We start from the raw sequence: 225,681 nt of genomic DNA on the forward strand, positions 1-225,681 counted from the left end.
TGGCACGGCTTGCGGCATCCACGAGACATGGGGCAACTGGAAATCGAAGGTTTTCTAGCCATGTTGACTAACGAGCGGCGGGTGGCGGCTGCCACGCACAACCAGGCGTTGAGCGCACTGCTATTCCTCTACCGCGAGGAGTTGGGCATTGACCTGCCATGGCTCGATGGCGTGCAGTGCCCGCGTGCACCCATATCTCGAAAGTCGCTGCTGGAGGAAACTCCAGTCCGTTGGGACTCGTTGGCCTTGCACTTGTAGCCTGGCTGAGTGGCGGCTTTGGAGCGTCTAGCTGTACGGCGGCTCAGGGTCGCTTCCAGACCTCCATACCCAGCACCGCGCAGCTTTCGCTGCTATACGACGAGTGGCACCAAACGCGGTGGTGGCCACTGGGTAGGGGGAAACGGATTGCGCCAGTAGCTATGAAATAAATAGCTTGTAGCGCAATAGTGGCGGGCGTTCAAGGCCAATGTGAATCAAAAACTTCCCACCCAGTGGTGCCAAAGCACCGTGCCCTGCTTACCCCGCCAAATGGCACACCGCCTCGATGTTGTTGCCCTCGGGGTCGATGACGAAGGCGCCGTAGTAGTGCGCGTGGTACTCGGGGCGCAGGCCGGGGCCGCCGTTGTCCTTGCCGCCGGCGGCGATGGCGGCGGCGTAGAAGGCGTCCACCTGGGCGCGGGTCTGGTCCTTCCAGGCCAGGTGGCAGCCGGTGGTGGCTGGCGGGCCGCCGTAGGGGGAGGGGCCGTCAACGAACCACACGTCGGCCTTCTTGCCGTCGGGCTCCGCAGGGTCGGGGTAGGCGAAACCGAGGATGTTCATGCCGTAGTTGCCTTCAAAGCAAACGCTATAGCCCAGGGGCGCGAGGGCTGCGCTGTAGAACGCCTTGGCGCGCTGGATGTCGGTGACGCGGAAGGTCATGTGATCAAGCATGGGGGCTCCTGTGTGGGATGGGCGTGTGCGGGGCGCCGCTTCATACTGCACGCGCACAGCCCTGTTTGGCAAGAGGCCCGTGTGCCGGCTCCAAGGCCGATGCGCGGGGCAGGGGCGCAGCCGGGCGCGTCCTCAGGCCGCGCAGGTCTGGTTGCGCCCCTGTGCCTTGGCCTGGTACAGCGCCTTGTCGGCGCGGGCCAGCATGGCGTCGAGCGTGTCGCCGGGGCCGTGCCAGGTGGTCACGCCTATGCTGAGCTGGCAGTCCAGCGCGTGGCCCGACGTGGCGGCGGCATGGATGCGCTGGGCCACGGCCTGAGCGTCCTGGGCGCTGGTTTCGGGCAGCAGCACCATGAATTCCTCGCCGCCGTAGCGGCCCAGCCGGTCGGCGCGGCGCAGCACGGCCTGGGTGCGCTGGACAAAGTGCACCAGCACGGCATCACCATGCTGGTGGCCCTGGGTGTCGTTCACGGTCTTGAAGTGATCCAGGTCCAGCATCATCATGGCCGGGCCCCGGCCCGTGCGCGCGCAGCGCGCCAGTTCGTCCTCGAAGCGTTCGAGCAGGGCGCGGCGGTTGAGCGTGTGCGTGAGGGCGTCGTGCGTGGCCAGGTGCTGCAGTTCGGTGGTGAGCCGGTCGGTGGCCATGAGTACGGCGCCAATTGACAGCATCAGCACGGTGAGCACATAGGCGCCGACGTACAGGGTCTGGTAGAGCGAGGGCTCCATGAGGTCGCTGCCCGCCTTGCCGACGAGGGTGGACGCCAACCGCACCAGCAGCACCGCGACATGCAGCACCAGCACCACTTCCACCAGCCGCACGGGAAAGCGCTTGCCGCCATGGCGCAGCAGAAAGCGCAGGTTGGCGGCATAGACGCCGATCATCAGCACGGTGAAGATGCCCAGCCGCAGGGGGTAGTTCGGGTGGCCGTAGGTGAGCCAGGTGAACAGCAGCGCCGAGAGCGCCGCGATGCCGCCCCACAGGCGCCACCCGCCGCCGTGGCCGAGGAAGCGGCGGCAGCCGATGTAGTAGGCGATGGTGCCCAGCAGCAGCAAGGTGTTGGCCGCCACCAGCGAGAGCAGGTCGGGGAACGCGCCGCGCCCGCTGAACAGCACGGTGGCCACCAGCCACATCAGCGGGGCGGCGGTCCAGTAGCCTATGCCCTGGATGCTGGGCGGGTAGTAGCGCCGCATGAAATACAGCACCACGGCCATCAGCGCTGCCATGAAACCCGCCATGGCGATCAGGGAGCGCGGGTCGAGGTTCGTCATCGGGCGGGAGCGGAGCGCTTCGTGTGGCGTTGCAGTTCAGTATAGCCAGCACCGCCGCGGGCTGCATCGCAGGGCTATTTGAGGTCAATTTGGCCTGAAACGCCCGTATCGCGGGCGCAACAAGCTATGGATTCAATAGCGCACTGGCGGGGCTGGCGACTTGGGCTGGTAGTCGCAGTACGGCGCCACCAGGCATTCCCAGCAGCGTGGCTTGCGCGCCTGGCACACGTAGCGGCCCAGCAGGATGAGCCAGTGGTGCGAATCCACCGCGTAGGCCGCGGGCACGCGCGCGAGCAACTGCTTCTCGACCTCCAGCGGGTTCTTGCCCGGCGCCAGGCCGGTGCGGTTGCTGACGCGGAAGATGTGCGTGTCCACCGCCATGGTGGGCTGGCCGAAGGCCACGTTGAGCACCACGTTGGCGGTCTTGCGGCCCACGCCGGGCAAGGCTTCGAGCGCCGCGCGCGTGCGCGGCACCTCGCCGCCGTGTTGCTCCACCAGGATGCGGCAGGTCTCCATCAGGTGCCGCGCCTTGCTCTTGTAGAGGCCGATGGTCTTGATGTAGCCCTCCAGGCCGTCCTGCCCCAGCGCCAGGATGGCCTGCGGCGTGTTCGCCACCGGGAACAGCTTGCGCGTGGCCTTGTTCACGCCCACGTCCGTGGCCTGGGCCGACAGCAGCACGGCGGCCAGCAGCTCGAACACGCTGGTGTATTCCAGCTCGGTGTTGGGCTGCGGGTTGGCGGCCTTGAGGGTGGCGAAGAAGGGTTCGATCTGCGCGGTTTTCATGGCGTGCAGTGTAGGGGCTGGGCGCCTGGCAGAGCGGGCGGTGCGCGCTTGCAGGAAACCTGCGCTCCGATTGGCGACAATGCGGGATTCGTTGCCAACTCCGCCCCATCACGCCATGCAATTCGCCGACCGCCTGAACAACGTCGAAACCTCCGCCATCCGCGAACTCTTCAAGCTGCTGGGCAAGCCCGGCATCATCAGCTTTGCCGGGGGCTTCCCCGACAGCGCCATGTTCGACGTGGATGGCATCCAGGCCGCCGTGAACCAGGCCCTGGCCGAGGAGCCCGGCGCCGCGCTGCAGTACGGCGCCACCGAGGGCTACCAGCCGCTGCGCGAGCAGCTCGGCCAGTTTATGGCCGGCAAGGGCGCGCAGGGCGTGGCGAGCGAGAACCTCATCGTCACCACCGGCAGCCAGCAGGCGCTGGACCTGCTGGGCAAGACGCTCATCAGCCCGGGCGACAAGGTGATCGTCGAAGGCCCGACCTTCCTGGCCACCATCCAGTGCTTCCGCCTCTATGGCGCCGAGCTCATCAGCGCGCCCATCGACGGCAACGGTGTGAAAACCGATGAGCTGGAAAAGCTCATTGCCGAGCACCAGCCCAAGTTCGTCTACCTCATCCCCACCTTCGGCAACCCCAGCGGCGCCATGCTGAGCCTGGAGCGCCGCAAGAAGGTGCTGGAACTGGCCGTGAAGTACCAGACCGTGGTGGTCGAGGATGACCCCTATGGCGACCTGTATTTCGGCGAGGCGCCCCCGCCCAGCCTGCTGAACCTCTCAAGCCAAGTGCCGGGCAGCCGCGAGCTGCTGGTGCACTGCGGCAGCTTGAGCAAGGTGCTCTCGCCCGGCCTGCGCGTGGGCTGGATGATCGCCCCGGCCGACCTGCTGGCCAAGGCCACCATGTGCAAGCAATTCAGCGACGCGCACACCAGCACCTTCGCCCAGGCCACGGCCGCGCAGTATCTCAAGGCCGGCCGCATGCCCGCCACGCTGGCCCATGTGCGCAAGGTGTACGCCGAGCGCGCCCAGGCCATGGGCGACGCGCTGCGCAAGGAGCTGGGCGACGCCATCGAGTTCGTGCAGCCCCAGGGCGGCCTGTTCGTGTGGGCGCGCCTGACGGGCGCGGGTGGCAAGGTGGCGGATGGCAACGTGTTCGCCAAGCGCGCCATCGAGCAGGGTGTGGCCTTCGTGCCCGGCACGCCGTTCTTCTGCGCCCAGCCCGACCACGCCACGCTGCGCCTGTCGTTCGCCACGGCCGATGTGGCCAAGATCCGCGAGGGCGTGGCGCGCCTGGCCCGAGCGCTCTGATCAGGCGCCCACGGCCCAGCGGTCGCGGCCCCCGCGCTTGGCCTGGTAGAGCGCCTGGTCGGCGCGGTCGAGCAGGTCGCGCAGGCCGCGATCGGTGGCGCGCATGCAGCCCAGGCCGATGCTGGTGGTGATTCGCCAGCGCTGCCCCTGTTCGTCGGTCAACGGCAGGCTGCGGATGTGTTGCAGGATGCGCTCGGCAATGGCCGTGCCATCGTGCGCCTCGGTGCGCGGCAGCAGCACGCCGAATTCCTCACCGCCCAGGCGCCCCACGACGTCGTCGGCACGCAGCAGCGTCTGCACGGCCTGGGCAAAGTCGATGAGCACGCGATCGCCCTCCAGGTGGCCCAGCCTGTCGTTGATGTGCTTGAAGTGGTCCAGGTCCAGCATCAGCAGCGCGAGCGGCTCTGACCGGCTGCGGGCCTGGTCGAACGCGGCCTGTGCCTGCTGCAGGAACACGCGGCGGTTGGCCATGCCGGTGAGCGTGTCGGTGCTCGCCATGCGGTGCAGCTCGCGTTCGAGGTTCTTGCGTTGGGTCACATCGCGGTAGATGCCCTCGACGCCGGCAAATTGGCCTTGGGCGTCGAAGATCGCCTGGCTGCTGATGGAAATGTCGATGACCCGGCCGTCCTTGCGCACCATCTGCCCTGGAAAGTCTGCCACCTCCCCGTGGCTGGCGATGGCCGCCTTGAAGGCATCGCGGTCGGCGCTGTGCGGGTAGTAGGACTCGGCCGTGCGTCCGATGATCTGCTCGGGCTCGTAGCCCAGAACGCGGCGCACGCCGGGCCCCACGTCGAGCACCACGCCCTGTGCATCGGTGCGGTAGTACACGTCCTGCATGTTCTCGAACAGGCGGCGGTAGTTGCGGTCGCTCTCGAGCAACTGGGCCTCGATCTCGCTTTGGTGGGTCATGTCGGTGCCGCAGACCAGCAGGCAGGGCTCGCCGCCGATCTCCACGACGACACTCGTGACCAGGGCCATGCGCAGACGGCCGCGGCAGGTGTGCACGCGGTATTGGGCGGCCTGGCTGGGAGTGCCGCGCTCCTGGAGGGACGCGCGCTGGGCCATGCGTTCCTGTGAGCGCCGCTGGTCGATGGGGTGGATGAACTCCGACAGCGGATGGCCTATGACATGCTCGGTGGCATCGGCTTCCAGCAGGGCCAGGCACACCGGGTTGGCCTCCTTGATCACGCCGTTCTGTACGACCAGAACCGCGACGGGAAGCATGTGCAGCAAAGCGTTGTCGATGGGCATGGCGCAAAGGGGAGAGCCCCCGGCAGCGATTGTGGCACTGCCGGCGCACGCCAGGCACCCGGCAGCGGGTGGCCTGGACTTGGTGTTTTCCCGTAGCAGGGCGCGTATGCGCCTGGCCGCCAGGAGGAGCGCGGGTCAGCTGCAGCCGCAGCCGCCCGAGCTGCCGCAGTCACCGCCGCCCATGGCTTGGCGGGCCTGGGCTTCAAACTGGGGGAACAGCACGTTGTTCTCCAGGTGGATGTGGTTGATCAGGTCGTCGCTCAGTTGCGCAATGCCGCTGTAGAGCGCGCGCCAGGTGTTGCAGGCACCTGCGGGGGGCGTGGCGTCGTGCGTCAGGGCGGCGAGCCGCTCCAGGGCGGCGCCATGCTCCACATGTTCGGCGCGCATGACGTTGATGGGCTGGCCCACAAAGGGATTGCCCCCGGACTTGAGCATGGGGAAGAGGATGCTCTCTTCCTTGTGCATGTGCGTGACCAGCTCGTGCTGGATGTCTTCCAGCAGTTGGGCCAGGCCTGCAGGCACCTCGGGGTTGGCGCGGTGCACGGTCTCCACGCGCTGTGCCATGCGGATGAGCTCGGGCAATTGAGCGCGGTGCACCTCGTGGTAGCGCGCGATGATATGGTCTATCAAGGCCCGGGGCTCCGTGATGCCGGTGGGGGCGCTGTCGCGCTGCAGCACAGCCAGTTCGGCGAGCACGGCTTGCAGGTCCAGGCCGCGCTCGGCCACGGCGGTGGCCAGGCTCAGGTGGCCGCCGCAGCAAAAATCGAGCTTCAGGCGGCGAAACACGGCCGTGGCGCCGGGCAGTTCCACGGCCAGTTGTCCTATGGATTGGGTGGGGTTCAAGGTCTCGGCGACGGGGGCGTTCATGGGGGTGTGTCCTTGAAAGTGGTATTTCGTTTGTCTATTTTATCTAATAGAATGCAACAGACCGAGCTGTTTTTCACCGTTATCCGGCAGGTGCCATGCGACTGACCCAGTGGACCGATTACACCCTGCGGGTACTCATGTACTGCGCTGCATGCGAGGGGCGGGCACAGCCCGTGACCATCACCGAGGTGGCCGAGGCCTACGGCATTTCGCGCAGCCACCTGACCAAGATCGTGCAGGATCTCTCGGCGCGCGGCTACCTGGACACCACGCGTGGGCGTGGCGGCGGCATGCGCCTGATGAAGCCCGCCAAGGACATCAACATCGGTGCCGTGGTGCGCGCTACCGAGTCGGATTTCGTCGTCGTCGAGTGCTTTGACGCACAGAACAACCAGTGCCGCCTCAGCAGCCATTGCCGCCTGCAAAGCGTGCTGGGGCAGGCGATGGGCAATTTTTTTGCAGTGCTCGACGCCCTGACGCTGGAAGACCTCATGGTCCCGGTGGGGCCTGCGGCTGCGCCCGCCGGCGTCTCCCGGGTCAAGCTCGTCCCGGGGCTGCCGCAGCCTGCCGCGGCCTCATAGCCCGGCCCACCACAGGCGCAGGCGCATGCCCAGCTCGCTGGTGTAGCCGACCGACGTGGCCGCCACGCGGCCCTGCGGGTCCAGGACAAGGAGTACCGGCACGGCCTGCACGCCCAGGCCCAGGGCCATCTCCCCATGCTCATCCACCGCCGTGGTCCATGGCAGGCGGCGCTGCTGCAGCACCTGGGCCACCTGCGGCGCGGGGCCTGATTGCATGGCCACGGTCAGCACCGGGTGGTCGGCCTGCAGGCGCGAGATGCTGTCTTCTTCGAGGCGGCAGATCGGACACCAGTGCGCCCACACATGCAGCGCCACGGCCTGTCCGGGGTGGCGCGCACGCCACTGCGCCAGGGTGAGCCGCTCACCCGTTACCAGTTCCAGCGCCAGATCGGGCAGGGGGCCGGCGGGCAGGTGGCGCGTCTGCCACCAGTGTGTGCCTGCAAATACACCCAGCAGCATGAGCAGGTTGAGCGCGTGTGCGCGCCAGCGGCGCCGCAGGTGCGCGCCCAGCCATTGCCAGGGTGCCTGCATGCTCAGGGGCGGACCACTTCGAGCAGGCGGTCGAGCCCGCCGCTGTTGATGGCCACCTGGGCCTGTGCGCGCACCGAAGGTTTGGCGTGGAAGGCCACCGACAGGCCTGCGGCCGCCATCATGGGCAGGTCGTTGGCGCCATCGCCCACGGCAATCACCTGCTCGGTGCGGATGCCCAGAAGCGAGGCTACCTCGAGCAGGGTGCGGCGCTTTTCCGCGCCATCGCAGATGTCTCCCCAGACCTGATCGACCATGCGCCCGGTGAGGTGGCCGTCCTGCACTTCCAGCACATTCGAACGGGCGAACTGGATACCCAGGTCGGCGCGCACGCGGTCGGAAAAGTACGTGAACCCGCCCGAGACCAGCAGCGTTGCCAGGCCGGCGCTGCGGCAGGTGTGCACCAGCTCGCGCACCCCGGGGTTGTAGCGCATGCGGTGCAGCAGCACGCGCTCCATGTGCGCCACGGGAACGCCGCGCAGCAGGGCCACGCGCTGGCGCAGGCTTTCCTTGTAGTCGGCAATGACGCCCTGCATGGCGGCCTCGGTGATGGCCGCGACCTCGGCCTTGCGGCCCGCAGCGTCGGCGATCTCGTCCACGCACTCGATGTTGATGAGCGTGGAGTCCATGTCAAAGGCGATCAGCCGGTAGTCAGCCAGGCGCAAGGGAGGGGCAATGCCCTGGACGTGGATGCCGGGGACGAATTCGGTGGTGTGGGTCATGGGGACGGCAGGAGAACGAAGTGGAGGCAATCTTAGCCTTGGGTGCGCAGGTAGAGCCGGTCGGACCAGGTGGCCAGCCACTGCGGCTTGAAGGCGACGAACACTGTCGCCAGCATGCCGGTGACGATGGCATCACCCCAGGCCATGAGCCAGTGCGCCACGAGCGACAGGTCGGAGCCCACGCCGGGCAGGCGCTGGCCCAGCCACTGGGCGCACACGGAGGCCGCAAAAATGCACAGCGCCGTGCCGATGAAGGCGCGCCCCAGGATGTAGACGAACATGCGCTCGCCCGTGATTCTGCGCAGCGCCGAGCCCAGCAGCAAAGCCAGGGTGGCGGGCACCAGGCCCTGCCAGGTGGTGAGCGAGAGGGCCTGTTCCCAGCCCATGGGGGCGATCAGCCCGGTGATCGCGCCGACCGCGCACAGGGCCAGCACGGCCAGCGGCCAGCCGAGCATCAAAACCACCAGGCAGGCGCCGGACCACTGCAGTTGCAGCGGCATGGCGTGCAGCGTCGGCAGGGCCCAGAGCCAGGGCTGGAGCACCAGGGTGGCAAGCAGGGGCGTCCACAGCGCGGCCGGCGCGCCATGCGCTTCGTGCGCCAGTGGCGGCTGGCTGGCCAGCAGGCGCCAGGGCCGGGTGGCGAGCGCGCTGGCCAGGGCCAGCAGGGCAAGAGCTGTGTCGAGCAGCATGGCTTCAAGCACCCGCCGCCAGCGGCTGGCCCAGGCTGCGCAGCACGTCGCGCACCATTTGGGCGCGGGCGGCCGGGTCGGGCAGCTCGCGCTCGATGCGCAGCTTTTCATTGCCTGCCAGCTTGATGTGCCGGTTCTTCTGGATCAGCCCGATGATGGCCATGGGATCGACCGGCGGCTGAGGCCGGAAGCTGATGGTGATGCACCCCGGCGCCGCATCGACCTTGGCCACGCCGTAGGGCGCAGAGAGCACGCGCAGGCGGTGCACGTCGATGAGCGTCTGCGCCTGCGGCGGTAGCTTGCCGAAGCGGTCCACGATCTCTTCGAGCAGCACGTCGATCTGCTCGCTGGTGCGTGCGCTGGCCAGTTTCTTGTAGAACGACAGGCGCAGGTGCACGTCGCCGCAGTAGTCGCCCGGCAACAGGGCGGGGGCGTGCAGGTTGATGTCCGTGGCGGCCTGCAGGGGGGCGAGCAGGTCCGGCTCCTTGCCGTTCTTGAGGCAACGCACGGCTTCGGCCAGCATCTCGTTGTAGAGCTGGAAGCCGATCTCCATCATGTTGCCGCTCTGGTTCTCGCCCAGCACCTCGCCCGCGCCGCGGATCTCCAGGTCGTGCATGGCCAGGTAGAAGCCGCTGCCCAGCTCCTCCATCTGCTGGATGGCTTCCAGCCGCTGCTGCGCCTGCTTGGTGAGCCCGTCCACATCGGGCACCATGAGGTAGGCATAGGCTTGGTGGTGGCTGCGCCCCACGCGGCCGCGCAACTGGTGCAACTGCGCCAGGCCGAACTTGTCGGCGCGCGAGATGACGATGGTGTTGGCCGTGGGCACGTCGATGCCGGTCTCGATGATGGTCGAGCACAGCAGGATGTTGTAGCGCTGTGCCACGAAGTCGCGCATCACGCGCTCGAGCTCGCGCTCGGGCATCTGGCCGTGGGCCACGGCGATGCGCGCCTCCGGCAATATCTCTTCGAGCTTCTGGCGCCGGTTCTCGATGGTCTCGACCTCGTTGTGCAGGAAGTAGCACTGGCCGCCGCGCTTCAATTCGCGCAGCACGGCTTCGCGGATCACGCCGGTGTTTTCGCTGCGCACAAAGGTCTTGATCGCCAGGCGCCGCTGCGGCGCCGTGGCGATGACCGAGAGGTCGCGCAGGCCTTCGAGCGCCATGCCCAGCGTACGCGGGATGGGCGTGGCCGTGAGGGTGAGCACATCCACCTCGGCGCGCAGCTGCTTCATGGCCTCCTTGTGGCGCACGCCGAAGCGGTGCTCCTCGTCGATGATGAGCAGGCCCAGGTTGTGGAACTTGGTGGATTCGCTCAAGAGCTTGTGCGTGCCCACCACGATGTCCACCGTGCCATCGGCAATGCCCTTGATCGCCGCCGTGATCTCCTTGCCCGAGCGAAAGCGCGAGACCTCGGCAATCTTCACCGGCCACCTGGAAAAACGGTCCACCAGCGTCTGGTAGTGCTGCTCGGCCAGCAGCGTGGTGGGCGCGAGAAAGGCCACTTGCCGGCCCCCGGTCACGGCCACGAAGGCGGCGCGCAGGGCTACCTCGGTCTTGCCGAAGCCCACGTCGCCGCAGACCAGGCGGTCCATGGGGCGCGGGCTGATCATGTCCTGGATCACGGCGTGGATGGCGGCGTTCTGGTCTGCCGTCTCCTCGAAGCCGAAGTCGGCCACGAATTGCTCATAGTCCTGCGGGCTGTAGCGGAAGGCATGGCCTTCGCGTGCGGCGCGGCGGGCGTAGATGTTCAGCAGTTCGGCGGCGGCGTCGCGCACCTGCTCGGCCGCCTTGCGCTTGGCTTTTTCCCACTGGCCGCTGCCCAGCTTGTGCAGCGGTGCCTCATCCGCGGAGACGCCGGTGTAGCGGCTGATGAGCTGCAACTGGCTGACCGGCACATAGAGCGCTGCCTCGCCTGCGTATTCCAGGTGCAGGAACTCCTGCAGTGCGGGCGATCCGTCAGGATTCTTGTTGCCCACGTCCATGTTCACCAGGCCCCGGTAGCGGCCGATGCCGTGCTGGCTGTGCACCACGGGGTCGCCCACGTTGAGCTCGGAGAGGTCCTTGATCAGCGCCTCGACGTCGCTCACCTGCTCCTGCTTCTTGCGCCGGCGCGTGGTCGGCCCCGCGGCGAAGAGTTCGGTCTCGGTGACCAGGTCTATGCCTTGTTCCACCCAGGAAAAGCCCTGGGCCAGCGCGGCAGTGGCGATGCCCACCTTCTCACCGCTGCTGTCGGCGAACTCGGCCAGCGAGTCGAAGGCGGGCGGGTTCAGTCCCGAGGCGCGCAGAAAGTCCAGCAGGCTGCTCATGCGCCCGCTGCTCTCGGCCAGCAGCAGCACGCGCTGGGGTGTGGCCCGGAGGTGGGCCTGCAGGCGCGCCAGCGGTTCTTCCGCCCCGCGCACCACGGTCAGCTCGGGCAGGTGCTGCGCGAAGGCGTTGTCCTCCACGTCGGCCTGGCCCGCGCGCAGCGCCAACTGGGCGCAGTCCTTGGCCCGCTGGTAGAACTGCTCGGCCGTGAGGAACAGGACCTCGGGCGGCAGGGCGGGGCGCTCGGGGTCGCCCGCCAGCAGGCGGTGGCGCTCGCGCGTGTCCTGCCAGAACCGCTGGAAGGCCGCCTCGAGATCGCCGTGCAGCAGCAAGGCCGCGTGCGGCCCGAGGTAGTCGAACACCGTGGCCGTCTCCTCGAAGAACAGCGGCAGGTAGTACTCGATACCGGCCGTGGCGATCGCCTGCCCCATGTCCTTGTAGATGCGGCTCTTGGTCGGGTCGCCTTCGAGCAGCTCGCGCCAGCGGTTGCGAAAGCGCGCGCGCGCTGCCTCGTCCATGGGGAATTCGCGCCCGGGCAGCAGGCGCACCTCGGGCACGGGGTAGAGGCTGCGCTGGCTGTCGGGGTCGAAGGTGCGGATGGAGTCGATCTCGTCGTCGAACAAGTCCACGCGGTAGGGCTGCAGCGAGCCCATGGGAAACAGGTCGATCAGGCCGCCGCGCACTGCGTATTCGCCGGGGCTGACCACCTGACTCACGTGCTGGTAGCCCGCCAGCGTGAGCTGGGCGCGCAGCTTGGCCTCGTCGAGCTTCTGCTTGACCTGGAAGTGGAAGGTATAGCCCGCCAGGAACGCGGGCGGCGCCAGCCGGTACAGTGCCGTGGTCGCGGGGACCAGCACCACATCGGCCTCTCCTTGCGAGATGCGCCACAGCGTGGACAGGCGTTCGCTGATCAGATCCTGGTGCGGCGAGAACTGGTCGTAGGGCAGTGTCTCCCAGTCCGGGAACAGCGCGCAGCGCAGGTCTGGCGCAAAAAAGGCCATTTCGTCGATAAGGCGCTGGGCATCGGCGGCATCGGCCGTGACGATGGCGGCGGTGCGGCCCAGGGATTTTTCACGCCCGGCCAGGCGTGCGAGCAGCAGGGCGTCACTGCTGCCCACGGGACGGGGCAGGGCAAGGCGTTTGCCAGGAGAGAGCTTGGGAAGGTCCATGCGCGGGAAATGCTGGAGCGGGCAGGCCGGTGGGCAGCCGCCTGGCACAGCGCAAAGGGGACGATTCTAGAATGCCTGCATGACCGAGCCGCTCATCCCGCCATTGACCCTTCCCGGGAGCGTGCCTTCGCAGCCTTGCGGCAGCCTGTGGGGCCTGGTGCCCTGTGCCGGAACAGGTTCGCGCGCCATGGCCGAGGGCGCGCAGGGGGCGGCTGCGCTGCCCAAGCAGTACCAGCCTGTGGCCGGGCAGCCCATGGTGCTGCACACGCTGGCGGCATTGGCGGGCGTGACGCGCCTGCGCAGCACGCTGGTGGCCGTGGCGCCGGGTGACCATTTCCTCGACGCCTACGCCTGCCCCTTTTTCTTCACCGTCGATTGCGGCGGGCCCACGCGCGCCGACACGGTGCTGGGCGGTCTGCGCGCGCTGCTGGCGCGCGGTGCGCATGAACTCGACTGGGTGCTGGTGCATGACGCCGCGCGCTGCCTGGTGACGCCCGGGCAGATCGACGCGCTCATCGACGCCTGTGCGCACGACGGCGTGGGCGGGCTGCTGGCGCACCGGCTCGCCGACACCCTGAAGACGGCCTCGGCCGGGCCGGGCGGCATCCGTGTGGCCTCCACGGTGGACCGTGCCGACAAGTGGCTGGCACAGACGCCGCAGATGTTCCGCATCGGCCCGCTGCGCAAGGCGCTGGAGCATGTGGGGCCGACAGTCACAGACGAAGCCAGCGCCATGGAGGCCATGGGTCTGCACCCCCGCCTGGTGCCCGGCAGTGCGCTCAACTTCAAGGTGACCTATCCCGAGGATTTTGCGCTGGCCCAGGCCGTGCTGGCCCAGCGCGGCCATGGTGCCACGCTGGAGCGTTTCGGTGGTGCGCGCGGTCAGGCGGGCGTGGCCACGGCAAGACTTTCTGATTCCACAGGACCTACCACATGAAATTCAGGATTGGCGAAGGCTGGGACGTGCATGCCCTGGTGCCCGGGCGCCGGCTCGTCATCGGCGGTGTGGACATTGCGCACACGGCGGGGCTGCTGGGGCATTCCGACGCCGACGTGCTGCTGCACGCCATCACCGACGCCCTGCTGGGCGCAGCGGCGCTGGGCGATATTGGCACGCATTTCCCGGATAGCGACGCTCAGTTCCGCGGTGCCGACTCGCTGCTGCTGCTGCAGGAGGCGGCGCGCCGCGTGCGCGCGCGCGGCTGTGAGATCGGCAACATCGACAGCACCGTGGTGGCCCAGGCCCCGCGCCTGGCGCCGCACATACCGGCCATGCGCGAACGCATCGCGGGTGCGCTCGGCCTGGAGCCGGGCCAGGTGAACGTGAAGGCCAAGACGGCCGAGCGCCTGGGGCCGGTGGGCCAGTGCATGGCCATCGAGGCGCGCGCTGTGGTCCTGCTGCACCTTGCCTGACGCCTGTATCGCCGGCTCCAGCAAGGGCAGCGGAACCCCGGGCTGCGCCCCGATTCTGTGCGAGCCGGGCAGTGTCCAGGAAACCCCGGCCGGACACTAGGAGCAAGGCGCGGCACGCTCCAGCAGTGTGGCCAGTGCTGCTTGCAGGCTGGCGGGCTGCACGGGTTTGTGCAGCAGCAGGAAGCCTGCACTCGCTGCCTCCTTGAGGCGTTCTGGCGCGGTGTCGCCTGTCAGTATGGCCGCGGGCAAGGCTTTGCCAAGCGCCTGGCGTACCTCGGCAATCGCTGCGATGCCGGTGACCTGGTTGCGCAGGCGGTAGTCGGCGATCATCAGGTCCGGTGTGAGGCGTTGCTGCTCGAGCGTTGCGAGCGCCTCGGCGACGCCTTCCGCAGCCACGGCCGTGCAGCCCCAGCACCGGAGCACGTCCGCCAAAGACGCACGGATGCCGGGATCGTCGTCGATCACCAGCGCCACGCGCCCCACCAAAGGCGGATGGCTGGGCGGCTCGGCCGGTTCTGCCGGTGCGGCCTTCGGCGCCCTGGGTACGCGCAGCTCGAAGCGGGAGCCCCGCCCCGGTACTGATGTCAACACCACCCTGTGACCCAGCAGGTGGCACAGGCCATCCACGATGGCCAGGCCGAGTCCCAGGCCCTTGCGCCGGTCGCGTTCCGGGTTTCCGAGCTGATGGAATGCGCGAAAAATGTCCTGGTGGTGTTCGGGTGCAATGCCCGGCCCGGTGTCGCACACCAGGATGCCGATCTCGTCGCCACGCAGGCGGCAGCCCACGAGCACGGTGCCTTGCACGGTGTGGCGCAATGCGTTGCTGATCAGGTTGCGCAGCATCCGCAGCAGCATCTGCGGGTCGCTGTACACCCATGCCTGCGTTGGCACAAAGCACAGCTCCAGGCCCTTTTGTTCGGCCAGCGGGCGCATTTCCCCATCCAGCCGGGAGAGCAGATCATTCACGGACAGGGCGGTCTTTTGCGGTGTGATGAGCCCTGCCTGCAGGCGCGACATGTCCAGCAATTCGTCGAGTACCTCGTCCAGCGCCAGGGCGGAGGCCGACAAGCGCTCGAGCAATGGCGCGGACTGGGTGGGGTCGCGGGTGCGCCGCAGTGCCTCGATCAGCAGGTGGATCGCCTGCAGCGGCTGGCGCAGGTCATGGCTGGCTGCTGCAAGAAAGCGGGACTTGGCCTGGTCGGCTTCTTCCGCCAGTTGCTTTTCTCGGCTCAGGTGCTGGGCCAGCGCCTGCTTTTCCAGGCGCAGCCGGATCGACTCCTCTATGACCTTCGATAGCTTGCGGGCGGATGACTGGACGGTGTACAGGTAAAGAAGGCTGATCAGCCCCATCAACTCCCAATCGCCGCCTTCCCACAGAAAGCGGCCGGCAATGGGCAGGGCCGTAGGGATCGCTGCGTACTGCGCTGGCGGCCAGGACGCATAGGCAGGCACGGACCCGGCAGCAAGCCCCGCGAGGATCATTGACACGAAGCTCAGTGCGATCACCGATTCCGGGGCGAAGAAAACCGCTCCCGACACCCCCCAGGCCAGGCCCGACAGCAGCGTGACCACCGTCAGATAACGCGCCCAGGACCGCGCCTGCGCCGGCTTCCGGTGGCGGTAGGCCCCGACCAGTCCCAGCCGCACCAGTACCAGCACCACGATCACGGCCCACCAGGTCAGCAGCAAGGACGGGGGAAACAGCTCCCACAGCACGCTCACCAGGGCCGTGGCCAGCAGCACATTGGTTGCCAGGGTGGTACGGGTGTGGCGGAACAGAATGTCGATGCGCTCGACTTCTACCCGCTGCAGCAGATCGCCATCGCGGGGCCTCTCAGGGCGCATTGATCAGGCCTCGGGTGATGGCCGCGCGCGCCGCATCGACGCGGTTGTCCACATTCAGGGCGCGAAGAATCGCGGCCACATGCACCCGCACGGTGTTGACGCGCATGCCGAGTGCCTGGGCAATGGCCTGGTTGGAGCAGTTGGTCGCCAGCAGGCCCAGCACCTCGCGCTGGCGCGGCGTCAGGTCGATGGCGCCTGCCGCCGCCGTGGGAGCGCTGCAAGCGTCGAGGGCGGCCACATGCACGCCGCCGCGCATGATCTGCTCCAGCGCCTGCAGGGTGGCCGCGGGCGAGAGCGACTTGGGGATGAACCCTCTGGCGCCGCGCCGCAAGCCTTCCAGGGCCCACTCGGGCTGCTCGGCCGCAGACATCAGCACGATGGCCGCTTGCGGGCACCAGGCACGCAGGCGCAGCAGGCCATCGAGGCCGTGGATTCCCGGCAAGGTCAAATCCAGAACCACGACATCGGGCGCCGCCTCTGCCGCATCCATGGCGAGCGCAGCTTCGCAGGACGAAGCCTCCAGGACCTCATGCCCCTGCGGCATGGACAGGAGCAGGGCCCTCAGGCCGTAGCGGAACAGGGCGTGGTCATCGATCAGCAGAAAGCGCATGGGGTGGCAGCAGGCCTGTGGCGACTGGCCCAGTCTAGCCTCGAACATCAATCGCCCGCAGTGGGCTGCGATGGCCGACTAGTCTTCGGGGATTAGACCCATAGTCCGCGCGGCGGATTGACGAGTTACGTTTATTAACCAGAATCATTGCTGCTCATTTGGAGAGGCAAATTGGCAAATGAGATGGATTTTAATTCAATCAAATGGAAAAGAGGGATTATGAGGCCTATTCGAAAAGAAATCAGCCTTTCGCTGGGCGCCATATGCCTGGTGCTGGCGGGCTGCGGCGGCGGTGACGATGCGCCCGCGGGGACCGGCGGGGGCAATGGACTGGGAGCGCTGGGAACGTCCGGTGACGTCGGGCAAGGTTATGACTCGGTGGGCCGCAGCATCAAGCCGATGTACTGCATCAGGCCGCAGGAAGGGTCGGACTGGGCAGACGTGGGTTCGTCGTCGGCCACACTGTCCATGGCGCTTGAAAGCGATCGCACCAAAATCGCACGGTCGATTGGCGTGGATGTCAAGGCTTCTTATTCCATCGTCAGTGCCTCGACCAGTTTTTATCGCGCGACAGAAACCGACGATTTTTCCGCCGCCTATGTGTTTGGCGGCGCGATCAGTTTCAAAGAGCGGCAGGTCGGACCCGATTACATCGTCAATCCGCTGTTGGCAGCGGTCAATCCGGTGGAGTGGCGTGAATATTGTGGCGACTCTTTTGTCCATGGCATTTCCCGCGGGGCAAGCCTGTATGCGGCGATGAAATTCCATTTCAAGTCGAGGAGTGAAAAGCAGACCTTTGAAGCGAAGATGAAGGTTTCCTCAGGCTTGTTCTCGGTATCTTCAGCGCTGAAAACGGCTCAGAGCATATCCACCCAGGGCGTTTCGGTCAGTGTGTCGGCGATTCAGGTGGGGGGTGACGTGACCCAGTTGAACCGGGTTCTGAACGGTGCCAGTGCCGCATCCTGCAGCATGTCCGATGTCAAGAAATGCCTGGAATTCATGGATTCCATCGAGGCGTATGTCAGCAACGACTTTCCCAAGCAGTTCAGGGACGGTCAGGGCCACGTGCTGGCAGGCAGCGCGCTCGATCGCATGATCTCCACGGTGGACTACAGCGTACGGCCCTGGACCGACCTCGTTCTTCCGAGCCAGCCGAACTTGCGCGGCAAACCTCTGCAAAAGCAATTGCTCGATCAATTCGCCAAGCAGTTTGCCTTGCGTTCCAAGATCGATGGCATCCGTGGCATCCCCATTCTGGGCAACCGTGGCTCGGTCATGGCGGAAAAGCAGGCGCGGGTGCTGCTGGGTGTTGAGAACGTGATCGCACAGAATCTGCAGGCGCTGGAGCAGGCCTGGGGTCTTTGCTATCCGCTGGAGCGTACGGATTGCAGCAGCGCCGTGAGCAGCGCCATGGCTCAGCAGGTGGAGGTGGCGCCGGAGAATCTGCAGCCTTGGTTTGATATGCTGGCCGTTGGTGGAATATTCCCGGCGCATGAAAATGACCTGGTGGACATCAATGACGATGGCCGTAAGGAGCTTTGCTACAGCCTGGATGATCCCAGCAGAATGCGCCTGGCGTGCATCTTGCCGGTGGGAGGGGGATTTGAAGATCGGCCCAGCATATTCATGGAGGGTGCGCCGCTGAGTTCGGTCTGGAACGTGATTCCTGGAAAGGGACTGTACCGGTGCTTTATCAACGGCGGCTCGAGCTGGCTGATGTGCGCCAAATACAAGGACCGGGCTGTGGATACGAATCAATCATTCGCCATCCACATTGATCCGAAGATGGAACTGGATGTCTACGATTACCAAAATAATCGTACTCGCATCCCTGCAAGCGATGTTCCTGCCTTCATCGGACAAAATCCTGTGGAATTTTTGCGGGATGCGGTGACGCGACTCAATAATCGCTACCCAGGTTCCTGGCGGAGCTGGCCGCTGGGGAGCTGACCCGGCAGGCGCCTGCTCTGGTCCCCGAGGTGACAGGGCCAGGGCGGGCGCGGCTGGGAGAGTACGGAGCATTCCCAGCGGTCTGTGCACCGCGCTGCGGTGCGCGTCTGCTGGCCGCCTGTGGGATGCGGCGCTCTGTCGCCTCAGGTCGCCTGCGCCGGGGCCTGCCGCTTGACCGGGGGGCGCATCAGGCGCTGCTGCAGGTCGGTGCCAGCAGGCTGGTCGCTGGTGCGCTGCAGCTGCACATGCGCCACCAGCCCGCCCGAGCTGGCGTTGGACAGGGCAAAAATGCCGCCCATGCGCTGGATGGTCTTGTCCACGATGGACAGGCCCAGCCCGGCACCAGCGGCGGCGGTGCGCGCCGCATCGCCGCGGAAGAAGGGTTTGGTCAGGTTGGCCAACTGTTCGGGCGGCACGCCCGTGCCGTGGTCGCGCAGCTTGACCAGCACCCAATCCTCCCGCCCCTTGGCGGTGATCTCCACCTGGGTGATGCCGGTGTCCGGGTCCTTGCCGTAGCGCCGGGCGTTCTCCAGCAGGTTGGAGATCACGCGCGCCAGCTCGATCTCGTCGGCCAGCACGTTCAGGTCGTCCGGGATCTGCATGGTGATCTGCAGTTCGCGGTGGTTTTGCACGGCGTAGACGCAGGAGGAGACGACCGCGTGCAGGTTCACCGGCGTGAGCGTGACGTTGTCGGGCCGGGCGTAGTCGAGGAACTTGTCGATGGTGGCGTCGAGCTGCACGATGTCGGCCACCATGTGTTCGCGCGCGACTTCGTCGTCCACGCTCATCTCGGTCTCCAGGCGCAGGCGCGCCAGGGGCGTGCGCAGGTCGTGCGAGATGCCGGCGAGCATGACGGCGCGGTCCTGCTCCAGCTTGGCGAGTTTTTGCGCCATGCGGTTGAAGCCGATGTTGACCTCGCGGATCTCGCTGGTGACGGCTTCCTCGTCGAGGTGGCTGGCGGCAAAGTCACCGTCGCGCACGCGGTTGGCCGCGTAGGAGAGCTGCTTGAGCGGCTGGTTGATCAGCCGTGCAATCACGGCCGCGCCCGCCAGCGACAGCGCCCCGGCGGTCGCCAGCCAGATCAGCCAGGTCTTGCCGCCGGCCGGGCTGAAGCGCGAGCGGTCCATGAGCAGCCAGTTGGGGTCGCCGTTGATGGAGAAGCCCACCCAGATGCCTTTTTCCCCGTTCACGCTGCGTGCCACGATGGTGTCGGGCCCCAGGCGCTGGGTGAGCTGCTCCGTCAGGCGCAGGCCCAGGGCCGTGGGTTCGATGGGCTCGTACTGGTCGCCCGGTTCGCGCGGAATGATGCGCACGCCCTCCTGGTCCGCCATGGTCTTGATCAGCGAGACGCGCGCGATGCCGTCTGCCGCTTGCAGCGCGGCCCGGCTGAGGTTGACCAGTGAGGCCACTTGCTGGGCCGTGTGCAGCGTGCGCGGCTCCAGCTCCAGGGCGCGCAGCGTCTGCAGCCAGGCCAGGATGCTGCCCAGCAGCAGCAGACCGAGCAGGAAGAAAGTGCGCCAGAAGAGGTTGAGGCCGACGCGCGTGCGCCGCTCGCTGCGCCGCTCGGAGGGCTCGAGCGGTACGGGGCTGCTGGCTTCGTGGCTGTGCGAGGAGGCGTGGGGCATCGGCGTGGCGTCCCGGCGGTGGTGTGGCGTGCTCAGCTCGTCCCGTCGGGCACGAACACATAGCCCACGCCCCAGACGGTCTGGATATAGCGCGGCGAGGCGGCGTCTTCCTCGATGAGCTTGCGCAGGCGCGAGACCTGCACGTCCAGGCTGCGGTCAAAGGGTTCGAACTCGCGCCCGCGCGCCAGCAGTGCGAGTTTCTCGCGCGACAGCGGCTGGCGCGGGTGGCGTACCAGGGCCTTGAGCATGGCGAACTCGCCCGTGGTCAGCGGCAGCTCGTCGCTGCCCTTTTGCAGCACACGTGTGCCCAGGTCGAAGGTGAAGGGGCCGAAGGTGACGACCTCGTTCTCGCCCGAGGGCGCGCCCGGCGCCTCCTGCGGCGGGCGGCGGCGCAGTACGGCGTTGATGCGCGCGAGCAGCTCGCGCGGGTTGAAGGGCTTGCCCAGGTAGTCGTCGGCGCCGACCTCCAGGCCCACGATGCGGTCCACGTCCTCGCCCTTGGCGGTGAGCATCACGATGGGCGTGCGGTCGTTGGCCGCGCGCAGGCGCCGGCAGATCGACAGCCCATCCTCGCCCGGCATCATGAGGTCGAGCACGATGAGGTCGATGGCGTCGCGCTGCAAGGTGCGGTTGAGCGCTTTGCCGTCTTCCGCAAGAATCACCTCCAGGCCTTCCTGCGTGAGGTAGCGGCGCAGCAGGTCACGGATGCGGGCATCATCATCCACGACCAGGATCTTGGGGGGGCGGGCGGTGGGTGGCGTAGGCATGGTCATCCTCGGTCCAATTTGTAACAGCGGTCATTGTTACCAATTTGCCGGCCAAAAACAGCGGTTTGCCGGGTACCTGACCATCGGTTACAAGTTTTGCCCCTGCAAGCATTTCGTGGCGCGTCTGCTGCGCCGGCTCAGTGCCCGTGACCCATCAGGCCCAGGAATTCGCGCCGCAGGGCTTCGTTGGACAGGAATGCGCCGCGCATGACGGAGCTTTTCATCACGGCGCCGTCGTCCTTCACCCCGCGCCAGTGCATGCAGAAATGGCGGGCCTCCATCACCACGGCCAGCCCGTCGGGCTGCACGCGCTCTTGCAGCGCATCGGCCAACATCACCACGGCTTCTTCCTGGATTTGCGGGCGGCTCATGATCCAGTGGCACAGGCGGGCGTACTTGGACAGGCCGATGAGGTCGGACTGCGCGCTGGGCAGGATGCCGATCCACACCTGGCCCAGGATGGGGCACAGGTGGTGCGAGCAGGCGCTGCGCACCTTGATCGGCCCGACCACCACCAGCTCGTTGAGCTGCGCCACATTGGGAAACGCCGTGGCGGCAGGGGCGCTCTCGTAGCGGCCTGCAAAGACCTCGCTCACAAACATCTTGGCCACGCGCCGTGCGGTCTCGCGGGTGTTGTGGTCGTTGTCCGTGTCGATCACCAGCGCCTGCAGCACTTCGCGCATCTTTGTCTCGACTTCGGTGTGCAGTTCCTGCAGCTCGCCGTCGTTGATGAAGTCGGCAATGTTGTCGTTGGCGAAGTAGCGCTGTCCCGTCTGGATCAGGCGATAGCGTATGCGGTCGGATGCGCGCATGCGGGCGGTCACGCTGCTGCAGGCCGGCGGCTCGGCCGTGGCAATGGGTGGGGGCATGGGGTTTTCTCCAGGGTGGATGGCGAAAGGGTGCGGCGCAAGATGCACCGCCGGCACGCACCGGCGTGCCGCGGGGGGAGGGGGGCTGCCCTAGCGCCCCAGCGTGCCGGCACGCGCCAGCACCCCGGCAACGATGCGGTCGCAGCGTGCGCCGTCAAAGGCATAGGCGTCGGGCAGGGTCATGTCGATGGCGCTGGCCAGGCCCTCGCGCAGCAGGCTGCGGGCGCGGAAGAACCGCGTGCGCACCGTCGACTCGGGGATGCCCAGGGCCTGCGCCACCTCGGCGACTTCCATCTCTTGCACGGCGCGCAGCACGAAGACGGTGCGAAACGCGTCCGGCAGCAGGTCGATGCGCGACTCCAGGATGCCGCGCAACTGGGCGCGCTGTGCCTGGTGTTCCGGTGCCTGCTGGGGCGCGGCCACCAGGGCGGCCTGGATGTCGGGGTCGGGTGCAGCCATGGCAGCCTCCAGGGGGATGACTTCGGCGCTCCTGCGGCGCAGGCGTCCCAGTGCCTCGTTGGCCACGATGCGCACCAGCCAGGTCGACAGCTGGGCGTCGGCACGAAAGCCCGCCAGCGCCTGCCAGGCGCGCAGGTAGGCCTCCTGCAGTGCGTCTTCGGCCTCGTGGTCGCTCCGCAAGATGCTGCGCGCGGTGCGATACAAGAGCTGGTTGTGGCGACGCATGATGGCCTCAAAGGCCTTCGCATCGCCTGTCGCCGCGCGGGCGATGAGCTCCGGCTCGGGTGTGGCGCCGGAGAGGGGCACCGGGCTGCGGTGTGTGCTGGCGGGCATGGCGGTCAGTAGCCGAAAAACTCTTCGCTGCGCACATCGTCTTCGTCCACCCCGGCCTGGGCCAGGGTCTGGCGCATGGCCTGCACCAGTTCCGGCGGGCCGCTGACGTAGTAGATGGGTGCCGGCAGGCCTTGGGTTGCGCGCTGCACAAAGGCGGCATCGACCATGTCGGTGGCGCCGTCCCAGGTGTGGCTGGAATGCGCCATGTCTGTCATGGTGGCGTGCAGCGTGAAGTGCGGCAGAGCCCTGGCGTGCGCCTGCAACTCCGCCAGAAAGGCCGTGTCCTCGGGCCGGCGGTTGGAATACACCAGCGCCAGGGCCTGCGGCGACCGGCTGTGCACGGCGTGGCGGATCATGCTGATGAACGGTGTGATGCCAATGCCGCCGGCGATCAGCACGCCGGCGCGCTCGGCTTTCCTGTGCAGGGTCAGCGAGCCAAAGGGACCGTCGATCTCCAGCGGCGCGCCGATCTCCAGGGCGCCCAATGCGCGCTTGTAGGCGCTGTCGCGCATGCGGGTGGCGAAGACCAGGTCGTGCTCGTGCGGCGCGCTGACGATGGAGAAGGCGTGGCCCGCGTCCTGGCCGCTGCTGCCGGCTGGGGCTGCGGGCAGGAGGATTTCAAACGCCTGGCCGGGCTTGAAGTCGAAGCCGGCGGGTTTTGCCAGATGGAAGGCCAGGGTGCCTTGGGCGACTTCCTGGCGGGCGAGCAATCGGGTGGAAACGCTGGCCATGGGGGCTCCTTTTGCGGTGGGTCGGACCATTGGATGCAGCCAGGCGGCTGCGCATTCCCGGCGCCGGGGCGGGCGCGCGGTGTGTGCAGGCTCTAGACTAAGGGGCCGATCCATCCATGGCACCCATGGGCCCTGAAAGTCACCACCATGAAAATTGCTACAAAATCAATAGCTGCTTGCGCTTTATTGGTAAGCGCTAGCGCCACTTTTTGTCAAAATCTGCAGGCGCAGGAGCCGCGCAATGTGGTGCAGTTGTCGGCCGCGGGGGCCGTGGAGGTGCAGCAGGACCAGCTCGTGCTCACCCTGGGCACCCAGGCCGATGGCAAGGACGCTGCCGCCGTGCAGGCGCAGCTGCGCCAGGTGGTGGATGCCGCCTTGCAGGTGGCGCGCCGCCAGGCCGAGGCGCCGCACATGGAGGTGCGCACGGGCCAGTTCAGCCTGTACCCGCGCCACGGCAAGAATGGCGAGATCGCCGGCTGGCAGGGACGCGCCGAGCTGGTGCTGCAGGGGCGTGACTTCGGCCGCATCACCGCCACCGCAGCGCGCATCAGCGGCATGGCCATTGCGAACCTGGGGTTCGGCCTCTCGCGCGGCGAGCGCGAGCGCGCCGAAGGCGAGGCGCGTGCCCAGGCCATCGCGGCGTTCAAGGCCCGGGCGGGCGAAATCACCCGGGCCTTCGGTTTTGGCAGCTACCTGTTGCGCGAGGTGGCGGTGTCCAGCCACGGCGGCGGGGGCATGCCCCCGCCGCGCGTGATGGCCATGCAGGCCAAGGCCATGGCGGATGCGCCCCTGGACGTGGAGCCAGGGAAAAGCACCGTCGAGGTGTCGGTGTCCGGCTCGGTGCAGATGCAGTGAAAACAGCACTGAGCGCTTGACTGGCAAGCGCCAAGTGCTATCAAGATCGTAGCTTTATTGCGCGGTCCAGCCGCCGTCCATGTTCCAGGCCACGCCGCGCACATTGTTGGCGGCGCTGGAGCAGAAGAACACGGCCAGGCCCGCCAGCTCCTCCGGCGTGGTGAACTGCATGGAGGGCTCCTTCTCGCCCAGCAGCACCTTCTTGGCCTCCTCGTTGGAGATGCCCAGGGCGGCGGCCTTGGCGTCCACCTGCTTTTGCACCAGGGGCGTGAGCACCCAGCCCGGGCAGATGGCATTGCAGGTGATGCCGGTGGTGGCGGTCTCCAGGGCCGTGACCTTGGTCAGACCCACGATGCCGTGCTTGGCGGCCACATAGGCCGACTTCTGCACCGAGGCCACGAGGCCGTGCACCGAGGCCACGTTGATGATGCGCCCCCAGTTGGCCGCGCGCATGGCGGGCAGGGCCAGACGCGTGGTGTGGAAGGCGCTGGTGAGGTTGATGGCGATGATGGCGTCCCAGCGCTCGGCCGGGAAGTCCTCGATGCTGGCCACATGCTGAATGCCGGCGTTGTTCACGAGGATGTCCACGCGGCCGTTCGGACCGGCGGCAAAGGCCATCATGTCGGCGATGTCGGCGCTGCGCGACATGTCGGCGCCGTGGTGTTCGACGCGCACGTCGTGCCCCGCCTGTGCGGCGGCGGCGCGCACCTCGGCGCATGGGCCCTGGGCGTCACCGAAACCGTTGAGGACGACATGGGCGCCCTGTTGGGCCAGGGCCTTGGCGATGCCCAGCCCGATGCCGCTGGTGGAACCGGTGACGAGGGCCGTCTTGCCTGTGAGCATGGATGAGTTCTCCGGATGAATTACGATGCTTGCGGAATTATCGAACAAGCGATTCGCAGGGGCATCCATGATAGAACCTAGGCTGAACTACGTATTCTGCCCCGGAGCGGCCGCCGCGCGCGATGGCCGCCCCGCCGCGGCGCAGCATCGTATGGCCTGGTGGGAGTGGAACGCCACGGGCAACCCCCAGCACCCGCACGTGGTCGTGTGCGTGCACGGCCTCTCGCGCCAGGGGCGCGACTTCGACACCCTGGCGCGCGCGCTGTGCCAGGAGGTGCGCGTGGTGTGCCCCGACGTGGTGGGCCGTGGCCACAGCGACTGGCTGGCCGACCCCATGGGCTACCAGGTCGGCCAGTATGCGGCCGACATGCTGGCCCTGCTGCAGCACCTGCACCAGCAGGCGCCGCTGCAGACCATCGACTGGGTGGGCACCAGCATGGGTGGCCTCATCGGCATGGCGCTGTGCGGCCAGCCGGGGCTGCCCCTGCCCGTGCCCGTGCGCCGCCTGGTGCTCAACGATGTCGGGCCGGCCATCGAGTGGCAGGCGCTGCAGCGCATCGGCCAGTACCTGGGCCAGCCTATGCATTTCGCCACCGAGCAGGAGGCGGCCGACGCGCTCTGGAGCCTCTCGACCACCTTCGGTCCGCACACGCCCGCACAGTGGCTGGCGCTCTCGCGCCCCATGCTGCGCGCCCTGCCGGGTGGGGGCTATGGCCTGCACTACGACCCCGGCATCGCCGTGCCCTTCCATGCCTTGACGCCAGAGGCGGCGCAGGCCGGCGAGACCCTGCTGTGGCAGCTCTATGACCAGATCACCGCGCGCACCCTGCTGCTGCGCGGCGCGGCCTCCGACCTGCTGGCGCCCGGGACGGCACAGGCCATGACCGTGCGCGGGCCGCGCGCGCAGCTTGTGGAGTTTGACGGCGTAGGCCATGCGCCCACGCTGGTGGCCCCCGACCAGGTGGCGGCGGTCTGCCGCTTTCTGCGGGGCGAAATCGGCGGGGCGGTGGCATGAAGGGCGCCAGCGCAGAGCAGACCGCCAGCACGGCGCAGGCGCCGGGCCGCGCCCCCGTGCCCCAGGTGATCGCAGCCACCCAGCACGCACCGCCCGGGCAGCAGCAGGCGCTGGAGCGCGCGCGCGCGTTTGCCGAGCCGCTGATCGCGGACGAGCAGCTCGACTCGGGCGAGAACACCCTGGCCCACGCCGATGCCGTGGCCGCCATCCTCAAATCCATCGGCGGCTCCGAGGCCATGCAGGCCGCCAGCTACCTGGTGCATGCCTGCGTGCACCTGAACAAGCCGCAGGAGGTCATCGCCAAGGTGTTCGGCGAGAACTTCGCCACCCTGGCCGTGCAGACCACGCAGCTCATGCGCGTGCAGTACCAGGCGCGCATGGCCCAGGCCTCGCACCAGCAGGTGGACGACGCCGCCGCGCAGACCGAAACCGTGCGCAAGATGCTGCTGGCCTTCTCGCGCGATCTGCGCGTGATCATGCTGCGCCTGGCCTCGCGCCTGCAGACGCTGCGCTACTACGCCGCGACCAAGAAGCCCGTGCCCCCCGGGCTGGCGCGCGAATCGCTGCACGCCTTTGCCCCGCTGGCCAACCGCCTGGGCATCTGGCAGATCAAGTGGGAGATGGAGGACCTGTCCTTCCGCTTCCTGGAGCCCGAGACGTACAAGGAGGTCGCGCGCCTGCTCGACGAGAAGCGCGTCGGGCGCGAGCAGGGCATTGCCCAGTTGCGCGAATATGTGCAGGAGCAACTGCGCGCACAGGGCATCAGCGCCACGGTCAGCGGGCGGCCCAAGCACATCTACAGCATCGTCAAGAAAATGCGCGGCAAGTCGCTGCAGTTCGACCAGGTGTTCGACGTGCGCGCGCTGCGCGTCATCGTCCCCACGGTCAAGGACTGCTATTCGGTGCTGAGCTGGGTGCATTCGCACTTCACGCCGCTCATGGAAGAGCTGGACGACTACATCGCCAAGCCCAAGCCCAACGGCTACCAGTCGCTGCACACCATCGTGCGCGACGCCTCGGGCCGGCCCGTGGAAATCCAGATCCGCACCCAGGCCATGCACGACCACGCCGAGCACGGCGTCGCCGCGCACTGGGCCTACAAGGAGGCCGGCAGCAAGGGCTATGCGGGCGTCTCGGCCAGCGGCGAGTACGACGCCAAGATCGCCGTGCTGCGCCAGCTCCTGGCCTGGGAGCGCGACCTCTCCAATGCCCCGCAGTACGCCGGGCTGTTCGACGACCGCATCTACGTGCTCACGCCGCAGGCCTCCATCGTCGAGCTGCCCAAAGGCGCCACGCCCGTGGACTTTGCCTACACGGTGCACACCGACGTGGGCCACCGCTGCCGCGGGGCGCGCGTCGATGGCGCCATGGTGCCGCTCAACACCCCGCTGCAGAACGGCCAGACCGTGGAGATCACCACCGCCAAGGAGGGCGGTCCCTCGCGCGACTGGCTCAACGCCGACTTGGGCTACCTCTGCAGCCACCGCGCGCGCGCCAAGGTGCGCGCCTGGTTCAACGCCCAGGTGCAGCACGAGACCATCGCCCGCGGCCGCGAGGCGGTGGAAAAGCTCCTGCAGCGCGAGGGCAGGACGGCCATGCGCCTGGATGACCTGGCGGGCCAGCTCGGCTTCAAGTCGGCCGATGCGCTGTTTGAGGTCGTGGGCAAGGACGAGTTTTCGCTGCGCAACATCGAAAACCTGCTGCGCCCCGCCGAGGCGGCGCCTGCCGCCGAGGAGTACGTGCCCCTGAAGAAGGCGCGCAGTGCAGGCCAGTCGCCCAAGGGCGGCGTGCTGGTGGTGGGCGTCGACTCCCTCATGACGCAATTGGCCAAGTGCTGCAAGCCCGCGCCGCCCGACGACATCCGCGGCTTCGTCACGCGCGGCAAGGGCGTGAGCATCCACCGGGCCAATTGCAGCAACTTCCGGGAGCTGGCGGCGCGCAATGCCGAGCGCGTGATCGACGTGGAATGGGGCCGGCCCAAGGAGGCGGCCAGTCCGGTGTACCCGGTGGATGTGTCCATCGAGTCAGCCGACCGCCAGGGCCTGCTGCGCGACATCTCCGAGGTGTTTGCCAAGGAGAAGGTCAACGTCATCGGCGTGCAGACGCAGTCGGTCAAGGGGACGGCATGGATGACCTTCACCGCCGAGGTGGCCGACTCGGGTCGCTTGGGCAAGGTGCTGGCTGCCGTGGCCAAGGTGCCGGGCGTGCGCTCGGCGCGCCGGCGCTGATCGGCAAGAATTTGGGGCCGCTGCCCGGAAGCGGCCCAGTTTCTTGCTATAATCTTGTTTCTCGAACAAACACAGGCGCGTAGCTCAGCTGGTTAGAGCACCACCTTGACATGGTGGGGGTCGTTGGTTCGAGTCCAATCGCGCCTACCATTTTCCCTCTGGAAGTAACCAGCCTCCAGGCAAACAGGGAATTCCCGGGGTCCATCCCTGTTGCCGTGACAGTCGAACCGCCTTGGGTTGGGCGGTTTTCCCTGGTGCCGCTGGCGTTGCTGCCAGCTGGTCCGTCACCTTTCCTGCCAGTCCCTCACCTTCATTTCCGGGCTGGCGCTACGCCAACGGCTGTGTCTGTTGGGCTTTTCCCTATTTCCCCGATGGCCGGCGCTCCTGTGCGCACCATTCGCTATCCAATGCACCAAGAACAAAACGCTGAGCGCGTGGGCCACTACCTCGTCACGCCGCTCACCCAATCCACGGAACACGGCCTGTTTGCCGCGGCCGTGTCCATCCGCCGCGGCGTGTATGACCGCATTTTCAAGTTCATTCCGCGCTTTGCCAGCGATGTGCAGGCAACGCAATACGCCCTGGCTGAAGGCCGCAGCATGGTGCTGCAGAACCAGCTCGGCTGATTTTTCCCCACCACCGACCAAGGAGAACCGTGGCCAAAGAAGACCTGATTGAAATGCAAGGGAAAGTCGACGAAGTCCTTCCCGACGCCCGTTACCGCGTGGTGCTTGAAAACGGCCACCAGCTCATCGCCTACACCGGCGGCAAGATGCGCAAGCACCGCATCAAGGTTCTTGCCGGCGACCGTGTGACGCTCGAAATGTCGCCCTACGACCTCAACAAGGGGCGCATCACTTTCCGCCATATCGAGAACCGCACCAGCGGCGGCGCGGCACCCTTCCGCCGCCGCTGAGCCGGTGGCCGCGGGGGCCGCAGGCGCTCAGCCCAGCACCAGTGCGGCGGCCTCGGCGGCTGCCACGCGGCCTTCATCGGTGGGGACGACCCACACTTCCACGGTGCTGTCGCGTGCGTGGATGGCCTGCGCATGGCGGCCGTGCACCGCCTGCGCATTCAGCGCGGCATCCACGCGCACGCCCAGATAGGCCAGGCGCTCGGCCACCTGGGCGCGCAGCAGGCTGTCGTTTTCACCGATGCCGCCGCTGAAGGCCAGCACATCCAGGCCGCCGATGCAGGCACTCAACTCGCCCGCCCCGCGCACCACGCGGCGCGTGAACAGGTCGATGGCGAACTGCGCCGCGGGCGCCGGGCTGGCGCGCAGGGTGCGCATGTCCGCCGCAATGCCCGAGACGCCCAGCAGCCCGCTCTGGCGGTACAGCAGGGCCTGGATGCGGTCATGGTCCCAGCCCTGCTCCAGCAGGTAGAGCAGCACGCCGGGGTCGATGGCGCCGCAGCGCGTGCCCATCACCAGCCCGTCCAGCGCCGAGAACCCCATGGTCGTCGCCTGGCTGCGCCCGTCCAGCGCGGCGCACAGGCTGGCGCCGTTGCCCAGGTGGGCCATGAGCGTGCGGCCGCGCGCGCGCGCGCTGCGCGCCAGCAGCGTAGCCATGATGAACTGGTACGACAGGCCATGGAAGCCGTAGCGCCGCACGCCCTGCGCCGTGAGCGCCTGGGGCAGGGCGTATTGCGCCTCCGCGGGCGCGATGGTCGCGTGAAAGGCGGTGTCGAAGCAGGCCACCTGCGGCAGGTCGGGAAACGACGCCATGAAGGCGCGTATGCCCGCCAGGTTGTGCGGCTGGTGGAGCGGCGCCAGGCTGTTGAGCCGCTCCAGTTGCTCCAGCACGGTGGCGTCCACGCGCACGCTGGCGTGGTAGCGCTGGCCGCCGTGCACTACCCGGTGGGCCACGGCGCGCAGCCGCGGCAGGGTGGGCAGCCCGTCCAGCAGCGCGTGCAGGGCCTGCAGCGCGCGGTCGAACGGCGTGCCCGGGTCGTCGGTCAGCGCGCGCGTGTGGCGCTGGCCTTGCCAGGTCCAGGCCATGGAGGGGACGCCCCCCGGCTCCAGGCCCTGGATGCTGCCCGTGAGGTCGGGGTCGTGCACGGTGGCACCCTGCAGCGGGTGCACGGCGAACTTGAGCGTGGACGAGCCCGCGTTGACGGCAAGAATGGCCATGGCGGCTTCCCTCAGGCGCTGGCGCCGGCGGCGGGCGCGGCCTTGCGCGCGTGCTGGGCCACCAGGCGGGCGAGCAGGGCCGAGGCCACGCGCGCCTGCGGGCCGTCGGCGCGGCTGGTGAGCGCGATGGGCACGCGCGCGCCCAGCACGATGCCCGAGCCCGAGGCCCCGGCCAGGTATTCGAGCTGCTTGGCCAGCATATTGCCGCTCTCCAGGTCGGGCACGGCCAGGATGTCGGCCTGGCCCGCCACCGGCGAGCTGATGTCCTTGATCTGCGCCGCCTGCAGGGAGATGGCGTTGTCGAATGCGAGCGGCCCGTCGAGCACGCCGCCGCAGATCTGCTGGCGGTCGGCCATCTTGCACAGGGCCGCGGCGTCCAGCGTGGAGGGGATGCTGGGGTTGACGGTCTCCACCGCCGAGAGAATGGCCACGCGCGGCTGCTGCACGCCCAGGATGCGTGCAAAGTCGATGGCGTTGCGGATGATGTCGGCCTTTTCCGCCAGGCTGGGGCGGATGTTGAGCGCCGCATCGGTGATGAGCAGCGGCTTGGAGTAGAGCGGCACGTCGAAGCGGAACACGTGCGACATGCGCCGCCCGGTGCGCAGCGTGGGCTGCGCGAGCACGGCCTGCATGAGTTCGTCGGTGTGCAGGCTGCCCTTCATGAGCATCTCCACCTGGCCCAGGGCGGCGAGCTCGGCGGCTTTGGCGGCGGCGGCGTGGCTGTGCTCCACGGGCACGATCTCGGCGCCGTGCAGGTCGATGCCGGCCTGCCCGGCCAGCGCACGCAGGCGCGCCTCGGGGCCGACCAGCACGGGGACGATCAGCCCATGGTGTGCCGCATCCATGGCGCCGCGCAGCGACTCGGCATCGCAGGGGTGGACCACGGCGCAGCGGGCAGGCGCCAGGCCCTGCCCGAGGGCGAGCAGCTCGCGCAGGCGCGCCTGAGGGTCGAAGAGCTGGATCTGCGGCATGTGCGGCCGCGGCAGGCGCACTTTCTTGGTGGGCGCCAGCACCCGGGCCAGCCCGTGCAGCACGGTCTCGCCCTTCTGGTTGACGGCCTGGCAGTCGAGTTCGACCTGCTTGCGTTCGGCCAGCTTGCGCACCACCGTGGCCGTCACGGTCAGCGTGTCGCCCACGCGCACCGGGCGCGTGAAGTGCAGGTCCTGCGAGACGTAGATGGTGCCCGGCCCGGGGAACTGCGTGCCCAGCAGCGCCGAGATCAGCGCGCCGCCCCACATGCCGTGGGCGATGACGCCGTGGAACAGTGTGTCGTTGGCAAAGTCGCTGCTCAGGTGCGCGGGGTTGGTGTCGCCCGAGACGGCGGCAAAGGCCTGGATGTCCGCCATGCTCAGCGTGCGCAGCAGGCGCGCGCTCTGGCCCTCGTGCAGTTCGTCGTAGGTGATGTTCTCCAGCCAGTCAGCAGCAGGTGTCATGTCGCGCGCCATCCTCGTCGGTCAAGATGAAAGACCCTGGAAGGTAGCACGTCTGCGCATGCCCGCGCGCGTGGCGGCTCAGGGTATTCCTCGCCCCGGGGTTGCGGGAGCCGCCCCTAGAATATGCTGCACTGCAAAACACCCGCCGCCCGACCCGAGGAGCCCCGTCCGTGCCAGATTCCCACACCGCCGCCGCTGACCAGCCGTCCCAGCGCGTGATCAAGAAGTACCCGAACCGGCGCCTCTACGACACCCAGACCTCCACCTACATCACGCTGGCCGAGGTCAAGCAACTGGTGATGGCGAGCGAGAACCTGGTCGTGCGCGATGCCAAGACGGGCGAGGACATCACGCGCAGCATCCTGCTGCAGATCATCCTGGAGGAAGAGGCCGGCGGCGCGCCCATGTTCACCGAGGCGGTGCTGGCCAACATCATCCGCTTCTATGGCCATGCCATGCAGGGCTTCATGGGCAGCTATCTGGAGAAGAACGTCCAGATGTTCACCGACATGCAGGCGCGCCTGGCCGAGCAGGCCCAGGGCATGACGCCCGAGATGTGGAAACAGTTCATGGGAGCGCAGTCGCCCCTGGCGGCGGGCCTGATGGGCGGCTACGCCGAGCAGTCGCGCGCCCTGTTCACGCAGATGCAGGAGCAGATGCAGAAGCAGGCCGAACAAATGCTCGGCGCCTTCGGCCTCAAGCGCTGAACGCCAGAACGGGGACAATACGGGGATGAGCGACGCACTCTCCCCCAACCCCACCCCCAAGATCGGTTTCGTCAGCCTGGGCTGCCCCAAGAACCTGACCGACTCCGAACTCATCCTCACGCAACTGAGCGCCGAGGGCTACCAGACCGCCAAGACCTTCGAGGGCGCGGACCTGGTCATCGTCAACACCTGTGGCTTCATCGACGACGCCGTCAAGGAAAGCCTGGACACCATCGGCGAGGCCCTGGCCGAGAACGGCAAGGTCATCGTCACCGGCTGTCTGGGCGCGCGCTCGGACCGGGACGGCGGCAACTACGTGCAGCAGGTGCACCCCAGCGTGCTCGCCGTGACCGGCCCGCAGGCCACGCAGGACGTGATGGACGCCGTGCACCGCCACCTGCCCAAGCCGCACGACCCCTTCATCGACCTGGTGCCCGGCGCCTTCGGCGAGGCGGGCATCAAGCTCACGCCGCGCCACTACGCCTACCTCAAGATCAGCGAGGGCTGCAACCACCGCTGCACCTTCTGCATCATCCCCTCGATGCGCGGCGACCTGGTCTCGCGCCCCATTGGTGACGTGCTGAACGAGGCGCGGGCGCTGTTTGCGGGCGGGGTGAAGGAGCTGCTCGTCATCAGCCAGGACACCTCGGCCTATGGCGTGGATGTGAAATACCGCACCGGCTTCTGGGACGGCAAGCCCGTCAAGACGCGCACGCTGGAGCTGGTGCAACAGCTCGGCGAACTGGCCGCGCCCTACGGCGCCTGGGTGCGCCTGCACTATGTCTACCCCTACCCCAGCGTGGACGAGATCATTCCCCTCATGGCCCAGGGCCTGGTGCTGCCCTACCTGGACGTGCCCTTCCAGCACAGCCACCCGGACGTGCTGCGCCGCATGAAGCGCCCGGCCAGCGGCGAGAAGAACCTCGAGCGCATCCAGCGCTGGCGCGAGGTGTGCCCTGAATTGGTGATCCGCAGTACCTTCATCGCCGGTTTCCCGGGCGAGACGGAAGAGGAATTCCAGCACCTGCTTGACTTTGTGCGCGAGGCGCAGATCGACCGCGCCGGCTGCTTTGCCTACAGCGACGTGACCGGTGCTGCGGCCAACCAGCTGCCCGGCATGCTGCCGCTGCAGGAGCGCGAGGAGCGCCGCGCGCGCTTCATGGCCGTGGCCGAGGAGGTGTCGGCCGCCAAGCTGCAAGAGCGTGTGGGCGCCACCATGCAAATCCTGGTGGACCGCGCCCCCGCCCAGGGCCGCAAGGGCGCCGTCGGGCGCAGCTATGCCGATGCGCCCGAGATCGACGGCGTGGTGCACCTGCTGCCCCCGGCCAAGGCCAGCAAGACCATCAAGGTTGGCGACTTCATCGATGCCGAGATCGTCGCCGCCCAAGGCCACGACCTCATCGCGCAGCCCTGTTGAATGCTACTGATTTGATAGCTGCTGGCGCTTGCCTGGCAAGCGCTGCAGGCCAAATTGCTTTCAATTGACGTCCGGCGGTCCGCCGCCGCACGCGCCCAGCAAAAAGGCTTCCCGCAGGAAGCCTTTTTGCTGCCGGGGCCGTGCAGGCTCAGACGCGCTTGCGGTACTCGCCCGTGCGCGTGTCGATTTCGATCTTGTCGCCCTGGTCCACGAACAGGGGCACGGGCACTTCGAAGCCGGTGGCGATCTTGGCGGGCTTCATCACCTTGCCGGAGGTGTCGCCCTTGACGGCAGGTTCCGTCCAGGTGATTTCACGCTCCACGCTGGTGGGCAGTTCGACCGAGATGGCCTTGCCTTCGTAGAACACCACTTCGGCGGCCATGCCGTCTTCCAGGTAGTTGAGCGCGTCGCCCATATTGGTGGCCTCGACCTCGTACTGGTTGTACTCCTGGTCCATCCACACGTACATGGGGTCGGCGAAGTAGGAGTAGTTGCACTCCTTCTTGTCCAGGATGATCTGGTCCATCTTGTCGTCGGCCTTGAACACCACTTCGGTGCCGAAGTTGCCGATCAGGCTCTTGAGCTTCATGCGCACGGTGGCGGCGTTGCGGCCACCGCGCGAGTATTCGGTCTTGAGCACGACCATGGGGTCTTTGCCGTGCATGATGACGTTGCCGGCGCGGATTTCTTGAGCGATTTTCATAGGAAGTTCCCGGGGAGTTGGGCCGCTCGATACGCAGGCCCGCAGCCCGAAGGCTTGTTGTGCCGGCGCATGTTCCGCGGCGGGAGGGCGCTCCGGGGGGACGCCCCGCAGCGATGCAGGGGGGCCAGTGAGCGCAAAGCCCAGCATTTTACTCTGTTTTCTGGCGCACGAAATTCAGGAGCTGTGTCACCAGGTCCGGCTGCGCCAGCAGGCGCGTGCGCGCGGCCCGCACGCAGGCCCCCCATTCGGCCAGCAGGCCGGCGTCGAGCTGCGGCAGCGCGGCCTGCTCCAGCCCGTTCCAGACGGCGTGAAACTGGCGCAGCGCGGCGGGCGCCTGCAGCCAGTCCAGAAAGGCGTGCAGCTTGCCGTGGTGCGCGTCGTCGTGCTGCGGGTAGATCTGCCAGACCAGCGGCTGTCCGGCCCACAGCGCACGCACGAGCGAATCCTCCCCGCGCACGAAATTCAGGTCGCAGGCCCAGAGCATTTCGTCGAAAGCGTCCTGCGGTTGGTAGGAGAGGTATGAAATCGATAGCTGCTTGCGCTTGTCCCATGCGCCCTGCAGGGTATTTTGGCTTTGATCGGCCTGCAGGGCGGCGCGCGTGGCGGCTGCGGCGCGCCCCGGCGTCACCAGCCAGTGCGTGGGCTGGGTGCGGCACTGTGCGAGCAGCGCCGGCAGCGCCGGGGGCTCGTAGCAGAACAGCGAGAACCAGCGCGCCTGCGCGCCCTGGTCCGGGGCGGCGCCGTGGCGCTGGCGCCAGGCGGCGCGATCGAAACGGGCCTGGCGCTGCAGCAGGCCGTGCTCGCGCAGCAGGCCGCCCGTGGCGGGGGTGAAGCCGGGGTAGAAGAAGCATTTGGCATCACCGGCCGCACCGCTGCCGTGGGCGGGTGAGGGCAGGCCGTGGCAGCGCTCCACATAGCCCTCGGCGCTGAGGTATTCGAGATTGATCCAGACGTATTTTTGCCCTGTGGCGCTCGCGTGCTGCGCGCATTGCGCTATGAAATCAGGAGCTGGGTCGCAGCCGAAGGCCTCCACCAGCACCTCGGTGGGCGGCTCGTGCGCCGCGCGCAGGCCGCCGAAGGCGCGCACCTGCACGCCCGGGCAGCCCTGCGGCGCCAGCCAGGCCAGGGCCGAGGCGTCGTCCGTCCACAGGCGCACCTGCTGCCCGCGCCGGGCCAGCTCGGCGGCCAGGCGCCAGCACACGCCGATGTCGCCGAAGTTGTCGATCACACGGCACACGATGTCCCACTGGCGTGCTGCAGCGGGGGGCGATGCGGGAGGAGCGGACAGGGTCATGGGCGGCCATTGTCCCCGCAGCCGCTCGGCGTGCGCACAATAGCGCCATGAACCAGGCCCATTCCGACGAACTGCTCGCGCAGGTGGCGGCCCTGCCCGCGCTGCCCGGCGTGTACCGCTACTTCGATGCGGCCGGCGTCCTGCTCTACGTGGGCAAGGCGCGCAACCTGAAAAAGCGCGTGTCCAGCTATTTCACGCGCCAGCATGGCGGCACGCGCATCGGCCACATGGTGGGCAAGATTGCGCGGCTGGAGACCACCGTGGTGCGCTCCGAGGCCGAGGCGCTGCTGCTGGAGAACAACCTCATCAAGTCGCAGCAGCCCAAGTACAACATCCTGTTTCGCGACGACAAGAGCTACCCCTTCCTGAAGATCACCGGCGTCGCCGCCAAGGACGGCCAGGGCGACGCACCGGGCCAGCGCTTTGCGCGCATCGCCTACTACCGTGGCAGCATCGACAAGCGCCACCGCTACTTCGGTCCCTACCCGAGCGCGTGGGCGGTGAAGGAGACCATTCTGCTGCTGCAAAAGGTGTTCCGCCTGCGCACCTGCGAGGACACGGTGTTCGCCCACCGCACGCGGCCCTGCCTGCTCTACCAGATCAAGCGCTGCACCGCGCCCTGCGTGGGCTACATCTCCCCAGAGGCCTATGCCCAGGACGTGGCGCACGCCGAGGCGCTCCTGCGCGGCGAGACGCAGGCGCTCTTGCAGGAGCTGGAGGCGCGCATGATGGCGCACGCCGAGCGGCTGGAGTACGAGCAGGCGGCCGAGCTGCGCAACCAGATCCAGGCCCTGGCGCGCGTGCTGCACCAGCAAAGCGTGGAGACCGCGTCCGACCAGGATGTGGACATCCTCGCCGTGCGCGTGCAGGGTGGGCGCGCCTGCGTGAACCTGGCCATGGTGCGCGGCGGGCGCCACCTGGGCGACCGCGCGTACTTCCCCGTCCAGGTGGACGATGCCGTGGGCGTCTACGCAGCCGAGGAGGGCGCCGAAAGCGCCGAGGGCGGCGGCGGTGCGGAGCCCTCGGCCGAGCAGCAGGTGCTCGCGGCCTTTCTGGCGCAGCACTACCTCAACGTGCCCGTGCCGGGCGTGCTGGTGACCAGCGAGCCGGTGGACGCGGCCCTGCTGGCGGCGCTGTCGGAGCAGGCCGGCGTGCGCGTGACGGCGGTGCACCAGCCGCGCGGGCAGCGGCGCACCTGGCTGGAGATGGCGCAGCAGAATGCCGCCCTGCAATTGACACGCCTGCTGGCCGAGGAAGGCTCGCAGCAGGCGCGCACGCGCCAACTGGCCGAGGCGCTGGACCTGCCGACCGAGGATCTGGACAGCCTCACCATCGAGTGTTTCGACATCTCGCACACCGCGGGTGAGGCCACGCAGGCCTCCTGCGTGGTGTTCCGCCAGCACCGGATGCAAAGCAGCGAATACCGCCGCTACCGCATCGAGGGCATCACCGGGGGCGACGACTACGCCGCCATGCGCCAGGTGCTTGAGCGCCGCTACCGCCCCGTGGCCGAGGCGCAGCGCGAGGCGGGCGGCGCCGAGCCCGGCTCCCCCAGGGCCCGCCTGCCCGATCTCGTGCTCATCGACGGCGGCAAGGGCCAGGTGGCCGTGGCGCGCGCGGTGTTTGCCGAGTTGGGGCTGGATCTCGCGCGCATCGTCGGCGTGGAGAAGGGCGAGGGGCGCAAGGTCGGGCTCGAGGAGCTGGTGTTTGCCGACGGGCGCGGGAAGGTCTACCTGGGCCGCGACTCCGCGGCGCTCATGCTCGTGGCGCAGATCCGCGACGAGGCGCACCGCTTTGCCATCACCGGCATGCGCGCGGCGCGCGCCAAGGTGCGCGTGGGCGCCAGCCGCCTGGAGGACATCCCCGGCATCGGCCCGAAAAAGCGTGCCCGCCTGCTGCAGCGCTTCGGCGGCGTGCGCGGTGTGCAGGACGCCAGCGTCCAGGATCTGGCCAGCGTGGAGGGCATCTCGCGCGAGCTGGCCGAGGAAATCTACCGCGCGCTGCGCTGAGACCCCGGTGCGGCGCGGCGGCGTGCTCCGTGCCATGACACAATCGCGGCCATGTTCTGGACCATTCCCACCCTCATGACGTGGACGCGCATCGTCGCGATACCCTTGATCGTGGGGGTGTTCTACGCGCCCCTGGACGGGGCCACGCGCAACCTGGTGGCCACCGTCATGTTCGTGGTGTTCGCGGCCACCGACTGGCTGGACGGCTACCTCGCGCGCAAGCTCAACCAGACGTCCTCGTTCGGCGCCTTCCTTGATCCGGTGGCCGACAAATTCCTCGTCTGCGCTTCGCTGCTCGTGCTGGTGCACCTGCAGCGCGCCGATGTGTTCGTCGCCCTCATCATCATCGGCCGCGAAATCGCCATCTCCGCGTTGCGCGAATGGATGGCGCAGATCGGCGCGAGCAAGAGCGTGGCCGTGCACATGCTCGGCAAGGTCAAGACCACCGTGCAGATGCTGGCCATCCCCTTCCTGCTCTACGACGGGCGGCTCCTGGACGTGATCGACACCGGCGTGTGGGGCACCTGGCTGATCTGGCTCGCTGCCGTGCTCACCGTCTGGTCCATGGTGTACTACCTGCAAAAGGCGCTGCCCGAGATCCGGGCGCGGGTGTCCAAGTAATGTTTCGGGGCCACACAGGCGCGGGGCTGTCAATCCGTACTGTTGCCAAGCGTTTGTACCATGCCAAAAAAGCACGGTTTCCCGGCCTGCATGGATGCAATTCCGTCTAGAATCGATTCCATCGTTGTGACTATGCTTCGTGTTGTATTGACACGCCGGGGGCCCATGGCTCTAATCGCCGCTGGCAGTGCCAAGTGCATGGGGCCAGCCTGTCACCCCTGACCGGCGCTGTGCGTCGTGCACCCACAACCGAGAGACAATCCACACCTACATACGAGAGGCCTCCTGTGAACAAAACCGAATTGATCGAGCACATTGCTAACAATGCAGACATCTCCAAGGCTGCAGCCGCGCGGGCACTGGAGTCCACCATTGAGGCGGTCAAGAAGACCTTGAAGAAAGGCGGCACGGTGTCGCTCGTCGGTTTCGGTACTTTCGCTGTGGGCAAGCGTGCGGCACGCACGGGCCGCAACCCCCGCACGGGCGCGGCGATCAAGATCAAGGCGGCCAAGGTGCCCAAGTTCCGTCCCGGCAAGGCGCTCAAGGACGCCATCAACTGACATCGGATTTACCGTGGGTGCTTAGCTCAGTCGGTAGAGCGGCGCCCTTACAAGGCGTAGGTCGGCGGTTCGACCCCGTCAGCACCCACCACACCAATCCAATGCATCCAAGGGCCTAGAGAAATCTAGGCCCTTTTCTTTTCAGGGCCATGGGAATGCCTCCCCGCCCTGTCGTGCCTTGCGGAGGCACAGCGGGCGTCAACATGGCTCGGATCCGGGTTTTCGGCCCGGCTTGCGGACCGGCGCCAGGCAGGCAATCGCGTGGTCGGCAAAGGCCTGGGCGATCTGCTCGCCGGCGAGCGGGCCGTCTTCAGTGAACCAGCGGTTGATGTTGTTGATGGCGCCCATGAAGAAAAACACCGCGAGCTTGGGGTCGCAGGGGGCGATCTGGCCCTCGTCCATGGCCTGTTGCACCAGGGCCCGCAGCTCGCTGTCGAGCACGCGGCGGCGCCGTTGGATCGCTTCGGTGTGCTCGGGTGTCATCGAGTAGTACTCGGTCAGCACGACGCAGGTCCCGAGTTCGCTGGTCATCTTGCGGATGTACAGCGCCACGAATTCGCGCAGCCGTGCCAGGGGCGCCGTGGCCGTTTGCTGCGCCTGGGCCATGGCCTCCTCGGCCATGGCCACGGCCATGCGGTGGCATTCGAACAGGATCTCGTGCTTGTTCTCCACATAGCGGTACAGCGCCGGCTTGGTGACCGACAGCGCCTGGGCGATGTCATCGAGCGTGGTGTTGTGAAAGCCCTTGGTCCCAAACACCCGGCCGGCCGCCATGATCAGGGCGCGCTTGCGCACCTCGCGTGCGTCGGGCACTTCGGCAAGGGCATTGTTCCAGCGGGCGGGTTTGTTCTTCACTTGGAGGCGGGTGGTTGGATGGGGAAGGCGCCGGCCATGTCGCCGACGTGTCAATGGTGCGGTTGACACTGTGCATTGTCGCTCATACGATTCACCGCAAGTTACCAAAGAGTAACTTATAGTTTATCATCGGTAAACACCCGCCCGGTGCGGGTCACCACAGGAGACGAATCCATGAGCATTTTTCGTGCAACCAGCATAGCCGCCGTCTTGGCCTGCGCCGCATGGGCCGCTGCGGCGCAGTCGGCGCCGCCCATCCGCATCGCCCACATCGACACGTTCTCGGGCCCGACGGCCTCGACGGGGGCCACCGTTGCCAAGACCATGCTGTACGCAGCGCACCTGATCAACGAGCGCGGTGGCGTGCTGGGCCGCAAGCTCGAAGTGGTGCAGATGGACAATGCCGGCGATTCCAACAAGGCCGTGGCCATGTTGACCAGCACCATCGACCAGAAGATCAACTTCATGGTGCAGGCGGGCAATTCGGGCATTGCCGGCTCCTTGCTCACGGCCGTGGAAAAGCACAACCAGCGCAACCCCAATGCGCGCGTGCTGTTCCTGAACTACGGCTCGGCGCTGCCCGACCTCACCGAGTCCAAGTGCAGCTTCTGGTTCTTCCGCTTCGAGGCGCACCAGAAGATGAAGATGCACGCCGTGGCCGAGTACGTGGCCAAGAACCCCGATATCAAGAAGATCTACCTGATCAACCAGGACTACAGCTTTGGTCACGAGGTCAGCGCCGATGCCAAGGCGATCATCGGCAAGGCACGGCCTGACATCCAGTTCGTGGGCGATGACTTCCACCCGTTCGGCAAGATCAAGGATTTCTCGCCGTACGTGCTCAAGATCAAGCAGTCGGGCGCCGATACGGTGCTCACCGGCAACTGGGGCAACGACCTGGCGCTGCTGGTGCGTGCCAGCAAGGAGTCGGGCCTGAGCACCAAATACATCACGTACTACGGAGGCCTGTTCGGCGTGCCCACATCCATAGGCACGGCCGGTGAGAACACGGTGTTCCAGATCTCGTCCTGGCATCCGAATGCACCAGTCGAGGACAAGACCCCGGAGCTGGAGAAGTACCAGCGCGACTTCAAGGCCAAGTTTGGCGAGGACCTGTACTACACCTCGATCCTGGTGCAGATGGACATGCTGGCCAAGGCCATCGAGAAGACCGGTAACGCCGAAGACCTGGTCAAGATCGCCAAGGCGCTGGAGGGCATGGAGTACGACTCGCCGTTTGGCCGCATCCAGATGCGCGCCCAGGACCACCAGGCCAGCCATCCGATCTACATCAACCAGCTGGTCAAGGGCGTGAAGTACGACGCCGAGGGTCTGGGCATGGGCTGGAAGACCGTGGCCAAGGTGCCGGGCGACAAGACCGTGCTGCCCACCGCCTGCAAGATGGAGCGCCCGCTCTGATGCGCCAGCCCCACGCAGATCGCATGCCGGGAGATCGGTCATGAACGTGCACGACAGAGTGGCCGTGGTCACGGGCGGTGCCTCGGGCCTGGGCTATGCCAGCGCGGCGGCCCTGGCGGCCGCGGGCGCGCGCGTGGTCATCCTGGACCGCGATGCCCAGGCCGTGGCCGCGGCAGCGCGGTCGCTGGGGCACGGGGTGCAGGGCCACCAGGCCGACGTCACGCAGGACGCGGCCGTGGAGCAGCTCTTTGCGCAACTGCACGACACCGTGGGAGCGGTGTCGGTGCTGGTCAACTGCGCGGGCATCGCCGAGCCCGGCAACGTAGTGCGGCAAGGCCGGGCCATGCCGCTGGCCGCGTTCGAGCATGTCGTCGCCGTGAACCTGCTGGGCACCATCAACTGCATCCGTTGCGCGGTGCCCCAGATGATCAACGCGCGCAGCGACGCCGGCCTGCCGGCCGGCACCGAGGCGGGCGTGATCATCAACACCGCCTCGATTGCGGCCTTCGATGGCCAGATGGGCCAGGCCGCGTATGCCGCCTCCAAGGGCGGCGCGGCGGGCATGGTGCTGCCGCTGGCCCGCGAGCTGGGCAACTACGGCATCCGCGTTCTGGGCATTGCGCCGGGCGTGTTCGAGACGCCCATGACGCTGGGCCTGCCGCAGCGCTCGCGCGAGGTGGTGTTTGCCGCTGTGCCGCCGTTTCCGCAGCGCCCCGGCCAGCCGCAGGAGTTTGCCCAACTGGTGTTGTCCATGGTCGCCAATCCCATGCTCAATGGCGAGGTGGTGCGCCTGGACGGGGGCCTGCGCATGCCGGCCCGCGTCTGATGCCCTCCCGCAAGAAAGAAGGACGCATATGAAATTGCAGGGAACCGTGGCCGTGGTGACCGGTGCCGCATCGGGACTGGGCCGCGCCTGTGTCGACATGCTGCTGGCCGAAGGGTGCAGCGTGGCGGCCATCGACCTGGCACCCGCCGAGGCCGAGGTCCGGAGCGGGGCGCCGCGCCTGCTGCGGCTGGCGGGCGATGTGAGCGACGCCGGCGACATGGAGCGCGCGTTTGCCACCATCGAGCGCGAGCTGGGCACGCCAGGCATCCTGATCAACTGTGCCGGCGTGCTGGGCCCGGCGCGCGTGTTCCGCATCGACAAGGCCACCGGGCGCGCCGTGCCCCGGCCCATGGAGCTGTTTCGCCGCGTGATCGACATCAACCTCGTGGGCACCTTCAACACCATCCGGTTGTTCGTCCAGGCATTGGCCCAGGCGGGCCCGGTGCGTGACGGCGAAGACCGCGGGGTCATCATCAACACGGCTTCGGTGGCGGCCTATGAGGCCCTGTCCGCCCAGACCGCCTACGGTGCCTCCAAGGCCGGCGTGGCCAGCATGACCTTGCCGCTGGCGCGTGAGCTGGCGTACTACGGCATCCGGGCCATGGCGCTGGCGCCGGGCACGTTCGAGACCGGCATGTACGAGGTCGTTCCCGACCATACGCGCCGCACGCTGATCGACGACGTGCCTTTCCCGTGCCGACCGGGCCGTCCGGCCGAGTTTGCCCACATGGCCAAGGCCGTGATCGAAAACCAGATGATGAACGGATCGGTCGTGCGCATCGACGGCGCCGTGCGCATGCGCGAGCCGCAAGCCCGCGGCACCGAGCCGACGCGGTGACGCCGTGCCCTGACCAACCCTCCCTGATTTGCTTCCCCGCCATGTCCGAGACCCCCAGTACCGACGAACACGCCTTGCGTACCGAGGCGCTGTACCAGGACCGCCTGGTGCCGTGCTATGCCCACCGTCCAGACCACCTGGATGCCATGTTCCGCGCTTCGGCGCAGCGCCGGCCGCAGGCGCTGGCGATCGAGGAGGGCGAGCGGTCGTTGACCTATGCGCAGCTCGATCTGGCGGTCGGCCGCCTGTCTGCAGGCTGGGCCGCGCGCGGCATCGGCAGCGGTGACCGCGTCGCGCTGTTTCTGGGCAACCGCATCGAATTCGTGCTGGTGCTGCTGTCGCTGTGGCGGCTGGGCGCCATCGCCGTGCCGATCGGCATCCGGCAAAGTGCCCCCGAGCTGGAATACATGCTGGGGCAATGCGGCGCGTGCGCCCTGGTGTTCGAGGGCACGCTGGCCGACCGCTTGCCCCGGCCCGACGCCATCCCGGGGGTGCGCCTGCTGGTGCATTGCCTGGACGCCGACGAAAGCCCCGAAGTGCTGCAGGCGGCCGACCTCCCCAGCGTCTTGCTGACGGATGTCTCCTGCGATCCGCCAATCCTCGCCAGCCCGGACGGCCTGAGCGACCAGGCACCGGCCTGCATCATGTACACCTCGGGCACCACCGGGCACCCCAAGGGCGCGGTGTTGTCGCACCTGGGGTTCTTCCACACCGCGCGGCACTATGTGCACCGCTTCGGCTACCGTCCCGATGACCGCTTGCTGCTGGTCATTCCGGGCAGCCATATCTCCGGCCTGTTGGCCGTGGTGGTGGTGTCGCTGCAGGTTGGCGGCTGCCTGGTCTGCCTGCGGCAGTTTCATGCGCCGGCCGTGCTGCAGACCATGCAGGCACGCCGCATCACCGCCACCGTGATGGTGCCTGCGATGTACAACCTGTGCCTGCTGCAGCCCGAGATCGCCACCTACGATCTGTCGGCCTGGCGCATCGGGCATTTTGGCGGTGCAGCCATGCCCGAGGTCACCATCGAGCGCCTGGCGCAGGTGCTGCCCACGCTGCAGTTGTACAACGGCTTTGGCGCCACCGAGACCACCTCCGCCGTCACCTTGACCGAGCGGGGCGATGCCGCCCGCTATCCCGATTCGGTGGGCACGCTGCTGCCGTGCATCGACATCCGCGTGCTGGACCCCGAGGGCCGCGAGGTGCTGCCGGGTGAGCCCGGCGAGCTGTGGATCCGCAGCCCTGGCAACGCCATCGGCTACTGGAACAACCCCGAGGCCACCCGGGCCACGTTTGTGGCGGGCTACTGGCGCTCGGGCGACATAGGCAGCGTGGATGCGGCGGGCTACCTGCGCGTCTTTGACCGTATCAAGGACATGATCAACCGCGGCGGCTTCAAGATCTATTGCGTGGAGCTGGAGAACACCATCCAGCGCTGCGAAGGCGTGGTCGAGGCGGCCGCCGTGGCCAGCCCCTGCCCGGTGCTGGGCGAGCGCATTCATGTGTTCGTCCATGCCCGCGCTGCCATCGACCCCGAGAGCATTTGCCAGTTCTGCCGCAGCCAGCTTGCCGACTACAAGACCCCCGACTTCATCACCCTCAGTCCGACCCCGCTGCCGCGCAATCTCAACGGCAAGCTGGTCAAGGCGCCGCTGCGCGAGGCGGCACGCGCCGCGGCTTTGCAATCATCCGACCACTGACAAGGAGGGCCACCATGGGCCACGAAACCATCTACATCCTGGGAGGCGATCAGACAGACTTCGCCGCCAACGCATCCCGCCAGGGGCAGGGCTTGTTCGAGCTGCTGCAAGACGCCGTGCAGGGCGCCCTGTACAACGCAGGCGTCGAGGCCCAGGAGGTACAGGCGGGCCATATTGGCAACTTCGTCGGTGAATTGTTCACGGGGCAGGGCCAGTTGGGCGGCATGTTCGCGGCCATTGACCCGGCGTTTCATGGCATGCCCGCGGGCCGGCATGAGGCGGCCTGCGCGTCGGGCAGCATTGCCGCCCTGGCGGCCACCGCCGAGATCCAGGCGCAGCGCTATGACTGCGTACTGGTGGCCGGCGTGGAACTGGAGCGCAACGTGCCCGGAGCCGTGGCAGCGCGGCACCTGGGCGCTGCCACCTGGGTGGGCGAAGAGGCGCAGGACGTGCCCTATGCCTGGCCCCACATGTTTCACCGCGTCGGCCTGGAGTACGAGCGCCGCTACGGCCTGAAGTACGAGCACCTGGGCCGCATTGCCGAGATCAACCTCACCAACGCCCGGCGCAACCCCAAGGCACAAACGCGCGATTGGGTCTACGGGCCGCGCAGCTTCCTGGCCGATGACGAGGCCAACCCGGTGATCGACGGCATGATCCGACGCCAGGATTGCGGCCAGGTCACCGATGGTGCCGCCGCGGTCGTGCTGGCCTCCGAGCGCTTTGCGGCGCGCTGGGCGGCGCGCCACCAGAGGTCGCTGGACTCCATTCCCCGCATCGCGGGCTGGGGCCACCGCACCGCGCACCTCAAGCTCGATGTGAAGCTGCAGGCCAGCGCACAGGACCCCTATGTGTTTCCGCACGTGCGCGACACCATCCAGGACGCGTTCCGGCGTGCCGGCATCCGCGATGTGTTCGAGCTCGATGGCATCGAAACGCACGACTGTTTCACCACCACCGAGTACATGGCGATCGACCACTTCGGCATCACGCTGCCGGGCCAGAGCTGGCGTGCGATCGAAGACGGCACCATTGCCATGGGCGGGCGGCTGCCCATCAATGCCAGCGGGGGCTTGATCGGCCTGGGGCACCCGGTGGGCGCCACGGGCGTGCGCATGCTGCTCGATGCCGCGCGCCAGGTCACCGGCCAGGCGGGCGACTGCCAGATCGAAGGCGCCCGGCGCTGCGCCACGCTCAACATCGGTGGCAGCGCCACCACGGTGGTGAGCTTTGTGGTGGAGCGCTGAGCCCCTGGAGCACTGGCTGCCGGGTCAGTGCTCCGACCGCGCAGGCCGCAGGGAGTAGGCGGCATCAAAGCGCGCGTTCGCGCCTCACAGGGCGCAGACCGCGGCCCCAGCGGCAGAGCACCCCGGCCCGCAAAGACGGGCAAAAGAAAAACCCCGCTATCGTTTCGATAGCGGGGTTTTTTTATTTATCTGGGGTGGCTGATGGGACTCGAACCCACGACAACAGGAATCACAATCCTGGACTCTACCAACTGAGCTACAGCCACCGTACAGCCTTGTATTATAGCCTGAAATTTGTCGACATCAGCTTCCGCTGTCCAAAGTTGCTTCAACACCCGGACGCTGGACTTTGAATTGCACCTTGAAGCGCTTTTTGAGCGTTTCGTAGTACGCCAGGCCTTCTGCGTTGGCCCACCACTGGGTGTACTGCTGCTGCATTTGCGCCAGCAGCGATGGGTCGATGTTCTCGCGCGGCTTGATGCCGATCACCTTGACCACTGCGTAGCCCACCGGCCCCAGGTCCACGCCCAGCCACTGGGGCAGGGCATCGGGCTTGGCGGACATCACTGCATCGACGATGGCGCGCGACTGGCCTTGGGATTGGTCGCGCGACAGGACCATGGCCGCCGGCAGACCCGTGGCCAGCTCGGGCTTGTCGGCCCAGGCCGTGCGTTTGGCCTCGCCTTCCTTGCGTGCCAACTCGGCGGCCTTGTCGGCGATGAAGTTTTGGCGCACCTGGTCCTTGACCTCCTCGTAGGCCAGGGTGCGCGCTGCCTGGTGCTCGGTGACGCGGCCTGCCGCCATCTGGTTGGCGCCCAGTTCGACGGCTTCGGTATTGCGCTTGCTCTCCAGGGTCTCGCTGGCAAACAGGGCCTGCAGAAACTTGGGGTTGGCCAGCACGCCTTGGCTGCCGGGGGCCGGGGTGCGGGTGACGGCCTTGGCAGTCCGGACCGTGAGCTTGAGCTTGTCCGCCACGGGCTGCAGGCTGTCGGACTGCTCGTAGACCGTGTTGGCAAAGGTTTCGGCCATTTCAGCGTATTTGCGCTGGGCCTGCTGCTGCTTGAGCTCGGCCTCAAGTTGGGGGCGCAGCTCCTCGAAGCTGGGCTGGCGCGGCGTCTTGACGTCGGTGAGCTGGATGATGTGGTAGCCGAAGTCGGACTCCACCACGTCGCTGATGGCCCCCTTGGCCAGTGCGAAGGCGGCGTCCTCGAAAGGCTTGACCATGGCGCCGCGGGCGAAGAAGCCGAGGTCGCCGCCGTTGGGCGCCGAACCGGGGTCCTGCGAGTTCTTTTTGGCCAGTGCGGCAAATTCTGCCGGGTTCTTGCGCAGTTGGGCGAGCAGCTCCTGCGCGCGCGCCTGGGCCTTTTCGCGCTCGGCCGCCGGGGCATCCTTGGCGGCGGCAATCAGGATGTGGCTGGCGCGGCGCTCTTCCTTGCCGGCGTAGCGGGACTGGTTTTCCTTGTAGTAGGTCCGCAGGTCGTCTTCGTTGAGGGTGATGGCGGCGCGCACGCTGTCGATGTCGAAGACCACGTATTCGACCGTCACCTGCTCGGGCTGCTGGTAGCGGGCGCTGTGCTCCTTGTACCAGGCCTGGAGCTCGTCCTCGGACGGGTGCACCTTGGCGGCCTGGTCTGCGGCCTTGAACAGCATGACCTGGACTTCGCGCTGCTGGAACATGGGACCGATGGCCGCCATGCCCTGGGACGAAGTGGCAAAGCTGCTGCCCAGCACGCCCCCGATAACCTGGTTGAGCGACAGGTCCCGGCGCATGCTGGCTTCAAAGCCCTCCGGCGTCATGCCCTGTGTGGCGACCAGGGCGCGGTAGCCTTCGGCGTCCAGCGTGCCGTCGGGCTTGCGCAGCGCGGCAATCTGCGGGATCTCCTGCAGGCTGCGGGCCAGGCGGGCGTCGGTGGTCACCAGGTGCATCTTCTGGGCTGCGGCCTCCAGCACGCGGTCGCGCACGAGGCGCTCCAGTGTCGCGTAACGGGCCTGGGGCGTGTCGAAGAGCTTGGCGTCGGTGTTGGGTTGTTCGCGGCGCAGGCGGTCGGACTCCATGCGGTGCGCGTTGTCCCAGTCGGTCTGCGTGATGTCGTGGCCATCCACCCGTGCCACCACGGTGCTGCTGCCGGAAAAATAGCTCCTGTCGATACCGACAAGCACGAACGACGGGATGATCAGCAAGAACAGCAAGAACATCGCGATCTTGGTGTGCTTGCGGATGGATTCGAACATGGTCAACCCTTCTGCAACATAAAACAAAAGGCGAACTTGCGTTCGCCTTTGCATCCGTGGTGGGTGCTGGCGGGGCCAGGCCGCCGGCAAGTCAATCCCACCGCCACGCGCTCTCTCATGATGAGGCTGGGCGGATTCTACCGAAAGCGAGGCATCGCAAAGGCCCGCGCCGGCCGTTTCAGCGACCGACCGAGCCGAGCATGCGCTCACAATAGCGCGCGATCAGGTCGATCTCCAGGTTCACCTTCGATCCCGCACGCAGGTGCCCCAGCGCCGTGTTCTGCACCGTGTGCGGGATGAGATTGATGCTCACCTCGCAACCGCCTGCGGTGTCGGCGATGCGGTTGACCGTGAGGCTCACGCCATTGATGGTGATGGACCCCTTGGTCGCCAGGTAGCGCGCCAGAGCCCCTGGCGCCAGCACGCGCAGTTCCCAGCTCTCGCCCACCTGCGCAAAATGCGTCACGGCGCCAATCCCGTCCACATGGCCGGACACCAGGTGGCCTCCCAGGCGGTCGTTGGCGCGCAAGGCTTTCTCCAGGTTGATGGGGCCGGGGACATCGAGTCCCGTGGTCTTGCTCAGCGATTCTGCGGAAATATCGACGCTGAACTCCGGTTTGGCGGCGTCCAGCTGGGTGACCGTCATGCATGCACCATTGAGTGCAATGCTGTCGCCCAGGCCCACGTCGTCCAGATAGCCCGCCGGCGGCTGAATGACCAGGCGTTTGCCATGCGCCGCCGAACCGCCCAGATCGTGCACGGCGGTGATATGCCCCGTGCCGGTGATGATTCCAGTAAACATGGCTCCCATTGTGGCAGGCTTCAGAACCTGTCGCGCCCTTGCACGTGCGCCAGAATGCGCAAGTCCCGCCCCACGGGCTGCACCGCATCGAACTCCAGCGCCAGCCCATGAGATACCGCCGCCAAAGGCGGCCTGTCTGCCATGCCCCGGCCCGGGCCAAGCAGGGTAGGGGCCAGGTAGAGCAGCAGCTCGTCCACCAGGGCGGCATCGAGCAAGGCGCCATTGAGCGTATGCCCGGCTTCCACATGCAGCTCGTTCACGCCACGACGTGCCAGATCGCGCAGCATGGCAGGCAAATCCACCCGCCCCCCAGCGCCCGCCAGCAGCGCGACGGTGGCGCCGAGCGCCTCCAGCGCCAGCCTGCGCGCCGCAAATGCCGCGCTATCTTGAGCATCAAAAGGGCCGGTAGCGTATATCCAGCAAGCGCGACCAGCTACGAATATAGGAGCGTCCGGCGGTGTCCGCAAATGGCTGTCGAGCACCACCACATGCGGCTGGCGTGGAGTGGCCACGGCACGCACGTCCAGCCGGGGCCTGTCGGCCAGTACCGTACCGACGCCGGTCAGGATGGCGCAGGCGCGTGCGCGCCAGGCATGGCCATCGGCGCGCGCCTCGGGCGAGGTGATCCACTGGCTCGCCCCATTGTGCAGGGCGGTGGTCCCGTCGAGCGAAGCGGCCACCTTCATGCGCACCCAGGGTGTACCCCGCAGCATGCGGCTGAAGAACCCGATATTGAGCGCCCGCGACTCGGCCGCGCCGGCGCCGACCTCCACGGTCACCCCGGCGGCGCGCAGCCGGGCAAAACCCTGACCACCGACCAGCGGATTGGGATCCTCGATGCTGGCCACCACCCGGGCAATGCCTGCGGCAATCAAGGCATCGCAGCACGGCCCGGTACGGCCTTGGTGGGCGCAGGGCTCCAGCGTGACCCATGCCGTGGCCCCGCGCACGCCGTAACCCCGTGCGGCGGCATCGCGCAGCGCCACCACCTCGGCATGCGGGCCGCCGGCCTGCTGGGTGAAGCCTTCGCCCAGCACCTGCCCATCGGGCGCAGTGATCACGCAGCCCACACGCGGGTTGGGATTGGAAAGAAAAAGCGCCTGGGCGGCCAGCCCAAGCGCTCGGGTCATGAAGGGCGTGTCAGTTGTCATGGCGCCCGGATGGTAGCGCATTGCTTTGAATTATTTGCCCCAGCATTCCGCGACGATGTCGCCCGTGGTCACACCCTTGGCGCCACGTAAACCAGAGTTGGTAAGCGTGTAGTTGCCGCACTTGTCGCCGGTCTGTGCGCCCTTAGGGGTAGCAGTCAAGGTGAAGCTAGCGACTGGAGTTCCACTGGGGGCGTAGCTAATATCGTAGCGATCATTAGGCACTTTTTTTAGCGCTGCTGGAAACGCTGCAGAAGCAGGGTAGTTGCCCGTTGCCGTAGCTGCGCGTTCCAGCCACTGCTGCGCTTGCAACAATCCAGCCCGAGCCTCGGCCCTGTGACCGCGGCGAATATATTCAGCATAGCTCGGATAAGCGATGGCCGAGAGGATGCCCACTACAGCCACCACGATCATCAATTCAATAAGTGTGAAACCACCTTGCAATAGGATGAATCTATTTTTTGGGTATTGCATTGTAAATCCTTGCTCATTGAATTTGTCGCCAGCTTGGGCGTAGAGATTCTTCAGGCAACGCGGCCAGATTTTCTTTATTGTTTTTTGCATCGATATCAGCATTTTCAAACTTGTCTTTCTTTATAATGCTGTGCGGGCCTTTTGCTACCTTCTTCCGGGATACTCCGCCATCCGAAGAGTTGTAGGCGCCATCGTTATTGGCATCAACAATTTGCACAGAGGGGCGTTTGCCATCCATTATGTTGATAAAAGTGCGATATTGGCGCTCGCTGTCTACCGATGTGGAGTCGCAGCTTTCAACATTAGGGTCAACATCAGAGCCTTTTGCTGGTACTTGGGACCACACTGTCAGCAAATTGCTGGCATCATAAAATTCCATCGGCTTTAGCAGCCGCTCTCCAATGGCTGGTAAATCCATATACCAACCGTTATAATTGGCCCAAGTGGTAGTTTTCAGCTCGTCAACAATATCAACCGTTGCATAATCACCAGAACCGATTTCTGTAATCTTTTGTTGGGCTAGTTTGGCATTTGCAACGCCAATACCTAAAGCTGTAGGAGCAGGAACACAGTCCGCGCCAGACGGGCAGGTTCCACCGCCTGGATGAATCTCTAATCGTTTACCCAAAGCAGTGCTTACCTCGCGATAGCGACTATTGTCGAGAACAGAATAAATAGTTTGTACTTCGACGCTGGATGGATCTGTTTTTGTAATATTTCTACCGGTTCCAAAAGCAACCATCATGCCGCCTACACGTACGGTTTTGGCTGAGGGGCCAGAGCCGACTTGCATCTTCCGGTCATTTGCACGAACCGTTGGAGCGGTTGAAATCGGCTGGGCTTTATCGCGTGAACCGGTCGTCAGTGAGGCTTTGCCTCTAGCAGTGAATAGTGGGGTTCCACCAAATGCGACTTTCCAATCGGTAAGGTCTGCACTGGTTAGATCGAATTTCCACATGTTTCCTAAATTGTCGCCGGCATATACCACGTCGGGCATTCCGTCACCGTTGATATCTACAAGGCGTGGCGCGCCAAGACCATTATCCTTGGAGTTGCCTGTGCCGGCGCTTTCGGTAGTGACCGGAATGCGAACTAATTCTTTTGATCCGTCAAGAAACTGCACTAGCAGCACAGGCCGTTGATTGGTGCTGTTATAGCCATTACCCATCACTACGGCCCATCGGTTGTTATTCATGCGAGTAATTTGTGTGCTGCGCATAGAATCATTATCGTCGCGAACGGGTCGCGCGGTGATGTAGCCAATATCTTTGTCTTCATCGGTAATCTGCAAGCACTTGGTTTTTTCTGCGCCAGCCAGTATCGCACAGTTAGGTGCTGGTTCAGATGGGCCGCGAGTCCTATCTAATTTTACCAAGAATTGTGCGTTGCCTTCAGAAAAACCCGGTATTCCACTGGCGGTGGGAGTTGCGTTGGGATTGGTGACATCCAAAACGAAATAGCCCTTTCCACCAAGACCGAGAGTTCCAACAAGCAGCGTTCTCCAATCGGGTATGTACGGCCCATAATTGGGATCGGTGGGGTCTTGAATTCCTCCGTTCATATCTACATCACCCGTCATGGGCGATCCATCCACCAAATATTTGTGCTTGTTATTGTAGGCTGGGTCTGTCAACAGTGAGAGATACGGGATGACACCCCTCGGGATATAGGCAATTTTCTCTTCGCCGTTTGTCGCAGAAAACCCGTGCAGCATTCCATCATTGCCCCCTACATAAAGCATACCTGGGCGGGATTTGTTTGCGCGCACAAAGTTTGAATAACCTTTGAGCAGGTAGTCTGCTCCTGGTGCACCAGTAAACCAGACATCAGAATTAATGATGTCACCTTGAATGCTCTTGCGATCGCGAAATGGTTTTGTTGCTGAGTACGTACTGGGGGCTGTGCCCTCAAGACTTGTATCGCCTCGTATGTAGTCCAGTCGCTGCTGGCCTTTGAGGTCGCCCTCGTCTGCACCGGTCGTGCTCTTTCGCAGCCACAATTTTTGAGCGTTGCTCAGATTGCTCTCGTCTGCCGCCCATTTGAAAGGGACGCCGCCTTTGAAACCGGAACCATCCCATTTGTCACTCCAACTCAGTACCAGGCGGTTGCTAACTGAGATTGCATCTAGTTTATCTGCGGTATTTTGCCCACCCCAGCCTGGGTCTGGGTAGGTGGTTCCGTCGGTGCGTACCTTGTCTGCAGTGATGAAACCCTTCCAATAATTCTTAGGCTCATAGGCAGCAGTGTACTTGCCGACTTCACTGCGTGACACATTGGAGCCGCTGGTTGCGCTAGAGCTCAGATCTGGATCTGTGGCTGTATTGATCTGCCCAAAAATCTCCCTGAAGGCTTTTTCAAGGTCCTCCCCCTTGGTGACAGCATAAAAACGACCCCGGCCATTGAGGGCTGCATGCCAGAGATCAAGTGCACGCTTGTCTTCATTATTCATTCTGGGCCAAGTCTTAGCCCCGGTGACAAAATCCTGGAAGCTCCCGCTATAGCCAAAGGGGACACGGTCTGTTGCAGGCGGTGCCATGATCGTCGGCGCACCCGGCCATGTCGTGGCGTCATTACTGAAACCGATGGTGTATGTCACCATGTGTGGCCAAGTGGCAGGGTTGTATCGTGGATTCCAGTAACGCTCCAGAATGGCGGGCTTGCCATTAGAGTCATTTCCAAAGTTCTCGGTTGCAGGCGCAGCACGGTAGTCCGCTGCCGGCTCTAGGGAGCCGGTCATGCCGCTTGTCTGTGCCGGTCTAGCCCAACTGTGAAATGCCCAGTCTGCAAGCGTGAGCGAGTCACTCTGCGTGTAGCTGTCACGATAAAGCGCTGTTTTCGCTCTCTCGGCAGCGGTTGTACCACCATAAATCGTGCCATCCGGTAGTGTGAGATTGGTGGCGTTGTCACGGTAGGCTGTGTTTGAAACCTCAATCGTGGCATCGTTCCAGCGCCCATCGGACATAAAGATATGGTAGCTGCGTCTGCAGGCAAGGTAAGGTGAGTCAGTCACACCCGGTTCGCTAGCCCATGCGCTATTGATGCCCAGTGTGCGCCGCATATAGGCGTCGGCTTGGCTAAACATTAGGTGTGAAGGGGTGCCGTTATTGGCTTTAAGGCTGTTAACAAAACTGAGAAAGTTGGTTCGATGGCTTCCTTCCAATATGCGCATCGAATTGGTTTTCATGGTGGAACTGTCGACGTTTTTGGCGTCAGGAGAATTACCATTGTTGTGTAAAGTCTGCCATGCAATCCGAATCTTCTTGTCTGGCATCAAACTTGAGTCAAATTTAGGATGGGATGGATCGAATACAGACTTGAGTGCATATTTTAAAATATTGATACGCTTTGCATTCGTTGGCCAAGTCCCATCGGCATTTGGTTGTGTGATTGTTGAGCTACCAGTACTGGAATTTGTGACTTGCCAGTCCATACTTCCGGAGTCGTCCACTGAGATGATGACGTTGGGCCGCACGTAAGGCTCCACGGTACCGGGGGGCGCCTCAGCCAGGTCAAGTGCCCAGGCGCCATAGGGTGCAAGGGCTGCACTGGCGGCCAAAGCCAATAGAGACTTACGGAAACAGGGTGATGTCTTACGGGCCATGGGTGACTCCTTGGCTTTAAACTCTTGATTGATATTTATTGGACCAAATTTTTAATTGATCCTACTTCGGGTAAAAAATTAGTCTTTTCGATTCTGTCTGGCGTAAACTTGCTGAATGATTGCGCGCGTCACAGGTGTTCCATCTGCAGCACGTTTGCGTCCAAAAGCGATTGCGGTAATTCTATAAATCACTGGTGGGTTCATATTAAGTTGCAGGAAATTGTTATTGCTTGCGCCTTTGTTGTTAACGATAAGTCGACTTTTGTCGGCACTGGCATCATAAGGCAAAATTTCTATCCAATACCATCCGCCTCGATCATTTGCGCTCCTGTCGGTAAGGATTGGATTGGCAGGGTTATCTGCATCTCCGAGCGTTGCATCGGTATATTGACCATAGCGAGCACCCACATTTGGATCCAGCATGTCGGAAAGTTTAACCTCGCCCGGTTGAATGTTAGAAGGGGCAGGGATCAGCGCGCTGGTGTAGTTCCAGAAATCTTGCCTCCCGGAGCGTTTGGTGCATAGGCCGCTAAAGCACTTGGTCGGCTGTGTATCCAATTCTGCCAAGGTGCGCATAGCCTCGACTTTATCTAAAGGAATTTTTGCTGCCGCAGCGATATTGTTTCTGCAATTTATTCCTGTGCATGGGAGTCCGTCAGGGCGCTCGTTGCGGATGTCGAGTTCTGCATCCTGAATCAAGGCCTCTGCGGCCATAAAGGCGCGTTGATAATCAGCGTCATTGCCCACAATCATCTCGTTGAACATTGATGTGCGCGACGCCCATAGCGCCAGTAACATGGACAACATCACAAATACAATGACTATAAAAAGCGCCACACCCTTCTGACGCGGCTGGTGGTGAAAGGGGCTGGATGGCATGATGACTTCTCGTATGAAATTTATAGTACTGTGCCAATCAAACCTTGGCTCCGGAGTTGGAAGATATTTCGGAAGGCCATGTGCATACGGTTTGTACGTGGTGCAGTGAGTGTTCTCATGTCAACCAGCGCATTATTGCAGTCGCGGTAACTGGTGCTCGGGTCATTGGCTGGTGGAGATTGGGGAAGGCTGATAGATTCAGTCCCATATAGAACAAAGCAAACTTCTACAGCCTGCACTCGGGCCCAATCGGTATCCGTAGCTATAGCCGTCGCATCTACCTTGCGTATTGTAGGATTCCCGGGTGTGGTTCTGTTATCTTGAAGGAGGTAGCGTACTTGAAAATCGGCTACATTTTGAAGCAATGGTTGACCTGCGGTATTGGGCGGAGGAAGAGTCAATCCTTCATTGCCGGCGCAGCGTAGCTGGTTTTTGTCGTCAAGCCAGAAAATATTTTCTATCCGTTGATCAGTGCTGGAATCTGCGGGGCCGCCAAGACAATTGCGGGATAATGCCTGCTCTGTTGCACTTACAAAAACGGGTTCTGTGTATCTCCGATAGCCGACCAAGAGTGAATCTGGCGATGCTGTACCGGTTACGGTTTGTTTTGGATTTTCTGCGTCAAAACTAGATATTGCTGAGGATGCGCTTGATTCTGGTGAAGGTGCGATTTCAATAGCAACTCCAATATTGTAGGGGGACTCGGTTTTTGTATTGCCTTCGGCACTTAAATTAATGCGAAGAGACCCAGCTTGACGTGCCTGCATGCCAATCACCCGCATGGCATAGGCGGCTTGTTGTTGAATATTGCTTGCGTCACTTACCGTGCCAGATATGCCGCGCGAGATCATTAGTGCCCCCATGGCGACCGCTATCACTAGCAAACCAATAGCGATGCCCACCATCAACTCGATCAATGTAACGCCTTTTTGAATTAGTGGCGACACAGGGAGGTTGATCGAGAGGCGTTTCTCCTGAATGCCAACGGCGGGCGCATCAATCTTGAGGGTGGTAGATCGCATTTCAAGCTCCAGGGCAATAATAGGTGGTTGCACCACCACCAGGTGCATATGGCGCACAGCGGGCGGGGACGGAGATATACTGCAGGTGGCAGACGAATCCGGCAGGGCACGCTGCTTGTGAGCCACCTTGATTTTTGAATGTACCGCCATCATTGATTTTTGTAGCATCAATGTTATCTTTGAAGCCACTGTCGGCATCGTGGCGTTCGTTTTCACGCCATGCAATCATTACGCCGAGTTGGCGGTTCGTTCCGGCAGGGAGCCCGCTTTCGGCTTGTGGAATGAAAATACTGGCTTGACCTTGTGGCAAAGTGCTGCTGACGATTTGCTTCCATCCAGCAAGATCATATGCAGCCAGTTGTGACGAATCGCAACCCGAAGCACAGCTTCCGATGGAGTGGGTGGCGTTAAAATCCGATACAAACGAATTGGAGTTGCGCAACGCATTGGGATTGACCTTCATGCGCTCACCCAGGTCCTCGATGAGCCGTATGGCCTGGGCACGGCGCACGGTGGTAGACGTGTCGGTCAGCGTGCGCATTTGCACACCCACGATGCCCAGGATGCCCAGAGCCATGACGACGATGGCAATCAGGGATTCGATGAGCGCAAAACCGCGCAGGTGCTGTGGGAGGTGCGGAGTTCTTGAATCGGCCATGGTAGTTATCCTGTGCATGGAATTTCTGCTGGTGGAATCACGCGGATGCGGCCGCCGGAGCTCATGCAGACGCCGCGTGCGCCAGGGTGGTTGGTGGATTTGTCAAGTGGCACCAGGCTGAAACCCAGCCAGGTGCCGTCGACCAGGCCCCAGCGGTTGAGCTTGATCCCCGATCCGCCGCCGGTGCGGGTCACTTGCACCCGGGCGGGGGTGTCTATGCGCTGCAGCACGAGCTCACTTGCGTTGCAGGTGCCGTTGTTGTTGGTGTCGTGACAGACGAACCAGCCGCAATCCCAGTCCCGGTTGCCGGTGGCGCTGTTGCAGCCGTTGGTGTTGTTGGGGATTTTTTGGATGACCACCTGCCCGCCGCGTTTGATGGCCTCGGAGCGCGCAAGATACAGGCTGGACGTCAGTTGTTCTGTCGCCTGGCGCACGCGCCAGCCTTCGATCAGCGGGGTGAAACTGGGTGCGGCCAGGGACGCCAGGACAGCAACGATGGACACCACCACCATCAGCTCGATGGCCGAAAACCCGGTCACGCGCCGGAATGCGGGCAGGGAGAGCGGATGGCGGAGGTGCATGGTTTCTCGTCCGTGCGGGTTCAAGCGGGGCAGGCGGCCCCTTGTTTCATTTGCACAATGCGCCCGCCGCCCGCAATGCACAGCCGGATGGCGCTGATGTCCGTATCGCCCTTGCCATTGGGTTTGAGCAGGATATTCATCGCTGCCGGAGCACCGCCGTTGGCTTCCGAGAGCATGCCCCAACGGTCCACGTAGAGCTGCAGCTTGCCGTTGCTCTGGGCCAGGCTGACGCGGCTGGGGGCGGCGTTGACTTGCAGGTCTGTGGTGGTGCCGTTCTGGGTGTGGGTGACTTTCCAACCCTGATCCCAGCCTCCGGTGGCATCGATGGTGATGCCGCCCCCGCGCTTGATGGCTTCGGAGCGCGCGTAGTACAGGGTGGAGGTGAGATTTTCTGCGGCCTCGCGCACGCGCCAGCGCTCGATCAGGGGCTGGAAACTCGGGGCCGCCAGCGCCGCCAGGATGGCGACGATGGATACCACCACCATCAGCTCGATGGCGGTGAATCCGGCGTGGTGTGCCGGCCCCTTTTGCGCGGGTGCGCTGAAGGCTGGGCGTGGAAATGCGAAGAATGGCATAGGAACATGCTATGGGCGCAGGGGGGCAAGGGCGCCCGGGCGGGGATGAATGGCGCCTTGGCGCAGACGAGCGGTCAATAGCTTGCTGGCGGTGCGCTTACCGGGTGTAGCCCAGGCAGGCGCCGGCGTTGTGCATGCCTTTGCACTCGCGTTTGAGCCGCCGGTCGCGCTGGGCCGGGGACTCTTCCGAAGGGCTGCGCTGGTAGGTGATTTTGCTCACGCCTTTCTTGCGGGGCGCTTCGGCGGCGGCGCTGCTGCCCTGGGCGCGCTTGGCCAGGGCGGCGCCCGGGGCGCCCAGCAGGCCCAGTGCCAATACGGCAGCGAGCAGCCGCGCCGCCATGGAGACGGAAGCGCGCGGGACCGTGCGGGAGGGTGGGGGTGTGTGCTGGGGTGTCATGCGGGGGCTTTCGGTGGGTGTGGGGCCGCAGGGGTGGGGGATGCCGTAGGATGCCGCGGCTTGTTCCTTCGGTTTTTCCATGCTGCCATGCGCCAGACCATTCTTGACCTCGAAGAATCCCGCATCCGTGAAGTTGCCAATGCCGGCATGGGGCGCAGCGATGTGCTGGCTTTCTGGTTTGGCGAGAGCGATGAGGGCACGCCCGAGGTCGTGCGCCAGGCGGCCATGGAGTCCATCGCCCGCGGCGAGACGTTTTATGCCCACAACCTGGGTCTGCCGGAGCTGCGCGAAGCGGTGGCACAGTACATGACGCAGTTGCACGGGCCGGTGGCGGCCGATCGCATTGCCATCACCTCCGGCGGCGTCAATGCGCTGATGCTGGCCGTGCAGGCCTTGGTGGACGCCGGCGACGAAGTCGTGGCGATCACCCCTGTCTGGCCCAATCTGACGGCGCAGCCGCTCATCATGGGCGCGCACTTGCGCTGCGTGGCCCTGGCGCCGCAGGCCGATGGCCAATGGGCCCTGGACATGGAGGCGCTGCTGGCCGCCATCACGCCCGCGACGCGCCTGCTGGTACTCAATGCGCCCAACAACCCCACAGGTTGGACGCTCACGCGCGCCGAGCAGCAGCGCATCCTGGCGCACTGCCGCAGCACGGGCACCTGGATTCTGGCCGACGAGGTGTACGAGCGCCTCTATTACGAGCCTTCGGCCCAGGGCTGCGCCCCCAGTTTCCTCGATGTGGCCGAGCCGCAGGACCGTCTGGTGGTGGTGCACAGCTTCTCCAAGAGCTTTTTGATGACCGGCTGGCGCCTGGGCTGGATGGTGCTGCCGCCCGGCATGGCGCCGCAGGTGGGCAAGTTGATCGAGTTCAACACCTCCTGCATCAGCGTGTTCACCCAGCGTGCCGGGCTGGCGGCGCTGCAGCATGCCGACGCCATCACGGCCCAGGTGGTGGGCCACCTGCGGCGCTGCCGCGACACCCTGGTGCCGCTGCTGCAGGCGGTGCCGGGGGTGCAGGTGGCGCCGGCGCGCGGGGGCATGTATGCCTTCTTCCGGCTGGCCGGGCAGGACGATTCGCTGGAGGCGGCCAAGCGCCTCGTCCTGCAGGCGGGCCTGGGCCTGGCGCCGGGCAATGCCTTCGGGCCGCAGGGGCAGGGCTGGCTGCGCTGGTGCTTTGCTTCGCGCGATCCGCAGCGACTGCAAGAGGGGGTGCGCAGGCTGCAGGGGTGGCTGGCGTCCGCGAGCCAGTTATAATCGACGAGTTTTGCATGGTGCAAGACGCACGCCAGTTGCCGTTCCAGCTTCTGGCGCAAGTAAAACCCGTGCCTGCTGGCGGCTTCACAAGGGCTGCCGCGCACCCAACCACACAGGAAAACCAATGATCTCCTCTTCCGCCAAGGCCGAAGTCGTCAAGGCCAACCAGCGCGCTGCCAACGATACCGGCAGCCCTGAGGTCCAGGTGGCGCTGCTCACCGCCCGTATCAACGAGCTGATGCCCCACTTCAAGACGCACGCCAAGGACCACCACGGCCGCCGCGGCCTGCTGCGCATGGTGAGCCGCCGCCGCAAGCTGCTCGACTACCTCAAGGCCAAGGATGCCGACCGCTACACCGCGCTGATCAGCAAGCTGGGCCTGCGCAAGTAAGCCCTACCGCATGCAGGGAACGCCTGGGTTAGTGCGCTGACTCAGGCGTTTTTTGCTTTGGCTGGGGTGCCAAGCAGAGCGAAGCTGTGTCATTCCAATGAATTGCCGCGCGCGGTTTCACTGGAATGGCATCGTTTGCTGAATTGGCCTCCAGCGCCCGCTGGCAGAGCGCTGCCAGCTATTTATTCAGGAGCAAACCATGACCATGTTCAATAAAATCACCAAGACCTTCCAGTGGGGCCAGCACACGGTCACCATGGAGACGGGCGAAATCGCCCGCCAGGCCAGCGGCGCCGTGCTCGTCAACATGGACGACACCGTGGTGCTGGCCACCGTGGTGGCATCCAAGTCGGCCAAGCCCGGCCAGGACTTCTTCCCCCTGACGGTGGACTACATCGAGAAGACCTACGCCGCCGGCAAGATCCCCGGCAGCTTCTTCAAGCGCGAGGCCAAGCCCAGCGAGCTGGAGACGCTGACCAGCCGCCTGATCGATCGCCCGATCCGCCCGCTGTTCCCTGAGGGCTTCTACAACGAAGTCCACGTGGTCATCCACACCATCTCGCTCAACCCCGAGGTGGATGCCGACATCGCCGCCATGATCGCCACCAGCGCCGCGCTGGCGGTCTCCGGCATCCCGTTCAACGGCCCCATCGGCGCTGCGCGCGTGGGCTACATCAACGGCGAATACGTGCTCAACCCGGGTCAGACGGCGCGCAAGAGCAGCCAGATGGACCTGGTGGTGGCGGGCACCGAAGCCGCCGTGCTGATGGTCGAGTCCGAAGCGCAGCAACTGCCCGAGGACGTGATGCTGGGCGCCGTGGTCTATGGCCATGAGCAGAGCCAGACCGCCATCAACGCCATCCACGAGCTGGTGCGCGACGCCGGCAAGCCCGTGTGGGACTGGCAGGCTGCGCCCAAGGACGAGGCGCTGATCGCCAAGGTGGCCGAGCTGGGCGAGGGCGCGCTGCGCGCCGCCTACCAGCACCGCAACAAGCAGGTGCGCACCCAGGCCTGCCGCGAGGCCTATGCCGCAGTCAAGGCCGGTCTGGCCGCGCAGGGCGTGGAATTCGATTCCGTGAACGTGGACAACCTGCTGTTCGAACTCGAGGCGCGCATCGTGCGCGGCCAGATCCTGGCGGGCGAGCCGCGCATCGACGGCCGTGACACGCGCACCGTGCGCCCCATCGAAATCCGCAATTCCGTGCTGCCGCGCACCCACGGCTCGGCGCTGTTCACGCGCGGCGAGACGCAGGCCCTGGTGGTCACCACCCTGGGCACCGAGCGCGATGCGCAGCGCATCGACGCGCTGGCCGGCGAGTTCGAGGACCGCTTCCTGTTCCACTACAACATGCCTCCCTTCGCCACCGGCGAAGTGGGCCGCATGGGCTCGACCAAGCGCCGCGAAGTCGGCCACGGCCGTCTGGCCAAGCGCGCCCTGGTGGCCTGCCTGCCGAGCAAGGACGAGTTCCCCTACACCGTGCGTGTGGTCTCCGAGATCACCGAGTCCAACGGCTCCTCGTCCATGGCCTCGGTCTGCGGCGGCTGCCTGTCGCTGATGGACGCCGGCGTGCCCATGAAGGCGCATGTGGCGGGCATCGCCATGGGCCTGATCAAGGAGGACAACAAGTTCGCCGTGCTGACCGACATCCTGGGCGATGAGGACCACCTGGGCGACATGGACTTCAAGGTGGCCGGCACCACGGCCGGCATCACGGCGCTGCAGATGGACATCAAGATCCAGGGCATCACCAAGGAGATCATGCAGGTCGCCCTGGCCCAGGCCAAGGAGGCGCGCATGCACATCCTCGGCAAGATGCAGGAGGCCATGGGCGAGGCCAAGGCCGAGATCTCGTCCTTTGCGCCCAAGCTCTACACCATGAAGATCAACCCCGAGAAGATCCGCGACGTGATCGGCAAGGGCGGCGCCACCATCCGCGCGCTGTGCGACGAGACCGGCTGCCAGATCAACATCGAGGAAGACGGCACCATCACCATCGCCTCCAACGACTCCGCCAAGGCCGATGAGGCCAAGCGCCGCATTGAGGAAATCACCGCCGAGGTCGAAATCGGCAAGGTGTACGAAGGCCCGGTCACCAAGATTCTGGACTTCGGCGCCCTGGTGAACCTGCTGCCCGGCAAGGACGGCCTGCTGCACATCAGCCAGATCGCCCACGAGCGCGTGGAAAAGGTCACCGATTACCTGACCGAAGGCCAGATCGTCAAGGTCAAGGTGCTCGAGACCGACGAGAAGGGCCGCGTCAAGCTGTCGATGAAGGCGCTGACGGAGCGCCCCGCCGGCATGGAGCGCCCCGAGCGCGGCGAGCGCGAGGAGCGTGGCGAACGCCGTGAGCGCCGCGAGCGCGCCCCGCGCGAGCACCGCGAGCAGCAGGTGCCTGCCATGCAGCAGGCCCCGGCCCAGGACGGCCAGGACGCTTCCCAGGAGTGAGTCCGGCGCCGCAGGCAGGCGCGCAGCGCTATGGTATTCGTAGCTGCTCGCGCTTGCCTGGTAAGCGTTTCATGCCAAAAACACTTGTAAATTGCCCGTCCATGCTCATGCAGGCCATCGAGATCTCCGCGTTCGGCGCCCCCGAGGTGCTGCGCCTGTGCGAGCGTGTGCGGCCTGAGCCCGGGGCGGGTGAGGTGCTGATCCGCGTGCTCGCCAGCGGGGTCAACCGCCCCGACGTGCTGCAGCGCAAGGGCCACTACCCCGCACCGCCCGGTGCCAGCGACCTGCCGGGCCTGGAGGTGGCGGGCGTGATCGAGGGCGGCGACGCCGCAGCCATGGCCGCCCAGGGGCTGCGCCCCGGCGACCGCGTCTGCGCCCTGCTGGCCGGCGGGGGCTATGCCCAGTGGTGCGTGGCGCCCGTGCAGCAATGCCTGCCGGTGCCCGCCGGCTGGAGCGACGCCGAGGCCGCAGCCCTGCCCGAGACCTTCTTCACCGTCTGGAGCAATGTGTTCGAGCGCGCGCGCCTGCAGCCCGGCGAAACCCTGCTGGTGCAGGGCGGCAGCAGCGGCATCGGCGTGGCGGCCATCCAGCTGGGGCGGGCCTTCGGGGCCACGGTCATCGTCACCGCGGGCAGCGACGACAAATGCGCCGCATGCCTGGCGCTGGGCGCGCACCATGCCATCAACTACCGCAGCCAGGACTTCGGGGCCGAGGCCTTGCGCCTCACCGCGGGCCGGGGCGTGGACGTGGTGCTCGACATGGTGGCGGGCGCCTATGTGGCGCGCGAGGTCGACTGCCTGGCCGAGGACGGGCGCATTGCCATCATCGCCGTGCAGGGCGGGGTGCAGGCGGGCTTCGATGCCGGCAAGCTGCTGCGCCGGCGCCTGACCATCACCGGCTCCACGCTGCGCGCGCGCTCGGTGGACTTCAAGGGCGCTATCGCCCGTGCGCTGCATGCCCATGTCTGGCCGCTGCTGGAGTCGGGGGCCGTGCGCCCGGTGGTGCACAGCCGGTTTGCCGCGCGCGACGCGGCACAGGCCCATGCCCTGATGGAGTCCAACCGCCATATCGGAAAAATCGTTTTGACGTGGGAGCCATGATGAAAAAACTCATTGCAGGCAACTGGAAGATGAACGGCAGCCTGGCCGCCAACGACGCGCTGGTGCGTGCCCTGCTGGGCGGCCTGGGCACGGCGGCGTGCGATGTCGCCGTGGCCGTGCCGGCCCCCTATCTGGCCCAGGTGCAGGCGCTGGCAACAGGCACGCCGCTGCAATTGGCGGCGCAGGACGTATCGCAGCATGAGTCCGGCGCCTACACCGGCGAATGGTCGGCCGCCATGCTGCGCGAGTTCGGCGTGCGCTACACCCTGGTGGGCCATTCCGAGCGCCGCCAGTACCACGGCGAGAGCGACGCCGTGGTGGCCGCCAAGGCCCAGCGTGCGCTGGCCGCGGGCATCACGCCCATCGTCTGCGTCGGCGAGACGCTGGCGCAGCGTGAAGCGGGCGACACCGAGTCCGTGGTGCGGCGCCAACTGGCGGCGGTCATCCACGTCAACGGCCACTGCATCAGCGAAGTGGTCGTGGCCTACGAGCCCGTCTGGGCCATCGGCACGGGCCGGACGGCCACGCCCGAACAGGCGCAGCAGGTGCACGACGTGCTGCGCGCGCAGCTCGCGGCGGCCAGCCCCCATGCCGCCAAGATCCGGCTGCTCTACGGCGGCAGCATGAACGCGGGCAACGCCGCGCAACTGCTGGAGCAGCCCGACATCGACGGCGGCCTGGTGGGCGGCGCGTCGCTCAAGGCGGCAGATTTCTTGCAGATCATCGCTGCAGCTCAATAAACAAGCGCGGATGGCGCTATCGAATCAGGAGTAATCGAGAATGAACTTGCTAGCGAATGTGGTATTGACGGTCCAGATCCTGTCCGCGCTGGGCGTGATCGGGCTGGTGCTGATCCAGCATGGCAAGGGGGCGGACATGGGCGCGGCCTTTGGCAGCGGCAGCTCGGGCAGCCTGTTTGGTGCCACGGGCGGGGCCAACTTCCTCTCGCGCAGCACGGCGGCGCTGGCGGCGGTGTTCTTCGTCTGCACGCTGGCCCTGGCCTACATGGGCAATGCCCGTCCGGCAAGCACCGGCAGCGTGCTCGAAGGCCCGGCCGCAGCCGCGCCTGCGCCTGCCGCACCCGATACGGGCTCGGCCGCCGCCATTCCCGGTGCTGCAACGCCGGCCGCACCCGCGGTGCAGGAGCCTGCATCGGCGGCTTCTGGCGCAGGTCAAACCCCGGCAAAATAAAGCACCGGGATATGTGGATTTCTCCCCGTAACAGGGTTTTTCCGGGGTAGAATCTAGGTCTGTCTGGGAAGCCAAAACCGCTCAGGTCCTCATGCCACCCAGACACGACAAGCCGTCGTGGTGAAATTGGTAGACACGCTATCTTGAGGGGGTAGTGGCGAAAGCTGTGCGAGTTCGAGTCTCGCCGACGGCACCAAACAACAAGCAAACAGGCCTGTCCGCATGTTCCGGTCTGCGAACGTGCTGGGCGAGGCTCAACGGTGAGCGCATCCACAAGATGAACCTCGATCAATATCTCCCCGTCCTCCTGTTCATCTTGGTGGGTCTGGCAGTCGGGGTTGTCCCCCTTGCTCTGGGCTACATCCTCGGCCCCAACCGTCCCGACCCCGCCAAGAACTCGCCCTACGAGTGCGGCTTCGAGGCCTTCGAGGATGCGCGCATGAAGTTCGACGTGCGCTACTACCTCGTCGCCATTCTCTTCATTCTTTTCGACCTGGAAATCGCCTTCCTGTTTCCCTGGGCTGTGTCCCTGCAGGAGGTGGGTGTCACGGGTTTTGTGGCGGTCTTGATTTTCCTGGCCGTGCTGGTCGTTGGCTTCGCCTATGAGTGGAAAAAAGGCGCCCTCGACTGGGAATGATCGGCTCGCACGAGGATTGACGCAATGATTGAAGGCGTGATGAAGGAAGGCTTTATCACCACGAGCTATGACTCCGTGGTGAACTGGGCCAAGACGGGTTCGCTCTGGCCCATGACCTTTGGTCTGGCCTGCTGTGCGGTGGAGATGATGCATGCCGCCGCGGCGCGCTATGACATCGGCCGCTTCGGTGCCGAGGTGTTCCGTGCCAGTCCGCGCCAGTCGGACCTGATGATTGTTGCGGGCACGCTGTGCAACAAGATGGCGCCGGCCCTGCGCAAGGTCTACGACCAGATGAGCGAGCCCCGCTGGGTGCTCTCCATGGGCTCGTGTGCCAATGGCGGTGGCTACTACCACTACAGCTATTCCGTGGTGCGCGGCTGCGACCGCATCGTGCCGGTGGACGTGTACGTGCCCGGCTGCCCGCCCACGGCCGAGGCGCTGCTCTACGGCATCATCCAGTTGCAGCAGAAGATCCGCCGCACCAACACCATTGCACGCGCCTGAGGGGAGGGCCATGACTTCTGTAGCCATTCGTCCCGAGGAGCTCCGGGAAAACGTCGCCCAGGCGCTGGGTGCGCTGGCGCGCTCGGTCACGCTGGCGCGCGGCGAGGTCACGGTGGTCGTTGCGGCTGCCGACTACCTGCAGGCCATGCAGACCCTGCGCGACGCGCCTGCCTGCCGCTTCGAGCAGCTCATCGACCTGTGCGGCGTGGACTATTCCGCTTACGGCGATGGTGCGTGGGAGGGGCTGCGCTACGCCGTGGTGGTGCATTTGCTCTCCGTCGGCCTGAACCAGCGCGTGCGCGTGCGCGTGTTCTGCCCGCAGGACGACATGCCGGTGCTGCCGTCGGTGGGTGGCCTGTGGGCGTCGGCCCTGTGGTTCGAGCGCGAGGCCTTCGACTTGTACGGCATCGTGTTCGACGGGCACGGCGACCTGCGCCGCATCCTGACCGACTACGGTTTCATCGGCCACCCGTTCCGCAAGGATTTCCCGCTCTCGGGCCATGTGGAGATGCGCTACGACCAGGAGCAGCGCCGCGTGGTCTACGAGCCGGTGAGCATCGAGCCGCGCGAGATCACGCCGCGCATCATCCGCGAAGAGAACTACGGAGGCCTGCACTGAGGCGCCCGTCGCCTTCCAGTGTTTCACCATGGCTGAAATCAAGAACTACACCCTGAACCTCGGGCCGCAGCACCCCGCAGCCCACGGCGTGCTGCGCCTCGTTCTGGAACTCGACGGCGAGGTCGTGCAGCGCGCCGACCCGCACATCGGCCTGCTGCACCGCGCCACCGAGAAGCTGGCCGAGCACAAGACCTACATCCAGTCGCTGCCCTACATGGACCGTCTCGATTACGTGTCCATGATGTGCAACGAGCACGCCTATTGCCTGGCCATTGAAAAGCTCCTGGGCATCGAGGTGCCGCTGCGCGCGCAGTACATCCGCGTGATGTTCTCCGAGATCACGCGCCTGCTCAACCACCTGATGTGGCTGGGTTCGCACGGCAATGACTGCGGCAGCTCGACCATTCTGATCTACACCTTCCGCGAGCGCGAAGACCTGTTCGATATGTACGAGGCGGTGTCGGGCGCGCGCATGCATGCGGCCTATTTCCGCCCCGGTGGCGTGTACCGCGACCTGCCCGACAGCATGCCGCAGTACCAGGAGAGCCGCATCCGCAGCGCTAAGGCCGTGCAGGAGCGCAACGCCAACCGCCAGGGTTCGCTGCTGGACTTCATTGAGGATTTCACGCGCCGCTTCCCCGGCTATGTGGATGAATACGAAACCCTGCTGACCGACAACCGCATCTGGAAGCAGCGCACCGTGGGCATCGGCGTGGTCACGCCCGAGCGTGCCCTGAACCTGGGCATGACGGGCCCCATGCTGCGCGGCTCGGGCATCGCCTGGGACCTGCGCAAGAAGCAGCCCTACGAGGTCTACGACCGCATGGACTTCGACATCCCTGTGGGCAAGACGGGCGACTGCTACGACCGCTACCTCGTGCGCGTGCAGGAGATGCGTGAGTCCAACCGCATCATCCAGCAGTGCGTCGCCTGGCTGCGTGCGAATCCGGGCCCGGTCATCGTGGACAACCACAAGGTGGCGCCGCCCGCGCGCGAACGCATGAAGTTCGGCATGGAGGACTTGATCCACCACTTCAAGCTGTTCTCGGAAGGCTTTTGCGCGCCCGAGGGCGAGGCCTACGCAGCGGTCGAGCATCCCAAGGGCGAGTTCGGCATCTACCTGGTGAGCGACGGTGCGAACAAGCCCTACCGCCTGAAGATCCGCGCGCCCGGCTTTGTGCATCTGGCCACCATGGATGAAATGGCGCGCGGCCACATGCTGGCGGACGTGATCGCCATCATCGGAACCATGGATATCGTGTTCGGAGAGATTGACCGATGATTACCGAAGCGACCAAGGCGCGTTTTGCGCGCGAAGTGGCCAAGTACCCGGCTGAGCAGAAACAATCTGCCGTGATGGCCTGCCTGGCCATCGTCCAGCAGGAGCAGGGCTATGTCAGCCAGGAGAGCGAGGCAGAGATTGCCGCCTACCTGGGCATGCCCGAGATCGCCGTCCATGAAGTGACGACCTTCTACAACATGTACAACCAGCAGCCGGTGGGCAAGTACAAGCTCAACGTGTGCACCAACCTGCCGTGCCTGCTGCGCGATGGCGGCAAGGCGCTGGAGCATCTGGAGCACAAGCTGGGCATTGCAGCGGGCGAGACCACGCAGGACGGCATGTTCACCCTGCAACAGTGCGAATGCCTGGGCGCCTGCGCCGACGCACCGGTCATGCTGGTCAACGATCGCAGCATGTGCAGCTTCATGAGCGCCGACAAGCTCGACCAGCTGGTCGATGGCCTGCGTGCAGCGGAGGGCCAGGCATGAGCACGGCAGCACAGGTGCTTTCCCAGTTCCAGGCCAGCGGCGTGGAGACCTGCTTTCACGATCGGCACATCGAGCCGCAGATTTACGCGGGCCTGGATGGCAAGAACTGGAGTCTCAAGGACTACGAGGCGCGCGGTGGCTACCAGGCGCTGCGCAAGATCCTGGGCAAGGACGGCGGCGAAGGGCTGACGCAGGACCAGGTCATTGCCACCGTCAAGGAATCCGGTCTGCGCGGCCGCGGCGGCGCGGGTTTCCCCACGGGTCTCAAGTGGAGCTTCATGCCGCGCCAGTTCCCGGGGCAGAAGTACCTGGCATGCAACTCCGACGAGGGCGAGCCCGGGACCTGCAAGGACCGCGACATCCTGATGTACAACCCGCACATCGTCATCGAGGGCATGATCATCGGTGGCTATGCCATGGGCATCAGCGTGGGCTACAACTACATCCACGGTGAGATCTTCCAAGTGTACGAGCGCTTTGAGGCCGCCCTGGAAGAGGCCCGTGCAGCAGGCTACCTGGGCGACAACATCCTGGGCAGCAACTTCAGCTTCCAGCTCCACGCCCACCACGGTTTCGGTGCCTACATCTGCGGCGAGGAGACGGCCCTGCTGGAGTCGCTGGAGGGCAAGAAGGGCCAACCGCGCTTCAAGCCACCGTTCCCGGCGAGCTTCGGCCTGTACGGCAAGCCCACCACCATCAACAACACCGAGACCTTTGCGGCGGTGCCCTGGATCATCCGCAACGGCGGCGCAGCCTACCTGGCCTGCGGCAAGCCGAACAATGGCGGCACCAAGATTTTCTCGGTCAGCGGCGACGTCGAGCGCCCCGGCAACTATGAAGTTCCGCTGGGGACGCCTTTTGCCACGCTGCTGGAGCTGGCGGGCGGCGTGCGCAAGGGCCGTCAGCTCAAGGCGGTGATTCCCGGCGGCTCGTCCTCCCCGGTGCTGCCGGCATCCATCATCATGGAATGCACCATGGATTACGACTCCATCGCCAAGGCGGGGTCCATGCTGGGTTCGGGCGCCGTCATCGTGATGGACGACAGCCGCTGCATGGTCGAGTCGCTCAAGCGTCTGTCGTACTTCTACATGCACGAGTCCTGCGGCCAGTGCACGCCCTGCCGCGAGGGCACGGGCTGGCTGTGGCGCCTGGTGGACCGCATCCACCGCGGCGATGGCCGTCCGTCGGACATGGACGTGCTCGACAACGTGGCGGCCAACATCATGGGCCGCACCATTTGTGCGCTGGGCGACGCTGCGGCCATGCCCGTGCGTGCCATGCTCAAGCACTACCGACATGAATTCGCGGCCATGATCCGCACCCCGAATCCGCAGGGCGCAGGCTCCGCCTGATCGCGAGAAAAGCATATGGTTGAAATCGAACTCGATGGCCAGAAGGTGGAAGTGGCCGAAGGCAGCATGGTGATGCATGCCGCCGAGAAGGCTGGCACCTACATCCCGCATTTCTGCTACCACAAGAAGCTGTCCATTGCGGCCAACTGCCGCATGTGCCTAGTGGACGTGGAAAAGGCCCCCAAGCCCATGCCGGCCTGCGCCACGCCCGTGACGCAGGGCATGATCGTGCGCACCAAGAGCGACAAGGCCATCCATGCCCAGAAATCGGTCATGGAGTTCCTGCTCATCAACCACCCGCTGGACTGCCCCATCTGCGACCAGGGCGGTGAATGCCAGTTGCAGGACCTGGCGGTGGGCTACGGCGCCTCGTCCTCGCGCTACGAAGAGGAAAAGCGCGTGGTCAAGCCCAAGGAGGTGAGCCCGCTCATCTCCATGCAGGAGATGACACGCTGCATCCACTGCACCCGCTGCGTGCGCTTCGGTCAGGAGATCGCTGGCGACATGGAGCTCGGCATGGTCCACCGCGGCGAGCACTCCGAGATCACCACCGTCAAAGGCGACACCATCGACTCGGAGCTGTCGGGCAACATGATCGACATCTGCCCGGTCGGCGCACTCACGAGCAAGCCGTTCCGCTACAGCGCACGCACCTGGGAGCTCTCGCGCCGCAAGTCGGTGAGTCCGCACGACTCCACGGGTGCCAACCTGATCGTCCAGGTCAAGAACCACAAGGTCATGCGCGTCCTGCCGTTCGAGAACGAGGACGTGAACGAATGCTGGATCGCCGACCGGGACCGCTTCTCCTACGAAGCGCTCAATGGCGAGGAGCGCCTCACGCGCCCCATGCTCAAGCAGGGCGGCCAGTGGCAGGAAGTGGATTGGCAGACAGCCCTCGAATACGTGGCCAACGGCCTGCGTTGCATCACCAAGGACCATGGCCCGAGCGCCATTGGCGCCTTGGCCAGCCCGCACAGCACGCTTGAAGAGCTGTATCTGGCAGGCGCTCTGGTGCGTGGCCTGGGCAGCGAAAACATTGACCACCGCCTGCGCCATGCGGACCTGCGCCAGGCCCAGGGCGTGCGCTGGCTGGGGCGTTCGGTGGCATCGCTCTCGCAACTGCAGTCGGTGCTGGTCGTGGGCTCGTACCTGCGCAAGGACCATCCGCTGTTTGCCCAGCGCATCCGCCAGGCGGCGCGCAAGGGCTGCACCGTCACGGCCATCGACTCGGCGGTGCGCGACTGGGCGCTACCCGTGGCGCACACGCTGGTGGCCGCGCCTGGCGCCTGGCTGCAGGCCCTGGCCGATGTGGCGGCTGCCGTGGCCCAGGAGAAGGGCGTGAACGCTCCCGTCGCGGGTGGCCGCGGCGATGAGCCCACCGCACGCGCCATCGCCCAGGCCCTGCTGCAAGGCGAGCAAAAGGCCGTGCTGCTCGGCAACGCCGCGGCGCACCATGCCCAGGCGAGCGAGCTGCTGGCGCTGGCGGGCTGGATTGCCGGCCAGGTGGGCGCCACCGTGGGCTACCTCACCGAGGCCGCGAACACCGTGGGCGCGCAATGGATGCGCGCACTGCCTGGCGCAGGTGGCCTGGACGCCGTGCAGATGCTGCAAGGCGGGCTCAAGGGCCTGTTCCTGCTCAATACCGAGCCGGTCTTCGACAGCGCCGCGGGCGCCCGGGCCGTGGCCGATCTGGGCCGGGTCGATATGGTCGTGACCTTGAGCCCCTTCAAGACCAACCTGGAATTCAGCGACGTGCTGTTGCCCATTGCGCCGTTCACGGAAACCTCGGGCAGTTTCGTCAATGCCGAAGGCCGGCTGCAGTCCTTCCACGCCGTGGTCCGTCCGCTGGCCGAGACGCGCCCGGCCTGGAAGGTGCTGCGCGTGCTGGGCAACCTCATGGAACTGCAGGGCTTCGATTTCGAAACTTCGCAGGACGTGCTGGCCCGTGCCACGGGTGCGGCAGCCGGTGAGCTCACCCAGGTGCCGGCAGCGCTGCTCGACAACACCTGCCAGGCCCTGCCGGCATCGGTGGCTCCTGCCGACATGCCCGCGCCGGTGGTGGCCTCCATTTACCAGCTCGACGGGCTGGTGCGCCGCGCAGGCTCCCTGCAGTTGACGGCCGATGCCCGCCAGGCCCGTGAAGGAGTGGCAGCATGATCGACGCGATCTACAACTACGGCCTGAACCTTCTGGCGCAGACCTGGTGGACCGGGGTGGCTTGGCCTGTGCTCTGGAATCTCATCAAAATCGTGGTGCTGCTGCTGCCCCTGATGGGTGCGGTGGCGTACATCACGCTGTGGGAGCGCAAACTCCTGGGCTTTATGCAGGTGCGCCATGGCCCCAACCGCGTGGGTCCGCTGGGCCTGCTGCAGCCCATTGCCGACGCGCTCAAGCTGCTGACCAAGGAAATCATCCAGCCCAGCGCCTCGGCCAAGGGCCTGTTCGTTCTCGGGCCGGTCATGGCCATCATGCCGGCCCTGGCCGCCTGGGTGGTGATTCCCTTCGGCCCCGAAGTGGCGCTGACGAACATCAACGCCGGTCTGCTGCTGCTCATGGCCATCACCTCCATCGAGGTGTACGGTGTGATCATTGCCGGCTGGGCGTCGAACTCCAAGTACGCCTTCCTGGGAGCGCTGCGTGCCTCGGCCCAGATGGTGAGCTACGAAATCGCCATGGGCTTCTGCTTCCTGGTGGTCGTCATGGTCACGGGCAGCATGAACCTCACCGACATCGTGCTGACGCAGTCGCGCGGCATGGGGGCGAACATGGGCCTGAACTTCCTCTCCTGGAACTGGTTGCCCCTGCTGCCCATTTGCGTGGTCTACATGATTTCCGTCGTGGCGGAAACCAACCGCCACCCCTTCGACGTGGTCGAGGGCGAAGCCGAAATCGTCGCGGGCCACATGGTCGAGTATTCGGGCATGGGCTTCGCCATCTTCTTCCTGGCGGAATATGCCAGCATGTGGCTGGTCTCCATCCTGACCGTGCTGATGTTCTTTGGCGGCTGGCAAGCGCCAGTGGCTGCGCTGGACTTCATCCCGGGCTGGATCTGGCTGGGCATCAAGACCTTCGTGGCCATCTCCATGTTCATCTGGATCCGTGCCACCTTCCCCCGGTTCCGCTATGACCAGATCATGCGCCTGGGCTGGAAGATCTTCATTCCGGTCACCCTGGTGTGGCTGCTGATCGTCGGGGGCTGGCTGCTCTCGCCGTGGAATATCTGGAAATAAGGCGGGGACACACCCATGGCTGCCGTTGCTGCTGCTTCCTTTTCTGTGCGGGACTTCGTCAAGAGCTTCCTGCTGGTCGAACTCGTCAAGGGCATGTCCCTGACAGGCCGTTATGCCTTGCGCCGCAAGGTCACCGTTCAGTACCCTGAAGAAAAAACCCCGCTGTCGCCGCGCTTTCGCGGCCTGCATGCGCTGCGCCGGTACGACAACGGCGAGGAGCGCTGCATTGCCTGCAAGCTGTGCGAGGCCGTGTGCCCGGCGATGGCCATCACCATCGAGTCCGACGTGCGCGAGGACGGCACGCGCCGCACCACGCGCTACGACATCGACCTGACCAAGTGCATTTTCTGCGGCTTCTGCGAGGAAAGCTGTCCGACCGATTCGATCGTGGAGACCTCGATCTTCGAATACCACGGCGAAAAGCGTGGCGACCTGTACTTCACCAAGGAAATGCTGCTGGCCGTGGGTGACCGGTTCGAGGGCGAGATCGCTGCTGCCAAGGCGGCGGACGCCCCGTACCGCTGAGCCCCGCCTTCCGCCCGACCACTACAAAGAACCGATCCATGGACGCCAAGACGGGTTTTTTCTATCTGTTCTCGGTTGTGCTGCTCTACGCAGCCTTCCGGGTCATCTCTGCGCGCAATCCGGTGCACGCCGTGCTGCACCTGATGCTGGCCTTCTCGCAGGCCGCCGGCCTGTGGCTGATGCTCAAGGCCGAATTCCTCGCCATTGCCCTGGTGCTGGTGTACCTGGGTGCGGTGATGGTGCTGTTCCTGTTTGTGGTGATGATGCTGGACGTCGACATCGAGCAGGTGCGCCAGGGCTTCTGGCGGCACTTTCCGCTGGCGGCCAGTATCGGCGTGTTGATCGCCCTGGAGATGGCGGCTGTGCTGATGGGTGGATTCCGTGGCATCGAGGAGCCCAAGGCCGCCGTGCTGGATGCAGCGGCAGGGCAGGGCGCAGCGCTCTCCAATGCCAAGGCGCTGGGCCAGTTGATGTACACCAAGTACCTCTACCCCGTGGAAATCGCTGCGGTGATCCTGCTCGTGGCCATGATCGCCGCCATCGCCCTGACCCTGCGCAAGCGCAAGGACAGCAAGGCCATCAACCCATCGCTGCAGGTGCACGTGCGTGCGGCCGACCGCCTGCAGTTGGTCAAGCTGGAGGCCACCCGCGCCGCCCCTGAACCTGTTGCCGAGGAGAAGCAAGCATGACACCCACGCTGGGCCATTTTCTGACGCTCGGGGCCATGCTGTTCGCCCTGGCGGTGGTCGGTATCTTCCTGAACCGCCGCAACCTCATCGTTTTGCTGATGGCGATCGAGCTCATGCTGCTGGCCGTCAACATGAACTTCGTTGCCTTCTCGCACTACCTGGGTGACATGCACGGACAGGTGTTCGTGTTCTTCATCCTGACGGTGGCCGCGGCCGAATCCGCCATCGGCCTGGCCATCCTGGTGCTGCTGTTCCGCAACAAGACCAACATCGACGCGCAATCCCTCGACACCCTTCAGGGGTGAGCCCCGGACAAGCAAGGTCTCCACAATGAGTCAAACCCTTTCTGCTTCAACGCTTCTGGCCGTGCCGCTCGCGCCGCTGGCGGGTGCTGCACTGGCGGGCATTTTCGGCACGGCCTTCGGCGGCAACTGGATAGGCCGCCGCCTGAGCCACAGCCTCACGATCCTGGGTGTGCTGCTGGCCTTTGTGCTCTCGGCCATGACGCTCAAGAGCGTCGCGGTCGATGGCGCGCGCTTCAACGAGACCATCTACACTTGGATGGTGGTCGGCGGCCTCAAGATGGAGGTGGGCTTTCTCATCGACAGCCTCACGGCCATGATGATGTGCGTGGTGACCTTCGTCTCGCTGATGGTGCACCTCTACACCATCGGCTACATGGAGGAGGACGAGGGCTACAACCGCTTCTTCGCCTACATCTCGCTGTTCACCTTCTCCATGCTCATGCTGGTCATGAGCAACAACCTGCTGCAGCTCTTCTTCGGTTGGGAGGCGGTGGGCCTGGTGTCCTATCTGCTGATCGGTTTCTGGTTCAACAAGCCCACGGCCATTTTTGCCAACATGAAGGCCTTTCTGGTCAACCGCGTGGGTGACTTCGGCTTCATCCTGGGCATCGGCCTGATCGCTGCCTACACGGGAACGCTCAACTACGCCGAGGTGTTTGCCAAGGCGGGCGAACTCGGCAAGATCGACTTCCCCTGGTACGTGATGGGCCAGGACGTGATGCTCATCACCGTGATCTGCATCTGCCTGTTCATCGGTGCCATGGGCAAGAGCGCGCAGTTCCCCCTGCACGTCTGGCTGCCCGACTCCATGGAAGGCCCGACGCCCATCTCCGCCCTGATCCACGCCGCCACCATGGTGACGGCCGGCATCTTCATGGTGGCGCGCATGTCTCCGCTGTTCGAGCTGTCGGATGCGGCGCTGAACTTCATCCTGGTCATCGGCTCCATCACGGCCCTGTTCATGGGCTTCCTGGGCATCATTCAGAACGACATCAAGCGCGTGGTGGCCTATTCCACGCTGTCGCAGCTCGGCTACATGACCGTGGCACTGGGGGCCTCGGCCTATTCGGTCGCCGTGTTCCACCTGATGACGCACGCCTTCTTCAAGGCACTGCTGTTCCTCGGTGCGGGCTCGGTCATCATGGGCATGCACCACAACCAGGACATCCGCTGGATGGGGGGCGTGCGCAAGTACATGCCCATCACCTGGATCACCTCGCTGCTGGGTTCGCTGGCGTTGATCGGCACGCCGCTGTTCTCGGGTTTCTACTCCAAGGACAGCATCATCGAGGCCGTGCATTTCAGCAAGCTGCCGGCTGCCGGGTTCGCGCACTTTGCGGTGCTCGCCGGGGTGTTCATCACGGCGTTCTATTCGTTCCGCATGTATTTCCTGGTCTTTCATGGCAAGGAACGCTACGACCAGAATCCGGATGCCCACCACGACGACCACCACGGCCATGACGACCACGGCCATGACGGTACTCCGCACGAGTCGCCCTGGGTGGTCACGGTGCCGCTGGTGCTGCTGGCCATTCCCTCGGTGGTCATCGGTTTCATGTCCATCGGCCCCATGCTGTTCGGCGATTTCTTCAAGGACGTGATCTTTGTCGATGCGGCGCGCCATCCGGCCATGGCGGAGCTGGCCGGCATGTTCCATGGCCCTGTGGCCATGGCATTGCACGCCCTGCAGACGGCACCGTTCTGGCTGGCGCTGGCCGGCGTGGCGGCTTCGTACTACATGTACATGGTCAACCCGGCACTGCCCGCGGCTATCCAGCGCGCCGTGCAGCCGCTCTACACCTTGCTGGAAAACAAGTACTACCTCGACTGGATCAACGAGAACATCATCGCGCGCGCCGCCCGCGGGCTGGGTATAGGCCTGTGGAAGGGCGGCGACCAGGCGCTCATCGACGGCACGCTGGTCAATGGTTCCTGGAAGGTCGTCGGCTGGGTGTCCGCGCTGGTGCGCAAGGTGCAGACGGGGTATGTCTTCCACTATGCGCTGGTGATGATCCTGGGCATTTTCATGCTCATGACGTATTTCGTCTTGCTCAACAAGTAGGAGAACAAGAAAAATGGGTTTGTTGAGTCTTGCCATCTGGACGCCCATTGCGTTCGGAGCCCTGCTGCTCGCCCTGGGCAGCGACAAGCACGCGGGCGTGGCCCGCTGGCTGGCCCTGATCGGTGCCCTGGCGGGCCTGCTGGTCACCGTGCCCCTGTATGACGGCTTCCAGCTGGGTACGGCGGCCATGCAATTCGTCGAGAAGGCTCCCTGGATCGAGGGCTTCAACATCCACTACCACCTGGGCGTGGATGGCCTGTCGTTCTGGTTCGTGCCGCTCACGGCGTTCATCACGGTGATCGTGGTCATCGCCTCCTGGGAGTCCATCACCGAGCGCGTGTACCAGTACATGGGCGCCTTCCTCATCCTCTCGGGGCTGATGATCGGCGTGTTCAGCGCGCTCGACGGCCTGCTGTTCTACGTGTTCTTCGAGGCCACCCTGATTCCCATGTACCTCATCATCGGTATCTGGGGCGGCCCGAACAAGATCTACGCGGCCTTCAAGTTCTTCCTCTACACGCTGCTGGGCTCGCTGCTGATGCTTATCGCAGTGATCTACCTGTACAACGTGTCGGGCGGCAGCTTCGATATCCAGGCCTGGCACAAGCTGCCCCTGGGCCGTACGGCGCAGACCCTGCTGTTCTTTGCCTTCCTGGCCGCCTTTGCCGTGAAGGTGCCGATGTGGCCGGTGCACACCTGGCTGCCCGACGTGCACGTCGAGGCGCCGACCGGCGGCTCGGCTGTGCTGGCGGCCATCATGCTCAAGCTGGGGGCCTACGGTTTCCTGCGTTTCTCGTTGCCCATCGCGCCCGATGCCGCGCACGAGTGGGCCTGGCTGATGATCGCTTTGTCGCTCATCGCCGTGATCTATGTGGGCCTGGTGGCCATGGTCCAACAGGACATGAAGAAGCTCGTCGCCTATTCCTCCGTGGCGCACATGGGCTTCGTGACGCTGGGCTTCTTCATCTTCAACGACATGGGCGTCTCCGGCGGCATCGTGCAGATGATTGCCCACGGCTTTGTCTCGGGCGCCATGTTCCTGTGCATCGGCGTGCTGTACGACCGCGTGCATTCGCGCCAGATCGCCGATTACGGCGGCGTGGTCAATACCATGCCCAAGTTCGCGGCCTTCGCCCTGCTGTTCTTCATGGCCAACTGCGGCCTGCCGGGCACGGCCGGTTTCGTCGGCGAGTGGATGGTCATCCTGGGGGCCGTGCAGGCCAACTTCTGGGTGGGCCTGCTCGCGGCCACGGCCCTGATCTGGGGCGCCGCCTACAGCCTGTGGATGTTCAAGCGGGTGTACCTGGGGGTGCCGGCGAACGCCCATGTCAAGGCGCTGATGGACATCGACCGCCGCGAGTTCCTGGTGCTGGCGCTGCTGGCCATGGCAGTGCTCTACATGGGCCTGTACCCGCGTCCGTTCACGGACGTGATGGATGCGTCCGTGACCGAACTGCTGCGCCACGTGGCCCAGAGCAAGCTCAACTGACCCGACTGCACAGAGAGACCCGAGATGATTGACAACATCAGTTGGCTGGCGATTTACCCGGAGATCGTTCTCCTGGCCATGACCTGCGTGATCGCGCTGGTCGACCTGGGCGTGGGGAGCAGCCGGCGCACCGCAACCTATGTGCTGAGCATGCTGACGCTGGGCGTGGTGGCCGTGCTGCTGGGCGTATACGCCGCCAGCGGCAATACCTTCTACGGCTTTGGCAACATGGTGGTCAGCGATGCCATGGGCAACTGGCTCAAGTGTTTCGCCGCTCTGGCCATGATGGTCACCCTGGTCTACAGCCGCCCCTACGCCGCCGACCGCGGCATGCTGCGCGGCGGCGAGCTGTTCACGCTGGCGCTGCTGTCGGTGCTGGGCATGTTCATCATGATCGGCGGCAACAACTTCCTCATCATCTACCTGGGCCTGGAACTGCTCACGCTCTCGAGCTATGCGCTGGTGGCGCTGCGCCGCGACCATGCCACGGCCACCGAGGCAGCAATGAAGTATTTCGTGCTCGGCGCCATGGCCAGCGGCTTCCTGCTTTACGGCCTGTCCATGCTGTACGGTGCCACGGGCTCGCTGGACATCGGCGAGGTCTTCAAGGCCGTGAATTCCGGCCAGTTGCGCCACCAGGTGCTGGTGTTCGGCCTGGTCTTCATCGTGGCCGGTCTGGCGTTCAAGCTCGGTGCCGTGCCCTTCCACATGTGGGTGCCCGACGTGTACCACGGTGCGCCCACGGCGGTCACGCTGATGATTGGCAGCGCGCCCAAGCTGGCGGCTTTTGCCATCGTCATCCGCCTGCTGGTCGATGGGCTTCTGCCCCTGGCCATGGACTGGCAGCAGATGCTCGCGGTGCTGGCCATCGGCTCCCTGCTGCTGGGTAACCTGGCGGCCATTGCGCAGACCAACCTCAAGCGCATGCTGGCCTACTCGACCATTGCGCACATGGGCTTCGTGCTCCTGGGCCTGATGTCCGGCGTGGTCAACGGCCATGTCGATGCCTCCACCGTCGAGGCCGCCTACAGCGCTGCCATGTTCTACGTGGTGACCTATGTGCTGACCGTGCTGGCCACCTTCGGTGTGATCCTGCTGCTGGCGCGCGAGGGCTTCGAGAGCGAGGAGATCGCCGACATGGCCGGCCTGAACCAGCGCAGCCCGCTGTATGCCGGCGTCATGGCGGTGTGCCTGTTCTCGCTTGCCGGCATTCCGCCGCTGGTGGGCTTCTATGCCAAGCTGGCCGTGCTGCAGGCGCTGCTGGCCTCGGGCCAGGCGCCCTACATCGCCCTGGCCGTGTTTGCCGTGGTGATGTCGCTGATCGGCGCCTTCTACTACCTGCGCGTGGTCAAGGTCATGTATTTCGATGCCCCCTTGACGGCGACCACCGTGTCCGCTCCGCTGGACGTGCGCATGGTGCTAACGCTCAATGGCGCGCTGGTGCTCATCCTGGGTATCGTTCCCGGCGGCCTCATGTCGCTGTGTGCCGATGCCATCATGCGCTCGCTGGCGTCCTGAGCGGCGCCGGCTGACACCGTCTTGGGCAGTGCGCACGTGACGCAGGCTACTTCCATCTGGATCGTGATCCTCGCGGCCTGCGTGGCCGCAAATCTGCCGTTCGTCAACCAGCGCATCCTGGCGCTGGGCCCGGTGCGCTCTCCGAAAAAATCGCTGCGTTTGCGCCTGCTCGAGCTGGTGCTGTGGTACTTCGCCGTGGGCGGACTGGCGCTCTGGCTGGAGGGGCGCGTAGGGCAGATCGCCCCGCAGGGCTGGGAGTTCTATGCGGTGACGGCGGCGCTGTTCCTCACCCTGGCGTTTCCCGGTTTTGTCTACCGCTACCTGCTGCGTCGGCGATGAAAGTCCTGGACCTGCGCTGCGCACATGAACACGCCTTCGAGGGCTGGTTTTCCGGGGAAGAGGACTTCCAGGACCAACTGCGGCGCGGCTTGCTGCAATGCCCCGTGTGTGGCGCAGCGCAGGTGCGCAAGGTGCTGAGCGCGCCGCGCATCAACCGCGGGGCAGCGGCCGCGGCCGAACCTGCCGCAGCCGCGGTGGAAGGCGTCTCAGACACCCCCGCTCCCGGCCGCTCGGCGCCGGGCGTGCCGGTGCCGCTGCAGGCAGCGCTGCTGCAGTGGGCGCGCCAGGCCATGGCGCAGTCCGAGGATGTGGGAGAGCGCTTCGCGCAGGAGGCACGCAGCATCCATCGCGGGGACAGCCCCGAGCGGCCGATCCGCGGGCAGGCCAGCGCCGCCGAGACGCTGGAGCTGCTGCAGGAAGGCATCCCCGTGCTGGCCCTGCCGCCCTCGGCCACCGATACCTTGCACTGAGCCCGGGCCGGCAGCCTGCGCGCACGCGCCGTCCTGTTGCTGCGCGGCGCCTGGCGGCACCGCAGGCGCATCCCCCCCCGTTTCAGGCGCTGAATTGCAGCGCCGCCAGGCGCGCGTACACCCCATGGCGTGCCAGCAGCGCCGCATGGCTGCCCTGCTCGACGATGCGGCCGTGCTCCAGCACCACGATGCGGTCGGCGTTCTGCACGGTAGACAGGCGGTGGGCGATCACCAGGGTGGTGCGCTGCCCGCTGCGGCTGTGCATGGCCTTGTCCAGCGCTGCCTGGACCATGCGCTCGCTCTCGGCGTCGAGCGCACTGGTGGCCTCGTCGAGCAGCAGCAGGGGCGGGTTCTTGAGGATGGCGCGGGCAATGGCGATGCGCTGGCGCTGCCCGCCCGACAGGCGCACCCCCCGTTCGCCCAGAAAGGTGGCGTAGCCCTCGGGCAGGGCCTGCAGGAAGTCGTGGGCAAAGGCGTCGCGCGCGGCGGCGTGCACCTCTTCGTCGCTGGCCTCGGGGCGGCCGTAGCGGATGTTCTCCAGCGCGCTGGCCGAGAAGATCACCGGGTCCTGGGGCACCGTGCCGATCAGCCCGCGCAGTACCGTGAGCGCCACGTCGCGCACATCCATGCCCTCGATCTGGATGCTGCCGCCCGCGGGCGCGGCGTCCACGTCGTAGAAGCGCTGCAGGAGCTGGAACACCGTGGTCTTGCCGGCACCGCTGGCACCGACCAGGGCAACGGTCTCGCCGGGCTGCAGCTCCAGCGAGAACCCGTGCAGCGCCGCCTGCTGCGGCCGCGAGGGATAGTGGAAATGCACGTCCGCGAAGCGCACCGCCAGGCCGCGGCCCGGGTGTGCCAGCGGCAGGGGACGCGCGGGTGACGCCACGGGCGCGCGGCTGGCCAGCAGTTCCATGAGCCGCTCCGTTGCGCCGGCAGCGCGCAGCAGATCGCCATACACCTCGCCCAGCACGGCCGCCGCGCCGGCCAGCAGCATCACGTAGACCACAGTCTGGCCCAGATGGCCCGCGCTCATCTGCCCGGCCAGCACGGCCTGCGTGCCGCGGTACAGGCCCCAGAGCAGCAGGCCGGCGTTGGTGATGATGATGAACGCCACCAGCAGGGCGCGGGCGCGCGAGCGGCGCACGGCCGTCTGGAAGGCATTCTGCGTAGCCTGGGCAAAGCGGGCCGACTCGCGCGGCTCGGCGCAGTAGCTCTGCACCACGGGGATGGCGTTGAGCACTTCGGCGGCGATGGCGCTGGAGTCGGCCACGCGGTCCTGGCTGGCGCGCGAGAGGCGGCGCACGCGCCGGCCAATCCACAGCGCCGGCAGCACCACGGCCACCAGCATGAGCAGCACGATGCCCATGACGCGCGGATTGGTCCACACCAGCATGATGATGGCGCCCGCACCCACCACGGCGTTGCGCAGGCCCATGGAGAGCGACGAACCCACGACGGTCTGCACCAGGGTGGTATCGGTGGTCAGGCGCGAGAGCACTTCGCCGGTCTGCGTGGTCTCGAAGAACTGCGGGCTCTGGCGCAGCACGTGGTCGTACACGGCATTGCGCAGGTCGGCCGTGACGCGCTCGCCCAGCCAGCTCACCAGGAAAAAGCGCGCTGCGCTGAACACCCCCAGCGCCACCGCCACGCCGAACAGCAGCCCGAAATTGCCGCGCAGCGCCAGGGCCTGGGCGCCGCGGTCGCTGGCGCCCAGGCTGGTGTCGATCAGGGTGCGCAGCGCGAGCGGAAAGGCCAGCGTGGCGCCCGCCGCGAGTACCAGGAACAGCAGCGCCAGCGCGATGCGCCAGCGGTAGGGCCGCAAGAACGGCAGCAGGCCGGTGAGCGAATGGGGGGTGCCGCCTGCGGGCGCGCGGGGGTGCGAAAAAGCCATGCCCGCAGTGTAGGGCGCGCATGGGCCGGGCGCTTGCGTACGTGCGCAGCGGCAGGCGTGGAGGGTAGGCGTTTATACATAGGCGATACCCCTAGTGACGGTTTGCGGTACATCAACTTACGATGCGACGCAACATATTTGGCGGGATTGCTGAGCGTTTTGGCAGTCACCGCACCCCACTTTTAACGGAGCTGCCAGCGCGCCATGAGCGACGTCATCCTCGAAACCACCCACCTGACCAAAGAATTCAAAGGATTCACCGCGGTCAGCGACGTGAACCTGACCGTGCGCCGGGGCTCCATCCACGCACTGATCGGCCCCAATGGCGCCGGCAAGACGACTTGCTTCAACCTGCTGACCAAGTTCCTGGAGCCTACGTCGGGCACCATCCGCTTCAACGGTCAGGACATCACGCGTGAGCAGCCCGCGCAGATCGCGCGCCGCGGTGTGATCCGCTCGTTCCAGATCTCGGCCGTGTTCCCGCACCTCACGCTGCTGGAGAACGTGCGCCTGGGCCTGCAGCGCAAGCTGGGCACCTCGTTCCATTTCTGGCGCAGTGAAAAATCGCTCAACCAGTTGAACGAGCGCGCGCGCCAACTGCTGGCCGAAGTGGGCCTGCAGGACCTGGCGGACGAAGTCACCGTGAACCTGCCCTACGGCCGCAAACGCGCGCTGGAGATCGCCACCACCCTGGCCATGGAGCCCGAGCTGATGCTGCTCGACGAGCCCACGCAGGGCATGGGCCACGAAGACGTGGACCGCGTCACGCAGCTCATCAAGAAAGTGTCGGCGGGCCGCACCATCCTGATGGTGGAGCACAACATGAAGGTCATCTCGACCATTGCCGACCGCATCACCGTGCTGCAGCGTGGCGCCGTGCTCGCCGAAGGGCCCTACGAAGAAGTCTCGAACAACCCGCAAGTCATGGAAGCCTACATGGGAACGACCGACGGCCAACTGCAGGGAGCGCACTGAGATGGCCGCAACGCCTGCACTGGAAATCCGCAACCTCGAAGCCTGGTATGGCGAATCGCATGTGCTGCATGGCGTGGACATGGTCGTGCAGCCGGGCGAGGTCGTCACCCTGCTCGGGCGCAACGGCGCGGGCCGCACGTCCACGCTGCGCGCCATCATGGGCCTCACGGGTTCGCGCAAAGGCTCGGTGAAGATCAACGGCGTGGAGACCATCCACCTGCCCACGCACCGCATCGCCCACCTGGGCGTGGGCTATTGCCCCGAAGAGCGCGGCATCTTCTCCAGCCTGTCCTGCGAGGAGAACCTGCTGCTGCCGCCCGTGCTCAAGACGGGGCAGGCGGGCATGTCGGTGCAGGAGATCTACGCCATGTTCCCCAACCTGGCCGAGCGCAAGAACAGCCAGGGCACGCGCCTGTCGGGCGGTGAGCAGCAGATGCTGGCCGTGGCCCGCATCCTGCGCACGGGTGCCAACCTGCTGTTGCTCGACGAGATCTCCGAAGGCCTGGCACCCGTCATCGTGCAGGCGCTCGCCCGCATGATCACCATGCTGCGCCAGAAGGGCTACACGGTGGTGATGGTGGAGCAGAACTTCCGCTTCGCCGCGCCGCTGGCCGACCGCTTCTACGTGATGGAGCACGGGCGCATCGTGGAGCAATTCGGTGCCGCCGAGCTCGAGGCGAAGATGCCCGTGCTCAACCAGTTGCTGGGTGTCTGACCCCCGGCGTTTTTTTCATCGACGGATTTTCGACCCTCAACAAGGAGACAAACATGAGCCGTAAACTCAAAACCCTGGCAGCCGCATTGGGCGCCGCTGGCCTTTGCCTGGGCGCCGTGCAGGCGCAGGCGCAGGACAAGGTGAAGATCGGCTTCATCACCGACATGTCGAGCCTGTACGCCGACGTGGACGGCAAGAACGGCGCCATGGCCATCCAGATGGCTATCGATGACTTCGGCGGCAAGGTGCTGGGCAAGCCCATCGAGCTGGTCTCGGCCGACCACCAGAACAAGGCCGACATCGCTGCCAGCAAGGCGCGCGAGTGGATCGACACCCAGGGCCTGACCATGCTCTTTGGCGGCACGAACTCGGGTACCGCCCTGGCCATGGCCAAGATTGCCGACGAGAAGAAGCGCGTGTTCATGGTCAACGGTGCGGGCTCCTCGGCCCTGACCAACGACCAGTGCACGCCCTACACCGTGCACTATGCCTATGACACCGTGGCCCTGGCCAAGGGCACGGCCGGCGCCCTCGTCAAGCAGGGCAATAAGGACTGGTTCTTCCTGACGGCCGACTACGCCTTCGGTGCGGCGCTGGAGTCCGATGCGGCCCGGGTGGTCAAGGAAAACGGCGGGCGCGTGATCGGTTCGGTCAAGCACCCGCTCAATGCCACGGACTTCTCCTCCTTCCTGCTGCAGGCGCAGAACTCCAAGGCCCAGGTTCTGGGCCTGGCGAACGCGGGCGGTGACACCATCAACGCCATCAAGGCCGCCAAGGAATTCGGCATCAACAAGAGCATGAAGATGGTGGGCCTGCTCGTCTTCGTGACCGATGTGCACAGCCTGGGCCTGAAGAACACCGAAGGCCTGCAACTGACCACGAGCTGGGACTGGAACCTGAACGACAAGACGCGCGCGTTCGGCCACAAGTTCTTCGCCAAGGCCAAGCGCATGCCCACCGACATCCAGGCGGCCAACTACTCGGCCACCATGACCTACCTGAAGGCGGTGCAGGCCGCAGGCACCACCGATGCCGACAAGGTCATGGCCAAGCTCAAGTCCACGCCCGTGGACGACTTCTACGCCAAGGGCCAGATCCGCCAGGATGGCCGCTTCGTGCACGACATGTACCTGGTGCAGGTCAAGTCGCCCGCCGAGTCCAAGGAGCCGTGGGACTACTACAAGGTCGTCGCCAAGCTCCCTGGCGAGCAGGTCTATACCACCAAGGCCGAGAGCAAGTGCGCCCTCTGGAAGTGATGGCCCGCCCCCGCCCGGAGACCCCGGGCGGGGTGTGAGCCGCGGCTTCCCTGGATCCCTCCCTCCACCTACCCATTTTTGCAATGGAAATCTTCGGTGTCTCCCTGCCGGCCATGCTGAGCCAGCTCCTGCTGGGGCTGGTCAACGGCTCGTTCTACGCCATCCTCAGCCTGGGCCTGGCCGTGATCTTCGGCCTGCTCAACGTCATCAATTTTGCGCACGGCGCGCTGTTCATGCTGGGGGCCGTGCTCACCTGGATGGCCATGAGCTACTTCGGCATCAGCTACTGGGTGATGCTGGTGGCCGCGCCGCTGGTGGTGGGGGCGTTCGGCGTGCTCATCGAGCGCCTGCTGCTGCGCTGGATCTACAAGCTGGACCATCTCTACGGCCTGCTGCTCACGCTGGGCCTGACCCTGCTCATCGAGGGCATCTTCCGTTCCATCTACGGCGTCTCGGGCCTGGGCTACGACACGCCTGAGCTGCTGGAGGGCGCGACCAGCCTGGGCTTCATGATCATGCCCAACTACCGCGCCTGGGTGGTGGTGGCCTCCATCGTCGTGTGCATCGCCACCTGGTACGTGATCGAAAAGACCAAGCTCGGCGCCTACCTGCGCGCCGGCACCGAGAACCCGCGCCTGGTCGAGGCCTTCGGCGTCAACGTGCCCGTGATGATCACGCTCACCTACGCCTTCGGCGCCGCGCTCGCGGCCTTTGCCGGCGTGCTCGCCGCGCCCGTCTACCAGGTCACGCCGCTCATGGGCCAGAACCTCATCATCGTGGTGTTCGCCGTGGTGGTGATCGGCGGCATGGGCTCCATCATGGGCTCCATCCTCACCGGCCTGGGCCTGGGCGTGATCGAGGGGTTCACCAAGGTGTTCTACCCCGAGGCCTCGTCCACCGTGGTGTTCGTCATCATGGCCATCGTTCTTCTCATCCGCCCCGCCGGCTTGTTCGGCAAGGAAAAGTAAAGCCGCAGGGGTGACGCACATGAATTCCAAGAAAATCGCACCTTTGGGCTACGGCCTGCTGCTGCTGGGCCTGGTGGCCGCACCCTTCCTCGGCGCCTATCCGGTGTTCGTGATGAAGCTGCTGTGCTTCGCGCTGTTCGCCTCGGCCTTCAACCTGCTGCTGGGCTACACGGGCCTGCTGTCCTTCGGCCATGCGGCCTTCCTGGGCGGCGCGGCCTACGTCACGGGCCATGTGGTCAAGGTCTGGGGCGCCACGCCCGAGTTGGGCCTGCTCGCCGGCCTGCTCAGCGGTGCGCTGCTCGGGCTGGTGATGGGCTGGTTCACCATCCGCCGCCAGGGCATCTACGCCACCATGATCACGCTTGCGCTGGCGCAGATGCTGTTCTTCGCCGCGCTGCAGATGCCCTTCACGGGCGGCGAGGACGGGCTGCAGGGCGTGCCGCGCGGCAAGCTGTTCGGCCTGCTGGACCTCTCCAGCGACCTCACCATGTACTACGTCTGCCTGGTGGTGGTAGTGGTGGCCTTTCTGCTCATCGTGCGCACCATCCATTCGCCCTTCGGCCAGGTGCTCAAGGGCATCAAGGAGAACGAGCCGCGCGCCACCTCGCTGGGCTACGACACCAACCGCTTCAAGCTGCTGGCCTTCGTGATCTCGGCGGCCATCGCCGGGCTGGCCGGTGCGCTCAAGACCCTGGTGCTGGGCTTTGCCACGCTCTCGGACGTGCACTGGAGCGCCTCGGGCCATGTGGTGCTGATGACGCTGGTGGGCGGCATGGGCACGCTCAGCGGCCCGCTGGTGGGCGCGGCCGTGGTGGTGGCGCTGGAGAACAAGATCGGCGAGCTGGGCACCCTGCTGGCCCAGCTCACCACGGTGGACTGGTTCAACTCCCTGGGCGAGTCGGTCACCATCGTCACGGGCCTGATCTTCGTGGTCTGCGTGCTGGCCTTCCGCCGCGGCATCATGGGCGAGCTCATCGCCTGGATGGATCGCCGCCGCACGGGCGGCGGGGACGGCGGCGCGCATTGAGCGCGCGCCGCATGCCTGGCACCGGCGCCCCGGTGCTTTTATTTTGATAGCTGGCAGCGCTTGATTGAAGCCGGTTTCAAGTACAAAAATACTTGAAAACAACTAAAAACAAGCGCGAGAAGCTCCTGAAAATATAGCGCCCCAGCCCCACGGCTGGGGCGTCTTGTTTTTCCCTGCTGCCCGTGCTCAGGCCAGCAGGGCCGCCAGGCGCGCGTGCGCCGCGGTGCAGTCGCCCATGCAGCGCTGCACCCAGGCGTCGTCATGGTAGGTGGGCAGGTAGCGCTCGCCCGCGTCGCACAGCAGCGAGAGGATGGAGCCCTGCTGCCCCTGCGCGCGCATCTCCTGCGCCAGCCGCAGCATGGCGACGAAGTTGGTGCCCGTGGACGGGCCCACGCGCCGCCCCAGCAGAGCGGAGAGCGCGCGCATGGCGGCGATGGAGTCGTCGTCGGCCACTTCCTCCATGCGGTCCACCAGCGTGCGGATGAAGCTCGGCTCCACGCGTGGGCGGCCTATGCCCTCGATGCGCGAGCCCGGCGCGGTGAGCGCCGCGTCGCCCGTGCGGTGGTAGGCGGCGAACACCGAGCCCGCCGGGTCGGCCACGCAGACCTGCGTGGCGTGGCGCTGGTAGCGCACGTAGCGGCCGATGGTGGCGCTGGTGCCGCCCGTGCCCGCGCCCACCACGATCCAGCGCGGCACCGGGTGGCGCTCGCGCTGCATCTGCGTGAACATGCTCTCGGCGATATTGTTGTTGCCGCGCCAGTCGGTGGCGCGCTCGGCGTAGGTGAACTGGTCCATGTAGTGCCCGCCGGTCTCCACCGCGATGGCGCGCGCCGCGTCGTACACCGCGCCCGCGCTGTCCACGAAATGGCAGCGCCCGCCATGGAACTCGATCTGCGCCACCTTCTCGGGCGAGGTGCTGCGCGGCATCACCGCCACGAATGGCAGGCCCAGCAGACGCGCGAAGTAGGCCTCGCTCACGGCGGTGGAGCCGCTCGATGCCTCGACGATGGTGGAGCCCTCGCGCACCCAGCCGTTGCACAGCGCGTACAGGAACAGCGAGCGCGCCAGCCGGTGCTTGAGGCTGCCCGTGGGGTGGGTGGACTCGTCCTTGAGGTACAGGTCGATGCCGGCGCGGGCGAAGGCGGGCAGCGGCAGCGGGATCAGGTGCGTGTCGGCGCTGCGCTGGTAGTCGGCCTCGATGCGGGCGATGGCCTCGTGCAGCCAGGCGCCGCTGGATACGGCAGGGGGGGCGGTGTGCATGGCCTGCATTGTCGTGCAGGGCCGGGGGCTCTTGAAGTTTGCGGTGGCGGGCGCATACTAAAAAACGGGCTTGGCGCTGCCCGGCCCCGTGTTCCACCCCCCCACTTCAAGGAGCTTGATCATGAACTCTCTGGTGTCCCGCGCAAGCCTGTTCGACGATTTCTTCAAGGACTTCGCCCCCGGCTTTTATGTGCGCCCCCTGCATGGCGACAACCTGCCCGCGCCCTCGCAGATCAAGGTGGATGTCAAGGAAACCGACGGTGGCTACACCGTGCAGGCCGAAGTGCCCGGCGTGCCCAAGGAGGATATCCACGTGTCCATCGAAGGCAATGTGGTGAGCCTGCGCGCCGAAGTGCGCCAGATGGACCAGAAGACCGAGGGCGAAAAGGTGCTGCGCTCCGAGCGCTACTACGGCTCGGTGGCGCGGAGCTTTCAGCTCCCCGCCGAGATCGACGCTGCCCAGGCCAAGGCCCGCTATGACAACGGCGTGCTGACCCTCACCCTGCCCAAGAAGACGGGCAACAGCTCCCAGCGGCTGAGCATCGAGTGAACCGGGTGGGGGCGGTACCCCGGTGCCTGCGCCGCAGCCCGGCGCGGGCGTGTGTCAGGGCTGCTGCAGGCGTTGCAGTACGGCCTGTACCAGGTCGGCCACGGCCGTGGGCCGGTCGCAGGCGATGGCCTGGCGCGCGGGCATGCTGCGCAGCCAGGTGATCTGGCGCTTGGCCAACTGCCGCGTGGCGGCGATGCCGCGCTCGCGCAGGCGCTGCAGGTCCAGCGGCGCACCGGCCGGGCCGTGCGCCTGCAGCTCGAGTTCCTCCCAGGCCTGGCGGTAGCCCACGCAGCGCATCGAGGGCAGGTCCGGGTGCAGGTCGCCGCGCGCACGCAGGGCGCGCACCTCGTCCACGAAACCGGCCGCCAGCATGGCGTCAAAGCGCTGGGCAATGCGTTCATGCAGCCAGGCGCGGTCTTCCGGTTCCAAAGAAAAAAGGTCTGCAGCGCGCAAGGGGCCTGCGCTGTCAGCTCCTGATTTGATAGTGTGAAAACTCGACAGCGGGCGCCCGGAGACGTGCCACACCTCCAGCGCGCGCTGGATGCGCTGGCTGTCCGCGGGCGCCAGGCGCGCGGCGGTCTGCGGGTCCACGCGCGCCAGCTCGGCGTGCATGCCGGCCCAGCCGATGGCGGCGGCCTGCGCATCGAGCCGCGCGCGCACCGCGGGGTCGGCGGCGGGCATGTCGTCGATGCCGTGCAGCAGCGCCTTGAAGTACAGCATGGTGCCGCCCACCAGCAGCGGCAGCGCACCGCGCGCGCGGATCTCGGCGATCAGCCGCGTGGCGTCCTGCACGAACTCGGCGGCGCTGTAGGCCTGCAGCGGGTCGCGGATGTCGATCAGGTGGTGCGGCACGCAGGCGCGCTCCTGCGCCGTGGGCTTGGCCGTGCCTATGTCCATGCCGCGGTACACCAGGGCCGAATCGACGCTGATGATCTCCACCGGCACCTGCCGCCCGATGACGGCGGCCAGCGCCAGCGCGCCGGCCGTCTTGCCCGAGGCCGTGGGGCCGGCCAGGGCGATGGCGGGGAGCGGGGCAGGGCGGCTCATGGGGGCGGTGCGTGCCGGGGCCGGGCGGCCGCTCAGGCCAGGCGCGAGGCGGCCTGGGCCGCGTGCGAGGTGTCTATGGACAGATTGCCGGTGTCGCCGGGCGACACGCCCGCGGACAGGCGGATGCGCAGCGACAGGTCGGTGCGCGAGTCGGCATTGTGCAAGGCCTCCTCCAGCGAGACGCGGCCCTCGGTGTAGAGCGTGTAGAGCGCCTGGTCAAAGGTGCACATGCCGATCTCGGTGCTGTGGCTCATGGCCTCCTTGATGGTGGAGAACTCGCCCTTGGCGATCAGGTCGGCAATGTAGGGCGAGTTGAGCATGACTTCCACCGCGGGCACCAGCTTCTGGTGCAGCCCGGGAACCAACCGCTGCGAGACCACGCCGGCGAGGTTGAGGCTCAGGTCGATGAGCAGTTGGTGGTGCGCCTCCTGCGGGAAGAAGTTGATCACGCGCTCCATGGCCTGGTTGGCGTTGTTCGCGTGCAGCGTGGACAGGCACAGGTGGCCCGTTTCGGCGTAGGCGATGGCCTGCTTCATGGTGTTGCGGTCGCGGATCTCGCCGATCATGATCACGTCGGGCGCCTCGCGCAAGGCGTTCTTCAGGGCTTCCTCGTAGGAGAGCGTGTCGATGCCGACCTCGCGCTGGTCCACGACGGACTTCTTGTGCGCGTGCAGGAACTCCAGCGGGTCCTCTATGGTGAGGATGTGGCCCGTGGCATTCTCGTTGCGGTAGTTGATCATGGAGGCCAGCGTGGTGGACTTGCCCGAGCCCGTGGCGCCGGTGACCAGCACCAGGCCGCGCTTGCGCATGACGAGCCGCTCCAGAATGGGCGGCAGCCCCAGGGCCGCCAGGGGCGGGATCTTGTTCTTGATGTAGCGGATGACCATGCCCGTCTCGCCGCGCTGCACGAAGACGTTGACGCGAAAACGCCCCAGGTGCTCGGCCGAGATCGACAGGTTCATCTCCATGCGGGCCTCGAACTCGGCGATCTGCTTCTCGTTCATCACCGCATACGCCAGTTGCTTGACCTGCCCGGGGCGCAAGGGCGGCATGGTCAGCGGGTGGGTGACGCCCTCGATCTTGAGGTTCACCGGCGCGCCTACGCTGAAAAACAGATCAGAACCGCCCTTTTCCACCAGCACATTCAAAAAGCTGAAGATTTCCATGCCATGTTTCCATCAGTAACTCGGTGTTGCGGCGCGAAGCATACGTGAATGCCGCATGGTGGAATCGATTCCGGGGTCAAATGCCCCAGGGGCCGATCGGAAACCCGCCCCGGCCGGGCCAGGGCGCCAGCGCGCCCGCCCGCCTCAGCCGTGCTCGCGCGGATCGCCGAAGCGCTGCACCAGCGTCCAGGCGATGGCCGCCAGCAGCAGCGACCAGAACCACACGCCATGCACCAGCGGCCAGATGCTGCCGTCGAGGTGCGCGCCCACCCAGCGGCCGATGGCAAAGGCCGCCAGCATCATCATGAAGCCGTTGAGCGCCGAGGCCACGCCTGCCGCCTGCGGAAACGGCCCCACGGCGCCCGTCTGCCCGCAGGGCTGGTGGATGCCGTGCGCCAGCATGAACAGGTAGAACGGCGCCAGCAGCGCCACGGGCCGGTGCCAGCCCCCCCAGGCCACCAGCGCCATGAGCGTGCCGCCGCCCAGGCTCAGCAGCCCGGCCAGCGCCACGGTGCGCCGCAGCCCCCAGCGCGCCAGCAGCGCGCGGCAGACGAAGGTGCCCGCGAAATACGCCAGCGCGGTGGACAGCAGCACCGTGCCGTACTGCGTGCGGCTCAGGTCCAGCACCTCGATGAACACGAAGGAGGAGGCCGCCAGAAAGGTGAACAGCCCGCCGTAGGCCGCCGTGGTCAGCAGCGAGAAGGCCCAGAACGTGGGGTGGCGCAGCACCATGGCCCAGGTGCGCAGCAGCATGGCCGGCTGCAGCGCCTGGGGGTTGGGCCGTGCCAGGGTCTCGGGCATGCGCAGGGCCACCAGGGCCAGCGTGGCCACGGCGTAGGCCGTGAGCGCCAGCAGCGCCGCGCGCCAGCCCAGCCACACCGTCAGCAGCCCGCCCAGCGGCGCGCACAGGCAGGCCACCAGGCCCAGGCCGGTGAGCGCCTTGGACATGGCGCGCGCACCGGCCAGGGGGGTGTAGAGGTCGCGCACGATGGCGCGCGCGCACATCACCACCGCGCCCATGGCCGCGCCCTGCGCGGTGCGCCAGGCGATCAGCCAGTCCATGGACGGCGCCAGCGCGCTGCCCACCGAGGCGATGCTGTACAGCCCCAGCCCGGCGAGCAGCACCGGGCGGCGGCCCCAGCGGTCGGCCAGCGGCCCCCACAGGAGCTGCGAGCTGCCGAAGGCCAGCAGCAGGGCGCTGAGCGTGAGCTGCCCGGCCGCCACGGGGGCCCGGAGGTCGCGCGTGAGCGCCGGCAGCGCGGGGAGGTAGAGGTCGGTGGTGACGGGCTGGATGGACAGCAGCAGCGCCAGCACCACGATGGCCAGGCCCGGGGGCACGGCAGCGGGCGTGGCCGTGCGGGCGGCCGCGTCAAGAGGCAGGGACATAGGCGGGCGAGCGTAGCAGATGCCCGCCGCCGGCCCGGCGCAGCAAAAAGGGGCCCGCAGGCCCCTGGAGGTAGAGCGCCGGTGCGCCAGGCTCAGATCAGGCCCTGGGCCAGCATGGCGTCGGCCACCTTGGCAAAGCCGGCCACGTTGGCGCCGGTGATGTAGCTGGTCGTGCCGTCGGTGAGCTTGCCGTGCTCCAGGCAGGCGGTGTGGATGCCGCGCATGATGCCGTACAGCTTGGCGTCCACCTCCTCGCGCGTCCAGGACAGGCGCATGGCGTTCTGGCTCATCTCCAGGCCCGAGGTGGCCACGCCGCCGGCGTTGCTGGCCTTGCCCGGGGCGTAGAGCACGCCGGCCGCCTCGAAGGCCTTGGCCGCCTCGATGGTCGAGGGCATGTTGGCGCCTTCGGCCACGCATTGCACGCCGTTGCGGATGAGGACGCGGGCGTCCTCTTCGTCCAGCTCGTTCTGCGTGGCGCAGGGCAGGGCCACGTCCACCGGCACATGCCAGGGGCGCTTGCCCGCCTCGAAGCGCACGCCCGTGCGGGCGGCGTAGTCGCTCACGCGGCCGTAGTGGTGGTTCTTCACGTCCATGAGGATGGCGAGCTTCTCGGGGGTGAAGCCGTCCTCGTCGATGATGGTGCCGCTGGAGTCGGAGACGGTGATGACCTTGGCGCCCAGTTGCATGGCCTTCTCGACCGAGTACTGCGCCACGTTGCCCGAGCCCGAGACCGAGACGCGCAGGCCGTCGAAGGACTTGCCGCGGGTCTTGAGCATTTCCTCGGCGAAGTACACCGTGCCGTAGCCTGTGGCCTCGGGGCGGATCAGCGAGCCGCCGAAGGACAGGCCCTTGCCCGTGAACACGCAGTCGGCGCGGTTGCTGAGCTTCTTGACCATGCCGGCGATGTAGCCCACCTCGCGGCCGCCCACGCCGATGTCGCCCGCAGGCACGTCGGTGTCGGCGCCCACATGGCGGAACAGCTCGGTGGCGAAGGCCTGGCAGAAGCGCATGATTTCCGCCGGGCTCTTGCCCTTGGGATCGAAGTCGGAGCCGCCCTTGCCGCCGCCCATGGGCAGCGTGGTCAGCGCGTTCTTGAAGGTCTGCTCGAACGCGAGGAACTTGAGCACCGAGAGGTTCACCGAGGGGTGAAAGCGCAGGCCGCCCTTGTACGGGCCGATGGCCATGCTGTGCTGGATGCGGTAGCCGCGGTTGACGTGCACGGTGCCGTGGTCGTCCTGCCAGCACACGCGGAACATGATGATGCGCTCGGGCTCGACCAGGCGCTCAAGCAGGCCCTGGTCGGCGTAGCGCGGGTGTTTCTCGATGAAGGGCCACAGGCTTTCCATGACTTCCGTGACGGCCTGCAGGAACTCAGGCTGACCGGGGTTGCGTTGTGCTACCTGCTCCAGGAAGCTTCCTACGGACTCGTACTTCATATGCAAGGGACCTTCATCATTAAGAAAGCGGGCAATGCGGCACCGCAGCAACGAATTATGCCAAAAGTTTATGGCGTCATGCACCAAAAATGTATGGTGCCATGCATCTAACTCATGCGATCGGTTGCAAAGTGGTGCATGGGTGCCCCATCGGGGTGCGGCAGCGCGGGCGCGCACGAGGCGCGCCCAGGCTTGGTGCAAGGGGGCGGCGGGGCGTTCAGCGCCCGCGCAGGAACAGCGCGTCCAGCTCTTTCATGCCGAGCTGGCGCCAGGTGGGGCGGCCGTGGTTGCACTGGTCCGAGCGCTCGGTCACTTCCATCTGGCGCAAGAGGGCGTTCATCTCGTCCAGGGTGAGCTTGCGGTGCGCGCGCACCGCGCCGTGGCAGGCCATGGTGGCCAGGATCTCGTTCTTGGCGCGCTGCACCACGGTGCTGGCGTCGTGCGCGGCCAGGTCGGCGAGCACACTGCGCGCCAGCTCCACGGCGTCGCCCTGGGCCAGCGGCGCGGGCACGGCGCGCACGGCCAGGGTGCGCGGCGAGAAGGGCGCAACCTCCAAGCCCAGTTGCTGCAGGGTGTCGGCCTGCACCTCGGCCGTGGCCACCTCTTCGGGCGTGGCGGCAAAGGTGGCCGGGATCAGCAGCGGCTGGCTGGCAATGCGCGCGCTGGCGTCCATCTGCGCCTTGAGCCGCTCGTAGACGATGCGCTCGTGCGCGGCGTGCATGTCCACCAGCACCAGGCCCTGGGCGTTCTCGGCCAGGATGTACACGCCGTGCAGCTGCGCCAGCGCCCGGCCCAGGGGCCAGACGGGCGCGGCTGCCGCGCCGCCGGCCTGCGCCGCCGCGGGCCCGGTGGCGGCTGGCAGTGCGGCCGTGCTGCCGGGCAGGGGCCAGGCTGGCGGAGCGGCGGCGGCCGCGGGGGCACCGGCCGTCCAGGCGGGTGGGGCTTCGGCCGCGGCGGGCGCGGCTGCGGCGTTGCCGCCGGAGCCCCACAGGGCGCCGAGGTCACTCACGCGGTGGCCCGGCCGCTCTTCAAATTTCATAGCTGCCTGCGCTTGCCAGGCGGGCGCTACAGGCCTTTTTTGCTCTGATTTTTCCGCCGGCGCTGCGTCTGCCTGCGCCGCCAGCGCCTGGGCGCGCGGCGCGGCCAGCGCGCGCTCCACGGCGTGGCGCACGGCCTGGTGCACTTCGCGGCTGTCGCGAAAGCGCACCTCGATCTTCGTGGGGTGCACGTTCACGTCCACGCGCGCCGGGTCGATCTCGAGGTAGAGCGCATACACCGGCTGGCGCTGGCCGTGCAGCACATCCTCGTAGGCGCTGCGCGCGGCGTGCTGGATGACCTTGTCGCGCACGAAGCGGCCGTTGACGTAGCCGTACTGCTGGTCGGGCCGCGAGCGCGCGGCATCGGGCAGGCCGGCACGGCCGGTGATGGTCACCGGCCCCTCGGTGTGGACGATGGGCACGGACTGGGCGACGAAGTCCTCGCCCAGCACATCGGCCAGGCGGCGCGCCAGGGCGTCTTGCACATCGCCCTGGCCGTGTGTGAGCGTGGCGCGCCATTGCTCGACGAGCTTGCCCTCGTGCCAGATGGCAAAGCCCACGTCGGGCCGGGCCAGCGCGTGGCGGCGCACGGCCTCCACGCAGTGGGCCAGCTCGGTCGCGTCCTGCTTGAGGAATTTGCGCCGCGCCGGGGTGCTGAAGAACAGCTCCTTGACCTCCACCGTCGTGCCCTGGCCGCGCGCCACGGGGCGCAGCTCGCCGCTGCGCGCGTCGAGCAGGCTGGCATGGGCCTGCTCCGCCGGGCGCGAGAGCAGGGCCAGCTCCGACACCGAGGCGATGGCCGCCAGCGCCTCGCCGCGAAAGCCCATGGTGGCCACGGTCTCCAGGTCGTGCAGGCTGGCGATCTTGCTCGTGGCGTGGCGGCGCAGGGCCACGGCCAGCTCGCCTTGCGGGATGCCGCAGCCGTCGTCCTCCACGGCGATCAGGCGCACGCCGCCCGCCAGCAGGCGCACGGTGATCTGGGTGGCGCCCGCGTCCAGGGCGTTGTCCACCAGCTCGCGCACCACCGAGGCCGGGCGCTCGACCACTTCGCCCGCGGCGATCTGGCTGACGAGCTCGTCGGGCAGGTCGCGGATGGGGCGGCGCTGGGGCGGGGTGCTGGTCGTGTTCACCCGGCGGATTCTAGGGCGGCCGGCCTGGCCGCCCGGGGCGGGTGGGGATAATGCGCGCCATCGTTGCAAAGCCGCCCATGGACGCCATCGCCTTTCTCATCGACTTCATCCTGCATGTGGACAAGCACCTCGAGGCCTTCGTGGCCGCCTATGGCGTGTGGGTGTACGCGCTGCTGTTCCTCATCGTGTTCGTGGAGACGGGCGTGGTCGTCATGCCCTTTCTGCCCGGCGACTCGCTGCTTTTCATCGTGGGCGCGCTGTGCGGCGCCGGCCTCATGGAGTTGGCGCCCGCCGTCGCGGTGCTGCTGGCGGCGGCCATCCTGGGGGACCAGTGCAATTACTCCATAGGCCGCTACTTCGGCCCCAAGGTCTTCCAGTGGGAGAACTCGCGCTGGTTCAACCGCCGCGCCTTCGACCAGGCGCACGCGTTTTACGAGCGCTACGGCGGCATCACCATCGTGCTGGCACGCTTCATGCCGTTCATCCGCACCTTTGCTCCCTTCGTGGCGGGCGTGGCCGCCATGGGGCGCGGCAAGTTCAGCGCCTACAACGTGGGCGGCGCGCTGCTGTGGGTGCTGGGCATTTGTATGGCAGGCTATTTCTTCGGCAACCTGCCCTGGGTGCGCGAGCACCTGGAAAAAATCATCTGGGCGCTCATCCTCGTGCCCGGGCTGATCGCCATTTTTGGCGCCTGGCGCGGCACGCGCTCGTAAGGTCGAACGCACCTCGGGCCTTGCGCCCGCGCCGGTCTCCGGCCGCCGCGGCCGGCCTCTAGGGGGCGCTGGATCCACACCCCCGAGCTGCACGCTCGGGGCGGCAGCGTGCGGCTGCTGGGCCTTGCAGCACGCACTCCTGCTCTCAACACCCGCCTGCCTGTAGCCGCGCGCACCCGCCGCATGGGTGTTTTCCCGTATTTGTATGAAATTACTGTTTCATTAAATATTTGAAGTGGTACATTTGTTTCCATCCGGTGCCCGCACCGACCGACGCAGAAGGACGCTCCGATGAAAGACGCCGCCAGAGCTTTGCCCGCAGAGGATGCACAAACGATCGAGCAATTGATCCGCAGCCGCTACGACGATTTGTCGCCATCGGACCGCAAGCTGTCGGACGTGATCGTTGCCCACCAGAAGGATCTGGCGGCCTATTCCGCCACCGAGCTGGCGCAACTGGCCGGCGTCTCCAAGGCCAGCGCGGCGCGCTATTTCAAGCGCATCGGCTACCAGGATTTCAATGAGTTCCGCACGGCGATCCGCGCCCGCGTTTCCTCGGAGTCCCCGCTGTTCAACCTGGACCGGGTGGCGCAGGCGGGGGACCCGCATCCCGGTTTCACCAGCCACATCGAGGCCGACATCCGGAATCTGGCGACGACGCTGGAGCGCCTGGGCTCCGGTGACCTGAACCGTGCGCTGGAGCTGCTGAAGAACGCGCGCCGCATCTGGGTCGTTGGCTACCGCAACGGCTATGCCAGCGCCTTTTACGCCCATGCGCTGTTTTCCCACGCCAAGGCGGACGTTGCGCTGATCAACGAGGCAGCGAGCAAGAGCGCGGACGTGCTGGTCGACATGGAAAAGCGCGACGTGCTGTTCGCTATCGACTTCCGCCGCCGTACCCGGCTGCTGCCCAAGGTGGTCCGGGTGGCGCGCGAAGCGGGCGCCTCGGTGGTGCTGCTGACCTACGCACCGCTGTCCGACGTGGCTTCGCTGGCCAACGTGGTGCTGCATTGCCCGACCCAGGGCTCGGCGATCTTCGATTCCTATGTGGCGGCCATGAGCATCGTGAACTACCTGGGGATGGAGCTGGTGACCGACGCGCAGGCAAGTTCCCGCAAGCGCATGCAGCGCATCGAGCGCATCCACCAGATGCTGGACGACCTTGACGAATAACCCCTTTTCATGGAGAGAAAAATGTCTGCCATTCCCGCCATCGCCGTCGATGTGTTCCTGAATCCCGCGCTGGACCGCAGTGCCGCCTACGGCGCTGCGCGCAGCGCCATTCTGGGCCAGGAGGCCTTGTCCGCCGCGCGCGCGGACATCCAGACCTGGCCCGGCTACGCCGTCACGCCGCTGCACAGCCTGCCGGGCATGGCGCGGGATGTCGGCGTGGCCAGCATCCAGTACAAGGACGAGGGCGGGCGCTTCGGTCTCGGTAGTTTCAAGGCATTGGGCGGTGCCTACGCCGTGGCGCGCCTGCTGTGCCGGGTGATCGGCGAGCAAACGGGGCAGGCCGTGACGACGCAGCAGCTCCTGGCAGGCGCGCACCGTGACCTGGCGCAACAGGTCACAGTGACCTGCGCCACCGACGGCAACCACGGGCGCTCGGTGGCCTGGGGCGCGCAACTGTTCGGCTGCCGCTGCGTGATCTACATCCACGCCACCGTCAGCGAAGGGCGCCGCCAGGCCATCGAGCACTACGGCGCGCAGGTGGTGCGCACTGCCGGCAACTATGACGACGCCGTGCGCCAGGCCGACGCGGATGCCAAGGCGCTCGGCCGCTACGTGATCTCCGATACCTCTTACGAGGGCTACATGGATGTGCCGCGCGACGTGATGCAGGGCTACCAGCTCATGGTGGAGGAGGCCGTGCAGCAGGCGGGAGCGATGCCCACCCATGTCTTCATCCAGGGCGGCGTGGGCGGCCTGGCGGCGGCCGTCTGCGGCTACTTCTGGGAGCGCCTGGGCAGCGCGCGCCCGCGCGTCATCGTGGTCGAGCCCGAGCGTGCCGACTGCCTGATGCAAAGCGCGCGCAGCGGCAAGATCACTGCGGTGCATGGCGATCTGGACACCCTGATGGCCGGCCTCGCGTGCGGCGAGGTGTCGCTGCTGGCCTGGAGCATCCTGGAGGCGGGGGCGGACGCCTTTGCCGTGATTGCCGATCAGGCGGCGATCGACACCATGCGCCTGCTGGCTGCGCCGGCAGCAGGCGATCCGGCGATCGTCGCCGGCGAATCGGCCGTGGCCGGGCTGGCGGCAGCGCTCGGCGTGGCCCAGAACGCCGGGCAGCGCGCGGCGCTTGGCATCGATGGCGACAGCCGCCTGATGTTCTTCGGCAGCGAGCGTGACACCGATCCGGTGCTCTACCGCGAGCTGGTCGGCCGCAGCGCCGCCGAGGTGCTGGCCGCCGCGGGAGCGCGCGCATGACTGCGGCTGCCATCAATGGCCCGCGCCTGCTCGCCTGCCTGGCCGAGCTGGGCACGGTCGGCGGCCTGCCGGGCGGCGGCGTCTGCCGCCTGGCGCTGACGGATGCCGACAGAGAGGGGCGCGACTGGGTGGTCGGGCGCATGCGCGCGCTCGGCATGGAGGTCACTGTCGATGCGATCGGCAATGTGGTCGCCGTCTACGCGGGGCGCGAGCCCGGCCCGCCGGTGATGACCGGCTCGCATATCGACACGGTGCGCACTGGCGGCCTGTACGACGGCAACTACGGTGTCCTGGCGGGTCTCGAGGTGATTGCCGCGCTGCGCGATGCCCATGTGCGCACCCGCCGCCCGCTGGCAGTGGCGTTCTTCACCAACGAGGAGGGCGCGCGCTTCGCCCCGGACATGATGGGCAGCCTGGTGTTCCAGGGCGGCCTGCCGCTGGACGAGGCGCTCGCTACGCGCGGCATCGACGGTGCCACGGTCGGCGAGGAGTTGCACCGCATCGGCTACGCCGGCGCCGCGCCGGTGGGTACGAACCGGGTCGACAGCTTCGTCGAACTGCACATCGAGCAAGGTCCGGTGCTGGACCGTGAGGGCGTGCAGATCGGTGTGGTCGAAGGGGTGCAGGGAATTTCCTGGACCGAGTTCACGCTGCATGGCGTCTCCAACCATGCCGGCACCACGCCCATGCACATGCGCAACGACGCCGGCTACGTGGCGGCGCGTGTGGCGACCTTCGCGCGCGCACTGACGCAGCGCTATGGCGGCAACCAGATCGCGACGGTGGGCGCGCTGACGCTCACGCCCAATCTGGTGAACGTGATCCCGAACAAGGCCTTGTTCACCGTGGACCTGCGCAATACCGACGGCGCGGCGCTGCAGGCGGCGGAGGCCGAACTGTGGTCGTTCGCCGAGCAGGCCGCGGCCGATGAAGGCGTGGCCTGCGAGCGGCGCATGCTCGCGCGCTTCGACCCGGTGCAGTTCGATCCCGTGCTGATCGAACGCGTGGAGTACGCGGCCCGGGCGCAAGGGCGCAGCTGCCGCCGCATGCCCAGCGGTGCCGGGCACGACGCGCAGATGCTGGCGCGCATGTGCCCGACCGGAATGATCTTCGTGCCCAGCGTGAAGGGCCTTTCGCACAACGTGAAAGAGCACACCGAGCCGGCCGACCTGGTGGCCGGCGCCGAGGTCTTGCTGCAGGTTCTGGTGGAGCTTGCGGATCGCCCCTGACGATGGCTGCATCGGCAGGGATTGGAGGAGTGGGTTTTTTTGGATAGTGGATAGGAGAAAGTCGTGGCACGTATCGTCAATGTTGCACTTGGCCAGTTGGGGCCGATCCAGCGCAGCGACACCCGCGAGCAGGTGGTCAAACGCCTGTGCGCGCTGATGCGCGAGGCGCATGCGCTGGGCGCGGACCTCATCGTTTACCCGGAACTGGCGCTGACCACGTTCTTCCCGCGCTGGTACATCGAGGACGAGGCTGAAATCAACAGCTACTTCGAAACCTCCATGCCCAATGCGGCCACGCAGCCGCTGTTCGATCTGGCGCGGGAGCTGGGGGTTGGCTTCTACCTGGGCTATGCCGAGCTGGCGCAGGAGGGCGGCGGGCTGGTGCGCTACAACACCTCGATCCTGGTCGACAAGGCGGGGCGCATCGTCGACAAGTACCACAAGGTGCATGTCCCGGGCCATTTCGAGCACGAGCCGTGGCGGCGCTTCCAGCACCTGGAGAAACGCTATTTCAAGCCGGGCCACCGCTTTGGCGTGGTCCAGGCGTTTGGCGGCGTGTTCGGCATGGCGCTGTGCAACGACCGCCGCTGGGCCGAGACTTACCGCGTTCTGGGGCTGCAGGGCGTCGAGATGGTGCTCATCGGCTACAACACCCCAGTCCACAACGCTCCGGCGCCCGAGCATGACGACCTCTCGTTGTTCCACAACCGCCTGTCGATGCAGGCGGGCGCCTACCAGAACGGCACCTGGGTGGCTGGTGTCGCCAAGGCGGGTGTCGAGGAAGGCGTCGACAGCATCGGCGGCAGTTGCCTGATCGCGCCTTCGGGCGAGGTGGTTGCCGCCTGCACCACCAAGGGCGACGAGGTGGCGCTGGCCCGCTGCGACCTGGATTTCTGTGCGGTCTACAAGAAGACCACCTTCAATTTTGACCTGCACCGGCAACCCCGTGCCTACGGAATGATCGTCGAGCGCAAGGGCGAGACGCTCGCCGCCGACGGCTCACCCTGGCAGGCCCCAGCGCATTGATCAACTTGGCGCTCGACCAAGGCTTCTTCCCCCCCCCCACCCATAAGAGTCAGACAAGGAGACAAACCATGCTTTACCGTCCACATTGCACGAACCGCTTGCTCACATCGGTCGTTCTCGCCGTAGCCACCATGGGCGCCGGTATGGCGCTGGCGGCTACCGATGCCAAGACCATCCACATGATCCCGCAGGGTGACCTCAAGATCCTGGATCCGATCCAGAATCCGTCCTACATCACGCGCAACCACGGCTACATGGTGTACGACACGCTGTTTGCTCAAAACAGCAAGGGCGAGGTCAAGCCGCAGATGATCGATGCCTACAAGGTCTCGGCCGACAAGAAGGTCTGGACCTTCACCCTGCGCGCCGGGCTCAAGTGGAGCGACGGCACGCCGGTGACGGCCGCCGATTGCGTGGCCTCGATCAAGCGCTGGGCGGCCCGGGATGTCTCTGGACGCCTGCTGGCCGCGGCCATCGGCGAGCTCAAGGCGGTCGATGCCAGCACCTTCACGATCACGCTCGCCAAACCGTTCGGCCCCGTGATCGAGATGCTGGGCAAGCCGTCCTCGAACGTGCCGTTCATGATGCCCGAGCGCGTCGCCAAGACCGAGCCGACCGAGCAGATCAAGGACACCACCGGCTCCGGTCCGTTCATCTTCAAGAAGGACGAATGGGTTCCGGGCAGCAAGGTGGTGTACGTGAAGAACCCGCACTATGTGCCGCGCAAGGAGCCGGCCGACGGCCTGGCGGGCGGCAAGGTGGTCCATGTCGAGCGCGTCGTCTGGAACTTCATCCCGGACCAGAACACCGCGCTGTCGGCCTTCAAGGGCGGTGAGATGGATGTCTACGAACTGCCGCCCGCCGACTTCCTGGACCCGCTGACCAAGGACGCGAACGTGAAACTGGCAGTGGACCCGCTGGGCAACCAGGGCTGGCTGCGGCCGAACCACCAGCTGCCGCCCTTCAATCACCCCAAGGCGCGCCAGGCCCTGACCTATCTGGTGAACCAGGACGAGTACCTGGCGGCAGCGGGCTTTCCCGCCAAGTACCGCCATCCGGCCTGCATGGCCTATTTCATGTGCGGCAGCGTGAACGACACCAAGGCGGGCGCGCAAGCCTACCAGGGCGGCCAGAACCTGGAGAAGGCCAAGCAACTGCTCAAGGAGGCGGGCTACAAGGGTGAAAAGGTCGTGGTGCTGGCACCGTCGGAGCCGCCGATCCAGGCGGCTGCGGCCCTGGTGACGATCCAGAACCTGAAGAAGATCGGCGTCAACGTCGAGGCCCAGGCGATGGATTGGGGAACCCTGCAGGCGCGCCGCGCCAAGAAGGACGGCTGGAACATCTTCCACACCTATTCGGTCGGCGCCGACGTCTACTCTCCCGCCGTCAACGCCTATGCCCAGGCCAGTTGCGAGGCCGCGCCGTCTGGCTGGCCCTGCGACGCGGAGCTGGAAAAGCTGCGCGCGGATTGGGTGGCCGAGAGCGATCCGGCAGCGCGCAAGCAACTGACCGATGCCATCCAGACACGCATGTACGAAGTCGTGCCCTATGTGAATTTCGGCCAGTTCTTCCAGCCCATGGCCTACCGCAGCAATCTCAGCGGCGTGCTGAACGTCGGCATCCCGGTGATGTGGAACGTCGAGAAGAAATAAACCGGCACACCGGCGCATGAGCCCCGGCCGGCTGCGGACACCTGCGCCGGCCGGCTGGCAGCCCCATCCTGTTTCCAGAGCAACCAGAGATTCCCCATGTATCTCCTGATCAAACGGATCGTTGCGGTCATCCCGGTGCTGGCCATCGTGGCAGTGATCGTGTTTCTGCTGCTGCGCCTCTCACCCGGCGATCCCGCCGTGATCATCGCTGGCGATACGGCCAGCGCCGAGGATATCGAGAACATCCGCCGTTCGCTGGGACTGGACCAGCCGCTGGTCCAGCAGTTCTTCCAGTGGGTGTGGCGCATGCTGCATGGCGACTTCGGCAACTCGGTGTTCTCCGGCATGCCGGTGTCGCAACTGATACTGCAGCGTGCCGAGCCCACCTTGTGGCTCACGGCGCTGACGATGCTGTTTGCCATCGTGTTCGCGCTGCCGATGGGAATCTGGGCTGCCTGGAAAGCCGGCACCTGGATCGACCGGGTGATGACGGTGCTCTCGGTGGTGGCGTTTTCGCTGCCGGTGTTCCTGATCGGCTACGGCCTGGTCTACGGGTTCTCGACCCAGCTCGGCTGGCTGCCGGTGCAGGGCTTCAAGAGCCTGTCGGAGGGGTGGTCGCCCTTCATCCGGCACCTGATCCTGCCGGTGGTCAGTGGCGGACTGATCTACACCGCGCTGCTGGCGCGCATGACGCGAGCGACGATGGTCGAGGTGCTGGGCGAGGACTACATCCGCACCGCCCGCGCCAAGGGCCTGCTGCGCCACCGGCTGCTGCTGCGCCACGCGCTGAAGAACGCCGCGGTGCCCATCGTCACCACGATAGGCCTGGGCGTGGCCATGCTGCTGGGCGGCGTGATCGTCACCGAGAGCGTGTTCGCGATCCCGGGCATCGGCCGCCTGACGGTGGACTCCATCCTGCGCCGTGACTACCCGGTGATCCAGGGCATCGTGCTGGTCACTTCCATGGCCTACGTGCTGATCAATCTCGTGATCGACCTGCTGTACAGCCTGTTCGATCCCCGCATCCGCTATTGACGCGGCAGACGCAAGTATCCAGGAGCTTTTCAAGATGGATGTCACTCTCGACCAACTGGAGGCGCGCATCGCACGCGAAGCGCGCCGGCCGTACCTGCTGCGCTTTGCCACGCGCCATCCGATGCTGGTGCTGGGCCTGGCGCTGCTGCTGGCAATGCTGCTGGCGGCCTTGCTGGCGCCCTGGCTGAGTCCGCACGACCCGACCGAGATGAACGTGGTCCAGCGCCTGAAGCCGGCCTCGGCCACCTACCTGTTCGGTACCGACGCCCTCGGGCGCGACATCCTCTCGCGCACGCTGTACGGCGCGCGCGTCTCGCTGCTGGTCGGCTTTTGCGTTGCGCTGCTGAGCGTCGCAGTGGGCATCGTGATCGGCACCGTGGCTGGATTCAGCCGCTGGGCCGACGCCGTGATCATGCGGATCATGGACGGCATGATGGCCATTCCCGGCATCCTGCTGGCGGTGGCGCTGATGACCCTGATGCAGGCCAGCATCCAGACCGTGGTGATCGCCATCGCCCTGCCGGAAATTCCGCGCGTGGTGCGGCTGGTCCGTTCGCTGGTGCTGACCATCCGCGAGCAGCCCTATATCCAGGCGGCGGAAGCGATGGGCACGCGCCTGCCGGTGATCCTGGCGCGCCATGTGGTGCCCAACCTGTTGACGCCGCTCATCGTGCAGGCCAGCTTCATCTGCGCCTCGGCCATGATCTTCGAAGCCTACCTCAGCTTCCTCGGCGCCGGCACGCCGCCCGAAGTGCCAAGCTGGGGCAACATCATGGCCGACGGCCGTTCGGTGGTGCAACTGGCGTTCGGCGTGATTCTGTACCCGGGGCTGTTCCTCGGGTTCACGGTACTGGCAGTGAACCTGGTCGGCGACGGCCTGCGTGATCTGCTCGACCCCCGCATCGCCAAGAAACTCTGACCTGGAGCCCGACATGAGCAGCCCGATACTTGAAGTCGACGACCTGCACCTGAGCTTTGCCAGCCGCGACGGCGTCACGCGCGCGGTGGAAGGCATCTCCTACCAGGTGCATGCGGGTGAAATGCTGGGCGTGGTCGGCGAGTCCGGCTGCGGCAAGAGCGTGACCGCGATGGCCATCCTGCGCCTGCTGCCCCCAGCGCCCACCACCCATGCACGCGGCGCGATCCGCTTTCGCGGCGAAGACCTGCTGCAGGCCAGCGAGGCGCGCATGCAGGAGATTCGCGGCAATGCGATCTCCATGATCTTCCAGGATCCCATGACCTCGCTGAACCCGGTGCTGACCGTAGGCGAGCAGATCGCCGAAGTCCTGATCCTGCACCAGCGCCTGGGCCGCAAGGCGGCCTGGGAGCGTGCGGTCGAATTGCTGGCGCTGGTCAATATTCCCGACCCGCAGCGGCGCGTGAAGGAGTACCCCCACCAGTTTTCCGGCGGCATGCGCCAGCGCGCCATGATTGCGCTGGCGCTGGCCTGCAAGCCGGCCGTGCTGATCGCCGATGAGCCGACCACCGCCCTGGACGTCACGATCCAGGCGCAGATCATGGATCTGCTCGACCGCCTGCGGCGCGAGACCGGCACCGCGATCGTGCTCATCACGCACGATCTCGGGGTGGTTGCCGAGAGCTGCGACCGGGTGGTGGTGATGTACGCCGGGCGCAAGGTCGAAGAGGCGGGCACCGCCGAGCTGTTCGCCCGCCCCAGCCATCCCTACACCCGCGGCCTGCTGGGCGCGATGCCCCACCTCGATACACCGCTGACGCAGCCGCGCACGCGCCTGTCCGAGATTCCCGGCATGGTGCCCTCGCTGCGCACCGCGGCCGTAGGTTGCCGCTTCGCCCCGCGCTGCGCGCAGGTGCAAGACGTCTGCCACACGCGGATCCCGCCGCTGGAGGGGCTGACCGCCACTGATGACACCCACCGCGCGGCCTGCTGGCAACTCGCGCAGGTTTTCGAGAGGGCCGCCGCATGAACCACCTTTCCGCCGAACTCACGCAAGTCGCTGCCGTGGCCGCCAAGCCTGCGCTGCTGGAGGTACAGAACCTGGTCAAGTACTACCCAGGGCGGGGCGTCTGGCCGCGCCCGCGCCCGATCAAGGCGGTCGACGACATTTCCTTCTCGATCGGCTACGGGGAAACGCTGGGGCTGGTGGGCGAATCGGGCTGCGGCAAGTCGACCGCCGCCAAGACCATCCTGCGCCTGATCGAGCCGACCGCGGGCCGCATCCTGCTGGAGGGAACCGACGTCGCCAATCTGTCGCCCGCCCAGTTCCGCCCGTACCGGCGGGACTTGCAGATCGTGTTCCAGGACCCCTATGCGTCGCTCAATCCGCGCATGCGCGCGGCCGAGATCGTCGCCGAGCCGCTGCGCAATTTCTCCCAGGGCAAGGCGGTGGACCCGGAGCGTGTGGCCGAGCTGTTCGAGCGCGTCGGGCTGGACAAGGCGGCCATGCGCAAGTTCCCGAGTGAGTTTTCGGGCGGCCAGCGCCAGCGCCTGGGCATTGCCCGCGCACTCGCGCTCAAGCCCAAGCTGATCGTCTGCGATGAGCCGGTGTCCGCGCTCGACGTCTCCATCCAGGCGCAGGTCATCAACCTGCTGCAGGACCTGCAACAGGATCTCGGTCTGTCCTACCTGTTCGTCGCACACGACCTGGCCGTGGTGCGGCACATCAGCCAGCGTGTCGCGGTGATGTACCTGGGCCGGATCGTCGAAATCGGCCCGGTCGGCACGCTGTACACGCAGCCGCGCCATCCCTACACCAAAGCCCTGCTGGCGGCGGTGCCGAAGATCGGCGCACAGGGCGCGCGGGAAAAGACCCTGTTGAAGGGCGACATCCCCAGCCCGGCCCAGCCCCCGTCAGGCTGCACCTTCCGCACCCGCTGCCCGATGGCGCAGCCGGAATGCGCCCACAGTGCGCCTGCCTTGCAGGCGCAGGGCGAGGGGCACTGGGCTGCCTGCCATTTCATAGGGGCGGAGGGGTCCAAGGCTGGCAAGGCCTGGCGCGCGCCGGCGGACGGTGCGCAAGTCCCTAGCGCCAGCGCCACGCCATGAAGGCAAACATGCCCGTGCCCAGCGCCAGGGCGCTGGCGGCCACGCCCAGTGCGTGGTCGAAACCCTGGGCCTGGGTGGCGGCGCGCTGCAGCAGGGCCGCCGCCAGGGGCGGGCCGGCGATCTGGCCCACGCCGTACAGGGCGGTGAGCAGGCCGGTGAAGGCCGCGCCGGCCTGGGGCCAGATGTGGCGCGCTTCCTGCAGCGCAAAAAAGGTGATGGCTGTGAACGGCAGGCCCAGCAGCAGGCTGCCCAGCGCAAAGCCCGTGCGGCTGGGCCACACCAGGCCCAGCACGATGGCGCCGGCCTGCATGGCGTAGGCCAGGGCCAGCAGCACGCGCCGGTCGCGCTCGGGCGCGATGCGCGTGGACAGCAGCGCGCCCAGCGCCACGCCCGCACCGAACAGGGGCCAGAACAGGTCGGGCCAGACCGAGCCCGCGGGCAGCACATTGCGTGCGATCACGGGCAGGAACGTGGCCGTGATGATGTAGCCAAAACCCGCGATGCCGTAGCCCAGGGCCAGCAGCGCGCGCTCGGTCACGGGGTGCGCGGGCGGCGCGCTGGCCGGGGCCGCGGCCTGCGGCCCGGCGGGTGCACCAGCCGGTTCGGCGCCAAAGACGCGCCAGACCCCCGCGCCCAGCAGCGCCGCGAGCAGGGCGAGCGCGCCCCAGCCCATGGCCGCGGTCCAGTGCAGGGCCACCATGCCGCTGGCGGCCAGGCCCGTCAGGGCAATGCCCAGCCCCGGGCCGCAGAAGATCAGCCCGGCCAGCGCCGGCGCGCCCAGATGCGCCAGGCGCACCATGCACCAGTTGACCGTGCCGAGGAACACCATGGCGCTGGCCACGCCCGCCAGCAGGCGCAGCAGCGGCCAGGTAGAGGCCCAGGGCAGCACCAGCCCGAAGGTGAGCACGGCCGTGGCTACCAGGCCCGTGCGCACCAGCAGGGCATTGCCTGGCTGCAGGCCCAAGCGCCGCCCCAGCCAGGGCAGCAGCATGTAGCACAGTGCCCCGGCCAGGTAGCCGAAGTAGTTGGCCGTGGCCAGCCAACTGCCGGTGGCGATGTCCACCACGCCGTCGTGCAGCATCATGGGCAGCAGCGGGGTGAAGGCAAAACGGCCTATGCCCATGGCCGAGGCCAGCGCCACCATGCCTGCCAGGGCCGTGCCCAGGGCGCTGTGGACGGGGTCGGGGCGGCGGGGGGCAGGTGCGGGGGCCATGGCAGGGTGAGGGGGGGAGAGGGCTGCGGGAGAGGGAGAGTTTCATCTTAACAAAAGATGGTTACTGTTTTTATGTTCTTGTTTTGAGATAATATGCGCCCATGCATGCCCCCGCTGCCCCGCTGGACCTCACGGCACTGGAGATTTTCTGCGCCGTGGCGCAGGAGGGCAGTGTCACGCGTGCGGCCGAGCGGCTGCAGCGCGTGCAATCCAACGTGACCACGCGCGTGCGCCAGCTCGAAGCCGACCTGGGCGCCGAGCTGTTCCTGCGCGAGGGCAAGCGCATGGCCTTGTCGCCTGCGGGCCAGGTGCTGCTGGGTTACGCGCAGCGCCTGCTGGCGCTGGCCGAAGAGGCGCGCCAGGCCGTACACCCCGGCCAGCCCGTGGGCCGGCTGCGCCTGGGCGCCATGGAGAGCACCGCCGCCAGCCGCCTGCCCGCGCCGCTGGCGCGCCTGCACGGCCGCTGGCCCGATCTGGCGCTGGAGCTGGTTACGGGTGCCACCCAGGCCCTGGTGGACCAGTTGCGCGCGCATGCGCTCGATGCCGTGCTCGTCGCCTGGCCCCCGGGCGTGCCTCCGGATCCCGCGCTGCAGGCACAGCCGGTGTTCACCGAGGAGCTGTTGCTGGTGCTGCCCGCCGGCCACCCCCCCGTGCGTGGCCCGCAGGACGTGCAGGTGGGCACGCTGGCGGTGTTCGAGCACGGCTGTACCTACCGCTACATGGCGCTGGACTGGCTGGCGCCGCGTGCGCAGCCCCTGCGCATTCTGGAGCTGGGCTCCTACCACGCCATCCTGGCCTGCGTGGCGGGCGGCAGTTGCGTGGGCGTGGCGCCGCGCTCGGTGCTCGCGCTGACGCAGCAGGGCGCGGGCCGCGCCCCTGCGCTGACGTTGCACCCGCTGGCGCGCATCGCCACGCAGCTGGTATGGCGCCGTGGCTACCAGAGCGCGGCGCTCGCGGCCCTGCAGCAGGCGCTGCAGGGCGGCACCCCTTCGTGAACCCGGAAAGGAACCCCGCCATGCCCACCCCCTCCCTGTGCGCCACACTGGGCCTGCGCCTGCCCATCGTCCAGGGCCCCATGGCGGGGGCCGATACCCCTGCGCTGGCGGCGGCCGTGTCGGCCGCCGGTGGGCTGGGCATGCTGGGCTGCGGCATGCGCTCGCCCGCCGCCATGGCCGAGGCGGTGGCGCAGCTGCGCCAGCAGACGGCGCGGCCGTTCGGCATCAACCTGTTCGTGCAGGAGGCGCCCGCGCCCCGCAGCGATGAAGTGGCCCGCGCCCAGGCGCTGCTCGCGCCGCTGTATGCCGAGCTGGGCCTGCCGCAGGCGCCGCCCGCGCGCTGGTGCGAGGACTTTGCCGCGCAATTCGACGCCCTCATCGCGCTGCGCCCGGCCGTCGCGAGCTTCACCTTCGGCCTGCTGAGCGCCGCGCAGGTGCAGCGCCTGCACGCCGCAGGCTGCACCGTGGTGGGCACGGCCACCACGGTGGCCGAGGCCCTGGCCTGGGCCGACGTGGGGGCCGACGCCGTCTGCGCCTCGGGCCTGGAGGCAGGCGGGCACCGGGGGACTTTCCTGGGCGATTGGCGGGATGCCCTGGTGGGCAGCATGGCGCTGCTGCCCGCCTGTGCCGACGCGCTGGCGCCGCGCGGCGTGGCGCTGATCGCGGCGGGCGGCATCATGGACGGGCGCGGCATCCGCGCCGCGCAGGCGCTGGGGGCGCAGGCGGTGCAAATGGGCACGGCCTTCCTGGCCTGCGACGAAGCGGGCATCCCCGCGGCCTGGCGCGCGGCGCTCGCACGCGCCAGTGCCACCGACACGCGCCTCACGCGCGCTATCTCGGGCCGGCCGGCACGCGGCATCGTCAACGCCCTGGTCGAGCGCCTGCAACCGCACGAGGCCGAGGTGCCCGCCTACCCGGTGCAGAACGCGCTCACTGCCGCACTGCGCCGCGCGGCCGCTGCCAGCGGCCGGGGCGACTACCTCTCGCTGTGGGCCGGGCAGGGCGTGGCGGCGGTGCGCCCCATGCCCGCCGCCGCGCTGCTGCGCTGCCTGGAGGCCGAGCTGGGGGGATCGCAAATGCTATCAAATGAATAGCTTATGGCGCTTGCTGGGCAAGCGCTGCAGGCCGATAGGATGCAAATAGGCGTCAACCGGGCAGCAGACACACGGTCACCAGCAGCGAGGCGTCCTGCAGCGCCCGCAGCGCGTGCGGCGCGCGCGCCTGCAGGTGCACGAAGTCGCCCGCCTGCATGGTCTGGGTGCCCTGGGCGTTGTGCAGTTCCACTTCGCCTTCCAGGCACAGCACGGTGGCTTCGCCCGGGGTCTGGTGCTGAGGCAGGGACTTGCCTGCGGGCAGCACGATGCGCATGGCTTCGAGCTGGCCTGCCTTGAGGATGGCGCTGCTGCTGGTCTGGCCGATCTGTGCACCCAGGGGCCGCAGGCGGACCACCTGGCCCGAGGGGGTGTGCGCTTGTGCCATGGCGGGGCTCCTTTCTGCCAGGCACTGTACCCCTGCCGGGGGGCGGGGCACAAGCCCTACACCGTGCGGCTGCGCGCCAGGGGCGGGTTCTTGGCGAAGTAGCGCATGATGCCGCGCATCAGCGCGTCGGCCAGTTGTTCCTGGTAGGCGCTGGTGCGCAGCCGGGCCTCTTCCTGCGGGTTGCTGATGAAGGCCGTCTCCACCAGCACGCTGGGGATGTCGGGCGCCTTGAGCACGGCAAAGCCCGCCTGCTCCACGCGCGGCTTGTGCAGCCGGCCCACGTTGCCGATCTCGCCCAGCAGCACGCTGCCGAGCTTGAGGCTGTCGTTGATCTGCGCGGTGGTGCTCATGTCCAGCAGGGCGCGCTGCACGTGCTGGTCCTTGGCGCGCACGTTCAGGCCGCCGACCAGGTCGGCCTGGTTCTCCTTGTTGGCCAGCCAGCGCGCGGCCGAACTGGAGGCACCGCTCTGGCTCAGCGCGAACACGCTGGCGCCGCGCGCCTCGGGGTTGGTGAAGGCGTCGGCGTGGATGGAGACGAACAGGTCGGCCTGCACGCGCCGCGCCTTCTGCACGCGCGTGGCCAGGGGCACGAAGTAGTCGCCGTCGCGCGTGAGGTAGGCGCGCATGGGGTTGCCGTCCACGGTGGTGGCGTTGATGCGCTCGCGCAGCAGGTGCGCGACCTTGAGCACCACGTCCTTCTCGCGCGTGCCGCCGGGGCCGATGGCGCCCGGGTCCTCGCCGCCGTGGCCGGGGTCCAGCGCGATGATGATGAGCCGGTCGGTGTGCGCCGCGGGGCGCGGCGTCATGGGCGGCGGCGCGGCGGCGGCGCTCTTGCGCTGCGACTCGGTGCGGGCGATGAGCTCGCCCAGCGGGTCGGGCGGCTCGGCCGTGGCGGGCAGGCCGAGCGCGTGGCCGCCGTCGGCGGCGGCGCCGCGCGGCGCGGGCGCATCGCGCAGGCGCTCGGCGATCAGGGCTTCGAGCGGGTCCACGGGGGTTTGCGGGTACAGGTCGAACACCAGGCGGTGGCCATAGGCGGCCACGGGCGCGAGCGAGAAGACCTGCGGCCGCGCGGGCTGCTTGAGGTCGACGACCAGGCGCACCACGCCGGGCGCGTTCTGGCCCACGCGGATGCGCTCGATGTTGGGGTCGTCGGGCCGCACCTTGGCCACGAGCTCGCGCAGCTCGGGGTTGAGGTCTATGCCCTCGATGTCCACCGCCAGGCGCGGCGGGTCGCTGACGAAGTGCTGGCGCACGCGCAGCAGCTCGTCCGATTCGAGCGTGATGCGCGTGTATTCGGGCGCGGGCCATACGCGCACGGCCACGATGCTGGCGCCGCGCGCGATGTGCTGCCGGCCCAGCAGCAGCACCAGCGCGCCGGCCTGCAGCAGCGCGCGCCGGCGCGGCGCGCGGGCGGCGCCGGCGGGCAGGGGGGCGTGGCGGTGGGGCCCAGGGGTCATGCGTGCAATCCTTGCAGCAGTTGCTGGCCGGCCGGGGTGTGCGCGCGCAGCGTCACGTGCCGCGTCTGCTCGTCCAGTGCTTCAATGTGGATAGCAAGGTCCGCAGCAGGGATCAGCGCTGCAGCCTTCTCCGGCCATTCTGCCAGCTTGAGGCCGGCTTGCGCAAACAGGTCGCGAAAGCCCGCGTCCTCCCACTCGCGCGGGTCGCTGAAGCGGTAGAAGTCGAAGTGCCAGATGGCCAGGCCCGGCGCCTCGTGCGGCTCGACGACGGCGTAGGTCGGGCTCTTGATGCGGCCCTGCACGCCCAGCGCACGCAGCAGGTGGCGCACCAGCGTGGTCTTGCCCGCGCCCAGGTCGCCGTGCAGGGTGATGAAGGCGTTGGCCAGCAGCGGCTGCGCGGCGAGCTGGCGCGCGAAGGCGGCGGTGTCGTCCTCGTTGCGCCAATGGGTTTGCAGCGTGGCCGTGGCGGGGGCGCTTTCTACAATCGGGCGATGGTGGTCGGCAGCAGTCAATGGGTTCCTCGAATTGCGCAGTGGGCACGCGAGCTGGGATTTTCCCAAATCGGGGTGTCCGGTGTGGATTTGTCGTCGGCTGAGGAAGGGTTGATGCAATGGCTGGCCCAGGGGTTCCATGGCGAGATGCACTACATGCAGGCGCATGGCCTCAAGCGCGCGCGCCCGGCCGAGCTGGTGCCGGGCACGGTGAGCGTGATCACCGCACGCATGGACTACCTGCCGCGCGCCACGCCCGTGGACGCGCCGCCGGGCTGGCAGGCCGTGGAGTTCGCGCGCCTGCAGCGCCCGGAGGAGGCCATCGTCTCGGTCTATGCCCGGGGGCGCGACTACCACAAGGTGCTGCGCGCGCGCCTGCAGAAGCTGTGCGAGCGCATCGCGCAGGAGGTCGGGCCGCTGGGGCACCGCGTGTTCACCGACTCGGCGCCGGTGCTGGAGGCCGAGCTGGCCCGGCGCAGCGGCCAGGGCTGGCGCGGCAAGCACACGCTGGTGCTCAACCGCGCGGGCGGCTCCATGTTCTTCCTGGGCGAGATCTACGTGGACATGGAGCTGGCGCCGAGCGCGCCCGTCACGGCGCACTGCGGCTCTTGCCAGGCCTGCATGGATGTGTGCCCCACGGGGGCCATCATCGCGCCCTACCGGCTCGACGCGCGGCGCTGCATCTCCTACCTCACCATCGAGCATGCCGGCCCCATCCCGCTGGAGCTGCGCCCGCTCATGGGCAACCGCATCTACGGCTGCGACGACTGCCAGCTCATCTGCCCCTGGAACAAGTACGCCCGGCCCAGCCAGTTGCCCGACTTCGACGCGCGCGCCGGCCTGGTGGGGCAGCAGCTCGTGCACCTGTTCGCCTGGGACGAGCCCACCTTTCTGCGCCTGACCGAGGGCGGCCCGATCCGCCGCATCGGCCACGAGCGCTGGCTGCGCAACATCGCCGTGGCGCTGGGCAATGCGCTGCGCACGGCCGATGCGGCGCAGGCGGCGGAGCTGCGCACGGCCCTGCAGGCGCGCGCCGCGCATGACAGCGCCCTGGTGCGCGAGCATGTGGCCTGGGCGCTGGCACAGCAGAAATTTGAATGAAAAACGGCTGTAGCGCCCGCCCATCAAGCGCGAGCAGCTATCAAAATAATAGTTTCAACGCAGTGCACCCAGGGCAAACGGCAGGCTGGCCAGCCCCAGCAGGGTGGAGAGCGTGACCAGCCCGCCCACATAGGCGCCGTTGTAGCCCATGCGCGCGGCCAGCACGTAGCAGCTCGACGCCGTGGGCAGGGCCGAGAAGGCCAGCAGCACGGCGCCTTGCGTGGCGTCCAGGCCCAGCACGCGCGCCAGCACCCAGGCCAGCAGCGGCAGCAGCAGGTGGCGTATGGTCAGCACCGCGGCCGACAGCAGCCGGGCGCGCTGCAACTGTGCCAGTTGCATGCCCGCGCCGGCGGCCATCAGGCCCAGCACCAGCGAAGCGGCGCCCACGCGCTGCACGGTGGGCTCCATCCAGCCGGGGATGCGCAGGCCCAGCAGGTTGCAGGCCAGGCCCGCCACGGTAGCCAGGATCAGGGGGTTGCGCAGCAGCTCGCGCGCGAAGTGGTGCTCGCCCTGGCGCGCCATGGGCCACACGGCGGCCACGTTGAGCAGCGGCACGCACACGCCGATGAGCACGGCGATCATCGGCAGCCCCTGGCTGCCCGCCACGCGCTCGGCCAGCGCCAGGCCGATGAAGGAGTTGAAGCGGAAGGCCACCTGCGCCGCGGCCGCGTGCTCGCGCGCGCCGATGCGCGCGCGCAGGCCCGGCAGGCGCGGCAGGGCATAGGCCAGGGCGATGCCGCCCAGGCTCAGCAGCAGCCCCGCAGCCATCAGGCCCGAGGCCTCGGCGAGCTGGATGGGGCTTTTGACGATGGACTGGAACAGCAGCACCGGAAAGAGCAGGAAGTACACCAGGCTCTCCACTGGCTGCCATACCGTACGGTTGAGGGCCGTGTAGCGGCAGATGAGGTAACCGGCGAGGATGATGCTGAAGTCCGGCAGCAGCAGTTGGGCGTAATTCACCGTGCGAGCGTAACGCAGGCCCAGTACCCTGGCGTGTCACTCCGGCGCATCCATGCGGCGCATCAGTCCGGCGGCCCGGTGCAGGCGCGCAGCAGCGTCACGCCGCCATCCGAGGGCAGCCAGCGCCCGAGCGGCTGGCAGTACTGCGCGGTGCACAGCGCGTAGTCGGCGGTGAACTCCGAGCGCGTCAGGCGCAGGGGCTCCTGCAGGCCGGGGGCCGGCGTGTAGTGGTACCAGCCGCCCTGCAGGCGTGCGCCCGGCGGCGGCTCCATGCCCGCGGCCGAGCCGCGCACGCGCGCCGCCACGGCCTGCAGCCGGGGCGGGTCGGGCAGCACGGCGTAGTCTTCCTCCCAGCGCACCTTCTCGATGGAATGCGTCCACGCCAGGGTGAAGTGCTCGCCCGGCACGAACACCGGCGCCGCCGCAGACGCGGCGAGCGCCAGGCACAGGCCCAGGACCGGCATGCTGCGCAGGCGGCGCGCTCAGGCGCCCTGGGGCGCGCCCTGGCGTGTGCGCCAGGCGTGCCAGGCCAGGAACAGCGCCACCGCCGCCAGGCCGATCTCGTCGGTCAGCGGCACGGCCGCCACCAGCAGGCTGGCCGAGGCGACGGCCACGCCGCGCTCCAGCCAGTTCAGCGGCCCCCAGAGGTAGCCGATGGCGCCCGCACCCCACATGCCGATGGCGACCAGCGCCTTGAACACCACCCACACCGTGGCCAGCCAGCCGCCGCCCTGCAGCATCAGCGCCGGGCTGTACACCGCCATGTAGGGCACGATGAAGCCCGCCACGGCGATGCGCACGGCCTGCAGGCCGATCTTGAGCCCCGACTCGCGCGCGATCGGCGCCGCCGCAAAGGCCGCCAGCGCCACGGGCGGCGTCAGGTCCGCCATGATGCCGAAGTAAAACACAAACATGTGCGAGACGATCAGCGGCACGCCCAGCTGCAGCAGCACGGGCGCGGCCAGCGAGCTGGTGATGATGTAGTTGGGAATGGTCGGTATGCCCATGCCCAGCACCAGGCAGGTGAGCATGGTGAGGAACAGCGCCAGGAACAGGCTTTTCTCCCCCACGGCGATGATGCGCCCGCCCAGCTCGGCCGCCACGCCCGTGAGGTTGATGACGCCGATGATCACCCCCACCAGCGCGCAGGCAATGGCCACGGGCAGCGCATGGCGCGCGCCATCGGCCAGGGCGTTGAGCGCCAGGCGGCGGGCGTCCTGCCCGGTGCGGCGCACATAGGTCAGCACCACCAGCACGGCCGTGATGGCCATGAAGGTGCCCACCCCGAACCAGCGAAAGCCCGCGCACGCCAGCCCCAGCAGCACCCAGAACAGGGCGCGCAGCGCCGTGCCCTGTACCCCCTGGGCCAGGGCCGCGCCGAAGATCAGGATGACCGTGAGCGCCAGGCCCACCGTACCCGAGAACATGGGCGTATAGCCGGCAAACAGCAGCCACACCAGGCCGATGAGCGGCAGCAGCAGGTACCAGCGTGCGCGCACGGCCTTCCAGGGGTTGGGGCATTCATGCTTGGGCAGCCCCATCAGGCCCTTGCGCCCGGCCTCCAGATGCACCATCCAGAACGCCGTGAGGAAGTACAGCACGGCCGGAATCACGGCCGCCTTGACGATGTCCACATAAGGCACATTGATGGTCTCGGCCATGATGAAGGCCACGGCGCCCATCACCGGCGGCATGATCTGCCCGCCCATGCTGGAGGTGGCCTCCACCCCGCCGGCGAACGCCGGGCTGTAGCCAAAGCGCTTCATCAGCGGAATGGTGAACTGCCCGGTGGTGACCACGTTGGCCACGCCCGAGCCGTTGATCGTGCCCATCAGCGCCGACGAGATCACCGACACCTTGGCCGGCCCGCCGCGCGTGTGGCCCACGGTGCCCAGGGCGAAGTCGTTGAACAGGGCGATCATCCCGGCCTGCTCCAGGAACGCGCCGAACAGGATGAACAGAAAGATGTAGGTGGATGACACATAGGTCGGCGTGCCGTAGATGCCCTCGGTGCCGAAGGCCAGCGCGCCCACGATCTGGTCCAGCCCGAAGCCGCGGTGCGCCAGCAGGCCCGGCAGGTGCTGGCCCAGGAGCGCGTAGAGCAGGAAGATGCCGCAGATCAGCGGCAGGCCCCAGCCCATGGCGCGGCGCGCGGCCTCGAACACCAGGGCCACCAGCGTCACGCCGATCACCCAGTCCATGGCGATGAGCTCGCCCGAGCGGGCCGTGAGGTCGGCCTCGTACACCCAGTGGTACAGGCTGAAGACAAAGCCCGTGAGCCCCAGCGCCCAGCCCAGCACCCGGCCCGCCGCCGCCCGCCCGGCCGAGCGGCTGCGCTTGAACGGCGGCGAGACGGTGAACACCAGCAGCAGCACGAAGCCCACGTGGATGGCGCGGATCACCTGGCTGGACAGGGGGTGGAAGGCCGCCATCCACAACTGGTAGCTGGAGAAAAGAATGGCCACCGCAAACAGGGCGCCGCGCAGGCTGGCGTCCTGGCTTTCGGAATGCGTGTCGGTCATGGGCGGGTCTCCGGGGCAAAAAAACGGCCCCATGCCGGGGCCGTGTGCGGATGGCCTGTTTACTTGATCAGGCCCACTTCCTTGTAGTAGCGCTCGGCGCCCGGGTGCAGGGGCACGGGCATGCCCTTGATGGCGTTGTCGCGCACGATGGCCTTGGCCGCGTTGTGTGCGGCGTGCAGCGTGTCCAGGTGCTCGTACAACTGTTTGGCCATCTGGTAGGCCAGATCGTCGGACACGCCGGCGTGCGTGACGAGGAAGTTGGGGATGGCGGCCGTGGGCACGTCCTGCGCCTGGCCCGAGTAGGTGTTGGCCGGAATCACGGCGGCCTGGTAGGCGGCGTCGCCCACCTTGGCGACCACGTCGGCCGGCACGGGCACGACGACGATCTTCACCGCGGTCGCCAGGTCGCGGATCGAGGCCACGCCCAGGCCCGCAGACTGCAGCGTGGCGTCGAGCTGGCGGTTCTTGATGAGCTCCACGGACTCGCCGAACGGCAGGTACTCGACCTTGGCCAGGTCGGAGTAGGCGATGCCCGCGGCCTTGAAGATGGCGCGGGCGTTGAGCTCGGTGCCCGACTTGGCCGCGCCCACGGAAACGCGCTTGCCCTTGAGGTCGGCCAGCGTGCGGATGCCGGAGTCGGCGTTGGCGACGATCTGGATGTAGTTGTTGTACGTGGCCGAGAGGCCGCGCAGCTTGTCCAGCTTCTTGGGGAAACCGGCCTCGGCATCGCCCTTCCAGGCGTCCGACAGTGCGTCGCCCAGGGTGAAGGCCAGCTCGCCGCGGCCCGCCTGCAGCAGGTTGAGGTTTTCTGCCGAGGCCTTGGTCACCTGCGCGGTGGCGCGCGCGTTGGCGATGGACTTGGCGTACACCTGCGACAGCGCCACGCCCAGCGGGTAGTAAACGCCGCTCTGGCCCCCCGTGAGGACGTTGACGAACTGCTGTTGCTGGGCGTGGGCTGCCGAGGCCAGCAGGGCTGCGCCCAGGCTCAGGCCCAGGCTGATTTTGTGGATCCAGCGCATGCGTGTGTCTCCTGTGGTGTGCTTGGGAAAAGGCAGAATAGCGCAAGTGCACGCCGCGGGCCGCTGGCCGGGCGCAAAGCCCGCCCAGGGTTTTCCCCGGCTTGCACGGCTGGGCCGCGTGTCCTTTCTGTCCTGCATGGCTTCATCTCCCGCATCCCTTCCCGCACCGCCGCCGTCCTCGCTGATCGACGCCTTCGCCGATGCCCTGTGGCTGGAGGAAGGGCTGGCGCGCAACACGCTGGACGCCTACCGGCGCGACCTGGCCGCGCTGGCGCACTGGCTGGCGCCGCAGGGCAGGGGCCTGCTGCAGGCGCAGGAGGCCGATCTGCAGGCCTACTTTGCCCACCGCCACGCGCAGACGCGCGCCAGCACAGCCAACCGCCGGCTCACGGTGTTCAAGCGCTACTACCGCTGGGCGCTGCGCGAGCGCCATATCGGCCAGGACCCCACGCTGCGCCTGCAGGCCGCGCGCCAGGCCCTGCGCGTGCCCCGCACGCTCACGCAGGCCCAGGTCGAGGCGCTGCTGGCCGCCCCGGCGCAGGATACCGCGCTGGGCCTGCGCGACCGCGCCATGCTGGAGCTGATGTACGCCAGCGGCCTGCGCGTGTCCGAGCTCGTGGCGCTCAAGACCTGGAACCTGGGCTTGGCCGAAGGCGTGCTGCGCGTGCTGGGCAAGGGCGGCAAGGAGCGCCTGGTGCCCTTTGGCGAGGTGGCGCACCAGTGGCTGCTGCGCTACCTGGGCGAGGCGCGCGGCGCCATTCTGGCCGGGCAGCAGACCGACCATGTGTTCGTGACCGCGCGCGGCGCGGGCATGACGCGCGTGATGTTCTGGATGCTGGTGAAGAAATATGCGCAGTTGGCGGGCATCACGGCCCCACTGTCACCGCACACGCTGCGCCACGCGTTTGCCACGCACCTGCTCAACCACGGCGCCGACCTGCGCGTGGTGCAATTGCTGCTGGGGCATGCGGACATCTCCACCACCACCATCTACACGCACGTGGCGCGCGAGCGTCTCAAGGCGCTGCACGCCCAGCACCACCCGCGCGGCTGAGCCGCCGCGCCTTTATGCCGTCTGCAGCAGGTCGGCCCAGGCCAGGGCCTCCAGGTGCGCCATGTTCACCTGCCGGCCCGAGAGGTGCAGCAGTTCGGTGTTGTGTGCAAAGGCCGCCTCGTCACCGCTCTCGCAGGCCTTGGTGAGCGCAAGGAAGGGGGCGAGCGGGCCGCTGTGGTGCAGCAGCGCGTCGACCACCGTCTGCGGCAGCGTGACGGTTTCGATGGCCTTGTCCAGCGGGATGCCGAGCATGGCGTCGAGCAGCGAAAAAACCCCCACGACGAAGGCGTTGTCGCAGTCCTCGGGTGCCAGCATCTGCTGGGCCAGCAGCTCCATCAGGCGCCCGCGCACCACGGCCGTGGTGCCTATGGCGGGCGCTGTGCCGCTGTTGCGCGAGGTCGTCAGCAGCAGGGCCGCCCAGCGAAAGAGCTTTTTCAGGCCGAGGATCATCACCGCGTGGCGGAAGGAGGTGATTTCCGATTGCAGGCCAAAGCCCGAGGAATTGATGAAGCGCAGCAGGTTGAACGAGAGCGTGGGGTCCTTCTTGAGCAGCTCTTCGATCTCCGCCGGGCTGGCCTGCTTGCGGATGAGGTTGATGAGCTGCAGGATGATGGCCTGCGAGGGCCGCAGCGTCTTGGTCTGCACCAGCGAGGGCTGGGCGAACCAGAAGCCCTGGAAGTACTTCACCCCCAGGTCCAGCATGAGCTGGAACTGCTCGGCGGTCTCGACCTTTTCGGCCACCAGCTGCGCGGTGCTGTTGGCCTTGGCGAACTTCACCAGCGCCGGCGCCATCTCGGGCTTGAAGGACTGCATGTCCAGCTTGATGTAGGCGGCGCGCGGCAGCCATTGCACATAGGCGCGGCGCAGCACGTTCTGGTTGAACGCCAGCTTGAAGCCGCGCTTGATCAGCGTATCGAAATGCGCCAGCGCCGTGTCGATCGCCTCGGCCGTGGCGTTGTCCGCCAGCGTGGGGATCTCCAGCACCACCTTGTCGGGGTGCACCAGCTCCAGGTGGCCGCTGGCCAGGCTTTCGTGCGTGCAGTTGATGAATACCACCTTCTGGCCCACGAGGGCCTCGGCGCCGCCATGCGAGAGGGCGTTGAACAGCAGGGCAGCGTCGCTGGCCGCGGTGTGCGCTTCCACTGCCGTGGTGCGGTCGTACAACTCGTAGCCAAAGACCGCACGGTGCTCGTCCACGATGGCCTGGCGGGCGATCAGGGCGGCCATCCCATCCTCGGGGAGGGCGGTTTGCGGATCGGCGGCGGAGAGGGGGTCGTGGGTCATCGGTATGGTGGCAGGGTCGGGCGCAATTTTTCAATTCTAGGCCGAATGCCCGCCTGTCCCGCGGCTGCGGCCGCGGTGCTCACAGGTCGGTCACATGGTCGGCCCAGGCCAGGGCCTGCAGATGGGCGCCGTTGATCTGCTGGCTGCTCAGGTGCAGCGTGCTCGCCGCGTGGTGGAAGGCCTCGTCGTCGCTGGATTCGCAGGCCTCGGCCAGGGTGAGCAGGTCGCCCAGGAAACCCTCGCGCCGCAGCAGGGCCGCGCTGACCGTCTCGGGCACGATCAGCAGGTCCAGCGCCGCATCCAGGGGCATGCTCAGCATCACGTCCAGCATCGAGAAGATGCCCACCACGAAAGCCTCGTCCGCCTCGTCCTGCGAGACCGTCTCCAGCGCCAGCAGCTCCATGAGGCGCCCGCGCACCACGGCCGTGTGCCCCACGGAGGACGGCGTGCCGCTGCTGCGCGAAGCCGTGAGCAGCAGGGCGGCCCAGCGGAACAGCTTCTTCAGGCCCAGCAGCATCACGGCCTGGCGGAACGAGGTGACTTCGCGCGTGAGTCCCAGGCCCGCCGAGTTGATCAGGCGCATGAGGTTGAAGGCCAGGCCGGCGTCCTTCTTGAGCACTTCCTCGATCTCGCTGGTGGCCGCCTGCCGGCGCACCAGGTTGATGAGTTCGAGAATGCTGGCCTGCGCGGGCGCCACCAGCTTGGCCTGCACCAGCGCGGGCCGCGCGAACCAGTAGCCCTGGAAGATCTGTATGCCCTGGGTCGAGGCAAGGTCGTATTGCTGCGCGGTCTCGACCTTCTCGGCGATCAGTTCGGCCTCGCTGCGCCGGTTGGCATAGCTCACGAGCACGGCAAGCTGGTCGGGCGCGAGCGCCGACAGGTCGAACTTGATGTAGTCGGCCAGCGGCAGCCAGGAGGCATAGGTGGACTGCAGCACCGTGTGGTTGAACGCCAGGTGAAAGCCGCGTTCGCGCAGTGCCTGCAGGATGGGCAGGCGCGCCGCCACTTCTTCGGAGGCGGCATGGCCCAGCGGCGGGATTTCGAGCACGACCTTCTCCGGGTCCACCAGTTCGAGGTGACCGCCGGTCAGGCTTTCGTGGGTGCAGTTGACGAAGATCAGCTTCTTGCCCACCAGCTCGTCCGTGCCGGCGTGCGACAGCGCCGTGAAGACCAGGGCCACATCGCTCGCGGCCGTGTGCGCCTGGCCGGAGCGCGACCGGTTGAAGAGTTCGTAGCCGATGACCACATGCTGGGAGTTCACGATGGCCTGGCGCGCAATCAAGGCCACCGAGGTCAGGCTGGAGTCCTGTGGCGGGGTGTGTGGTCCTGCGGAAACGGAGGGTGGTGACATTGAGGGGAGATACAGACAGAAGGGGCTGGGCGGTGGGGCGCAAGCGCAAGGCGCCGCCCCAGGTCCGACGGCAGGGTTGGACCGGCGGGCACAGGGGTTTCCTGGCGCGCCAGGCGGAATGCCTGCAATCCTTACAATTCTAGGCGCTGGCGCCCTTGGGGAGCAGGGCTTTGTGTAACCAAAGACGGCCGGCGCACTCTGATTTGCAAAGGGACGACATGGCGATTTACGAACTCGACGGCGTGGCGCCGCAGGTGGCCCCATCGGCCTGGGTGGCCGACAGCGCGCAGGTGATGGGCAATGTGACCCTGGGCGAAGACGCCAGCGTGTGGTTCGGCACCGTGGTGCGCGGCGACACCGAGACCATCACCATCGGCGCGGGCTCCAACATCCAGGACGCCAGCGTGCTGCACGCCGACTTCGGCAAACCCCTGGTGGTCGGTGAGCGGGTGACCGTGGGCCACCAGGTGATGCTGCACGGCTGCACCATCGGCGACGAGTCGCTCATCGGCATCGGCGCCGTCGTCCTCAACGGGGCGAAGATCGGCCGGAACTGCCTGGTGGGCGCAGGCGCGCTGGTGACCGAGGGCAAGGAATTCCCGGACGGCTCCATGATCATCGGCAGCCCCGCCAAGGTGGTGCGCCAGCTCACGCCCGAGCAGATCGAGGGCCTGCGCCTGAGCGCGCTGCACTACATCGAAAACGCCCGCCGCTTCAAGAGCGGCCTGCGCAAGATCGGCTGATTACCTCTGGAACCCCGGCGTGTCTGAACTCCACAAGTTTCTTTTCGATGGCCTGCCCGTGCGCGGCATGCTGGTGCGCCTGACCGGCGCCTGGACCGAGATGCTGGCGCGCCGCGCCGGCAACACCGCCACGGGCCCCTACCCGGAGCCGGTGCGGGCCTTGCTCGGCGAGATGGCTGCCGCCGCCGTGCTCATGCAGTCCAACATCAAGTTCAACGGCGCGCTGGTGATGCAGGTGTTTGGCGACGGCCCGGTCAAGCTGGCCGTGGTGGAGGTGCAGCCGGACCTGTCCCTGCGCGCCACGGCCACGCTGCACGCCGCCGTGCCTGACGGCACTTCGCTGAGCCAGATGGTCAACGCGGCGGGCGCTGGGCGCTGCGCCATCACGCTGGATCCCAAGGACCGCAGGCCGGGCCAGCAGCCCTACCAGGGCGTGGTGCCGCTGCAGGCGCTCGAGGGGCAGCCCTTCGAGCAGTTCTCCGACGTGCTGCAGCACTACATGCGCCAGTCCGAGCAGCTCGACACCGTGCTCGTGCTCGCGGCCGATGACCGCGTGGCCGCGGGGCTGCTGATCCAGCGCATGCCCGTGCAGGGCCAGGCCAATCTGGCGGGCACGGCGGTACCGGACGACGCGCAGGACGGCAGCGGCGAGGATTTCAACCGCATCGCCCACCTGGCGCGCAGCCTCACGCGCGCGGAGCTGCTCACGCTGGATGCCGACACCATCCTGCGCCGCCTGTTCTGGGAGGAAAAGCTCGTGCGCTTTGCGCCGCTGCAGGGTGCGGAAGGCCCGCACTTCGCCTGCACCTGCTCGCGCGAGCGCGTCGCGCGCATGCTCCAGGGGCTGGGGCGGGCCGAGGCCGAGGGCATCGTGGCCGAGCAGGGCCGCATCGAGGTGGGCTGCGATTTCTGCGGCCAGCAGTACCGCTTCGACGCGGTCGACGCGGCGGGGCTGTTTGCCAGCGCGGCCGTGGACCAGCCGCCCGCCTCCTCGGCGCTGCAGTAGCCGCCAGCGGCGCTCAGCGCGCCGCCGGGGCCGGCGTGTACTGCACGAAGATCTCGCCTGGCTTGACCATGCCGAGCTCGCTGCGCGCCTTTTCCTCGACCATGTCCAGGCCTTCCTTGAGGTCCTGCACCTCCGAGGCCAGGCGCTCGTTCTCCTGCGCGGCCCGGGCATTGGCGGCCTTCTGGGTGTCGATCTGGCGCTGCATCTCGTGCACGCGCGCAACGCTGCCCCGGCCCAGCCAAAGCTGGGCGTGCACGGCTGCCAGCAGGGCCAGCAGCACCAGGGGCAGAAGGCGTGAGCCCACGGCGCTCGCGCGGGGTCAGCGCAGGTTGTAGAAGGCCGCGCGGCCGGGGTAGTGCGCGATGTCGCCCAGGTCTTCTTCGATGCGCAGCAACTGGTTGTACTTGGCGATGCGGTCCGAGCGCGAGAGCGAGCCGGTCTTGATCTGGCCGGCGTTCAGGCCCACGGCGATGTCGGCGATGGTGCTGTCCTCGGTCTCGCCCGAGCGGTGGCTGATCACGGCGGTATAGCCCGCGCGCTTGGCCATCTCGATGGCGGCGAAGGTCTCGGTCAGCGTGCCGATCTGGTTGATCTTGATGAGGATGGAGTTGGCGATGTTCTTCTCGATGCCTTCCTTGAGGATCCTGGTGTTGGTGACGAACAGGTCGTCGCCCACGAGCTGCACGTTCTGGCCCAGGCGCTCGGTCAGCAGCTTCCAGCCGTCCCAGTCGCCTTCGTGCATGCCGTCCTCGATGGAGATGATGGGGTACTTGTCGCACCAGGTGGCGAGCATGTCGGTCCACTGCTGGGCGGTCAGCTTCAGGCCGCCTTCGCCTTCGAGCACGTACAGGCCGTCCTTGTAGAACTCGCTGGCGGCGCAGTCCAGGCCCAGGGCGATCTGCTCGCCCGCGGTGTAGCCGGCGGCGTCGATGGCCTGCAGGATGAGCTGGATGGCGGCCTCATGGTTCTCGACGCTGGGGGCAAAACCACCCTCGTCGCCCACGGCGGTGCTCATGCCCTTGTCGTGGATGATCTTCTTGAGCGCGTGGAACACCTCGGCGCCCCAGCGCAGCGCCTCGCGGAAGGAGGGGGCGCCCACGGGGATGATCATGAACTCCTGCAGGTCCAGGCTGTTGTTGGCATGCGCGCCGCCGTTGATGACGTTCATCATCGGCACGGGCAGGTGGCAGCCGTTCATGCCGCCGAAATAGCGGTACAGCGGCAGGCCGGATTCCTCGGCCGCGGCGCGCGCCACGGCCATGGAGACGGCCAGCAGCGCGTTGGCGCCCAGGCGGCTCTTGTTCTCGGTGCCGTCCAGGTCGATCAGGGTCTTGTCCAGGAAGGCCTGCTCGGAGGCGTCCAGGCCCAGCACGGCCTCGCTGATCTCGGTGTTGATGTGCTCCACGGCCTGCAGCACGCCCTTGCCCAGGTAGCGCGTCTTGTCGCCATCGCGCAGCTCGATGGCCTCGCGCGAGCCGGTGGACGCTCCGCTGGGCACGGCGGCGCGGCCCATCACGCCCGATTCCAGCAGCACGTCGCACTCGACGGTGGGGTTGCCGCGGCTGTCCAGCACTTCGCGGCCTACGATGTCAACGATGGCACTCATGGGGTTCCCTTTTTTCAGAAGTTTTAAATCAAATCAGCCTCCAGCGCTTTTCCATCAAGCGCCAGTAGCTATCAAAAACGGAGCATTACAGGCCTTCGACGCACACCAGACGCATGATGGCCGCGCCCTCGCGCGCCGCGCGGGCCTTGCCGTACTCGGGCGAATGGTAGAAGGCCCTGGCTGCCTCGAAGCTGGGAAACTTGGCGATCACCACGCGCTCGGGCGTCCAGTCGCCCTCCATCACCTCCACCTGGCCGCCGCGCACGCAGATTTCTGCACCGTGCGCGGCAAACGCCGCGGTGGACCATTTCTTGTATTCCTCGTACTGCGCGGGGTTGGTGACGCGCACGTTGGCGATGATGTAGCCGCTGGGCATGGTGTCAGGCTCCAAAGTTGTTTTCGAGAAAACCGTTCTTCTTGGTGACGTCGTCGAGCGCCACCAGGGTTTCGAGCAGCGCGCGCATGTGCTTGAGCGGCACGGCGTTGGGCCCGTCCGACCAGGCTTCGGCGGGCTTGGGGTGCGTTTCCATGAACAGGCCCGCCACGCCCACGGCCACGCCGGCGCGGGCCAGCACCGGTACCATCTCGCGCGCGCCGCCGCTCACGGCCCCCAGGCCGCCGGGCTTTTGCACCGAGTGGGTCACGTCGAACACCACGGGCGCGCCGGAGTTGCGCATCTCGGCCAGGCTGGTCATGTCGGCCACGAGGTTGTTGTAGCCGAAGCTCACGCCGCGCTCGCAGGCGAGGAAGCGGTCTTCCGACAGGCCCACCTCGCGCGCGGCGGCGCGGGCCTTGTCGATGACGTTCTTCATGTCCCAGGGCGCGAGGAACTGGCCCTTCTTGATGTTCACCGGCTTGCCGGACTGCGCCACGGCGCGGATGAAGTCGGTCTGGCGGCACAGGAAGGCCGGCGTCTGCAGCACGTCCACCACGCTGGCCACCTCGGCCACCTGCGAGGCGTCGTGCACGTCGGTCAGGATGGGCAGCTGCAGCTGGCGGCGCACTTCATCGAGGATCTTCAGGCCCGCGTCCAGGCCCACGCCGCGCGGGCTCGTGCCCGACGAGCGGTTCGCCTTGTCGAACGAGCCCTTGTAGATCAGGGGAACGCCCAGGGCCGCGCAGGCTTCCTTGAGCTGGCCCGCCACATCGAGCGACATCTCCAGCCCTTCGATGGAGCAGGTGCCGGCGATCAGGAAGAAGCGCTGGTCCAGGCCGACATTGAATCCGCACAGTTGCATGGACTCTCCTTCCGATCAGGCTTTCGCCGCTTGCTTGCGGTGTTGCACGGCCGCCTTGACGAAGGCGTTGAACAGCGGGTGGCCGCTCCAGGGCGTGGACTTGAACTCGGGGTGGAACTGCACGCCGATGAACCAGGGATGCACGCTCTGCGGCAGCTCGACGATCTCCGTCAGGTGCTCGCGCTGCGTGAGCGCCGAGATCACCAGGCCGGCACCGCGCAGCTTGTCCAGGTACTGCACGTTGGCTTCGTAGCGGTGGCGGTGGCGCTCGGTCACCACGCTGCCATAGATGCTGTGGGCCAGGGTGCCGGGCTGCACGTCCGAGCTTTGCGCGCCCAGGCGCATGGTGCCGCCGAGGTCGGAGGTCTCGGAGCGCGTCTTGATGGTGCCGTCCTCGTCCTTCCATTCGGTGATCAGGGCGATGACCGGGTGCTTTGTCGCCGGGTCGAATTCGGTGGAGTTGGCACCCGCCAGGCCTGCCACATGGCGCGCGTACTCGATGGTAGCCACCTGCATGCCCAGGCAGATGCCCAGGTAGGGCACCTTGTGCTCGCGCGCGTAGCGCGCCGTGCTGATCTTGCCCTCCACGCCGCGCGCGCCAAAACCGCCAGGCACGAGGATGGCGTCGTAGGCGCCCAGCAGCTCGCCGGCGTTCGCGTCGGTGATGTCTTCCGAGTCCAGGTGGTCGATCTTCACGCGCACATGGCTTTGCATGCCGGCGTGCTTGAGCGCCTCGTTGACGGACTTGTACGCGTCCGACAGCTCCACGTACTTGCCCACCATGGCGATGCGCACCTCGCCCTGCGGGTGCTCGGTCTCGTGCACCAGCGCGTCCCAGCGCTTGAGGTTGGCGGGCGGCGTGTTCAGGCGCAGCTTGTCGCAGATCAGGCCGTCCAGGCCCTGCTCGTGCAGCATGCGCGGCACCTTGTAGATGGTGTCCACGTCCCACATGCTGATCACGCCCCATTCGGGCACGTTGGTGAACAGGGAGATCTTCTCGCGCTCCTCCTCGGGCACGGCCTGCTGGGCGCGGCACAGGAGGGCGTCTGGCTGGATGCCGATCTCGCGCAGCTTCTGCACCGTGTGCTGCGTGGGCTTGGTCTTGAGCTCGCCGGCCGTGGCGATCCAGGGCAGGTAGGTCAGGTGCACGAAGGCCGAGTTGTTCGGGCCCAGCTTGAGCGACAACTGGCGCACGGCCTCCAGGAAGGGCAGGGACTCGATGTCGCCCACGGTGCCGCCCACCTCGCAGATGGCCACGTCCACGGCGTCGTCCGTGCCGATGCCCGCGCCGCGCTTGATGAATTCCTGGATCTCGTTGGTCACGTGGGGGATCACCTGCACGGTCTTGCCGAGGTAGTCGCCGCGGCGCTCCTTTTCGAGCACGGACTGGTAGATGCGGCCGGTGGTGAAGTTGTTGGCCTGCTTCATGCGCGTTTCGATGAAGCGCTCGTAGTGGCCCAGGTCCAGGTCGGTTTCGGCGCCATCGTCGGTCACGAAGACCTCACCATGCTGGAAGGGTGACATGGTGCCCGGGTCCACGTTGATGTACGGGTCGAGCTTGATGAGGGTGACTTTGAGACCCCGCGATTCGAGGATCGCGGCAAGGGAGGCTGAGGCGATTCCCTTGCCCAGGGAAGACACCACACCGCCGGTGACGAAGACGAATTTGGTCATGTCTTTGATGGTGGTGGGAAATTGCAATTATAAAGTCCGCCTTCCGGGCGTAGCCCGTCTGCTAAATTGCGCGCCATGAATGCACTCGCTGGCAAACACATCGTCCTGGGCCTCAGTGGAGGCGTCGCCTGCTACAAATCCGCCGAACTGGCGCGCCTGCTGGTCAAGGCCGGCGCCACCGTGCAGGTGGTGATGACCGAGGCGGCCGCGCAATTCATCACCCCCGTGACCATGCAGGCGCTCACCGGGCGCAGCGTCTACACCTCGCAGTGGGACGCGCGCGAGGGCAACAACATGGCGCACATCAACCTGAGCCGCGCGGCCGACGCCATCCTCATCGCCCCCTGCAGCGCCGACTTCATCGCGCGCCTGGTGCAGGGGCGCGCGGACGAGCTGCTGAGCCTGCTGTGCCTGGCGCGCCCCCTGCAGCAGGTGCCCCTGCTGCTCGCCCCGGCCATGAACCGCGAGATGTGGGCCCACCCCGCCACGCAGCGCAACCTGGCGCAGGTGGCGCAGGATGGCGCCCGGGTGCTGGGCGTGGGCTGCGGCGAGCAGGCCTGCGGCGAGACGGGCGATGGCCGCATGCTCGAGCCCGGCGAAATCATGGAGGAGCTGGCCGCCTTCTTCACCCCGCAGCGCCTGGCGGGCCAGCGCGTGCTCATCACCGCCGGGCCCACCTTCGAGGCCATCGACCCGGTGCGCGGCATCACCAACCTCTCCAGCGGCAAGATGGGCTTTGCCATTGCGCGCGCGGCGCGCGCGGCCGGGGCCGAGGTCACGCTGGTGGCCGGTCCCGTGCACCTGCCCACGCCGCGCGGCGTGCGCCGCATCGACGTGCGTTCAGCACGAAATATGCTTGCAGCCGTTGAAGGGCAAGCGCCGGAAGCTACTATTTTTATAGCGACGGCTGCCGTCGCCGACTGGCGGCCCGCGCACAGCGCGGAGCACAAGATCAAGAAGGACGGCTCGGGCATGCCGCCGCCGCTGGCCTTCGTCGAGAACCCGGACATCCTCGCGCAGGTGGCGGCCTCGGAGCGCGCGCGCGCCGGCGCGCTCTACTGCGTGGGCTTTGCCGCCGAGAGCGAGCACCTGCTCGCCCATGCCAGCGCCAAGCGCGTGCGCAAGGGCGTGCCGCTGCTGGTGGGCAACATCGGCCCGGCCACCTTCGGCCAGGACGACAACGCCCTGCTGCTCATCGACGACCAGGGCCACCGCGAGCTCCCGCGCGCCAGCAAGGACGAGCTGGCACGCCAGCTCGTCGCCGAGATCGCGGCGCGCTGCCCCCCGGCGCCCCCGCGCTGATCTTCCTGCAGGAGCTGCACCATGCCCCCCGTGCCCCGACCCGACTGGGATACCCCGCCCCAGGGCGACTTCGCCCGCTACGTGGAGCGCCTGAGCGCCGGCACGCCGGTGGCGCCCGGTGCCCGCTCTGCGGAGCCGCACAGCGCGCATACGCGCCTGCAGGGCCCCGTGGGCGCGCCCGGCAAAACCGCGCCTGCCGCGGCGCCGGCGCCGGGCGCAGCGCCGGACCTGGGCGCGCTCCCCGGCCGGTTTGTGCAGGGCGTGCGCGTGGTGCGCGGCCTGCTGCTGCTGTGGGCCGTGCTGCAGGCGCTGGCGCTCTGGCGCGGCCAGGGCTCGTGGGCCATGCTGGCGCTGGCCGCGGGGCTGTGGTGGGTGCTCGGTCGCGTGGTGCAGCGCGCCGCCCGGCTGCTGGCTCCGCCAGCGGCGGCGCAGGCCGCGCAAGGCATCGCGGCCTTGCAGCAGCGGCTGCAGCAAATGGCAAAACAAAGTAACAAGGGAAAACGCCCGTGAAGATAGACGTCAAGATCCTGGACCCGCGCATGGCCGCGCAACTGCCCGCCTATGCCACGCCCGGCAGTGCCGGCCTGGACCTGCGCGCCTGCCTGGATGCGCCGCTCACGCTCGCGCCCAATGCCTGGGAGCTCGTGCCCACGGGCATTGCCATCCACCTGCGCGACCCGGGCTACGCGGCACTCATCCTGCCGCGCTCGGGCCTGGGGCACAAGCACGGCATCGTGCTGGGCAATCTCGTGGGGCTGATCGACAGCGACTACCAGGGCCAGCTCATGGTGAGCGCCTGGAACCGCAGCGGCCAGGCCTTCACCATCGACCCCATGGAGCGGCTGGCGCAAATGGTCATCGTGCCCGTGGTGCAGGCGCAATTCAACGTGGTGGACGATTTTTCTGTTACAAGCGCACGCGGCGAAGGGGGGTATGGTTCCACCGGCCAGGGCTGATGCGCCTGGCCCGCGGGCCCGCCCGTCACGGAACCTCCCGTGCTCCGGCGGCCCCAACCGTACATCCGCATTGTTGGCCACCTTCAAGGAGAACATCGTGACCCCACTGCCATCCCGCCTGCCTGCGCGCACTGCCGCGGTGCTTGCCACTGCCTGCGCGGCCAGTCTGCTGGCGGCCTGTGCCTACCAGCGCCCGGCACCGCAGTCCTATCCACCCCCCGCCGTCTACCAGGGCAGCACCGCGCCGCAGGCTCCCGCCACCGCCGAATATGGCCGCGTGAGCCAGATCGAATGGCTGCCGGGCAGCCCGCGCGCGCAGACCACGGGCGGCGGTGCGATTCTCGGCGCCGTGGTCGGCGGCCTGATCGGCAACCAGATCGGCAGGGGCAGCGGCCGGGCAGCGGCCACCGCCGTGGGGGCGGTGGGTGGCGCAGTGGCGGGCAATGCGATCGAGGAGCGCAACCAGTCGGCCCAGGGCGCCTACCGCCTGTCGATCCAGCTGGACCGCGGCGGCTACCGCCTGTATGACGTGCCCTCGGTGGGTGACCTGCGCGTCGGCGACCGGGTGCGCGTGGTCAACGGGCAGATCTCGCGCTACTGAGCAGGCGCTGGCGCGCTCAGTGCAAGGCCGGCGTGCCGCCCGCGGGCGGCTGGATGCGGAAGAATCCGGTGCCGGCCGAGCCGCAGCCGACCTCATCGGCCGTGGCCGCGCGCACGGCGCAGACCTTGATGTGCAGGCGCAGCGCGATGCCTGCGAGCGGGTGGTTGCCATCGAGCACCACATGCTCGGGGTAGATCTCGGTCACGGTGTAGAACAGGTCGCGCGGGGCTTCGGGGTTGCAGCCTGCGGGCAGCGCCGAGCCTTCGATGATCATGCCTTCCTCCAGGCTGTCGGGAAACAGCGTGCGCGCTTCCAGGAAGAGCAGGTTCTCGCGGTAGTCGCCAAAAGCGTCCTCGGGCTCCAGGTGCAGCGACAGCGTGTCGCCGGCGCTGCGCCCGAGCAGCGCCTCGTCGATGCGGGCCAGCAAATCGTCGCCGCCCACGAGAAACTCCACCGGCTCGTCCAGCACATCCAGCGTTTCGCCGAGCGTATCGGTCAAGGTCCAGGTCAGGGCCGCCACGGTATGTTGTTTGATTTCCATACGAGAATTGTCGCAGTTTGTCCCATCCACGGAGGGTTTTCATGACCGATGCCACCGCCGGGCCCGCAGGCGAAGCCGCGCCCCCTTTGCCCCAGGGGCGCTTCAGCGGCCGGGAGGCCTTTCAGCAGTTGGTGCGCGACGCCCTGGCCACGGCTGCGCGCGAAGGCTGGCGCGAGCTGGTGCTCAGTGATGCCGATTTCCATGACTGGCCCCTGGGCGAGCGCGCCGTGGTGGAGTCGTTGCAGGCCTGGGCGCGCAGCGGCAGGCGCATGACGCTGCTGGCGCGTAGCTATGGGGAGGTGCAGCGGCGCCACGCCCGCCTGGTGCGCTGGCGCACGACCTGGGACCACATCCTCACCTGCCGCGTGGCTCCCGGGGCCGATCCGCTGGACATTCCCAGCGCCATCTGGTCGCCGCAATGGGTGCTGCAGCGCGTGGACCCGGAGCGCAGCGTGGGCGTGACGGGCACCGAACCCGAAAGGCGCGTGCTGCTGCAGGAGTTGCTGGCCGAGTGGGTGCGCAGCAAAAGCGCGCCCGGATTCCCGGCCACGACCCTGGGTTTGTGAAATTCCTGTCAACCATGTCAGCCTTCCGTCAGTTATAGGCAACGCGGCCGGCAAGTTGTGCACTTGGTAATAGCCACTATTGACAAATCGCAATACAATCGTCGGCTGATTGAAAAAACGCGCTGCTGTTCTGGGGCGCGCTCTGCCAGAGCGTGGCCCGGCCTGAAAAAGCCGGACCTGATGGCTGATTGTTTTTTGACCCTCTGTCCAAGGAAAACCTGAAATGAACAAGACCCTCGTCATCGCTTCGCTGATCGCTGCTGCTGCCCTGGCTGCCTGCGGCAAGAAGGAAGAGCCGGCTCCTGCCCCCGCTCCCGCACCCGCCGCCGCTCCTGCCCCCGAAGCTCCCGCATCCGCCGCTGTCGAGGCTGCCTCCGCTCCTGCCGAAGCCGCTCCTGCCGCCGCTTCCGAGGCTGCTCCAGCCGCCGAAGCCGCTCCCGCCGCTTCCGAAGCCAAGTAATCCTCTGCGCCCAGGCGCTGGCCCGCAGGGCAGCGCCTACGGCTCTCAAGCCCCGTCCGTTCGGCCGGGGCTTTTTTGCGTGGTGCAGCCACCGCGGGGCGCCTGTCGGCACCCCTCGTTCAGGGCAGGCTGTGCAAGGGGATGTCGCGCGCGCGCGCCAGGGCGTCGAGCGCGGCGCGGTCCTGGCCCTGCAGAAAGGCGGCGATGGCGGCATGCGTCTCGGGCTGGCGCAGGGTGGCGGCGTCTCCACGCGCCGGCAGGCCTGCGGCCTCGCACAGGCGGGCGGCAAAGTGCGGTTCCAGCGCCGCCACCGCCACGCGCCCGTCGGCGCACGGGTAGATGCGGTAGCCTGCGTGGGCGCCGCCCACATCGCCCTGGGGCGTGGTCAGTCCCCAGTGCAGGGGCAGGGCAAGCCAGTCGGCCGCTTCGGCCAGGCCCACTTCGATGCAGGTGCCTGCGCCGCTGTGCGCGCGCGCCTGCAGTGCCTGGAGCACCGCCTCGCTGGCCATGAGGGCGCCGGCCATGTCGGCGAACAGCGAGGGCGGTGTCTGCAGGCCCGACAGCAGGCCGGCTTCGGCCTGGTAGGTCAGGTCGTGACCCGGCTCTTCGGCACGCGCGCCCAGCGCGCCCACGATGCGTACCAGCGACAGCCGCGGATAGCGTGCGTGCAGCCCTTCCCAGTCCAGGCCCAGCTTGGCCAGCGCCGAGGGGCGGAAGGACGTGATCAGCACGTCGGTCTGTGCCAGCTCCGCGTGCAGCAGCGCCTGGCCTTCCTCGGTCTTGAGGTGGGCGCGCAGCACGCGCACGCCTTCGTGCAGCGTGTCGTAGGCGGCGGGGCTGTAGATGCCCATGGGGTCGGCGCTGTCCATGCCGGGCGCTGCGGGCGGCTCCAGCTTGGTGCACAACGCCCCCATGCGCGCGCAGCGCAGCAGGGCGGCCGGTCCGGGCAGGTTCAGCGCCAGGCTCAGGATGCGGGTGGCCGACAGGGCTTGAGTGGGAACTGTGGTCATGGGGGCGATACGGGTGTCGAGGACATGATGGAGCCGACAATGTACTGGTGTTTGCCCCGCCATCCTGCCGGAGTCCCCGTCCATGACCACGCCACCTGCCGCTCTGCTGCCAGCGCTCCAGGAGCTGCGCCCTTCGCGCCGCATGCCGGTGCTGTTCGTCGGCCATGGCAGCCCCATGAATGCGGTGGAGGACAACGTCTGGCGGCGCGCCTGGCAGGATCTGGGCCGCGAGCTGCTGGGCCACGCGCAGCGCCCGCAGCTCATTCTGTGCATTTCGGCCCACTGGCTCACGCCCGGCGGCTGGTACCTCACGGGCATGGCGCAGCCGCGCACCCTTCATGACTTTGGCGGCTTTCCGCCCGTGCTGTATGCGCAGCAGTACCCCGCGCCTGGAGCCCCGCAGGCGGCGCAGGCCCTGGCGGCGGCGCTGCGCTCTCCGGCCACGGGCAAGCCCCTGGGCGTGGACGAGGCGCACTGGGGCCTGGACCATGGGGCCTGGTCCATCCTGATGCCCATGTTCCCGGCGGCGGACATTCCGGTGGTGCAGCTGAGCATGGACTTCGCCCGGCCGCCGGCCGAGCACTATGCGCTGGGCCGGCAACTGCGTGCCTGGCGCGAGCGCGGCGTGCTCATCGTGGGCAGCGGCAACGTGGTGCACCACCTGGGCGCCATGCGTGCGGGCTCGGGCATCAATGCCACCTACACCTGGGCCGCGGAGTTCGACGCGCGCGTGACCGATCTGGTGAGGCGGGGCGAGCTGGACGCCCTGGCCGGGTTTGCGCAATGGGGCGAGAGCGCGCGCCAGGCGCACCCCACGCACGAGCATTTCCTGCCGCTGCTCTATGCCGCGGGCGCCGTGCACCCCGGCGAGGCGCCGCGCTTCTTCAACACCGGCTTCCAGGCGGCGTCGATTTCCATGCGCTCCATGGCCTGGGGCATGGAGCTATGAATTTGATAGCTGCTGGCGCTTGCCCAGAAAGCGCTGGAAGCAAAAAACCGCCCGAAGGCGGTTGGGCGGGCAGGCCGGGGGAGGGCGCTTACATCACCTTGGCGATGGCGGCGCAGACGTAGCCGATGTTCTTGCTGTTGAGCGCCGCCACACACATGCGGCCGGTGTCGGTGCCGTACACGCCGAACTCGCTGCGCAGGCGCACCATCTGCTCCTTGCTCAGGCCCGAGTAGCTGAACATGCCGATCTGCGTGGTGATGAAGGACATGTCCTGCTGCACGCCGGCGGCCTTGAGGCCATCGACCAGCGCCTGGCGCATGGCCTTGATGCGCACGCGCATGGCGCCCAGCTCCTTCTCCCACAGGGCGCGCAGTTCCGGGTTGCCCAGCACCGCGGCCACCACGGCGCCGCCGTGCGTGGGCGGGTTGGAGTAGTTGGTGCGGATCACGATCTTGAGCTGCGAGAGCACGCGGGCGGCCTCGTCCTTGTCGCTGGCCACCACCGAGAGGGCACCCACGCGCTCGCCGTACAGCGAAAAGCTCTTGGAGAAGCTGGTGGACACGAAGATGTTGAGGCCGGCGGCGACGAACTTGCCGATCACGGCGCCGTCTTCCTGGATGCCGTGGCCGAAGCCCTGGTAGGCCATGTCGAGGAAGGCCGTCAGGCCACGGGCCTGGACGGCGGCAATGACCTGGTCCCACTGCGCGGCCGTGAGGTCGTAGCCCGTGGGGTTGTGGCAGCAGGCGTGCAGCACCACGATGGTGCCGGGCGCAGCGGCGTTCAGGTCGGCCAGCATGCCGTCGAAGTCCACCTTGCGGTGGGTCGCGTCGTAGTAGCGGTAGCTGCCGACCTCGAAGCCGGCGTTCTGGAAGATGGCGCGGTGGTTTTCCCAGCTCGGGTCGGAGATCAGCACCTTGGCATTCGGACTCACCTTCTTGAGGAAGTCGGCGCCGATCTTCAGGCCGCCCGTGCCGCCGATGGCCTGCACGGTGGCCACGCGGCCCGACTGGACCACGTCGGAGTCGGCGCCGAACACCAGCGCCTTGACGGCGTTGTCATAGGCGGCAATGCCGTCGATGGGCAGGTAGCCGCGCGGGCTGGGCTTGTCCATGAGCGCCTTCTCGGCTGCCTGCACGCACTCCAGCAGCGGCAGCTTGCCGTTGTCGTCGAAGTACACGCCCACGCCCAGGTTCACCTTGTTCGGGTTGGGGTCGGCATTGAATTGCTCGTTGAGTCCCAGAATCGGGTCGCGGGGGGCCATCTCGACGGCGGAGAACAGAGACATGGAAAGTCCTTGGGAGGGTGGAAGTCTGGTGAGGGGCGCCCGGCTGCGCTAGGCTTGCGGGTCAGCCGCACATTTTAACGAGGCGCCTTCGCGTCCCGTTGACCCCGACCGCCATGCCAGAAGCCTCTTCCCTGCCGTCCGTCCCGGGCGGGCAGTTCGTCCACTTCCCGGATTCGCCCTTCGAGCTATTCCAGCCCTATCCGCCCGCGGGCGACCAGCCCACGGCCATCGCCCAGCTCGTGCAGGGCGTGCAGGACGGCGAGTCCTTCCAGACCCTGCTGGGCGTGACCGGCTCGGGCAAGACCTTCACCATGGCCAATGTGATCGCCCGCCTGGGGCGGCCGGCCATCGTGTTCGCGCCCAACAAGACGCTGGCGGCGCAGCTCTACAGCGAGTTCCGCGAGTTCTTCCCGAAGAATGCGGTGGAGTACTTCGTCAGCTACTACGACTACTACCAGCCCGAGGCCTATGTGCCGCAGCGCGACCTGTTCATCGAGAAGGACAGCGCCATCAACGAGCACATCGAGCAGATGCGCCTGTCGTGCACCAAGAGCCTGCTCGAGCGCCGCGACGTGGTGATCGTGGCCACGGTCTCGGCCATCTACGGCATCGGCAACCCCGAGAGCTACCACCGCATGATCATGACGCTGCGCAAGGGCGACCAGCTCGGACAGCGCGAGGCCATCGCCCAGCTCGTGCGCATGCAGTACCAGCGCAACGACATGGACTTCGCGCGCGGCAACTTCCGCGTGCGCGGCGACACCATCGACGTCTTTCCGGCCGAGCACTCCGAGCTGGCCCTGCGCATCGAGCTGTTCGACGACGAGATCGAGAGCCTGCAGCTCTTCGACCCGCTCACCGGCCAGGTGCGCCAGACGATCGCGCGCTTCACGGTCTACCCGAGCAGCCACTACGTCACGCCGCGCGACCAGGTGCTGGCCGCCGTCGAGACCATCAAGGAAGAACTCAAGGAGCGGCTGCAGTATTTTGTGCAGGAGGGCAAGCTCGTGGAGGCGCAGCGCCTGGAGCAGCGCACGCGCTTCGACCTGGAGATGCTCAGCGAGGTGGGGCACTGCAAGGGCATCGAGAACTACTCGCGCCACCTCTCGGGCGCCGCCCCGGGCGAGCCGCCCAGCACGCTCACCGACTACCTGCCGCGCGACGCCCTCATGTTCCTGGACGAGAGCCACCAGATGATCGGCCAGCTCAACGCCATGTACAACGGCGACCGCTCGCGCAAGACCACGCTGGTCGAGTATGGCTTTCGCCTGCCCAGCGCGCTGGACAACCGGCCGCTCAAGTTCGAGGAATTCGAGCGCCGCATGCGCCAGGTGGTCTTCGTCTCGGCCACGCCCGCCGACTATGAGCAGCAGCACGCCGGCCAGGTGGTCGAGCAGGTGGTGCGGCCCACGGGCCTGGTGGACCCGGAAGTCGAGGTGCGCCCCGCCACGCACCAGGTGGACGACGTGCTGCAGGAGATCCGGCTGCGCGTCGAGAAGCACGAGCGCGTGCTCATCACCACGCTGACCAAGCGCATGGCCGAGCAGCTCACCGAGTACCTCTCGGACAACGGCGTGAAGGTGCGCTACCTGCATTCGGACGTGGACACGGTCGAGCGCGTGGAGATCATCCGCGACCTGCGCCTGGGCAGCTTCGACGTGCTGGTGGGCATCAACCTGCTGCGCGAGGGCCTGGACATCCCCGAAGTCTCGCTCGTCGCCATCCTCGACGCCGACAAGGAGGGCTTTCTGCGCTCCGAGCGCAGCCTGATCCAGACCATTGGCCGCGCGGCGCGCAATCTGGCGGGCAAGGCCATTCTGTACGCCGACCAGGTGACGGACTCCATGCGCCGCGCCATGGGCGAGACCGAGCGCCGGCGCGCGCGCCAGCTCGCCTTCAACCGCGAGCACGGCATCACGCCGCGCGGCATCGTCAAGCAGGTGCGCGATCTGATCGACGGCGTCTACAGCGAAAAGGCGGGCCGGGAAGTCCAGCGCCTGCAGCAGGAGTCCGAACAGCGCGCGCGCATCGAGGAGATGTCGGAAAAGGACATGGCGCGCGAGATCAAGCGCCTGGAGAAGCTCATGCTCGAACACGCGCGCAACCTCGAGTTCGAGCAGGCAGCGCGCGTGCGCGACCAGCTCGCGCGGCTCAAGGACTGGGCTTTTGGCGCCCATGGGGCGGATAATGTCCCTACGCCGGGGAAGAATTAAGGGGACATTGCAACTTGCACGGCACGAACGCGACCAAGGAGTTCACTTACCCGACAAAAATAATCTGGAATATGGTACAATGGCCTGCCAGAACCACAAGAACCCCGCGATGAAGGGCCTGCAGCGGCCGCCCGGCCATGCAGGAAGAGGGCGGAGACGGCGCCTCGCAGCCAGGAGCTGCCGAGGCCATTCATGAACCCACAAGCCAGCAACAAGGAGCTTGCGATGCGTCTCACCACCAAAGGCCGTTTTGCGGTCACCGCCATGATCGATCTGGCACTGCGCCAAAGCAATGGCCCCGTCACCCTGGCTGCCATCAGCCAGCGCCAGCGCATTTCGCTGTCCTACCTCGAGCAGCTCTTCGGCAAGCTGCGCCGCCACGAACTGGTCGAATCCACGCGCGGCCCGGGGGGCGGCTACACCCTGGCGCGCAAGGCCGCTGAAATCACCGTCGCCGACATCATCGTCTCGGTCGACGAGCCCATCGACGCCACCCAGTGCGGCGGCAAGGAAAACTGCGGCGGCGACGGCGGCCGCTGCATGACGCACGAGCTCTGGGCCACGCTGAACCAGCGCGTGGTCGAGTTCCTCGACTCCGTCACCCTGCAAAAGCTGGTGGACGACCAGATCGAGCGTGGCCTGCAGATCGAGGACAAGCCGGCCGTGCGCCGGGCCATCTCGACCACGCCCGTGGTCAAGCCCATCCGCGTGAACGCACCCAACTCCGTGTTTGCCCTGGGCAACGTGTTCGCCAAATCCTGAAGCGCAAGCGGCCGGGCCCAAGGCCCCCACGGCCAATAGGGTCGTGTGCCGCTGTGCCTGCCAGTTGCGCGCGCAGCGCCGACAATCGCCAGCCAGAAACCGCCACCGAGCCAGCCATTGCAATGACACCGCATCTTCCGATCTATCTTGACTACGGTGCCACCACGCCCGTCGATCCGCGCGTTGCAGACGCCATGATCCCCTGGTTGCGCGAGCATTTCGGCAACCCGGCCTCGCGCAGCCACGCCTGGGGCTGGGAGGCCGAGGAGGCCGTGGAGAAGGCCCGCACCCAGGTCGCCGACCTCATTGGCGCCGACCCGCGTGAAATCGTCTGGACCAGCGGCGCCACCGAGTCCATCAACCTGGCGCTCAAGGGCGCGGCGCATTTCTACCAGGGCAAGGGCAAGCACCTCATCACCCTCAAGACCGAGCACAAGGCCGTGCTCGACACCATGCGCGAGCTCGAGCGCCAGGGCTTTGCCGTGACCTACATGGACGTGCAGAGCGACGGTCTGCTCGACCTGGAGGCCCTGAAGGCGGCCATCCGTCCCGACACCATCCTGGTCAGCGTGCTGTTCGTGAACAACGAGATCGGCGTGATCCAGGACATCCCGGCCATCGGCGCCCTGTGCCGCGAGCGCGGCATCCTGCTGCACGTGGACGCCGCCCAGGCCACGGGCCGTGTCGAGATCGACATGCAAAAGCTGCCCATCGACCTCATGAGCATGACGGCGCACAAGACCTACGGCCCCAAGGGCGTGGGCGCGCTGTACGTGCGCCGCAAGCCCCGCGTGCGCCTGGAGGCGCAGATGCATGGCGGCGGCCACGAGCGCGGCATGCGCTCGGGCACGCTGCCCACGCACCAGATCGTGGGCATGGGCGAGGCCTTCCGCATCATCAAGGCCGAGATGCACGAGGTCAACGCCAAGGCCAGGGTGCTGCAGCAGCGCCTGCTCGACGGCCTCAAGGACATCGAGCAGGTGTTCATCAACGGCAGCCTGGAGCACCGCGTGCCGCAGAACCTGAACATGAGCTTCAACTACGTCGAGGGCGAGTCGCTGATCATGGGCATCAAGGGCCTGGCGGTCTCCAGCGGTTCGGCCTGCACCTCGGCCAGCCTGGAGCCCAGCTACGTGCTGCGCGCCCTGGGCCGCAGCGACGAACTGGCGCACAGCAGCCTGCGCATGACCATTGGGCGCTTCACCACCGAGGAAGAGATCGACTACGCCATCGCCACCATCCGCGAGAACGTGGCGCGGCTGCGCGAACTCTCCCCGCTGTGGGAGATGTACAAGGACGGCGTGGATCTGAGCACGATCCAGTGGGCCGCGCACTGACACAGCAAGGAGGACTTCTCATGGCATATTCCGACAAGGTCATCGACCACTACGAGCACCCCCGCAACGTCGGTTCGTTCGACAAAGGGGACGACAGCGTGGGCACCGGCATGGTGGGCGCCCCCGCCTGCGGCGACGTGATGAAGCTGCAGATCAAGGTCAACCCGGCCACCGGCGTGATCGAGGACGCGCGCTTCAAGACCTACGGCTGCGGTTCGGCGATCGCCTCGTCCTCGCTCGTGACCGAATGGGTCAAGGGCAAGACGCTGGACGAGGCCGCGGCGCTCAAGAACAGCCAGATCGCCGAAGAACTGGCGCTGCCGCCGGTCAAGATCCACTGCTCCATCCTCGCCGAAGACGCCATCAAGGCGGCCGTTTCCGACTACCGCACCAAGCACGCCAGCACCCCGGCGGCATGAGACACCATGGCCATCACGATGACTGAAGCGGCAGCCCGGCATGTCAGCCGTTACCTGTCGCGCAGGGGCAAGGGGCTGGGCGTGCGCCTGGGCGTCAAGACCAGCGGCTGCTCGGGCCTGGCCTACAAGCTCGAATACGTGGACGAAGCCGAGCCCGAGGACCTGGTCTTCGAGCAGCACGGCGTCAAGCTGCTGATCGACCCCAAGAGCCTGGCCTACATCGACGGCACGGAACTCGACTTCGTGCGCGAGGGCCTGAACGAGGGCTTCCGGTTCAGCAACCCCAACGAGCGCGACCGCTGCGGCTGCGGCGAGAGCTTCCGCGTTTGAGCGGTCCGCGCGCCGCTCCCTGCGTGCGGGCGTTGGGTTGCTATAAATAAAATAGCTTTTCGCGCTTGCTGCGAGGTGTTTTCAGATATGAAACATACTGAAAATACCGAAAAACAAGCGCAAGCAGCTCACTTTTTCAGAGCAATTCGCGAGCCATGCACCCTCAATCCGACGATTTCGCCCTGTTCGGCCTGCCGCAGCGCTTCGCGCAGGAGCGCAGCGAGATCGACGCGCGCTGGAAGGAGCTGCAGCGCCAGGCCCACCCGGACCGCCACGCCCAGCATGGCCCCGCGGCCCAGCGCGTGGCCCTGCAATGGTCGGTGCGCATCAACGAGGCCTACCAGCGCCTGAAAGACCCACTCAAGCGCGCCGCCTACCTGTGCGAGCTGCAGGGCGCGCCCATTGGCGCGGAGGACAACACCGCCATGCCCGCGGACTTTCTGATGCAGCAGATGCAGTGGCGCGAGGCCCTGGACGAGGCCCAGGACGGCGCCGCCGTCCAGGCGCTGGACGCCGAGGTGCGCCGCGCGCGCCAGCAGGCCCTGCAGCGCTGCGGCGAGCTCATCGACGGTGCGCAGGATTTCGCCGCGGCGGCAGGGCAGGTGCGTGCGCTCATGTTCATCGAGCGCTTCGCCCGCGACATCGACCGGCGCCTGGAACACCTGGGACAATAGCCCCTCGCGTCTTTTCCCTAGCTTGCCGTGCTGCCCCGGGCCGCGCGGACCCACTCTGAAACATCTCCCTTTCATGGCGCTGCTGCAGATTTCCGAACCCGGCCAGTCCCCCGACCCGCACCAGCGGCGCATCGCCGTGGGCATAGACCTGGGCACCACCCACTCGCTCGTGGCGGCCGTGCGCCATGGCGTGGCCGAATGCCTGCCGGACGCACAGGGGCGCCTGCTGCTGCCCTCGGTGGTGCGCTACCTGGCCGACGGCGGCCGGCAGATCGGCGATGCCGCGCTGGCGGCCCAGCATGCGGATGCGGCCAACACCATCGTCTCGGCCAAGCGGCTCATGGGGCGCGGGCTGGCCGACATTGCCGACGCCGCCAAGCTGCCCTACGCCCTGGTGGCGGCCCCCCAGGGCGGCATGGTGGGCATTGCCACGGCGGGCGGCACCAAGTCGCCCGTGCAGGTGAGCGCCGAGATCCTGGCCACCTTGCGCCAGCGCGCCGAAGACAGCTTCAACGACGACCTGTACGGCGCCGTCATCACCGTGCCGGCCTACTTCGACGATGCCCAGCGCCAGGCCACCAAGGACGCGGCCCAGCTCGCCGGCATCCGGCTGCTGCGCCTGATCAACGAGCCCACGGCAGCCGCCATCGCCTACGGGCTGGACAACGCCAGCGAGGGCGTCTACGCCGTCTATGACCTGGGCGGCGGCACCTTCGACATCTCCATCCTGCGGCTCACCCAGGGCGTGTTCGAGGTGCTGGCCACCGGCGGCGACTCGGCCCTGGGCGGCGACGACTACGACACCGCCCTGGCCGACTGGGTGCTGGCGCAGGTGGGCGTGCAAGCGCAATCCGCCGCCGACAAGGCGGCCGCGCGCGCCGCAGCCCGGGCCTGCAAAGAAGCCCTCACTGCTGCGGAAAGCGTAGCTTTCAGCGCTGTACTGGCGGGCGCTGCAGTGCATTTTGATGTCAAGCGCCAGGACTTCGAGGCCGCCACCGCAGCGCTCACCGCGCGCTCCATGGCCGCCGTGCGCCGCACCCTGCGCGATGCCGGCCTGCAGCCCGAGGAGGTGCAGGGCGTGGTCATGGTCGGCGGCTCCACGCGCATGCCCCAGGTGCGCCGCGCCGTGGGCGCCCTGTTCGGCCGCGAGCCGCTCACCAACCTCAACCCCGACGAAGTCGTCGCCCTGGGCGCAGCCATCCAGGCCAACCAGCTTGCGGGCAACAATGCCACGGGCGACCTGCTGCTGCTGGACGTGATCCCGCTGTCGCTGGGCATAGAGACCATGGGTGGGCTGGTCGAGCGCATCGTCGCGCGCAACGAGACCATTCCCACGGCCAAGGCGCAGGACTTCACCACCTACAAGGACGGGCAGACCGCCATGGCCATCCACGTGGTGCAGGGCGAGCGCGATCTGGTGCAGGACTGCCGCAGCCTCGCGCGCTTCGAGCTGCGCGGCATCCCGCCCATGGCGGCGGGGGCGGCGCGCATCCGCGTGACCTTCACCATCGACGCCGACGGGCTGCTGAGCGTGAGCGCGCGCGAGCAGGCCAGCGGCGTCGAGGCGCACATCGACGTCAAGCCCAGCTACGGCCTGACCGACGAGCAGATCGCCCGCATGCTGCAGGAGAGCTTTGCCACGGCCGCGCAGGACATCCAGGCGCGCGCCCTGGTCGAGGCCCGGGTCGAGGCCGAGCGCATGCTCCTGGCCACGCAAAGCGCCCTGGACGCCGACGGCGACCTGCTGGGCGAAGATGAACGCACCCACATCGCCGCGCTCATGCAGGCGCTGCGCCTGCAAATGACCGCAGCCGACGCCGCCGCCCTGGAGGCGGCCACGCAAACCCTGGCCAAGGGCACCGAGGCCTTTGCGGCCGAACGCATGAACCGCGGCATCCGCCAGGCGCTGGCGGGCCAGAACGTGCAAAACCTGTAAGCCTTTCCCTCCCGCTGTGAGTCTCCATGCCTGCCATCAAAGTCCTGCCCCACGCCGAATACTGCCCTGAGGGCGCGCTCATCAGCGCGCCCGCCGGTACCTCGATCTGCGAGGCGCTGCTCGACAACGGCATCAAGATCGAGCACGCCTGCGACATGAGCTGCGCCTGCACGACCTGCCACGTCATCGTGCGCGAGGGCTTTGCCTCGCTGGGCGAGGCCGAAGAGGAAGAGGAGGATCTGCTGGACCGCGCCTGGGGCCTGGAGCCGCAGTCGCGCCTGAGCTGCCAGGCCATCCTGGCCGCGCAGGATGTGACCATCGAGATCCCCAAGTACACCATCAACCACGCCAAGGAAGACCACTGATGGCGCGGCAAATCGTCTTTGATACGGAAACCACGGGCCTGTCGGCCGAGAACGGCGACCGCATCATCGAGATCGGATGTGTGGAGCTGCTGCACCGCAAGCTCACGGGCCGGACCCTGCACCTGTACATCAACCCCGAGCGCGACAGCGAAGAGGGCGCGCTGCGCGTGCACGGCCTGACCACCGAATTCCTCAGCGACAAGCCCAAGTTTGCCGAGGTCGCGGACCAGATCCTCGACTTCATGCGCGATGCGGAAATCATCATCCACAACGCGGCGTTCGACGTGGGCTTCGTCGACAAGGAACTCGAGCGCGTGGGCTACCCGCCCTTTGCCAGCCATGTGGCGGGCATCGTCGACACCCTGGTCCTGGCCAAGGAGATGTTCCCGGGCAAGCGCAACTCGCTCGACGCCTTGTGCGACCGCCTGGGCGTGGACAACTCGGGCCGCAAACTGCACGGCGCCCTGCTCGATGCCGAGTTGCTGGCCGACGTGTACATCTGCCTCACGCGCGGGCAGGACGCGCTGCTCATCGCCGACGAAGCCAGCGACACCGGCCCCGGACTGCTCCGCGCCAGCATCGACCTGAGCAGCCTGGACCTGCCCGTGCTGCGCGCCAGCGAGCAGGAGCAGGCGGCGCACGAGGCGCTGCTGGCGCAGATCGACAAGGACAGCAAAGGAAAAACTGTCTGGCGTCTTCAGGAAACTGCCTGAAACCTGTGCCATAATAGCGGGCTGTCGCAACGACAACGGGTGATTAGCTCAGCGGTAGAGCACTGCCTTCACACGGCAGGGGTCACATGTTCGATCCATGTATCACCCACCAGTTTTCGTGCCGTTGCCGGGCTTGTTCCGGCATCTGCAGCGGGTGATTAGCTCAGCGGTAGAGCACTGCCTTCACACGGCAGGGGTCACATGTTCGATCCATGTATCACCCACCACCATCCCAAAGCCAGCCTCGCGCTGGCTTTGTTCTTTTCCGGCCGCGCGCGTCTCACTCTGCCGACATGGCCCGCCACAGGATGTGGAACAGCGCGTCGAACTGCTCCGTGAGCGGGCTTTTCTCGCCGCGCACGATGTGCATGAGCACCACGCGCCCGATGATGCCCATGAACACATCGAGCAGCACCTTGCTCGATACTTGGCCGTTGAGTACGCCGCGCTGCTGGCCGTCCTTGAACACGCCCAGGAAGGCGCTCATGAGCTCGGGGCTTTCGTAGATGCCGATGTTCTTGTGCCGCGACACGGGCACGGCGGTGAACATCAGCAGCATCACGGCCGGGTGCCGGTCCATGTAGTCCAGCGTCACCCAGCAGGTCTTGCGCAGGCGTTCGCGGGCGTCGTCTATGCCTTGCAGGTGGTCGATCATGCGCTCGGCCAGGCGGCCGAGCATGATGTCGAGCATGCCGTAGACCAGGGCCTCCTTGCTGCCGAAGTACTTGTAGATCGTCTGCAGCGAGACGTTGGCGCTGCGCGCGACGTCGTGCAGGCTCACCTCGTGGAAGTCGCGCTGCGAGAACAGCTCCAGCACCGCCTTCTCCAGCCGCGCCAGGGTGTCGGTGCGCATGCCGTCCAGGCGCGCGCGGGCGTTGGCGGTCGGCGGGGAGGGGGGAACAGTGCTTTCCAACATGGAAATCCATATTACCAAATGGCCCGTTTGGCAGTGAAACGGAATTGCGTCACCTTGTCAGAGGGTGCCGTAAAGGTCAATATCCGGACTGCTGCGGAATATGGTGATTCATAGGGAAAACCATGCAACGCGGCGGATCGCGTTGGCCTTGCAGCGGGTTTGTCCTCTTCCCATCCCATGGAACACAAAATTACCGTGGTGGGCGCAACCCGGGCACGGCACGGCTTGTTGGAACGACTCTGAACCCCAAGGATTGCACCCGTGGCCATTCACCATTTCGCCCCCGCCTGGATGACCGAAGAGCACCAGATGCTCTACGACACCGCCAGCCGTTTTTTCAAGGAGCAATGGGCTCCCAAGGATGAAGCCTGGCGCCAGGCCGGCATGATGGACCGCAGCGCCTGGGAAGAGGCCGGGGCCAATGGCTTTCTGTGCGCCTCCATGCCCGAGGAGTACGGCGGCGCGGGCGGCGATTTCGGTCATGAGGCCGTGCTGATCCTGGCCCAGGGCGCGGCGGGCATTTCGGGCTTTGGCGGTTCGCTGCACTCGGGCATCGTGGCGCCCTACATCCTGCACCACGGCACCGAAGAACAGAAAAAGCGCTGGCTGCCGCGCCTGGCCACGGGCGAACTGATTGGCGCCATCGCCATGACCGAGCCCGGCACGGGTTCGGACCTGCAGGGCGTGCGCACCACGGCCATCAAGGAGGGTGACAGCTACCGCATCAACGGCAGCAAGACCTTCATCACCAACGGCCAGCTCGCCAACCTCGTCATCGTGGTCTGCAAGACCAACAAGGACCAGGGCGCGCAGGGCATGTCGCTGATGGTCGTCGAGACCGACCAGGTGCAAGGTTTTCGCCGAGGCCGCAACCTCGACAAGCTGGGCATGGATGCGCAGGACACCTCGGAGCTGTTCTTCGACGACGTGGTGGTGCCCGCCGCCAACCTGCTGGGTGGGCAGGAGGGCATGGGTTTCATCCAGCTCATGCAGGAGCTGCCGCAGGAGCGCCTGATCGTCGCCCTGGCGGGCATCGCCGCCATGGAGCTGGCCATGCAGGAAACCCTGGCCTACACCAAGGAGCGCCAGGCCTTTGGCAAACCCATCTTCTCCTTCCAGAACACGCGTTTCAAGCTGGCCGAATGCCAGGCGCTGCTGATGGCCTCGCGCGCGCTGGTCGATGCGGCCATGGTGGCGCACCTCAAGGGCGAGCTGGGCGTGGAGCGCGCCGCGCTCATCAAGTACTGGATCAGCGACAACCAGTGCAAGCTGATCGACGAATGCCTGCAACTGTTTGGCGGCTACGGCTACATGAAGGAATACGTCATCGCCCGCCTGTATGCCGATGCCCGCGTGCAGCGCATCTACGGCGGCACCAACGAAATCATGAAGGAGCTGGCCTCGCGCTTCCTGTGACGCCAGCCCTGTCTCTCCATTCATCCATTCACCAAGGAGCTTCCATGACCGAAGCCTATATTTACGACGCCGTGCGCACGCCGCGTGGCAAGGGCAAGAAGGACGGCCGCCTGCACCAGGCCACGCCCGTGTGGCTGCTGCGCACGCTGCTGCAGGCGCTGCAGACGCGCAACCGGCTCGACACCGCGCTGGTCGATGACCTCGTGCTGGGTTGTGTCACGCCCGTGGGCGAGCAGGGCGCCGACATTGCCCGCACCGCCGTGCTGGACGCGGGCTGGGCACAAACTGTGGCGGGTGTGACGCAGTCGCGCTTTTGTGCCTCGGGCCTGGAGTCCGTCAACCTGGCCACGGCCAAGATCATGTCGGGCATGGAGGACATGGTGGTCGCGGGCGGCGTGGAGTCCATGAGCCGCTGGGCCATGGGCAGCGACGGCGGCGCCTGGGTCATGGACCCGCGTGTCAACAGCGGCACGGCCTTCATTCCGCAGGGCATCAGCGCCGACCTGATCGCCACGCTCGAAGGCTTTGGTCGTGCCGATCTGGACGGATTTGCCGCCGAGTCGCACCGCCGCGCCGCGCAGGCCCAGGCCGAAGGGCGCTTCGCGCGCTCCATCGTGCCGGTCAGGGACATCAACGGCATGGTGATGCTGGACCGCGACGAGACCGTGCGCCCCGGCACCTCGGTCGAATCGCTGGCCAAGCTCAACCCCTCGTTCGAGATGATGGGCAGCATGGGCTTTGATGCCACCGCGCTGGACAAGTACACCACCATCGAAAAAATCCACCACCACCACCACGCGGGCAACTCCTCGGGCATCGTCGATGGCGCGGCGCTGATGCTGCTGGGCAGCAAGGCGGCGGGCGACAAGGCGGGCCTCAAGCCCCGTGCCAAGGTGCGCATGTGCGCCGTCATCGGCTCCGAGCCCACCATCATGCTGACGGGCCCCACGCCCGCCGTGCGCAAGGCCCTGGCCAAGGCCGGCATGGCGGTGTCGGACATCGACCTGTGGGAGGTGAACGAAGCCTTTGCCACCGTGCCCATGAAAACGGCGCGCGACCTGGGCGTCTCGCTCGACCGCGTGAACGTCAACGGCGGCGCCATTGCCATGGGCCACCCGCTGGGCGCCACGGGCGCCATCATCCTGGGCACGGCGCTGGACGAGCTGGAGCGCACCGGCCAATCCACGGCCCTGGCCACCCTGTGCGTCGGTGCCGGCATGGGCATCGCCACCATCATCGAACGCGTTTGAACGAGGCGAACCCATGACACAGCAAGATTCCGTCACTTTCGAAGTGGACGCCAGCGGCGTCGGTCTGGTCAGCTTCGACCAGCCGGGCCGCGCCATGAACGTGCTCACGCCCGAGCTGCTGGGCCGCTTTGCCACGCTGCTCGATCGCCTGGAGCAGGAAGAGGGCCTCAAGGGTCTGGTGCTCACCTCGGGCAAGTCCAGCTTCATCGCCGGCGCCGACATCGACCAGCTGAGCCAGATCACCACGGTGGAGCAGGCCTTCCAGTTGGGCGAGGAGCTCAAGGCCCTGTTGCGCCGCATGGAGAAATGCGGCAAGCCCGTGGTGGCCGCCCTCAACGGCACCACGCTGGGCGGTGGTCTGGAGTTGGCACTGGCCTGCCACGCCCGCTTTGCCATCGACGACCCCAAGGCCAAGATCGGCCTGCCCGAGGTCAAGCTGGGCCTGCTGCCCGGTGCCGGTGGCACGCAGCGCCTGCCGCGCCTGATCGGCATCCAGAAGAGCTTTGAACTCATCACCCAGGGCACGGAGCTGAGCCCCGCCAAGGCCAAGGGCCTGGGCATCGTCAACGACCTGGCCGCTACGCGCGAGGAGCTGCTGCAAAAAGCGCGTGACTGGTGCCTGGCCAACCCCAAGCCCGTGCAGCCCTGGGACGCCAAGGGCTTCCGCATCCCCGGCGGCGACAGCAAGAGCCCGTCCGTGGTGCAGATGCTGGCCATCGCGCCCTCCATGGCCAACGCCAAGGCCCATGGCAACTACCCGGCCATCACGCACATCATGAGCTGCCTGTTCGAGGGCTGCCTGCTCGACATCGACAACGCGCTGCAGGTCGAGTCGCGCTACTTCGCGGCCTGCATCGTCTCGCAGGTCAGCAAGAACATGATCGGCACGCTGTGGTACCAACTCAATGCCATCAAGAAGGGCCAGTCGCGCCCCGCGAACCAGCCGCAGGGCCAGGTGAAAAAGGTCGGCATCCTGGGCGCGGGCATGATGGGCGCGGGCATTGCCTACGTCTCGGCCAAGGCCGGCATCGACGTGGTGCTGCTCGACACCACGCAAGAGAACGCCGACAAGGGCAAGGCCTACTCGCAGGGCCTGCTGGACAAGGCCTTGTCGCGCGGCAGGACCACGCAGGACAAGCGCGACGCGCTGCTCGCGCGCATCCAGCCGACCACGCGCTACGAAGACCTGCAGGGTTGCGATCTGGTGGTCGAGGCCGTGTTCGAGGACCGCGCCATCAAGGCCGACTGCACCAAGCTGGCCGAGGCCGTGATCGGCGAGGACGCGGTGTTCGCCTCCAACACCTCCACGCTGCCCATCACCGGCCTGGCCCAGGTGAGCCGCCGCCCGGCGCACTTCATCGGCCTGCATTTCTTCTCACCCGTGGACAAGATGCCGCTGGTCGAGATCATCGTGGGCGAGAAGACGTCGGACGCCACGCTGGCGCGCGGTTTCGACTACGTGCTGCAGATCGGCAAGACGCCCATCGTGGTGAATGACAGCCGGGGCTTCTACACCTCACGTGTGTTCGCCACCTATGTGATGGAGGGCATCGCCATGCTGGCCGAGGGCGTGCATCCGCGCTCCATCGAGGTGGCGGGCGTCAAGGCCGGCATGCCCATGCCGCCGCTGGCCCTGCAGGACGAGGTGTCGCTGAGCCTGTCGCTGCACGTGAGCGACCAGACGCGCCGCGACCTGGAGGCCGAAGGCAAGAGCTACCCCACGCACCCTGGTGAGGCCGTGCTGCGCAAGCTGTGCGCCGAGATGGGCCGCGTCGGCAAGAAGGCCGGCAAGGGCTTTTACGACTACCAGGGCAAGGAAAAGAGCCTGTGGCCGGAGCTGACCACGCTGTACCCGCCGCGCGCCGACCAGCCCACGCAGCAGGAGCTGGTGGACCGGCTGATGTTCATCCAGGCCAACGAGGCGGCGCGCTGCTTCGAGGAAAACGTGGTGCGCTCGGTGGCGGACGCCAACATCGGCTCCATCTTCGGCTGGGGTTTTGCGCCGCACCAGGGCGGGGCATTGCAGTTCATCAACGCGATGGGCCTGCCGCGCTTCGTAGCGCGCTCGCGCGAACTGGCGCGGCAGCATGGCGCGCGCTTCGAGCCCGCGGCCATTCTGGTCCAGATGGCGCAGGAAAACCGGAGGTTCGAGGATGCGTGATCCGGCTCTGCGCAGTGTGTACGTGGACTACTTCAATGAAACCCACGGCATGGTGCGCGACACCATGCGCCGCTTCGTCAACGAGGCCGTCAAGCCGCACATCGACGCGTGGGAAGAGGCGGGCGGTTTCCCGCGCGAGATCTACCCGCAGGCGGGCGGCCTGGGCTTGCTGGGCATCGGCCATCCGACCGAGTTTGGCGGCTCGGGCGAGCAGGACGTGTTCCTCAAGGTGGCCGCCAGCGAGGAACTGATGCGCAGCGGCTCGGGCGGCTTTGTCGCCAGCTTGGGTTCGCTGGACATTGGCCTGCCGCCGGTCTGGCGCACGGGTTCGGATGCGCTGAAGGCACGCATCGTGCCGCAGGTGCTCGCGGGCGAGAAGATCATCGCCCTGGCGATCACCGAGCCCAGCGGCGGCTCGGATGTGGCCAACCTCAAGACCCGCGCGGTGCGCGATGGCGATCACTACGTGGTCAACGGCTCCAAGACCTTCATCACCTCGGGCGCGCGCGCCGACTACTACACGGTGGCCGTGCGCACGGGCGAGGCGGGCTTTGGCGGCGTGTCGCTGCTGCTCATCGAGAAGGGCACGCCGGGCTTCACCGTGGGGCGCAACCTGAAGAAGATGGGCTGGTGGGCATCCGATACGGCCGAGCTGTTCTTCCAGGACTGCCGCGTGCCGGCGGAAAACCTGCTGGGGCCGGAGAACTCGGGCTTCTTCACCATCATGGCCAACTTCCAGGCCGAGCGCCTGAGCCTGGCCATCATGGCCTACATGACGGCCCAGCTCGCGCTGGAACAATGTCTGGCCTACGTGAAGGAGCGCACCACCTTCGGCAAGCCGCTGTCCAAGCACCAGGTCATCCGCCACAAGTTGGCCGAGATGGCCACGCAGGTGAACGTGGCGCGCGAATACACCTACCGCTGCGCCGCGCGCATGCAGGCGGGTGAGTCGGCGATCGCCGAGGTCTCCATGGCCAAGAACTTCGCCACCTCCGTCTCCACCCTGGTGACCGACGAGGCGGTGCAGATCTTCGGCGGCATGGGCTACATGCGCGAGTCACTGGTCGAGCGCCTGTACCGCGACAACCGCATCCTCTCGATCGGTGGCGGCACGCACGAGATCATGAACGAGATCATCTCGAAGCAGCTTGGGTTGTGACGGACATGGATGTACCACCGCTGCTGTCCGGCCTGCGCGTGCTTGACCTCACGCGCAACCTGCCGGGGCCGTTCGCCACGCGCCTGCTGGCCGACCTGGGTGCCACCATCGTCAAGGTGGAGCCGCCCGAGGGCGATCCGGCGCGGCCGCTGGCGGCGTTATTCGAGGCGCTCAACCATGGCAAGGAATGCCGCAGCATCGACTTCCGCAGCAGCGCCGACCTGGAGCGGCTGCGCGCCTGGGTGCAGGAGGCCGACGTGCTGCTCGACAGCTTCCGCCCGGGCGTGCTGCAGGGTCTGGGGCTGGATGCGGCCACGCTGCATGCGCTGAACCCGCGCCTGGTGATGGTGTCCATCACCGGCTACGGCCAGCACGGCCCCTGGGCGCAGAAGGCGGGGCACGACCTCAACTTCATGGCGCTGTCGGGCGTGCTGGACCAGATGCGTGCGCCCACGGGCGAGTTGGCCCTGTCCAATGTGCAGTGGGGCGATCTGGCGGGCGGCAGCGCCATGGCCTGCATCGCGGTGCTGGCGGCCGTGTTCGAGGTGCAGCGCACGGGCCAGGGCCGGCACCTGGACGTGAGCATGGCCCATGGCCTGCACGCCCAACTGGTCATGCCCCGGGCCACGGGCGCCATGCTGGCGCCGCTGCTGGGGCGCCGCCCCGGTGCGGGCGAAGACCTGCTCAATGGCGTGCTGCCTTGCTACAACCTCTACGCCACGCAGGATGGGCGCCACCTGGCCGTGGGGGCGCTGGAGTTCAAGTTCTGGAAGGCGGCGTGCGAAGTCTTTGAGCGCCCCGACTGGGTGCAGCGCCACTGGCAGCGCGGCCAGTTGCCCGGCTCCAGCGACTGCGCGGCGCTGCGCGCCGAGGTGGCGCAGCTCGTGGCCGCGCAGCCGCTGGCCGTGTGGAGCGAACGCTTTGCGCAGAGGGATGCCTGCGTGACCCCGGTGCTCACGCTGGAGGAAGCCCAGGCGCACCCGCTGTTCGCAGGTGGCGTGCGGCCGCAGCCCTGGGCTGAAATCGTTTAAATGTTCTGCGCCGGCTTTTACACTCGGCGCATGATCACCTTCCACAACCCGCTGCACCACCTGCACGCTCCGGTGCATGAGTTCTACCGGGGCGAGCGCGTGCCGTGCTTCGAGAAGCCCGTGCGCGCCGACTACGTCGAGGCCCGCCTGACCGAACGCGGCCACGCGCTGCTCGCGCCCGACCAGGACAGCAGCGCCGTGCTCGCGCGCATCCATGCGCCGCGCTACCTGCAGTTCCTGCAGACGGCGTGGGCGCAATGGCTGGCGCTGGACCCTGCCCATGCCCAGGTGCAACCCTTTCCCTCCGTCTGGCCCGTGCGCATGCTGCGCAGCGACATCGAGCCGGACAACTTCGTCGCGAAGCTGGGCCTGTATTCCATGGACAACGGCACGCCGCTGGCCGCGGGCAGCTGGCAGGCCGCCAAGGCCGGGGCCGATGCCGCCGCCAGCGCGGCGGCGCGCGTGGCGGCCGGTGCGCGCGCGGCCTTCTGCTGCACCCGCCCGCCGGGCCACCATGCGGGGCCGGACTTCATGGGCGGCTATTGCCTGCTCAACAACGCCGCCGTGGCCGCCCAGTGGCTGCGCGACCAGGGCGCGGCCCGCGTGGTCGTGCTGGACGTGGACTACCACCACGGCAACGGCACGCAAAGCATCTTCTACGACCGCGCGGACGTGCTGTTCGTCAGCATCCACGGCGACCCGCGCACCGAATACCCGTTCTACCTGGGCCATGCCGATGAGACAGGCGAGGGCGCTGGGGCAGACTGCAACCTGAACCTGCCCCTGCCTGCAGGCAGCAGTGTGCAGGCATGGTTTGCCGCGCTGGAGGCGGCCTGCGCGCGCATGACGGCCTATGGCGCGGAGGCCCTGGTGATCTCGCTCGGGCTCGATACCTTCGAGGGCGACCCGATCTCGCGCTTTGCCCTGGCCTCGGCGGATTTCCTGCGTCTGGGCGAGCGTCTGGAGCGGCTGGGCCTGCCCACGGTGTTCGTGCTCGAAGGCGGCTACGCCGCGGCCGAGCTGGGCACCAACGCGGTCAACGTCCTCGAGGGCTTCGAAGCCTGACGCCGCATGGCCGAGCAGGTCGATGGCGTGGTGGTGGGTGCGGGCGTGGTGGGCCTGGCCGTGGCGCGCGCCCTGGCCCTGCGCGGGCGCGAGGTGCTGGTGCTGGAAGCCGCCCCCGCCTTTGGCACCGGCACCAGCGCACGCAACAGCGAGGTCATCCACGCCGGGCTGTACTACCCGCAGGGCTCGCTCAAGGCGCGGCTGTGCGTGCAGGGGCGTGAGCTGCTGTACGCCTACTGCGCCGCGCGGGGCATTGCCCACCGGCGCTGCGGCAAGCTGGTGGTGGCGACGGCCGAGGCGCAGCGGGGCGCCCTGCGCGCCGTGCAGGCGCATGCCCTGGGCAATGGCGTGCCCCTGCACTGGCTCGAGCGCGACGCGGCGCGCGCCCTGGAGCCCGCCCTGGAATGCGTGGCCGCCCTGCTGTCGCCCGAGACCGGCCTGGTGGACAGCCACGCGCTCATGCTGAGCCTGCTGGCGGATCTGGAGCAGGCGGGTGGTGTTTTGGCAGTCAATTCGGCCGTAGAGCGCATGGAGTGTACGCAAGGCGCTATTGAAGTAGTAGCGAAAGACGGCACCTGCCTGCATGCCCGCACGGTGGTCAACGCCGCGGGCCTGGGCGCTCCCGATCTGGCCCGGCGCACGCGGGGACTGGACGCCGCGCTTGTGCCACAGCCGCGCTATGCCAAGGGCAACTACTTCACCCTGAGCGGCCGGGCGCCGTTTTCGCGGCTGATCTACCCCGTGCCCGAGGCGGCGGGCCTGGGCGTGCACCTGACGCTGGACCTGGCCGGCCAGGCGCGCTTCGGGCCCGACGTGCAGTGGGTGGACGGGCCGGACGACCTGGCGGTGGACCCGGCGCGGGCCGAGGCCTTTGACGCCGCCGTGCGCACCTACTGGCCCGGTCTGCCCGGCGGGGCGCTGGCGCCGGGGTATGCGGGCATCCGACCCAAGATCTTCGATGCGCAGGGCGCCGCCATCACCGACTTCGTCGTCCAGGGGCCTGCGGTGCATGGCGTGCCCGGCCTGGTGAACCTGTTCGGCATCGAGTCGCCGGGGCTCACCAGCGCGCTGGCGCTGGGCGCGCTGGTGGCTGACATGCTGTAACCACGCCGAGCCGCGCGCCTGGCTTGCGGCCGGGGGCCTGGGGTCGGTAAGATGGACCCGGAGCGCGCGCAATACTGCAGGGTGCTGTGCCGCGTGTTCTGCGTTCCCTGTACTGAAAGGCATCTATGACGACTTCGGCAACCGAATCCTCCCCCAGCGCCCAGTTCGAGCTGGAAAAGCTGGTGTCTGAATTGCGCACCCTCATGGCCAGCAAGGACCTCGACAGCGTGCCCGAGATCAAGCAAATGCGCCAGCGCCTGGAAGACGGCATGCACAGCGTGCGCGATGCCGCCATCCGCGCTGCCCAGGAGGCGGCCAACCAGGCCAAGGACGCCGCGCGCGCCGCCGACCGCTATGCGCACGACGAGCCTTGGCGCGTCGCCGGTGCGGCGCTGGCCGTGGGCGCCCTGGTGGGCTTTTTGCTGGCGCGCCGTTGATGCGTGCCGCCACCGCCCGGGCTGCTGCAGCCCGGGCCTGCACACAAGGACCGCATGAACTGGACCTCTCTGCTGGGGCTTGAAACCTGGCTGCTGCGCTGGCGCGTGGCCGTGCTGGAGGGCGCGATCGCCATCGAGGACCGCGCCGAACTCGCGCGCCTGGAATGGCAGGAGCAGAAGCAGCGCCTGCGCCAACTGCTGCTGCTGGCGCTGGCCGTGGGCAGCCTCACGGTGGTGGCGCTGATCGTGCTGTCGGTGGCGCTGATCGTGCAGTTCTGGGACAGCCCGCAGCGCGCCCTGGTGGCCTGGCTGCTGGCGGGCGCCTGGCTGCTGGTCTGGGGCCTGGCGCTGGCCGCGCTGGTGCGCGTGGCGCGCGCGGCCAGCCAGCCCTTTGCCTCGACCCGCGAGGAACTCGCGCGCGACTGGCGCGCCATCAAGGAGCAACTGTGACGACTTCGGGCGAACCCGCAGGGCCGGGCAGGCAGGAGCGCAAGCAGCAGGTGCGTGCACGCATTGCGGCGCAGCGCGAGCGTCTGCAGGCGCGCGCCCAGGAGCGCCAGCAGGCGCGCGCGCAGGCGCAGGACGCGGCGGCCGCCATGGCCGCCGTGCCGCTGCCGCAGCGCGTGGTGGCTTTTGCCAAGGAGCATCCGCTGGCCCTGGCCTTGCTGGCGGCCGGTGTGGCGCTGGCCGGGCCGGCGCGGCTGGTGCGCTGGGCGGGCGTGGCCCTGCCCTGGCTGATCAAGCTGCGCGGGCGCTGAGGCGCGGCCTGCGCGGCAGCCGCGTCAGGCCTGCGCCTGGAGCGCGCGTGCCACGCGCTCCACCAGCGCCGGGCCTTCATAGATCAGGCCGGTGTAGATCTGCACCACGTCGGCGCCAGCGCGGATTTTGCTCAGCGCGTCCTCGGCGCTCAGGATGCCGCCCACGCCGATGATGGGGTAGCGGCTGCCCAGTGCCGCGCGCAGCAGGCGGATCACGCGGTTGCTGGGTTCGAGCACCGGCGCGCCGCTCAGGCCCCCCGTTTCCTCGGCGTGGCGCAGGCCCTGCACGGCGCTGCGGCCGATGGTGGTGTTGGTGGCGACCACGCCGTCCATGCCGTGGCGTTGCAGCGTGGCGGCGATCACGGCGACCTGGTCCTCGTCCAGATCCGGGGCGATCTTCACGAAGAGGGGCACGCGCCGGGCCGTGCCGTCGGCGTGCTGGTACTGGCGTGCGAGCTGCTCGCGCCGTTCGGCGATGGCGCCGAGCAGGCCGTCGAGCGCGGCGTCGCTCTGCAGGGCGCGCAGGTTCTGGGTGTTGGGCGAGCTGATGTTCACGGTCACGTAGTCCGCGTGCGGGTACACGCCGTCCAGGCAGGTGAGGTAGTCGCGCGTGGCCTCCTCGATGGGCGTGCTGGCGTTCTTGCCGATGTTCAGGCCCAGCAGCATGGGGTGCTTCTGCCGGCGGCGGAACTGGGCCTGCTGCACGTTGTGCAGGAAGGCGTCGAGCCCGTCGTTGTTGAAGCCCAGGCGGTTGATGAGCGCGCGCGCCTCGGGCAGGCGGAACATGCGCGGCTTGGGGTTGCCCGGCTGCCCCTTGGGCGTGACCGTGCCCACTTCGACAAAGCCAAAGCCCATGGCGCCCAGTGCGTCGATGCAGCGCGCGTTCTTGTCCAGCCCCGCGGCCAGGCCCACGCGGTTGGGAAAGCGCAGGCCTGCCAGTTCGATGGGGTCGTGCACCGGGGTGTTGCACCAGGCCCATTGCAGCGGCGTGCCCTGGCCGCGCGCAAGCATGTCCATGGTCAGGTCGTGGGCGGCTTCGGGGTCCAGGCCGAACAGGAAAGGGCGGGTGAGGGCGTAGGGGATCAGTGACATGGGGATAATTCGCAATTCACCCGCGATTTTCCCCCATGACGACATCCCCCTCCCTGACCCAAGACGAACTCAAGGCCCTGGTCGGCCAGGCAGCGCTGCGCTACATCGTGCCCGGCGAGATTGTGGGCGTGGGCACCGGCTCCACGGTCAACAAGTTCATCGACGCGCTGGCCACGGTCAAGGACCAGGTGCGCGGCGCCGTCTCCAGCTCGGTGGCCAGCACCGAGCGCCTGCGTGCCATTGGCATCCCGGTGTTCGATGCCAACGAGGTCGAGCAACTGGGCGTGTACATCGACGGCGCCGACGAGATCGACGGCCAGGGCCATATGGTCAAGGGCGGCGGCGCGGCGCTCACGCGCGAGAAGATCGTGGCCGCGCTGGCGCGCCAGTTCGTCTGCATTGCCGATGCCTCGAAGCTGGTGGACACGCTGGGCCGCTACCCGCTGCCCGTGGAGGTGATCCCCATGGCCAGCGCCCACATCGTGCGCCGCTTTGCCGCCCTGGGCGGTACGGCCGCGTTGCGCCTGCAGGCCGGCCAGCCCCTGGTGACCGACAACGGCCAGCACATTCTGGACGTGACGGGCCTGTCCATCACCGACCCGCTGGCGCTGGAGTCCGAGATCAACCAGTGGCCCGGCGTGGTGACCGTGGGCATTTTTGCGCGCCAGAAGGCCAGCGTATGCCTGCTGGGCACGGCGCAGGGCGTGCGCATCCTCACATACTGAACACGCAGCGCCGCGCCCGCCACGGCCCGCGGGCCCGCGGCGGGCGTCAAAAAATGATGCCTGCCGGATTGGTTGGCGTGGGCCCGCCGGGCCGGGCGGCAGGCGCGGGGCGCGCTGCCGCGGGCGGCGCGGCCTGTGCGGCCGGGGCGGCAGGCGTGGCCGTTGCGGGCGGGGTGGCCACCAGCGGTGCCGGGGCAGGGCGGCGGTAGTTCGCGGGCAGTTGCGACTGCTTGGGATAGCCCGCGGCATCGAGGTACTGCGTCCACTCGGTGTCGGAGAAACCGCGCAGTTGCTGGCTGCCTATCGTGCCCACGGGCAGGCTGGTGTCGCCGCTCAGGCGCTTGAGGGCGTCGAGGTCTTCGTTGCTGTCCACGGTGCGCTCGGTGAACGGGATGCCGCGGGTGATGAGCAGGTTGCGCGCGCTGGTGCAGGGGGCGCAGTCGCTGCCGGTGTACAGGGTGACGGGAAAGCGCGTGGCGGTCTGGCGCAGGGCGTAGGGCAGGGCGGCGCTGCCGCTGGCCGCGCCGGCGCCGGCGCCGGCTGCGGGCGCGGCGCCGGGGGTCGTGGCGTCCGGGGCGCGGTCGGAGAAGGTGACCTTGCCGTCGGGCCCGACGATGCGGTAGACCGGCTGTGCCTGGGTGGCCGTGGCGAGCAGCGCGCAGGCGGCGAGGGCGGCAAGGCGGGCGACGGGCATGGGGGCCTCCGAGGGGTTGGTTGCTTCAATAAGGATAGCTGCTGGCGCTTGCTGCATCAGTGCTTGAGGCAGAAAACTACCTCAAAACGCCCTGCAGCCTGCGCAAGCAGCTCACTTTTTATCATGCCATGCCCTGGTGGCGCAGCAGCGCGTCCAGGCTGGGCTCGCGGCCGCGGAAGGCCTTGAAGGACTCCATGGCCGGGCGGCTGCCGCCGGCCTCGAGGATGGCCTGGCGGTAGCGCCGGCCCGTGGGCAGGTGGTGGCTGCCGTCGGGCGCGGCGGTTTCCTCGAAGGCGGCGTAGGCGTCGGCCGAGAGCACCTCGGCCCATTTGTAGCTGTAGTAGCCCGCGGCGTAGCCCCCGGCAAAGATGTGGCTGAAGGTGTGCGCCGTGCGGCTGAAGGCCGGCGGCTGCAGCACGGCGACTTCGGCGCGCACCAGGTCGAGCAGGGGCAGGAAGTCCTGCGCCGGGTCGTGCTCGGTGTGCAGCAGCATGTCGAACAGGGCGAACTCGATCTGGCGCAGCGTCTGCATGCCGCTCTGGAAGTTCTTGGCCGCGATCATCTTGTCGTAGAGCGCGCGCGGCAGCGCGGCGCCCGTGTCCACATGCGCCGTCATGCGCTGCAGTGCGCCCCATTCCCAGCAGAAGTTCTCCATGAACTGGCTGGGCAGCTCCACGGCGTCCCACTCCACGCCGGCTATGCCCGAGACGTCGCGCTCGTTCACCTGCGTGAGCATGTGGTGCAGGCCGTGGCCGAATTCGTGGAACAGGGTGATGACGTCGTCGTGCGTGAGCAGGGCGGGCTTGCCATCCACGCCGTCGGCGAAGTTGCACACCAGGTGCGCCACGGGCGTCTGCAGCTGCCCTGTGTCCGGGCGCAGCCAGCGCGTGCGCACGTCGTCCATCCAGGCGCCGCCGCGCTTGCCGGGGCGCGCAGGCTGGTCGAGGTAGAACTGGCCCACGAGTTCGCCGTCCCGCTCGATGCGGTAGAACTCCACGGCCGGATGCCATACGGGTGCCTGGTCGCGCACGATGCGCACTTCGAACAGGGTCTGCACGATCTCGAACAGGCCGGCGAGCACGCGCGGCGCCGTGAAGTACTGCTTGACCTCCTGCTCGCTGAAGGCGTAGCGCGCCTCCTTGAGGCGTTCGGAGATGTAGGGCCAGTCCCAGGCCTGGGGGTCGCGCATGCCCAGGTGGTCGGCGGCGAAGGCGCGCAGGTCGGCCACGTCCTTCTCGGCGTGCGGGCGCGCGCGCCGCGCCAGGTCGCGCAGGAAGGCGATCACCTGGGCCGGGGATTCGGCCATCTTGGGCACCACGGAGACCTCGCCGAAGTTCAGGTAGCCCAGCAGGTGCGCCTCCTCCTGGCGCAGCGCCAGGATTTCGCGGATGAAGGCGGTGTTGTCAAAGCGCTGGGCCTCGCCCTCGGCCTGGTCGGAGGCGCGCGTGGTGTAGGCGCGGTACAGGCGCTCGCGCAGGCGGCTGGAGTGCGCAAACTGCATCACGGGCAGGTAGCAGGGCATCTTGAGCGTGAGCTTGTAGCCGTCCTTGCCGTCGGCCTGGGCCGCGGCGCGCGCGGCCTGGCGCACGTCCTCGGGCACGCCGTCGAGCTCGGCCTCGCTGGTGTAGTAGGCGAAGGCGTCGGTGGCGTCGAGCGTGTTCTCGCTGAACTTCTGCTGCAGTTCGGCCAGGCGCTCCTGGATCTGGGCGTAGCGCTCCTTGGCCGCCCCGGTGAGCTCTGCCCCCGAGAGCACGAAGTTGCGGATCGCGTTCTTGTGCGCCTGGGCCTGCTCGGCATTGAGGCTGGCCGGGGCGATGGCCTTGTACTGGGCGTAGAGGCGCTCGTCGGCGCCCAGGCGCGTCCAGAACTCGGTGATGCGCGGCAGGGCCTCGTTGTAGGCGGCGCGCAGCTCGGGCGTGTCCATCACGCTGTTGAGGTGGCTCACGGCGCCCCAGGCGCGGCCCAGGTGCTCGGTGGCCACGTCCAGTTCACGGGCCATGGCGTCCCAGCGCGCAGGAAAGCCGGGGGCGGTGACGGTCTGCAGCGCCTGGTTGGCGCGCTCCAGCAGGGCGTCCATGGCCGGGGCCACGTGTTCGGGCCGGATGCGGTCGAACAGCGGCAGGCCGGAGAAGTCGAGAAGGGGATTGCTCATGGTCCCGATGGTACGGCCGGCCGCGCGCCGTTCAAGGCGCCAGGCCATGAATTTTATGGATGGCGGCGATCAGCCGGCGGCGCTGGCGCGCTCGGCCGCCTCGATGGTGTTGACCAGCAGCATGGCGCGCGTCATGGGGCCCACGCCGCCGGGCACCGGGGTGATCCAGCCGGCCACGGCGCGCACGCCCTCGTAATCCACGTCGCCGCAGAGCTTGCCGGCGTCGTTGCGGTTCATGCCCACGTCGATGACCACGGCGCCGGGCTTGACCATGTCGGCCGTGAGCACATTGCGCTTGCCCACGGCGGCGACGACGACGTCGGCCTGCAGCGTCAGCGCCTTGAGGTCGCGTGTGCGCGAGTGGCAGATGGTGACGGTGGCGTCCTTTTGCAGCAGCATCAGCGCCATGGGCTTGCCCACGATGTTGGAGCGCCCGATGACCACGGCGTGCTTGCCCTTGAGGTCGTAGCCGATGGATTCGAGCATCTTCATGCAGCCGTGCGGCGTGCAGGGCCAGAAGCCGGGCAGGCCCGTCATGAGCGCGCCGGCGCTGGCGACGTGGAAGCCGTCCACGTCCTTGGCGGGGTCGATGGCCTCGATGACCTTGTGCGCGTCCATGTGCGCGGGCAGGGGCAGTTGCACCAGGATGCCGTGCACGGCGCGGTCGCTGTTGAGCGCGGCGATGCGCGCGAGCAGCTCGGCCTCGGGCATGTCAGCCGGGTAGCGCTCCAGGGTCGCGCCCAGGCCGGTCTCGGTGCTGTCGTTGACCTTGTGGCGCGTGTAGACCTGGCTGGCGGGGTCTTCGCCCACGAGGATGATGTGGAGCTGCGGCTGCACGCCGCGCGCCTTGAGCGCGGCGGTGCGGCTGCTGACTTCTTCGCGGATCTGGCGTGCGAGGGCGTTGCCGTCGATGATCTGGGCAGGCATGGCTTGAGGTGAAATATGCCGCCAGCGCTTTCTGGGCGTGCGCTGGCAGCTATGAAAAAAATAGCTTCAGGCCTTGGCGGCGGCCTGGCCCAGGGCGATCTTGAGCAGGTCGGCCACGGTGTTGGCGCCCAGCTTCTCCATGATGTTGGCGCGGTGCGCCTCCACGGTCTTGATGCTGATGCCCAGGTCGTCGGCGATCTGCTTGTTCAGGCGCCCGGCGACGATGCGCTCTAGCACCTGGGCCTCGCGGCCCGTGAGCTTGGCGAGCAGGGCCTCGCGGCTGGCGGCCTGCTGGTGGCCCGCGAAGGACTGGCGCGCCACGTCAAGCATGCGCTCGACGAGGTTGACCAGGGCCTCCTCGTTGAAGGGCTTCTGGATGAAGTCGTGCGCCCCCTTCTTCATGGTGTTCACGGCCATGGGCACGTCGCCGTGGCCGGTGATGAAGACGATGGGCAGCGGGGACTTGCGCTCGATCAGGCGGTCCTGCAGCTCCAGGCCGCTCATGCCGGCCATGCGGATGTCCACCACCAGGCAGGCGACTTCGCGCGGGTCGTAGCGCGCAAGGAAGGATTCTGCGGAATCGAAGCACCGCACCCGGTAGTCCTTGCCTTCGAGCAGCCATTGCAGCGAGTCGCGGACGGCTTCGTCATCGTCGACCACATAGACGGTGCCTTTTTTGGGAATCAAGCTCATGCCATTGTCCTTGGGGGATGTGCGTTTGCTACAGAATCTGTAGTGTCTGGATCAGGCGCAGCGAGCGGCAACCAGAAGGAAAACCGGCAGCCGGTGACCTCGGCGGCATTGTAGAGGTTCTGGGCCTCCATCCGTCCCTGGTGCGACTCGACGATGCTGCGGCACAGGTTCAGGCCCATGCCCATGCCCTCGCTCTTGGTCGAGAAGAAGGCCTCGAACAGGCGCTCCTGCACCTGCGGCGGCAGGCCCTTGCCGGTGTCCTGCACGGAAAACTCCACGCCCGGCTGCGCGTCCAGGGTGCGCGGCACCACGCGCAGCTCCACGCTGCGCTGCGCGGGCGGGCGCTGGGCCGAGGCGATGGACTCGGCGCCGTTCTTCATGAGGTTGATGAGCACCTGCTCGATGAGGATGGAGTCGGCCATGACGGGCGGCAGGCGCGCGGCCACGTAGTGCGTGAGGCGCACGTTGTGGCGGCGCAGCTCGATGTCGGCCAGCACCACGGCTTCGCTGACCATGGTGGCCACGTCGGCGAGCTGGCGGTTGGGCTCGCTCTTTTTCACGAAGTCGCGGATGCGCTGGATGATCTGCCCTGCGCGCTGCGCCTGGTGGGCCGTCTTCTCCAGGGCCGCGAGCAGGGCCTCGTCGGTGATGTTGCCCGAGCGGATGCGCGAGATGATGCCGCTGCTGTAATTGCTGATGGCCGTGAGCGGCTGGTTGAGCTCGTGCGCCACGCTGGAGGCCATCTCGCCCATGGTGATCAGGCGGCTGACGGACTGCGCGCGCTCCGTCTGGCGCGCGGCCTGCTCCTCGGCCAGGCGGCGCGGCGTGATGTCCGTGGCAATCACCATCTGCGCCAGGCGCGCGTCCACCCAGGTGAGGTAGCGCGAGCGCACCTCCAGCCATTTGCCCAGCTCGGGCACGAAGATCTCGGCGTTCTCGGCGTGGGCGTCGGTCAGGCTGTCGGTGGGCAGGCCCATGAGCTCGTCCTCGTCGTGCGCGCCGCTGGTGCCGCTGCCCGAGGGCACGCCGGCGCGCGCCACCAGTTGCAGGTGGCCCGCGGTGTGCGAGCCGAACCACTGGCGGTAGAGCTTGTTGGCAAACAGCAGCTCCTGGCTACCCAGCGGCGCGACGGAGACCGAGGCGTCGAGCGACTCGAGCACCACCTTGAAGCGCTCGTGCGAGGCCGTGAGCTGCTCGCGGATGCGGTTGGGCTCGGTGATGTCGGTCATCGAGGTCATCCAGCCCGTCTGCTGCCCGTGTGCGTCGATCAGCGGCGAGACGTACAGGCGCGCGTCGAACAGCGCCCCGTTCTTGCGCCGCACGCGCACCTGAAAGCCGCCAGGCACGGTCTTGCCGCTGAGTTCGTCCTGCAGGCGCGCGTGCAGCAGTTCGTGCTCGGACTCGGGCCAGTACGGGAAGGGCGGCAGCCGGCCCACGAGCTCCTCCTCGCTCCAGCCCGTCATCTGGCAGAAGGCGGCGTTCACGTAGGTGATGCGGCCCTCCATGTCGAGGGCGCGCATGCCGGTGAGCACGGAGTTCTCCATGGCGCGGCGGAAGTTGGTTTCGGCCACCAGGGCCATCTGCGCCTGCATGCGCCGGCGCGTGTGGCGCCAGGTGGCGATGAGCATCCAGGCCGTCATGGCGCTGAGCACGCCCACCAGCCAGAAGAAGCCGCTGCCCACCACGCCCAGCGAGGTGCGGTAGGCCTGCGCGCGCAGCACCAGGGCGTTGCCCACGGGGGAGACGGGCACCTCATATTCGTTGGCGCGCACGCGCCAGGGCACCCACTGCGCGGCGCGGCTGCGCGGCGGCAGGGGCGTGCCGGCGAGCAGTTGCTGGCTCTGGTCGAGCAGGGTGACGGCGTAGCGCGCCAGCACCTCGGTGGGCGTGGCGTAGCGCAGCAGGCTGTCGATGGAGAACTCCCCCAGCACCACGCCCGCGAACTTGCCCTGCACGTTGATGGGCACGTGCAACTGCAGCAGCGGCGTGGGCGTGCGCTCCTGGGCTTCGGGCTGCAGGTACACGGGCTGCTGCAGGTCGCGCGTGAGGCTGAAGGCGTCGGCCGTGGGGCCGCTGCCCTGCAGGGCCTCGCCGGCCACGCGCAACTGGCTGCTGGCGATGGTGGGGGCCGCCAGCGTGGCGCGGATGCGGCCGCGCTCGTCGATCCAGGTGATGGCCTGCAGCTCGGGGTACTGGCTCACCAGCGTCTCGGCGCGCTGGGTGAACTGGGTGCGCTCCATGTCCTGGTTGGCCAGGTCGCGCGCGATGCGCATGAGCTGCTCCTGGCGCTCGAGCAGGCGCAGGCGCACGCGCTGCTGCGCGTACTCCAGGTCGCGCCGCAGGGCTTCCTGCTCGCGTTCGCCTTCTTCCACGCGCAGGTACCAGAAAGCGGCCATGATGGCCGCCATGAACAGCAGCACGGCCGCCAGCGGCGCCAATGCCGCGAGCCGGTCCTGGCGCATGGGCGAGAGGCTGCGCCACCACCGGCGCCAGCGCTGGGCGAGGGTGGGCGGCAGGGAAGAGGGCGCCTGCGGCGCCTTGGAAGAAGCCATGCCGCAAGTGTAGGGGAGGGCTGGCCCACGGCGGTGTTTGGTGTCTTAAATTTTGTGATATGAAATAACGTCGCATTATTTGAAAAATGGTGATTCTGTGCAAGAATGGAGTACAAGCTTGAAACTGCCATCACCACCACCCGAGGAGACGTGCATGACCACCCCGCAAACCACTGCCACTGGGGCCCCTGGCGCGGACGACGCCGATCAGCAAGAAACCCGTGAATGGATGGAGGCGCTCGCCGCCGTCATCGAAAAAGAGGGCCCCGAGCGCGCCCACTACCTGCTGGAGCAATTGCTGGAGCATGCGCGGCAGAACAGCATCGACCTGCCGTTCTCGGCCAATACCGGCTATGTGAACACCATCGAGCCCGAGCAGGAGGCGCGCTGCCCCGGCAATATCCAGATCGAGAAGCGCCTGCGCGCCTACATGCGCTGGAACGCCATGGCCATGGTGGTGCGCGCCAACCGCCTCAACCCGCCCGACGGCGGCGACCTGGGCGGGCACATCGGCTCCTTCGCCTCGCTCGCCTCCATGTGGGGTGCGGGCTTCAACCACTTCTGGCACGCCGAGAGCGAAAACCACGGCGGCGACTGCATCTACTTCCAGGGCCACAGCGCGCCGGGCATCTATGCGCGCGCGTACCTGGAGGGGCGCATCACCGAGGAGCAGCTCGAGAGCTTCCGCCAGGAGGTCGGTGGCCGCGGCCTGTCGAGCTACCCCCACCCCAAGCTCATGCCGGGCTTCTGGCAGTTCCCCACGGTGAGCATGGGCCTGGGGCCCATGATGGCCATCTACCAGGCGCGCTTTCTCAAGTACCTGCATGCGCGCGGCATCGCCAAGACGGACAACCGCAAGGTCTGGGTGTTCCTCGGCGACGGCGAGATGGACGAGCCCGAGAGCAAGGGCGCCATCAGCCTGGCGGCGCGCGAGAACCTGGACAACCTGATCTTCGTCATCAACTGCAACCTGCAGCGCCTCGATGGCCCGGTGCGCGGCAACGGCAAGATCATCCAGGAGCTCGAAGGCGACTTCCGCGGCGCGGGCTGGCATGTCATCAAGCTGCTGTGGGGCAAGGGCTGGGACGAGCTGCTGCGCCGCGACAAGAGCGGCAAGCTCAAGCAGCTCATGATGGAGACGCTGGACGGCGACTACCAGACCTACCGCGCCATGGACGGCGCCTACATCCGCAAGCATTTCTTCGGCAAGTACCCCGAGACGCTCAAGCTCGTCGAGCACCTCAGCGACGATGAAATCTGGGAGCTGCGCCGCGGCGGCCACGAGCCCGAGAAGGTGTACGCCGCCTTCCATGCGGCCAATGCGCACCAGGGCCAGCCCACGGTACTGCTGGTCAAGACCGTCAAGGGCTACGGCATGGGCAAGGCCGGCGAGGCCAAGAACACCGTGCACCAGACCAAGAAGCTCGACGACGAGGACATCCGCTACATCCGCGACCGCTTCAACATCCCCATCCCCGACAGCGAGCTCGACAAGCTGCCCTACTACAAGCCGGCCGACGACACGCCCGAGATGCGCTACCTGCACGAGCGCCGCAAGGCCCTGGGCGGCTACCTGCCCCAGCGGCGCACGCATGCCGACGAAAACTTCACCGTGCCCGCGCTGGAGACCTTCAAGGCCATCCTCGACCCCACGGCCGAGGGCCGCGAGATCTCCACCACGCAGGCCTACGTGCGCTTTCTCACGCAGCTCCTGCGCGACAAGGCCCTGGGCCCGCGCGTGGTGCCCATCCTGGTGGACGAGGCGCGCACCTTCGGCATGGAGGGGCTGTTCCGCCAGATCGGCATCTACAACCCCGCGGGCCAGCAGTACACCCCCGTGGACCGCGACCAGGTGATGTACTACAAGGAGGACAAGGCCGGTCAGATCCTGCAGGAGGGCATCAACGAGGCCGGCGGCATGTGCTCGTGGATCGCGGCGGCGACCTCGTACTCCACGAACAACCGCATCATGATCCCGTTCTTCGTGTACTACTCGATGTTCGGCTTCCAGCGCTTTGGCGACTTTGCCTGGGCCGCGGGCGACATGCAGGCGCGCGGCTTCATCCTGGGCGGCACCTCGGGGCGCACCACGCTCAATGGCGAGGGCCTGCAGCACGAGGACGGCCACAGCCACATCCTGGCCAGCACCATCCCGAACTGCGTGAGCTACGACCCCACCTTCGCGCACGAGGTCGCCGTCATCATGCAGGACGGCTTGAAGCGCATGGTCGAGAAGCAGGAAAACGTCTTCTACTACATCACCCTGCTGAATGAGAACTACGCCATGCCGGGCCTGCAGCCGGGCACGCAGGAGCAGATCATCCAGGGCATGTACCTGTGCAAGGCCGGCGCCGAGGGCGACAAGCGCGTGCAACTGCTGGGCTCGGGCTCCATCCTGCGCGAGGCCATCGAGGCGCAGAAGCTGCTCGCCGCCGACTGGGGCGTGCAGGCCGACGTGTGGAGCTGCACCAGCTTCAACGAGTTGACCCGCGAGGGCCAGGACGTGGCGCGCTGGAACCTGCTGCACCCGCTGGAGACGCCGCGCCAGCCCTTCGTCACGCGCCAGCTCGCCGGCCATGCAGGCCCGGTGGTGGCCTCCACCGACTACATGAAGAACTACGCCGAGCAGATCCGCGCCTTCATCCCCGCGGGGCGCTCCTACAGCGTGCTGGGCACGGACGGCTTCGGCCGCAGCGACTTCCGCTACCGCCTGCGCGAGCATTTCGAGATCAACCGCCACTACATCGCCGTGGCCGCGCTCCACGCCCTGGCCGAAGAAGGCAAGCTGTCCAAGGAGAAGGTGGCCCAGGCTATTGCCCAGTACGGCATCCAGACCGAGAAGATCAACCCGCTGCACGCATAACACCGACCGGAGACAGACATGGCATTGATGGATATTGTGGTCCCGGACATCGGGGACTTTGACGAAGTGGGCGTGATCGAGCTGCTGGTGCAGGCCGGCGATACGGTCAAGGCCGAGCAATCGCTCATCACCGTGGAATCGGACAAGGCGTCGATGGAAATTCCTTCGAGCCACGCCGGCGTGGTCAAGGAAATGCGCGTCAAGCTGGGCGACAAGGTCAAGCAGGGCTCGGTGGTGCTGGTGCTCGAAGCCTCCGACGCACCGGCCGCGGCTTCTGAGCCAAAAACGGCTCCAGCGCCCGCCAGCCCAGCGCCAGCAGCTCCTGAATCAGGAGTAAATGCGGCCCCGGCGGCCGCGCCCGCTGTCGCCCCGGCAGCGGTGGCGGCACCGGCCGCTGCCCCGGCGGCGGCGCAGGCCCTGCCCGCCCACCAGCCGGCCAGCCCGGCGCCCGGCCTGCCGCACGCCAGCCCCTCGGTGCGCAAGTTTGCGCGCGAGCTGGGCGTGCCCCTGGCCGAAGTGCAGGGCACGGGCCCCAAGGGCCGCATCACCGCCGAGGACGTGCAGAACTTCACCCGCCGCGTGATGGCGGGCAGCCAGCAGACCCAGGCGCAGGCCGCCAGGGCGCCTGCGGGCGGTGGCGGCGCGGGCCTGGACCTGCTGCCCTGGCCCAAGGTGGACTTCGCCAAGTTCGGCCCCATCGAGCGCAAGGAGCTCTCGCGCATCAAGAAGATCAGCGGCGCCAACCTGGCGCGCAACTGGGTGATGATCCCGCACGTCACGAACAACGACGAGGCCGACATCACCGAGCTCGAAGCCTTCCGCGTGCAGACCAACAAGGAGAACGAGAAGAGCGGCGTCAAGGTGACCATGCTGGCCTTCGTCATCAAGGCCGTGGTCGCCGCGCTCAAGAAGTTCCCCGAGTTCAATGCGTCGCTGGACGGCGACGCCCTGGTCTACAAGCAGTACTTCCACATCGGCTTCGCGGCCGATACACCCAACGGCCTGGTGGTACCCGTGCTCAAGGACGCCGACCAGAAGGGCATCCTGCAGATCAGCGCCGAGATGGCCGAGCTGGCCAAGAAGGCGCGCGAGGGCAAGCTGGGCGCGGCCGACATGCAGGGCGGCAGCATGTCCATCAGCTCGCTGGGCGGCATTGGCGGCACGCACTTCACGCCCATCATCAATGCGCCCGAGGTGGCCATCCTGGGCCTGTCCAAGAGCCAGATGAAGCCCGTGTGGGACGGCCAGCAGTTCGTGCCGCGCCTGCTGCTCCCGCTGTCGCTGTCCTACGACCACCGCGTGATCGACGGCGCGGCCGCCGCGCGCTTCAACGCCTACCTGGGCGCCGTGCTGGCGGACTACCGCCGCATCCTTTTGTGAAGGAGACCGCACAGATGGCAATCATCGACATCAAGGTGCCCGACATCGGCGACTTCGCCGAAGTGGGCGTGATCGAAGTGCTGGTCCAGCCCGGCGACACCATTGCGGTCGAGCAATCGCTCATCACCGTGGAGTCCGACAAGGCCTCCATGGAGATTCCGTCCAGCCACGCCGGCGTGGTCCAGGAGCTCAAGGTGAAGCTGGGCGACAAGGTGGCCGAAGGCTCCGTGCTGCTCACGCTGGCCGTGGCCGAGGACGGCGCGGCAGCCTCCGCCGCCGCACCTGCTGCGCCAGCGGTTTCTGAGAAAAATACGGCTCCAGCGCCCGCCAGTCAAGCGCCAGCAGCTAGCAATTCTGTAGCATCCGGCTTTGCCGGCACCGCCGACCTGGACTGCGACGTGCTGGTGCTGGGCGGCGGCCCCGGCGGCTACTCGGCCGCCTTCCGCGCGGCCGATCTGGGCCTCAAGGTGGTGCTGGTCGAGCGCTACGCCCAGCTCGGCGGCGTGTGCCTGAACGTGGGCTGCATCCCCTCCAAGGCGCTGCTGCACGTGGCGGCGGTTATGGACGAGGTCAGCCACCTCAAGGCGGCCGGGGTGGACTTTGGCGTGCCCAGCGTGAACGTGGACCAGCTCCGCGGCCACAAGGAAAAGGTCATCGGCAAGCTCACCGGCGGCCTGGCCCAGATGGCCAGGATGCGCAAGGTGACCGTGCTGCGCGGCTACGGCCACTTCGTCGGCAGTCACCACCTGGAGGTCGAGGAAACCAGCGGCAGCGGGCAGGAGAAAACCGGCGCCAAGAAGGTCGTGCAGTTCCAGCGCGCCATCATCGCTGCGGGCAGCCAGGCCGTGCGCCTGCCCTTCATGCCCGAGGACCCGCGTGTGGTGGACTCCACCGGCGCCCTGGCGCTCCAGGGTGTTCCCAAGCGCATGCTCATCCTGGGCGGCGGCATCATCGGCCTGGAAATGGGCACGGTGTACAGCGCCCTGGGCGCGCGCCTGGACGTGGTCGAGATGCTGGACGGCCTGATGCAGGGCGCCGACCGCGACCTGGTCAAGGTGTGGCAGAAGATGAACGCCCACCGCTTCGACCACATCCTGCTCAACACCAAGACGGTGGCGGCCGAGGCCACGCCCGAAGGCATCAAGGTGACATTCGCGCCCGCCCAGGACGGCGTGACGGTGCCCGAGCCGCAGGTCTACGACCTGGTGCTGCAGGCCGTGGGGCGCACGCCCAACGGCAAGAAGATCGCCGCCGAGAAGGCCGGCGTGGCCGTGACGGAGCGCGGCTTCATCCACGTGGACATCCAGATGCGCACCAACGTGCCGCACATCTTCGCCATCGGCGACATCGTGGGCCAGCCCATGCTGGCGCACAAGGCGGTGCACGAGGCGCATGTGGCGGCGCAAGTCATCGCCGGCGAACTGCAGGGCAACGCGGCACTGGCCTCCAGCGCCTTCAACGCCCGCGTGATCCCCAGCGTGGCCTACACCGACCCCGAGGTCGCCTGGGTGGGCCTGACCGAAGACCAGGCCAAGGCGCAGGGCATCAAGGTCAAGAAGGGCCTGTTCCCCTGGAGCGCCTCGGGCCGCGCCATTGCCAACGGCCGCGACGAGGGCTTCACCAAGCTGCTGTTCGACGATTCGCCCGAGGCGCAGGGCCACGGCCGCATCCTGGGCGGCGGCATCGTGGGCACGCACGCGGGCGACATGATCGGCGAGATCGCCCTGGCCATCGAGATGGGCGCCGACGCCGTGGACATCGGCAAGACCATCCACCCGCACCCCACGCTGGGCGAGAGCCTGGGCATGGCGGCAGAGGTGGCGCACGGCAGTTGCACGGACGTGCCGCCGCCCCGGAAGTGAGCTTCCTGAATCACTGAAGCGCTACTACTTCAGTAGCTGGCCGCGCAGACCCCGCAAGGGCTGCGCGGCTTTTTACTGCATGCGGCGTGCGGGGCCTGGCTGGCAGGTTGCACCCATGCCCCTACTGGCAGCAGCCGCGGGCGTGCGGCGTATGCTGCGTGCAGCGACCTGGACGGCAGCCTGCGCTGCGGCCGGGGGCGCCACTTCAGGAGCAGCACCATGACACCACGGATCAACTACCCACAGGCGGCGCCCGGCGCCTTTGAGGCCATGCTGGGGCTGGAGCGGTACGCGCGCGCTAGCGGCCTGGAGCATGGCCTGCTGGAGCTCGTGAAAACGCGCGTCTCGCAAATCAACGGCTGCGCCTATTGCCTGGACATGCACACCAAGGACGCGCGGGCGGCGGGCGAAACCGAGCAGCGCCTGTATCTGCTGCCGGCCTGGCGCGAGACGCATTTTTATACCCCCCGCGAGCGCGCCGCGCTGGCCTGGGCCGAGGCCCTCACCACCCTGGGCGGGCATGGCGTGCCCGACGCGCTGTATGCCGAGGCGCGGCGCCATTTCGATGACAAGGCGCTGGTCGACCTGTCCCTGGCCGTGGTCGCCATCAACGGCTGGAACCGCCTCTCGGTGGCCTTTCGCACCGAGGCGGGCAGCTACCAGCCCGGCAAGGGCTGAACCTGCCGCCGCACCGGGCGGCAGGCCATCAGCGCGGCGCCAGGCGGATGGCGCCGTCCAGGCGGATCACCTCGCCGTTGAGCATGTCGTTCTCGAAGATGTGCTGCACCAGCTTGGCGTAGTCCTCGGGCGTGCCCAGACGGCTGGGGAAGGGCACGCCTGCGGCCAGCGCGTCCTGCACTTCCTTGGGCATGCCGAACAGCATGGGCGTGCCGAAGATGCCGGGGGCGATGGTCATGTTGCGGATGCCGTTGCGCGCCAGGTCGCGCGCGATGGGCAGCGTCATGCCCACCACGCCGCCCTTGGAGGCGCTGTAGGCCGCCTGGCCGATCTGGCCGTCGTAGGCGGCCACGCTGGCGGTGGAGATGAGCACGCCGCGCTCGCCGGTGGCCTCGGGTTCGTTCTTGGCCATGGCCTCGGCGGCCAGGCGGATCATGTTGAAGCTGCCCACCAGGTTGACCATGATGGTCTTGGAAAACAGGCCCAGCGCGTGCGCGCCGTTCTTGCCCACGGTCTTTTCGGCGGGCGCAATGCCGGCGCAGTTGACCAGGCCCATGAGCTTGCCCAGGGAGACGGCCTTGGCGACCACGGCCTGCCCGTCCTGCTCGTTGCTGACGTCGCAGCGCACGAAGGCGCCGCCAATCTCCTTGGCCACGGCCTCGCCCTTGTCGGCCTGCATGTCGGCAATCACCACCGTGCCGCCCAGGGCCGCAAGCCTGCGCGCCGTGCCTTCACCCAAGCCCGAGGCGCCGCCCGTGACGATGAATACCTTGCCCTTGATCTCCATGTTGTGCTCCAGTTGCGTGACGTAACGTAAACGTCAATTATGACCCATGCTCCGGCATGAAAAAACCCGGCCAGGCCGGGTGTGCGCGGGGCAGCGGGGACGGTATCACTTGAAGCCCACGCGGTCGAGCATTTGCTGCACCTTGACGGTGTTGGCGCCCACGGCGCTGATGGGAATGGTCTCGCTCTTGAAGGGCTTGCCGCCTGCCATGGCCTTGAGGGCGGGGTTGTCCGTCGTCACGCCCTGGGCGGCGGGCCACTCGTTGTTGCCGTTGGCGAAGTAGTTCTGTGCCTGGGCGCTGGCCAGGTATTCGAGGAACTTGATGGCGTTCTCCGGGTGCTTGGCATGGCGCGCCACGGCGCCGCCCGCGATGTTCATGTGCGTACCCCAGGACTGCTGGTTGGGGAAGACCACGCCCACCTTGTTGACCACGGCTGTGTCCTCGGGCTTGTTCGAGCGCATCATGCGCGCCAGGTAGTAGCTGTTGGTCACGGCAATGTCGCATTCGCCCGCGGCCACGGCCTTGATCTGGTCGGTATCGCCGCCCTTGGGGGGGCGCGCCAGGTTGTCCACCATGCCCTGGAGCCAGGCCTGTGCCTTTTGCTCGCCCAGGTGCTCGGTCACGGCGCCGAACAGGCTCAGGTTGTAGGGGTGCGAGCCCGAGCGGATGCACAGCTTGCCCTTGTTCTTGGGGTCGCCGAGCTCCTCGTAGGTGTCCACGTCGTCCTTCTGCACCTTGGCCTTGTTGTAGACGATCACACGCGCGCGCGTGGACAGGCCGTACCAGGCAATGCCCCCATCGGCCGCAGGCTGGCTGCGCAGGTGGGCAGGGATGGCGTCGTTGAGCAGCTTGGACTGGATGGGCTTGAACAGCCCTTCCATTTCGCCCTTGTAGAGGCGGGCCGCATCGACGAGCAGGATCACGTCGGCCGGCGAGGCCGTGCCCTCGGCCTTGAGCCGGGCGAGGATGCCGGCGTCGTCGGCGTCCACGCGGTTGATCTTGATGCCCGTGGCCTTGGTGAAATCGTTGTAGAGCGCTTCGTCGGTGGAGTAGTGGCGGGCGGAATAGAGGTTCACCACCTGCTCCTGCGCCGTGGCAGCGCCTGCGGCCAGGGCCAGCGCGCAAGTCCCGAGCAGGGCAGGGAGGGAAGTCTTCGACATGGCGTGCAGCTTTCGGGTTTGGGTTGGGAGTCCCGGATCATAAAGCAAACACGAACAATTCGCAATTGAGTTATTGTGATGCAGAAATCCGGCGCAAAAAAAAAGCCCGGCAGAACCGGGCTTGAAAGGATCCAGGAAACGGGGTTTCTGAAGGATCCAAGGAGACAACTGGAGAATCCTGCGGTGCAGAACTCATGGGCGTATTATGAGGGTAATCCCTGAATTTTGCCTAGAGCCCACACTCCAAAAAGTGTTAACGCTTGCGCGGAGCGGCCGTCTTGGCGGCGTCGGCAGCGCTGGCGGCCACGGCGTTGAAGTTGGCTTCGGCGGCGTCGGTGGCTTGCTTGACGGCCTTTTGCACGGATTCGAAGGCGTTGTTGGCAGCAGAGACGGCGCTCTTCATCATGGCCACGGCGGTCTCGGAACCGGCGGGAGCGTTCTTGGCGGCGGCTTCCACGAGGTTGGAGATGTTCTTCTGCACTTCGCTGGCCTTGGCTTCGGCGGCCTTGGTGAATTCGCTGCTGGTGCCGGTGGCGATGTCGTACAGGTGGCGGCTGTAGGAGGCAGTCTTCTCGGCCATGGGCTGCAGCAGGCCGGCTTGCAGGGCCATGAGTTCTTGCACGTCCTTGACGCTGAGCACGGCCTGGGTGTGGCTGGCGGCCTCGTTCAGGGCGGCGCGCGAGGCCGTCAGGTTCAGCTCGACGAGCTTTTCCACGCCTTCAAAGGCCTTGGCCGTCAGGCCAAACAGGGTTTCGATGTTGGCCTTGTGGGCGGCGAGGATTTGTTCGGTGGTCAGGGACATGTCGTTTCTCCATGGCAGGGAGGCGGGGTGCCTCGGGTTGCGGAACGTCTGCCCTGTCCTGGCCCTGGTAGCCATGTTGCAGTGCAGCATGAACGTATTGTAGGGGCCGATTCCGGAATTGCAAGCAAAATTGTTGCATTGCAACAAATCGACCTGCGGGCCGGGCTGGCGCACTGCGGCAGGCCCGGTTCACCCAGGTGACTGCCTTGCCTTGGCCGCCGCACAGGCGGCGCGCACAATGCGGGCCATGAATGCACCGCCCCGCCCCATGCCCCTGGCGCGCAGCGCCTACCGCGCCTTTCGCACCATCACCACGCGCTGGATGGACAACGACGTGTACGGCCATGTGAACAACGTCGTCTACTACAGCTGGTTCGATACGGCCGTGAATGCCTGCCTGATCGAGCGCGGGGCGCTCGACATCCATGCCGGGACGACCATAGGCCTGGTCATCGAGACGCAGTGCAATTACTTTGCGCCGCTGGCCTTCCCCCAGACCATCGAGGCGGGCATCCGCGTGGCGCACCTGGGGCAATCGAGCGTGCGCTACGAGGTGGGCCTGTTCGCGCAGGGCGCGCCGCAGACGGCGGCGGCGGGGCATTTCGTCCATGTGTACGTGGACCGTGCCACGCGGCGCCCGGTGCCCTTGCCCGAGGCCCTGCGCCAGGTGCTCGAAGACCTGCGCGCCGCCTGACGGCTTGTCCCTGATTCCGGCGGACTTTTGCGCCTCGCCTACACTTGCCGGTTTGGGCGCGGGACAGGCCTTCGGGCGGGTGCGCGCCCTGGGTCTGTTCACAAGAATCCGGAGACAAGTCATGTTGCGTTTTCGCGCCCTGCTGCTGGCCATGCTGTGTGTGCTGCCGCAGTGGGCCCATGCCGCCGACATCAATGGCGCGGCCCTGGCCTGGTGGTGGGGCGTGCCCTTTGTGGGCATTTTGCTGTCCATTGCCGTGATGCCGCTGCTGGCGCCCATTTTCTGGCACCACCATTTCGGCAAGGTGGCCGCGGGCTGGGCGCTGCTGTTTCTCGTGCCGTTTGCCGTGGCGTTCGGGCCCGGCCTGGCCTTTGCGAGCCTGGTGCATGCGCTGGTGGCGGAGTACATCCCGTTCGTCATCCTGCTCACGGCCCTGTTCACGGTGGCGGGGGGCATCTACATCCGGGGCAATCTGCATGGCAGCCCGGGGCTCAACACCGGCCTGCTGGCCATGGGCGCCGTGCTGGCGAGCTTCATGGGGACCACGGGCGCGTCCATGCTGCTCATCCGTCCCCTGATCCGCGCGAACGACAACCGGCGCCACAAGGCGCACGTGGTGGTGTTCTTCATCTTCATCGTCTCCAACGCGGGCGGCTCGCTCACCCCGCTGGGCGACCCGCCGCTGTTCCTCGGCTTCCTCAAGGGGGTGGATTTCTTCTGGACGGTCGCGCACATCCTGCCCGAGACGCTGTTCCTCGTGGGCGCGCTGCTGACGCTGTTCTTTGCGCTGGACTGGTGGCTGTACCGCGGCAGCCAGGAGGTGCTGCCCCAGGACCCGACGCCCGACACCCCGCGCATCGGCTTTGACGGCGCGCTCAATTTCGCGCTGCTGGGTGCGGTGGTGGTGCTGGTGCTGCTCAGCGGCCTGTGGAAGTCGGCGGTGGTCTTCGATGTCGCGGGCACCGAGGTCGGCCTGCCGGGGCTGGTGCGCGACATCGGGCTCATCGCCGTCACCGGCCTGTCGCTGTGGCTCACGCCGCGCGCGGTGCACGAGCGCAACCAGTTCGGCTGGGGGCCCATGCAGGAGGTGGCCAAGCTGTTCGCCGGCATCTTCCTCACCATCATTCCCGTCATCGCCATGCTCAAGGCGGGCGTGAACGGGCCGTTCGGCGCCATCGTGAGCGCCGTCACCCGGCCGGATGGCACCCCCGACCCGGCCATGTACTTCTGGGCCACGGGGGCGCTCTCGTCCTTCCTGGACAACGCGCCCACCTACCTGGTCTTCTTCAATACCGCCGGGGGGGATGCCGCCGCGCTGATGACCCAGCTCGCGCCCACGCTGGCCGCCATCTCGGCCGGGGCCGTGTTCATGGGCGCCAACACCTATATCGGCAATGCGCCCAACCTCATGGTCAAGGCCATCGCCGAAGACCGCGGCGTGCCCATGCCCAGCTTCTTCGGCTACATGCTGTGGTCCTGCGGCATCCTGCTGCCGCTGTTCGCGCTCATGACCTTGATCTGGTTCCGCTGACCTGCCCTGGGGACGCCATGACGCCCGCCCGCATCTTCATCGCCCGCGCGATCTTCCCCGAGGTGGCCCAGCGCCTGGCGCAGCACTGCGAGGTGCACCAGCACTCGCTGGGCCGCCCCTGGGCCGAAGGCGAGCTGGTGCAGCACCTGCAGGGCATGGACGGCGCCCTCACCACCGGCGCCGAGCGCATCGACGCTGCGCTGCTCGCGGCCTGTCCGCGCCTGCGCATCGTGGCCAATATGGCGGTGGGCTACAACAACTTCGACGTGCCGGCCATGACCGCCGCCGGCGTGCAGGGCACCAACACGCCCGACGTGCTCACCGAAACCACGGCCGACTTCGGCTTTGCGCTGCTGCTGGCGGCGGCGCGGCGCATGGCCGAGGGCGAGCGCTACCTGCGCGCGGGCCACTGGAAGGAATGGCGCTACGACCTGCTGGCCGGCGCCGAGGTGCACGGCACGCGCCTGGGCATCATCGGCATGGGGCGCATCGGCCAGGCGATTGCGCGGCGCGCGGCGCACGGCTTCGGCATGGAGGTGGTCTACCACAACCGTTCGCGCCTGGAGCCTGCGCTGGAGGCCGCCTGCCGGGCGCGCTACGTGGGCAAGGAGGAGCTGCTGCGCACCGCCGACCACGTGATGCTGGTGCTGCCCTACAGCAGCGCGGTGCACCACACCATAGGTGCGGCCGAACTGGCCCTCATGAAGACCACGGCCACGCTGGTCAACATCGCGCGCGGCGGCATCGTGGACGACGCCGCACTCGCGCAGGCGCTGCGCGCCGGCCGCATCGCGGCGGCGGGGCTGGACGTGTTCGAGGGCGAGCCCGCCGTGCACCCGGACCTGCTCACCGTGCCCAACGTGGTGCTCACGCCGCACATCGCCAGCGCCACGGTGCGCACGCGCCTGGCCATGGCCCAGTTGGCGGCGGACAACCTCATCGCCTTCTTCGAGGGGCGCGGGCCGCTCACCCCGGTGAACACCCCGCTGCCGCGCCCGCCCGCCGAGTGATTTGAATGAAAATGGCCTCCAGCGCTTGATGGGAAAGCGCTGGCAGCTATCAAAACTAGAGCGTATCTGTGAACATGGAAATCCTGGCCGTGCTGGCCGCCCTGCTGTGGAGTGCCCTGGCCCTGGGCCTGGGTTGGCTGTGGGGCGCAGCGCGGGCGCGCACGGCGGCCCTGCGCCTGCAGGAGCAGGCCGTGGCGCAGGCCCGCGCCCAGGCGCAGATGGAGGTGCAGGCCGCGGCCAACGTCCCGCTGGCCACCGCCCAGGAGCGCGCGCGTGGGCTGGAGGCCGAACGCGCGGCGCTGCAGTCCGAGCTGCAGCACCTGCGCGCCCAGGCCGAGGGCTGGCGTGAGGCCCTGGATGCCGCGCGCGACGAGCGCGCCCAGCTGGCCGAGCGCGCCGCCCGCGTGCCGGGGCTTGAAGCCCAGTGCCACGAACAGGCCGCGCTCACGCAGGCCGCGCGCCAGCAGGTGGCCGAGCTGCAAAGCCAGCTCGCCGCCCAGGCCACGCAGCTCGACGCCGAGCGCCGCGGCGCGCAGGAGAAGCTCCAGCTCCTGAACGAGGCGCGCGAGGCGCTCACGCACCAGTTCAAGAGCCTGGCCAACGACATCCTCGAAGAAAAGGGCAAGCGCTTTGCCGAGCAGAACCAGCAGCACCTGGGCCAGATGCTGGACCCGCTGCGCATGCGCCTGCAGGAGTTCCAGGGCAAGGTCGAGCAGTTCTACGACGCCGAGGGCAAGCAGCGCTCGGCCCTGAGCCAGCAGGTGCACCAGCTCATGGGGCTGAACCAGGCGCTGAGCCAGGAGGCGCGCAACCTGACGCAGGCGCTCAAGGGTTCGGCCAAGGCGCAGGGCAACTGGGGCGAGCTGATCCTCGAGCGCGTGCTGGAGCTGGCCGGCCTGCGCCGCGGCGTGGAATACGACGTGCAGGAAAACCACCTGCGCGAGGACGGCACGCGCGCCCAGCCCGACGTGGTGATCCACCTGCCCGAGGACCGCCATCTGGTGGTGGACGCCAAGGTCTCGCTGCTCGCCTACGAGGAATACGCCAGCGCCGAGGACGAGCTGCAGCGCGCGGCCGCGCAGCGCCGCCACCTCGACTCCGTGCGCCAGCACATCAAGGGCCTGGCCGAGCGCAACTACCAGCAGCTCCACGGCCTGCAGTCGCTCGACTTCGTGCTCATGTTCGTTCCCATCGAGCCCGCGTTCATGCTGGCCGTCACCGCCGACAGCCAGCTCTACAGCGACGCCTGGAACAAGAACGTGCTGCTCGTGAGCCCATCCACGCTGCTGTTCGTGGTGCGCACCGTGGCCCACCTGTGGCGCCAGGAGGCGCAAAGCCGCAATGCGCAGGAGATCGCCCGGCGCGGCGCCGAGCTCTACGACCGGCTCGTGGGCTTTGTCGAAGACCTCGAGCGCGTGGGCAAGAACCTCGGCCAGGCGCAGGACGCCTACGCCAGCGCCCACAAGAAGCTGAGCCAGAACCGCGGCAACGTGATCCGCCAGGCCGAGATGCTGCGCGAACTGGGCGTCAAGCCGGCCAAGGCGCTACCGGCGGCCCTGCTCGACGCGGCGCGCTGCGACCCGCAGGACGCGCCCCAGCCCTGAGCCGCGGCGCGCGCGGGCCGGGCGCGCGCCTCACAGGCGGTAGAAGCGCCGGATCGTGTCCCAGGCGTCCTGGGGGTCGTCGGTGCGGTGGAACAGCTCCAGGTCCTTGGGCGAGATCGTGCCTTCCTCGATCAGCAGCTCGAAGTCGATCAGCCGGTTCCAGAAGCGCGTGCCGAACAGGATGATGGGCGCCGGCTTGGTCTTGCCGGTCTGCACCAGGGTCAGTACCTCGAACAGCTCGTCCAGCGTGCCGAAGCCGCCGGGGAAGACCACCAGCGCCTTGGCGCGCATCATGAAGTGCATCTTGCGCAGCGCGAAGTAGTGGAACTTGAAGCTCAGCGTGGGCGTGATGTAGCGGTTGCCGGACTGCTCGTGCGGCAGCGTGATGTTCAGGCCGATGCTGGGCGCGCCCTCGTCGTGGGCGCCGCGGTTGGCCGCTTCCATGATGCCCGGGCCGCCGCCGGTGCAGATGTGGATGCGGTTGGTTGGCTCCTGGGCGTTGCTGAAGCGCGCCACCAGGCGGGCAAACTGGCGTGCCTGGTCGTAATAGTGGGCATTGCGCACAGCGCGCTCTGCCAGGCGCACGCGCTCGGCGTCGCCGCTGCGGCGTGCGGCGTCCAGCGCGGCGGCGGCTTCCTCCGGGGCCTGGAAGCGCGCGCTGCCGTAGACGACGATGGTGTTCTCTATGCCCTGCGCGCTTTGGCCCAGGTCGGGTTTGAGCAGTTCGAGCTGGAAGCGGATGCCGCGCGTCTCGCGCCGGAACAGGAACTCCGGATCGGCAAAGGCCATGCGGTTGGAATCGGCCAGCAGGGGATTGCCGTTGTTGGCCTGGTGGTGCAATTCTTCCCAGGCATCGGCCAGGTGGCGTTGGTTGAGTAGGGTGGTGGCTTCCATGGGGGGAGGGTTTGTGCAGGCGGCGCTGGCGGTCCGTGCCGGGTGGCAGGTGCTGCGGCTGCGGCGCGATTCTAGTGGCAGCGCGCTGTGGCGATGCCCATCGCCGCACCAGGGGTGTCGGCGCCGGGCGCGGGATGGTGCGCGATACTGTTCTGCGGCCCAGCATACGCCCAGGCGCGTGCCGCCTGCAGCCCCATTCTTCATTGCCCTTGCGCCATGACAGCCATTGCCCCCACCGACTGGGATCCGCGCGCCGATGCCGTGCAGCGCGACCAGATTGCCGCCTACGACCGCCTGCGCGAGCAGCACGGTGTGGCGTACAGCGACATGCTCCAGTGGTCCGTGTTCGGCCACGCCGAGCTGCGGCGCATCCTGCTGGACCCCCAGCGCTTCAGCAGTGCGGTCTCGGCCCATGTGGCCGTGCCCAATGGCATGGACCCGCCCGAGCACACCGCATGGCGCCGCCTGATCGAGCCCTACTTTGCCGCGCAGCGCGTGGATGCCCTGCGCCCCGCGTGCGAGCGCGTGGCCGCGCAGTTGCTGCAGGGCCTGCAGGGCTGCGCCACGCTGGAGCTGGCGCAGCGCTTTGCGCTGCCGTTTGCCGTGCGCATCCAGTGCGCCTTCCTCGGCTGGCCCGAGACGCTGGAGGGCGAGCTGAGCGGCTGGATCGCCCAGCACCACCGCGCCGTGCTGGCGCAGGACCGCGCGGCCCTGGCGGCCCTGGGCGCGCAGTTCGAGGCCCTGGTCGCGCGCCTGCTCGCAGAGCGGCGCGCGCACGGCGCGGCCCCGCCGCAGGACGACGTGATGGCCTCGCTCATGCAGGCGCGCGTCGATGGCCAGCCCGTGAGCGAGCAGGCCATCGCCAGCATTGTGCGCAACTGGACGGTGGGCGAGATCGGCACCATTGCCGCGGCCGTGGGCATCCTGGCCGAATGGCTGGCGCGCCACCCCGGCTGGCAGGCCCGCCTGCGCGCCGAGCCCGCGCTGCAGGCCGAGGCCATCGAGGAGATCCTGCGCCTGCACGGCCCGCTGGTGGCGAACCGGCGTGTGGCCACCTGCCCGGTGCACCTGGGCGGGCGCGAAGTCCCGGCCGGCGGGCGCATCACCCTGCACTGGACATCGGCCCTGCGCGACCCGCGCGTGTTCGAGGAGGCCGGTACGTTCCGCCTGGGGCGCGACCCGCAGGACAACCTGCTCTACGGCGCGGGCATCCACGTATGCCCCGGCGCTCCGCTGGCGCGCATGGAACTGCACGTGGCGCTGCACGCCATGCTGGCGGCCTGGGCCGACATGGCCCTGGTGGCTGGCGATGCGCCCGTGCCGGCGCATTACCCGGCCATGGGGTTTGCGCGCCTGCCTTTGCAGGTGCGCTGGGCTTGAGTTTTTTTGATCGAATTCGGCTCTTGCGCTTGTCTGGCCTGCGTGGAGTGCTCTCTTTTTTGATGGGTTGTCTGGATGGGGCGAGACCCGGCCTCCGCCCTCAACCCAGGCAAGCTACCAAAAGATAGCCCAACACCTTGACCCAAGAAGCGACACCGCCTATGCCGCGCGCGACCAATGGCACAGGGTCAAGCTGCCTACCCCGCCGCGCGCAGCATCAGCGCCGCGCTGTGCATGCCCAGGGCGGTGAGCAGCAGCGAGCCGCACAGGTGCACGGCGGCCACGCCCAGGGCCAGGGCGTAGCGCTGCTCCTGCAGCATGCCCACGACCTCGGCGGAAAAGCTGGAGAAGGTGGTGAGCGCGCCCAGAAAACCCGTGATCAGCGCCAGGCGCCACGCCGGGTCTAGGTGCGGCAGGGCCTGGAAGACGGCCACGGCCAGGCCCACGAGGTAGCCGCCGATGAGGTTGGCCGCCAGCGTGCCCCAGGGCAGCAGGCTGCCCGGGGTGCTGAGCCACAGGCCCAGTCCCCAGCGCGCCAGCGCGCCCAGGCTGGCACCGGCGCAGAGGGACAGGATGTGGAGCATGGACATCAGGGTAAAAATGGGCTGTAGGGCTCTTGCAGCAAGCGCGGGCAGCTATCCAATCAGGAGTCGCGGACCTCGGGTGCCGCCTTGCGGCTCAGGTTGGGCGGTACGGCCTGCCCCGCGCGGCGGGCGCGGAACAAGGCGGCGCGCATGAGGAAGATATTGGTCACGGGCACGGTGATGGCGATGAACAGGGCGATCAGCAGCGGGTGCAGCGCCAGGCTGCGGCCCAACACCGAGAAATACACGATGCTGGCATGCATGATGCACCACAGCCCCAGCGTGGCGATGATGGCCGGCGCGTGCACGCGCTCGAAGTAGGTCGGCAGGCGCAGCAGGCCCAGCGAGCCCACCAGCGCAATGCCCGCACCCAGCAGCGCCAGCGCGGCCACGGTGGCCTCGGCCCACAGCGGCAGGGCGGCGGCGCTCATTCGATCACCTCGCCGCGCAGCAGGAACTTGGCCATGGCCGTGGAGCCCACGAAGCCGAACAGCGCCACCAGCAGCGCCGCCTCAAAATAGTGCGCGCTGGCGAACTGCATGCCCAGTACCAGCATGAGCAGCATGCCGTTGAGGTACATGCAGTCCAGCGCCAGCACGCGGTCCTGCGCCGCGGGGCCGCGCAGCAGGCGCACCAGGGTCAGCACCATGGCCAGCGCCAGCATGGCCAGGGCCGCGGGCAGGGCCCAGGAGAGGATGCTCATTCGAAAATCTCCATCAAGGGGCGTTCGTAATGCTGCTGCACGTGCGCGGCGATGGCCTGTGCGTCGTCCACTTCCAGCACGTGCAGCAGCAGCATGGAACGGTCGAGCGAGAGTTCGGCCCACACCGTACCCGGCGTGATGCAGACGATCATGGCGAGCACGGCCAGGCCGTTGGGGTCGCGCAACTGCAGGGGAATGTGCACGAAGTCCGCCGGATGGCGGCGCAGGCGCGGAAACAGGATGAAGCGCAGCACAGCGAGGTTGGACACCGTGGTGTCCCACATCACGCGCAGGCCCAGGCGCACGATGGTGCCGGGCCGGCGGATGCGCACGGGCAGCGGGCGCAGTCCGCGCGTGAGCAGGGGCACGCCCAGCGCCAGCACGGCAGCGCCCACCAGGCTGACGGGGCTGGCCGAGCGGTTGAGCAGCAGCCACAGCACGAACAGCGCGCAGGACAGCAGCGGAGCGGGAAGGAGCTTTTTCATCGCCGGGCCGTCCCAAGATGAAAAGCGGCCCCCTCGGGGGGCAGCGACCACACGAGGTGGGGAGCGTGGGGGCGATTTCTCATGGCGCCTCCTGCGGTGAGGCGGGCGCAGCAGGTGAGGCCAGGGGCGCCGCCTCCATGACCGCGCGCACATAGACCTCCGGCGTGTGCAGCGCGCGCGCCGTGGCCTCGGTGAAGGCCAGGACGGGACCGGCCTGCACCGTGAGCCACACGCAGGCGGCCAGCAGCGCGGCGATGGGCAGGCCCTCGACCACGCGCAGCCGCAGCGCCGCGCGGTCCTGGGCGGCCCAGAAATGGCGCATGCCGGTGCGCGTGAGGGCGATCAGCGCCAGCAGCCCGGTGCCCAGCATCAGCGCCAGCAGCGTCCAGCCCGCCGCACCCGGCGGCATGTCGGCCGAGGCGCCCAGGCCCAGGGGATTGAGCACCGCCCAGAGCATGGCGACCTTGCCCACAAAGCCCGACAGCGGCGGCAGGCCGGCGATGACCAGGGTGCACACCAGGAAGGCCAGGCCCAGGAAGGCGGCGGCGGCGGGGATGACGCGCCCGATCAGCACCTCCTCGGCGTCGTCCAGGTTCACGCCCGGCGCGGGCAGCAGCTCGGCACTGAGGAAGGGGGCGTCCTCGTCGTCGGCGTCGGTGCGTGTGCCGTCGTTGCGCCAGCGCTCGATCAGGTCGGCCAGCAGGAACAGCGCCGCCACCGCCAGGGTGGAGCTGGGCAGGTAGTACAGCAGCGCCGCCGTAAGGCCGGCCTGGCCGAAGCCGGCGGCCGCGAGCAGGGTGCCCGAGGAGAGCACGGCCGCGTAGCCCGCCTGGTGCGTGGTGCGCTGCGAGCCCAGCATGCCGATGGCACCGAAGGCCATGGTCAGCATGCCGCCCACCATGAGCCAGGTGCCGCCCAGCAGCGCCGAGTCCCCGGCCCCGCTGCCAAAGAGCAGCGTCCACAGGCGCAGCAGGGCGTAGACGCCGACCTTGGTCATGAGCGCAAACAGCGCGCCCACGGGCGCGGTGGCGGCGCTGTAGGCGGGCACCAGCCAGAAGTTGAGCGGCCACACGGCGGCCTTGATGAGAAAGGCCGTGCCCAGGATGCCGGCTGCCGCGTGCAGCAGCCCGCGGTCGCCTTCGGCCACGCCGGGAATGGCGCGTGCCAGGTCGGCCATGTTGAGCGTGCCCGTGATGCCGTAGAGCATGGACACGCCGATCAGGAACAGCGAAGACGCGGCCAGGTTGATGGCGATGTAGTGCAGCCCCGCCTGCACGCGCGCGCGCCCCGAGCCGTGCAGCAGCAGGCCGTAGGAGGCGGCGAGCAGGATCTCGAAGAACACGAACAGGTTGAACAGGTCTGCCGTGAGAAAGGCCCCCGCCAGCCCCATGAGCTGGAACTGGAACAGCACGTGGAAGTGCACGCCCGCCCGGTGCCAGCGCGAGGCCGCAAAGACGATGGCGGCGAGCGCGACAAAGCTGGTCAGCACCAGCATCAGCGCCGCCAGGCGGTCCAGGGCGAGGACGATGCCGAACGGCGCCGGCCAGTTGCCCGGCAGGTAGACCCCCAGGGTGCTGGCCTGGCCGGTGCGCGCGCTCCAGGCCAGCAGCGCGAGCGCCACGCCCAGGCCCGCCAGGGTGGACAGCAGGTTGAGCGCCAGCTTGGTGCGCTGGTGCTCCTCGCGCAGCAGCAGCATGAGCGCGGCGGTGAGCAGGGGCAGCGCAATGGGCGCGAGCATCAGGTGCGGCATCAGCCGCCCGGCGCTGTCCAGCCAGGCTGCGGCGCTCATAGCATCTCCTGCCGGTCACGCGAGTGGCTGCCGTCCACATGGTCGGTGCCCGACATGCCGCGCGAGGCGAGCAGCACCACGAGGAACAGCGCCGTCATGGCAAAGCCGATGACGATGGCAGTCAGCACCAGGGCCTGGGGCAGCGGGTCGGCGTAGTGCTGCAGGTCCTGCGGCGCATGGGCTGCGAGCACCGGCACCTTGCCCAGCTGCAGGCCCAGGCGGCCCATGCTGAAGATGAACAGGTTGACGGCATAGGACAGCAGCGACAGCCCCATGATGATCTGGAAGGTGCGCGGGCGCAGCAGCAGCCATACGCCGGAGCCGGTGAGCACGCCAATGGCCAGGGCGAGAACGATTTCCATCAGTGCGTCTCCTCTGGTTTGCTCTTGTTTTGATAGCTTCTGGCGCTTTTCGGATAAGGGCTGGAGGCTGTTTTTGCTTCTTTTTCTTCGGGGGCGTCGAGCAGGCGTGCGTGCCAGCGGTGGCCCCGGATGGACTGGTGGGCAATGGCCGTGAGGATGAGCAGCGTCGAGCCCACCACCAGCGTGAACACGCCGATGTCGAAGAACAGCGCGCTGGCCACGTGCACGCTGCCCAGCCAGGGCAGATGCAGGTGGGCGGTGTGCGTGGTCAGGAAGGGATAGCCCCAGGCCAGCGCCCCGGCCCCCGTGGCGAGCGCGCAGAGCAGGCCCGTGGCGATCCAGCGCCGGGGCAGCAGCGGCAGGTGCGCCTCCACCCACTGCGTACCCGAGATGATGTACTGCAGGATCAGCGCCACTGCCAGCACCAGCCCGGCGACGAAGCCGCCCCCTGGCTCGTTGTGCCCGCGCAGGAAGATGTAGGCCGACACCATGGTGGCCAGGGGCAGCAGCAGGCGCACCAGCACGGCGGGCACCATGAGGTAGCCCACGGCGGTGTCCTGGGCGTTGCGCGGGTTGAGCAGGTCGGTCTGCAGGTCGGCGGGCAGGCCGCGCTGCTGGGGCGGCAGATCCATGCTCTCGCGCGCGGGGCGAAAGCGCCGCAGCAGCGCGTAGATGGTGATGGCCACGATGCCCAGCACGACGATCTCGCCGAAGGTATCGAAGCCGCGGAAGTCCACCAGCATGACGTTGACCACGTTGCTGCCCCCGCCCTCGGTGAGCGCGCGCTCCAGGAAGAAGGTGGACGTGCTCTCGGGAAAGTCGCGGCTCATCATGGCAAAGGCCAGCCAGGCCATGCCGCCGCCCGCCAGCACGGACAGCAGCAGGTCGCGCAGGCGCCGCCGGCGCGTGCCGCGCGGGCGCACATGGGCCTGGGGGCGCAGGCGCTCGTCGCGCTGCGGCAGCCAGCGCAGGCCCAGCAGGATCAGCACGGTGGTCACGAGCTCCACGGCGATCTGCGTGAGCGCCAGATCGGGCGCCGAGAACCACAGGAAGGTGATGCTGGTGGCCAGGCCCGCGCCCCCCAGCAGCGTGAGCGCCGCCATGCGGTGGTACTTGGCCTGCCAGGCCGCCGCCACGGCGCACAGCGCCCCCAGCAGCCACAGCAGCATGAAGGCGGCGGACAGCGGCAACGCCCCGCGGTGGCCCAGTTGCAGCCCGCGCAGCCACAGGGGCAGGGCGCCGGCCAGCAGGGCGGCACCCACCAGCCACAGCATTTGCCACTGCAGGCGGCGCGTGCCCAGCCACCAGCGCCCCCAGCGCCCCGCCAGCGACAGCCGGGCCAGCAGGGCGGTGAAGGCGCGCTGGCCGTCCAGCCAGCCGATCAGCGGCGCTGCCGCCCAGGTGCGCCGGCGCAGCAGCCGATACAGCAGCGTGCCGCCTGCCAGCGCCAGCACGCTCATCACCAGGGGGGCGTTCACGCCATGCCACAGCGCCAGGCTGAAGGCGGGCATGGTGCCGCCCACCACCGGGCGCGCCGCGGTGTCCAGGAAGGGGCCTATGGTCTGCGCCGGCAGCATGCCCACCAGCAGGCAGGCCAGCACCAGCAGTTCCACCGGCACGCGCATCCAGCGCGGCGGCTCGTGCGGCGTGTGCGGCAGGTCCTGCGCGCGCGGGCCGAAGAACACGTCCACCGTGAAGCGCAGCGAATAGGCCACGCTGAACATGCCCGCCACCGTGGCCGCCACGGGCATGCCCCAGCGCACCAGCGGCGTGGCGTCGATGTACACCGTCTCGGCGAAGAACATTTCCTTGGACAGGAAACCGTTGAGCAGCGGCACGCCCGCCATGGCCGCGCTGGCCACCATGGCCAGCGTGGCGGTGATGGGCATCATGTGCCGCAGGCCCGACAGGCGGCGGATGTCGCGCGTGCCGCTTTCGTGGTCCACGATGCCCGCGGCCATGAACAGCGAGGCCTTGAACGTGGCGTGGTTCATGATGTGGAAAACCGCGGCCACGGCGGCCAGCGGGCTGCCCAGGCCCAGCAGCAGGGTGATCAGCCCCAGGTGCGAGAGCGTGGAATAGGCCAGCAGGCCCTTGAGGTCGTTCTGGAACAGCGCGCAGTAGCCGCCCAGCAGCAGCGTGGCCAGGCCGGCGCTGCCCACGATCCAGAACCAGGGTTCGGTACCGCTGAGCACGGGCCACAGCCGCGCGAGCAGGAACACCCCGGCCTTGACCATGGTGGCCGAGTGCAGGTAGCTCGACACCGGTGTGGGCGCGGCCATGGCATGCGGCAGCCAGAAGTGGAAGGGGAACTGCGCGCTCTTGGTCAGTGCCCCCAGCAGGATCAGCACCAGGGCCGTGAGGTACAGCGGGTGTGCCTGCACCTGGTGCGCGGCGGCGAGCACCAGGTCCAGGTCGTAGCTGCCCGCGATGTGACCCAGCACCAGCACGCCTGCCAGCAAGGCCAGGCCGCCCGTGCCCGTGACCATGAGGGCCATGCGCGCACCGCGGCGCGCATCCTGCCGGTGGTGCCAGTAGCCGATGAGCAGAAACGAGAACAGGCTGGTCAGCTCCCAGAAGAATGCCAGCTGGATCAGATTGCCCGAGAGCACCAGGCCCACCATGGCGCCCATGAAGGCGAGCAGGAAGGCGAAGAACCGCGGCACCGGGTCGGCGCTGGACATGTAGTAGCGCGCATACAGCACCACCAGCGCGCCAATGCCCAGCACCAGCACGGTGAACATCCAGGCGAAGCCGTCCATGCGGATGACCAGATTCAGCCCGAGCTGGGGCAGCCAGGCGATCTCCTGGCGCAGCACGCCGCCGTCCATCACCTCGGGAAACAGCAGTGCTGCTTGCACGGCGCAGAACAGCGCAATCAGCCCTGCCAGCGTGGACTCGGCATTGCGCGCATTGGCCGGCAACAGCGCAGCAACGACGCTGCCGGCAAAGGGCAGAAGGACGAGGAAAACCAGGGACATGGGCCTTGCATTCTACGGGCAAGCATTCCCCGCCGCGCTATGGAAACCTGAGCGCCACCCATGCGCGGGCTGTGCTGCAGCGCGGTTTCAGGGGCGCTGCGGCGGGACCGTGGGCGGCTCGGGGGCGGGGTGCGCACCGTAGGGCTGGCCGTTGACCGTCAGGCCCTCGGCCGAGAGCCGTGCGGCGCGCGCCGGGCCCATGCCGCGCACGCGGGCGATGAAGTCGCCCCAGTCCTGGAAGGGAGCCTGGCGGCGCTGCGCAAGAATGCGCCCGGACAGATCCGGACCGATGCCGCGCACGCCATCGAGCTCGGCCTCGCTGGCGCGGTTGGCATCGACGGCGGCCCACGCCATGCCCATGCCTCCTGCCGCCAGCAGGGCCGCGAGGGCGAGGTGTGCCAGCATGCTCAGAGCTCCTCGATGCGCCGGGGCGGGTAGCTGTCCCAGCTCTGGCAGCCGGGGCATTGCCAGAAATGCTGGCGCGCCTCGAAGCCGCAGGCCGCGCAGCGGTAGCGCAGCAGCGGCTGGGTGGCGTGCTCCAGGGCGCGCTGGATCTGCGGATGGTGCTGCTCGTGCTCGAGCCGCTCGCCCGCCAGCCATTGGGCCGCTGCCACGAGCGAGGGCTCCTGCTGCAGGTGGCGCAGGTACCAATGGCGCCCGGCCTGCGTGTCGTCCGCGGGCGCACCGTACTGGCTCAGCGTGACGATGGCGCCCAGCACGTCCAGCGAAGGCGCCTGCGCGTAGTGCGCCTCCAGCAGCGCCTGGGCCTCGGCGACCTTGCCGCAGGGGCGGGCGGCCTGCGCAAGCAGCGGCGCCGCCAGCGGCAGGGCCATGGGGGCTTCGCGCGCCAGGGCGGCCAGGATGGCGTAGGCCGCATCGCACCGGCCCTGCTGCAGGTGCAGGCGCGCCTGCTCCATGCGCGGGCGCGCCGCCTGCGGCGCAATCGCCTGGGCCTGGGCAAAGAGCGCCAGCGCGCCCTCGCTGTCCTGCCGGGCCAGCCGCTCGTGCGCCTGCTCGCACAGGTAGTGCGCCTGCCGCTGGCTGAAGTCACCCTGCACGCCATCGAGCTTGCGCGCCACCGCGGCCGCCTGCGGCCAGTCGCGCGAACGCTCGTAGATGGCCAGGCGCGCCAGGCGCGCCGGGTTCTCGAACTCCGTGCCCTCCAGGTGCGCGAGCGCCTCCTCGGCGCGGTCGAGCAGGCCGGCCTTGAGGAAGTCCAGCGCCAGCGCATGCTGGGCGCGGTCCCGGTCCTTGGGGCCCAGGTCGCCGCGCGAGAGCAGGTGCTCGTGCACGCGCACGGCGCGGTCGTATTCGCCGCGGCGGCGGAACAGGTTGCCCAGGGCGAAGTGCAGCTCCGAGGTGTCGGGGTCGTTCTGCACCGCCTCGATGAAGGCGTCGATGGCCTGGTCCTGCTGCTCGTTGAGCAGGTAGTTCAGGCCCTTGAAGTAGGCCTTGGGTGCACGGCGGTTCTCTGCGCGCCACTGGCGCAGGTCCAGGCGCGAGGCCAGCCAGCCCAGCACGAAGGCGCCGGGCAGGCCCAGCAGCAGCCAGACGAGGTCAAATTCCATGGGGCGGCATGCTGTCCGGGGTGGACGGCACCACGGCCGGGGAGGGCGGCTGGGCGTCGCGCGCCTGCAGCAGGTGCTGTGCCTGACGCGCGGCGCTGCGGTGCTTCCACCAGCGCGGCACCATGCCCAGCACACCGACCACCAGGCCCAGCGCGAAGGCCGTCAACACCACCAGCACCATGGGTGCGCGCCACTGCGTGCCGAAAAAGAAATGCACGGCGGCATCCTGCTGGTTGTTCAGCGCAAAAGCGAACAGGGTGAAAAAAATGGCTGCCTTGAGCAGCCACAGGAAATATTTCATGCGTCTTCCCCGTGGTCCACGGGATTCTACGGGCCGCCGGGCGGCCTGGGGCGCCGGCGGTGGGCTCTCAGCCGGGCTGGCGGGGGAGGTTTTCCAGCTCGGCTGTGCGCTGGTCCACGGCCTCGCGCAGGGCCTTGCCCGGCTTGAAATGCGGCACGCGCTTGGCCGGAATGGCCACGGCCTGGCCACTGCGCGGGTTGCGCCCCATGCGCGGCGGGCGGTGGTTGATGGAGAAGCTGCCAAAGCCGCGCACTTCGATGCGGTGGCCTTGCACCAGGGCCTGGCCGATGGCGTCGAGCAGGGTCTTGACGGCGTACTCCGCGTCGCGCTGGGTCAGGTGCCCAAAGCGTGCGGCGAGTGCCTCAACGAGGTCGGATCGGGTCATGGGGAGGGGGGAAGAAAAAAGCCGGGAGGGCACATTGTGCACCACCCGGCTTGCAGCCTAGCGCTCAGGCGAGGGGATTACTTGTCGGAGTTGTCCAGCTTGGCGCGCAGCAGGGCGCCCAGGCTGGTGGTGCCGGCGTTTTCCTTGGCCGACTGGGCCGACAGGGAAGCCATGGCGCCTTGCTCGTCGATCATGTCCTTTTGCTTGATCGACAGCTGGATGTTGCGCGTCTTGCGATCCACGTTCACCACCACGGCCGTGACCTCGTCGCCTTCCTTGAGCACGTTGCGGGCATCTTCCACGCGGTCGCGGGAGATTTCCGAAGCGCGCAGGTAGCCCACGATGTCTTCGCCCAGATCGATTTCAGCGCCACGGGCGTCCACGGTCTTGACCTTGCCGGTCACGGTCTGGCCCTTGTCGTTCACGGTCACGAAGGTGGTGAACGGATCGCTGTCGAGCTGCTTGATGCCCAGGGAGATGCGCTCGCGCTCCACGTCCACGGCCAGCACGATGGCTTCGACTTCCTGGCCCTTCTTGTAGTTGCGCACGGCAGCTTCGCCGGTTTCGTTCCACGACAGGTCGGACAGGTGCACCAGGCCGTCGATGCCGGCAGCCAGGCCGACGAACACGCCGAAGTCGGTGATGGACTTGATCGGGCCCTTGACGCGGTCGCCGCGCTTGGTGTTCTGCGCGAATTCCTGCCAGGGGTTGGCCTTGCACTGCTTCATGCCCAGGCTGATGCGGCGCTTGTCCTCGTCGATCTCGAGGACCATGACTTCGACCTCGTCGCCCAGCGAGACCAGCTTGCTGGGGGCGATGTTCTTGTTGGTCCAGTCCATTTCGGAGACGTGCACCAGGCCCTCGATGCCGGGCTCGAGTTCGACGAACGCGCCGTAGTCGGCGATGTTCGTGACCTTGCCGAACAGGCGGGTGCCGGCAGGGTAGCGGCGTGCCACGCCCATCCAGGGGTCGTCGCCCATCTGCTTGAGGCCCAGGGACACGCGGTTTTTCTCGGTGTCGAACTTGAGGATCTTGGCCGTGATTTCCTGGCCAGCCTGCACCACCTCGGAGGGGTGACGTACGCGGCGCCAGGCCATGTCGGTGATGTGCAGCAGGCCGTCGATGCCGCCCAGGTCCACGAACGCACCGTATTCGGTGATGTTCTTGACCACGCCCTGCACGATGGCGCCTTCCTTGAGCGTTTCCATCAGCTTGGCGCGCTCTTCGCCCATGGAAGCTTCCACCACGGCGCGGCGGCTCAGCACCACGTTGTTGCGCTTGCGGTCGAGCTTGATGACCTTGAATTCCAGGGTCTTGTTCTCGTAGGGGGTCAGGTCCTTGATCGGACGGGTGTCGATCAGCGAGCCGGGCAGGAAGGCGCGGATGCCGTTGACCAGCACCGTCAGGCCGCCCTTGACCTTGCCGCTGGTGGTGCCGGTGACGAATTCGCCGGATTCCAGGGCCTTTTCCAGGCTCATCCACGAAGCCAGGCGCTTGGCGGTGTCGCGCGACAGGATGGTGTCGCCGTAGCCGTTTTCGATGGAGCCGATGGCCACGGACACGAAGTCGCCGACCTGGACTTCGACTTCGCCCTGGTCGTTCTTGAATTCCTCGATGGGCACGTAGGCTTCGGACTTGAGGCCTGCGTTGACCACGACGAAGTTGTGCTCCACGCGCACGACTTCGGCGGTGATGACTTCGCCCGGACGCATTTCGGTGCGTTGCAGGGATTCTTCAAACAGGGCGGCAAAAGATTCAGACATGTGTTTCCTTGCCACGGCACAGGTTTTACAGCAGCACGATTGCCGCGGTTTCCAAAGGCTGGCCGTGGTGGTTGGGTGTGCGGCAGGGGGCCGCGGGTTGGGTTGCACCATCCACACCCCCTGTGCGCTGGCGCGCGGCGGGAGGGGTGTGGGCCGGGTCTTCAGCCCTGGGCGACATGCGCAAAGGGCCGGCGCTCCTGCCACCAGGAAAGCACCTGTTCGACGGTTTCTTCGACCGTGAGCCCGGAGCAATCGAGCAGCAAAGCATCCTGCGCCGGCTCCAAGGGCGCCACCGCGCGGGAGCGGTCCCGCTGGTCGCGTGCCTCGAGGTCGGCGCGAAGAGCGTCGATTGTAGTGCTGACGCCCTTTGAAATCAACTGCTGGTGGCGCCGCTGTGCGCGGCACTCCACGCTGGCGGTGAGGAAGACCTTGAGCGTGGCGTCGGGGAAGATCACCGTGCCCATGTCGCGCCCGTCGGCCACCAGGCCGGGCAGGGTGCGAAAGCCGTGCTGCAGGTGCACCAGCGCCTGGCGCACCGCGGGCAGGGCCGAGACGCGCGAGGCGTTCATGCCGGCCTCCTCGGTGCGGATGGCTTCGGTCACGTCGTCCGCGCCCAGCCAGATGGCCCCGGCCTCGAAGCGCACCGGCAGGCTGCGCGCCAGGGCGGCGATGGCCTCTTCCTGGGCGGCGTTGATGGCCAGGCCGGCGCGCGTGGCCGCCAGCGCGGTGACGCGGTACAGCGCCCCGGAGTCGAGGAAGCGGTAGCCCAGGCGCGCCGCCACGGCGGCGGCCACCGTGCCCTTGCCCGATGCCGTGGGGCCGTCGATGCAGATCACGGGAATGCGCGCGTCCTCGGCCTGCACGGCGGCGAACAGCGCCTCGAAATAGTCCGGAAAGGTCTTGGCCACGCAGCGCGGGTCTTCGATGCGCACGGGCAGGCGCGCGGGGTTGAAGGCCGCGAGCGAGAAGCACATGGCGACGCGGTGGTCGTCATAGGTGTGGATGCTGGCGGGCCGCCAGTCGCGCACCTGGGCGGGGGGGGTGATGCGGATCCAGTCGGCGCCTTCCTCGACCGTGGCGCCGAGCTTGCGCAGTTCGGTGGCCATGGCGGCGATGCGGTCGGTCTCCTTGACGCGCCAGCTCGCGATGTTGTGCAGCCGCGTGGGGCCGTCGGCATAGAGCGCCATCACGGCCAGGGTCATGGCGGCGTCGGGAATGTGGTTGCAGTCCAGGTCCAGGGCGCGCAGCGGCCAGGTGCCGCGCGCCACCTCCAGCCAGTTGGGGCCGCCGCTGATGTGCGCGCCCATGGCCCGTGCGGCCTCGACGAAGCGGATGTCGCCCTGGATGGAGTCCAGCCCCACGCCCAGGATTTTCATGCTTTTTTGGCCTCCAACGCCCGCTGCGATTGCGCCAGCAGCTATGAAATAGCTAGCAGATGAGGCGTCGGCCTCGACGTGGATCTGCCCGGGCGAGCGGTAGCGGCTGCCCGCCGGGATGGTGAAGCGCTGCCAGTGCTCGTGCGCCACGCGGATGCCGAAGCGCTCGAGCAGTTGCAGGGTGATGTGGATGTAGGGCTTGGAGATGAGCTCGCCCACCACTTCAATGACCACGTCCTGCTGCGCCGCCGCCAGCGGCAGGGCCATGAGCAGGGCGGTGAGGAACTGGCTGGAGACGTCGCCGCGCACGCGGATGGGTGCGGCGAGCGCGAGCGCCGGCACGCCGGCGGCCTGGTCGATGTGCAGCGGCGGGTAGCCTTCGTTGCCCAGGTAGGCGATGCGGCAGCCGAGCTGGCGCAGCGCATCGACCAGGTCGCCGATGGGGCGCTCGTGCATGCGTGCGATGCCGCTGAGCTCGAAGCTTCCGCCCAGCAGCGCGAGTGCCGCGGTGAGCGGGCGCATGGCGGTGCCCGCGTTGCCCAGGAACAGCCGGGCCGGGGAGCGCGGCGCCCGGCCGCCCAGGCCGGTGATGCGCACCTGCGCGCCGTCCGCCTCGACGGCGCAGCCAAGCTGGCGCAGCGCATCGAGCATGACGCGCGTGTCGTCCGAGTCCAGCAGGTCGTGCACCGCCGTGGTGCCTTCGCTCAGCGCGGCGAGCAGCAGCACCCGGTTGGAGATGCTCTTGGAGCCGGGCAGGTGGACGGTGCCCCCGGCGGATTGCAGGGGCGGCAGGTCGAGGAATGCGGTGCTGTACATGGCGTGTTCCGGCGATGGTCCGGGCGCGCCCGTGCCGGGGGCGCGGCCTGGCGGCAGACGCTGCGCCAGGGCCGCCCCGGCGCACGGGGGGCGCGCCTCGGAGGGTTACTTCTTGTTGCGCTGGGCGCCCATGCGCCAGTGCTTGCGCGTTTCGCTGGCGAAGGTCAGCATGTCTTCGATGGACTGCGCATCGCTCTGGCGCATGGCGTGTTCGATGCGCTCGAGCGCCTGCCGGTACAGGCCGGCCTGGTGCAGCAGTTCGTCGCGGTTGGAGAGGAAGATGTCGCGCCAGACCTTGGGGTCGCTCGCGGCGATGCGCGTGAAGTCGCGAAAGCCCGGTCCGGCAAGCGAGAGGAAGGTGTCGGCCTGCTCCTGCCCGGTGATGCTGTTGACCAGGGTGAACGCGAGCAGGTGCGGCAGGTGGCTGACGGCGGCGAACGCCGCGTCGTGCGCCTCGGGCGCCATGCTGGTCACGCGGCAGCCCAGTTGTGTCCAGACCTCCTGCGCGCGCTGCAACTGCACCGTGAGGGTGCGCTCGGTGGGCGTGAGGATGACCTGGCGCCCGCTGTAGAGCTCGGCCTCGGCGTGTTCCACGCCCGAGACCTCGCGCCCCGTGATGGGGTGGGCGGGCACGAAGGAGCCCACCTTGTCGCGCAGGGCGCTCTCGGCGGCCTGCACCACGTCGGCCTTGGTGGAGCCCACGTCCATGATGAGCATCTGCGGCGTGACGAGGTGGCGTATGGCCTTGAGCGTGGCTTCGGTGGCCGAGACGGGCACGGCCAGCAGCACGATGTCGGCCCCGGCCACGGCCAGCAGCGCCGAGGGCGCCTCCACGTCGATCACGCCGAGCTGGCGTGCACGCTCGGTGGTGGTGGGGGACTTGCTGTAGCCCACGACGCGCTGCACCAGCCCCGCCTGCTTCATGGCCAGGGCGAAGGAGCCGCCCATGAGGCCGCAGCCGATCAATCCGAGTTGTTCAAACATGGCGGCTCCTCATGCCGAGACCGGGTAGGTGCCCAGCACTTTGTAGAAGGCGCACAACTGCTGCAACTCGGCCAGCGCGGCGGCCACGTGGGGTTGGGCCGGGTGGCCTTCGATGTCGATGTAGAAGTAATACTCCCACTGGCCCGTGCGCGCCGGGCGCGACTCGAAGCGCGTCATGGACACGCCGTGGTTCTTCAGCGGCACCAGCAGGTCGTGCACGGCGCCGGGGCGGTTGGGCACGGAGATGATCAGGCTGGTGCAGTCGCGGCCCGTGGGCGCCGGCGTGGCCAGGGTGTGCGGCAGGCAGATGATGGCAAAGCGCGTGCGGTTGTAGGCCTCGTCCTGGATGGCGTGGGCCACCACGTGCAGGCCGTACTGCTGGCCGGCGCGCTCGCTGGCGATGCCGGCCCAGGCCGGGTTGGTCGCGGCCAGGCGCGCGCCCTCGGCATTGCTGGAGACGGGGCGGCGCTCGGCGTGCGGCAGGTGCTTGGCCAGCCAGGCCTGGCACTGCGCCAGCGCATGCGGGTGGGCCAGCACGGCCTCGATGCCCTCGGCGTGGTTCACGCGGCGCAGCAGGTTGTGGCGCACCAGCAGGCTCACCTCGCCGACCACGTGGCAGGGGGTGTGCAGGAACATGTCGAGCGAGCGCGTGACCACGCCCTCGTTGGAGTTCTCCACGCCCACCACGCCGAACTGCGCGCTGCCCGCCGCCGTGGCGTGGAACACCTCGTCGAAGCTGTTGCAGTACATGATGTCGGCCGCGCCGCCGAAGTACTCGATGGCGGCCTGCTCGCAGAACGTGCCCTCGGGCCCGAGCACGGCCACGCGCTGGGGCGACTCCAGCGCCAGGCAGGCGGACATGATCTCGCGCCAGATGGCAGCGACATGCGCGCCCTTGAGCGGGCCGGGGTTGGCCTGGGTGATTTTCTCGATCACCTGGGCCACGCGGTCCGGGCGGAAGAAGGGCGTGCCTTCGCGCTTCTTGACCTCGCCCACGCGCTCGGCCACGAGGGCGCGCTGGTTGAGCAGCGTCAGCAGTTGCTGGTCGATGTTGTCGATCTGTACGCGCAGGCTGGCCAGATCGGGGGAAGCTTGGGGGGTGTTCATTGCGGGGGAGGAGGGCTCAGGCGTGGAGGCGTTCAAATTCTCGCATGTAGTCCACCAGGGCCTGCACGCCGGCCAGGGGCATGGCGTTGTAGAGGCTGGCGCGCATGCCGCCCACGGACTTGTGGCCCTTGAGCTGCAGCAGGCCACGCTGCTTGGCGCCTTGCAGGAAGGCGTCGTTGCGCGTCTCGTCCTGCAGGAAGAACGGCACGTTCATGCGCGAGCGGCAGTGGGCCGCGACCTTGTTCACGTAGAACGCCGACTGGTCGATGCAGTCGTACAGCAGCTGCGCCTTGGCGATGTTGCGCGCCTCCATGGCGGCGATGCCGGCGAGTGCGCCCTCGCGCTGGCGCTTGAGCCACTGGAAGGTGAGCCCCGCCATGTAGATGCCCCAGGTCGGCGGCGTGTTGTACATGGACTGGTTCTCGGCCACGACACGATAATCGAAAGCGCTGGGGCAGACGGGCAGGGCATGGCCCAGCAGGTCCTCGCGCACGATGACGATGGTCAGCCCGGCCGGGCCGATGTTCTTCTGCGCGCCGCCGAAGGCCAGGCCCACGCGGCTCCAGTCCACGGGGCGCGAGGCCACGTGCGAGGAGAAGTCGATGACCAGCGGCGCATCGCTGCCCAGGGCCTGCAGGTCGGGCAGCTCGTGGAACTCCACGCCATGGATGGTCTCGTTGCTGCACAGGTGCACGTAGCTCGCGCCGCGCGAGAGCTGCCAGGAGGCCGGGGCCGGCACGGTGGTGAACTGGCTGTCCTCGCCCGAGGCGGCGGTGCGCACCTCGGCGGCGTACTTGAGCGCCTCCTTGCGCGACTTCTGGCTCCAGGAGCCGGTCACCACGAAATCGACCGTGCCCGCGCGCGAGAGGTTCAGCGGCACGATGGCGTTCTCGGCGATGCCGCCACCCTGCATGAACAGGATCTTGAACTGCGCGGGCACGGCCAGCAGCTCGCGCAGGTCGGCCTCGGCCTGTTCGTAGATGCTGATGAACTCCTTGCCGCGGTGGCTCATTTCCATCACGCCCATGCCGCTGCCATGCCAGTCGAGCATTTCGGCGGCAGCCTGCTGCAGCACTTCTTCGGGGATGGCGGCGGGGCCGGCGGAAAAGTTGTAGGGGCGTGTCATGGTTTTTGGGATCAAATCGGCTTCTAACGCTTGGTGGGCGTGCGCTGGAAGCTCTGTTTTTGATAGTACAGCGCGCACCGGCCGGCAGGCAGGTGCGCGCGGGCGGCGGGGTCAGGGGCGGGGCTCGTCGCCGTCCTCGGGCGGCGCGTCATCGGCGGCGCTTTCGTTGGCGTCGTTCTCCACGATGCGCTGCAGGCCCGAGAGCTTGGCGCCTTCGTCGAGCGCGATCAGCGTCACGCCCTGCGTGGCGCGGCCCAGTTCGCGGATCTCGGAGACGCGCGTGCGCACCAGCACACCGGTGTCGGTGATGAGCATGATCTCGTCGTCGGCGCGCACCAGCGTGGCGGCGACGACCTTGCCGTTGCGCTCGCTCTGCTGGATGGCGATCATGCCCTTGGTGCCGCGGCCATGGCGCGTGTATTCGCCGATGGGCGTGCGCTTGCCGTAGCCGTTCTCGGTGGCCGTGAGCACGCTTTGCGTTTCGTCTTCGGCCACCAGCATGGCGATCACGCTCTGACCGTCTTCGAGCTGCATGCCCTTGACGCCGCGCGCATTGCGGCCCATGGGGCGCACGTCGTTTTCATCGAAGCGCACGGCCTTGCCGCCGTCGGAGAACAGCATCACGTCGTGCTGGCCGTCGGTGAGCGCTGCGCCGATGAGGTAGTCGCCCTCGTCCAGGCCCACGGCGATGATGCCGGCCTTGCGCGGGTTGGCGAACTCGTTGAGCGCCGTCTTCTTCACCGTGCCCATGCTGGTGGTCATGAAGACATAGCGGTCCGGGGGGAAGCTGCGCATCTCGCCCGTGAGCGGCAGCACCACGTTGATCTTCTCGCCGTCCTGCAGCGGGAACATGTTGACGATGGGCCGCCCGCGCGAGCCGCGCGAGCCCGCGGGCACCTCCCACACCTTGAGCCAGTAGAGCCGCCCGCGGTTGGAGAAGCACAGGATCCAGTCGTGCGTGTTGGCAATGAAGAGCTGGTCGATCCAGTCGTCTTCCTTGGTCGCCGTGGCCTGCTTGCCGCGCCCGCCGCGCTTTTGCGCGCGGTATTCGGAGAGGGGCTGGCTCTTGATGTAGCCCGTGTGTGAGAGCGTCACCACCATGTCGGTGGGCGTGATGAGGTCTTCGGTCGAGAGGTCCTGGGCGCTGTGCTCGATCTCGCTGCGCCTCGCGCCCAGCTTGGACTGGCCGAATTCGGCCTTGAGGGCAGCGAGCTCGTCGCCGATGATGGTGGAGACGCGTCCGGGCTTGGCGAGGATGTCGAGGAGGTCCTCGATGTGCGCCATGATCTCCTTGTACTCGGCGACGATCTTGTCCTGCTCCAGGCCCGTCAGGCGCTGCAGGCGCATCTGCAGGATTTCCTGCGCCTGTGTCTCGGAGAGACGGTACAGGCCATCGCCCTGCATGCCGCAGGTGCGCTCCAGCCCTTCGGGGCGGTAGTCGTCGGCGTTGACCATGCCGCCTTCGGCGCGCGTGCGCGTGAGCATCTCGCGCACGAGCTTGCTGTCCCAGGAGCGCGCCATCAGTTCGGCCTTGGCCACGGGCGGCGTGGGCGATTCGCGGATGATGCGGATGAACTCGTCGATGTTGGCCAGCGCCACGGCCAGGCCTTCGAGCACATGGCCGCGCTCGCGCGCCTTGCGCAGCTCGTACACGGTGCGCCGTGTCACCACCTCGCGGCGGTGCTGCAGGAAGACCTCGATCAGGTCCTTGAGGTTGCACAGGCGGGGCTGGCCGTCGATCAGCGCCACCATGTTCATGCCGAAGGTGTCCTGCAGTTGCGTCTGCTTGTACAGGTTGTTGAGCACGACCTCGGGCACTTCGCCGCGCTTCAATTCGATCACCAGGCGCATGCCGGACTTGTCCGACTCGTCCTGGATGTGGCTGATGCCTTCGAGCTTTTTCTCGTGCACCAGCTCGGCCATGCGCTCCTGCAGCGTCTTCTTGTTGACCTGGTAGGGCAGCTCATCGACGATGATGGCCTGGCGCTGGCCGCGGTCGATGTCCTCGAAATGCACCTTGGCGCGCATCACGATGCGCCCGCGCCCAGTGCGGTAGCCTTCCTTGACGCCCTGGATGCCGTAGATGATGCCCGCCGTCGGGAAGTCCGGCGCGGGAATGATCTCCATCAGCTCGTCGATGCTGGCGTCGGGATTGCGCAGCAGGTGCAGGCAGGCGTCCACCACCTCGTTGAGGTTGTGCGGCGGGATGTTGGTCGCCATCCCCACGGCAATGCCGGCGGAGCCGTTGACCAGCAGATTGGGCAGCTTGCTGGGCAGCACCAGGGGCTCCCTCTCGCTGCCGTCGTAGTTCGGGCCGAAATCGACGGTTTCCTTGTCGATGTCCGCCAGCATCTCGTGCGCGATCTTGGCCAGGCGAATTTCGGTGTAGCGCATGGCGGCCGCGCTGTCGCCATCGACCGAGCCGAAGTTGCCCTGGCCGTCCACCAGCATGTGGCGCAGCGAAAAGTCCTGCGCCATGCGCACGATGGTGTCGTAGACCGCGCTGTCGCCGTGCGGGTGGTACTTACCTATCACGTCGCCCACGATACGGGCGGATTTCTTGTAGGGCCGGTTCCAGTCGTTGTTCAGCTCGTGCATGGCGTACAGCACGCGCCGGTGCACGGGTTTGAGGCCATCGCGCGCATCGGGCAGGGCACGGCCCACGATCACGCTCATCGCATAGTCGAGGTAGCTGCGGCGCATCTCCTCTTCGAGGCTGATGGGCAGAGTTTCTTTGGCGAACTGGGTCATGGAGTCAACGCGCGGACTGGGGGTCGGCCATTGTAGGCGCAAGCGCTTGTAGCGTCCGAGCAACACCTGGGCGCAATTACAGTGGGCCGGGGCGCGCCAGCCCGCACGGGGCCTGCGCTGGCATAACGCCTATGGCACAATCAAACGAACGTTTTTGGTGGTGGACACCAATTTCGTCTGCTTACGCAGCGCTGCTGCGCCTTTTTGCCCTAAGAGGAGAACCATGAAGAAACTGAACAAAGTGGCGATGCTGATCGCCTCCGCAGCGCTCGCAACCGCAGCTGGCGCCCAGACGATCGACAACTGGAAGAACGGCTCCAACGAGCTGGTCTGGAAGAACGGCACCAACGAACTGTGCTGGCGCGATGCCAGCTGGACGCCTGCCACCGCTGCCGCTGGCTGCGACGGCGCCCTGGCGGCCCCCGCTCCGGCTCCTGCCCCGGCTGCAGCACCTGCTGCCCCCGCTCCGGCTCCCGCCCCTGCAGCCGCTCCGGCCGCTCCCACCTCCTCCAAGGTGACCTACGCTGCCGACGCTTTCTTCGATTTCGACAAGGCTGTGCTCAAGCCCGAAGGCAAGGCCAAGCTCGATGACCTGGCCTCCAAGGTGAAGGGCATCAACCTGGAAGTGATCATCGCCGTGGGCCACACCGACTCCGTCGGCACCGATGCCTACAACCAGAAGCTGTCCGTGCGCCGCGCCGAAGCCGTGAAGGCCTATCTGGTGTCCAAGGGCATCGAGAAGAACCGCGTCTACACCGAGGGCAAGGGCGAGAAGCAGCCCGTCGCCGACAACAAGACCAAGGAAGGCCGCGCCAAGAACCGTCGCGTGGAAATCGAGGTCGTCGGCACCCGTGCCAACTGATCCGGTTTAGTCTTTCATGCCTCCAAGGCCCCGCTTGCGGGGCCTTGTTGTTTTGAGCGTCCGCACAGGCGCTGCGCGCCTGCCTGCGGTTACAGTCCAGGCATTGTTCCTGGACCGCCTGCGCGCATGCTTTCACACACTTTTCTGTGGCACGACTACGAGACCTTCGGTGCCGATACCCGGCGCGACCGGCCGGCGCAGTTTGCCGCGATCCGCACCGACGCGCAGCTCAACGAGATCGGCGAGCCGCTGATGCTTTACTGCCAGCCCGGCACCGACTATCTGCCCGATCCCGAGGCTTGCCTGATCACCGGCATCACGCCGCAGCAGGCCTGGGAGCGCGGCGTGCCGGAGCGCGAGTTTGCCGCGCGCATCGAAGCCGAGTTGGCGCGGCCCGGCACCGTCGGCGTGGGCTACAACACCATCCGCTTCGACGATGAGATCACGCGCTTCCTGTTCTGGCGCAACCTCATCGACCCCTATGCGCGCGAATGGCAGAACCAGTGCGGGCGCTGGGACCTGCTCGATGTGGTGCGCATGGCCTATGCCCTGCGCCCGCAGGGCATCGCCTGGCCGGTGCACGAGGACGGCAAGCCCAGCTTCAAGCTCGAACACCTCACGCGCGCCAACGGCCTGGCGCACGAGGCCGCGCACGACGCCCTGTCCGACGTGCGCGCCACCATTGCCCTGGCGCGCCTGATCCGCACGCACCAGCCGCGGCTGTTCGACTTCGCCTTCGGCCTGCACAAGAAGGACCGCGTGCTCGCCGAGCTGCGCCTGCCCGCCACGGCGGAGAACGCACGGCCGTTTCTCCACGTCTCGGGCATGTTCCCGGCGGAGCGCGGCTGCCTGGCGGTGATGTGGCCGCTGGCCAGCCATCCGGTGAACAAGAACGAGCTCATCGCCTGGGACCTGGCCTACGACCCCGCGGAGCTGGCCACTCTGGGCGTGCCGGAGCTGCGCCAGCGCCTGTTCACGCGCGCCGCCGATCTGCCTGAAGGCATGACGCGCCTGCCCATCAAGACCGTGCACCTGAACAAGTCGCCCATGGTCGTGGGCAATGTCCAGACACTCGCGCCGGAGATGGCGCAGCGCTGGGGCATCGACCTGGAGCAGGCGGCGCGCCATGCGCAGGCAGCGCGTGCGCTGCCCGACATGAGCGCCATCTGGCCGGCCGTGTTTGCGCGTGCGGCCGAGCCCGCTCTCGATGTGGAGCAGGACCTCTACGGCGGATTTGTCGGCAACGCCGACCGCCGGCGCCTGGACGACCTGCGCCGCATGACAGGCGCGCAACTGGCCCAGGCGCGTCCCGCCTTCGACGATCCGCGCCTGGAAGAACTGCTCTGGCGCTACCGTGCGCGCCACTTCCCGGACACCCTGAGCCCCGCCGAGCAGCAGCGCTGGGAGGCGCACCGCGCAGCCCGGCTGTTCGACGGACAGGCAGGGGCGCGTACCGTGGACCAGTTGTTCGCCGCCATCGACCAGCTCTCGGAGACAGCCGATGAGCGCGCCGAGGCCATTCTGGGTGCGCTGTACGATTGGGCCGAGACCATTGCACCGGAGCGCTAGGATGAAACAGCCTGCCCCCGAGGCGCCGCGCGGCACCGGCCGGAGCCCTGCCCATGGCTGAGGCCCGGCCACCCGCCCGCATCGGCAAATACCGCATCGAGCGCGAGATCGGCCGCGGCGCCAGCGGCGTGGTGTACCTGGGGCTGGACGGCTTCCGGGGCCGCAGCGTGGCCATCAAGCAGATGCATGCCCACCTGCTGGCCGATCCGCAGCAGGCCCAGCGCTACCGCCGCCTGCTGCGCAACGAGGCGCTGCTGGCCGGGCGCTTGCGCCACCCGCACATCGTGCGCCTGCTCGATGCGGACGAGCAGGCCGTGCCGCCCTACCTGGTGCTCGAATACGTGGCGGGCCGGCCCCTGTCGGACCACGCTGCGCCCGACCGCCTGCTGCCCGTGGCGCAGGTGTTGGACATTGCCTTCAAGTGCGGCCAGGCGCTGGAGCACGCCCAGCGCCAGGGGCTGGTGCACCGTGACATCAAGCCGGCCAACATCCTGCTGTCCGAGCAGGGCGAGGTCAAGCTGGCAGATTTCGGCACGGCGTTGTCCTTGCGCAGCGAGGCGACGCAGATCGCCGGCTTGGTCGGCTCGCCCTCCTATATGTCGCCCGAGCAAGTGCGCGAAGAGGCGCTGACGCACCACAGCGACATGTTCTCCCTGGCCGTGGTGGTGTACGAACTGCTCACGGGCCGCCGCCCCTTCGACGGCGAGACCGACTTCGCCACGCTCTACCGCATCGGCCATGACGAGCCGGTGCCGCCCAGCCTGCTGCGCCCCAGCCTGCCGCCGCAGCTGGACCGCTGGCTGCTGCGCGCCCTGGCCAAGCCCGCAGCCGAGCGCTACGCGGGTTGGGACGACTGGTGCGGCGCGCTCATGGCCCTGGCCCGCGGCCTGCCGCACCAGCACTCGCAGGACACCGACTCCGAGCGCTTTGCGCGCCTGCGTGCACTGCCGTTCTTCGCCGATTTCCACGACGTGGTGCTCTGGGAGCTCATGCGCCTGGGCAAGTGGCGCCGCCTGGAGCGCGGCACCGTGCTCATGCGCGAGAACACCCCTGGCGACTCGTTCTGCGTGCTCATCGAGGGCCAGGTGGCCGTGAGCCGCCAGGGCTGGCACCTGAGCACGCTGGGGCCCGGGGTGACGCTGGGCGAAATGACCTACCTGCGACCGGACAAGCGCCTGCGCACCGCCACCGCCGTGGCCGAGACCGACGTGCTGGTGCTCAAGATCCGCAACCCGGCGCTGCGCGAGGCCTCGGAGGACCTGCAGTCGCGCTTCGACAAGGCCTTCATCCGCCTGCTGGTCCAGCGGCTCATTGCCACCAATGAGCAATTGGCGGAATGGGAGATCGTTGCCGCCCCGCATGCACCCGAAAGCGCCTGATGCTACTGAAAATATAGCTTGCAGCGCTTGTGTAGCAAGCGCTGCAAGCTGATTTTGTCTCAAACCCTGGGCAGACGACCGCCAGCAGGGGCGGCTCAGAAATCCATCACCAGCGACACATGGGCGCTGCGTCCCGGCTGGGTGTAGGCGTCCTTGACGGCGGACGACGTGGCCTGGCCATACACATCGGGCCAGAGCCAGTACTTGCGGTTGGTCAGGTTGCGCAGCGCGACGTTCAGGCGCAGGTCCTTGCGCAGGCGCCACTGGGCGCCCACGTCCAGCGTGGTGGCTGCCGGCGGGGCGAACTGCACGCCTTCCCGGGCGTTCATGATGGCCGTGCTGTCGATGTCCGCGGGCTTCTTGGCGGCGTGGTGGCGCAGATCGGCGAACAGGCTCCACTGCGCCGTGTCGTATTTCAGGCCCAGGGTCCATTGCGCCGGATCGACCGAGTTCAGCGGCTTGCCGGTGCTGCGGTTGGTGCCGCGCGCCATGCCGTAGGAGAAGTTGCCGAGCATGCGGCCGCCAGCGACCACGCCCATGTCGTAGCTGCCCTTGAGCTCGAAGCCGTGGATGCGTGCGCGCTCGATGTTGACGGCCTGGAACAGGCGCTGGTTGCCCACCTGCTGGATGAACTCGGCATCCACGATCAGGTTCTCGTAGTGGTTGGTGAACGCCGTGAGGTCCAGGTTCAGGCGCTCCATGCGCCCGCGCGCGCCGATTTCCAGGCCGCGGCTCTTTTCGGGCTGGAGCTGCGGGTTGGGCTGGATGATGACGCGCGTGCCCGCGGCAATGGCCTCGAAATGGTCGTTGAGCTGGCCTGGCTCGGGGGCGCGAAAGCCCGTCGAGTATTGGCCGAACAGGCTCCACGTGGGGCTGGCGCGGTACAGCACGCCCAGCTTGGGCAGGGCGGCCGACTTCGACAGCGACTGGCCCGGCTGCGCGGCGGGCGGGTAGTAACCTTGCTGGCTCGTGACATCGATGGCGAAATGGTCCAGGCGCAGGCCCGGTGTCACCGTCCAGTCGCCATGGACGGATTCGTTCTGCACGTACAGGGCGCTGGTGGTCTCGCGCGTGTCCGGGAAGCGCTTGAGCGGGAACTGCTCGGGAGGCAGCGGCGCCACGCCGTCGTACAGGTTGCTGATGCGGTTGCGCACATGGTCCACGCCGTAGACGATGCGGTGCGTCCAGCCGCCGGCGCGCACGATCTTGTCCGCCTGCAGACCGAACTGCCAGGCGCGCTCGCGGTAGGTGTTGTCGCGCACCCGGTGCGTTCCGCTCAGCAGGTCGCTGGTGCCAATGCGGCGCGCATCCGCGTCCTGCATGGCCACGATGGCACGCACATGGTCGGCCCAGGCGGTGTTGATGCCGAAACGGCCATCCCAGGCGAGGCGGTCGCGCTGGCCGGAGTAGGAAGACGATTCGTTCAGCACGTCGCCGGGTGCCGAGGGCCGTGGGGCGCGGCTGGAGAGCAGCTCCACGTCCGAGCGCCGGCCCACATGCTCCAGCGTGAAGGTGTGGCGCTGGGCCGCGCTGGGGCGCAGCACGATCTTGCCCAGCAGGGCCTGGCTGCGGTCGTCCTGGGGGTTGGCCGTGGTGCGCAGGCTGTTCGGCGCATCGTTGCTGCCCATGGTGTCCATGGCATGTGCCCGGCGCTCGGTGGCCGTGAGCATCCACTGCACGCTGTCGCTGGCCTTGCCGGCGATGGTGCCGGCCACGGACGCACCGTCGTCGTCCCCGCTCCAGCTCGCAGCCACACGTCCGCCCAGGGTCTTGCTTTCCTGGCCCGGGCCGGTCGCGAGAAAGTCCGCGGGCTCGAAGGTCACGAAGTTGACCACGCCGGCCAGTCCGTCTGAACTGTAGAGCGCCGAGGCCGGGCCGCGCAGCAGCTCCACGCGCTTGAACAGTTCCAGCGACAGGTATTCACGGTCGAAAATCGCCGAGCGCGAGACATAGCTGCGCGGCATGCGCACGCTATCGACCGTCATGAGCACGCGGTTGCCGCCGATGCCGCGGATGTTGATGCCCGTATTGCCGTCGCGCGCGAACGCGGCGGAGGCCGCCCCCACCGCCAGCCGCGCCGGTGCGTTGCGCACCGAGGCGTTGGGCAGGTCCTGCAGGGCCTGGCGCAGGGTCTGGCTTTGCTGCTCGCCCAGGGTCTTGGCGTCGATCACGTCGATCGATTGCGGCAGGTCGTCGGCGGCCTGATCGCGGGTGGCACCGCTGACGACCACGGTCGGCAGCGTCGCATGGGCCCGGGCCTCGCTGGCGGTCTGGGCGTGCGCCGTGCCCATGTGCAGGCAGGCCAGCACCACGGAAGCACTGAGCGTGCGCAGCGCGCCGGGGGCAGCGCAGGTGCGCAGAGGAAGAAGTGTCGAATGCATGGAAGAGCAGGGGGCAGAAAGCGGCGGGTCAGCCGATAGCGCGATTATCGTGGCGCGAACCAACGCAAAGTTGCATTTCAGGTTCGGATTTGCTTTGGATCAAACAATACCCTTATCTTTAGTAGGCATAATGATTCAACACCCGCTGGACCATGTCGTCGCAGCCCGCAGCGGGTAATCCCTGGGAGGGGTTTACAACCCGGGCAGCGGCATAGAAGGAGTCTTTCCATGACAACCCGTACGCTGGTGAGCCTCGCGGCGCTGGCAATGTCCACCCTGGCACTGACTGCTGTGGCCCAAGAGAAGAAGGGCGATGTCGTCTCGCCCACCGAGTTGAACTACCAGGCTGGTTCTTCTCCTCTGGCCGACGTGCCTATGTACCAGAGCACGAACCCCAAGGCGCCCAAGATGACGCAGGCAGAGTTCGACCGTGCACGCCAGATCTACTTCGAGCGCTGCGCTGGTTGCCATGGCGTGCTGCGCAAGGGTGCGACCGGCAAGCCGCTGACCCCCGACATAACCCTGGCCAAGGGCACGGACTACCTGAAGGTGTTCATCGCCTACGGTTCGCCCGCCGGCATGCCCAACTGGCAGACCTCCGGTGAAATGGATGAGGCCACCGTGGACCTGATGGCACGCTATGTCCAGCAAGACCCTCCCACACCGCCCGAGTGGAGCCTGGCGGACGCCAAGAAGACCTGGAAGGTCACGGTGCCGCCCAGCGAGCGTCCCAAGAAGAAGATGAACAAGTACAACATCGAGAACATCTTCTCCACCACGCTGCGTGATACCGGCGAAGTGGCGCTGATCGATGGTGACACCAAGGAAATCATCAACATCGTCAAGACCGGCTACGCCGTGCACATCTCGCGCGTGTCGGCCTCGGGCCGCTACCTGTTCGTGATTGGCCGCGACGCCAAGATCAACATGATCGACCTGTGGATGGAAAAGCCCGACAGCGTGGCTGAAATCCGCGTGGGCCTGGAAGCGCGCTCGGTGGAAACCTCCAAGTTCAAGGGCTACGAGGACAAGCTGGCGATCGCCGGTTCGTACTGGCCGCCTCAGTTCACCATCATGGACGGCGACACGCTGGAGCCCAAGAAGATCGTCTCCACCCGTGGCATGGTCGTGGGCACGCAGGAATACCACCCGGAGCCCCGCGTGGCCTCCATCCTGGCCTCGCACTACAAGCCTGAGTTCATCGTGAACGTCAAGGAAACCGGCAAGACGCTGATGGTGGACTACTCCAACCTGAACGCGATCAAGATGACTGAGATCGAGTCGGCGCCGTTCCTGCACGATGGCGGTCTGGATGCGTCCAAGCGCTACTTCATGGTGGCTGCCAACAACAGCAACAAGATTGCTGCGATTGACACCAAGGACGGCAAACTCGCTGGCCTGACCGAAGTGGGCAAGATCCCCCACCCGGGCCGCGGCGCGAACTTCACGCACCCCAAGTTCGGTCCTGTGTGGTCTACCGGCCACCTGGGTGATGAGACCATCTCTCTGATCGGCACCGACCCCAAGAAGAACAAGCAGTACGCCTTCAAGGAAGTGGCCAAGCTCAAGGGCCCTGGCGGCGGCGCGCTGTTCGTCAAGAGCCACCCCAAGTCCAAGAACCTGTGGTCTGATGCGCCTCTGAACCCCGATCCGGCTGTCTCCCAGTCCATCGTGGTGTATGACATCAACAACCTGGACAAGGGCTACAAGACCCTGCCTATCGCCGAGTGGGCCGGCCTGAAGGACGACGGTGCCAAGCGCGTGGTGCAGCCTGAGTACAACAAGGCTGGCGACGAGGTCTGGTTCGCTGTCTGGTCTGCCAAAAACAAGGAGAGCGCGATCGTGGTCGTGGACGACAAGACCCTCAAGCTCAAGAAGGTCATCAAGGATCCGCGCCTGATCACCCCCACGGGCCACTTCAATATCTACAACACACGGCACGACGTGTACTGATGTGAGGTGCGGACTGCACGGCCCGGCTGGTGCCCGTGCAGTCCTCCATGCAAAAACCGCTGCAAGGGCGCGAGGCCTTGCAGCGGTTCTTTTTTGCAGGGGGCGGGCGCCGGGCCCGCGCACCTTACTTCGTGCCGAAGATGCGGTCGCCCGCGTCGCCCAGGCCGGGCAGGATGTAGCCGTGGTCGTTGAGCTCGCGGTCGATGGCGGCGGTGTAGATGGGCACGTCCGGGTGGGCTTTCTGCATGGTGGCCACGCCCTCGGGCGCGGCCAGCAGGCACACGAACTTGATGGAGCGCGGCTGCAGCTGCTTGAGGCGCGCCACGGCAGCGGCCGCCGAATTGCCGGTGGCGAGCATGGGGTCGACCACGATGATGTCGCGCTCATTCATCTCCGAGGGCATCTTGAAGTAGTACTCCACGGGTTGCAGCGTGGCCGGGTCGCGGTACAGGCCGATGTGGCCCACACGCGCGCCGGGCACCACGTTGAGCATGCCGTCGAGGAAGCCGTTGCCGGCACGCAGAATGGACACGAGCACGAGCTTCTTGCCGTCGATGACCTTGGCCGTCATGCGCTCGAGCGGGGTTTCGATCTCCACGTCCTGCAGCGGCATGTCGCGCGTGACCTCGTAGGCCATGAGCGTGGAGAGCTCGCCCAGCAGGCGGCGGAAGCTGTTGGTGCTGGCGTCTTTTTTGCGCATCAGGGTCAGCTTGTGCTGCACCAGCGGGTGGTCGATCACGTGGACAAGGCTCATGGTATCGGGCTATTCAGTGGAGAGGGCAGAGTAGGGTGGCGCGGTGTGCGCGCCTCGCGTTAGTCTGCCAGAAAGCGGGCATAGCGCGGCAGGTCCACGTTGCCGCCGCTGAGGATCACGCCCACCCGCAGGCCGCGCAGATCCAGCCCGGGAGCCTTGCCCACGGCGGCATAGGCCAGCGCCCCCGTGGGCTCGATGACGAGCTTCATGCGCTCGGCGAAGAAGCGTATGGCCTGCACCATGTCCGGGTCGCTGGCGGTGACGATGTCCTCGGCCTCGGCGCGGATGATGCTGAAGGTCTGCGGTCCCAGCGCCTGCGCCTGGGCGCCGTCGGCAATGGTGCTGCGCGGCAGCGGAATCTGCACGATATGCCCGGCACGCAGCGACTGCTGGGCGTCGTTGGCGCTCTGCGGCTCCACGCCGTACACGCGGCACGCCGCCTTGGCGGCCTGCACGGCCAGCAGGGTTCCGGCCAGCAGCCCGCCGCCGCCCACGGCGACGAGCAGGCAGTCGAGCCGCGGCACTTCCTCCAGCAGCTCCAGGGCTGCGGTGCCCTGGCCGGCGATCACCTGCGCGTGTTCGGCCGGCGGCACCAGCGTCATGCCGCGCTCCAGGGCCAGGCGCTGGCAGATGGCCTGGCGGTCCTCGCTCAGGGGGTCGTAGGTCAGCACCTGGGCGCCGTAGTCGCGGGCCGCCGCCATTTTCGAGGCCAGCGCGGTATTGGGCATGAGCACCAGCGCCGGCATGTCCAGCAGCCGTGCGGCCAGGGCGATGGCCTGGGCATGGTTGCCGGCCGAGAAAGTGATCACGCCGCGCTCGCGCTGCTCGTCGGTGAACTGGGCCAGGGTGTTGAAGGCGCCACGGAACTTGAAGGAGCCTGTGCGCTGCAGGTTTTCGCACTTGAAGAAAAACTGCGCGTTGTGCAGCTCGTCGGCGGTGCTCGAACGCAGCACCGGGGTGCGGTGCACCAGGCCCTTGAGCCGGCTGGCGGCCTGAAGAACATCGTGCGGCGCCGGGGGCGCGGGGGCGAGCGGGAGGTCCATGGCGTCGGCGCGCTGGGCGCGGGGCAGTTGCCTATGGGGGTATCTTAGTCCGGCCCGGCGAATATGCAAACCTTGGCCCGCAAGCGCCCTGGAACAGGACGCTGTGCGCTATCAGAACCATAGCCTGCGGACGCCGTTCGGATCCGGTCGATTCAATCGCCACCGCCGTCGCCACCGCCACCATCGCCGCCGTCGCCATCCGCGTCTGCATCATGGCTGCTGCCGTCCGCACTGGTGCTCCATGGGTGGTGGCGCTCCATGCCGCCAAAATCTGCCGCATGCCCGCTGTAGCCGCCATCGGCGAAGCTCGAACCATAGTGCCAGGCCTGCGGTGCGTGCGTGGCGGGCACGGCGGCGGGGTGCGTGGCATAGCTCACGCCGTCCGGCAGGCCCAGTTTGGCGTCCAGAGCGAAGAGCAGCGGCAGGCGGCTGGGCTGGCGCGGGTTGATGGATTCGTCGCAGCACGCCCAGTACCAGGTGCGGCGCAGGCCGTCGTTGTAATGCGCCTTCTTGCCCAGCGTCTGGGCCGGGGAGTGCTCGGGCACATGGCCCATGGCGGTGCGGCACCAGGCGCCATAGGCCGGCGCGTGGCGCGCGAAGGCCTCCCACAGCACATCGACGGCGCGCGACGGCACGGCGGTGTACTGGCCCCGGCTGCGCAGGCAGGCGATGAAGAACTGGCGCAGCGCACGTTCGGCCAGCTGGGTGTCGCGCGTGGTCAGGTGGGGGTAGATGCCACGCAGCGCGCGCCCGAGCGCATGGGGCAGGGGGCTGACACGGATGAACTGCTCGCGCACGGCGTCCGTCCAGTGCCGCAGCCCCAGGTAGGCGAGCACCGTGAGCAGGGCGTAGACCCCCCAGCGCGCCTCGGGTTGCGTTCCCGTGGCCAGCGCGCCGAGCAGGGCCAGGGCCCAGGCCAGTGCGAGCGCGGGCAGCAGCCAGCGGGCACTGCGCAGCAGCAGCCATTCGAAGATGGTCACGGCGGTGGCTGGCTCAGCGCTTGCGGCCGCCGAAGATGCTGCCCATCACGCCGCGCAGGATCTCGCGCCCCAGGGTGGTGCCCATGGTGCGCACGGCGGACTTGGCCATGGTTTGCGCCAGGCCGTCGCGCCGCCCGCCGCGCGGGCCGGTGGAGCCGAACAGCACGTCGTTGAGTCCGCCCAGCAGGCCGCCGCCTTCTGCGGCCGGCGCAGCGCTGCCGGCCGGGGCGGTGCCGCCCGGTGCGGCCGTGGCGGGCGCCTGGGCGGCGCGGCCCTTGAGCTTTTCGTAGGCCGATTCGCGGTCCACCATCTTCTCGTAGACGCCGGCCACGAGCGAGCCGGCCATCAGCGCCTGGCGCTGCTGCGGGGTGATGGGGCCAATCTGGCTGCCCGGGGGCAGCACATAGACGCGCTCGGTCACGCCCGGGCGGCCCTTGGCGTCGAGCAGGCTCACCAGCGCCTCGCCCACGGCCAGCTCGGTGATGGCGGCCTCGATGTCCAGGCCGGGGTTGGGGCGCATGGTGGTGGCCGTGGCCTTGACGGCTTTCTGGTCGCGCGGGGTGAAGGCGCGCAGCGCGTGCTGCACGCGGTTGCCGAGCTGGGCGAGCACGGTGTCGGGGATGTCCAGCGGGTTCTGCGTGACGAAATACACGCCCACGCCCTTGGAGCGCACCAGGCGCACCACGAGTTCGATGCGCTCGATGAGCACCTTGGGCGCCTCGTTGAACAGCAGGTGCGCCTCGTCGAAGAAGAACACCAGCTTGGGCTTCTCGGGGTCGCCGATCTCGGGCAACTGCTCGAACAGCTCGGACAGCATCCACAGCAGGAAGGTGGCATACAGGCGCGGTGCGTTCATGAGCCGGTCGGCCGCCAGGATGTTCACCACGCCATGGCCGTTGGTGTCGGTCTGCATGAAGTCCTGGATGTCGAGCATGGGCTCGCCGAAGAATTGGTCGCCGCCCTGCTGCTCGATCTGCAGCAGGCCGCGCTGGATGGCGCCCACGCTGGCGGCGCTGATGTTGCCGTACTCGGTGGTGAACTCCTTGGCGTTGTCGCCCACGTACTGGAGCATGGTGCGCAGGTCCTTGAGGTCCAGCAGCAGCAGGCCGTTGTCGTCGGCGATCTTGAACACCAGGTTGAGCACGCCAAGCTGCGTCTCGTTGAGGGCCAGCATGCGGCCCAGCAGCAGCGGGCCCATGTCCGACACGGTGGCGCGCACCGGATGGCCCTGCTCGCCAAACACGTCCCACAGCGTGACGGGGCAGGCCTGCGGTGCGGGCAATTCCAGTCCGCGCTCCTGGAGCACGGCAGCCATCTTCTCGGGGATGCGGCCGGCCTGGCTGATGCCGGTGAGATCGCCCTTCACGTCGGCCATGAACACCGGCACGCCGATGCGCGAGAAGTTTTCCGCCAGGGTCTGCAGCGTCACCGTCTTGCCCGTGCCCGTGGCGCCGGTGATCAGGCCGTGGCGGTTGGCCAGGCCGGGGAGCAGGTGGCATGCGGTGGAGGCGTGCTGGGCAATCAACAAGGGTTCGGCCATTGGGGGTTTCCTCGGGGCGGTGTGCGGGCAAAAGTAAAATCCTGCCCAGTAGATTAAATCAATACGAAGGACATCCCATGGCCGGACACAGCAAATGGGCGAATATCCAGCACCGCAAGGGGCGCCAGGACGAGAAGCGCGGCAAGATCTGGACCCGCATCATCCGTGAAATCACCGTGGCCGCACGCGCGGGCGGCGGCGACCCGGCGGCCAATCCGCGCCTGCGCCTGGCCATCGACAAGGCCAAGGCCGCCAACATGCCGGCCGACCGCGTCAAGTACAACATCGACAAGGCCACGGGCAACGCCGAGGGCGTGAGCTACGAGGAAATCCGCTACGAGGGCTACGGCATCGGCGGCGCTGCCATCATCGTGGACACCATGACCGACAACCGCGTGCGCACCGTGGCCGAGGTACGGCATGTGTTCTCCAAGTACGGCGGCAACATGGGCACCGAGGGATCGGTGGCCTTCCAGTTCAAGCATTGCGGCCAACTGGTGTTCGCGCCCGGCACGAGCGAGGACAAGGTCATGGAGGTGGCGCTGGAGGCGGGCGCCGAGGACGTGGTCACCGACGAGGACGGCGCCATCGAGGTGCTGACCGCGCCCGGCGACTTTGAAGCCGTGAAGAATGCCCTGGAGGCCGCAGGCCTCACGCCGGAGGTGGCCGAGGTCACCATGCGCCCGGAAAACACCATCGAACTGGCCGGCGACGCCGCTGCACGCATGCAAAAGCTGCTCGACATGCTCGAAGACCTCGACGATGTGCAAGAGGTCTATCACAACGCTGCCTTATGAACCCCCACGCTTTGCACTGTGTGTCATCCCTGCCCCCGAAGGGGGCCGTCAGCCTCTCTGAGGCGGCCCGTCGGAGGTTGGTATGAAAATTCTCGTCATTGGCGGCGGCGGTCGTGAACACGCCCTGGCCTGGAAGCTGGCCCGGTCCCCCAAGGCGACCCAGGTGTATGTGGCACCAGGCAACGGCGGCACCGCGCGCGACCCCGATCTGGAGAACCTCCCCCTCACCGACGTGCGCGCCCTGCGCGAGTGGGCACAGAAGGAAAAGATCGGCCTGACGGTGGTGGGCCCCGAGGCGCCGCTGGCCGCCGGCGTGGTCGATGAATTCCGCGCCCACGGCCTGCGCATCTTCGGCCCCACCAAGGCGGCTGCGCAACTGGAGAGCTCCAAGGCCTTCTCCAAGGCCTTCATGCGCCGCCACGGCATTCCCACGGCCGACTACGACACCTTCACCGACCCGGCCGAAGCCCATGCCTTCGTGGACCGCCTGGGCGCGCCCATCGTCATCAAGGCCGACGGCCTGGCGGCCGGCAAGGGCGTGGTGGTGGCCATGACCCTGCAGGAGGCGCACGACGCCGTGGACTTCATGCTGGTGGACAACAAGTACGGCGTGGCGCACAACGAGGGCGGCGCGCGCGTCGTCATCGAGCAGTTCCTCGAAGGCGAGGAAGCCAGCTTCATCGTGCTGTGCGATGGCAAGAACGTCTGCGCCCTGGCCACCAGCCAGGACCACAAGCGCCTCAAGGATGGCGACCAGGGCCCCAACACCGGCGGCATGGGCGCCTATTCGCCCGCGCCCGTGGTCACGGCCGACGTGCACGCCCGCGCCATGCGCGAGATCATCCTGCCGACCATCCGCGGCATGGAAAAGGACGGCATGCCCTACACGGGCTTCCTGTACGCCGGCCTGATGATCGACGCCCAGGGCCACCCCAAGACGCTGGAATTCAATTGCCGCATGGGCGACCCCGAGACCCAGCCCATTCTGATGCGCCTCAAGAGCGACCTGGTGGACGTGCTGGGCGCCGCGGTGGACGGCAAGCTCGACCAGGTTGAGTTGGAATGGGACCGCCGCACCGCCCTGGGCGTGGTGATGGCCGCGCACGGCTACCCCGAGGCGCCGCGCAAGGGCGACGCCATCACCGGCCTGCCGCACGACCAGGATGACGCCATGGTGTTCCACGCCGGCACCGAGCTGCAGGACGGCGTGCTGCGCACCAGCGGCGGCCGCGTGCTGTGCGTCACGGCGCTGGCCGACAGCGTCAAGCAGGCCCAGCAGCGCGTCTATGACGTGGCGCGCGGCATCCACTTCGACGGTGCGCAGTACCGCCACGACATCGGTCACCGCGCCGTCAAGAACCCATGAGCGCCGCCCCGCACAGCGACGCCGTGCCGCGCGTGCGCGCCTGGCTCATGGACCTGCAGGCGCGCATCATCGGCGCGCTGGAAGGCCTGGAAGGCCAGGACGGGGCGCGCGCCGTGACCGACCCCTGGCACAAGGAGCCCGGCGAGCCGTTGCAGGGCGACGGCATCACCCGCATCATCGAGGGCGGGCGCGTGTTCGAGCGCGCGGGCTGCGGCTTCTCGCATGTGCGCGGTCCCCGGCTGCCGCCCTCGGCCACGCAGCACCGCCCGGAGCTGGCGGGCGCGCCCTTCGAGGCCATGGGGGTGTCGCTGGTGTTCCACCCGCGCAACCCCTACGTGCCCACCGTGCACATGAACGTGCGCATGCTCGCCGCCGGCCACCCGGGCCAGGCGCCGGTGTGCTGGTTCGGCGGCGGCATGGACCTCACGCCCTATTACGGCTTCGAGGAGGACGCGGTGCACTTCCACCGCAACTGCCGCGACGCGCTGGCGCCTTTCGGCGAGGACAAGTACCCGCGCTTCAAGCAGTGGTGCGACGAGTACTTCTACCTCAAGCACCGCGACGAACAGCGCGGCGTGGGCGGCGTGTTCTTCGACGACTTTGCCGAGCTCGGCTTCGAGCAGAGCCTGGCCATGACGCAGGCCGTGGGCGAGGCCTTTCTGCACGCCTACCTGCCCATCGTCGAGCGCCGCCAGGACACGCCCTACGGCGAGCGCGAGCGCGACTTCCAGCTCTACCGGCGCGGCCGCTACGTCGAGTTCAACCTGGTCTGGGACCGGGGCACGCATTTCGGCCTGCAGTCGGGCGGACGCACCGAGTCCATCCTGCTGTCCATGCCGCCGCAGGCCGCCTGGCAGTACCGCCGCAGCGCGCCCGAGGGCTCGCCCGAGCACGAGCTGCTGCGCCGCTTTCTGGTGCGGCGCGACTGGCTGTAGCCCATCTGCTATAGTATTGATAGCTTCTGGCGCTTGCTCCGCTTGCCCTGAGGGCCAAAAACAACCCAAACTCCCAACGGCGCGCATGCGCAACACCTGCGGAGCATTGCCCTGGTGAGCCCTGGCAATGCGCGCTATATTGACCCCATCACTTCACCCACACCGCCTGATGACCACTACCATTTCCTCGGAATCCGCCGCCAAGAAGAACGTCGCCAAACTCCAGCGCGCCATCGTCGACGGGCTGGAAGATATCAAGGCGCAAGACATCCAGGTCTTCAACACCGAGCACCTCTCGCCCCTGTTCGAGCGGGTCATCGTGGCATCGGGCACCTCCAACCGCCAGACCAAGGCCCTGGCCGCGAGCGTGATCGACAAGGTGCGCGAAGCGGGCTTCCCCAAGCCGCGCGTGGAAGGCGAGGACAACGGCGAATGGATCATCGTGGACTGCGGTGCGGCCGTGGCCCATGTCATGCAGCCCGCCATCCGCCAGTACTACCGGCTGGAGGAGCTGTGGGGCGAGGTGCCCGTGCGCCTCAAGCTCGGCGCGGCCAAGCCCGTCGCGGTCAAGAAGGCCCCCGCCAAGGCAGCAGGCACGGCCCCCGCCGCGAAGAAGGCGGCTGCCAAGAAGGCCCCCGCCAAGAAGACCGCTGCCCCCAAGACCGCCGCCACCAAGACGGCGGCCGCCAAGACCGCAGCCGCGCCCAAGGCCCCGGCCCGGCGCACAGCCCAGTCCGCGGCCCCATCGACCGCCAAGCCGGCCGCCAAGCGGGCGACCAAGCCCGCTGCCGGGTCTGCCGCCAAGCCCGCAGCCAAGGCGCCCGCCCGCAAGACCGCCTCCACCACGGCGCGCAAGACGGCCGCCCCGCGCGCCGGCACGACCGCGGTGCAAAAGCTGGTGGTCCAGCCGCGCAAGGCAGCGGCCCCGGCCAAGGCCGGCGCGGCGGCCAAGGCGCCCGCCCGCAAGGCCCCGGCACGCAAGAGCGCCGCCCCGCGCTGATCCCCGGAAAGCCCAGGCACCATGCGGCTGCTCATCGTCGCCGTGGGGCAGCGCGTGCCTGACTGGGCCGCCAGCGCCTACGAGGACTACGCCAAGCGCTTCCCGCCCGAGCTCAAGGTCGAGCTCAAGGCCGTGAAGACCGAACCGCGCGGCTCCAAGACGCTCGAAGTGCTGCTGGCGGCCGAGCGCGAGCGCATCAGCGCCGCCATTCCGCGCGGTGCGCGCACCGTGGTGCTGGACGAGCGCGGCACCGCCCTCACGACCAAGGCCCTGGCCGCACGGCTGCAGGCCTGGCAGCTCGAAGGCGACGACGTGGCCCTGGTCATCGGCGGCCCCGACGGCACGGACCCCGGCCTGCGCCAGGCAGCGCACGAGCGCATCCGCCTGTCGGACCTGACCCTGCCGCACGCCATGGTGCGCGTGCTGCTCATCGAGCAGCTCTACCGCGCCTGGTCGCTCAATGCGGGGCACCCCTACCACCGCGAATGACCGGCCTGGGCCATGCAGGGGGACTCCTGTATTCATAGCTGCCAGCGCTTGCTGGATAAGCCCTGGGGCCTGATTTGACCCAAAATACTGCCATGCCCGACTTCATCTACCTCGCCTCGCAAAGTCCCCGGCGCAGCCAGTTGCTCGACCAGATCGGCGTGCCCCACCGGCTGCTGGTGCCCAATGCGCCGGGCGACGTGGCCGAGGACACCGAGGCCCTGGAGCAAGTGCTCCCGGGGGAGGCGCCCGCGGCCTATGTGGAGCGCGTCACCGCCCTCAAGCTCGACGCCGCCGTGCAGCGCCTGGCGCGCCGGGGCCTGGCACCCGCGCCCATCCTGTGCTCGGACACCACCGTCGCCCTGGACGGCCGCATCTTCGGCAAACCCGAGACGGCGGACGACGCGCGCAGCATGCTGGCCCGGCTCGCGGGCCGCGAGCACCACGTGCTCACGGCCGTGGCCGTGCAGGCCGGCGCGCAGCGCTTTGCGGCGCTGTCGGTGTCGCAGGTGCGCTTCGGCACGCTGAGCCCTGCGCAGATCGATGCCTACGTGGCCAGCGGCGAGCCCATGGGCAAGGCGGGGGCCTACGGCATCCAGGGCGCGGCGGCGGCCTTCATCGCGCACATGAGCGGCAGTTATTCGGGCATCATGGGGCTGCCGTTGTACGAGACGGCCTGCCTGCTGCGCAGCGCAGGCTATTCCATCTGAACACCATGCAGCAAGACATCCTGATCAACTGGTCCCCGCAGGAGACGCGCGTCGCCGTGGTCGAGCACGGCGCCGTGCAGGAGCTGCACATCGAGCGCACGCTCGAGCGCGGTCTGGTGGGCAACATCTACCTGGGCAAGGTCTCGCGCGTGCTGCCGGGCATGCAGTCGGCCTTCGTCGACATCGGCCTGGAGCGCGCGGCCTTTCTGCATGTGGCCGACGTGTGGCAGCGCCAGGAGGGCGGCGAGGCGCCCCCGTTCGCGCGCCGCAACGACCCGCCCGTGCCCATCGAAAAGCAGGTGTTCGAGGGCCAGCCACTCATGGTGCAGGTCATCAAGGACCCCATCGGCAGCAAGGGCGCGCGCCTGTCCACGCAGATCAGCGTTGCCGGGCGCCTGCTGGTGTACCTGCCGCAGGACGACCATGTGGGCGTCTCGCAGAAGATTCCGCTGGCCGAGCGCGACGCGCTGCGCGCACGCCTGCAGGCCCTGGTGGGCGACAAGGCCAGCGGCGGGGGCGGCGGCTTCATCCTGCGCACCAACGGCGAAGACGCCAGCGACGCCGAACTGGCCGAGGACATCGCCTACCTGCGCAAGACCTGGGCGCGCATCCGCGAGACCGCGCTGCGCCAGAGCGCGGGCTCGCTGCTGCACCAGGACCTGGACCTGCTGCAGCGCGTGCTGCGCGACCTGACCAGCGAGCACACGCAAAGCATGCGCATCGACTCGCTCGAGCAGTTCCAGCGCCTGCGCGCCTTCGGCCAGGAGTTCATGCCCCAGGCGGCGGCCAAGCTGCAGCACTATCGTGGCGAGCGGCCCATCTTCGACCTCTACGCCATCGACGAGGAAATCACGCGTGCGCTGGGCCGGCGCGTGGACCTGAAGTCCGGCGGCTACCTCATCATCGATCAGACCGAGGCGCTCACCACCATCGACGTCAACACCGGCGGCTACGTGGGCGCGCGCAACTTCGACGACACCATCTTCAAGACCAACCTGGAGGCGGCCGGCGCCATCGCGCGCCAGCTGCGCCTGCGCAACCTGGGCGGCATCATCATCGTGGACTTCATCGACATGGTGCGCGAAGACCACCAGCAGGCCGTGCTGGCCGAGCTGCGCAAGCACCTGGCGCGCGACCGCGTCAAGACCATGGCTGGGGGCTTCTCGCAACTGGGCCTGCTGGAGATGACCCGCAAGCGCACGCGCGAGTCGCTGGCGCACATGCTGTGCGAACCCTGCCCCTGCTGCCAGGGCCGCGGCGCCGTGCGCACTGCGCGCAGCGTGGCCTACGACATCCTGCGCGAAATCCTGCGCGAGGCGCGCCAGTTCAACCCGCGCGAATTCCGCGTGGTGGCCGCGCCCCAGGTCGTGGAACTGCTGCTGGACGAAGAGAGCACGCACCTGGCCGGGCTGTCGGACTTCATCCGCAAACCCATCTCGCTGCAGGCGGACACGGCGCTGGGGCAGGAGCAGTACGACATCGTGCTGCTGTGAGAATCGGATTTTGCACACAAGCCCTGTTTGAGGTAACCGCAGACGCTGCCGTGCATGTCCGGGCAACACCCGAAACGGTTTGCGAATCACACCGATGCCCGTCGACACCAGCGGGTCAACTCCAGTCCGCCTCCATACGATTTCCTGACGCAGGCGCCGTCAGGCTTCCACCATGGACACCAACACCCTCTCGCGCAGCATCCTCGCCCTGCTGGCCTGGGCCATCGCCTGGGCCGCGATGGTCGGGCTGGAGGGCCGGCTGGACCTGGCCAACCTGGCCATGCTGCTGGTGCTGGCTTCGGCGCTGTCTGCCCTCTGGCTCCCCGGCTGGACGAGCATGGTGGCCAGCGCGGTGGCGGTGCTGGCCTTCAACTGGTTCTTTGTCCCCCGCAAATTCGCCTTCACCGTCGATCTTCACCAGAACGCGCTGCTGCTGGTGGTCCTGTTGCTGGTGAACTGGATCATCGCGGGACTGGTGATCCGCCAGCGCCACCTGGCCGAGGCCGCGCACACCGTGGCGGCGCGGGAAGCACGGCTGCGCCAGTGGGGCGACACGCTGCGCGACGCCAGCGACCCGGCTGCCCATGCGGCGGCGCTGCGCACTGCGCTGCAGGAAGCCACCGGGAGCACGGTGGCCGTGACGGTGCTGCGCGCGCTGGGCAGCCCGCCTGATGGCGCCGCGGCCCTGCAGTTGGGCGAGCCGGACGAAGAACAGCGCGCGGGCCTGGCCCTGTGTGTGCGCGAGGGGCGGCCCATGGGCGCGGGCAGTGGCCGCTACGACGAGCTGCCCGACGCCTACCTGCCCCTGCGCGGCCGGGGCGTGACCCTGGGGGCTGCACTGATCACCGGTCTGGCCCGCCACCCGCAGGGGCCCGAATTGCGCCCCCACCTGCAGGCGCTGTGCGACCAAATGGGCAGCGCCTTGCACCGCTCGCTGATCGCGGCGCACGAGCAGCAGGCCCGCGATCAGGCGCAGCTGCAGGCCACCCGCAATGCCCTGCTGGCGGCCATCTCGCACGACTACCGCACACCGCTGGCCACCATCATGGGCGCGGCCTCCGCCCTGCAGGAACAGGGCGAGCGCATGGACGGTGCGCAGCGCCAGCGGCTGGCTGCCGGCATCGTCGAAGAAAGCGAGCGGCTGGCGCGGCTGACCGACAACACCCTGCAACTGGCGCGGCTGGATGCGCCGGCGGTGCAGTTGCGCTGCGACTGGGAGTCGGCCGAAGAGATCGTCGGCGCGGTGCTGCGCCGCGCCCGGCGCGGCCCCGGGGGCGCGCGCGTGCGCGCCTGGGTGGAGCCCGATCTGCCCTTGCTGTGGTGCGATGCGATCCTGGTGTCGCAGCTGCTGGACAACCTGCTGGACAACGGCCTGAAGTACAGCCCGGCCGATGCTCCGGTGGAGCTGCACGCCACGCGTGACGGCGAGTGCCTGGTGCTGGCCGTGAGTGACCGCGGCCCCGGTATCGCGCCGGCCTGGCAAGAGAAAGTGTTCGAGGTGTTCCAACGCGGCGACACGGATCCCGCGGGGCCCCATGCGGACGCGGGTCGGGGGGCCGGCGTGGGCCTGGCCGTGTGCCGCGCCATCGCCCGCGCACACCGGGGCGAGCTGCTGCTGCGCCCGCGCGCCGAAGGCGGCTGCCGCTTTGAATGCCGGCTGCCGCTGCGCGGCGCAGGCCCGCCGCCACCGTCGGCGCCGGCGGCCCCGGAGAGCCCGCCATGAGCCGCCACATCCTGCTGGTGGAGGACGACCGGGTGCTGCGCAGCGCGCTGCGCGAGGCCTTGGCCATCGAGGGCTACGCCGTGCGGACGGCAGCCAGCCTGGCCGACGCCCGGGCGCAACTGCAGCACCTGCCGCCCGGCGAGGCCATCGACCTGGTGCTGCTGGACCTGGGCTTGCCCGATGGTGATGGTCAGGTGCTGCTGGCCGAGCTGCGCCGCAGCAGCCATACGCCCGTCATCGTGATCTCGGCCCGCGAGGCCGAAGGCCAGAAGATTCGCCTGCTGGACGAAGGGGCCGACGACTACCTGGTCAAGCCTTTCGGCATCGGCGAGCTGCTGGCGCGCATGCGCGTGGCCCTGCGCCACCGCGGGCGCAGCAGCCAGCCGGCGCTGCTGCGCTACCGCCACGGCCCGCTCACGGTGGACCTGAAGACCCGCCGCGTGCGGCGGGCCGATGCCGACGTGCACCTCACACCCACCGAATATGCCCTGCTCGCACGGCTGGTGCGCCAGGCCGGCCAGGTGGTCACGCACCGCCAACTGCTGGCCGACGTGTGGGGTGCCGAGCACACCGAACAGACCCATTACCTGCGCCTGTACATGGGCCAACTGCGCGCCAAGCTCGAGGCCGACAGCGCCGACCCGCAGCACCTGCTGACCGAGCCCGGCGTGGGCTACCGCCTGGCCGAGCCGGACGCCATCGACTGAGCGCAACGCGGGGCGCTTATGCGTTCCTGATGCGCGGCGGCGCATCGTGGCAGCCTTGTGCATCCACGGAGGTTCCATGCAGCACCCCCGCACCGCCGCCTTGCCCGGCGCAGCTTCCCCCACCGGCGGCCCACAGGGCCTCGCCGCCCTCACGCTGGCCGCCATCGGCGTCGTCTATGGCGATATCGGCACCAGCCCGCTTTACACCGTCAAGGAGATATTTGCGCCGCACACCGGCGTGCCGCTGGATGCACCGCATCTGGTCGGCGCGGTCTCCACGATCTTCTGGGCGCTGATGCTGGTGGTCACGCTCAAGTACGTGGTCCTGATCCTGCGCGCCGACAACCACGGCGAGGGCGGCGGCCTGGCGCTGACGGCGCTCGCCGCCCGCGCCGTGGAACAGCGCCCGGCCCTGCGCCGCGGCCTGCTGTTGCTGGGCGTGTTCGGCGCCACGCTGTTCTATGGCGACAGCCTGATCACCCCGGCCATCTCGGTGCTCGGCGCCATGGAAGGGCTGGAGGTGCTGACCCCGGCGCTCAACCCCTGGGTGGTGCCGGCCACCGTGGCCATCCTGATCGGCCTGTTCCTCATGCAGCGCTTCGGCACGGCGGTGGTGGGGCGCTTCTTCGGTCCGATCATCGTGCTGTGGTTCACCGTGCTCGGCGCGGTGGGCGCCTGGCACATCGCGCAGGAGCCGGCGATCCTGGCGGCCCTGAATCCGCTGCACGCCTGGGGGTTCCTGTCCGCGCGCGGCTGGCAGGTCTTCGCGGCGGTGGGTGCCATCGTGCTGGCCCTGACCGGCGCCGAGGCGCTGTACGCCGACATGGGCCACTTCGGCCGCAGGCCGATCCAGATCGCCTGGACCGGCCTGGTGCTGCCCAGCCTGGCACTGAACTACCTGGGCCAGGGTGCGCTGCTGATGGGCGACCCAGCGGCGATCCAGAACCCCTTCTACCGCCAGTTCCCCGAGGCCTGGCTGCTGCCCGCGCTGGTGCTGGCCACGCTGGCCGCCATCATCGCTTCGCAAGCCGTCATCTCCGGCACATACTCACTGACCAAGCAAGCCATCCAGCTCGGCTTTCTGCCGCGCATGCGGGTGCGCTACACCAGCGCGCGCGAGATGGGGCAGATCTACATGCCCGGTGTCAACTGGGCTCTGCTGGCTGGCGTGCTGACGGTGGTGCTGTTCTTCCGCAGCTCGTCGGCGCTGGCCAGCGCCTACGGCATCGCCGTGACGCTGACCATGATGATCACCACCGTGCTGACCTACTTCGTGGTGCGCGAGGGCTGGCGCCTGCCGGCGCCGGTCGCCATCGGCGCCACCGCGTTCTTCCTGGCCATCGACGCGCTGCTGGTCGCCGGCTGCGCCATCAAGTTCCTCGACGGCGGCTGGTTCCCGCTCACGCTGGGCCTGCTGCTGTTCGTGCTGATGAGCACCTGGCGGCGGGGGCGTGAACTGCTGATGGACAGCATCCGCCGCGACGGCCTGCCGCTGCAGGACTTCATCGCCCAGCTCGATCCACGCAGCGTCCACCGTGCCGAACGCACCGCCGTGTACGCGGTGGCCGACCCCGACACCGTGCCGCAGGCCCTGCTGCACAACCTCAAGCACAACCAGGTGCTGCATGCACGCAATGTCATCCTCACGGTGCGCTTCTACGACGTGCCCTGGATACCGATGGAACGCCGGGTGGACGTGCAGGCGCTGGACCACGGCTTCTGGCGGGTGCAGGTGAACTACGGCTTCATGAACACGCCCGACATACCGAAGGCGCTGGAACTGACCGCCTCGCACGGGCTGGCGGTGCCGCTGTTCGAGACCAGCTACTTCCTCAGCCGCGAGACCGTGGTGCCCACACCGGGCAGCGGCATGGCGAACTGGCGCGAGAAGCTGTTTGCCACCATGAGCCAGAACGCTGGCGGGGTGGTGGAGTTCTTCCGCCTGCCCGGCAACGCGGTGGTGGAGCTGGGCACGCGGGTGCCGATCTGAGGCTCGGAGGGGGAGAAACCATGCCGCGACACCTGAAGCCGCGATCGGCCGCCCACGCCAGCCGCCCCAGGCCTCACTCCGCCAGCGCCTGCAGCAGCTCGGTCTCGATGGCGATCTGCTGCGGGGCGTCCTGCAGCTCGGCGCCCTGGATCAGGAAGGTGTCTTCCACGCGCTCGCCCAGGGTGCTGACCTTGGCGAGCTGCACGCTGAGCTTGTGGCGCGCGAGCACGCGGGCCACGAGGTAGAGCAGGCCGGCGCGGTCGCTGGCCGAGATGCCCAGCAGCCAGCGCTGGGCCTTTTCGTCGGGGCGCAGGGTGACGCGCGGGGTGATGGGAAAGCTCTTGACGCGGCGCGACACGCGCTTGCGCCCTGGCTCGGGCAGGGGGCCCTGCTGCTGGATGGCCTGGCTGAGGTCGTTCTCCACCATGTGCGTGAGCTCGCGGTAATGCCCCTGCAGCGTGGGGCTGACGACCTGGAAGGTGTCGAGCGCATAGCCGTTGTGCGCCGTGTGCACGCGCGCGTCCAGGATGGAGAAGCCCGCGCGGTCGAAGTAGCCGCAGATGCGCGCGAACAGGTCGCTCTGGTCGGGGGCGTACACCAGCACCTGCAGGCCTTCGCCGGCGAGCGACTGGCGCGCGCGCACCACGGGCTGCAGGGTGCCCACGTGGCGCGAGAGGTGGCGCGTGTGCCAGGCGATGTCGGCGGCCTCGTGGCGCATGAAGTAGCTCACGTCCAGCGTGTCCCAGAGCTTCTTGTGCGCCTCGAAGGGCAGGGCGCTGAGCGCCAGCAGCACCAGGGCCTCGCGCTTGCGCGCCTCGACGATGGCCTGGGCATCGGGCGCGCGCCCGCCCAGCACGCGCAGGGTGGCGCGGTACAGGTCTTCGAGCAGCTTGCCCTTCCAGGCGTTCCAGACCTTGGGGCTGGTGCCGCGGATGTCGGCCACGGTGAGCAGGTACAGGGCCGTGAGGTAGCGCTCATTGCCCACGCGGCGCGCAAAGGCGGTGATCACGTCGGGGTCGGAGAGATCCTGCTTCTGCGCCACCTGGCTCATGGTGAGGTGCTCGCGCACGAGAAATTCGATGAGCTGCGCATCCTCGCGCGCCACGCCGTGCTGGCGGCAGAAGCGCCGCGCCTCCATGGCGCCGATTTGCGAATGGTCGCCGCCGCGCCCCTTGCCGATGTCGTGGAACAGGGCGGCCACGAACAGCACCCAGGGCTTGTCCCAGCCGCCCGCGAGCTGCGAGCAGAACGGGTACTCGTGCGCGTGCTCGGCAATGAAGAAGCGCCGCACATTGCGCAGCACCATGAGGATGTGCTGGTCCACGGTATAGACGTGGAACAGGTCGTGCTGCATCTGCCCCACGATGCGCCGGAACGGCCACAGGTAGCGCCCCAGCACCGAGGTCTGGTTCATGAGCCGCATGGCGTGCGTGATGCCCGTGGGCTGCTGCAGGATGCGCAGGAAGGCGGCGCGGTTGACCGGGTCGCGCCGGAAGGCCGCGTCCATCACGCTGCGCGCGTTGTAGAGCGCGCGCAGCGTGCGCGCCGAGAGGTTCTGCAGCCCGGTGGAGCTTTGGTAGAGCAGAAAGGTCTCGAGGATGGCGTGCGGGTCGCGCTGGTACAGGTCGTCGCT

The 225,681-nt window shown here is 67.6% G+C and carries 207 protein-coding genes and 6 tRNA genes (1 of these 213 only partly in view); 120 read left to right on the forward strand and 93 right to left on the reverse strand.

Annotated features, from left to right (window positions below; all coding sequences use genetic code 11):
• On the forward strand, positions 1–258 hold a 258-nt coding region (locus CGR01S_RS16305; protein ID WP_174435684.1), incomplete at its 5' end, for a phage integrase N-terminal SAM-like domain-containing protein.
• A 258-nt stretch (positions 259–516) separates the two neighbouring features.
• On the opposite strand, the gene CGR01S_RS03370 is transcribed toward CGR01S_RS16305, so the two are convergent.
• From CGR01S_RS03370 to nth, 3 genes are all read right to left on the reverse strand, one after another.
• Positions 517–930, reverse strand: a complete 414-nt coding sequence (locus CGR01S_RS03370) for a VOC family protein (protein WP_042422423.1) — start codon at positions 928–930, stop codon at positions 517–519.
• A gap of 132 nt (positions 931–1,062) precedes the next feature.
• The gene (locus tag CGR01S_RS03375; protein WP_042422426.1) at positions 1,063–2,196 is read right to left on the reverse strand and encodes a GGDEF domain-containing protein; all 1,134 of its coding nucleotides are present in this window, start codon (positions 2,194–2,196) and stop codon (positions 1,063–1,065) included.
• 132 nt (positions 2,197–2,328) lie between these two features.
• Positions 2,329–2,979: an endonuclease III gene (gene nth / locus CGR01S_RS03380; protein ID WP_042422428.1), complete on the reverse strand. Its 651-nt coding sequence runs from the start codon at positions 2,977–2,979 to the stop codon at positions 2,329–2,331.
• Positions 2,980–3,094: 115 nt separating this feature from the next.
• Between nth and CGR01S_RS03385 the strand changes: the two genes are divergently transcribed.
• Positions 3,095–4,285, forward strand: coding sequence for an aminotransferase-like domain-containing protein (locus CGR01S_RS03385; protein ID WP_042422431.1), 1,191 nt, complete (start codon positions 3,095–3,097; stop codon positions 4,283–4,285).
• On the opposite strand, the gene CGR01S_RS03390 is transcribed toward CGR01S_RS03385, so the two are convergent.
• Positions 4,286–5,536 (reverse strand): sensor domain-containing diguanylate cyclase, encoded by a 1,251-nt coding sequence (locus CGR01S_RS03390; RefSeq protein ID WP_042422433.1) that lies wholly within the window; start codon positions 5,534–5,536, stop codon positions 4,286–4,288. It lies immediately after the preceding gene.
• A 135-nt stretch (positions 5,537–5,671) separates the two neighbouring features.
• Positions 5,672–6,403 (reverse strand): iron-sulfur cluster repair protein YtfE, encoded by a 732-nt coding sequence (ytfE, locus tag CGR01S_RS03395; protein WP_042422435.1) that lies wholly within the window; start codon positions 6,401–6,403, stop codon positions 5,672–5,674.
• Between the two features lie 95 nt (positions 6,404–6,498).
• Here ytfE and CGR01S_RS03400 point away from each other — a divergent pair, with 95 nt between their 5' ends.
• The gene (locus CGR01S_RS03400; protein ID WP_042422437.1) at positions 6,499–6,984 is read left to right on the forward strand and encodes an RrF2 family transcriptional regulator; all 486 of its coding nucleotides are present in this window, start codon (positions 6,499–6,501) and stop codon (positions 6,982–6,984) included.
• On the opposite strand, the gene CGR01S_RS03405 is transcribed toward CGR01S_RS03400, so the two are convergent.
• From CGR01S_RS03405 to mfd, 4 genes are read right to left on the reverse strand one after another with little or no spacing between them, the layout of a single operon-like run.
• The gene (locus tag CGR01S_RS03405) at positions 6,979–7,515 is read right to left on the reverse strand and encodes a redoxin domain-containing protein (RefSeq protein ID WP_042422440.1); all 537 of its coding nucleotides are present in this window, start codon (positions 7,513–7,515) and stop codon (positions 6,979–6,981) included. The genes CGR01S_RS03400 and CGR01S_RS03405 overlap by 6 nt on opposite strands.
• Before the next feature lie 2 nt (positions 7,516–7,517).
• The gene (gene serB / locus CGR01S_RS03410) at positions 7,518–8,234 is read right to left on the reverse strand and encodes a phosphoserine phosphatase SerB (RefSeq protein ID WP_042422441.1); all 717 of its coding nucleotides are present in this window, start codon (positions 8,232–8,234) and stop codon (positions 7,518–7,520) included.
• Positions 8,235–8,266: 32 nt separating this feature from the next.
• Positions 8,267–8,923, reverse strand: a complete 657-nt coding sequence (locus tag CGR01S_RS03415; RefSeq protein ID WP_042422443.1) for a hypothetical protein — start codon at positions 8,921–8,923, stop codon at positions 8,267–8,269.
• Between the two features lie 4 nt (positions 8,924–8,927).
• Positions 8,928–12,395, reverse strand: a complete 3,468-nt coding sequence (mfd, locus tag CGR01S_RS03420; protein ID WP_042422445.1) for a transcription-repair coupling factor — start codon at positions 12,393–12,395, stop codon at positions 8,928–8,930.
• Positions 12,396–12,474: 79 nt separating this feature from the next.
• Between mfd and CGR01S_RS03425 the strand changes: the two genes are divergently transcribed.
• Complete coding sequence (locus CGR01S_RS03425; RefSeq protein WP_042422448.1) at positions 12,475–13,332, forward strand: IspD/TarI family cytidylyltransferase; 858 nt, start codon at positions 12,475–12,477, stop codon at positions 13,330–13,332.
• On the forward strand, positions 13,329–13,808 hold the full coding sequence (gene ispF / locus CGR01S_RS03430) for a 2-C-methyl-D-erythritol 2,4-cyclodiphosphate synthase (RefSeq protein ID WP_042422449.1): 480 nt from the start codon (positions 13,329–13,331) through the stop codon (positions 13,806–13,808). The genes CGR01S_RS03425 and ispF overlap by 4 nt, the downstream gene beginning before the upstream one ends.
• A gap of 96 nt (positions 13,809–13,904) precedes the next feature.
• Here ispF and CGR01S_RS03435 read toward each other — a convergent pair whose 3' ends face one another.
• Positions 13,905–15,653 carry an ATP-binding response regulator gene (locus CGR01S_RS03435; protein ID WP_042422451.1) on the reverse strand — a complete coding sequence of 583 codons (1,749 nt, stop codon included), beginning with the start codon at positions 15,651–15,653 and terminating at the stop codon, positions 13,905–13,907.
• Positions 15,643–16,311, reverse strand: a complete 669-nt coding sequence (locus tag CGR01S_RS03440; protein ID WP_084690545.1) for a response regulator — start codon at positions 16,309–16,311, stop codon at positions 15,643–15,645. The genes CGR01S_RS03435 and CGR01S_RS03440 overlap by 11 nt, the downstream gene beginning before the upstream one ends.
• 123 nt (positions 16,312–16,434) lie before the next feature.
• On the opposite strand from CGR01S_RS03440, the gene CGR01S_RS03445 reads away from it, so the two are divergent.
• Entirely contained in the window at positions 16,435–18,213 is a 1,779-nt protein-coding gene (locus tag CGR01S_RS03445) for a hypothetical protein (protein WP_156967496.1), read from the forward strand.
• Between the two features lie 143 nt (positions 18,214–18,356).
• Here CGR01S_RS03445 and CGR01S_RS03450 read toward each other — a convergent pair whose 3' ends face one another.
• From CGR01S_RS03450 to CGR01S_RS03470, 5 genes are all read right to left on the reverse strand, one after another.
• Positions 18,357–19,838 carry a sensor histidine kinase family protein gene (locus tag CGR01S_RS03450; protein ID WP_042422454.1) on the reverse strand — a complete coding sequence of 494 codons (1,482 nt, stop codon included), beginning with the start codon at positions 19,836–19,838 and terminating at the stop codon, positions 18,357–18,359.
• Between the two features lie 32 nt (positions 19,839–19,870).
• Positions 19,871–20,605 carry an osmolarity response regulator transcription factor OmpR gene (ompR, locus tag CGR01S_RS03455; RefSeq protein ID WP_042423393.1) on the reverse strand — a complete coding sequence of 245 codons (735 nt, stop codon included), beginning with the start codon at positions 20,603–20,605 and terminating at the stop codon, positions 19,871–19,873.
• 137 nt (positions 20,606–20,742) lie between these two features.
• Positions 20,743–21,474: a GTP cyclohydrolase I gene (folE, locus tag CGR01S_RS03460; RefSeq protein WP_042422455.1), complete on the reverse strand. Its 732-nt coding sequence runs from the start codon at positions 21,472–21,474 to the stop codon at positions 20,743–20,745.
• A gap of 90 nt (positions 21,475–21,564) precedes the next feature.
• Positions 21,565–22,266: an RNA polymerase sigma factor gene (locus tag CGR01S_RS03465; protein WP_042422456.1), complete on the reverse strand. Its 702-nt coding sequence runs from the start codon at positions 22,264–22,266 to the stop codon at positions 21,565–21,567.
• A gap of 5 nt (positions 22,267–22,271) precedes the next feature.
• The gene (locus CGR01S_RS03470; protein ID WP_042422458.1) at positions 22,272–22,997 is read right to left on the reverse strand and encodes a ferredoxin--NADP reductase; all 726 of its coding nucleotides are present in this window, start codon (positions 22,995–22,997) and stop codon (positions 22,272–22,274) included.
• A gap of 147 nt (positions 22,998–23,144) precedes the next feature.
• Here CGR01S_RS03470 and CGR01S_RS03475 point away from each other — a divergent pair, with 147 nt between their 5' ends.
• Positions 23,145–23,852, forward strand: a complete 708-nt coding sequence (locus CGR01S_RS03475) for an SIMPL domain-containing protein (RefSeq protein ID WP_042422460.1) — start codon at positions 23,145–23,147, stop codon at positions 23,850–23,852.
• 54 nt (positions 23,853–23,906) lie between these two features.
• Here the strand turns inward: CGR01S_RS03475 and CGR01S_RS03480 are convergent, their stop codons facing one another.
• Positions 23,907–24,695, reverse strand: coding sequence for a 3-hydroxybutyrate dehydrogenase (locus tag CGR01S_RS03480; RefSeq protein ID WP_042422462.1), 789 nt, complete (start codon positions 24,693–24,695; stop codon positions 23,907–23,909).
• 67 nt (positions 24,696–24,762) lie between these two features.
• Between CGR01S_RS03480 and CGR01S_RS03485 the strand changes: the two genes are divergently transcribed.
• The 5 genes from CGR01S_RS03485 (at position 24,763) to infA (ending at position 28,854) form a co-directional block, all read left to right on the forward strand.
• Entirely contained in the window at positions 24,763–25,710 is a 948-nt protein-coding gene (locus CGR01S_RS03485; RefSeq protein WP_042422464.1) for an alpha/beta fold hydrolase, read from the forward strand.
• Positions 25,707–27,938: a RelA/SpoT family protein gene (locus tag CGR01S_RS03490; protein WP_042422467.1), complete on the forward strand. Its 2,232-nt coding sequence runs from the start codon at positions 25,707–25,709 to the stop codon at positions 27,936–27,938. Before CGR01S_RS03485 ends, CGR01S_RS03490 begins: the two co-directional genes overlap by 4 nt.
• A gap of 73 nt (positions 27,939–28,011) precedes the next feature.
• Positions 28,012–28,088: transfer RNA gene (locus CGR01S_RS03495), tRNA-Val, on the forward strand.
• Between the two features lie 257 nt (positions 28,089–28,345).
• Complete coding sequence (locus tag CGR01S_RS03500) at positions 28,346–28,564, forward strand: hypothetical protein (protein ID WP_042422469.1); 219 nt, start codon at positions 28,346–28,348, stop codon at positions 28,562–28,564.
• Positions 28,565–28,593: 29 nt separating this feature from the next.
• Positions 28,594–28,854, forward strand: coding sequence for a translation initiation factor IF-1 (gene infA, locus CGR01S_RS03505; RefSeq protein WP_042422470.1), 261 nt, complete (start codon positions 28,594–28,596; stop codon positions 28,852–28,854).
• A 27-nt stretch (positions 28,855–28,881) separates the two neighbouring features.
• Here the strand turns inward: infA and CGR01S_RS03510 are convergent, their stop codons facing one another.
• Together CGR01S_RS03510 and CGR01S_RS03515 are read right to left on the reverse strand one after the other, a co-directional pair.
• Complete coding sequence (locus CGR01S_RS03510; protein WP_042422472.1) at positions 28,882–30,069, reverse strand: acetate/propionate family kinase; 1,188 nt, start codon at positions 30,067–30,069, stop codon at positions 28,882–28,884.
• Positions 30,070–30,080: 11 nt separating this feature from the next.
• Positions 30,081–31,502 carry a bifunctional enoyl-CoA hydratase/phosphate acetyltransferase gene (locus CGR01S_RS03515; RefSeq protein WP_084690570.1) on the reverse strand — a complete coding sequence of 474 codons (1,422 nt, stop codon included), beginning with the start codon at positions 31,500–31,502 and terminating at the stop codon, positions 30,081–30,083.
• Between the two features lie 170 nt (positions 31,503–31,672).
• On the opposite strand from CGR01S_RS03515, the gene phaR reads away from it, so the two are divergent.
• Positions 31,673–32,209: a polyhydroxyalkanoate synthesis repressor PhaR gene (gene phaR / locus CGR01S_RS03520; protein WP_042422476.1), complete on the forward strand. Its 537-nt coding sequence runs from the start codon at positions 31,673–31,675 to the stop codon at positions 32,207–32,209.
• Positions 32,210–32,234: 25 nt separating this feature from the next.
• Positions 32,235–33,626: a 30S ribosomal protein S12 methylthiotransferase RimO gene (rimO, locus tag CGR01S_RS03525; protein WP_042422479.1), complete on the forward strand. Its 1,392-nt coding sequence runs from the start codon at positions 32,235–32,237 to the stop codon at positions 33,624–33,626.
• Positions 33,627–33,774: 148 nt separating this feature from the next.
• Here the strand turns inward: rimO and efp are convergent, their stop codons facing one another.
• Both efp and earP read right to left on the reverse strand, forming a co-directional pair.
• Positions 33,775–34,329 carry an elongation factor P gene (gene efp, locus CGR01S_RS03530; RefSeq protein WP_042422480.1) on the reverse strand — a complete coding sequence of 185 codons (555 nt, stop codon included), beginning with the start codon at positions 34,327–34,329 and terminating at the stop codon, positions 33,775–33,777.
• Between the two features lie 148 nt (positions 34,330–34,477).
• On the reverse strand, positions 34,478–35,623 hold the full coding sequence (gene earP / locus CGR01S_RS03535) for an elongation factor P maturation arginine rhamnosyltransferase EarP (RefSeq protein WP_042422482.1): 1,146 nt from the start codon (positions 35,621–35,623) through the stop codon (positions 34,478–34,480).
• Positions 35,624–35,670: 47 nt separating this feature from the next.
• Here earP and uvrC point away from each other — a divergent pair, with 47 nt between their 5' ends.
• From uvrC to CGR01S_RS03555, 4 genes are all read left to right on the forward strand, one after another.
• Positions 35,671–37,632 carry an excinuclease ABC subunit UvrC gene (gene uvrC / locus CGR01S_RS03540; protein WP_042422484.1) on the forward strand — a complete coding sequence of 654 codons (1,962 nt, stop codon included), beginning with the start codon at positions 35,671–35,673 and terminating at the stop codon, positions 37,630–37,632.
• A 51-nt stretch (positions 37,633–37,683) separates the two neighbouring features.
• A complete protein-coding gene (pgsA, locus tag CGR01S_RS03545; RefSeq protein WP_042422485.1) occupies positions 37,684–38,253 on the forward strand; it encodes a CDP-diacylglycerol--glycerol-3-phosphate 3-phosphatidyltransferase in 570 nt (189 codons plus the stop codon).
• A 287-nt stretch (positions 38,254–38,540) separates the two neighbouring features.
• Complete coding sequence (locus CGR01S_RS03550; RefSeq protein ID WP_042422486.1) at positions 38,541–38,813, forward strand: HU family DNA-binding protein; 273 nt, start codon at positions 38,541–38,543, stop codon at positions 38,811–38,813.
• Positions 38,814–38,828: 15 nt separating this feature from the next.
• Positions 38,829–38,904, forward strand: a tRNA-Val gene (locus CGR01S_RS03555).
• A 107-nt stretch (positions 38,905–39,011) separates the two neighbouring features.
• Here the strand turns inward: CGR01S_RS03555 and CGR01S_RS03560 are convergent.
• Entirely contained in the window at positions 39,012–39,668 is a 657-nt protein-coding gene (locus CGR01S_RS03560; RefSeq protein ID WP_052382490.1) for a TetR/AcrR family transcriptional regulator, read from the reverse strand.
• 174 nt (positions 39,669–39,842) lie between these two features.
• On the opposite strand from CGR01S_RS03560, the gene CGR01S_RS03565 reads away from it, so the two are divergent.
• Genes CGR01S_RS03565 through CGR01S_RS03585 form a run of 5 tightly spaced genes read left to right on the forward strand, consistent with a single transcriptional unit; the run spans position 39,843 to position 45,695 of the window.
• On the forward strand, positions 39,843–41,087 hold the full coding sequence (locus CGR01S_RS03565; protein ID WP_042422487.1) for a branched-chain amino acid ABC transporter substrate-binding protein: 1,245 nt from the start codon (positions 39,843–39,845) through the stop codon (positions 41,085–41,087).
• Positions 41,088–41,127: 40 nt separating this feature from the next.
• Positions 41,128–41,913 (forward strand): SDR family NAD(P)-dependent oxidoreductase, encoded by a 786-nt coding sequence (locus CGR01S_RS03570; protein WP_042422489.1) that lies wholly within the window; start codon positions 41,128–41,130, stop codon positions 41,911–41,913.
• A 28-nt stretch (positions 41,914–41,941) separates the two neighbouring features.
• Positions 41,942–42,751, forward strand: coding sequence for an SDR family NAD(P)-dependent oxidoreductase (locus CGR01S_RS03575; RefSeq protein WP_042422491.1), 810 nt, complete (start codon positions 41,942–41,944; stop codon positions 42,749–42,751).
• Positions 42,752–42,792: 41 nt separating this feature from the next.
• Positions 42,793–44,448 (forward strand): class I adenylate-forming enzyme family protein, encoded by a 1,656-nt coding sequence (locus CGR01S_RS03580; protein WP_042422493.1) that lies wholly within the window; start codon positions 42,793–42,795, stop codon positions 44,446–44,448.
• A 14-nt stretch (positions 44,449–44,462) separates the two neighbouring features.
• On the forward strand, positions 44,463–45,695 hold the full coding sequence (locus CGR01S_RS03585; protein WP_042422495.1) for an acetyl-CoA acetyltransferase: 1,233 nt from the start codon (positions 44,463–44,465) through the stop codon (positions 45,693–45,695).
• A gap of 190 nt (positions 45,696–45,885) precedes the next feature.
• On the opposite strand, the gene CGR01S_RS03590 is transcribed toward CGR01S_RS03585, so the two are convergent.
• From CGR01S_RS03590 to CGR01S_RS03645, 12 genes are all read right to left on the reverse strand, one after another.
• Positions 45,886–45,961, reverse strand: a tRNA-His gene (locus tag CGR01S_RS03590).
• A gap of 37 nt (positions 45,962–45,998) precedes the next feature.
• Positions 45,999–47,927, reverse strand: a complete 1,929-nt coding sequence (locus CGR01S_RS03595; protein WP_042422497.1) for a SurA N-terminal domain-containing protein — start codon at positions 47,925–47,927, stop codon at positions 45,999–46,001.
• Between the two features lie 178 nt (positions 47,928–48,105).
• Positions 48,106–48,729 (reverse strand): riboflavin synthase, encoded by a 624-nt coding sequence (locus CGR01S_RS03600; RefSeq protein ID WP_042422498.1) that lies wholly within the window; start codon positions 48,727–48,729, stop codon positions 48,106–48,108.
• A 20-nt stretch (positions 48,730–48,749) separates the two neighbouring features.
• Positions 48,750–49,880, reverse strand: a complete 1,131-nt coding sequence (ribD, locus tag CGR01S_RS03605) for a bifunctional diaminohydroxyphosphoribosylaminopyrimidine deaminase/5-amino-6-(5-phosphoribosylamino)uracil reductase RibD (protein ID WP_042423399.1) — start codon at positions 49,878–49,880, stop codon at positions 48,750–48,752.
• A 30-nt stretch (positions 49,881–49,910) separates the two neighbouring features.
• Complete coding sequence (locus tag CGR01S_RS03610) at positions 49,911–50,351, reverse strand: type IV pilin protein (protein ID WP_042422500.1); 441 nt, start codon at positions 50,349–50,351, stop codon at positions 49,911–49,913.
• Between the two features lie 13 nt (positions 50,352–50,364).
• Positions 50,365–53,781, reverse strand: coding sequence for a pilus assembly protein (locus CGR01S_RS03615; RefSeq protein ID WP_439644724.1), 3,417 nt, complete (start codon positions 53,779–53,781; stop codon positions 50,365–50,367).
• A 249-nt stretch (positions 53,782–54,030) separates the two neighbouring features.
• The gene (locus tag CGR01S_RS03620) at positions 54,031–54,831 is read right to left on the reverse strand and encodes a pilus assembly PilX family protein (protein WP_042422502.1); all 801 of its coding nucleotides are present in this window, start codon (positions 54,829–54,831) and stop codon (positions 54,031–54,033) included.
• A gap of 20 nt (positions 54,832–54,851) precedes the next feature.
• On the reverse strand, positions 54,852–55,853 hold the full coding sequence (locus CGR01S_RS03625) for a PilW family protein (RefSeq protein ID WP_084690547.1): 1,002 nt from the start codon (positions 55,851–55,853) through the stop codon (positions 54,852–54,854).
• A gap of 1 nt (position 55,854) precedes the next feature.
• Entirely contained in the window at positions 55,855–56,511 is a 657-nt protein-coding gene (pilV, locus tag CGR01S_RS03630; protein ID WP_042422504.1) for a type IV pilus modification protein PilV, read from the reverse strand.
• A 5-nt stretch (positions 56,512–56,516) separates the two neighbouring features.
• Positions 56,517–57,092: a GspH/FimT family pseudopilin gene (locus tag CGR01S_RS03635; protein ID WP_084690549.1), complete on the reverse strand. Its 576-nt coding sequence runs from the start codon at positions 57,090–57,092 to the stop codon at positions 56,517–56,519.
• Positions 57,093–57,112: 20 nt separating this feature from the next.
• The gene (locus CGR01S_RS03640) at positions 57,113–57,667 is read right to left on the reverse strand and encodes a GspH/FimT family pseudopilin (protein WP_084690550.1); all 555 of its coding nucleotides are present in this window, start codon (positions 57,665–57,667) and stop codon (positions 57,113–57,115) included.
• Between the two features lie 97 nt (positions 57,668–57,764).
• Positions 57,765–58,064 (reverse strand): hypothetical protein, encoded by a 300-nt coding sequence (locus CGR01S_RS03645; RefSeq protein ID WP_245616749.1) that lies wholly within the window; start codon positions 58,062–58,064, stop codon positions 57,765–57,767.
• An 87-nt stretch (positions 58,065–58,151) separates the two neighbouring features.
• Here CGR01S_RS03645 and CGR01S_RS03650 point away from each other — a divergent pair, with 87 nt between their 5' ends.
• The 23 genes from CGR01S_RS03650 (at position 58,152) to CGR01S_RS03760 (ending at position 79,958) form a co-directional block, all read left to right on the forward strand.
• On the forward strand, positions 58,152–59,321 hold the full coding sequence (locus CGR01S_RS03650) for a pyridoxal phosphate-dependent aminotransferase (protein ID WP_042422508.1): 1,170 nt from the start codon (positions 58,152–58,154) through the stop codon (positions 59,319–59,321).
• A 124-nt stretch (positions 59,322–59,445) separates the two neighbouring features.
• Positions 59,446–59,712: a 30S ribosomal protein S15 gene (rpsO, locus tag CGR01S_RS03655; protein ID WP_042422510.1), complete on the forward strand. Its 267-nt coding sequence runs from the start codon at positions 59,446–59,448 to the stop codon at positions 59,710–59,712.
• A gap of 199 nt (positions 59,713–59,911) precedes the next feature.
• Entirely contained in the window at positions 59,912–62,158 is a 2,247-nt protein-coding gene (gene pnp, locus CGR01S_RS03660; RefSeq protein ID WP_042422512.1) for a polyribonucleotide nucleotidyltransferase, read from the forward strand.
• 107 nt (positions 62,159–62,265) lie between these two features.
• On the forward strand, positions 62,266–63,258 hold the full coding sequence (locus CGR01S_RS03665; RefSeq protein WP_042423413.1) for an NAD(P)H-quinone oxidoreductase: 993 nt from the start codon (positions 62,266–62,268) through the stop codon (positions 63,256–63,258).
• Positions 63,255–63,998: a triose-phosphate isomerase gene (gene tpiA / locus CGR01S_RS03670; protein WP_042422515.1), complete on the forward strand. Its 744-nt coding sequence runs from the start codon at positions 63,255–63,257 to the stop codon at positions 63,996–63,998. Before CGR01S_RS03665 ends, tpiA begins: the two co-directional genes overlap by 4 nt.
• A 40-nt stretch (positions 63,999–64,038) precedes the next feature.
• On the forward strand, positions 64,039–64,449 hold the full coding sequence (secG, locus tag CGR01S_RS03675) for a preprotein translocase subunit SecG (protein WP_042422517.1): 411 nt from the start codon (positions 64,039–64,041) through the stop codon (positions 64,447–64,449).
• Positions 64,450–64,560: 111 nt separating this feature from the next.
• Positions 64,561–64,645, forward strand: a tRNA-Leu gene (locus CGR01S_RS03680).
• Positions 64,646–64,726: 81 nt separating this feature from the next.
• Positions 64,727–65,086 carry an NADH-quinone oxidoreductase subunit A gene (locus tag CGR01S_RS03685; RefSeq protein WP_042422519.1) on the forward strand — a complete coding sequence of 120 codons (360 nt, stop codon included), beginning with the start codon at positions 64,727–64,729 and terminating at the stop codon, positions 65,084–65,086.
• Positions 65,087–65,110: 24 nt separating this feature from the next.
• On the forward strand, positions 65,111–65,590 hold the full coding sequence (locus CGR01S_RS03690) for a NuoB/complex I 20 kDa subunit family protein (protein ID WP_042422522.1): 480 nt from the start codon (positions 65,111–65,113) through the stop codon (positions 65,588–65,590).
• 10 nt (positions 65,591–65,600) lie between these two features.
• A complete protein-coding gene (locus tag CGR01S_RS03695) occupies positions 65,601–66,209 on the forward strand; it encodes an NADH-quinone oxidoreductase subunit C (protein ID WP_042422524.1) in 609 nt (202 codons plus the stop codon).
• A gap of 28 nt (positions 66,210–66,237) precedes the next feature.
• Positions 66,238–67,491 (forward strand): NADH-quinone oxidoreductase subunit D, encoded by a 1,254-nt coding sequence (locus tag CGR01S_RS03700; RefSeq protein ID WP_042422526.1) that lies wholly within the window; start codon positions 66,238–66,240, stop codon positions 67,489–67,491.
• Complete coding sequence (gene nuoE / locus CGR01S_RS03705; protein WP_042422528.1) at positions 67,488–67,979, forward strand: NADH-quinone oxidoreductase subunit NuoE; 492 nt, start codon at positions 67,488–67,490, stop codon at positions 67,977–67,979. The genes CGR01S_RS03700 and nuoE overlap by 4 nt, the downstream gene beginning before the upstream one ends.
• Complete coding sequence (gene nuoF / locus CGR01S_RS03710; RefSeq protein ID WP_042422530.1) at positions 67,976–69,331, forward strand: NADH-quinone oxidoreductase subunit NuoF; 1,356 nt, start codon at positions 67,976–67,978, stop codon at positions 69,329–69,331. Before nuoE ends, nuoF begins: the two co-directional genes overlap by 4 nt.
• A 15-nt stretch (positions 69,332–69,346) precedes the next feature.
• Complete coding sequence (gene nuoG, locus CGR01S_RS03715; protein WP_042422532.1) at positions 69,347–71,488, forward strand: NADH-quinone oxidoreductase subunit NuoG; 2,142 nt, start codon at positions 69,347–69,349, stop codon at positions 71,486–71,488.
• Positions 71,485–72,561 carry an NADH-quinone oxidoreductase subunit NuoH gene (gene nuoH / locus CGR01S_RS03720; RefSeq protein ID WP_042422534.1) on the forward strand — a complete coding sequence of 359 codons (1,077 nt, stop codon included), beginning with the start codon at positions 71,485–71,487 and terminating at the stop codon, positions 72,559–72,561. Before nuoG ends, nuoH begins: the two co-directional genes overlap by 4 nt.
• A 15-nt stretch (positions 72,562–72,576) precedes the next feature.
• Positions 72,577–73,086, forward strand: coding sequence for an NADH-quinone oxidoreductase subunit NuoI (nuoI, locus tag CGR01S_RS03725; RefSeq protein WP_042422536.1), 510 nt, complete (start codon positions 72,577–72,579; stop codon positions 73,084–73,086).
• Positions 73,087–73,124: 38 nt separating this feature from the next.
• Positions 73,125–73,775 (forward strand): NADH-quinone oxidoreductase subunit J, encoded by a 651-nt coding sequence (locus CGR01S_RS03730; RefSeq protein WP_042422538.1) that lies wholly within the window; start codon positions 73,125–73,127, stop codon positions 73,773–73,775.
• The gene (nuoK, locus tag CGR01S_RS03735; RefSeq protein ID WP_042422540.1) at positions 73,772–74,080 is read left to right on the forward strand and encodes an NADH-quinone oxidoreductase subunit NuoK; all 309 of its coding nucleotides are present in this window, start codon (positions 73,772–73,774) and stop codon (positions 74,078–74,080) included. Before CGR01S_RS03730 ends, nuoK begins: the two co-directional genes overlap by 4 nt.
• Positions 74,081–74,105: 25 nt before the next feature.
• A complete protein-coding gene (gene nuoL, locus CGR01S_RS03740) occupies positions 74,106–76,142 on the forward strand; it encodes an NADH-quinone oxidoreductase subunit L (RefSeq protein ID WP_042422543.1) in 2,037 nt (678 codons plus the stop codon).
• A 13-nt stretch (positions 76,143–76,155) separates the two neighbouring features.
• Positions 76,156–77,631, forward strand: coding sequence for an NADH-quinone oxidoreductase subunit M (locus tag CGR01S_RS03745; protein WP_042422544.1), 1,476 nt, complete (start codon positions 76,156–76,158; stop codon positions 77,629–77,631).
• A gap of 24 nt (positions 77,632–77,655) precedes the next feature.
• A complete protein-coding gene (gene nuoN, locus CGR01S_RS03750) occupies positions 77,656–79,149 on the forward strand; it encodes an NADH-quinone oxidoreductase subunit NuoN (protein ID WP_042422546.1) in 1,494 nt (497 codons plus the stop codon).
• Positions 79,150–79,185: 36 nt separating this feature from the next.
• Positions 79,186–79,488 carry a DUF2818 family protein gene (locus CGR01S_RS03755; protein WP_042422548.1) on the forward strand — a complete coding sequence of 101 codons (303 nt, stop codon included), beginning with the start codon at positions 79,186–79,188 and terminating at the stop codon, positions 79,486–79,488.
• Positions 79,485–79,958 carry a DUF1178 family protein gene (locus tag CGR01S_RS03760; RefSeq protein ID WP_042422550.1) on the forward strand — a complete coding sequence of 158 codons (474 nt, stop codon included), beginning with the start codon at positions 79,485–79,487 and terminating at the stop codon, positions 79,956–79,958. The genes CGR01S_RS03755 and CGR01S_RS03760 overlap by 4 nt, the downstream gene beginning before the upstream one ends.
• Before the next feature lie 82 nt (positions 79,959–80,040).
• Here CGR01S_RS03760 and CGR01S_RS03765 read toward each other — a convergent pair whose 3' ends face one another.
• Positions 80,041–81,849 carry an ABC transporter transmembrane domain-containing protein gene (locus CGR01S_RS03765; protein ID WP_042422553.1) on the reverse strand — a complete coding sequence of 603 codons (1,809 nt, stop codon included), beginning with the start codon at positions 81,847–81,849 and terminating at the stop codon, positions 80,041–80,043.
• A 204-nt stretch (positions 81,850–82,053) separates the two neighbouring features.
• On the opposite strand from CGR01S_RS03765, the gene CGR01S_RS03770 reads away from it, so the two are divergent.
• The 5 genes from CGR01S_RS03770 (at position 82,054) to CGR01S_RS03790 (ending at position 86,790) form a co-directional block, all read left to right on the forward strand.
• On the forward strand, positions 82,054–82,824 hold the full coding sequence (locus CGR01S_RS03770) for an ABC transporter ATP-binding protein (RefSeq protein WP_042422555.1): 771 nt from the start codon (positions 82,054–82,056) through the stop codon (positions 82,822–82,824).
• A gap of 1 nt (position 82,825) precedes the next feature.
• Positions 82,826–83,539 carry an ABC transporter ATP-binding protein gene (locus tag CGR01S_RS03775; RefSeq protein ID WP_042422556.1) on the forward strand — a complete coding sequence of 238 codons (714 nt, stop codon included), beginning with the start codon at positions 82,826–82,828 and terminating at the stop codon, positions 83,537–83,539.
• 53 nt (positions 83,540–83,592) lie between these two features.
• The gene (locus CGR01S_RS03780) at positions 83,593–84,795 is read left to right on the forward strand and encodes an ABC transporter substrate-binding protein (protein ID WP_042422558.1); all 1,203 of its coding nucleotides are present in this window, start codon (positions 83,593–83,595) and stop codon (positions 84,793–84,795) included.
• Positions 84,796–84,878: 83 nt separating this feature from the next.
• Positions 84,879–85,763, forward strand: a complete 885-nt coding sequence (locus tag CGR01S_RS03785) for a branched-chain amino acid ABC transporter permease (RefSeq protein WP_042422559.1) — start codon at positions 84,879–84,881, stop codon at positions 85,761–85,763.
• Positions 85,764–85,782: 19 nt separating this feature from the next.
• Positions 85,783–86,790 carry a branched-chain amino acid ABC transporter permease gene (locus tag CGR01S_RS03790; RefSeq protein WP_042423416.1) on the forward strand — a complete coding sequence of 336 codons (1,008 nt, stop codon included), beginning with the start codon at positions 85,783–85,785 and terminating at the stop codon, positions 86,788–86,790.
• A 186-nt stretch (positions 86,791–86,976) separates the two neighbouring features.
• On the opposite strand, the gene CGR01S_RS03795 is transcribed toward CGR01S_RS03790, so the two are convergent.
• Entirely contained in the window at positions 86,977–88,050 is a 1,074-nt protein-coding gene (locus tag CGR01S_RS03795) for a PLP-dependent cysteine synthase family protein (RefSeq protein WP_156967497.1), read from the reverse strand.
• A 121-nt stretch (positions 88,051–88,171) separates the two neighbouring features.
• On the opposite strand from CGR01S_RS03795, the gene CGR01S_RS03800 reads away from it, so the two are divergent.
• Positions 88,172–88,600 (forward strand): Hsp20/alpha crystallin family protein, encoded by a 429-nt coding sequence (locus tag CGR01S_RS03800; protein WP_042422564.1) that lies wholly within the window; start codon positions 88,172–88,174, stop codon positions 88,598–88,600.
• Positions 88,601–88,654: 54 nt separating this feature from the next.
• On the opposite strand, the gene miaA is transcribed toward CGR01S_RS03800, so the two are convergent.
• The 5 genes from miaA to mutL all read right to left on the reverse strand — a co-directional run bounded on the left by miaA (position 88,655) and on the right by mutL (position 95,802).
• Complete coding sequence (gene miaA, locus CGR01S_RS03805) at positions 88,655–89,647, reverse strand: tRNA (adenosine(37)-N6)-dimethylallyltransferase MiaA (RefSeq protein WP_042422567.1); 993 nt, start codon at positions 89,645–89,647, stop codon at positions 88,655–88,657.
• 32 nt (positions 89,648–89,679) lie between these two features.
• Positions 89,680–90,813 (reverse strand): PilT/PilU family type 4a pilus ATPase, encoded by a 1,134-nt coding sequence (locus CGR01S_RS03810; protein ID WP_042422569.1) that lies wholly within the window; start codon positions 90,811–90,813, stop codon positions 89,680–89,682.
• Between the two features lie 144 nt (positions 90,814–90,957).
• Positions 90,958–92,199 carry a multidrug effflux MFS transporter gene (locus CGR01S_RS03815; RefSeq protein WP_042422571.1) on the reverse strand — a complete coding sequence of 414 codons (1,242 nt, stop codon included), beginning with the start codon at positions 92,197–92,199 and terminating at the stop codon, positions 90,958–90,960.
• Between the two features lie 92 nt (positions 92,200–92,291).
• Positions 92,292–93,635: an NADP-specific glutamate dehydrogenase gene (gdhA, locus tag CGR01S_RS03820; RefSeq protein WP_042422573.1), complete on the reverse strand. Its 1,344-nt coding sequence runs from the start codon at positions 93,633–93,635 to the stop codon at positions 92,292–92,294.
• A gap of 217 nt (positions 93,636–93,852) precedes the next feature.
• Positions 93,853–95,802: a DNA mismatch repair endonuclease MutL gene (mutL, locus tag CGR01S_RS03825; protein WP_245616750.1), complete on the reverse strand. Its 1,950-nt coding sequence runs from the start codon at positions 95,800–95,802 to the stop codon at positions 93,853–93,855.
• Positions 95,803–95,879: 77 nt separating this feature from the next.
• On the opposite strand from mutL, the gene CGR01S_RS03830 reads away from it, so the two are divergent.
• From CGR01S_RS03830 to CGR01S_RS03875, 10 genes are all read left to right on the forward strand, one after another.
• On the forward strand, positions 95,880–96,515 hold the full coding sequence (locus CGR01S_RS03830) for a DedA family protein (protein WP_042422575.1): 636 nt from the start codon (positions 95,880–95,882) through the stop codon (positions 96,513–96,515).
• A 291-nt stretch (positions 96,516–96,806) separates the two neighbouring features.
• The gene (locus CGR01S_RS03835) at positions 96,807–97,688 is read left to right on the forward strand and encodes a MurR/RpiR family transcriptional regulator (protein ID WP_042422576.1); all 882 of its coding nucleotides are present in this window, start codon (positions 96,807–96,809) and stop codon (positions 97,686–97,688) included.
• 21 nt (positions 97,689–97,709) lie between these two features.
• A complete protein-coding gene (locus CGR01S_RS03840; RefSeq protein ID WP_042422578.1) occupies positions 97,710–98,942 on the forward strand; it encodes a diaminopropionate ammonia-lyase in 1,233 nt (410 codons plus the stop codon).
• Positions 98,939–100,171, forward strand: a complete 1,233-nt coding sequence (locus CGR01S_RS03845) for a Zn-dependent hydrolase (RefSeq protein ID WP_042422580.1) — start codon at positions 98,939–98,941, stop codon at positions 100,169–100,171. The genes CGR01S_RS03840 and CGR01S_RS03845 overlap by 4 nt, the downstream gene beginning before the upstream one ends.
• A 63-nt stretch (positions 100,172–100,234) precedes the next feature.
• On the forward strand, positions 100,235–101,197 hold the full coding sequence (locus CGR01S_RS03850) for an N-carbamoyl-D-amino-acid hydrolase (RefSeq protein ID WP_042422581.1): 963 nt from the start codon (positions 100,235–100,237) through the stop codon (positions 101,195–101,197).
• Positions 101,198–101,265: 68 nt separating this feature from the next.
• Entirely contained in the window at positions 101,266–102,849 is a 1,584-nt protein-coding gene (locus tag CGR01S_RS03855; RefSeq protein ID WP_084690551.1) for an ABC transporter substrate-binding protein, read from the forward strand.
• A gap of 96 nt (positions 102,850–102,945) precedes the next feature.
• Positions 102,946–103,884, forward strand: a complete 939-nt coding sequence (locus CGR01S_RS03860; RefSeq protein ID WP_042422586.1) for an ABC transporter permease — start codon at positions 102,946–102,948, stop codon at positions 103,882–103,884.
• Positions 103,885–103,918: 34 nt separating this feature from the next.
• Positions 103,919–104,803 (forward strand): ABC transporter permease, encoded by an 885-nt coding sequence (locus tag CGR01S_RS03865; protein WP_042422588.1) that lies wholly within the window; start codon positions 103,919–103,921, stop codon positions 104,801–104,803.
• Between the two features lie 13 nt (positions 104,804–104,816).
• A complete protein-coding gene (locus CGR01S_RS03870; RefSeq protein ID WP_042422590.1) occupies positions 104,817–105,830 on the forward strand; it encodes an ABC transporter ATP-binding protein in 1,014 nt (337 codons plus the stop codon).
• A complete protein-coding gene (locus CGR01S_RS03875; protein ID WP_042422591.1) occupies positions 105,827–106,909 on the forward strand; it encodes an ABC transporter ATP-binding protein in 1,083 nt (360 codons plus the stop codon). Before CGR01S_RS03870 ends, CGR01S_RS03875 begins: the two co-directional genes overlap by 4 nt.
• On the opposite strand, the gene CGR01S_RS03880 is transcribed toward CGR01S_RS03875, so the two are convergent.
• Complete coding sequence (locus tag CGR01S_RS03880) at positions 106,887–108,122, reverse strand: YbfB/YjiJ family MFS transporter (RefSeq protein ID WP_042422592.1); 1,236 nt, start codon at positions 108,120–108,122, stop codon at positions 106,887–106,889. The genes CGR01S_RS03875 and CGR01S_RS03880 overlap by 23 nt on opposite strands.
• A 101-nt stretch (positions 108,123–108,223) precedes the next feature.
• On the opposite strand from CGR01S_RS03880, the gene CGR01S_RS03885 reads away from it, so the two are divergent.
• Both CGR01S_RS03885 and CGR01S_RS03890 read left to right on the forward strand, forming a co-directional pair.
• Positions 108,224–109,117: a LysR substrate-binding domain-containing protein gene (locus CGR01S_RS03885; protein WP_084690552.1), complete on the forward strand. Its 894-nt coding sequence runs from the start codon at positions 108,224–108,226 to the stop codon at positions 109,115–109,117.
• A gap of 20 nt (positions 109,118–109,137) precedes the next feature.
• A complete protein-coding gene (locus CGR01S_RS03890) occupies positions 109,138–110,211 on the forward strand; it encodes an NAD(P)H-dependent flavin oxidoreductase (protein ID WP_042422594.1) in 1,074 nt (357 codons plus the stop codon).
• Between the two features lie 52 nt (positions 110,212–110,263).
• On the opposite strand, the gene CGR01S_RS03895 is transcribed toward CGR01S_RS03890, so the two are convergent.
• Genes CGR01S_RS03895 through tsaE form a run of 3 tightly spaced genes read right to left on the reverse strand, consistent with a single transcriptional unit; the run spans position 110,264 to position 112,565 of the window.
• On the reverse strand, positions 110,264–110,596 hold the full coding sequence (locus CGR01S_RS03895; RefSeq protein ID WP_042422596.1) for a cupin domain-containing protein: 333 nt from the start codon (positions 110,594–110,596) through the stop codon (positions 110,264–110,266).
• Positions 110,597–110,652: 56 nt separating this feature from the next.
• Entirely contained in the window at positions 110,653–112,053 is a 1,401-nt protein-coding gene (locus tag CGR01S_RS03900) for an N-acetylmuramoyl-L-alanine amidase (protein WP_042422598.1), read from the reverse strand.
• Positions 112,050–112,565 carry a tRNA (adenosine(37)-N6)-threonylcarbamoyltransferase complex ATPase subunit type 1 TsaE gene (tsaE, locus tag CGR01S_RS03905; RefSeq protein ID WP_042422600.1) on the reverse strand — a complete coding sequence of 172 codons (516 nt, stop codon included), beginning with the start codon at positions 112,563–112,565 and terminating at the stop codon, positions 112,050–112,052. The genes CGR01S_RS03900 and tsaE overlap by 4 nt, the downstream gene beginning before the upstream one ends.
• Here tsaE and queG point away from each other — a divergent pair.
• Positions 112,545–113,645 (forward strand): tRNA epoxyqueuosine(34) reductase QueG, encoded by a 1,101-nt coding sequence (gene queG / locus CGR01S_RS03910; RefSeq protein ID WP_042422601.1) that lies wholly within the window; start codon positions 112,545–112,547, stop codon positions 113,643–113,645. The genes tsaE and queG overlap by 21 nt on opposite strands.
• Before the next feature lie 54 nt (positions 113,646–113,699).
• Here the strand turns inward: queG and CGR01S_RS03915 are convergent, their stop codons facing one another.
• From CGR01S_RS03915 to CGR01S_RS03930, 4 genes are all read right to left on the reverse strand, one after another.
• The gene (locus tag CGR01S_RS03915) at positions 113,700–114,605 is read right to left on the reverse strand and encodes an AEC family transporter (RefSeq protein ID WP_042422602.1); all 906 of its coding nucleotides are present in this window, start codon (positions 114,603–114,605) and stop codon (positions 113,700–113,702) included.
• A gap of 62 nt (positions 114,606–114,667) precedes the next feature.
• Positions 114,668–115,069, reverse strand: coding sequence for a DUF1850 domain-containing protein (locus CGR01S_RS03920; RefSeq protein WP_042422603.1), 402 nt, complete (start codon positions 115,067–115,069; stop codon positions 114,668–114,670).
• An 18-nt stretch (positions 115,070–115,087) separates the two neighbouring features.
• Positions 115,088–117,127 carry a TRAP transporter permease gene (locus CGR01S_RS03925; RefSeq protein WP_042422604.1) on the reverse strand — a complete coding sequence of 680 codons (2,040 nt, stop codon included), beginning with the start codon at positions 117,125–117,127 and terminating at the stop codon, positions 115,088–115,090.
• Between the two features lie 59 nt (positions 117,128–117,186).
• Positions 117,187–118,146, reverse strand: coding sequence for a TAXI family TRAP transporter solute-binding subunit (locus CGR01S_RS03930; protein ID WP_042422605.1), 960 nt, complete (start codon positions 118,144–118,146; stop codon positions 117,187–117,189).
• A gap of 136 nt (positions 118,147–118,282) precedes the next feature.
• On the opposite strand from CGR01S_RS03930, the gene xerD reads away from it, so the two are divergent.
• Entirely contained in the window at positions 118,283–119,200 is a 918-nt protein-coding gene (xerD, locus tag CGR01S_RS03935) for a site-specific tyrosine recombinase XerD (RefSeq protein ID WP_042423424.1), read from the forward strand.
• Between the two features lie 12 nt (positions 119,201–119,212).
• On the opposite strand, the gene CGR01S_RS03940 is transcribed toward xerD, so the two are convergent.
• Both CGR01S_RS03940 and CGR01S_RS03945 read right to left on the reverse strand, forming a co-directional pair.
• Positions 119,213–120,484 (reverse strand): EAL and HDOD domain-containing protein, encoded by a 1,272-nt coding sequence (locus tag CGR01S_RS03940; RefSeq protein ID WP_042422606.1) that lies wholly within the window; start codon positions 120,482–120,484, stop codon positions 119,213–119,215.
• 79 nt (positions 120,485–120,563) lie between these two features.
• Positions 120,564–121,835: an EAL and HDOD domain-containing protein gene (locus tag CGR01S_RS03945; protein WP_042422607.1), complete on the reverse strand. Its 1,272-nt coding sequence runs from the start codon at positions 121,833–121,835 to the stop codon at positions 120,564–120,566.
• A 218-nt stretch (positions 121,836–122,053) separates the two neighbouring features.
• Here CGR01S_RS03945 and CGR01S_RS03950 point away from each other — a divergent pair, with 218 nt between their 5' ends.
• A complete protein-coding gene (locus CGR01S_RS03950) occupies positions 122,054–122,578 on the forward strand; it encodes a gamma carbonic anhydrase family protein (protein WP_042422609.1) in 525 nt (174 codons plus the stop codon).
• Positions 122,579–122,597: 19 nt separating this feature from the next.
• Positions 122,598–123,584 carry an Hsp33 family molecular chaperone HslO gene (hslO, locus tag CGR01S_RS03955; RefSeq protein ID WP_042422610.1) on the forward strand — a complete coding sequence of 329 codons (987 nt, stop codon included), beginning with the start codon at positions 122,598–122,600 and terminating at the stop codon, positions 123,582–123,584.
• Positions 123,585–123,597: 13 nt separating this feature from the next.
• Here the strand turns inward: hslO and ftsB are convergent, their stop codons facing one another.
• From ftsB to pyrG, 5 genes are all read right to left on the reverse strand, one after another.
• Positions 123,598–123,888 carry a cell division protein FtsB gene (gene ftsB, locus CGR01S_RS03960; protein ID WP_042422612.1) on the reverse strand — a complete coding sequence of 97 codons (291 nt, stop codon included), beginning with the start codon at positions 123,886–123,888 and terminating at the stop codon, positions 123,598–123,600.
• 15 nt (positions 123,889–123,903) lie between these two features.
• The gene (eno, locus tag CGR01S_RS03965; protein WP_042422614.1) at positions 123,904–125,190 is read right to left on the reverse strand and encodes a phosphopyruvate hydratase; all 1,287 of its coding nucleotides are present in this window, start codon (positions 125,188–125,190) and stop codon (positions 123,904–123,906) included.
• A gap of 85 nt (positions 125,191–125,275) precedes the next feature.
• Positions 125,276–125,566, reverse strand: coding sequence for a DUF1330 domain-containing protein (locus CGR01S_RS03970; protein WP_042422616.1), 291 nt, complete (start codon positions 125,564–125,566; stop codon positions 125,276–125,278).
• Between the two features lie 4 nt (positions 125,567–125,570).
• Positions 125,571–126,428, reverse strand: a complete 858-nt coding sequence (gene kdsA / locus CGR01S_RS03975; RefSeq protein WP_042422618.1) for a 3-deoxy-8-phosphooctulonate synthase — start codon at positions 126,426–126,428, stop codon at positions 125,571–125,573.
• A gap of 15 nt (positions 126,429–126,443) precedes the next feature.
• Complete coding sequence (gene pyrG / locus CGR01S_RS03980) at positions 126,444–128,102, reverse strand: CTP synthase (RefSeq protein WP_042423426.1); 1,659 nt, start codon at positions 128,100–128,102, stop codon at positions 126,444–126,446.
• 75 nt (positions 128,103–128,177) lie between these two features.
• On the opposite strand from pyrG, the gene coaBC reads away from it, so the two are divergent.
• The 4 genes from coaBC (at position 128,178) to CGR01S_RS04000 (ending at position 130,961) form a co-directional block, all read left to right on the forward strand.
• Positions 128,178–129,404 (forward strand): bifunctional phosphopantothenoylcysteine decarboxylase/phosphopantothenate--cysteine ligase CoaBC, encoded by a 1,227-nt coding sequence (gene coaBC / locus CGR01S_RS03985; protein ID WP_042422619.1) that lies wholly within the window; start codon positions 128,178–128,180, stop codon positions 129,402–129,404.
• Between the two features lie 21 nt (positions 129,405–129,425).
• On the forward strand, positions 129,426–129,914 hold the full coding sequence (locus CGR01S_RS03990) for a hypothetical protein (RefSeq protein ID WP_042422621.1): 489 nt from the start codon (positions 129,426–129,428) through the stop codon (positions 129,912–129,914).
• Positions 129,911–130,360, forward strand: a complete 450-nt coding sequence (gene dut, locus CGR01S_RS03995; RefSeq protein WP_042422623.1) for a dUTP diphosphatase — start codon at positions 129,911–129,913, stop codon at positions 130,358–130,360. Before CGR01S_RS03990 ends, dut begins: the two co-directional genes overlap by 4 nt.
• 97 nt (positions 130,361–130,457) lie before the next feature.
• On the forward strand, positions 130,458–130,961 hold the full coding sequence (locus CGR01S_RS04000) for a glycine zipper 2TM domain-containing protein (protein WP_439644726.1): 504 nt from the start codon (positions 130,458–130,460) through the stop codon (positions 130,959–130,961).
• Positions 130,962–130,977: 16 nt separating this feature from the next.
• On the opposite strand, the gene CGR01S_RS04005 is transcribed toward CGR01S_RS04000, so the two are convergent.
• Positions 130,978–131,502: an FKBP-type peptidyl-prolyl cis-trans isomerase gene (locus CGR01S_RS04005; RefSeq protein ID WP_042422625.1), complete on the reverse strand. Its 525-nt coding sequence runs from the start codon at positions 131,500–131,502 to the stop codon at positions 130,978–130,980.
• A gap of 41 nt (positions 131,503–131,543) precedes the next feature.
• On the opposite strand from CGR01S_RS04005, the gene CGR01S_RS04010 reads away from it, so the two are divergent.
• Positions 131,544–132,068: a hypothetical protein gene (locus tag CGR01S_RS04010; RefSeq protein WP_042422627.1), complete on the forward strand. Its 525-nt coding sequence runs from the start codon at positions 131,544–131,546 to the stop codon at positions 132,066–132,068.
• 223 nt (positions 132,069–132,291) lie between these two features.
• A complete protein-coding gene (locus tag CGR01S_RS16310) occupies positions 132,292–132,528 on the forward strand; it encodes a hypothetical protein (protein WP_084690554.1) in 237 nt (78 codons plus the stop codon).
• Positions 132,529–132,647: 119 nt separating this feature from the next.
• Here CGR01S_RS16310 and CGR01S_RS04020 read toward each other — a convergent pair whose 3' ends face one another.
• Complete coding sequence (locus CGR01S_RS04020) at positions 132,648–133,538, reverse strand: CoA transferase (protein WP_042422629.1); 891 nt, start codon at positions 133,536–133,538, stop codon at positions 132,648–132,650.
• A gap of 82 nt (positions 133,539–133,620) precedes the next feature.
• On the opposite strand from CGR01S_RS04020, the gene ygiD reads away from it, so the two are divergent.
• Positions 133,621–134,487 carry a 4,5-DOPA-extradiol-dioxygenase gene (gene ygiD / locus CGR01S_RS04025; protein WP_042422632.1) on the forward strand — a complete coding sequence of 289 codons (867 nt, stop codon included), beginning with the start codon at positions 133,621–133,623 and terminating at the stop codon, positions 134,485–134,487.
• A gap of 88 nt (positions 134,488–134,575) precedes the next feature.
• Here ygiD and CGR01S_RS04030 read toward each other — a convergent pair whose 3' ends face one another.
• Positions 134,576–135,772, reverse strand: coding sequence for an amino acid aminotransferase (locus tag CGR01S_RS04030; protein ID WP_042422635.1), 1,197 nt, complete (start codon positions 135,770–135,772; stop codon positions 134,576–134,578).
• Positions 135,773–135,885: 113 nt separating this feature from the next.
• On the opposite strand from CGR01S_RS04030, the gene uvrB reads away from it, so the two are divergent.
• The 11 genes from uvrB to CGR01S_RS04085 all read left to right on the forward strand — a co-directional run bounded on the left by uvrB (position 135,886) and on the right by CGR01S_RS04085 (position 144,748).
• Complete coding sequence (uvrB, locus tag CGR01S_RS04035) at positions 135,886–137,985, forward strand: excinuclease ABC subunit UvrB (protein ID WP_042422637.1); 2,100 nt, start codon at positions 135,886–135,888, stop codon at positions 137,983–137,985.
• A 225-nt stretch (positions 137,986–138,210) separates the two neighbouring features.
• Positions 138,211–138,747: a Fe-S cluster assembly transcriptional regulator IscR gene (gene iscR, locus CGR01S_RS04040; protein WP_042422640.1), complete on the forward strand. Its 537-nt coding sequence runs from the start codon at positions 138,211–138,213 to the stop codon at positions 138,745–138,747.
• A 116-nt stretch (positions 138,748–138,863) separates the two neighbouring features.
• The gene (locus tag CGR01S_RS04045) at positions 138,864–140,084 is read left to right on the forward strand and encodes an IscS subfamily cysteine desulfurase (RefSeq protein WP_042423434.1); all 1,221 of its coding nucleotides are present in this window, start codon (positions 138,864–138,866) and stop codon (positions 140,082–140,084) included.
• A 20-nt stretch (positions 140,085–140,104) separates the two neighbouring features.
• Positions 140,105–140,503, forward strand: a complete 399-nt coding sequence (gene iscU, locus CGR01S_RS04050; protein WP_042422645.1) for a Fe-S cluster assembly scaffold IscU — start codon at positions 140,105–140,107, stop codon at positions 140,501–140,503.
• Between the two features lie 6 nt (positions 140,504–140,509).
• Entirely contained in the window at positions 140,510–140,833 is a 324-nt protein-coding gene (gene iscA, locus CGR01S_RS04055; RefSeq protein ID WP_042422648.1) for an iron-sulfur cluster assembly protein IscA, read from the forward strand.
• A 155-nt stretch (positions 140,834–140,988) separates the two neighbouring features.
• Positions 140,989–141,507, forward strand: coding sequence for a Fe-S protein assembly co-chaperone HscB (gene hscB, locus CGR01S_RS04060; protein ID WP_042422651.1), 519 nt, complete (start codon positions 140,989–140,991; stop codon positions 141,505–141,507).
• Positions 141,508–141,580: 73 nt separating this feature from the next.
• Positions 141,581–143,443, forward strand: a complete 1,863-nt coding sequence (gene hscA, locus CGR01S_RS04065; RefSeq protein WP_042422654.1) for a Fe-S protein assembly chaperone HscA — start codon at positions 141,581–141,583, stop codon at positions 143,441–143,443.
• A gap of 26 nt (positions 143,444–143,469) precedes the next feature.
• Positions 143,470–143,808, forward strand: a complete 339-nt coding sequence (gene fdx / locus CGR01S_RS04070) for an ISC system 2Fe-2S type ferredoxin (protein WP_042422657.1) — start codon at positions 143,470–143,472, stop codon at positions 143,806–143,808.
• Complete coding sequence (dnaQ, locus tag CGR01S_RS04075; protein WP_042422660.1) at positions 143,808–144,521, forward strand: DNA polymerase III subunit epsilon; 714 nt, start codon at positions 143,808–143,810, stop codon at positions 144,519–144,521. The genes fdx and dnaQ overlap by 1 nt, the downstream gene beginning before the upstream one ends.
• Before the next feature lie 37 nt (positions 144,522–144,558).
• A tRNA-Val gene (locus CGR01S_RS04080) sits at positions 144,559–144,633 on the forward strand.
• A 40-nt stretch (positions 144,634–144,673) separates the two neighbouring features.
• Positions 144,674–144,748 (forward strand) — tRNA-Val (locus CGR01S_RS04085).
• 53 nt (positions 144,749–144,801) lie between these two features.
• Here CGR01S_RS04085 and CGR01S_RS04090 read toward each other — a convergent pair.
• On the reverse strand, positions 144,802–145,437 hold the full coding sequence (locus CGR01S_RS04090) for a TetR/AcrR family transcriptional regulator (RefSeq protein ID WP_042422663.1): 636 nt from the start codon (positions 145,435–145,437) through the stop codon (positions 144,802–144,804).
• A gap of 261 nt (positions 145,438–145,698) precedes the next feature.
• On the opposite strand from CGR01S_RS04090, the gene CGR01S_RS04095 reads away from it, so the two are divergent.
• The 10 genes from CGR01S_RS04095 (at position 145,699) to CGR01S_RS04140 (ending at position 155,818) form a co-directional block, all read left to right on the forward strand.
• Positions 145,699–146,853 carry an acyl-CoA dehydrogenase family protein gene (locus CGR01S_RS04095; RefSeq protein WP_042422666.1) on the forward strand — a complete coding sequence of 385 codons (1,155 nt, stop codon included), beginning with the start codon at positions 145,699–145,701 and terminating at the stop codon, positions 146,851–146,853.
• Between the two features lie 44 nt (positions 146,854–146,897).
• A complete protein-coding gene (locus CGR01S_RS04100; RefSeq protein ID WP_042422669.1) occupies positions 146,898–148,103 on the forward strand; it encodes an acetyl-CoA C-acetyltransferase in 1,206 nt (401 codons plus the stop codon).
• Between the two features lie 13 nt (positions 148,104–148,116).
• Complete coding sequence (locus CGR01S_RS04105; RefSeq protein ID WP_042422672.1) at positions 148,117–150,264, forward strand: 3-hydroxyacyl-CoA dehydrogenase NAD-binding domain-containing protein; 2,148 nt, start codon at positions 148,117–148,119, stop codon at positions 150,262–150,264.
• On the forward strand, positions 150,257–151,423 hold the full coding sequence (locus CGR01S_RS04110; RefSeq protein WP_042422676.1) for an acyl-CoA dehydrogenase family protein: 1,167 nt from the start codon (positions 150,257–150,259) through the stop codon (positions 151,421–151,423). Before CGR01S_RS04105 ends, CGR01S_RS04110 begins: the two co-directional genes overlap by 8 nt.
• A gap of 5 nt (positions 151,424–151,428) precedes the next feature.
• Positions 151,429–152,454 carry a CaiB/BaiF CoA transferase family protein gene (locus CGR01S_RS04115; RefSeq protein ID WP_042422680.1) on the forward strand — a complete coding sequence of 342 codons (1,026 nt, stop codon included), beginning with the start codon at positions 151,429–151,431 and terminating at the stop codon, positions 152,452–152,454.
• Positions 152,455–152,484: 30 nt separating this feature from the next.
• Positions 152,485–153,519, forward strand: coding sequence for a histone deacetylase family protein (locus tag CGR01S_RS04120; protein ID WP_042422684.1), 1,035 nt, complete (start codon positions 152,485–152,487; stop codon positions 153,517–153,519).
• A gap of 6 nt (positions 153,520–153,525) precedes the next feature.
• Positions 153,526–154,623, forward strand: a complete 1,098-nt coding sequence (locus CGR01S_RS04125; protein ID WP_042422686.1) for an NAD(P)/FAD-dependent oxidoreductase — start codon at positions 153,526–153,528, stop codon at positions 154,621–154,623.
• Between the two features lie 125 nt (positions 154,624–154,748).
• The gene (locus CGR01S_RS04130) at positions 154,749–155,060 is read left to right on the forward strand and encodes a DUF883 domain-containing protein (protein ID WP_042422689.1); all 312 of its coding nucleotides are present in this window, start codon (positions 154,749–154,751) and stop codon (positions 155,058–155,060) included.
• Between the two features lie 54 nt (positions 155,061–155,114).
• Positions 155,115–155,510 carry a phage holin family protein gene (locus CGR01S_RS04135; RefSeq protein WP_042422693.1) on the forward strand — a complete coding sequence of 132 codons (396 nt, stop codon included), beginning with the start codon at positions 155,115–155,117 and terminating at the stop codon, positions 155,508–155,510.
• Positions 155,507–155,818, forward strand: coding sequence for a hypothetical protein (locus CGR01S_RS04140; protein WP_042422696.1), 312 nt, complete (start codon positions 155,507–155,509; stop codon positions 155,816–155,818). Before CGR01S_RS04135 ends, CGR01S_RS04140 begins: the two co-directional genes overlap by 4 nt.
• A 24-nt stretch (positions 155,819–155,842) precedes the next feature.
• On the opposite strand, the gene CGR01S_RS04145 is transcribed toward CGR01S_RS04140, so the two are convergent.
• A complete protein-coding gene (locus CGR01S_RS04145) occupies positions 155,843–156,910 on the reverse strand; it encodes a quinone-dependent dihydroorotate dehydrogenase (protein WP_042422699.1) in 1,068 nt (355 codons plus the stop codon).
• Positions 156,911–156,945: 35 nt separating this feature from the next.
• Here CGR01S_RS04145 and rpiA point away from each other — a divergent pair, with 35 nt between their 5' ends.
• Positions 156,946–157,635: a ribose-5-phosphate isomerase RpiA gene (gene rpiA, locus CGR01S_RS04150; protein ID WP_042422702.1), complete on the forward strand. Its 690-nt coding sequence runs from the start codon at positions 156,946–156,948 to the stop codon at positions 157,633–157,635.
• Positions 157,636–157,681: 46 nt separating this feature from the next.
• On the opposite strand, the gene CGR01S_RS04155 is transcribed toward rpiA, so the two are convergent.
• The 5 genes from CGR01S_RS04155 to CGR01S_RS04175 all read right to left on the reverse strand — a co-directional run bounded on the left by CGR01S_RS04155 (position 157,682) and on the right by CGR01S_RS04175 (position 164,653).
• Positions 157,682–158,329 (reverse strand): glutaredoxin family protein, encoded by a 648-nt coding sequence (locus CGR01S_RS04155; protein ID WP_042422706.1) that lies wholly within the window; start codon positions 158,327–158,329, stop codon positions 157,682–157,684.
• A 121-nt stretch (positions 158,330–158,450) separates the two neighbouring features.
• Entirely contained in the window at positions 158,451–160,481 is a 2,031-nt protein-coding gene (locus CGR01S_RS04160) for a M3 family metallopeptidase (protein ID WP_042423437.1), read from the reverse strand.
• Between the two features lie 69 nt (positions 160,482–160,550).
• On the reverse strand, positions 160,551–161,408 hold the full coding sequence (locus tag CGR01S_RS04165) for a bifunctional methylenetetrahydrofolate dehydrogenase/methenyltetrahydrofolate cyclohydrolase (protein ID WP_042422709.1): 858 nt from the start codon (positions 161,406–161,408) through the stop codon (positions 160,551–160,553).
• A 66-nt stretch (positions 161,409–161,474) separates the two neighbouring features.
• The gene (locus CGR01S_RS04170; RefSeq protein ID WP_042422712.1) at positions 161,475–162,101 is read right to left on the reverse strand and encodes a response regulator transcription factor; all 627 of its coding nucleotides are present in this window, start codon (positions 162,099–162,101) and stop codon (positions 161,475–161,477) included.
• A complete protein-coding gene (locus CGR01S_RS04175) occupies positions 162,098–164,653 on the reverse strand; it encodes a PAS domain-containing sensor histidine kinase (RefSeq protein ID WP_042422715.1) in 2,556 nt (851 codons plus the stop codon). Before CGR01S_RS04175 ends, CGR01S_RS04170 begins: the two co-directional genes overlap by 4 nt.
• 154 nt (positions 164,654–164,807) lie before the next feature.
• On the opposite strand from CGR01S_RS04175, the gene aceE reads away from it, so the two are divergent.
• From aceE to CGR01S_RS04195, 4 genes are all read left to right on the forward strand, one after another.
• On the forward strand, positions 164,808–167,516 hold the full coding sequence (aceE, locus tag CGR01S_RS04180; protein ID WP_042422719.1) for a pyruvate dehydrogenase (acetyl-transferring), homodimeric type: 2,709 nt from the start codon (positions 164,808–164,810) through the stop codon (positions 167,514–167,516).
• An 18-nt stretch (positions 167,517–167,534) separates the two neighbouring features.
• Positions 167,535–168,896, forward strand: a complete 1,362-nt coding sequence (aceF, locus tag CGR01S_RS04185) for a dihydrolipoyllysine-residue acetyltransferase (protein WP_042422721.1) — start codon at positions 167,535–167,537, stop codon at positions 168,894–168,896.
• A 14-nt stretch (positions 168,897–168,910) separates the two neighbouring features.
• Positions 168,911–170,758 (forward strand): dihydrolipoyl dehydrogenase, encoded by a 1,848-nt coding sequence (gene lpdA / locus CGR01S_RS04190; protein WP_042423438.1) that lies wholly within the window; start codon positions 168,911–168,913, stop codon positions 170,756–170,758.
• Between the two features lie 219 nt (positions 170,759–170,977).
• Positions 170,978–171,436: a carboxymuconolactone decarboxylase family protein gene (locus CGR01S_RS04195; protein ID WP_042422724.1), complete on the forward strand. Its 459-nt coding sequence runs from the start codon at positions 170,978–170,980 to the stop codon at positions 171,434–171,436.
• A 28-nt stretch (positions 171,437–171,464) separates the two neighbouring features.
• Here CGR01S_RS04195 and CGR01S_RS04200 read toward each other — a convergent pair whose 3' ends face one another.
• From CGR01S_RS04200 to CGR01S_RS04210, 3 genes are all read right to left on the reverse strand, one after another.
• On the reverse strand, positions 171,465–172,223 hold the full coding sequence (locus CGR01S_RS04200) for a 3-hydroxyacyl-CoA dehydrogenase (protein WP_042422727.1): 759 nt from the start codon (positions 172,221–172,223) through the stop codon (positions 171,465–171,467).
• Positions 172,224–172,328: 105 nt separating this feature from the next.
• The gene (locus CGR01S_RS04205) at positions 172,329–173,384 is read right to left on the reverse strand and encodes a Fe(3+) ABC transporter substrate-binding protein (protein WP_042422730.1); all 1,056 of its coding nucleotides are present in this window, start codon (positions 173,382–173,384) and stop codon (positions 172,329–172,331) included.
• 253 nt (positions 173,385–173,637) lie between these two features.
• Positions 173,638–174,186: a phasin family protein gene (locus CGR01S_RS04210; RefSeq protein ID WP_042422735.1), complete on the reverse strand. Its 549-nt coding sequence runs from the start codon at positions 174,184–174,186 to the stop codon at positions 173,638–173,640.
• A gap of 238 nt (positions 174,187–174,424) precedes the next feature.
• Here CGR01S_RS04210 and CGR01S_RS04215 point away from each other — a divergent pair, with 238 nt between their 5' ends.
• From CGR01S_RS04215 to CGR01S_RS04230, 4 genes are all read left to right on the forward strand, one after another.
• On the forward strand, positions 174,425–174,880 hold the full coding sequence (locus CGR01S_RS04215; protein ID WP_042422738.1) for an acyl-CoA thioesterase: 456 nt from the start codon (positions 174,425–174,427) through the stop codon (positions 174,878–174,880).
• Positions 174,881–175,001: 121 nt separating this feature from the next.
• Positions 175,002–176,411 (forward strand): sodium:proton antiporter, encoded by a 1,410-nt coding sequence (locus CGR01S_RS04220; protein ID WP_042422740.1) that lies wholly within the window; start codon positions 175,002–175,004, stop codon positions 176,409–176,411.
• Positions 176,412–176,428: 17 nt separating this feature from the next.
• Complete coding sequence (locus CGR01S_RS04225; RefSeq protein WP_042422742.1) at positions 176,429–177,421, forward strand: 2-hydroxyacid dehydrogenase; 993 nt, start codon at positions 176,429–176,431, stop codon at positions 177,419–177,421.
• A 74-nt stretch (positions 177,422–177,495) separates the two neighbouring features.
• On the forward strand, positions 177,496–179,025 hold the full coding sequence (locus CGR01S_RS04230) for a DNA recombination protein RmuC (RefSeq protein ID WP_052382492.1): 1,530 nt from the start codon (positions 177,496–177,498) through the stop codon (positions 179,023–179,025).
• Positions 179,026–179,055: 30 nt separating this feature from the next.
• On the opposite strand, the gene CGR01S_RS04235 is transcribed toward CGR01S_RS04230, so the two are convergent.
• On the reverse strand, positions 179,056–179,919 hold the full coding sequence (locus CGR01S_RS04235) for an LOG family protein (protein WP_042422744.1): 864 nt from the start codon (positions 179,917–179,919) through the stop codon (positions 179,056–179,058).
• A 216-nt stretch (positions 179,920–180,135) separates the two neighbouring features.
• Between CGR01S_RS04235 and CGR01S_RS04240 the strand changes: the two genes are divergently transcribed.
• Positions 180,136–181,299 carry a cytochrome P450 gene (locus tag CGR01S_RS04240; RefSeq protein WP_042422746.1) on the forward strand — a complete coding sequence of 388 codons (1,164 nt, stop codon included), beginning with the start codon at positions 180,136–180,138 and terminating at the stop codon, positions 181,297–181,299.
• Between the two features lie 197 nt (positions 181,300–181,496).
• Here the strand turns inward: CGR01S_RS04240 and crcB are convergent, their stop codons facing one another.
• From crcB to gyrA, 17 genes are all read right to left on the reverse strand, one after another.
• Positions 181,497–181,883 carry a fluoride efflux transporter CrcB gene (crcB, locus tag CGR01S_RS04245; protein WP_042423442.1) on the reverse strand — a complete coding sequence of 129 codons (387 nt, stop codon included), beginning with the start codon at positions 181,881–181,883 and terminating at the stop codon, positions 181,497–181,499.
• Positions 181,884–181,942: 59 nt separating this feature from the next.
• Positions 181,943–182,314: a monovalent cation/H(+) antiporter subunit G gene (locus CGR01S_RS04250; protein ID WP_042422749.1), complete on the reverse strand. Its 372-nt coding sequence runs from the start codon at positions 182,312–182,314 to the stop codon at positions 181,943–181,945.
• On the reverse strand, positions 182,311–182,586 hold the full coding sequence (locus CGR01S_RS04255) for a K+/H+ antiporter subunit F (protein WP_042422752.1): 276 nt from the start codon (positions 182,584–182,586) through the stop codon (positions 182,311–182,313). The genes CGR01S_RS04250 and CGR01S_RS04255 overlap by 4 nt, the downstream gene beginning before the upstream one ends.
• Positions 182,583–183,071 carry a Na+/H+ antiporter subunit E gene (locus CGR01S_RS04260; RefSeq protein WP_042422755.1) on the reverse strand — a complete coding sequence of 163 codons (489 nt, stop codon included), beginning with the start codon at positions 183,069–183,071 and terminating at the stop codon, positions 182,583–182,585. The genes CGR01S_RS04255 and CGR01S_RS04260 overlap by 4 nt, the downstream gene beginning before the upstream one ends.
• Positions 183,072–183,150: 79 nt before the next feature.
• Positions 183,151–184,860 (reverse strand): monovalent cation/H+ antiporter subunit D, encoded by a 1,710-nt coding sequence (locus CGR01S_RS04265; protein WP_042422758.1) that lies wholly within the window; start codon positions 184,858–184,860, stop codon positions 183,151–183,153.
• Positions 184,857–185,222: a Na+/H+ antiporter subunit C gene (locus CGR01S_RS04270; RefSeq protein WP_042422761.1), complete on the reverse strand. Its 366-nt coding sequence runs from the start codon at positions 185,220–185,222 to the stop codon at positions 184,857–184,859. The genes CGR01S_RS04265 and CGR01S_RS04270 overlap by 4 nt, the downstream gene beginning before the upstream one ends.
• Positions 185,222–188,203 carry a monovalent cation/H+ antiporter subunit A gene (locus tag CGR01S_RS04275; RefSeq protein ID WP_042422764.1) on the reverse strand — a complete coding sequence of 994 codons (2,982 nt, stop codon included), beginning with the start codon at positions 188,201–188,203 and terminating at the stop codon, positions 185,222–185,224. Before CGR01S_RS04275 ends, CGR01S_RS04270 begins: the two co-directional genes overlap by 1 nt.
• 87 nt (positions 188,204–188,290) lie before the next feature.
• Positions 188,291–188,608: a ComEA family DNA-binding protein gene (locus CGR01S_RS04280; protein WP_042422767.1), complete on the reverse strand. Its 318-nt coding sequence runs from the start codon at positions 188,606–188,608 to the stop codon at positions 188,291–188,293.
• 2 nt (positions 188,609–188,610) lie between these two features.
• On the reverse strand, positions 188,611–189,771 hold the full coding sequence (gene lapB, locus CGR01S_RS04285; RefSeq protein ID WP_042422770.1) for a lipopolysaccharide assembly protein LapB: 1,161 nt from the start codon (positions 189,769–189,771) through the stop codon (positions 188,611–188,613).
• On the reverse strand, positions 189,761–190,072 hold the full coding sequence (locus CGR01S_RS04290; protein ID WP_042422773.1) for a LapA family protein: 312 nt from the start codon (positions 190,070–190,072) through the stop codon (positions 189,761–189,763). The genes lapB and CGR01S_RS04290 overlap by 11 nt, the downstream gene beginning before the upstream one ends.
• A gap of 67 nt (positions 190,073–190,139) precedes the next feature.
• Positions 190,140–190,457 (reverse strand): integration host factor subunit beta, encoded by a 318-nt coding sequence (locus CGR01S_RS04295; RefSeq protein ID WP_042422776.1) that lies wholly within the window; start codon positions 190,455–190,457, stop codon positions 190,140–190,142.
• A gap of 77 nt (positions 190,458–190,534) precedes the next feature.
• The gene (gene rpsA / locus CGR01S_RS04300) at positions 190,535–192,220 is read right to left on the reverse strand and encodes a 30S ribosomal protein S1 (protein ID WP_042422778.1); all 1,686 of its coding nucleotides are present in this window, start codon (positions 192,218–192,220) and stop codon (positions 190,535–190,537) included.
• 161 nt (positions 192,221–192,381) lie between these two features.
• Entirely contained in the window at positions 192,382–194,412 is a 2,031-nt protein-coding gene (locus CGR01S_RS04305; RefSeq protein WP_042422781.1) for a bifunctional 3-phosphoshikimate 1-carboxyvinyltransferase/cytidylate kinase, read from the reverse strand.
• Between the two features lie 105 nt (positions 194,413–194,517).
• Positions 194,518–195,396: a prephenate dehydrogenase gene (locus CGR01S_RS16935; protein WP_042422784.1), complete on the reverse strand. Its 879-nt coding sequence runs from the start codon at positions 195,394–195,396 to the stop codon at positions 194,518–194,520.
• Between the two features lie 9 nt (positions 195,397–195,405).
• Positions 195,406–196,503, reverse strand: coding sequence for a prephenate dehydratase (gene pheA, locus CGR01S_RS04315; RefSeq protein WP_042422787.1), 1,098 nt, complete (start codon positions 196,501–196,503; stop codon positions 195,406–195,408).
• Positions 196,504–196,519: 16 nt separating this feature from the next.
• Positions 196,520–197,629 (reverse strand): 3-phosphoserine/phosphohydroxythreonine transaminase, encoded by a 1,110-nt coding sequence (gene serC, locus CGR01S_RS04320; RefSeq protein ID WP_042422789.1) that lies wholly within the window; start codon positions 197,627–197,629, stop codon positions 196,520–196,522.
• A gap of 111 nt (positions 197,630–197,740) precedes the next feature.
• The gene (gene gyrA, locus CGR01S_RS04325) at positions 197,741–200,380 is read right to left on the reverse strand and encodes a DNA gyrase subunit A (protein ID WP_042422793.1); all 2,640 of its coding nucleotides are present in this window, start codon (positions 200,378–200,380) and stop codon (positions 197,741–197,743) included.
• Between the two features lie 223 nt (positions 200,381–200,603).
• Here gyrA and ompA point away from each other — a divergent pair, with 223 nt between their 5' ends.
• From ompA to CGR01S_RS04340, 3 genes are all read left to right on the forward strand, one after another.
• Entirely contained in the window at positions 200,604–201,242 is a 639-nt protein-coding gene (gene ompA / locus CGR01S_RS04330; protein WP_042422796.1) for an outer membrane protein OmpA, read from the forward strand.
• A 126-nt stretch (positions 201,243–201,368) separates the two neighbouring features.
• Positions 201,369–202,811, forward strand: coding sequence for an exodeoxyribonuclease I (gene sbcB / locus CGR01S_RS04335; protein WP_042422799.1), 1,443 nt, complete (start codon positions 201,369–201,371; stop codon positions 202,809–202,811).
• Positions 202,812–202,864: 53 nt separating this feature from the next.
• Positions 202,865–204,190 (forward strand): protein kinase domain-containing protein, encoded by a 1,326-nt coding sequence (locus CGR01S_RS04340; protein WP_042422802.1) that lies wholly within the window; start codon positions 202,865–202,867, stop codon positions 204,188–204,190.
• A gap of 95 nt (positions 204,191–204,285) precedes the next feature.
• On the opposite strand, the gene CGR01S_RS04345 is transcribed toward CGR01S_RS04340, so the two are convergent.
• Complete coding sequence (locus CGR01S_RS04345; protein WP_042422804.1) at positions 204,286–206,571, reverse strand: TonB-dependent hemoglobin/transferrin/lactoferrin family receptor; 2,286 nt, start codon at positions 206,569–206,571, stop codon at positions 204,286–204,288.
• Between the two features lie 228 nt (positions 206,572–206,799).
• Between CGR01S_RS04345 and CGR01S_RS04350 the strand changes: the two genes are divergently transcribed.
• On the forward strand, positions 206,800–208,524 hold the full coding sequence (locus CGR01S_RS04350; RefSeq protein ID WP_042422807.1) for a nitrite reductase: 1,725 nt from the start codon (positions 206,800–206,802) through the stop codon (positions 208,522–208,524).
• Positions 208,525–208,648: 124 nt separating this feature from the next.
• Here CGR01S_RS04350 and upp read toward each other — a convergent pair whose 3' ends face one another.
• The 4 genes from upp to CGR01S_RS04370 all read right to left on the reverse strand — a co-directional run bounded on the left by upp (position 208,649) and on the right by CGR01S_RS04370 (position 212,841).
• Complete coding sequence (upp, locus tag CGR01S_RS04355) at positions 208,649–209,278, reverse strand: uracil phosphoribosyltransferase (protein WP_042422810.1); 630 nt, start codon at positions 209,276–209,278, stop codon at positions 208,649–208,651.
• Between the two features lie 59 nt (positions 209,279–209,337).
• Complete coding sequence (locus CGR01S_RS04360) at positions 209,338–210,321, reverse strand: threo-3-hydroxy-L-aspartate ammonia-lyase (protein ID WP_042422813.1); 984 nt, start codon at positions 210,319–210,321, stop codon at positions 209,338–209,340.
• A gap of 152 nt (positions 210,322–210,473) precedes the next feature.
• On the reverse strand, positions 210,474–211,301 hold the full coding sequence (locus tag CGR01S_RS04365; RefSeq protein WP_052382494.1) for a UCP032817 domain-containing protein: 828 nt from the start codon (positions 211,299–211,301) through the stop codon (positions 210,474–210,476).
• A 13-nt stretch (positions 211,302–211,314) separates the two neighbouring features.
• Complete coding sequence (locus CGR01S_RS04370) at positions 211,315–212,841, reverse strand: helicase HerA-like domain-containing protein (protein ID WP_042422815.1); 1,527 nt, start codon at positions 212,839–212,841, stop codon at positions 211,315–211,317.
• Positions 212,842–212,918: 77 nt separating this feature from the next.
• Between CGR01S_RS04370 and CGR01S_RS04375 the strand changes: the two genes are divergently transcribed.
• From CGR01S_RS04375 to CGR01S_RS04420, 10 genes are all read left to right on the forward strand, one after another.
• On the forward strand, positions 212,919–213,638 hold the full coding sequence (locus CGR01S_RS04375) for a YebC/PmpR family DNA-binding transcriptional regulator (protein WP_042422818.1): 720 nt from the start codon (positions 212,919–212,921) through the stop codon (positions 213,636–213,638).
• A gap of 82 nt (positions 213,639–213,720) precedes the next feature.
• The gene (gene purD / locus CGR01S_RS04380) at positions 213,721–215,004 is read left to right on the forward strand and encodes a phosphoribosylamine--glycine ligase (RefSeq protein ID WP_042422820.1); all 1,284 of its coding nucleotides are present in this window, start codon (positions 213,721–213,723) and stop codon (positions 215,002–215,004) included.
• Positions 215,001–215,939 carry an oxygen-dependent coproporphyrinogen oxidase gene (gene hemF, locus CGR01S_RS04385; RefSeq protein WP_042422823.1) on the forward strand — a complete coding sequence of 313 codons (939 nt, stop codon included), beginning with the start codon at positions 215,001–215,003 and terminating at the stop codon, positions 215,937–215,939. The genes purD and hemF overlap by 4 nt, the downstream gene beginning before the upstream one ends.
• A gap of 169 nt (positions 215,940–216,108) precedes the next feature.
• Positions 216,109–216,939 (forward strand): ribosome silencing factor, encoded by an 831-nt coding sequence (gene rsfS, locus CGR01S_RS04390; RefSeq protein WP_042422826.1) that lies wholly within the window; start codon positions 216,109–216,111, stop codon positions 216,937–216,939.
• A 21-nt stretch (positions 216,940–216,960) separates the two neighbouring features.
• Positions 216,961–217,428 (forward strand): 23S rRNA (pseudouridine(1915)-N(3))-methyltransferase RlmH, encoded by a 468-nt coding sequence (rlmH, locus tag CGR01S_RS04395; RefSeq protein ID WP_042422830.1) that lies wholly within the window; start codon positions 216,961–216,963, stop codon positions 217,426–217,428.
• A 92-nt stretch (positions 217,429–217,520) separates the two neighbouring features.
• Positions 217,521–218,135 (forward strand): Maf family protein, encoded by a 615-nt coding sequence (locus CGR01S_RS04400; protein ID WP_042422833.1) that lies wholly within the window; start codon positions 217,521–217,523, stop codon positions 218,133–218,135.
• 5 nt (positions 218,136–218,140) lie between these two features.
• A complete protein-coding gene (rng, locus tag CGR01S_RS04405; protein ID WP_042422835.1) occupies positions 218,141–219,628 on the forward strand; it encodes a ribonuclease G in 1,488 nt (495 codons plus the stop codon).
• A gap of 172 nt (positions 219,629–219,800) precedes the next feature.
• The gene (locus CGR01S_RS04410; protein ID WP_042422839.1) at positions 219,801–221,351 is read left to right on the forward strand and encodes a sensor histidine kinase; all 1,551 of its coding nucleotides are present in this window, start codon (positions 219,801–219,803) and stop codon (positions 221,349–221,351) included.
• On the forward strand, positions 221,348–222,058 hold the full coding sequence (locus CGR01S_RS04415) for a response regulator (protein WP_042423447.1): 711 nt from the start codon (positions 221,348–221,350) through the stop codon (positions 222,056–222,058). Before CGR01S_RS04410 ends, CGR01S_RS04415 begins: the two co-directional genes overlap by 4 nt.
• Before the next feature lie 76 nt (positions 222,059–222,134).
• Positions 222,135–224,048, forward strand: coding sequence for a potassium transporter Kup (locus CGR01S_RS04420; RefSeq protein ID WP_042422843.1), 1,914 nt, complete (start codon positions 222,135–222,137; stop codon positions 224,046–224,048).
• A 73-nt stretch (positions 224,049–224,121) separates the two neighbouring features.
• Here the strand turns inward: CGR01S_RS04420 and CGR01S_RS04425 are convergent, their stop codons facing one another.
• Positions 224,122–225,681: the 3' portion of a [protein-PII] uridylyltransferase gene (locus CGR01S_RS04425; protein WP_042422848.1), read on the reverse strand. It continues 1,032 nt past the right edge of the window; the window shows 1,560 of its 2,592 coding nt (coding positions 1,033–2,592); its start codon lies off the right edge, out of view; it ends in the stop codon at positions 224,122–224,124.

Origin of the sequence: Comamonas granuli NBRC 101663 (genome assembly GCF_000739995.1) — a bacterium.
In the GTDB taxonomy this organism is placed as follows: Bacteria; Pseudomonadota; Gammaproteobacteria; order Burkholderiales; family Burkholderiaceae_C; genus Simplicispira; species Simplicispira granuli.

Coding starts and splice junctions, on each gene's coding strand:
- CGR01S_RS03370 (WP_042422423.1), bottom strand. CDS start 930: ATGCTTGATCACATGACCTTCCGCGTCACCGACATCCAGCGCGCCAAG.
- CGR01S_RS03375 (WP_042422426.1), bottom strand. CDS start 2,196: ATGACGAACCTCGACCCGCGCTCCCTGATCGCCATGGCGGGTTTCATG.
- nth (WP_042422428.1), bottom strand. CDS start 2,979: ATGAAAACCGCGCAGATCGAACCCTTCTTCGCCACCCTCAAGGCCGCC.
- CGR01S_RS03385 (WP_042422431.1), top strand. CDS start 3,095: ATGCAATTCGCCGACCGCCTGAACAACGTCGAAACCTCCGCCATCCGC.
- CGR01S_RS03390 (WP_042422433.1), bottom strand. CDS start 5,536: ATGCCCATCGACAACGCTTTGCTGCACATGCTTCCCGTCGCGGTTCTG.
- ytfE (WP_042422435.1), bottom strand. CDS start 6,403: ATGAACGCCCCCGTCGCCGAGACCTTGAACCCCACCCAATCCATAGGA.
- CGR01S_RS03400 (WP_042422437.1), top strand. CDS start 6,499: ATGCGACTGACCCAGTGGACCGATTACACCCTGCGGGTACTCATGTAC.
- CGR01S_RS03405 (WP_042422440.1), bottom strand. CDS start 7,515: ATGCAGGCACCCTGGCAATGGCTGGGCGCGCACCTGCGGCGCCGCTGG.
- serB (WP_042422441.1), bottom strand. CDS start 8,234: ATGACCCACACCACCGAATTCGTCCCCGGCATCCACGTCCAGGGCATT.
- CGR01S_RS03415 (WP_042422443.1), bottom strand. CDS start 8,923: ATGCTGCTCGACACAGCTCTTGCCCTGCTGGCCCTGGCCAGCGCGCTC.
- mfd (WP_042422445.1), bottom strand. CDS start 12,395: ATGGACCTTCCCAAGCTCTCTCCTGGCAAACGCCTTGCCCTGCCCCGT.
- CGR01S_RS03425 (WP_042422448.1), top strand. CDS start 12,475: ATGACCGAGCCGCTCATCCCGCCATTGACCCTTCCCGGGAGCGTGCCT.
- ispF (WP_042422449.1), top strand. CDS start 13,329: ATGAAATTCAGGATTGGCGAAGGCTGGGACGTGCATGCCCTGGTGCCC.
- CGR01S_RS03435 (WP_042422451.1), bottom strand. CDS start 15,653: ATGCGCCCTGAGAGGCCCCGCGATGGCGATCTGCTGCAGCGGGTAGAA.
- CGR01S_RS03440 (WP_084690545.1), bottom strand. CDS start 16,311: ATGTTCGAGGCTAGACTGGGCCAGTCGCCACAGGCCTGCTGCCACCCC.
- CGR01S_RS03450 (WP_042422454.1), bottom strand. CDS start 19,838: ATGCCCCACGCCTCCTCGCACAGCCACGAAGCCAGCAGCCCCGTACCG.
- ompR (WP_042423393.1), bottom strand. CDS start 20,605: ATGCCTACGCCACCCACCGCCCGCCCCCCCAAGATCCTGGTCGTGGAT.
- folE (WP_042422455.1), bottom strand. CDS start 21,474: ATGCCCCCACCCATTGCCACGGCCGAGCCGCCGGCCTGCAGCAGCGTG.
- CGR01S_RS03465 (WP_042422456.1), bottom strand. CDS start 22,266: ATGCCCGCCAGCACACACCGCAGCCCGGTGCCCCTCTCCGGCGCCACA.
- CGR01S_RS03470 (WP_042422458.1), bottom strand. CDS start 22,997: ATGGCCAGCGTTTCCACCCGATTGCTCGCCCGCCAGGAAGTCGCCCAA.
- CGR01S_RS03475 (WP_042422460.1), top strand. CDS start 23,145: ATGAAAATTGCTACAAAATCAATAGCTGCTTGCGCTTTATTGGTAAGC.
- CGR01S_RS03480 (WP_042422462.1), bottom strand. CDS start 24,695: ATGCTCACAGGCAAGACGGCCCTCGTCACCGGTTCCACCAGCGGCATC.
- CGR01S_RS03485 (WP_042422464.1), top strand. CDS start 24,763: ATGATAGAACCTAGGCTGAACTACGTATTCTGCCCCGGAGCGGCCGCC.
- CGR01S_RS03490 (WP_042422467.1), top strand. CDS start 25,707: ATGAAGGGCGCCAGCGCAGAGCAGACCGCCAGCACGGCGCAGGCGCCG.
- CGR01S_RS03500 (WP_042422469.1), top strand. CDS start 28,346: ATGCACCAAGAACAAAACGCTGAGCGCGTGGGCCACTACCTCGTCACG.
- CGR01S_RS03510 (WP_042422472.1), bottom strand. CDS start 30,069: ATGGCCATTCTTGCCGTCAACGCGGGCTCGTCCACGCTCAAGTTCGCC.
- CGR01S_RS03515 (WP_084690570.1), bottom strand. CDS start 31,502: ATGACACCTGCTGCTGACTGGCTGGAGAACATCACCTACGACGAACTG.
- rimO (WP_042422479.1), top strand. CDS start 32,235: ATGAGCGACGCACTCTCCCCCAACCCCACCCCCAAGATCGGTTTCGTC.
- efp (WP_042422480.1), bottom strand. CDS start 34,329: ATGAAAATCGCTCAAGAAATCCGCGCCGGCAACGTCATCATGCACGGC.
- earP (WP_042422482.1), bottom strand. CDS start 35,623: ATGACCCTGTCCGCTCCTCCCGCATCGCCCCCCGCTGCAGCACGCCAG.
- uvrC (WP_042422484.1), top strand. CDS start 35,671: ATGAACCAGGCCCATTCCGACGAACTGCTCGCGCAGGTGGCGGCCCTG.
- pgsA (WP_042422485.1), top strand. CDS start 37,684: ATGTTCTGGACCATTCCCACCCTCATGACGTGGACGCGCATCGTCGCG.
- CGR01S_RS03565 (WP_042422487.1), top strand. CDS start 39,843: ATGAGCATTTTTCGTGCAACCAGCATAGCCGCCGTCTTGGCCTGCGCC.
- CGR01S_RS03570 (WP_042422489.1), top strand. CDS start 41,128: ATGAACGTGCACGACAGAGTGGCCGTGGTCACGGGCGGTGCCTCGGGC.
- CGR01S_RS03575 (WP_042422491.1), top strand. CDS start 41,942: ATGAAATTGCAGGGAACCGTGGCCGTGGTGACCGGTGCCGCATCGGGA.
- CGR01S_RS03580 (WP_042422493.1), top strand. CDS start 42,793: ATGTCCGAGACCCCCAGTACCGACGAACACGCCTTGCGTACCGAGGCG.
- CGR01S_RS03585 (WP_042422495.1), top strand. CDS start 44,463: ATGGGCCACGAAACCATCTACATCCTGGGAGGCGATCAGACAGACTTC.
- CGR01S_RS03595 (WP_042422497.1), bottom strand. CDS start 47,927: ATGTTCGAATCCATCCGCAAGCACACCAAGATCGCGATGTTCTTGCTG.
- CGR01S_RS03600 (WP_042422498.1), bottom strand. CDS start 48,729: ATGTTTACTGGAATCATCACCGGCACGGGGCATATCACCGCCGTGCAC.
- ribD (WP_042423399.1), bottom strand. CDS start 49,880: ATGACAACTGACACGCCCTTCATGACCCGAGCGCTTGGGCTGGCCGCC.
- CGR01S_RS03610 (WP_042422500.1), bottom strand. CDS start 50,351: ATGCAATACCCAAAAAATAGATTCATCCTATTGCAAGGTGGTTTCACA.
- CGR01S_RS03615 (WP_439644724.1), bottom strand. CDS start 53,781: ATGGACTGGCAAGTCACAAATTCCAGTACTGGTAGCTCAACAATCACA.
- CGR01S_RS03620 (WP_042422502.1), bottom strand. CDS start 54,831: ATGCCATCCAGCCCCTTTCACCACCAGCCGCGTCAGAAGGGTGTGGCG.
- CGR01S_RS03625 (WP_084690547.1), bottom strand. CDS start 55,853: ATGCGATCTACCACCCTCAAGATTGATGCGCCCGCCGTTGGCATTCAG.
- pilV (WP_042422504.1), bottom strand. CDS start 56,511: ATGGCCGATTCAAGAACTCCGCACCTCCCACAGCACCTGCGCGGTTTT.
- CGR01S_RS03635 (WP_084690549.1), bottom strand. CDS start 57,092: ATGCACCTCCGCCATCCGCTCTCCCTGCCCGCATTCCGGCGCGTGACC.
- CGR01S_RS03640 (WP_084690550.1), bottom strand. CDS start 57,667: ATGCCATTCTTCGCATTTCCACGCCCAGCCTTCAGCGCACCCGCGCAA.
- CGR01S_RS03645 (WP_245616749.1), bottom strand. CDS start 58,064: ATGACACCCCAGCACACACCCCCACCCTCCCGCACGGTCCCGCGCGCT.
- CGR01S_RS03650 (WP_042422508.1), top strand. CDS start 58,152: ATGCGCCAGACCATTCTTGACCTCGAAGAATCCCGCATCCGTGAAGTT.
- rpsO (WP_042422510.1), top strand. CDS start 59,446: ATGATCTCCTCTTCCGCCAAGGCCGAAGTCGTCAAGGCCAACCAGCGC.
- pnp (WP_042422512.1), top strand. CDS start 59,912: ATGACCATGTTCAATAAAATCACCAAGACCTTCCAGTGGGGCCAGCAC.
- CGR01S_RS03665 (WP_042423413.1), top strand. CDS start 62,266: ATGCAGGCCATCGAGATCTCCGCGTTCGGCGCCCCCGAGGTGCTGCGC.
- tpiA (WP_042422515.1), top strand. CDS start 63,255: ATGATGAAAAAACTCATTGCAGGCAACTGGAAGATGAACGGCAGCCTG.
- secG (WP_042422517.1), top strand. CDS start 64,039: ATGAACTTGCTAGCGAATGTGGTATTGACGGTCCAGATCCTGTCCGCG.
- CGR01S_RS03685 (WP_042422519.1), top strand. CDS start 64,727: ATGAACCTCGATCAATATCTCCCCGTCCTCCTGTTCATCTTGGTGGGT.
- CGR01S_RS03690 (WP_042422522.1), top strand. CDS start 65,111: ATGATTGAAGGCGTGATGAAGGAAGGCTTTATCACCACGAGCTATGAC.
- CGR01S_RS03695 (WP_042422524.1), top strand. CDS start 65,601: ATGACTTCTGTAGCCATTCGTCCCGAGGAGCTCCGGGAAAACGTCGCC.
- CGR01S_RS03700 (WP_042422526.1), top strand. CDS start 66,238: ATGGCTGAAATCAAGAACTACACCCTGAACCTCGGGCCGCAGCACCCC.
- nuoE (WP_042422528.1), top strand. CDS start 67,488: ATGATTACCGAAGCGACCAAGGCGCGTTTTGCGCGCGAAGTGGCCAAG.
- nuoF (WP_042422530.1), top strand. CDS start 67,976: ATGAGCACGGCAGCACAGGTGCTTTCCCAGTTCCAGGCCAGCGGCGTG.
- nuoG (WP_042422532.1), top strand. CDS start 69,347: ATGGTTGAAATCGAACTCGATGGCCAGAAGGTGGAAGTGGCCGAAGGC.
- nuoH (WP_042422534.1), top strand. CDS start 71,485: ATGATCGACGCGATCTACAACTACGGCCTGAACCTTCTGGCGCAGACC.
- nuoI (WP_042422536.1), top strand. CDS start 72,577: ATGGCTGCCGTTGCTGCTGCTTCCTTTTCTGTGCGGGACTTCGTCAAG.
- CGR01S_RS03730 (WP_042422538.1), top strand. CDS start 73,125: ATGGACGCCAAGACGGGTTTTTTCTATCTGTTCTCGGTTGTGCTGCTC.
- nuoK (WP_042422540.1), top strand. CDS start 73,772: ATGACACCCACGCTGGGCCATTTTCTGACGCTCGGGGCCATGCTGTTC.
- nuoL (WP_042422543.1), top strand. CDS start 74,106: ATGAGTCAAACCCTTTCTGCTTCAACGCTTCTGGCCGTGCCGCTCGCG.
- CGR01S_RS03745 (WP_042422544.1), top strand. CDS start 76,156: ATGGGTTTGTTGAGTCTTGCCATCTGGACGCCCATTGCGTTCGGAGCC.
- nuoN (WP_042422546.1), top strand. CDS start 77,656: ATGATTGACAACATCAGTTGGCTGGCGATTTACCCGGAGATCGTTCTC.
- CGR01S_RS03760 (WP_042422550.1), top strand. CDS start 79,485: ATGAAAGTCCTGGACCTGCGCTGCGCACATGAACACGCCTTCGAGGGC.
- CGR01S_RS03765 (WP_042422553.1), bottom strand. CDS start 81,849: ATGGCTTTTTCGCACCCCCGCGCGCCCGCAGGCGGCACCCCCCATTCG.
- CGR01S_RS03770 (WP_042422555.1), top strand. CDS start 82,054: ATGAGCGACGTCATCCTCGAAACCACCCACCTGACCAAAGAATTCAAA.
- CGR01S_RS03775 (WP_042422556.1), top strand. CDS start 82,826: ATGGCCGCAACGCCTGCACTGGAAATCCGCAACCTCGAAGCCTGGTAT.
- CGR01S_RS03780 (WP_042422558.1), top strand. CDS start 83,593: ATGAGCCGTAAACTCAAAACCCTGGCAGCCGCATTGGGCGCCGCTGGC.
- CGR01S_RS03785 (WP_042422559.1), top strand. CDS start 84,879: ATGGAAATCTTCGGTGTCTCCCTGCCGGCCATGCTGAGCCAGCTCCTG.
- CGR01S_RS03790 (WP_042423416.1), top strand. CDS start 85,783: ATGAATTCCAAGAAAATCGCACCTTTGGGCTACGGCCTGCTGCTGCTG.
- CGR01S_RS03795 (WP_156967497.1), bottom strand. CDS start 88,050: ATGCACACCGCCCCCCCTGCCGTATCCAGCGGCGCCTGGCTGCACGAG.
- CGR01S_RS03800 (WP_042422564.1), top strand. CDS start 88,172: ATGAACTCTCTGGTGTCCCGCGCAAGCCTGTTCGACGATTTCTTCAAG.
- miaA (WP_042422567.1), bottom strand. CDS start 89,647: ATGAGCCGCCCTGCCCCGCTCCCCGCCATCGCCCTGGCCGGCCCCACG.
- CGR01S_RS03810 (WP_042422569.1), bottom strand. CDS start 90,813: ATGGAAATCTTCAGCTTTTTGAATGTGCTGGTGGAAAAGGGCGGTTCT.
- CGR01S_RS03815 (WP_042422571.1), bottom strand. CDS start 92,199: ATGTCCCTGCCTCTTGACGCGGCCGCCCGCACGGCCACGCCCGCTGCC.
- gdhA (WP_042422573.1), bottom strand. CDS start 93,635: ATGAAGTACGAGTCCGTAGGAAGCTTCCTGGAGCAGGTAGCACAACGC.
- CGR01S_RS03830 (WP_042422575.1), top strand. CDS start 95,880: ATGGACGCCATCGCCTTTCTCATCGACTTCATCCTGCATGTGGACAAG.
- CGR01S_RS03835 (WP_042422576.1), top strand. CDS start 96,807: ATGAAAGACGCCGCCAGAGCTTTGCCCGCAGAGGATGCACAAACGATC.
- CGR01S_RS03840 (WP_042422578.1), top strand. CDS start 97,710: ATGTCTGCCATTCCCGCCATCGCCGTCGATGTGTTCCTGAATCCCGCG.
- CGR01S_RS03845 (WP_042422580.1), top strand. CDS start 98,939: ATGACTGCGGCTGCCATCAATGGCCCGCGCCTGCTCGCCTGCCTGGCC.
- CGR01S_RS03855 (WP_084690551.1), top strand. CDS start 101,266: ATGCTTTACCGTCCACATTGCACGAACCGCTTGCTCACATCGGTCGTT.
- CGR01S_RS03860 (WP_042422586.1), top strand. CDS start 102,946: ATGTATCTCCTGATCAAACGGATCGTTGCGGTCATCCCGGTGCTGGCC.
- CGR01S_RS03865 (WP_042422588.1), top strand. CDS start 103,919: ATGGATGTCACTCTCGACCAACTGGAGGCGCGCATCGCACGCGAAGCG.
- CGR01S_RS03870 (WP_042422590.1), top strand. CDS start 104,817: ATGAGCAGCCCGATACTTGAAGTCGACGACCTGCACCTGAGCTTTGCC.
- CGR01S_RS03875 (WP_042422591.1), top strand. CDS start 105,827: ATGAACCACCTTTCCGCCGAACTCACGCAAGTCGCTGCCGTGGCCGCC.
- CGR01S_RS03880 (WP_042422592.1), bottom strand. CDS start 108,122: ATGGCCCCCGCACCTGCCCCCCGCCGCCCCGACCCCGTCCACAGCGCC.
- CGR01S_RS03885 (WP_084690552.1), top strand. CDS start 108,224: ATGCATGCCCCCGCTGCCCCGCTGGACCTCACGGCACTGGAGATTTTC.
- CGR01S_RS03890 (WP_042422594.1), top strand. CDS start 109,138: ATGCCCACCCCCTCCCTGTGCGCCACACTGGGCCTGCGCCTGCCCATC.
- CGR01S_RS03895 (WP_042422596.1), bottom strand. CDS start 110,596: ATGGCACAAGCGCACACCCCCTCGGGCCAGGTGGTCCGCCTGCGGCCC.
- CGR01S_RS03900 (WP_042422598.1), bottom strand. CDS start 112,053: ATGACCCCTGGGCCCCACCGCCACGCCCCCCTGCCCGCCGGCGCCGCC.
- queG (WP_042422601.1), top strand. CDS start 112,545: ATGGTGGTCGGCAGCAGTCAATGGGTTCCTCGAATTGCGCAGTGGGCA.
- CGR01S_RS03920 (WP_042422603.1), bottom strand. CDS start 115,069: ATGCCGGTCCTGGGCCTGTGCCTGGCGCTCGCCGCGTCTGCGGCGGCG.
- CGR01S_RS03925 (WP_042422604.1), bottom strand. CDS start 117,127: ATGACCGACACGCATTCCGAAAGCCAGGACGCCAGCCTGCGCGGCGCC.
- CGR01S_RS03930 (WP_042422605.1), bottom strand. CDS start 118,146: ATGCGCTGGATCCACAAAATCAGCCTGGGCCTGAGCCTGGGCGCAGCC.
- xerD (WP_042423424.1), top strand. CDS start 118,283: ATGGCTTCATCTCCCGCATCCCTTCCCGCACCGCCGCCGTCCTCGCTG.
- CGR01S_RS03940 (WP_042422606.1), bottom strand. CDS start 120,484: ATGACCCACGACCCCCTCTCCGCCGCCGATCCGCAAACCGCCCTCCCC.
- CGR01S_RS03945 (WP_042422607.1), bottom strand. CDS start 121,835: ATGTCACCACCCTCCGTTTCCGCAGGACCACACACCCCGCCACAGGAC.
- CGR01S_RS03950 (WP_042422609.1), top strand. CDS start 122,054: ATGGCGATTTACGAACTCGACGGCGTGGCGCCGCAGGTGGCCCCATCG.
- eno (WP_042422614.1), bottom strand. CDS start 125,190: ATGAGTGCCATCGTTGACATCGTAGGCCGCGAAGTGCTGGACAGCCGC.
- CGR01S_RS03970 (WP_042422616.1), bottom strand. CDS start 125,566: ATGCCCAGCGGCTACATCATCGCCAACGTGCGCGTCACCAACCCCGCG.
- kdsA (WP_042422618.1), bottom strand. CDS start 126,428: ATGCAACTGTGCGGATTCAATGTCGGCCTGGACCAGCGCTTCTTCCTG.
- pyrG (WP_042423426.1), bottom strand. CDS start 128,102: ATGACCAAATTCGTCTTCGTCACCGGCGGTGTGGTGTCTTCCCTGGGC.
- coaBC (WP_042422619.1), top strand. CDS start 128,178: ATGAATGCACTCGCTGGCAAACACATCGTCCTGGGCCTCAGTGGAGGC.
- CGR01S_RS03990 (WP_042422621.1), top strand. CDS start 129,426: ATGCCCCCCGTGCCCCGACCCGACTGGGATACCCCGCCCCAGGGCGAC.
- CGR01S_RS04005 (WP_042422625.1), bottom strand. CDS start 131,502: ATGGAAATCAAACAACATACCGTGGCGGCCCTGACCTGGACCTTGACC.
- CGR01S_RS04010 (WP_042422627.1), top strand. CDS start 131,544: ATGACCGATGCCACCGCCGGGCCCGCAGGCGAAGCCGCGCCCCCTTTG.
- CGR01S_RS16310 (WP_084690554.1), top strand. CDS start 132,292: ATGAACAAGACCCTCGTCATCGCTTCGCTGATCGCTGCTGCTGCCCTG.
- CGR01S_RS04020 (WP_042422629.1), bottom strand. CDS start 133,538: ATGACCACAGTTCCCACTCAAGCCCTGTCGGCCACCCGCATCCTGAGC.
- ygiD (WP_042422632.1), top strand. CDS start 133,621: ATGACCACGCCACCTGCCGCTCTGCTGCCAGCGCTCCAGGAGCTGCGC.
- CGR01S_RS04030 (WP_042422635.1), bottom strand. CDS start 135,772: ATGTCTCTGTTCTCCGCCGTCGAGATGGCCCCCCGCGACCCGATTCTG.
- uvrB (WP_042422637.1), top strand. CDS start 135,886: ATGCCAGAAGCCTCTTCCCTGCCGTCCGTCCCGGGCGGGCAGTTCGTC.
- iscR (WP_042422640.1), top strand. CDS start 138,211: ATGCGTCTCACCACCAAAGGCCGTTTTGCGGTCACCGCCATGATCGAT.
- iscU (WP_042422645.1), top strand. CDS start 140,105: ATGGCATATTCCGACAAGGTCATCGACCACTACGAGCACCCCCGCAAC.
- iscA (WP_042422648.1), top strand. CDS start 140,510: ATGGCCATCACGATGACTGAAGCGGCAGCCCGGCATGTCAGCCGTTAC.
- hscB (WP_042422651.1), top strand. CDS start 140,989: ATGCACCCTCAATCCGACGATTTCGCCCTGTTCGGCCTGCCGCAGCGC.
- hscA (WP_042422654.1), top strand. CDS start 141,581: ATGGCGCTGCTGCAGATTTCCGAACCCGGCCAGTCCCCCGACCCGCAC.
- fdx (WP_042422657.1), top strand. CDS start 143,470: ATGCCTGCCATCAAAGTCCTGCCCCACGCCGAATACTGCCCTGAGGGC.
- dnaQ (WP_042422660.1), top strand. CDS start 143,808: ATGGCGCGGCAAATCGTCTTTGATACGGAAACCACGGGCCTGTCGGCC.
- CGR01S_RS04090 (WP_042422663.1), bottom strand. CDS start 145,437: ATGTTGGAAAGCACTGTTCCCCCCTCCCCGCCGACCGCCAACGCCCGC.
- CGR01S_RS04100 (WP_042422669.1), top strand. CDS start 146,898: ATGACCGAAGCCTATATTTACGACGCCGTGCGCACGCCGCGTGGCAAG.
- CGR01S_RS04105 (WP_042422672.1), top strand. CDS start 148,117: ATGACACAGCAAGATTCCGTCACTTTCGAAGTGGACGCCAGCGGCGTC.
- CGR01S_RS04110 (WP_042422676.1), top strand. CDS start 150,257: ATGCGTGATCCGGCTCTGCGCAGTGTGTACGTGGACTACTTCAATGAA.
- CGR01S_RS04115 (WP_042422680.1), top strand. CDS start 151,429: ATGGATGTACCACCGCTGCTGTCCGGCCTGCGCGTGCTTGACCTCACG.
- CGR01S_RS04120 (WP_042422684.1), top strand. CDS start 152,485: ATGATCACCTTCCACAACCCGCTGCACCACCTGCACGCTCCGGTGCAT.
- CGR01S_RS04125 (WP_042422686.1), top strand. CDS start 153,526: ATGGCCGAGCAGGTCGATGGCGTGGTGGTGGGTGCGGGCGTGGTGGGC.
- CGR01S_RS04130 (WP_042422689.1), top strand. CDS start 154,749: ATGACGACTTCGGCAACCGAATCCTCCCCCAGCGCCCAGTTCGAGCTG.
- CGR01S_RS04135 (WP_042422693.1), top strand. CDS start 155,115: ATGAACTGGACCTCTCTGCTGGGGCTTGAAACCTGGCTGCTGCGCTGG.
- CGR01S_RS04145 (WP_042422699.1), bottom strand. CDS start 156,910: ATGTCACTGATCCCCTACGCCCTCACCCGCCCTTTCCTGTTCGGCCTG.
- rpiA (WP_042422702.1), top strand. CDS start 156,946: ATGACGACATCCCCCTCCCTGACCCAAGACGAACTCAAGGCCCTGGTC.
- CGR01S_RS04155 (WP_042422706.1), bottom strand. CDS start 158,329: ATGCCCGTCGCCCGCCTTGCCGCCCTCGCCGCCTGCGCGCTGCTCGCC.
- CGR01S_RS04160 (WP_042423437.1), bottom strand. CDS start 160,481: ATGAGCAATCCCCTTCTCGACTTCTCCGGCCTGCCGCTGTTCGACCGC.
- CGR01S_RS04165 (WP_042422709.1), bottom strand. CDS start 161,408: ATGCCTGCCCAGATCATCGACGGCAACGCCCTCGCACGCCAGATCCGC.
- CGR01S_RS04170 (WP_042422712.1), bottom strand. CDS start 162,101: ATGAGCTTGATTCCCAAAAAAGGCACCGTCTATGTGGTCGACGATGAC.
- CGR01S_RS04175 (WP_042422715.1), bottom strand. CDS start 164,653: ATGGCTTCTTCCAAGGCGCCGCAGGCGCCCTCTTCCCTGCCGCCCACC.
- aceE (WP_042422719.1), top strand. CDS start 164,808: ATGACCACCCCGCAAACCACTGCCACTGGGGCCCCTGGCGCGGACGAC.
- aceF (WP_042422721.1), top strand. CDS start 167,535: ATGGCATTGATGGATATTGTGGTCCCGGACATCGGGGACTTTGACGAA.
- lpdA (WP_042423438.1), top strand. CDS start 168,911: ATGGCAATCATCGACATCAAGGTGCCCGACATCGGCGACTTCGCCGAA.
- CGR01S_RS04195 (WP_042422724.1), top strand. CDS start 170,978: ATGACACCACGGATCAACTACCCACAGGCGGCGCCCGGCGCCTTTGAG.
- CGR01S_RS04200 (WP_042422727.1), bottom strand. CDS start 172,223: ATGGAGATCAAGGGCAAGGTATTCATCGTCACGGGCGGCGCCTCGGGC.
- CGR01S_RS04205 (WP_042422730.1), bottom strand. CDS start 173,384: ATGTCGAAGACTTCCCTCCCTGCCCTGCTCGGGACTTGCGCGCTGGCC.
- CGR01S_RS04210 (WP_042422735.1), bottom strand. CDS start 174,186: ATGTCCCTGACCACCGAACAAATCCTCGCCGCCCACAAGGCCAACATC.
- CGR01S_RS04215 (WP_042422738.1), top strand. CDS start 174,425: ATGCGGGCCATGAATGCACCGCCCCGCCCCATGCCCCTGGCGCGCAGC.
- CGR01S_RS04220 (WP_042422740.1), top strand. CDS start 175,002: ATGTTGCGTTTTCGCGCCCTGCTGCTGGCCATGCTGTGTGTGCTGCCG.
- CGR01S_RS04225 (WP_042422742.1), top strand. CDS start 176,429: ATGACGCCCGCCCGCATCTTCATCGCCCGCGCGATCTTCCCCGAGGTG.
- CGR01S_RS04230 (WP_052382492.1), top strand. CDS start 177,496: ATGGAAATCCTGGCCGTGCTGGCCGCCCTGCTGTGGAGTGCCCTGGCC.
- CGR01S_RS04235 (WP_042422744.1), bottom strand. CDS start 179,919: ATGGAAGCCACCACCCTACTCAACCAACGCCACCTGGCCGATGCCTGG.
- CGR01S_RS04240 (WP_042422746.1), top strand. CDS start 180,136: ATGACAGCCATTGCCCCCACCGACTGGGATCCGCGCGCCGATGCCGTG.
- crcB (WP_042423442.1), bottom strand. CDS start 181,883: ATGCTCCACATCCTGTCCCTCTGCGCCGGTGCCAGCCTGGGCGCGCTG.
- CGR01S_RS04250 (WP_042422749.1), bottom strand. CDS start 182,314: ATGAGCGCCGCCGCCCTGCCGCTGTGGGCCGAGGCCACCGTGGCCGCG.
- CGR01S_RS04255 (WP_042422752.1), bottom strand. CDS start 182,586: ATGAGCATCCTCTCCTGGGCCCTGCCCGCGGCCCTGGCCATGCTGGCG.
- CGR01S_RS04260 (WP_042422755.1), bottom strand. CDS start 183,071: ATGAAAAAGCTCCTTCCCGCTCCGCTGCTGTCCTGCGCGCTGTTCGTG.
- CGR01S_RS04265 (WP_042422758.1), bottom strand. CDS start 184,860: ATGAGCGCCGCAGCCTGGCTGGACAGCGCCGGGCGGCTGATGCCGCAC.
- CGR01S_RS04270 (WP_042422761.1), bottom strand. CDS start 185,222: ATGGAAATCGTTCTCGCCCTGGCCATTGGCGTGCTCACCGGCTCCGGC.
- CGR01S_RS04275 (WP_042422764.1), bottom strand. CDS start 188,203: ATGTCCCTGGTTTTCCTCGTCCTTCTGCCCTTTGCCGGCAGCGTCGTT.
- CGR01S_RS04280 (WP_042422767.1), bottom strand. CDS start 188,608: ATGCTGGCACACCTCGCCCTCGCGGCCCTGCTGGCGGCAGGAGGCATG.
- lapB (WP_042422770.1), bottom strand. CDS start 189,771: ATGGAATTTGACCTCGTCTGGCTGCTGCTGGGCCTGCCCGGCGCCTTC.
- CGR01S_RS04290 (WP_042422773.1), bottom strand. CDS start 190,072: ATGAAATATTTCCTGTGGCTGCTCAAGGCAGCCATTTTTTTCACCCTG.
- CGR01S_RS04295 (WP_042422776.1), bottom strand. CDS start 190,457: ATGACCCGATCCGACCTCGTTGAGGCACTCGCCGCACGCTTTGGGCAC.
- rpsA (WP_042422778.1), bottom strand. CDS start 192,220: ATGTCTGAATCTTTTGCCGCCCTGTTTGAAGAATCCCTGCAACGCACC.
- CGR01S_RS04305 (WP_042422781.1), bottom strand. CDS start 194,412: ATGTACAGCACCGCATTCCTCGACCTGCCGCCCCTGCAATCCGCCGGG.
- CGR01S_RS16935 (WP_042422784.1), bottom strand. CDS start 195,396: ATGTTTGAACAACTCGGATTGATCGGCTGCGGCCTCATGGGCGGCTCC.
- pheA (WP_042422787.1), bottom strand. CDS start 196,503: ATGAACACCCCCCAAGCTTCCCCCGATCTGGCCAGCCTGCGCGTACAG.
- serC (WP_042422789.1), bottom strand. CDS start 197,629: ATGACACGCCCCTACAACTTTTCCGCCGGCCCCGCCGCCATCCCCGAA.
- gyrA (WP_042422793.1), bottom strand. CDS start 200,380: ATGACCCAGTTCGCCAAAGAAACTCTGCCCATCAGCCTCGAAGAGGAG.
- ompA (WP_042422796.1), top strand. CDS start 200,604: ATGAAGAAACTGAACAAAGTGGCGATGCTGATCGCCTCCGCAGCGCTC.
- sbcB (WP_042422799.1), top strand. CDS start 201,369: ATGCTTTCACACACTTTTCTGTGGCACGACTACGAGACCTTCGGTGCC.
- CGR01S_RS04340 (WP_042422802.1), top strand. CDS start 202,865: ATGGCTGAGGCCCGGCCACCCGCCCGCATCGGCAAATACCGCATCGAG.
- CGR01S_RS04345 (WP_042422804.1), bottom strand. CDS start 206,571: ATGCATTCGACACTTCTTCCTCTGCGCACCTGCGCTGCCCCCGGCGCG.
- CGR01S_RS04350 (WP_042422807.1), top strand. CDS start 206,800: ATGACAACCCGTACGCTGGTGAGCCTCGCGGCGCTGGCAATGTCCACC.
- upp (WP_042422810.1), bottom strand. CDS start 209,278: ATGAGCCTTGTCCACGTGATCGACCACCCGCTGGTGCAGCACAAGCTG.
- CGR01S_RS04360 (WP_042422813.1), bottom strand. CDS start 210,321: ATGGACCTCCCGCTCGCCCCCGCGCCCCCGGCGCCGCACGATGTTCTT.
- CGR01S_RS04370 (WP_042422815.1), bottom strand. CDS start 212,841: ATGGCCGAACCCTTGTTGATTGCCCAGCACGCCTCCACCGCATGCCAC.
- CGR01S_RS04375 (WP_042422818.1), top strand. CDS start 212,919: ATGGCCGGACACAGCAAATGGGCGAATATCCAGCACCGCAAGGGGCGC.
- purD (WP_042422820.1), top strand. CDS start 213,721: ATGAAAATTCTCGTCATTGGCGGCGGCGGTCGTGAACACGCCCTGGCC.
- hemF (WP_042422823.1), top strand. CDS start 215,001: ATGAGCGCCGCCCCGCACAGCGACGCCGTGCCGCGCGTGCGCGCCTGG.
- rsfS (WP_042422826.1), top strand. CDS start 216,109: ATGACCACTACCATTTCCTCGGAATCCGCCGCCAAGAAGAACGTCGCC.
- rlmH (WP_042422830.1), top strand. CDS start 216,961: ATGCGGCTGCTCATCGTCGCCGTGGGGCAGCGCGTGCCTGACTGGGCC.
- CGR01S_RS04400 (WP_042422833.1), top strand. CDS start 217,521: ATGCCCGACTTCATCTACCTCGCCTCGCAAAGTCCCCGGCGCAGCCAG.
- rng (WP_042422835.1), top strand. CDS start 218,141: ATGCAGCAAGACATCCTGATCAACTGGTCCCCGCAGGAGACGCGCGTC.
- CGR01S_RS04410 (WP_042422839.1), top strand. CDS start 219,801: ATGGACACCAACACCCTCTCGCGCAGCATCCTCGCCCTGCTGGCCTGG.
- CGR01S_RS04415 (WP_042423447.1), top strand. CDS start 221,348: ATGAGCCGCCACATCCTGCTGGTGGAGGACGACCGGGTGCTGCGCAGC.
- CGR01S_RS04420 (WP_042422843.1), top strand. CDS start 222,135: ATGCAGCACCCCCGCACCGCCGCCTTGCCCGGCGCAGCTTCCCCCACC.